Origin of the sequence: Methylobacterium sp. E-025 (assembly GCF_022829705.1) — a bacterium.
In the GTDB taxonomy this organism is placed as follows: domain Bacteria; phylum Pseudomonadota; class Alphaproteobacteria; order Rhizobiales; family Beijerinckiaceae; genus Methylobacterium.
Window position 1 is genome coordinate 1 of record NZ_JAKSYR010000141.1, and the last position, 189,895, is coordinate 189,895.

Consider the following 189,895-nt stretch of genomic DNA (forward strand, 5'->3'; position numbering starts at 1 on the left):
GCTCCACGGCTGCTCGCAGACCGCGCGCGACTTCGCCATCGGAACCCGGATGGACCGGCTGGCCGAGGAGCAGGGCGTCATCGTGGCCTATCCCGATCAGCCCCGGTCGGCCAACATGCTCAAGAGCTGGAACTGGTTCAGGGACAGCGACCAGCACCGCGGGAGGGGCGAGCCGTCTATCCTCGCCGGGCTGACCCAACGGATCATGGAGGATTTCGACGTGGACCCGGCAAGGGTCTACGTCGCGGGCCTGTCCTCGGGCGGGGCAGCGGCCGCGGTGATGGCCAAGGCCTACCCGGACATCTATGCCGCCGTCGGCATCCATTCCGGTCTCGCCAGCGGGGCCGCCGGGTCGATGGCGGCAGCCCTCTCGACGATGCGTCGGGGCGCCGTGCGTCAACCGTTGCGGACAGCGCATCCGGTTCCGACCATCGTGTTCCATGGGGACCGCGACACGACCGTCGCACCGCGTCAGTCATCGCCCTGGTCGAAATCGCTACGGCTTTTCGAATTAAATTATCGAACAATTCGCCTTACATCTGGGCCCAGTGGCGAGAAGCAGCCGCAGTCGCGCCCCCCTGGCTGTGGATAAGTCGTAATAAGTCCCGGAATTTTTTCAGGCCAGCGGCACTCAATTTCATAAGTCACGCTGACCGCGGATCTTGTTCGACTTTTACTCCAGTCCACTTCGAATCCGCGATCATCACGATTCCCCTTCCGGCAAAGACTCCTTCCAGTGCCGACATTGCCAAGCCCTGAAGAGATCGTTCTCCAGCCTCGAATCCTTGGACTGTGCGTAGGCTAACTCCGGATATCTCGGCGAGCTGCTTCTGCGACAACTCCAAAAGGGCGCGAGCGGCTCGACACTGCGCTGGCGTAATCATTTCATCCTCCGATGGGCAGAAAAGCCTTATTGCGTAAAATACGCCAGGTTGCACATTAGACGCCAAGCCCGTGTCGACTGCGAATGTTCGCCGCTCCGGGGCGTGGAGGTCGATTGATGTTGCCGCATTCCGCCAATCGAAACGTCGTAGATCCCCTTATGAAAGCCGCGACCGATGCAGTCGCGGCCGCAGTGAACACCAAGTTTCCGCTCGACGAGGTCCTCGGCGCGGAACTGAGCCGCCTGATCAGCATCTCGTCCTCCGTAGTCAAGCGTCATGGGATCCTTCTCGAGAAGGCTTTCGTCGAGGCTCTGCAAGCGAGTGGTCGGTTCGAGGTCCTTCACAACCCGGTCATTCCGATCACCGCGGCCGCCGACGGGCTTCTGGGTTCGAACACGGCCGAGAGCTTGGCGCGGCTCAACCTCCGCTATGATCAGCCCGCCGTGCGCTCCGTCAATCACGATCTAATCGTGATCGACATCGCCGCCGGCTGGGCCGGCGCTTATTCGGTGAAGCGTGGCGGCGGCGACATGGGTCCGCGCTTGCGCAAACCCCTGGAACGCGATGTCGCCTCGGTGCGCCTGCTGCTGCGTGCCTATCTGCGTGACCAGGGCTACTCGACGATCGACGTGACGACGTCGGCCTGCATCGACTGGTTTGGCGCGGCCGGTCTGCCCCCGCACCTCACGGTGCAAGGTCCGGACGTTGATGCGCATTTCGGCGTGCCGGTGATCCCGACCGTCGAGCGGATGACGCGCCATCTGCGCGAAGAACTGCACCGTGCCATACCCGATCTGCTCCTGCCGCTGATACGGAAGTTCGAAACCTCGCCGCCCGTCCGCACGGTCCCGGCACATGACGCTGCCGACGCTGCGTGCGAGCGACAGGACGAGGCTTCGGTCAAGCGATTGGTCGAGGCGATCTTTCCGATCGGGCCGGACGCGATCCGCCTGTCGGCACGGACGCGCAACACGCGCTGATCGCCGTCCGACGTCATCCGTCTCGGACACGTCGTCCCCCGCCCCGAGCGGGAACGAGGCCGCCTGCCTGAGCCGCCTCAGGATCTCATTGGAGATTGACATGGATACTTTCGAAGCAGAACTCCACGCGATCGCACTTCGGTGCTCACCCGAATTTCGCGTCCTACGCAAACTCGTCCGACGAACCTATTGTGAACGACCGCTCGGTCCCCGCACGAAAATCGGCTTGATCGTCGACGTCGAAACGACAGGCCTCGATACGGGTTCCGACGGCGACGAAATCATCGAACTCGGAATGATCAAGTTCGCCTACACGCCGGGAGGTGTCATCCTCGGTGTGGTGAGCCAGTACGAGGGCTTCCATCAGCCGAACCGTCCGATCCCTGCCCTCGTCAGGCGATTGACTGGGATCACCAACGACATGGTCAGGGGGAAGCGCCTCGACATCGCCGCGATCGCAGCCTTTGTCGAAGACGTGGACATCGTCATCGCCCACAACGCACACTTCGACCGACGCTTCATGGAGCGAGCCTGTCCCGTGTTCGCGACCTTGCCATGGACCTGCTCACAGACTCAGGTGAAATGGTTCGAAGAGGGTCTGGAAGGAACGAAGCTCTTCTACCTCGCCTATCATTTCCGGTTCTACTTCAACGGCCATCGCAGCATCGACGACTGCTACGCACTGCTGGAAATTTTGGAGCAGTCCTTGCCCGAGTCCGGGCAGACCCCTCTGGCGCATCTGTTGGCAGCGGTTCGGCAGCCGAGCTTGAGGGTCTACGCTCTCGGCCTCCCATACGACTTGAAGGATCGCGTCCGTGCCCACGGGTACCGCTGGTCGAACGGGGAGGATGGACGACCGCGGGCGTGGCATCGTGACGTCACCGCCGAAGAGGTCGAGCGCGAGCTCCGGTTTCTCGACGATCTCGATCGGGAAGACGTGTTGGAGCCTCTGGTGATGGAGTTGGATGCCTACGTCCGCTTCTCCGATCGCCAGGCTTGATCGCGATGTCATCGCCGTACGTCGACGATGCCGAGCCAGCGTCAACGTCCAGCCCGACGTTGACGGCATCCGGTTTCACACCCGCTCAAGCCGTCGCCATCGCCGAATTGGTCGGTGAGGAGACCACCGCCGCCGTCGAGGCCCTCAAGCACGAACTCGCGAGATAGCACGTGTACCTCAGCCTCTACATGCTGCCCAGGTCGGCATCGTCCTCATGGCGATCCTTCTCGTCGAAGCCGTCCGTGATCCCCTGCCGCGCAAGAACGCAAACCTGGGGCCCTGCCGTTCCGAAGCCCGCCAACGTGTTTCGACAGCGATTCAAGGTGAACGAACTCTAAACCTGCCTCGATTCGAGGTGCTTCAGAGTGGAACAAGACCAAGCGCCAGAAAAAAATCTGAGGCCTCAGGCCCTGCGAAAGTCCCGCCCGATCCTTCCGCAAGTCTTTGGAATCAGAGCGATTCGCCAACTGTCACCAAAGCATGACCGAGGCGGGCAGAAGCGCTCGAACCGGAGGTGGCCCTAGTGCGGTGCCGCGCGATGCGCTTAAGATTTGTCTATGAACGGCGGCACAGTGCCGACCGACGGCAAAATGAGGTCCGTCAGCCCGAGTTCCTCGGGCCGGGTCACCACGGGGGCGTCCGACTGCAATCGGACACCCCCACTCGGTGACTACCCGAACTACCGACGTCACCAGGCATGGATCGTCGTCGGCAACACCCCGTGAGGATGCTGTACCCACCCGGTGCGAGGAATCGCACCGGAACGGCACGGGCTGGACGGTCGCACGTCGATGACGGCGGCGCAAGAGTCTGGGTCCGGGTCCAGCATTCTCATCATCCTTGACGCCCTTGCCGTCGCATCGATCTGCGTCTCCCCGCAAGTCGTCGACGGATCGCCGGTTCGTCCTGAGCTTCGCCGATAGGCAGGACGCTCATCGAACCAAGATGATGAGGATATTTGTGCAGTGAACCCGATCCGTTCGGGCAAGGCAGAGCCTTGCCTACATTACGGCCCCCTACCGAGCCGCGCTTCGCGCTCCTCCATCCGGCCCTCCAAGGGCGGTACCAGGGTCACGATCGTCGGCGGCGACCCGCCGCGAGAAATCCGGTGCGAGAGTGATCTCGAGGCCAAGGCGACATACGTGTTCCTAGCCGACCGTGACATCGTCGATGTCTCGGAGCAGCCCCCGGCGGTCACCTACCTCGACGGGGACGGCGAGCCCCACAGGCACACCTTCGACTTCCTGCTGACCCGCCGGTCGGGCGAACGGATCCTCGTGGCGATCAAGCCCGAGGCCCGCGCGCAGGCCAAGAACTTCCGGGCCCAGCTGCGCCAGATCGCAGCCTACGTCCCCAAGGCGATTGCCCAGAAGGTCAAGCTCATCACCGATGCCGACCTCGGGCGTGACCGCGTCCATGACGCCAAGCTCATCTGGGCGGCCCGTCGTACCCCGGATCCCGAGGCGGACGCAGCCGTGGCTGTCTGCTACTCCGATCTGACCGGTGCGATCACCGTCGGAGACCTCGTCGCCAGGAGCGACCTGAAGGGACGGGGCTTCATGGCCGTCGTGCGCGCGATCGCGAACGGCGGTCTGACCGCGAATGCGCGGAGGATCGGTTACGAGACCCTCGTTCGGGCAGCGCTGAAGGCACCCCGGACACACGACGTCGAACCGACGCTTCGGTGGGGGACCAGCCGTGAGCGCCGGGCCGGGATCGGGCTTGCCGCCGCTGCTGCGCCATCACATTGACGACCTGCATGTGATCGGCGGGATAGAGTACCGTTGGTACGCGACTACGGACGCGGGCTACATCTTCACGCGCGTCCAAGATCCCGGTATCCGGGAGGCCTTCACCTTCGAAGAGTTCGATCGGATCCGGCGGCGGCGCGACTATCGGTTCGAGCGCGGCTGGTTCGAACAAGGCCGGGTGAAGACCCGCCTTTTCCACGGCGTGGCGTACATCGCCGACTGCAGCTCGTACCTCCAGAGGGTCGTCCTCTATCGCTTTACAGCGTGCTCGTTGTTGCTGCAGCGCGTCGCGGCCGGAACCGCCTCTTTGTCCGACGAGTCGCTGAAGGAAGTCCTTCCCAAAATTGGCGACGAGATCAAAGCGATCGAGAATCCGCTGCGCCGCACCAAAGACGGCAAAATGCGCAAGCGGCGCGGTGGCCCCATCAAAGCCTCGGAAAGGAAGACCGACGCCACTGGCGATTCCAATCCTGGATGCGAGATGGTCGGTCCCAAGGCCTTCCGCAGTTGGATGACGCGTCTGCGCCGCGCCGATTTTGACCCACGAAGCCTGATCCCCCACTACGGCAATTGTGGTCCCCGCGCTCCAGTGGTCTCGCTGGAGGTCCGCGCGCTCGCCGTCAAGTTCGTCGTCGGCTATGCCGCCAATGGCCGCCCGAAGAAGAGCGATCAGTGGAACAAGCTCGATCTTGCGATCAAAGACAAGAACAAAGACCGTCTGATTGCGGGTCTCGAACCCTTGCTCATGCCATCGAACAAGTGGTTCAATAAGCAGGTCGACGAACTCGACGCCTTCGATACTTATGCCGGTCGCTACACGCGTGAAGCGGCGATCGCACGGTTTCGTATCAGCTCGGGGGGGCTTGAGGTCACGCGTCCGCTCGCGCGCGTCGAGATGGACGAATGGGAGGTCTCCCTCTCGATCCTCGCCGTCCAAGCCGGCCTCTGGGATGTCCTGCCCCTCGAACTGCGCGAAACGATCTCCCAGCACAAGTGCTACATCGCTGTCGCAATCGACTGTTATTCTCGTGTCATCCTCGGGATGAACCTCGCTTGGACCGCATCTCCCAACAATGCGCTAGCAGCGCTCAGGATGGCGCTTAGCGACAAGGGCACGTTCGCCGATAGCCTCGGTACGCTGACCCCATGGGACATGTTCGGCCTCATGGAGGAGCTCGCCACGGATGGCGGTCCCTCCTTCTCCAACGGCCGATTTCGCAGGGCTTGCCTTGAGTTGGGGATCAATCCCGTCCTGACGATTGGCGGATTGCCCTGGATGCGCGGGCGCGTCGAGCGCTTCTTCAGTCGCGCTCATACCGAACTTATCGGCCGCTTCAGTGGCCGCACATTCGAGAACGTCGTGCGCCGAGGAGCCTACGAATCGGAAAAGAACGCGAGCCTGACAATCGAAGATGTGCGCTACGTGTTCGTGCGATACATCGTCGACATCTATCACAACCTCCCGCATGAAGGTCTTAGAGGGAAGACCCCAAGAGAAGTTTGGCTGAACGGCATCCAACTCTACCAGGGCTTGCTGCAACCGCCAGACCGCGGCAGGATGCGGGCGGCCTTCGGAATCGAGCGTGAGGCGACGCTCGACCACGAAGGTGTCCGCTTTCTCGCCCTTCACTATCAATCCGCCCCCCTGCAGCAACATCGCCGCAAGGTGGCCGATGAGCGCGGAACGACCCGCGTCCGGATGCGCGTCGATCCGGACGACCTCGGCACGGCCTCCGTTCAGATCGGCTCGGACGGGCCATGGCTTTCCGTCCCGTGCACGACCCTGGGCATGGAGGATGTCACCCTCCAGACCTGGACGCTCAGCCTGGCGGACATGCGCGCACGCTTCGGCCCCGGCCGCATGCGCTCGGACGTCATTCAGGAGACGAACCGCGCCATCGAAAACCTCGCCACGGCCGCGCGGCACCGGGCAGGCATCGCACCGCCCACTTTGACCCAGGAGCAGCTCGACCACGCCGAGGCCCACCTCGCGCTTGGCATGCATGTCACGAGTATCGACCCGACCGAGAGCGATCGAGCGGCGATCAGCGCCACCGACTTCTATCACGATGCCATCAAGACCGGCGCAGCGCTGGGCGAGGCGTCCGTGGACGATAGCGTCACCGAGGGGACCGACCGATCCGACGAGCGGACCGATACGGGCCCGGGTACTGCCGGCGGCCAATCTTCACCCAGCGGCGAGAAGAAATGGAGGATCGACTGATGATGGATGACCGATCGTCGAACGCACTTGATCGACTGAGCCATGCCTTGGGCAAACATAAGCTTGCCCGGGTCGAGATGATGGAACGCATCACCGCGCGTTTCCTCACGACCCAGTGGCACAAAGATCTCGAAAAGACCTTGGACGACACACTTTGCACTTTACTACAGCGGACCGATCCATCGAAACCGCGCGGGGCCGGCAATCGCCGCGAGGGTGCGGTCATCCTCGTACTCGGTGAGACGGGGGCGGGAAAGACACGCGCCGTACGCCGTCTCCTCGGCAAGCATCCGGCCTACACGGGCTTCGATGAGGCTGGAGATGATGACAAGAACCCTTCGGCGATTCACGTGGAGGTCACTGCGCCGGGGAACTTCTTGTCCATCGGCATGCAGATCCTCGAAGCGTCAGGCTATCCCGTCATTCGGGACTTGAAGGGCCGTGAGATCCGAAGCCTTCTGACCGATCGCCTGAAAATGCTTGGCACGACCGTGCTTTACCTCGACGAGATGCATAGCGTCACAGACACGGCGAAGGTCAACGAGATCGAAGATCTGCTTGCGGCCATCAAAGGGTTGGTGGCCAACCCCGTATGGCCCATCATCGTCATCATCTCCGGGCTGCCCCGCCTGACGGATTTCATAGAGAAATCGCGTGAGGTCACACGCCGGACACGCCCTGTCGCGTGCGAAGAACTCTCGCGGGATGATGGCGACGACAGAGAAATGCTCGCGGCCCTCATCTTGGAACTCGCCGACATGGCTCAGCTAAAAATTACCGGGGCTCAGATCACAACACTCATTCCCCGTTTGATCCACGCCGCTTCCAGTCAGCTCGGATACGCGATCACACTCATCCATCGTGCCATCGGATCCGCGCTGGACGCCGAGGTCGGACGGTTATCGATCCAACATTTCGCGGAAGGCTACGCCGACTGCACGAAATGCGGTCCTGGGGCAAACCCCTTCCTCGTGCCGGACTGGTGCGCAGTCAAGCCGCTTCAGTTGCTGCGCAAAGACTCGCTTCCGGCACCTCGGCTGATCCAACCCAAGGCAAAACGCACAAAGGCGAAAGGGGATCGGGGATGACGCGCCTGCGTCCATCCCTGCCAATCAACCACGACGAGACGTTGACCAGCTACGTATCTCGGTTGGCCCAGCTTCATATGAGGCCGAGCGCTCGCAAATTCTGCGGTGAACTCGGCATTGATTTCGGACTGCTGTGTCAGGGCAAAACCGAAACGGTCCAGCGCCTCGCCGAAATCACCGGCCTATCGGGCGACGTCCTGGAACGAGCAGCGCAGGTACATGGGACCGAGGGATGGCTCCTCAGGGGCGAGCGCTTCGAACGGACGGCGCTGCGCCGAACGTCCTTCGCGTTCTGTCCCGCCTGTCTGCGAGACGATGCGGCGAACAGGACGAAGATTGGCACAGCCATATACGAACGACTGCCCTGGACACTGAAAACGGTCCGGACCTGCGCGAGACACGCCATCGCCCTGACGATCGTCTCGCCGGAAGCGGAAATTCACGAGCTCCGGGATTTTGCGCGCCGGGTCGTCCTCTATCGTAAAGAAACCTTACGGGCGTTCGACTCCGGTACAAATCGGCGAGCCACGAGCCTCGAACGGTATATCGAAGACCGGTTTCGCAGCGATCGGACAGACACCACGGCGTTCCGAGCGGTTCCGCTCTATGCGGTGATCCGCGCGAGCGAAGTTTTTGGTATGGCCGATCTCTATGGCACCTCGCGCACTTTTCAAACGCTCAGCCCGGACGAACGAACCGCCGCTGGTGACGCCGGCTTCGCATCGCTCAGCAGTGGACGCGTCGGCATCTGCGATCTGATGGAGCGCGTCCGAAGAAGATGCACAGGTCCCGCCTCAATCTCGGCGAGGCCAAGTGCCGTTTACGGAAACCTACACGCTTGGTTGTATCACGCGAAAGACCCGGCATACGCCTCAATCAAGGATTGCGCTGCGGAATACATCATAGGCCATTCCGCAAGTCATCTCCGCGGGTCACTCTTTGGACGTAAGATCATCGACCGGCCCTGGTACACGATCTGGACGGCCAGCGTGGCTTTCGACATCGACCCCGGTCGACTTCGCAATGTCATGACGGCCGCGGGGCGGATCAGTCCCGAGGAAGCTGCGCTCTCGAACGATCGCATCGTCATTCCCGCAGCCGACCTACAGACACTCCTTCAAGAACTCCGAGGCTGCGTAGGCTGGAGCAGTTTGACTTCCCTCCTCGGCGTCCCCCGCCGAACCGTCGGGGAATTCGTTGGGCCTGGGTTCATCGAACCCATGGTCGAGAAAGCCGATCATCGTTTGAAGAGCGACCTCTTTCGCAAGTCCGACATCTGCGATCTCCTCGATCGCATGCTTCAGAACGCAACGGTCGTGGACACTCCGTCGCCTGAATTATTCGACTTTCTGTCGACGCGACGTCGGTCCCTAACACGAACGAAAGACCTAATAACGATGCTACTCGAACGCCGTCTGACCCGTGTCCAACGATGGAGGGGAGCAAGCGGAGTTCCAAGCATCTATCTCGACCCCGAGGAAGTTCGACGGGTCGCTTTTCCAGAAAAGTTAAACGGCCCGACATTCAAGAAAGCTGCCGCCCTACTTCGGATCCACCCCGCAGCTGTAAATGCGCTTGTCGCGCATGGCTATTTAACAGCCCAAAATCTGAATTCTTCCCGGGAGCGGGATGCAACCAAAATCATACCGTGGAACACCATTGAAAGTTTTCGACAAACATATATCACTCGGTTCGAGTTTGCTCGCTCGCTTGGCGTATCATATTCCGCCCTCGACAAAATTTTGAGCGAACGTAATATATTTACAGTGCAATCCGTCAATGAAATTGGCTTAAATTTATACTTACGAAGCGAAGCTTCGATCATACGAACCTAGCCTCGCAGATAGGAAGCGTATCGATTTGGCGGTCGCTTCGCTGCTGACAACGGTCGGCAGCTACGAGTCGATCTCGTGGCCCGCGTTCCCAATGCGCTTGCAGTCCCCCCCGGCATCAACCAACGTATCAGCAAACCCTAGAAGCCACGAGAAAGGCACGTCCTGCAGTGTGCTGGTTTGCGGGCAAACTATGGTTCCCATTGCGGGCCAACCTGCGTCTAAGGTGCGGCCTCCCCTATAGGATTTGCGGTCGAACATGAGGTCGCGGCACAGTCGCAGCCGGCGACGAGGGTGAAGGCGTCGCCCAGCGCGATGCCGCGCGGCGGCGCCTCCCACAACTCGATCAGGGTGCCGAGATGCGTGCGCACGTCGCCGGACAGGCCGGCATTGGCGCCCGCGGTCCAGCTCAGGCGGCCGCCGCTGAACAGCCCGTCGGCGAAGGTACCCGCGACCGCCGCGGACAAGGTGCCGGGCTCCGGCAGGCCGTCGACCGTGCCGTCGGTGCGGAACCGCGCGACGTCGACGCCGCAGCGGGCGTCGCCGAGGTCGGCGCCGCAGGTGGCGCGGTAGCTGCGGCCGCGCTCGGCGTCGAGCCGGTCGGCCAGGCCCCGCACCTCCGCGACGAAGGCGTCGCCCGCCCGGCGGATCTCGCCGAGCGTGCCGATGTCGAGCAGCAGGCGGGTGTCCGGGTCGGTCCAGTCCACCAACCAGGTCTCGATCCCGGCGCCGTCGTAGAGGCCGCCGGCGATGTCGGCCTCGGTCAGCCCGAGGCTCGCGAGCGCGCCGGAGACGTCGCCGCCGGAGACGGCGAAGCCGAGCTCGGCCGCGGCTTCGGCCGCTTCCAGCCCGGTGCGGGCGGCGTAGGTCAGGCCCGCCACGGCGAGGTCGCGGTCGTGGTCGGTGAAGCCGAGGGCGACGCCGTCGCGGCGGCGCAGGGCCCAGCATCGGCAGAGGGTGGTCACCCCGCCGGCGCGGTGGGCGGCGAAGGCGGGCGGCAGGTCGCGCATGGTTCCGAACTCCCTACGGCACGATCTCGACGAGCGGCACCTTCGGAATCTCGCCCGCGGCGAAGGCTTCGAGGTTGACGACGAGGTCGTCGGTGTCGAACCGGACCGGCACGTCGAAGGCGAAGCCCGCGGTGATCACGGCGCCGGCCGCCGGCACCGAGCCGGCGCCGAACACGACCAGCCCGGTCGCGGGATCGCAGGCGAAGCCCGCGGCCGCCACCTCGATCCCGGCGACCGCCACCCGCACGCTCCCCGCGACCGGCTTGGCGATCGTCCGCCGGTAGGGCGTCGGCCCGGGGCCGTAGGTCTTCGCCAGCGGGAAGGCGGCGGTCGCGCCGTCGCCGATGCCGAGGCGCTGGTCGGTCGGCGCCGGCACCCGGCCCGGCGGCCCGGAGCGGAAATCGGCCCGGTCGCGGTAGCGGAAGCCGTAGAGCCGCCCGCGCCGCTCCTCGAAGAAGCTCAGAACCGCATGGAGCGTGTCGAGCGAGCGGATGCCGAAGCCGGCATCGTAGCGCCGGCGCGAATCGGCCCAGCGGCTGTTGCGGTGCTCGCGCCCCGAGGCCAGCGTGACGATCTCGGTCAGCCGGCTCGGGCCGCCGCTGCCGCGCAGCGCCACGTCGAGGGGAAAGGACACCTCGTGGAAATCGTCCGGCATCGGTCCTCCTCCGATCATAGCGCGCGCTGGCCGCGCGCCACGGCGCGGGCGAGGCTCGCGGTCACCTGCGCCTCGGACTTGCGGAACGAGGTTGCGTCCGGCGTCGCGATGTTGACGGTGACCGCGACGGGCCGGCCGCCCGATCCGGCGCCGACCCCGAGGCGGCCGTCGGGGCCGCGGCGCAGCGGCAGGATCGCCTCGGGGCCGGCCTCCCCCATCAGGCCGGTGCCGCCGCTCATCGGGAAGTAGGTCGGCGCCGCGACGACCCCGCCGCCGGCGAAGGCCCGCACCCGGCCGCCCTGAAGCACGCCGCCGCGGGCGAACGCCGCGTCCGCCCCCACGCTCGAGCCGAGCAGGCCGTCGACCAGGCCGGTGAGGCCGGTACGGACCGGCTTGAGCGCGGCCTGGACCGCCGCCCCGGCGAGCCGCGTGCCCAGCGACCCGAGCACCCCGTCGAGCTGCCGCCCTGAGCTGAGGCTTCGGGTCAGGGCCGTCGACAGGCTCTGCCCGAAGCGCTGGGCGAGCTTGTCCAGGGTGTCGAGCTGCTTGATGCGGGCGGCGTTCGCCCGGTCGAGGTCGGTCTCCGCCATGATGGCCTCCAGCGACGCGGACCGGCGTCAGGTTGCGTCCGGATGATCGGCGATCAGCCGCGCCAGCCCGTCGCGGCCGAGCGCTCCGCCCCCGGTGCGGAGACCGGCGGCGGAGAGCAGCTCGCGCGGCGTGGCGCGCCAGAAATCGCGCGGGCGCCAGCGCAGGCGCCCGAGCCCGAGCGCCAGCGCGTCGTCCCACGGGAAGGCGGGCATCGGGCCCGGCGCGCTTCCGCCCGTGGGGCTCAAGGGTCCGCGGGCGGTTCCCCGAAGGCGGCGACGAGCGCCTCGCCGAGGGCGCCGGTGAGGGGCTCCAGGCCGCCGGCCAGCGGCAGGGCGGCGACCGCCGCGTCGTCGAGAGCGTGGCCGCCGCCCCGGAGCGCCGCGCCCAGCAGCGCGATCAGGTCGCGCGCCGCGAGCCGGCCGGAGGAGAAGCGCTCGGCCAGGCCGACGAGGTCGCCCGCCTGCAGCGCGGCCTCGAGTTCCGCCAGGGCGCCGAGCGTCAGGCAGAGGGTGTAGCGGGTGCCGCCGAGATCGAGCGGCACCTCGCCGCGCCTGCGGTTGACCATGAAGGGGTTCTCCTGGGTGGCCTTCGACCGGAACCGGCCGACGGCGTCCGCCGCACCGGCGGCGGCGCGCGGTCGCGCTCGCCGACCGGCGTCGGGATGCTTGTCTTGGTGGCCTTCGACCGGAACCGGCCGACGGCGTCCGCCGCACCGGCGGCGGCGCGCGGTCGCGCTCTCCGACCGGCGTCGGGATGTCCGTGCCGGCTCAGAGCGCGGTGAAGGCGATGGCGCCGGCCGATTCCAGGCTCATGTCGAAGGTGACCTCGCCGGCGTGATCCCCGCGGTATTCCAGCGCGGTGATCTGGAACGGCCCCTCGAGGGTGCCGAAGGCCGGCACCACCACCTGGAAGGTCTCGATGACCCCATCGAAGAACACCTGCCGCAGGCGCAGGTCGGAGGCCTCGTCGCGGAACACGCCGGAGCCCGAGATCGCGGCCCGGCGCGCGCCGGCACCGGCGAGGAGCTCGCGCCAGCGCCCGGCGGAATCGGCGTTGGTGACGTCGACGGCCTCGGCGTTGAACGCGATCTGGCGGGCGCGCAGGCCCGCCACCGCGACGAAGCCGCCGGCGCCGTTGCCGGCGCGGACCAACAGGTCCTTCCCCTTCTGAGCGGTCATGTCGGGTTCCTTTCGGTGACGGCCTGGAGCGTGAGGACGGCGCGGGCCTCGCCGGTGCGCTCGTCGCGCCGCGCGGCGATGGCCTGGACGCGCAGGGTCACGAGGGCGTGGCCGGTGAGCGCCAGGGCCGGATCGGCGACGAGGAGCGACATCCGCTCGGCGGCGTCGAGCGCGGTGCGGACCGAGCCGGGCCGGGCGAAGACCACGAGCGCGTGGCTGTGCTGGTGGCGGACGGCGCCGTCGACGGAATCGTCGCGGATCTCGGCGTCGCCGAACAGGGCGTAGACCGGCTGCGCGCCGGCCGGCGGCTCGTCGTAGAGCCGGAACGTGCCCCCCATCAGCCGGGCGAGCGCGGCATCGGTGGAGAACCGCGCGATGAGCGCCGCGCGCAGGGCGAGGAGCGGGCTCGGCGCCGGCGGGGCGAGGGCCGTGCCGGGCGATGCGTCGGTCATGGGCTCGCCTCCGACAGGGCCTCGACATGGCAGACGAGGTCGCGGCCGCGCTCGTCCGAATCGACGATCGTCCGGATGGCGAAGCGGCGCGGGCCGGCGGCGAGCCGCATCGCCGGCGTGAGCCCGGTACGCCCCCGCAGGGTGATGCGGTGGGTCGCGACGCTGTCGTCGCGCCCGCCGCGGAGGCGCTCGACGGCGCCGACCGGCTCGATCGCCCCCCACAGCACCGGCCCGGCGACGTAGCGCCGGAGGATGCCGCCGAACCCGTCGGGCTCGTCCACCGGCAGCTCCAGCACGAGCCGGCGCCGGCGCGTGCCGATCGCCCGCGGAACGGTGTCGGGCATGGTGGCCTCCGGGGTACGGGACATCGCGAAGCGGGTTCGGGCGAGCGCGTCCGGCGGCGCGGATCAGAGCCGCAGCCGGCGGAACAGCGCGGTCGCCGACGCGAGGTCGGCCCCGTCCGAGAAGGCGTCGTCGCCGCGGTGCTCGTACCGGGCGGCGGCGCGCCGCAGCACGGCGAGCCTCAGCGGCGGCGGGATCGGAGGCCCGTCGCCGCCGTATCCGGCCACGAGATCGACCAGCACGGCGCGCCCGGCCGCATCGGGGATCGCGGCGAAGAGCAGGCCCGGCGCCTCGATCCGGTCGGCGGCGAGGCTCGCCGAGCCCGCGGCGAATTCGGCGATGCCGCCATCCGCCGCGGAGAACCCGGCGCGCACCAGGGCGACGAGGGGGCTCAGCGGCACCGGCACGCGCCCGTCCGCGGGCAGCCGGTCCAGCACCATCCGCCAGGTGCCGGGCACGAGGATGCGCCGGGTCTCGGCCTCGACCTCGCTGCGGGCGGCCGCGATCAGGCCGGCGAGCAGGTCGTCCTCGGTGGCGTCGTCCGGGTCGAGGCGCAGGTAGCCGCGCAGCTCGGGCACGCTCACCGGCTCGACGACGGCGCCGGCCACGCGTATCGGCATCATCGCGCATCTCCATGAAGCGTGGATCGAGGGGTCTCGATGGTGTTCGGACAGCGCGTTCCCCGCCCGGCCGCGATCGGCCTGGCGTGGCTCGCGACCCTGGCGTGGGCCGGCGGGCCGGCGCATGCCGTGATCGGCGGCGCCGAGGCGACGCCCGAGGGCGCGGTGATGGTGCTGTCGTCGAAGGGCGGGGTCTGCTCCGCCGTGGTGGTGGCGCCGGACACGGTGCTCACCGCCGGCCATTGCGCCGGCGCGGGCCTCGAGCACCGCATCCATTTCCGCGACGCGTCCGGGCAGCCGGTCCTCGTCGAGGTCGCGGCCCGGGCGGTCCATCCGGGCTACGATGCCGGGGCGATCGCCGGCCGGCGGCGCTCGATCGACCTCGCGCTGCTGCGCACGGCGACGCCGCTGCCGCCGCGCTTTTCCCCGGCGACGTTCAGCACTGCGAGCCCGCGGGCCGGCGAGACGCTGACGCTGGCCGGCTACGGCGCCGAGCGGCCCGGCGACCCGCGCTCGACCGGCACCTTCCGCAGCGTCGCCCTGCCGGTGATCGAGCCCTACGGCCCGAGCCGCATCCTGGTCTGGCTCAAGGCGGCGGGCCGCGCCGGCGGCTGCCAGGGCGATTCCGGCGGCCCGGTCTCGGACGCGGCGGGCGTCGTCGCCGTCACCGCCTGGATCGGCGGCGCCTGCGGTGGCCTGACCCAGGCCGTCCGCGTCGCGCCGCAGCGCGACTGGCTCGACCGCACGCTCGCCGGCTGGGACCGGACGGCGCGCTGGCACTGAGCCGGCGGTCCCGCCGGCCCCGAGGAACCGAACCTTGGCCGACGGATTGCTTTACGTTAGGCTTCAGTCCCACCTGCCGAGAGCGCCCTCGGCCCCCGGAGAGAACGATGCTCGCCACTGTGCTCCGCGGCGCCCTGCTCGGCGGCCTGTCCGTCGGCCTCCTCGGCTCGCTGCCGGCACCGGCTTCGGCCGTGATCAACGGCGAGGTGACCCGCGACCCGAACGGCACGCGCAACTTCGTGGTGCGGATCGAGAGCACCCAGGGCGAGATCTGCTCGGGCACGCTGATCGCGCCCGATCTCGTGCTGACCGCAGCCCATTGCGTGATGCAGCCGGCCGGCTACAGCATCGTGGCGGTCGACCGCGGCTTCCGCCAGCGCCGCGTCTCGGTGATCGCCGCCTCGATGCATCCCGAATTCGTCCCCGGCACCACGCCGGAGGACCAGCCGGGCGTCGACCTCGCCCTGCTCAAGCTCGAGCAGCCGCTCGGCACGGACTACGCGCCCCTCGATCCGCGCGGCGCCGGCTCGATCGGCAACGGCGACGCGGTCGACATCGCCGGCTTCGGCGTCGTCGCCGAGAACCGCCGCAACACCGCCCGCACCCTGCGCCAGGCGCACCTCGTCTCGATCGGGTCGCTGCAGGTCGCCAACCGGGTCACCGTCGTCACCGACCGCCGCCGCATGGCCGAGACCGCCGGCGCCGGCGCCTGCCTCGGCGATTCCGGCGGCCCGATCCTGTCGGGCGGCCCCGGCGGCTACCAGATCGTTGGCGTGGTGAGCTGGTCGAGCGGGGCGATGCGCCAGGACGCCCGCCGCCGCACCGCCTGCGGCGGGTTCACGGCGGTGACGCCGGTGGCCGAGCACACCGGGTGGATCGCGGCACGCTCGGCCGAGCTTTCCCGGATCGAGGTCGGCCAGGCGATGCCGGCCGGCCGCGGCAACCGCTCGGATTGGATGGCCCGGCCCGGGCGCAACCGCTGAACCCTGACCCGAACCGGAATTTGCAGAAGGACCAGGTTTCACGTGCGGTCGCGCGATCGTCGCCCGTGCATCTGGTCGATTGCATTTTCAATTCAGTGAATGATACCGCTTGATGCGACGGCGCCGACGCATCCGGCCTCAACCGGAACGCGATGCGGCTTCGCTCCCGGGAGCATCGCTCATGTTCGACGGCTCGACACCCGCCACGCCCTCGCTCGCCTCGGCGCTCATCGCCTTCGGGTTCGTCGGCGCCTGGGAGACGAACGTCGCGGCCGGGCGCTCGGTCCTCGACGAGGGCGCCTGCGACGTGATGGCGGGCGACGCGTCGCTCGCCGGCAAGCCCCTCACGCTCGACGAGTCGCTCGCGCGCATCCACCCGGAGGATCGCGACTGGGTGTTCGACCGGATCAGGCAGGTGCGCGAGACCGGCGGTTCGTTCTCCGCCGACTTCCGGATCGTCACGGAAGGCGGCGACATCCGCTGGATCCGCAACCGCGGCCACGTGACCCGGACGGAGACCGGCATGCACGGCCACGGCGCCTTCTTCGACGTCACCGACACGCGCGCGAAGCTCGACGTCCTGCCCCGGCCGAAGCTCCGCCTGCTGCCCCCGGCCGATCCGCTGGAGCAGGCCGCCGACCAGATCCTGGCCGCCCGCGTGGCGATCGACCGGACCGGGCAGAAGCGCCTGCGCACCCTCGTCGATACGCTGCTGCTGGAGGTGGGCCGCGCCCTGGCACGGCGCCAGGGCGCGTGAGGCCGGCCCGGGGCGGGCCGTCGACGCGGGCGGGGACGCCGCCCGCGGCCCGGATCAGGCGAACTTCAGCAGCTTGATCGCGGCGAAGTCCTGCACGCCGCCGCCGACGCGCTTGGTGGTGTAGAACAGCACGTAGGGCTTGGCGGAATACGGGTCGCGCAGCACCCGCAGGCCGGTGCGGTCGACCACGAGGTAGCCGCGGCGGAAATCGCCGAAGGCGAGCGCGAGGCTGCCGGCGGCGATGTCGGGCATCGCCTCGGCCTCCGTCACCGGGAAGCCGAGCAGGGTCGCGGCCCGGTCCGAGGCGGTCGGCGGCAGCCAGAGATAGTTGCCCTCGTTGTCCTTGAACTTGCGGATCGCGCTCTGCGTGCGCCGGCTCATCACGAAGCCGGCATTCTGGCGGTAGCCGGCCTTGAGGCCGTAGACGAGGTCGAACAGCACGTCGGCCGGGTTCGCCGCCGGGAAGGCGCCGGCCGTGCCGGTGCCGACGATCCCGATCTTGCCCGGCACCCAGGCGTCGTTGCCCACGGTGTCGTAGCTGAGGAAGCCGCGCGGGCGGCTGACGCCGTTGCCGGTGACGAAGGCGACGCTCTCCTGCTCGGAGAACGCGGTCTCGACCTCGTCGGCGAGCCAGGCGTCGATGTCGACCACGGCGTCGTCGAGCAGGGTCTGGGTCGCGGCCGGCATGGCGTAGAGCTCCATCGCCGGGAAGTTCAGCTCCGACAGCACCGGCCCGTCGGTGGCCGGGCGCGGCGCGGTCTCGGCGATCCAGCCGGCGACCGGGGCGCCGGTCGCCACCGCGCGCTTGTACTGGCCGCCCGAGATGGTGCGGACGCTGGCGATGGCACGGATCGGCGACAGGTCGGCGAGGCGCTTGAGCACCTCGCGCTCGATGGTCTGCGGCACGAGGTAGCCGCCGTCCGGCCCGGATCCGGCCGAGAGCGCCTTGGCCTCCAGGCTCTTCAGGCCGCCGCTCTCGCCGGCGCGGACGTAGAGGTCGAACGCCGTCTTGTGCTCGTCGGCGGCCGCATCGCGCGGCTGCTCGGGCCGGCCGAGCGGCGGGCGGGCGCGGTCCAGGGTGATCCGGTCGAGGCGCGTCCGGGCACTGTCCAGCGCCGCGTCGATCCGCGCGAGCTTCTCCTCGGTGAGCACGTCGGGCCCGAGCCGGCCCTCGATCTGGGCAAGCCGGGTGTCGTTGGTCTCCTTGAAGGCCTCGAAGGCCTGGGTCAGCCCGTCGAAGGCGTCCCGCGCGGTGCCCGGCTCGGCGCCGGGCCGCCCGGCCTTGTTCTCCAGCAGCACGCGATCGGACTTGGTCTCGAAGGTCTCGTGACGGGTCATGTGAGCCTCACCGTTGGAATGAAAAGTTACGCGCGGATCCCTCCCCCTCTGCGGGGGAGGGAAGAACGTGGGCGCCCGCCGCCTCTCACCACCCGGCGGGGGTGGCGGAGCGCCCGGCGGCACGCACCGGCGCGAGGCGCCGGGCGAAGGCGCGCAGTTCCGCCGGCAGCGGGGCGTTCGCGACGCGCGCCCCCGGCTGCAGCGGGAAGGTCACCAGGGAGATCTCCCAGAGATCCACCGCGTGCAGCTGGCGGAAGCCGCCGCGCGGGCGCGCCTCCAGGGTGCGGAAGCCGATCGACAGACCGTCGAGGGCGCCGTCCCGCATCAGCGCGTCGATCTCGCGCGCCCGCTGCACCGCAAGGTTGAGGCGACCCTCGACGCGCAGGCCGCGCCCATCCTCGGCGAGCGCCTGCCAGCGCCCGATCGGCTCGGCGGGATCGTGCTGCCACAGCATCCGCACGCCGGCGGCGCCGCGCTGCCGCAGGCTCGCGGCGAAGGCCCCCGCCTGCACGATGTCGCGCCCGAGGTCGGGCACGCCGAACAGGCTGGCATAGCCGGTGAAGTGGCCGTCCATGGCGGTCTCCCGTGGCGGGCAGGGGAAGATCGGGCTGCGCCGGAGCCTCAGGCCCCGGGCTCCGGGGCTTCGGGCGGGTAGCCCACCGCCGCGCGCTTCTCGGCCGGCGTCAGGAAGTCGGCCGCCTGCACCCGGCGCCACAGCGACTCGCGCTCGCTGGCCAGCGCCTCGATCGCGTCGAGATCCGGCTCGAGGCGGACGTCGCCGAAGGCCGGCGCGAGCCAGTGCGCGAGCGCCTCCGCCGTGCGGCGGGCGAGCGGCACCAGGGTCTGGCGGTAGAAGGCGCGGTTGGCCTCGGCGTAGTTGGCGTGGGTGTTGTCGCCCGGAAGCCCGAGGAGCAGCGGCGGCACGCCGAAGGCCAGGGCGATCTCGCGCGCGGCCGCGGCCTTCGCCTCGACGAAGTCCATCTCCTTGGGCGACAGCGCCAGCGGCTTCCAGTCGAGCCCGCCTTCGAGCAGCAGCGGCCGCCCGGCATTGCCGGCGCCCTGGTAGTTCGCCTCCAGCTCGGCCTTCAGCCGCACGAACTGCGCCTCGCTCAAGCTCGCCCCGGCACCGGCGAAGACCAGCGCGCCGGAGGGGCGCGCCGCGTTGTCGAGCAGCGCCTTGTTCCAGGCCCCGGCCGCGTTGTGGATGTCGAGGGAGATCGCGGCCGCCTCCATCGGCGACAGGCCGTAATGGTCGTCGGTGGGGTGGAACAGGGCGAGATGCAGGATCGGCGGCACGGCGCCGGACTCGTCGTAGGCGACGCGGCGGCCGCCGACCTCGTAGACGTAGCCGGCCGGCCAGCCGTCGGGCCCCGGTACCACCCGCATCCGGTCGGGGCGCAGCGCGAACAGGGCGCGCGGGATCCCGTCGAGCGACACCGCCTCGAGATAGGCGTTCCCGGACACCATCAGGTGCCCGTACAGGGTCTCCAGCAGGCGGGTGCCGCCCTCGCGCGGGTTCGGCCGCGCCAGCAGCGCGGCGATCGGGTGGTCGGCCGCCTCCGCGCCGGTGACGACCAGCGGGATCGACGCGGCGCCCTCGGCGACGAGCCGCACGGCGCGGTGGACCACGGCGTTGCGCTGGTAGCCCTCGCGGGCGAGCGCGGTGCCGTCGCGCGCGGTCCAGACGGCGCGGGCGTCCCCGTAGAGGGCGACGCTCGGCCCGGAGAGCGGGGCCGCCTTCACGGCCGGCACGTAGCCGGCGGCCCGCGCCAGCCTCGTCAGCAGGGTCGGCATCGGGCGCCTCCTCGAGATGCGTGTTTTCCGACGCCTCATGGGTCGAAACCCATGAGGCCCGGCGGATGGCCGCCGCCCCGCAGTCGCGCGGGCCGGCATCAGAAGCTGCGGATGCGCGGCTCGGCGCGGGGCGCGAGCAGCAGGTGCGTCACCGCCCAGACCAGGGCGTCGAGGCGGTCGGGCGAGGTGCCGGACGAGAGCCCGTCCGCCCCGAAATCGCACAGCTCGTCCTCGAGCGCCGGCAGCGCCCCGACGTGGCGGACGCGCGCTTGCGCGTAGAGCAGCGAGACCGGCTCGGCCCGCAGGTATTTTCCCCGTGTGGCGCGCACCGGGGTCACCGGCACCGCCGGATCGCACTGGGCGAGCACGGCGGTGGCCATCTCGCCGCCCTGGTTGACCTCGACCACGAGCCCGTCGGCGCCGAGGCGGTGGTAGAGCGCGAGCGCGGCGTTGGCCCAGGCCTGCGGGCTGGCGCGCGCCACCGTCGCGTCGGCGAGCACCTAGGCGGTCTCGCCCAACGCCCCGACCGCGACGATCCCGCAGGCATCGGCCGAGCGGCCCGAGCTCGCCGGCGGGTCGACCGCGACGACGATGCGGGACAGATCGGGTGCCGCGGCGACGCGGGCCGCCTCGATCGTCTCGCGCGTCCACAGGGCGTCGGCCCGGTCGTCGATCAGCTCGCCGTCGAGCTCCTGCCGCCCAAGGCGGGTGCCGGCGTAGCGCCCGACCACCGCCTCCAGGAAGGCGGGGGCGAGGTTTCGGGCGTTGTCGGCGGTGCGGGCCTTCGTGACCACGCAGCGCGGGTCGGCGATCAGCCGGCGGATCAGCGGGATCGGCCGCGGCGTGGTGGTGACGAGGTTGCGCGGGCGGGCGCCCAGCCGCAGCCCGAATTGCAGCATGTCGAAGGCGGCGTCCGGCCGGCGCCACTTGGCGATCTCGTCCGACCACGCCGCGCCGAATTGCGGGCCGCGCAGGGAATCCGGCTCCTCGGCCAAGAACGCCGACGCCACCGCCCCGTTCGCCCACTCGACCCGGCGCCGGCTCGGCGACCAGCGCGGGCGGCCGCCGCGCTCGGGCAGCCCGAGCAGGCCCGACGGGCCCTCGATCATCACGTCGCGCACGTCGGCGAAGGTCTCGCCGACGAGCGCGATCCGGCCGATCGCCCTGTCGGTGAAGGCCGGGTCGCCGCGGGCGAGCGCGTCGACCCACTCCGCCCCCGTCCGCGTCTTGCCGCAGCCGCGGCCGCCGATCACCGCCCAGGTGGTCCACTCGTCCTCCCAGGGCGGCGGAAGCTGGTCGGGCCGCGCCTGATGCAGCCAGTCAAGCGCCAGCGCCCGGAGGAGCGGCGGCGGCAGGCTCGCCAGGAAGGCGGCCATCCGGCCGGTCGCCGCGGCATCCTCCATAGCGGCGCGCGATCTCCGCGCGGAGGCCCGGAAGGTCGAGGGCGGAAGGGGTTCGGCCGTCGCCATCGCCCTCCCCTTCGCTGGCGGGATCGTCGGCGGCGAGGTCGTCGAGCAGGCGCTTGAGGCCCCCGAGATCGCGCAGGGTCCGCGCGGAATCGATCACCGCCGCCCCCTCGCCGCGCAGAGCCGCATCGAACGTCGCGATCTGCCGGCCGATATGCGCACGCAGCCGCCGCCGCAGCACCGGGAGGTCGGCGGGCGCGCGCACCGGATCGCCGCACCGTTCGAGGGCGGCGAGATCGGCCAGGATGTCGTCGGTCCCGCGCGGGCGGACCGGGCGCGTCCGCGCCCATCCACGATCGCGCATCCAGCCCGTCACGGTCGTCTGCGGGAGCCCGGCGGCGGCGGCGATCCGCGCGAGGCTGGCCTCGCCGTGCCGCACCAGCCGTTCCACGGCGGCGACGACCTCCGGCGGGACGGCCCCGGCTGCGCTGCCCATTCGCCGCCTCCCGAGACCGTCTCGTCACACTTCTGGAGCGTGCGGTTCTTATGCCGGAGGAGCGCGCCGATGTCAAGCCCATAATCCTGAGAACGATATTTTTTCCTTTTTTTAGGGGTTTGCTACAGGATCCCGGTTCGTGCGACGAGGCCGGCTTCCCAGGCGGGCCGGAGCGCCGACCGACGATGCAGGACGCGACGCACGACACCCTCGACGCCCTCCGCCGGGGCGACCTTGCCGGGGCGCGCACCTTGCGCCTGCCGGCCGCCGGCCTGACGGTGCTCCCGCCCGAGATCTTCGGGCTGGCCGACACGCTGGAAGTGCTCGACCTCTCGGGCAACGCGCTCACCGCCCTCCCCGGCGATCTCGGCCGCCTGACGCGGCTGCAGGTGCTGTTCTGCTCGGGCAACCCGTTCGCGACGTTGCCGCCGGTCCTGGGGGATTGCAGGGCGCTGAGCCAGGTCGGGTTTCGCGGCTGCGGCCTCGCGGAGGTGCCGGGCGAGGCGCTGCCGCCGCGCCTGCGCTGGCTGACGCTCACCGACAACCGGATCGCGCACCTGCCCGACGCGCTCGGGCACCGGCCGCGGCTGCGGAAGCTGATGCTCTCGGGCAATCGCGTGCGCAGCCTTCCGGACAGCCTGGCGGGCTGCGACGACCTCGAGCTGATCCGTCTCGCAGCCAACCGCCTCGACGCGCTGCCCGCCTGGCTTCCGGCCCTCCCCGCCCTCGCCTGGACCTCCTGGGCCGGCAACGCGTTCGAGGGCGATGCGCCGCGAGCCTCGGCCGCCCTGGTCCCGTTCGCCGACCTCGACACGGGCGCGCTCCTCGGCGAGGGCACGTCGGGCCGGGTCCACCGCGCGCTGTGGCGCCCCGGCGGCACCGCGCCGCCGCGGCCGGTCGCGCTCAAGCTGTTCAAGGGGACGATGACCAGCGACGGCCTGCCCGAGCGGGAGATGGAGGCCTGCCTCGCGGCCGGGGCGCACCCGAACCTCACCGGCGCGCTTGGGCGGATCACCGGCCACCCGGACGGGACCGACGGGCTGCTGATGCCGCTCCTGCCGCCGGACCGGCGCGTGCTCGCCGGGCCGCCGAGCCTCGCGAGCTGCAGCCGCGACGTCTACGACCCGGCCCTGCGCCTCGCCCCGGCGGCGCTGCTGCGCCTCGTCCGCGGCCTCGCAGCGGGCCTCGCCCATCTCCACGCGCGCGGCCTGCTGCACGGCGACGTCTACGGCCACAACATCCTGTGGGACGCCGCCGCCGGCGAGGCGGTGCTCAGCGATTTCGGCGCGGCCTCGGTGCTGCCCGACGGGCCGCCCGGCGCCGCCCTGCAGCGGGTCGAGGTCCGCGCCTTCGGGCTGCTGATCGGCGAGGTGCTGGACCGTGCGCCCGCCGATTTCCCGGAGGCGGCGGCCCTGCGCGATCTCGAGCGCGCCTGCGTGCAGGCCGAGGTCGGCGCGCGCCCGGCGATGGCGGATGTGGTGCGCGCCGTCGGGTGATGACCGTGCGACGCGCGACCGCGCGACCGCGCGATCGGCCACGCCCTCGATTGTGCGGAAGAGCGTCTCAAGAGCGGTCCAGCGCAGGCCATCCCGTTCAGTGAACCGGCTTGCGAAAGCGTGGCAAGGATCCGACGGGGCGCGTCCAGTCATCGCCGGCTTGCGTCAACGGTCCAGCTTGTATCCGGCGCTCGCGCGCGTCGTCATACTCTTGCCGTTTCCGTCGTTCATCTGCGCGTCACCGCACAAGATGTAGAGTCGAGGTTTGATTCCCCGGCACCCCGACGGTCCGTCCGCCGGCCGCTCCCGCTCAACAGCAAGGTCCTGAATGTCGAAGCTCACCCCGATCTCCCTTGTCGGCCTCCTCTCGGGCGCGATCCTCACGCCGGCCGCCGCCGGCGAGCCGGGGGCCTTCAACGGGACCTGGGCCGTCGATCTCGTGACCGAGAGCGGCCTGTGCGACGCGCGCTACAGCACCTCGGTCGCGATCCGCGACGGGCAGGTGCGCGCCGCGTCGGCGGCGACGGCCGCGCGGGTCAGCGGGCAGGTCGGGGCTGACGGGACGGTGGGCCTGAGCGTCTCGAACGGCGCCGCGAGCGGCGCGGCCTCGGGTCGGCTGCAGGCGCAGGGCGGGGCCGGGACCTGGAAGGTCTCGGCTTTGTGCTCCGGCCGCTGGACGGCGCGACGCAACACCACGCGCACCGCCCAGGCCGAGTAGGCGGCAGGCCGCCTCAGGACGGTTTCTCGCCGCTCAGGCGGCGGCGAGCCAGGTGCGGGCCTCGTCGAGGCGGGCGCGCTCGAACACCTTGATCTGGGCCGGCGAGACGAAGCCGAAGGTCTCGGCGACGACCTTGAGCCACTGCGCGTCGGTGACGAGCGCCACGTGGCTGATGCCCTTCATCATCGACAGGCCGAAGCGCGGGTCCTTGAAGAAGGCGGCCGGCTCCATGCCCTCGAAGGCGCGGATGTCCTCCAGCAGCTTGAGCTTGCCGCCCTTGTCGAGGTCGGCCTTCATCGCGGTCATCACCGCGTTCATCTCCTCGTCCGTGATCTTCCCGTCGACCACGATCTCGGCGACGCTGGACTCGGGCTTCTTGGTGTAGCTCAGCACGATGCGCGCTCCTGAAATGGACGCCGCCGGTCGGGACTTCGGCGGCGCCGCACCTTCCTACAAAACGCGATCCCGGTCGCCTACAAAAAGCTCTGCGGGTCGACGTCGATCGCGACGCGCACGTTGCCGCGCACCTTCGGCCCGCGCGCCAGCCAGTCGCGCAGGTAGCTCTGCAGGTCGACGTTGCGCTCGGTCTTGACCAGGAGGCGGAAGCGGTAGCGCCCGCGCACCAGCGCCAGCGGCGCCTCGGCGGGCCCGAGCACCATCACGCCGTCCGGCGGCTCGGCGGCCCGGGCCAGCGCCTGCCCGTGGGCCTCGGCCGCCGCGCGGTCGTTGGCGGAGACGATCAGCGCCGCGAGCCGCCCGAACGGCGGCAGGCCGGCCGCCTCGCGGGCGGCGATCTCCTCCTCGTAGAAGCGCTCCGAATCGCCCGACAGCAGGGCCGCGATCACGGGGTGCTCGGGCTGGTAGGTCTGCACCAGCGCGCGGCCCGGCCGTTCGCCGCGGCCGGCGCGGCCGGTCACCTGCTGCAGCAGCTGGAAGGTGCGTTCGGCCGCCCGCGGATCGCCCGAGGTCAGGCCGATATCGGCGTCGAGCACGCCGACGAGCGTCAGGTGCGGGAAGTTGTGGCCCTTGGCCACGAGCTGGGTGCCGATGACGATGTCGCATTCGCCCGCCGCCACCGCCTCGAGCTCCATCCGAAGCCGCTCGGCGCCGCCGGGAAAGTCGCTCGACAGCACGATGATCCGGCGATCCGGGAAAAGCTCGGCGGCCTCCTCCGCGATGCGCTCGACCCCGGGGCCGCAGGGGGTGAGGTTGTCGAAGGTGCCGCATTCCGTGCAGGCGTCCGGCCGGCGCTCGCTGTAGCCGCACTGGTGGCAGACCAGGGCCTTGCGGAAGCGGTGCTCGACCAGCCAGGTCGAGCAGTTCCGGCACTGGTAGCGGTGGCCGCAGGCGCGGCACAGCGTCAACGGCGCGTAGCCGCGGCGGTTGAGGAACAGCAGCGCCTGCTCGCCGGCGGCGAGGTTGGCCTTCACCGCGTTGATCATCGGCGGCGACAAGAAGCGCCCGCGCTCCGGCTTGTCGAGGCGCATGTCGATCGCCTGGATGTCGGGGAGGCGGCGGCCGCCGAAGCGCTCGGGCAGCCGCACGCGCCGGTAGCGCCCGCGCTCGACGTTGACCCGCGTCTCGATCGAGGGCGTCGCCGAGGCCAGCACCACCGGGCAGCCCTCGAGCTTGGCCCGCACCACGGCCATGTCGCGGGCGTGGTAGTGCACGCCGTCCTCCTGCTTGTAGGCGCTCTCGTGCTCCTCATCGACCACGATCAGGCCGAGCTTCCGGAACGGCAGGAACAGGGCCGAGCGGGCGCCGACCACCACCCGGACCTCGCCGGCCGCGACCCCGGCGCGCAGCCGCTCGCGCCGCCGCCCGCCGATGCCGGAATGCCAGGCCGCCGGACGCACGCCGAAGCGCTGGGCGAAGCGGTCGAGAAACTGCGCCGTCAGCGCGATCTCGGGCATCAGGATCAGCGCCTGCCCGCCTGAGCGGACGCACTCCGCCACCGCCTCGAAGTAGACCTCGGTCTTGCCCGAGCCGGTGACGCCCTCGAGCAGGACGGCGCCGCTCCCGCCCGCCTCCGCGGGGGCGGCGACCAGGTCCGCGACCGCCGCGGCTTGCGCCTCCGACAGCGGCACCCGCGGGAACTCCGGGTCAGGGGGGAGCGCCACCGGCTCGGGCGCGAGCGCCACCGTCTCCAGCGCGCCGTCGTCGATCAGCCCGTCGACCACCGAGAGCGAGACCTCGGCCGTTTTGGCGAGCACGCTCTTGCCCCGGATCTCGCCGTCGGCGGCGACCGCCAGAACCTTGTCCCGGGCCTTGGTCGGGCGGGCCGGGAGCTTGCCAGTGGTGCGGACGCCGACGCGGACCACCTCGGCGGCGGCCGCCTCGTCGGGCAGGCGCAGCACCATGGCGAGGGCCGAGCCCTTCGGGGCCAGGGTGTAGCGCGCGATCCAGTCCACCAGCCTGCGCAGCGGCTCGGAGAGCGGAGCCACGCCGAGATGGCCGGTGACCGGCCGCAGGTTCGAGCCGCCCGCCGTCTCCGCCACGCCCCAGACCACGCCGACCGTCTCGCGCGGCCCGAGCGGCACCTGCACCACGTCGCCCGCCGCCAGCGCCAGGCCCGCGGGCACCGCGTAGCTGTAGGCGGTGTCGATCGCGAGCGGGATCAGGATCTCGGCGACGTGCGGCATGGACCTGGGCGTTGGGTTGCAGGGACCGACGGCATGTTCCGGTTTTGTACCATAAAACGCGCCGTCACGCAGAGGTCGTGCCTTCCGACGGCGGGCGCAAGCGCGGAACGAGCGGCAGTGCGGCGAGGCTCAGCACCGCCATCGCCCAGAAGCCGCGGCCGTGGAAGGCCGAATACAGCGGGCCGGACGCGAGCGTCGCCGCCGCGCCGGCGAGCCCGAGGCCGACGGTGCCGTAGAGCGCCAGCGCCGTGGCGCGGGCGGCCGGCGGCACGGTCCGCTCGATCAGCCCGAGGCAGGCGAGATGCAGGAGCGCGAAGCTCAGGCCGTGCAGGGACTGGATCGCGGCGAGCCAGGGCAGCGCCACCGTCTCGGCCTGCACCGCCCAGCGCAGCGCGCCGGCGCCGGCGGCGACCGCGAGGCCGCCCGGCAACCCGATCCGCGCCAGCAGCGGCGGGCCGGCGATCAGGAACACGAACACCTCCGCCGCCACCGCCTCGGCCCAGAGCAGGCCGGCGGCGCCCGCCCCGATGCCGGCCTCGCGCCACAGGATCATCGCGAAGGCGTCATGCATCGCGTGCGCGCCGATCACCAGGGCCGCGACCAGCACCGTGCCGCGGAAGGCGGGAAGGCGGAGGACGTCGGCGAAGCCGATCCCGGGCGCGGCGACGGGCCCGTCGCGCGCGACGTCGGCGTCCCGCCCGGCGATCGCCGCCGCGCCGGCGGCCGCGAACAGCACCGCTCCGGCGACGAGGCCGGCCGCGAGCCCGAACCCCTGCACCAGCCAGCCGGCGGCACCGACGCCGGCGATGAAGGCGGCCGAGCCGGCGCCCCGCACCCAGCCGTAGGGAAACGCGGCGCCGCCCCGCGCCGCGGCGAGCCCGAGCACGTCGGCGAGCGGGGCCAGCGGGGCGGTCGTCACCGCGTAGGCGAGGCCGACCGCGAGGAACGGCCAGAACCCGCGCGCGGGGAGATGCCCGAGGACCGCGAGCGCGGTGAGGCCGCAGGCGGCGGCGAGGATCGGGCGGGTCGCCGCGTGCCGGTCGGCGGAGCGCCCGGCGAGCGGGCCCGCCACGAGCCGCACCAGGGTCGCGGCGGCGAGCAGGATCGCGATCCGCTCCGGGGGCAGGCCGCCCGCGACGAGCACGTTCGGCAGGATCGGCGAGATGCAGCCGTAGGCGCCGTAGAGCGCGGCGTAGAGCGCGAGGCAGCCGACGAGCCCGTCCCGCTTCATCCCCCGCCTCCGCGCGTGCCCGCCCCGGCGACAGCGTAGCACCGCGTGGCGCCGCGACGTGCGCGCATCTTCACGGGCGCCGCGGAGCGAACGGGCGGCGAAATCCGACCGCGCGGGCGCACGACGGCGCCGGGCCGGGCGAACCGGCATCGCTCTCGCCAGTTGTCGCAGCTTCAGGCCCCCGACGGGACCGCCAACCGGAGCTCGACATGGACATCGCCCCCGATACGGTCACCGAGATCATCCTGCGCCTGCGCGCGGTCGAGGTGAAGGAGGGCGCGACCGATCCGGATTCCGGCTCCAACGCCATCGACGACGGCGCCACCGACGTGCTCACCTCCGGCACCGACGACGCCACCGAATCGGAGCTGCGCGGCATGATCGCCGGCCTCAACGACGACGAGCGCGCCGACCTGCTGGCGCTGCTCTATGTCGGCCGCGGCGACATGGAGCCGGAGGAATGGGCCGACGCGGTCCGCTTCGCCCGCGAGCGCGAAGGCGCCGGCGACGGCGCGGTGAAGACGCTGCTCGGCACGCCGGATGCCGGCGACCTCCTGGAGGAGGGCATGGACGCCCTCGGCATCACGCCGGACCTGCCGCAGGGCTGAGCGAGGCCGGCTCCCCCTCCCCCCCTCTGCGGGGGAGGGAAGAGACGGTTACCTCTGCCAGAAGGCCCACACCGGAGGGGTGCCGGGCCCCCTCATTCCTCGCCGTCGTGAAGGGCGTAGAAGCCCTGGGCCGAGACCGCGCCGGCCGCGTCGCCGCCCGCGTCGAGCAGCATGCGCTCGCGGGCGCGCAGCTTCTCGGTCTCGCTCTTGAGCTGGCCGCAGGCGGCGAGGATGTCGCGGCCGCGCGGGGTCCGCACCGGCGAGGCGTAGCCGGCGTCGAACACGATCTCGGAGAAGCGCTCGATCCGCTCCCAGTCCGAGCATTCGTACCGGCTGCCGGGCCAGGGGTTGAACGGGATCAGGTTGATCTTGGCCGGGATGCCCTTGAGCAGCCGCACCAGCTCGCGCGCGTCGCCGTCGGTGTCGTTGACGCCCTTCAGCATCACGTACTCGAAGGTGATGCGGCGGGCGTTGTTGAGGCCGGGATATTCGCGGCAGGCGCGCATCAGCTCGGCGATCGGGTATTTGCGGTTCAGCGGCACCAGTTCGTCGCGGAGCTCGTCGCGCACGGCGTGGAGCGAGATCGCCAGCATCGCGTGCGCCTCCTCGCCGAGCCGCCGGATCTGCGGCACGACGCCGGAGGTCGACACCGTGATGCGCCGGCGCGACAGCGCGAGCCCCTCCGGGTCCGACATCGTCGCCACCGCGTCGACGACGTTCTCCAGATTGTAGAGCGGCTCGCCCATGCCCATGAACACGATGTTGGTCACGAGCCGCCCGACCTCGCCGCTGCCCGAGGCGTCGCGCGACGGGATCAGGCCGGGCCAGTCGCCGAGCGCGTCGCGGGCGACGACGAGCTGGGCGGTGATCTCGGCCGCCGACAGGTTGCGCACCAGGCGCTGCGTGCCGGTATGGCAGAACGAGCAGGTCAGCGTGCAGCCGACCTGGGACGAGACGCAGAGCGTGCCGCGGTCGGGCCCCGGAATGTAGACGCACTCGATCTCGGCGCCGCGGTTGTGGTCGTGCCGGCCGGTCGGGGCCATGCGCAGCAGCCACTTGCGGGTGCCGTCGCGCGAGACCTGCTGGCTGACCACCTCGGGCCGGTCGAGGGTGTAGGCGGCGGCGAGCTGCGCCCGCAGCGCCTTGCCGACGTTGGTCATCTGGTCGAAGTCCTGCGCGCCGCGGACGTTGAGCCAGTTCCAGAGCTGGCCCGAGCGCATCTTGCTCTCGCGCTCGCCGACGCCGACGGCGAGCAGGCGCTCCTTCAGCGCCGCCCGCGGCAGGCCGACGAGCGAGCTGCGGTGCCCGGGCACCGCCGCGGGTGCCGGCTCGGGCCGGAACTCGGGCGCCTTCTCGATGCCGGAAAAATCGCTGCCCGCGCGCCGGGCGGTGTCGAACGACGCCGTCGCCATGTTCTTGCAAAAGACCTTGGAAATGAGGCGTCGAGCTATACGCGATCCGCGGCGCGAACGCGAATGCGCGCCCGTCATGCCCGCTCCCTGCATGCCCGGATCCTGTGATCCGGGGAGCGAAGGGAAGGCCGCCCGCGACACCATGTGCGCCCGCGCACCCCGGCAGGGTCGCCCATGCGTCCAGTGCCTTGCGGGCGGCATCGTTCCCGCCACCTATGCGTCACACGGGGTGCGGCGTGCCGCCCCCACCGCATCCAAACACGGGAAGCCCATGCCTTCACTGCTCGATCCGATCCGCGTCGGTGCCATCGACGCGAAGAACCGCATCTGGATGGCGCCGCTGACGCGGGGACGCGCCACCCGCGAGCACGTGCCCACCCCCTTGATGATCGAATACTACGCCCAGCGCGCGAGCGCCGGCGTGATCCTCACCGAGGCGACCGGCATCAGCCAGGAGGGGCTCGGCTGGCCCTACGCCCCGGGGATCTGGAACGCGGCGCAGGTCGAGGCCTGGAAGCCGATCGTCAAGGCGGTGCACGACAAGGGCGGCCGCATCGTCTGCCAGATCTGGCACATGGGCCGCCTCGTCCACCCGGACTTCCTCGACGGCGCCGCGCCGATCTCGTCCTCGGCCACGACCGCGCCCGACGACGCGCACACCTACGCCGGCAAGAAGCCCTATGCTGAGGCGCGCGCCCTGCCGGTCGAGGAGATCCCGCGGCTGCTCGAGGATTACCGCAACGCCACCCGCAACGCGCTGGCCGCCGGCTTCGACGGCGTGCAGATCCACGCCGCCAACGGCTACCTGATCGACGAATTCCTGCGCGACGGCACCAACCACCGCACCGACGCCTACGGCGGCTCGATCGAGAACCGCGTGCGCCTGCTGCGCGAGGTGACGCAGGCCGTGGCCGAGGTCGCCGGCAAGGACCGCACCGGCGTGCGCCTGTCGCCCAACGGCGCGATCCAGGGCGCCAACGATTCCGATCCCGAGCCGCTGTTCGTGGCCGCGGCGAAGGCGCTGTCGGAACTCGGCATCGCCTTCCTGGAGATGCGCGAGCCCGGCCCGAACGGCACCTTCGGCAAGGCCGACCATCCGCCGATCGCCCCGGCGATGAAGCGGGTGTTCGACGGCGCGCTGATCCTCAACGCCGACTACGACGGCCGCAGCGGCCAGGCGGCGCTCGATGCCGGCGAGGCCGACGCGATCGCCTACGGCCGGACGTTCATCGCCAACCCGGACCTGCCCGCGCGCATCGCCGCCGACGCCCCGCTCCAGAAGGACGTGGCCGCGACCTGGTACAGCCAGGGCCCGGAGGGCTACGTGGACTACCCGACGCTCGACGCCGCGAAGGCGGCCTGAGGCGACTCCCGCGGCCCGCTCCCGTCCCTCGTCGGGGTGCGGGCCGCGAACGCGCCCACGAACGGGCGCTCGCGGCCCGCTTCGAACGAAACCGGCGCTTCGTCCGTTCCCGAACCTAGGCGCGGCGGCGCAAGCCGCCTATCTCTGGCTCGGGAATTCGGGAGCTGCCGATTACGATCGCGAGCCAGACGCGTGCGACCGAACGAGAGCGCTGGAACGAGGCCGAGCGGCTCGCGGAGCTTCGCGCGCTGCGGATCCTCGATACCGAGCCGGACGCGGCCTATGACGACCTCGCGCGGATCGCCGCCCTGGTCTGCGCCGTTCCGGTCTCGCTGATCGGCTTCGTCGATGCGCATCGGCAGTGGTTCAAGGCGGAGATCGGCTACGGCGAGCGCGAGACCGGCATCGACCGCTCGGTCTGCGTCCACGCCCTCCAGGCCGACGATTCGCACGCCGACGGGCTGTTCGTCATCACCGACCTGACCGTCGATCCCCGCACCCGCGACAACCCGGCGATCCGGGCCGAGAACGGGTTCCGCTTCTACGCCGCGGCGGTGATCCGCAGCCGGATCGGCGCCCCGATCGGCACGATGTGCGTCCTCGACCGCACCGCGCGGCCCGAGGGGCTCACCAGGGCCCAGGGCGACACCCTGGCCGCGCTCGCCCGCCAGATCTCGACCCTGGTCGAGCATCGCCGCACCCTCGCCGACGTCGACGCGCGGGAGCGCGAGCTGGCCGCGAGCGAGCGCCGCTTCCGGGTGATGACCTCGGCGATGCCGCAGATGGTCTGGACCACGCAGCCCGACGGCTTCCACGACTTCTACAACGACCGCTGGTACGAATTCACCGGCGTGCCCCACGGCTCCACCGACGGCGCCGGCTGGACCGACATGTTCCATCCCGACGACCAGGCGGAGGCCTGGAGCCGCTGGCGCCACAGCCTCGCGACCGGTGCGCCCTACGAGGTCGAGTACCGCCTGCGCCACCACAGCGGCGCCTATCGCTGGACCCTCGGGCGCGCGATGCCGATCCGCGGCGCCGACGGGCGGATCGAGCGCTGGTTCGGGACCTGCACCGACATCCACGACCTGAGGCAGGCGGTCGCCGACGCGCGCAAGCTCGCCGCCGTCGTCGAGACCTCGAAGGACTTCATCGGGCTGGCCACCGAGGACGGGCGGATCGCGCACCTGAACGAGGCCGCGCTGGCGCTGGTCGGGCTGCCCGACCTCGACGCCGCGCTGCGGACCACGATCGCCGACTACGTGACCCCCGAGAGCCGCGAAGCCCTCGAGGGCGTGGCGATGCCGGCGCTCGAGCGCGACGGCTGGTGGGAGGGCGAGCTCGCGTTCCGGCACTTCGCCACCGGCGAGGCCATCGCCGTGCTGTTCACGGTGTTCGCCGTGCGGGATGCGGCCGGCCGCCATGCCGGCTACGGCACGGTCACCCGCGACCTGCGCGAGCGCAAGCGCGCCGAGGAGGCGCGCGACCTGCTGATCAAGGAGCTGTCGCACCGGATCAAGAACATCTTCGCCGTGGTCGGCGGCATCGCCGCGCTCAGCGCCCGCAGCGATCCCGGCGCGCGCCCGTTCGCGAAGGCGTTCCGCGAGCGGCTCGGGGCGCTGGCCCAGGCCCACGAATACGTCCGCCCGCATTCCGCCGGCAGCGCGCCGCGGGTCGGCGGCCAGACCGTCCTCGGGCTGATGCGCCTGATCCTGTCGGCCTACGCCGAGGACGGGCGCTGCCGCATCGCCGTCGACGGCGACGATGCGGTCGTCGGCGAGCGCGCGGCGACCGCGCTGGCGCTGATCATGCACGAGCAGGCGACGAACGCGGTGAAGTACGGCGCGCTCTCCAACGAGGCCGGCACCGTCACGCTGACCGGGCGGCGGACCGATTCGCGCTACCGCCTGACCTGGGCCGAGCGCGGCGGGCCGCCCGTTCCCTCGGCCCCCACGCGCAAGGGCTTCGGCACGGAACTCGCCGAGCGCAGCGTCACGGGCCAGCTCGACGGCATCCTGGAGCACGATTGGGCGCCGAGCGGCCTCGTGCTGCGCCTCGACGTCCCGGCGGAGACCCTGCGGTTCTGATCCGTCCCGCCCCGGCTCGCGGATATCGCCTCGTCGTCCTCGATTTCGACGGGACGCTCGCCGACACCTTTCCCTGGTTCTGCGGCGTGCTCGACGCGGTGGCCGACCGCTACCGCTTCCGCCGGGTCGCGGCGCACGAGACCGACGAGCTCCGCAGGCTCTCGGCGCGGGCGATCATGGCGCGCCTCGGCGTGCCGCGCTGGAAGCTGCCGCTGATCGCCCGCCACATGCACGGGCTCGCCGCGCGCGACGCCGCGCTGCTGCATCCGTTTCCCGGAACTTCGGAGATGCTGGCGGGGCTCGGCGAAGCGGGCGTCGCGACGGCCGTGCTCAGCTCGAACACCGAGGCGAACGTCCGGCGCGTGCTCGGGCCGGACGCCGCCCGGATCGGCCGCTACGCCTGCGGCGCGTCGGTGTTCGGCAAGGCACGGCGTCTCGGAAGCCTGCTGCGCCATGCGCGGATCGAGCCGGGTGCGGTGCTCTGCGTCGGCGACGAGCTGCGCGATCTCGACGCGGCGCGCGCGATGGGCTGCGCCTTCGGCGCCGTCGCGTGGGGCTACACCGACGGGGCGACCCTGTCGGCGGCCCGTCCCGACCTGATGTTCGCCGAACCCGCGCAGATCGTGGAGGCCGTCCTGTCGGCACGACGATGAGCCCTCGCGGGGCCGCCTCCCTCCCCCCGCAGAGGGGGGGAAGGACGGTTCGGGGTCGGGCCTTCGCCCGACGCCTCACATGCCGCGCTGGGCGCCCGGGACGACGCTGGCGCCGTTGCCGCTGCCGAAGGGCTCGTACTTGGTCAGGCCCTTGAACAGCTGGCTCAGGAAGGCGCGGTCGGCGCCGCTGGTCGGCGTGGTGCGCTCGATGAAGTCGAACACCTTGCCGTCCTGCAGGCCGTACAGGGCGACGCGCTCAACCTTGAAGGCGGGGGTGAAGTACACCGCCGTGACCTTCTGGTCCTCGACCTGCTCGCCGAGGAACAGGACCGTGCGCGAGGTGTTCTGGGAGATGTAGTACCAGGACTTGTTGCCGACGGTGGAGACCGTGGACGGGGTGCCCAGCGTCTGCAGCACCTGCTCCGGGCTCATGCCGGGCTTGACGGTGGCGAGCGCCGCCTGGTCGATCTGGTAGCCGTGGCGAAGCTCCTCGCCGATGCAGCCCGACAGGCCGAGGCCGAGCAGGCCGACGAGGCCGAGGCGCGCGAGAGACGGAACGAGACGGCGCGACATCGGCCACCCTATGTTGCTGATGGGACGGGACGCCGCTAGGCACGCCGGAGCGCGACACCAGGGGCGGTCTGATGAATGCTTGCACCTTGACCGTGGGTTGCCGTACCGCGGGGTTATGGCTTTGACAAGGCAAGCTCGGCCACAGGCCACAACGCTGCGCGACCGGGCACGGCCGTTCCGCCGGGCGCGGCCCGGGCGCCGGCCTCCGGGCCGAGGGCGAACCCCATGATCACCCGGTTCTTCCGGCGCAACGATGCGCGGCGGCGGTCCATTGAGACCCTGCACATGCGCCTCAACGCGGCCTCGCGGCAGCCGGGCCTCTACACCGCGCTCGGCGTGCCCGACGGCGTGGAGGGCCGCTTCGAATCGCTCATCCTCCACGTCATCCTGGCTTTGCGCCGCCTGAACCGCCTGCCGGCGCCGGCGGCGGACGTGGCGCAGGACCTCGTGAACTCGGTCTTCCTCCAGCTCGACGCGTCCCTGCGCGAGCTCGGCGTCGGCGATTTCGGCGTGCCCAAGCGCATGAAGAAGCTCGGCGCCGCGTTCTACGGCCGCGCCGCCAACTACGACGCGGCGCTCGACGCGGGCGATGCCGCCGCGCTCCGCACCGCGCTCGCCCGCAACGTGCTCGGCAGCGAGGATCTCGAAGCCGCCGCCGGCCTCGCCGACTACGTCCTCGCCGCCGACCGCGCGCTGGCCGAGGCCGACCTCGACGGCCTGCTCGGCGCCGGCCCGTCCTTCCCGCATGCGGGCGATGCCCCGACACTCGACCTGGAAGCCCGATGAGCGTGAGCGAGACCCCCCTGTCCCGATGGGTGAGCGTGGCGCGGCTGCCGCAGGGCCGCGGCGCCGTCACCGTCGAGGCGACGCCGGCCGAGTGCACGGCGCTCGCCGCCGACTTCAAGATTCCGGCGATCCGCGACCTCGCCGGGCAGTTCTCGGTGTCCGGCCCGACGAGCCGCCTCGTCGTTACCGGCACCGTCGAGGGCACCGTGACGCTGGTCTGCACCGTCAGCCTGGAGCCGTTCGAGACCAGGGTCTCCGAGCCGGTGGAGGTGGTCTTCACCGACACCGACCGCCTCGCCGGCACCGACGCGGAGGATGCCGACATCCCCGACCCGATTGTCGGCGGGCGGATCGACTTCGGCCTTCTGACCGCCGAGTTCCTGGCGCTCGGGATCGACCCCTATCCGCGCAAGCCCGGGGTGGTGTTCGAGGCGGTCCAGCTCGGCGAGGACGTGAAACCCTTCGACGTCCTGCGGACGCTCCGCCCCGAGGAGCCGTAGCGGGCTCCCGGGTCCGCGGGCCGCCGAACCCGGCCGCCAAATCGGGCCGCACCCTGCCCCTGCGCGAGAATTCGTTTGCCCGCCGGGGCTGGATCGCTATTTTCCGCCGCGCCGATCCCGGCCGTCGCCCCCGCGACGGCGTTCCGTCAAAGGCCGCGACAACCCCTTCATGTCCCAACGCGTGTGCATCTCGCTCGACGCCATGGGCGGCGACCATGGCCCCTCGACCGTCGTGCCCGGTGCCGCGCTCGCGCGCGAGCGCCATCCCGAGACGACCTTCCTGATCTTCGGCGACGAGGCGGTGGTCGCCCCCCTCGTGGCGGCCGAGCCGCGCCTCAAGGGCGGCGTCGAGATCCGCCACACCACCTACGCCGTCGCCATGGACGACAAGCCGAGCCAGGCGGTGCGCCAGGGCCGCGGCAAGTCGTCGATGTGGAAGGCGATCCAGGCGGTGAAGGACGGCGAGGCCGATGCCGCGGTCTCCGCCGGCAACACCGGCGCGCTGATGGCGATGTCGAAGATCTGCCTGAAGACCATGGCCGGCATCGAGCGCCCGGCCATCGCCTGCCTGTGGCCGACGGTGCGCGGCGAGAGCGTGGTGCTCGACGTCGGAGCCACCATCGGCACCGATGCCGAGCACCTGATCGAGATGGCGGTGATGGGCTCCGCCATGGCCCGCATCGTGTTCGACCTCGAGCGCCCGACGGTGGGGCTGCTCAACGTCGGCACCGAGGAGATGAAGGGCAACGAGGCGGTGAAGGAGGCGGCGCGCCTGCTGCGCGAGATCGATTTGCCGAATTTCGCCTATCACGGCTTCGTCGAGGGCAACGACCTCGGCCGCGGCACCGTCGACGTGGTCGTCACCGAAGGTTTCACGGGAAACATCGCGCTGAAGACCGCGGAAGGCACCGCCAAGCAGATCGGCACGTACCTGCGCTCCGCGATGACGCGGACGCTGTCCGCCAAGATCGGCGCGCTGTTCGCCCGCCAGGCGTTCCGCGCGCTGCGCGAGAAGATGAACCCGAGCCGGGCCAACGGCGGCGTGTTCCTCGGGCTCGAGGGCATCGTCATCAAGAGCCACGGCTCGGAGAACGCGCAAGGCTTCGCGGCCGCCGTCGACCTCGCCCACGACATGGCCCGCCACGACCTGATGCGCACGATCCGCGAGATGCTCGACCAGACGCCGACGCTCGCGCCGGCCTGACTTCGCCCCGGCCCGGATGGGTGCCCGGCCGGACCTTCGCCGGCGCGAGACGCCCGCACCGGCACGAGACGCCTGCGCCGGCCCGGGATCGGGGTCGGTGAACGAATGCGATGGAGATCGGAGCGATGCAGGTCTAACAACCGATGGTTGTTGCGCAGGCGTCGCAACGGGAAGGAATCCGATGACAACCCTGCGTTCCGTCGTCGTCGGCACCGGCTCAGGGCTTCCTGCGCGGGTGGTGACCAACGCCGAGCTCGCCGAGCGGGTCGACACCTCGGACGAATGGATCGTCCAGCGCACCGGCATCCGGCAGCGCTACCTCGCGGACGCCACCGAGACCACGTCGGTGCTCGGCATCCGCGCGGCCCGCGCTGCGCTCGACGATGCCGGCCTCACCGGCGACGACATCGACCTCGTGATCTGCGCCACCTCGACGCCCGACCACACCTTTCCCTCGACCGCGACGCAGATCCAGGCGGCGCTCGGCATCACGGCGGGTGCCGCCTTCGACCTGCAGGCGGTCTGCGCCGGCTTCGTCTTCGCCGTCTCCACCGCCGACAAGTTCCTGTCGACCGGCGCGGCCCGGCGCGCGCTCGTCGTCGGCGCCGAGACCTTCTCGCGCATCGTCGACTGGGAGGACCGCACCACCTGCGTGCTGTTCGGCGACGGGGCCGGCGCGATCGTGCTGGAGGCGCAGGAGGCCGCAGGGGCGAGCGGCGACCGGGGCGTGATCAGCGCGAGCCTGCGCTCGGACGGGCGCCACCGCGAGAAGCTCTACGTCGACGGCGGCCCGGGCTCGACCGGCACCACCGGCCATCTCCGGATGGAGGGGAAGGACGTGTTCCGCTTCGCCGTCGGCTCGGTGATGGACGTGATCGTCGACGCGCTCGAGAAGGGCGGCGCGACGGCGGCCGACCTCGACTGGTTCGTGCCGCACCAGGCCAACCGCCGCATCATCGAGGCGTCCGCCGACAAGCTCGGCATCCCGCGCGACAAGGTGGTGCTGACGGTCGACCGCCACGGCAACACCTCGGCCGCATCGATCCCGCTGGCTCTGGACGTGGCCCGCCGGGACGGCCGCATCCGCCGCGGCGACCTCGTGATGATCGAGGCGATCGGCGGCGGCTTCAGCTGGGGCGCGGCGCTGATCCGCTGGTAGCCGAAAACAATTTCCGGAGCCGCCCCGGTTGACCCGGGCCCGACCGGGGATTAGCGTGGCAGATCATAGGGATACGTCGGAAACGACCGCTCCCGGCAAGAAGAACCGCGAGGGGTCGAGGCATGACAGGCAAGACGGTGACGCGCGCCGATTTGAGCGAGGCCGTCTACCAGCAGGTCGGCCTCTCCCGCACCGAATCCGCCGCCCTCGTCGAGACGGTCCTGTCCGAGATCTGCGCCTGCCTCTCGGAGGGCGAGACCGTGAAGCTGTCCTCGTTCGGCTCCTTCGTCGTGCGGTCGAAGGGCAAGCGCGTCGGCCGCAACCCCAAGACCGGCGTCGAGGTGGCGATCGAGCCGCGCCAGGTGATGGTGTTCAAGCCCTCGAACGTGCTCAAGGCCCGGATCAACGGCCTGAACGGCGCCGCCCACGCCGACGACTGACCGCTCGCCCATCGCCGCCCTCGTAGCCGGATCGATCCATGGCGCTCGCTGCCCTCACCGAGGCGTCCGGACCCGTCGACAAGGATCCGGGCGCGTTCCGCACGATCACCGAGGTGGCCGAAGCCCTCGACGTGCCGCAGCACGTCCTGCGGTTCTGGGAAACCCGGTTCGGCCAGATCCGGCCGGTGAAGCGGGCCGGCGGGCGGCGCTACTACCGTCCCGGCGACGTCGCGCTCGTCGCGGGCATCCGCCACCTGCTCCACGTCCAGCGCTACACGATCGAGGGGGCGCAGCGCGTCCTCAAGGAGAACGGCGTCCGCTTCGTCCAGGCGGTCGGCCGCGGCGAGGCGGTGGCGGCCGCGCCGGTGATGCAGGAGACGAGCGGCCCGGCCACGTCGTCCCCCGACGGCGCCGAGCCCGAGACCCGGGATCGCGAGGGGTCGAATCGCGACACCTCGGATCATGAGGCCCTGGACCGCGAGGCGCTGGCCGGCGCGCTGCAGGACCTCTACGCCTGCCGCGAGGCGCTGGCGGCCTTCCGCGCCCCGCCCGAGGCCTGAGCGGCGCCCAGGCTGCGTCGCGACGACGCCGCGCGATGCGTCACGGCGCGGCGAACTTTGCGAGCCGATCCGCGTTGATCGCCGCATGAGCGCACCCCGCCGTTCGATGACGCCGACGCAGGAACTCATCAGCCGCGTGATGCGGATCGTGCGCGCGTGCCCCGACGCGGCCTCCGAGGTCCTGGAGCTGATGTTCCTCGTCAGCCAGATCGAGGCCGCGACCCACGTCGACCGGGATTATCGCGACGCGCGGCGCGTCGTCAGCCGCCTGCGCAACCCGCTCTGGGAGATGGGGCCGACCGATCGCGGCGCGCTGCTGGCCGCGGCCGAGACGATCCGCCGGGTCTGCGGCCTCGACGAGACCGACATCCCCGTCACCCCGACTTCGGATGCGGGCGAGCGGGCGCGGGTCGAGCGCAGCCTCGCGGCGGCCCTGGAAGGCGAGCTCGACGCCGCGCAGATCGCCCGCGTCACCGGCGTGGTCGCGGCCGCGCTTCAGCAATAATCGCGGTCCCGGCTGCCGGCACGGGCCTGCGGCCTCGACGCGCGTCGTGGGCATCCCCACATCGGCTCGGCCGGCACGTGGCCCCATGGCTCCGGATGCCGCGCCAAGAGATGTTCGGAGACACGCCCGTGAGCGCCACCCTGTCCGCCCTTCGCCCCGTCCGCGCGCTCGCCGCCGGCGCCCTCCTGCTGGCCGCGCCCGCCTTCGCGCAGACGACGATCACCAAGAGCGAGACCGTCGCCTCCGGCAAGACGGTTCGGATCGCCATCGTCCCGAACCTGAAGAAGGATTGCTCGCCCGGCCCGATGCCGGAGTTCAAGGTCTCGGGCGCGCCGAAGAACGGCGCGCTGATCACCAAGGTCGGCAAGCAGAAGACGCCCGCTTCCTATCGCTGCCCGAACAAGGACACCGCGGTCCAGGGTCTCTTCTACCAGCCGAAGGCCGGCTACACCGGCGCCGACGAGGTGACGTTCGAAATCAAGAATGCGGACGGTCAAGTGCAGACGCAGAATATCAAAATCACCGTCGAGGCTGCGTCGGCCAAGAAGGACACCGATGCCAAGAAAGACAGCAGCGATCTCTGATCGGAGGCAACCGAAAGCTCGGAGTGCACGTTTTTTCGGCCGGATCGTTCTTTCGATCCGGCCGGACGACCACGGGTAAGCTTGACGGATGCCGCATTTCAGCCCGACGGGTGTTGCATCCAGCACACGCAGCGTCACCGTGTTCGCCGCACTGCGACAAATGCGGGTCTGTCGGTTGCGTTCGCGGCAGGACAGGATGAAGCTGTTGACGGTCTGAGAGGGTTATCGAATGCCGATGCATGCGACCAACGACCTTTTCCAGAGCTTCGCCCGCGGGTACGAAGCGCGCCGCGACACGGAGATGACGCTCTCCGAATTCCTCGAGGCGTGCCGCGACGAGCCGCTGATGTACGCGAGCGCCGCCGAGCGCATCCTCGACGCGATCGGCAAGCCGGAATTCGTCGACACCTCGAAGGACGCCCGCCTCGGCCGCGTCTTCATGAACCGGACGATCCGGACCTACCCGGCCTTCCACGAGTTCTTCGGCATGGAGGAGACGATCGAGCGGATCGTCTCGTTCTTCCGCCATGCGGCGCAGGGCCTGGAGGAGCGCAAGCAGATCCTCTACCTGCTCGGGCCCGTCGGCGGCGGCAAGTCGTCCCTGGCCGAGCGCCTCAAGGCCCTGATGGAGGTCCATCCGGTCTACGTGCTCAAGGCCGGCAACGAGGTCTCGCCGGTCTTCGAGAGCCCGCTCGGGCTGTTCGACCCCGAGACCATGGGCGCCGAGATCCAGAGCCGCTACGGCATCCCGCGCCGGCGCCTGACCGGCCTGATGAGCCCGTGGGCGCTGAAGCGCCTCGACGAGTTCGAGGGCGACATCTCGCAGTTCAAGGTGATCAAGGTCCGGCCCTCGCGCCTGCGCCAGATCGCCATCGCCAAGACCGAGCCCGGCGACGAGAACAACCAGGACATCTCCTCGCTGGTCGGCAAGGTCGACATCCGCCGGCTGGAGACGCTGTCGCAGGCGGACCCGGACGCGTACTCCTACTCGGGCGGCCTGAACCGCGCCAACCAGGGCGTCCTCGAGTTCGTCGAGATGTTCAAGGCGCCGATCAAGATGCTGCATCCGCTGCTCACGGCGACGCAGGAGGGCAACTACGTCGGCACCGAGAACATCGGCGCGATCCCCTTCACCGGCATCATCCTGGCGCACTCGAACGAGTCTGAGTGGCAGACCTTCAAGACCAACAAGAACAACGAAGCCTTCATCGACCGCATCTACGTGATCAAGGTGCCCTACTGCCTGCGCGTGCAGGAGGAGCAGCACATCTACGAGAAGCTGATCTCGGGCTCCGAGCTCTCGGATGCGGCCTGCGCGCCGGGCACCCTGGAGATGCTGTCGCGGTTCTCGGTGCTGTCGCGCCTGCGCGAGCACGCCAACTCCAACGCGTTCTCGAAGATGCGCGTCTACGACGGCGAGTCCCTGCGCGAGGTCGACCCCCGCGCCCGCTCGATGCAGGAGTACAAGGATTCGGCCGGCGTCGACGAGGGCATGGACGGGATCTCGACCCGCTTCGCCTTCAAGGTGCTGGCCGCGACCTTCAACCACGACACCACCGAGGTCTCGGCCGACCCGGTGCACCTGATGTACGTGCTCGAGCAGTCGCTGCGCCGCGAGCAGCTCCCGCCCGAAACCGAGAAGCGCTACCTCGAGTTCATCAAGGGCGAGCTGGCGCCGCGCTACGCCGAGTTCATCGGGCACGAGATCCAGAAGGCCTACCTCGAATCCTACCACGATTACGGCCAGAACCTGTTCGACCGCTACATCGACTACGCCGACGCCTGGATCGAGGACCAGGACTTCAAGGATTCCGAGACCGGGCAATTGCTCAACCGCGAGCTTCTCAACCAGGAGCTGACGAAGATCGAGAAGCCGGCCGGGATCGCCAACCCGAAGGACTTCCGCAACGAGGTGGTGAAGTTCGCCCTGCGCTCGCGGGCCCAGCACGGCGGCCGCAACCCCTCGTGGACGTCCTACGAGAAGCTGCGCGAGGTCATCGAGCGGCGGATGTTCAGCCAGGTCGAGGAATTGCTGCCGGTGATCTCCTTCGGCTCGAAGAAGGACGGCGAGACCGAGAAGAAGCACGGCGAGTTCGTCGACCGGATGGTCTCGCGCGGCTACACCGAGCGGCAGGTGCGCCGCCTGGTCGAGTGGTACATGCGGGTGAAGCAGGCGGGATGATTCGGTCCCCTCGGGGACCTGATCGAGATCCGCCATGATTTCGGACGACCGGCCGGCGCGTTATCCCGGTCGGATCTTGCGGGCGGGGATTTGATCACCGAATGCACATCGTCGACCGTCGACTGAATCCAGGAGGCAAGAGCCTCGCCAACCGGCAGCGCTTCCTTAGGCGGGTCAAGGACGTGGCCCAGCGGGCCGTGCGCGAGTCGGCCCGCGAGAAGGACATCAAGGACCTCGGCAAGGACGGCCGCGTCACGGTGCCGGCCGACGGGGTGCGCGAGCCGCGCTTCTCCCGCCAGCCGGGCACCGGCCTCCAGGACCACATCCTGCCCGGCAACAAGACCTACGTGGAAGGCGACCGCATCGAGCGGCCGCAGGGCGGCGGGGGCGGCCGCGGCTCCGGCGAGGGCGGGGACGGCGGCGAGAACAACGAGGACGCGTTCCGCTTCGTCCTGACCCGGGAGGAGTTCCTCGAGCTGTTCCTCGAGGACCTGGAGCTGCCCGACCTCGCCAAGCGCCGCCTGGCGGTGGTGGAGACGGAGGGGCTGCGCCGGGCCGGCTACACCGTGACCGGCTCGCCGGCCAACCTCGCCCTCACCCGGACGCTGCGCAACTCGATGTCGCGGCGCATCGCCCTGAAGCGGCCGAAGCCCGAGGAGGTGGCGGCGCTCGAAGCGCGCATCGCCGGCCTGGCCGAGGGCGACCCGGCGCTGCCGGACCTCGCCGAGGCGCTGGCGGGCTTGCGCGAGCGCACGCGGCGCATCCCCTACGTCGACCCGATCGACCTGCGCTACCGCCGCTTCGAGCCGTATCCGCGCCCGATCGCGCAGGCGGTGATGTTCTGCCTGATGGACGTGTCCGGCTCGATGACCGAGCACATGAAGGACCTCGCCAAGCGGTTCTACATCCTGCTGCACATCTTCCTCACGCGCCGCTACCGGCACGTGGAGATCGTGTTCATCCGCCACACCGACCGGGCGACCGAGGTCGACGAGGAGACCTTCTTCGGCTCCCGCGAGACCGGCGGCACGCTGGTCTCCTCGGCGCTGGTGGAGATGAAGCGCATCATCGCCGAGCGCTACGACCCCAACGACTGGAACATCTACGCGGCGCAGGCGTCGGACGGCGACAACGTCTCCTCCGACGGCCCGACCTCGACCGAGCTGCTGCGCGCCCACATCCTGCCGGCCTGCCAGCACTTCGCCTATCTCGAGGTCGGCGACGAGAACGGCCCGCGCGCCGGCTTCGTCGAGCACCGCACCACCCTGTGGCGGACCTACGAGGCCATCGCCAAGGCCGGCGGCCCGATCGCCATGCGCAAGGTCAACCACCGCCGCGAGATCTACGCCGTCTTCCGCGACCTGTTCGGGCGCAAGGACGCGCGGGCGGAGGCGGAGTCTTGAGCTTCGCAGGTCGTCATGTCGGGGCGCGGGTCCTCTCTCCCGGTTGGGAGAGGGACAGAGTGAGGGGGGCGACCTCTCCGGACGGACCTGCCCCCTCACCCCAACCCTCTCCCGCACGGGAGAGGGGGTACGTCGCGCTTCGGCCGGCCGATCGGGAGGCGATATGACTGCTCTCAAGACACGCGCGACGTCCGGCGCCCCAAAACCGCTGTTCACCGGCAACGACTGGGACTTCGACACCATCCGGCGCATCCACGACGCCTGCGAGGTCGAGGCGCGGGCGCTCGGGCTGTCGTGGTATCCGAACCAGATCGAGATCATCACCGCCGAGCAGATGCTCGACGCCTACGCGTCGATCGGCATGCCGCTGTTCTACAAGCACTGGTCGTTCGGCAAGCACTTCGCCCAGCACGAATCCGGCTATCGCCGCGGCATAATGGGGCTCGCCTACGAGATCGTCATCAACTCCGACCCGTGCATCTCCTACATCATGGAGGAGAACACGGCGACGATGCAGACGCTGGTGATCGCCCACGCCGCGTTCGGCCACAACCACTTCTTCAAGAACAACTACCTGTTCCGGCAGTGGACCGACGCCGAGGGCATCCTCAACTATCTCGACTTCGCCAAGACCTACATCTCCCGCTGCGAGGAGCGCTACGGCCATCAGGCCGTCGAGCAGGTGCTCGACGCCGCCCACGCGCTGATGAGCCAGGGCGTGCACCGCTACCCGCGCAAGAAGCGGCCGGACCTCGCCTCCGAGCAGCGGCGCGAGCGCGAGCGGGTCGAGCACGGCGAGCAGATCTACAACGACCTGTGGCGCACCCTGCCGGCGAAGGCGGGGGCGACGCGCGCCGACCAGGCGATCGAGCGGCGCAAGGCGCTGCTCGAGCTGCCGCAGGAGAACATCCTCTACTTCCTGGAGAAGGTCGCCCCGCGCCTGCAGCGCTGGCAGCGCGAGATCCTGCGCATCGTCCGGCTGGTGGCGCAGTACTTCTACCCGCAGCGCCAGACCAAGGTGATGAACGAGGGCTGCGCCACCTACTGCCACTACCGGATCATGAACGCGCTCTCCGAGAAGGGCCTGATCGGCGAGGCGGCCTATCTCGAGTTCCTGCAGTCGCACACCAACGTCATCCGCCAGCCGAACTACGACGACCGCAGCTACAGCGGCCACAACCCCTACGCGATCGGCTTCGCGATGATGCAGGACATCGCCCGCATCGTCGAGCAGCCGACGGCGGAGGACCGGCAGTGGTTCCCCGACATCGCCGGCACCGGCGACGGCATGGCGGTGCTGCGCGATTGCTGGGAGAACTACCGCGACGAGAGCTTCATCGCCCAATTCCTGTCGCCGAAGCTGATGCGCGACATGCGGCTGTTCCACGTCGCCGACGATCCGGAGCAGCCCGAGCTGCACGTCGCCGCGATCCACGACGAGCGCGGCTACCGCAAGATGCGCCGCTCGTTCGGCCGCCAGTACGACGTGGCCTGGCTCGATCCCGACATCGAGGTGGTGGACGTCGACCTCGAAGGCGACCGCCGCCTGATCCTGCACCACAAGGCGTTGAACAAGATCACCCTGCAGAAGGACGACGCCCGGCGCGTGCTGCAGCACCTCGCCGACCTCTGGGGCTACGACGTGGTGCTCAAGGAGATCGAGCCCGCCACCGGCACCGTGCTCGGCGAGCACCACGCGAGCGCGCGGCCGATCTTCTTCTGAGGCGTTTCGCGACGGTGCCGCATCGTGCAGGCCTCCCCGCCCGCGGCGGCGAGGGGGGCCCCGCGGCTCGTCCGAGGCCCGTGCGGAAATGGCCGGCGAAGGCCGCTCGGCCGGGGCTCACGCCGTCGGCGCGGTCCCCGGGCAGGGCATCGGTGCGCAGGACAGGCTCGCGGCCGGCGGCTTGGACGGCGGGGCGCGCAGGACGATGATGGCGCTGCCGAGCACGGCCAGCGCCACGGCGGCGACGAAGGTAAGGAAAAGCCAGCGGGGCATCGCCTCCCCTACCACGGGCGGGCGATGGCCGGTACCGCGGCACGTTCGACGCCCCGGCCGGGTCCCCGTGTCAGGCGGGGTCGATCTCGAACTCCATGCCCCGGCCGGGGCCCTGGTCGGCATAGCCGACGAGGGTGTAGCCGCGCTCGGCGAGGGCGGCGTCGAGGTGGTCGCGATGCTTGCGGTAGAGCTGGCCGATCGCCAGCGGCGTCAGCCGCGGGTTGCCCTGGCGCAGCCGGTCGACGCCGATCTGCAGCGGCGCGCCGTCCCGGTCGGCGATGCGCACGATCGCGGATGCGAGCTCGGCCGCCTTCGTCTCGGAGGCGGATTTCGCCTTGAACGCCATGCCCTCGTCCTCGCCCCGGCTCAGTCCGTCAGCTGGCGCGCCTCTTCCGGCAGCATGATCGGGATGCCGTCGCGGATCGGGTAGGCGAGCTTGGCCGAGCGGCTGATCAGCTCCTGGCGGCCAGCATCGTAATCGAGGGTGCCCTTGGTCAGCGGGCAGACCAGCAGCTCGAGGAGCTTCGGGTCGACGCGGGTCGCCTCGACGGCGGCGCTCTGCGTGGTCATGTCCTGCGTCATGCTCTGGTTCTCCATCGGAAGCCGTGCCGGTTGGTCGCGAAGGCGCGGGCGCTCGTCACCGCCGAGCCGTCCTTCGAGTCGTCACTGCATCGTCGGCTCGGGCCCGGTGCTGCGCACCATCTCCATCTCGGTGACCGCGACCAGGATCTCGGCGCGGGTCTTCAGGTCGGCGGCCTCGAGCATCGCCTGCTTCTCGCGGACGCCGAACGGGCTCATCATGCACAGCGCGTTGACCAGGGCCTCGTTCGGCGCCTCCTCGATCCCGGCCCAGTCGACCTTGAGGTCGTTAGAATCGACGAAGTCGCGCAGCGCCCGCAGCACGCCCTCGCGGTCCACCGCGTCCTCGCCGGCGCGCGCGGTGAAATCGATGGCGAAGTCGTCGTAGCTGACCTGGCAGCGGCGATAGGCGCCGGTGGTGGCCAGCTCGCTCATCACCCGGAAGCGGCCGATGCCGGTCAGCGAGAGCAGGTAGCGCCCGTCGCCGGTCTCGGCGAACTGGGTGATCCGCCCGGCGCAGCCGACGCGGTACAGCTTCGGGTTCAACGGCGAGGCGCCGCCCTCGGCGTCGGGCTGGATCATGCCGATGACCCGGTCGGTCCGCAGGGCGTCGTCCACCATCGCGAGGTAGCGCGGCTCGAAGATGTTGAGCGGCATCTGCCCGCGCGGCAGCAGCAGGGCGCCGGGCAGGGGGAAGACCGGGATGACGGGCGGGCAATCGCCCGGCCCCTTGTAGCCCGCATGCGTGCTCATGATGCCTCCAGCAAGACAGAACCTTCGGCTTCCCTCTGCACCCGCAGATCCGCCCTCACGCGAACAGCAGCGTCGAGAGCTTGCGCCGTCCGCGGATCGCGGCCGGATCCATCGGGCCCCAGGCCTCGAAGAACTGGAGCAGCTGCTTGCGCGCGCCGTCCTCGTTCCAGGTCCGGTCGCGGCGGATGATCTCGATCAGGTGATCGACCGCCTTCTCGCGCTCGTTCCCGGCATTGAGGCCGAGGGCGAGGTCGAACCGGGCCTGGTGCGCGTCCGGGTTCGCGGCGACCTCCGCCTCCAGGCCGGCGAGGTCGCCGAGCGCCGCGGCCTGCTCGGCCAGGACGATCGCGGCGCGGATGCCGGCGAGCCCCGGGTCGGCGGCCTTGGCCTCCGGCACCATCGCCAGCACCTGCTTGGCGTTCTCCAGCTCACCGGCGTCGAGCTGGATCTTGGCGAGGCCGGCCAGGGCCGCGACGTTGTCGGGCTGCTGCCCGAGCACCGCGGCGTAGAGCTCGGAGGCGCCGGCGAGGTCGCCCTCCGCCAGCGCCTGCGCGGCTTCCGCCATCACCTGATCGATCTCGCTGGGGCCGGCGAGACGGTCGAAGAAGGTCTTGATCTGCGCTTCCGGCAGGGCGCCCTCGAACATGTCGACCGGGCGGCCCTGGTCGATGGCGACCACGGCGGGCACGCCCTGCAGGCCGAGCTGCTGGCCGATCTGGCCCCAGACCGCCGGATGCTCGTCGACGTTCATCTTGACCAGCACGACCTTGCCCGCGGCGGCGCGGACGAGCTTCTCCAGCACGGCGAGCAGCGTCTTGCTCGACGGTGCGCGCGGCGACCAGAACGCGACCAGCACGGGACGGTTCGCCGATTCGGCGATGACGTCCTGCCGGAAACCGGCCGTGGTGGTCTCCCGGATCAGGTCGGACGCACCCGGGTGCGCGTCCGTCGCGAGCGTGTCGTTCAGCATGCGGTGTCGGGCCTTGGAACCAAATGTCGCCAGACCGGGTACATGGGACTCGGGCACGCGGCTGACCAGTGCGGTGCGCGCGCTCTCGCGCGGCGGAATCGGGCAAATCCGCAGGTTTCGTCGGGTTTTCGCCGGTCCCCGAGGGCTGTCCCGCGCGCGGTGCCGGGCCGAGACCGGATCGCTGCATCCCAGGCTGGAGCGCGTCGTGCGGTGCGCCCCGACCCTCGAAACGCCGGGCCTACTGCGCGGGGGCGCCGGCGGCGGCCTTGGCCTGCGTCACGAAGGTCCCGGCGAAGGTGCGGCCGTCCGGCGCCGAGGCCTCGCAGGCGATGGTGGTCTTGCCCGGTGCCGGCGTCGAGAAGGTGCAGGCGCCGACCGCCGGGGTCGGGTTGCGCACGATGCCCTTGTCGCTCGACGTGCCGGTGGTGACGAGGTTGATCGGCTGCAGCGGGTCGGTCTCCTCGGTGCGCTCCTGCTGCGCGCCGGTGCCGCTGAAGCTGAGCGTGCGCCCGTCCGTGGTGGTGAAGTCGAAGGTCGTGCGCCGACGCTCGGCGCTGTTCCCGAGGGTCGGCCTGCAGGCCGAGGTGGCGTCCTTCCCTTCGATCGTCAGTTTCTCGCAGGTGCCGTCGAGCTGCACCGCGGCCTGGGACCAGGCGGGCCCCGACAGCGCCAAGGGCGCGGCGAGCAGGGCGAGGGCGAGGCGGCGAGAGGTGTGTGCGAGCGTCATGCCGTCCGATCTAACGCGCCGCGCGCATCCGTCGAGCCCGGCGCGCGTTCGCCTCACCCGCCGAAGCGCAGGGCCCGGTCGTTGGGCGCGGCGAAGTCCAGCGCCGGCCCCACCGGGACGATGCCCGTCGGGTTGATGGTCGGATGGCTCTCGTAATAGTGCCGCTTGATGTGGACGAGGTCCACCGTCCCGGCGACGCCCGGCAGGGCGTAGAGGTCGCGCAGGTAGTTCGACAGGTTCGGGTAGTCGGCGATGCGCTGCCGGTTGCACTTGAAGTGCCCGACATAGACCGCGTCGAACCGCACCAGCGTCGTGAACAGCCGGATGTCGGCCTCGGTGAGCCGTGCGCCGCACAGGTAGCGCGACCGGTCGAGGCGGGCGTCCAGCGCGTCGAGCTCGGCGAACAGCGCGGCGAAGGCCTCCGCGTAGACCGATTGCGCGGTGGCGAAGCCGGCCTTGTAGACGCCGTTGTTGACCCGGTCGTAGACCCGGGCGTTCACCGCATCGATTTCCCCGCGCAGGTCGTCCGGGCAGAGGTCCGGCCCGCCGCCGTGGAAGGCCCCGTCGAGCATGCGGATGATCTCGGCCGATTCGTTCGAGACGATCGTCTTCCGCTCGCGGTCCCACAGCACCGGCACGGTGACGCGGCCGGTATAGCGCGGGTCGGCGGCGCGGTAGACCTCGTAGAGCCGCGTCGCATGGTGGATCGGATCGGGGGTGGCGCCGGGGCTGTCGCCGAACACCCAGCCCTCGGCGCCCATGTGCGGGTCGACGACGGAGACGGAGATCGCGTCCTCGAGGCCCTTCAGCGCCCGCACGATCAGGGTGCGGTGCGCCCACGGGCAGGCGAGCGAGACGTAGAGGTGGTAGCGCCCGGGCTCGGCCTTGAACCCGCCCTCGCCCGAGGGGCCGGGCGACCCGTCGGCGGTGACCCAGCTGCGGAAGGCAGAGGCCTTGCGCTCGAAGCGGCCGCCGGTCGACGCCGTGTCGTACCACTGATCCTGCCAGACGCCGTCGACGAGCAATCCCATGGGTGCGATCCGTTGTTTCGCGCGTCGCGCCGTCCGTCGGGAGGGCGACGCGGCGAGGGGGAAAGGTTGTGGCAGGCTTGGTGCCTCTCACAAAACCCCCGTCGTGGCGTCGCCGGCATAGTGAACGGCCGCGGAGGTCGGGGGTTTTGTGAGGTGCACTTAGCCCGTTTCCTGCTTGGATGTCTTCCTCGGTCGTCGCCCCGCGCAGGCCTCGGCATCTCGCATTCGATGCCGGACCGTGAGACGGGTGGCACGATCCCGCCGAAACGTCCGGAGAGAAGGCCCGATGTCGCTTGCCCTCGCGATCCCCGCTGCCGAGGCGGCCGTGTTCACCGCCGGATGCGCCGCGATCCACGCGCTGCGGCGGCAGGCCGACGGGGTGACGCTGGGCTTGGCCGGCCTCCTCGCGATCGTCGTCCTGCTCCTCGGCATCGCGTGGACGCCGGACCTCTACCTCGCGGCCCAGACCGACGACGTCCTCGTCGAAACCACCCTGAGCCAGCCGATCCCCTGACGCGATCTTGCAACGGGAGAGCATTCCACGTGATCCGGGGATCGCGGAGAATGCTCTAGCCGGCCGCGCCGGCCCGGCGCCCGGCGGCCACGTCGAAGTCGTCGGCGGGCAGGCGGGCGAGGAAGCGCTCGGCCAGCTCGAACAGCAGGATGTCGGGGCGCACCCGCTCGACGTAAGCCCAGTCGAAGCTCGACGACCACACGAAGTGCACCTCGGCGAAGCTCTCGGCCAGCAGCCCGGTGAGCAGCATCGGCGCGAAATGCGCGTAGGAATCGCCGAACAGCACCACGCGCCGCGGGTCGACGGCGGGGTTGGCGTTGCGGTAGACCACGTGCGCGCCGACATGCAGGTCGACCTCGGTTCCCGCTTCCTCGGAGGCCGCGAGCAGCGCCCCGGTCTCGACGCGCACCGCGTCGCGGTGGATCTGCGGGCGCACCAGGCGCTCGGCCGGCCGGCCCGGCAGCTTTGCGCCGAGATCCATCACCCGCTCCGTCACGAGGACGGGCCGGGTGCCGATGTCGGCCGGCGGGACCGCGGCGAGCGCCCGCATCAATTCGCGATAGGCGAGCAGGCATCCCTCGGCCGACCAGTGCGTGTCGGTCTTGAGGTAGAGCGGCACCGGCCCGTCGCGGGCCGCGCGAAACGGGCCGAGCAGGTCGAGATAGGTGGCCTGCCCCGCGAGCTTGCGGGCGAGGCGACGGGTCGAGGCCCGGGCCGGGTCGTAGCGCAGGTCGATGGTCTTGTGATCGTAGACCGAGAGCTTTTCCGGCACGATGAGCTGGACGCAGCGGATGCCGAGCCCGGCCGCGCGGGCGGCGCGCGCCGTGATCAGCCGGGTCCAGCCGCGCAGGGTCCACCACTGCCGCAGGGTCCCGCGGTAGCGCTGCATGACGTCGTTGCTGCCGCCGATGAGGAACAGCCAGCCGTCGCGCCCCTCGTGGACGGTTTCCCGGACGGGGGGGACGGGCGAACGCTTCGGGGCCATGGCCGGTGCTTTAGCCGCAGGCCGCGCCCGGCGGAAGTGAGGAGCCGGCACGGGTGCCGGGGCGTTCGGCCCTCATGGAGCCCGCCCAGACCCTCGCGCCACCGGTGCTTTCGCCGCCCGTCCTTTCGCCGCCGCCCGCGCCGGCCGTCTCGTCGACGGCGCGGCCGGCACGCTTGTGGCGTCCGCGGCGCGTCCTGGCGACGCCGGCCGCCCTGGAGCACGCGCACGGCCGGGCGATGCTCGCCCGCGCGGAAGCGCTCGGGCTCCCGGTCGAGCGCCTGACGGCCAACCGCCTCACCGGCCTGCGCCAGGCCGACCCGCGCCGGGCCTACATCGAGGCGAAGGCGACGCTCGCCCTCGTCGTGGCACCGCCGACCAAGCTCCGGCTCCAGCCGATCCCGCCCTCGGCCGACTGGCGCTTCGACCTCGCCGAGGGCTGCCCGGCCCATTGCCAGTACTGCTACCTCGCCGGCTCCCTGTCGGGGCCGCCGGTGACGCGGGCCTACGCCAACCTCGACGCGATCCTGGCCAATCTCGGCGCCTATCTCGGCCAGGGCGCGGTGACCTCGGCGCAGGCCGAGCGGGCGCAGGAAGGGACCACCTTCGAGGCCTCGTGCTACACCGATCCGCTGGGCATCGAGCACCTCACCGGCTCGCTCTCGGCGGCGATCCGGCATTTCGGTGCCTGGGAGGCGCCGGTGCAGCTGCGCTTCACCACCAAGTTCGCCGCGGTCGAGCCGCTGCTCGACCTGCCGCACAACCGCCGCACCCGCATCCGGTTCTCGGTCAACGCCCGCACCGCGACGCGCTACGAGGGCGGCACCGCGAGCCTCGACGCGCGGCTCCAGGCGATGCGGGCCGTGGCGCTGGCGGGCTATCCCGTCGGGCTCACGATCGCGCCGATCCTGCCGGTGCCGGATTGGGAGGCCGGCTATGCCAGGCTGATCCGCGAGGCCGCCGCGGCGCTCGCCGACGTGCCCGACCTCGACCTCACCGCCGAGCTGATCACCCACCGCTTCACCCCGGGCTCGAAGCAGGTGCTCCAGGGCTGGTACCCGGGCTCCGACCTGCCGCTCGACGAGGCCGAGCGCGCGAAGAAGCTCACCAAGTTCGGCTCGGTGAAGTACGTCTTCCCCAAGGAGCTGATGCGGTCGATGCGCGACACGCTGTTTGCCGCGCTCGCCCGCGACCTGCCCGCGGCGCGGATCCTCTACTGGACCTGATCGCGCGCCGCGCCATCTCCGTCCGGCCGCGACAGGAAGCCCGCATGCCAGAGACGCCGACGCAAGATGCGCTGAAGCAAGAGGAGCCGGGACAGGACGCCCGGCAGGCGCCCCTGATCCTGACGCTCGAGTTCGACGCGGACACGTTCGCGCGGTTCGACGGCCTGCGGCGGCGGCACTTCCCGAAGGCGCTCAACCGCATCCCGGCCCACGCCACGCTGTTCCACAACCTGCCCGGCGCCGCCGAGGCGGGCGTGCGCGAGACGATCGCGATGCTCGCGCGCACCGTGCCGCCGCCCGAGGTTGCGGTGACGGGGCTGCGCTTCACCGGCCGCGGCGTGGCCTACGTCCTCGATTCCGAGCCGCTCTCCGCCTTCCGCGCGCGCCTCGCCAAGACCTTCGACGCCCACCTCACCGCCCAGGACAAGCAGGGCTGGCGCCCGCACGTCACCGTGCAGAACAAGGTCGACCCCGACACCGCCCGCGCGCTCCACGCCGCCCTCGCCGACGACTTCGCGCCGTTCCGCTTCACCGCGCCGGCCACCCGCCTGTGGCGCTACCTCGGCGGTCCCTGGGCCGAGCGGGCCCGCTTCGCCTTCGGCGAGAACGCGTGATGGTCTCGATAAATCCTCCCCACGGCGCCCGCGATCGATCGGGCACGGCGCGATGAGCCCCCCCGCCCCGCTGCGGCGCATCCCGTTCCTGTCCCACGCCACCTCCGTCTGGCTCCGGCTGCGCCTCAACGAGGTCGGGCCGTTGCTGGCGCTGATCTGCGTCAGCGGGCTCGGCTACGCCTTCTTCGCCCTGGCGCACGAGGTCGGCGAGGGCTCGACCGAGGCGCTCGACCGCAAGATCCTGCTCGCCCTGCGCAACCCGGCCGACCTGTCCGATCCGATCGGGCCGCGCTGGCTCGAGGAGACGATGCGCGACATCACCGGGCTCGGCAGCGTCTTCACCATCGTGTTCCTGACGGCGTCGGTCGCGGCCTACCTCGCCCTGTCCGGCAAGCGCCGGGTCGGCCTGTTCGTGATCGGCGCGGTCGGCGGCGGCGAGCTGGTCTCGACGGTGCTGAAGCTGTTCTACCATCGCCCGCGGCCGGACCTGGTGCCGCACGGCATGGACGTGTTCACGGCGAGCTTCCCGAGCGGCCACGCGATGATGTCGGCGATCGCCTACCTGACCCTGGCGACGCTGCTCGCGCGGATCGACCGCTACCGCCGCGTCAAGGCGCTGGTGCTGGCGCTCGGCGTCACCATGACCCTCCTCGTCGGGATCAGCCGGATCTACCTCGGCGTCCACTGGCCGAGCGACGTTCTGGCCGGCTGGTGCATCGGCGCCGCCTGGGCGGCCCTGTGCTGGTTCGTCGCGCTCCAGCTCCAGCGCAGCGGCGGCGTCGAGGCGCCGGACCCGCCGCCGGCGCGGTGACGGCCGCATGCCTGCCCGGCGCCGTTAGGGTTAACCATCACTTATACCTGACGAGACGAAGCTTTTCGTGCTCCCTTGCATTGATGAAATGCCAACAAGAGCCGGGATGACTTTCGTGACCTTGACGACGCCCAAGATCGAGCGCCGCCACAGCGACCGCCGCCGGGCCTGCCTCGGCGGCACCCTGCGCCTCGCGGCGTTCCTGCCGGAGGCTCCGTGCCGCCTGCGGGACCATTCGCTGACCGGCGCCCGCATCGTCGTCGCGGAGGACGTGGTCCTGCCGCGCGTCGTCGACCTCACCGTGACCGGCCGCAACGTGACCGGCCGCAACGAGACCCGCCGCGCCGAGGTCGTCTGGCGCGACGGCACCCAGGCCGGCCTCGCCTTCCTCGATCAACCGGCGCGCGAGGACGGGGCGGCGGCCGAGGCCCGGGCCGCCTGGAATGCGGCCGCCCCGCCCGACCGGCTGCACTGAGCGCGCCGGCGCCCGGCGGAACCCTGCGATCCGGCCCCGGGTTTCCCCGCCTCTCACCGACCGAGACGGGGATGCATGGCAGACGATCACGGGCTCTCGCGACGGACCCTGCTGCGGGCCGGCGGCGTCACCCTCACCGGCGCGGCGCTCGCGGCTGCGGACGCGGCCCGCGCCGCGACGACGCCCGGCCCGACGGTGCCGGCCGACACCGGCGCGGTTCAGGGCGGCCGCGTGCAGTTCCCGAACTGGCGCGGCCAGGGCGACCGGCCTCCGGCGCCGACGCCCGCGCCGCAGCCGCCGGGCCAACGGGTCGGCTACTGCGTCGTCGGCCTCGGGCGTCTCAGCCTCGACGAGATCCTCCCGGCGCTCGGAGAAGCCAAGCGCTCGCGGCTCGTGGCGCTCATGTCGGGCACGCCGGACAAGGCCAAGCTCGTGGCCAAGCAGTACGGCGTCGCCGAGAGCGCGGTCTACGGCTACGGCGACTGGGACAAGCTCAAGGCCAATCCCGAGATCCAGGCGGTCTACATCGTCACCCCGAACGCGGTGCACCGCGACGACGTCGTCGCCGCGGCGGGGGCCGGCAAGCACGTGCTGTGCGAGAAGCCGATGGCGGCCTCCTCCGCGGAAGCCCGCGCGATGATCGCGGCGTGCGAGCAGGCCAAGGTCAAGCTGATGATCGCCTATCGCTGCCAGTACGAGCCCTACAACCGCGAGGTCGTGCGCCTCGTGCGCTCGGGCGAGTTCGGCAAGCCGCGGATGATCCAGGCCTTCAACGGCCAGACCTCGGGCCTGCCGGAGCAGTGGCGCCTGAAGAAGGCGCTGTCCGGCGGCGGGGCGTTGCCGGATATCGGGCTCTACTGCCTCAACGGCGTGCGGGCGCTGCTGGGCGAGGAGCCCGACCTGATCCAGGCGCACACCTATTCGCCGCCCGACGACCCGAAGTTCCGCGAGGTCGAGGAGAGCGTGAGCTTCACCCTGCGCTTCCCCTCCGGCGTGCTGGCGCAGTGCATGACCAGCTACGGCGTCCACGAATCGCGGCGCCTGGCGGTGCATACCGGCGGCGCCGACATCGATCTGCAGAACGCCTTCGCCTATGTCGGCCAACGCCTCGTCATCACCCATCGCGACGGCAAGGCGGTGTCGCAGGACACCAAGGTGCTCGGCGCGAAGAACCAGTTCGCCCTGGAGATGGATCACTTCTCGCGCTGCATCCAGGAGAACCGCCGGCCGCGCACCCCCGGCGAGGAGGGGCTGCAGGACCAGATGCTGATGGAGGCGATCTACGAGGCGGCCCGCACCGGCGCGCCTGTGCCGATCGCGCCGATCCCGGGCGCCGGCCTCGACGCCACCCGCGGCCCCGAGCTGGACGAGGCGGGTTGACGCGGCGACCGCCGGAGCGTCGCGGGCCCTGGATGGGAGGGGCCGCGGCCCTATCGTAGAACACATCATGCTCGACACCGATCCGAGCGGCTTCGTCCGCGACGCGCGCCACCTGCGGCTCGACACGTTCGTGCGCCTGCGCTGGCTCGCGATCACCGGGCAGAGCGCCGCCGTGGTCGGGGCGCAGTTCGGGCTCGGGCTCGGGCTGCCGTTCGGCTGGTGCTTCCTGGCGATCGCCGCCTCGTCGTGGCTCAACCTCGGCCTGCGCATCCGCTTCCCGGCGAGCTACCGGCTGAGCGCCGATTCGGCGGCGCTGCTGCTGGCCTTCGACATCGTGCAACTCGCCGTGCTGCTGTTCCTCACCGGCGGGTTGCAAAACCCGTTCTCGCTGCTGTTCCTCGCCCCGGTGCTGATCTCGGCGACCGCGCTGCCGCCGGAGCGGACGCTGGCGCTCGGCCTGCTGGCGATCGGGCTGGCGACGCTGCTGGCCCTCGTCCACCGCCCGCTGCCGTGGTTCGCCGACGGCCGGATCGAGCTGCCGTTCCTCTACGTCTCCGGGGTGTGGACGGCGATCCTGCTCGGCACGGCCTTCACCGGCGTCTACGCCTGGCGGGTCTCGGAGGAGACGCGACAGCTCGCCCAGGCGCTGGCCGCGACGGAGCTGGTGCTCGCCCGCGAGCAGCACCTGTCGCAGCTCGACGGGCTGGCGGCGGCGGCGGCGCACGAGCTCGGCACGCCGCTCGGCACGATCATGGTCGTCACAAAGGAGCTGGTGCGCCAGCTCGGCCCCGACGCGCCGCCGGCCGTCGCCGAGGACCTGCAATTGCTGCGCGAGCAGGTCGATCGCTGCCGCGGCATCCTCTCGAAGCTCACCTCGCTCGACGGCGACGGGGCCGGCTTCCTCGAGACCTTGAGCTTCAGCCATCTCATCGAGGAGCTGGTGGCGCCGCACCGCGCGATGGGCATCGCCCTCGACATATCGAGCGCGGGCGACGCCCCGGAGCCGGATTGCCGCCGCAACGCCGGCGTGATGTTCGGGCTCGGCAACATCCTCGACAACGCGGTCGACTTCGCCGACGCCCGGGTGGTGATCGAGGGGCGCTGGACCCTGGACCGGGTCACCTTGGAGATCCGCGACGACGGCCCCGGCTTCTCCGCCGAGGTGCTGCTGCGGGCGGGCGAACCCTACGTCACCACCCGCAGCCCGGACCGCACGGCGGGCCAGAACCAGGGCGGCACGGTCGGCGCCGGCCTCGGCCTCGGGCTGTTCATCGCCAAGACGCTGATCGAGCGCTCGGGCGCGCAGATCACCCTGGCCAACGCCTCGAAGCCGGGAACGCACGGGGCGCAGGTCCGGATCTCCTGGGCGCGCCACATCTTCGAGCGGGGTGCGGCGCTCCGTCATGCCCCCGAATTCGGTACCCGGCCACCCCTGCCCGCGGGCGATGTCGCGCCTATATAAACTTTCAACGAATACAACGAAATGTTTGAGGAGCTTCTCATGCTGACGCAATCGAGCTCGTCGGGCGCCCCGGATGCTGTGGCGCTCAACGACGCCGACCCGCTCGCCGCGTTTTCCGACCGCAGCCTTCTGATCGTCGACGACGACAAGCCGTTCTCGACCCGCCTCGCCCGCGCGATGGAAGCGCGCGGCTATCACGTCCAGGTCGCCGAGAGCGTGGCCGAGGGCGTCTCCGTGGTCGAGGCGCGGGCCCCCGCCTTCGCGGTGATCGACATGCGGCTCGGCGACGGCAACGGGCTCGACGTGATCGCCCGCCTGAAGGAGCGCCGGCCCGAGGCCCGCGGCGTGATCCTCACCGGCTACGGCAACATCGCCACCGCCGTCACCGCCGTGAAGCTCGGGGCGTTCGACTACCTCGCCAAGCCGGCCGATGCCGACGAGATCCACGGGACGCTGATGGCGCAGCCCGGCGAGCGGGCCGACCCGCCCGAGAACCCGATGTCGGCCGACCGGGTGCGCTGGGAGCACATCCAGCGGGTCTACGAGCTGTGCGGACGGAACGTCAGCGAGACCGCACGGCGGCTGAACATGCACCGCCGCACCCTCCAGCGCATCCTCGCCAAGCGGGCGCCGCGCTGAGGCGGGGGGCCTCCCGGCCCTCCGCTTATCGGTTGCACAGGATGCGACAATCGGGGTACTGCCGCCTTCGCAAGCGGGACGCACATCCGTGCCGCCGGAGGAAGGGGTCCTCGTGAACACCCGCAACCTGATCACGATCCTCAGCATGATGGTGCTGGTGGGAACGGAAGTCTTCGCTGTGGCGATCGCCGCGGGCTGGGCGATCGCCGGCCTGTTCGAGCTCGGCGATACCGTCGGCCACGTGCTGATGGGGCTGTTCAGCGTGGTCGCGGCTTGGATCATGCTCCAGCTCTGGCAGCGCGCGACCAGCATCGAGCCCCTGCGCACGGCACCTCGGGCCGCGCGCCGGTGATGCCCGGTCTCGGCACGTCCCGTGTCGATCCCCGCGCCCGGCTCGGCCGCCCCGACGTTCGTCACCGCCTTCTTCCGATCCAGACCCTGCTGAGTGGCCCATCATGAAAGCCCGCATCGTCGTCACCCTGAAGACCGGCGTCCTCGATCCGCAGGGCAAGGCGATCGAGGCCGCGCTCAAGTCCTTCGGCATCGCGTCGATCGAGGGCGTGCGCCAGGGCAAGGTGTTCGACATCGAGGTCGCGGCCGCGGACCGGGCCGGCGCCGAGGCGACGCTGAAGACCGCCTGCGAGAAGCTCCTGGCCAACACCGTGGTCGAGAACTACGCGATCGAGATCGCGTGATGCGCGCCGCGATCGTCGTCTTCCCCGGCTCGAACCGCGACGCCGACGTCGCCCGCGCGCTCCGGCTTGCCGGGGCCGAGGTCACGACGATGTGGCACGCCGACACCGCGCTTCCCGCCGGCACCGACCTCGCCGTCCTGCCCGGCGGCTTCTCCTACGGCGACTACCTGCGCTGCGGCGCCATCGCCGGCCGCGCCGCCGCGATGGATGCGGTCCGCGCGCACGCCGCCCGCGGCGGCTTGGTGCTCGGCATCTGCAACGGCTTCCAGATCCTGTGCGAATCCGGCCTGCTGCCGGGCGTGCTGATGCGCAACGTCGACCGCCGCTTCATCTGCCACCGGCAGACGCTGCGCGTCGAGCGCACCGACACGCGCTTCGCCGGCGCCTACGCGAAGGGCGAGGTCATCGACGTCTGCGTCGCGCACGGCGAGGGCAACTACTTCGCCGACCCCGAGACGCTGGCCCGAATCGAGGGCGAGGGCCGGGTCGCGTTCCGGTACTGCGACGCCGACGGGCAGGTGACGATCGCCGCCAACCGCAACGGCTCGCTCAACGCCATCGCCGGGATCTACTCGGAGGGCGGCAACGTCCTCGGGATGATGCCGCACCCGGAGAACTTCGTCGAAGGCCTGGTCGGCGGCACCGACGGGCGTGGTCTCTTCACCAGCCTCGCTGCCTGAGCGGCCACCGATACTGATGTCGGCCCGGTCGAACCGGGCGATGATTTGAGGAACGCCGGACCCTTAACCGTGCGTTAACTTTTTCGATTGAATGTCGGGGCATTCCAGATGTCTGGATGTCGAGTGAGACCTCCGTCCCGCTCTGTTTGATGCCTCCCTGAGACTTCAAAGCCGCCCGTCAGGGGCGGCTTTTTTTGTTCCGCATCGGAACTACGTCCCTCTCCCCTGGAGCGGGGGAGGGAAGAGAGGCATCCCGCTCAGTACAGCCCGCCGGCCTGCACCGCGCGGTCGGCATCCGCCGGGACGGTGGCCGGCGCCGCGGCCTGGCCGGCCGGGGCGACGTAGGAATCCGGCGGCGCGGTGCCGGGCTTGAACGCCTCGAGGATGGTGCCGGCGCCCTCGCCCGATCCGGCGCGCATGCCGGAGCCGAGCGCCACGCGGATCAGCTTGATGCCCGGCGGCACCCGGAACGGGGTCGGCGGCTTGTCCTTGAGGGCGACCTTGAGGAAGTCGAGCGCGATCGGCGCGGCGAGGCCGCCGCCGGTGGCGCGGTCGCCGAGCGAGCGCGGCTTGTCGAAGCCGATGTAGATGCCGACCGCGAGGTCCGGCGAGAAGCCGACGAACCACGCGTCCTTGGCGTCGTTGGTCGTGCCGGTCTTGCCGGCGAGCGGCTTGCCGATCTGCTTGAGGATCGTCGCCGTGCCGCGCTGCACGACGCCCTCCATGATCGAGACCATCTGGTAGGCGGTCAGCGGGTCGAGCACCTGCTCGGAATCGTCGACCAGCTTCGGCTCGTCCTGCCCGGACCACTTCTCGGCATCGCAGCCGACGCACTTGCGGTTGTCGTGCCGGTAGATCGTCTCGCCGATGCGGTCCTGGATCCGGTCGATCAGGGTCGGGCGGATGCGGCGGCCGCCATTGGCCAGCATCGAGTAGGCGGTGACCATCCGCATGACGGTGGTCTCGCCGGCGCCGAGCGACATCGGCAGCACCGGCAGCATGTCGTCGTAGACGCCGAAGCGGCGGGCATACTCGGCGATCAGCGGCATGCCGACGTCCTTGGCGAGCCGAACCGTCATCAGGTTCTTCGAGTGCTCGATGCCGTAGCGCAGGGTGTGCGGCCCGCCGGACTTGCCGTCGTAGTTCGAGGGCGTCCACGCCTCCTGGCCGGGGCCGGCCTCGATGGTGATCGGCGAGTCCTGCACGATCGAGGACGGGGTGTAGCCGTTGTCGAGGGCCGCCGAGTAGACGATCGGCTTGAACGACGAGCCGGGCTGGCGCATCGCCTGGGTCGCGCGGTTGAACTCGGATTCGTCGTAGGAGAAGCCGCCGACCATCGCGTGCACGCGGCCGGTGTTCGGGTCCATCGCGACGATGGCGCCGGACACCTCGGGCTTCTGGCGCAGGCGGTACTGCCCGCGGCCGCCATCCATCGCCTCGACGTAGATCATGTCGCCGGCGGCGAGGTTCGGGCGGCCGGCCCAGCGCATGCCGTCCGGCGGGATCGTGCCGGTGTCGCGGTCCTTGGCGACCTGGCCCGAGGCCTCGCGCTTGGGCTGCAGGCCGATCTGCACGCCGCCGCCGCCTTGCCCGAGCACCACGGCGAGCCGCCACGGCGCGACGTCGCCGAGCGCGTTCACCTCGGCCGCCGCCATGCCCCAGTCGCGCCCGGTCAGGTCGACCTTGGTGACGGGGCCGCGCCAGCCATGGGACTGGTCGTAGCGCACGAGGCCGTCGACCAGCGCCTTGCGCGCGAGGGCCTGCATCTTCGGGTCGAGGGTGGTGCGCACCGACAGGCCGCCCTCGTAGAGCTTCTTCTCGCCGTAGCGCTCAGAGATCTCGCGGCGGACCTCCTCGGTGAAGTAGTTGGCGTTGGCGGCGTTCGGGAAGGCGACGCGCGGGTTGACGCCGAGCGGCATCTTCTTGGCGGCGTCCGCCTCCTCCTTGGTGATGTAGTTGTTCTCCGCCATCAGGCGGATGATCTCGTTGCGGCGGTCGAGCGCCGCCTGGGTCTTGCGGTAGGGGTGGTAGTTGTTCGGCCCCTTCGGCAGCGCGGCGAGGTAGGCCGCCTCGTTGATCGTCAGCTCGTGCACCGACTTGCCGAAATAATCCAGCGCCGCGGCGGCGACGCCGTGCAGGTTGCGGCCCGGCACGATCGTGCCGAGGAAGATCTCGTTGAGGTAGAGCTCGAGGATCTTGTCCTTGGAGTAGGTCGCCTCGATCCGCAGCGCGATCAGCGCTTCCTTGATCTTGCGGTCGAAGGTCTGCTCGTTCGAGAGCAGGAAGTTCTTCGCGACCTGCTGGGTGATGGTCGAGGCGCCCTGCCGCTTGCCGCTCTTGGCGTTGGTCAGCGCCGCGCGCACGATGCCCTCGGGGTCGATGCCGCCGTGCTTGTAGAAGTTCTTGTCCTCGGCCGAGAGGAAGGCGGCGACGATGATCTTCGGCATCGCCTGGATCGGCAGGTAGAGCCGGCGCTCCTTGGCGTACTCGGCCAGCAGCGAGCCGTCGGCGGCGTGGACGCGGGTCATCACCGGCGGCTCGTAGTTGGCGAGCACGGCGTGGTCCGGCAGGTCCTGGCTGTATTTCCAGTAGAAGAACGCGCCGCCCGCGGCTGCGATCACGAACAGCACCGCGAAGGCGCTGAACAGGAAGCCGAAGAAGCGAAGGATGAGGCGCATCCGGTTTCCCGTCCGTCGGTTTCTTCGGCCGCGCGCGGAGCGCATTCGGCTAGGGGGGGCGGGGCTGCCCGCGAGGCGCACGCCGATCCGGCATGCCCGCAGCCTGGAAGATCCCCGCCGACGATGACCGAAGAATGGACGGCGCGACGGGGTCTCGAGTGCCCCGTATCGACACCGGATCTATGGTGAAACTGGGGCGATTGCCGCCGAGCGCCGGTTCGGCACCACCGGGCGGACCAGGCTGGCCCGGTTGCCGAAGAACTGGTCGATCGCCTTGGCCATCGAGCCGGTGACGGAGGCGCGCCACTCGGCCGATTGCAGCAGGTCGAGGTCGCGCTGGCTCGACAGGTAGCCGAGCTCGACCAGCACGCTCGGCACGTCGGGCGAGCGCAGCACCTTGAAGCCGGCCTCGCGGTGCGGCTTCGTGCTCATCTCCATCACCGGCCCGAGCTGGCCCATCAGGGTCTTGGCGAAGCCGGACGAGAAGCCGCGGGTCTCGCGCAGCGTCAGCTCCTGCAGGATGTCGGCGATCTCGGGCGGCCCGTCGCCGGATTCGGCGCCGGCGGCGGCGTCGGCCTTGTTCTCGCGCTCGGCAAGCTTGGCGGATTCGCTGTCGGTCGCCTTCTCCGAGCCGGTGTAGATCGTCGCGCCGCGCACCTGCGGCGCCGACGAGATCGAATCCGCGTGGATCGAGACGAACAGGTCGGCCTTGGCGTCGCGGGCGATGCGCACGCGCTCGGACAGCGGCACGTAGACGTCGCGGTCGCGGGTCATCGCCACCCGGTAGCGGCCGCCGGCCTCGAGCCGGGCGACCAGCGCCTGGGCGAAGCCGAAGACGATGTCCTTCTCGAACACGCCCCCGACCGCGATCGCGCCGGGATCGATGCCGCCGTGGCCGGCATCGACCACGATCAGCGGGCGCCGGTCGGCGGGCTCGGCCGGCGCCACGGCCTTGCCGGCCGCGGGGGCGAGGTCGCCGGCGGTGGCCGCCTTGCGGAAGCTCTCGCGGTCGGCGCGCTGGAACGGCACGGTGAGGATCACGGCGCCGTCGCGCGGGCGCGTCGCGGTCTCGATCCGCCCCACGGTGGCGGGGCCGGCGAGATCGACGACGATGCGCGAGCGCCCCGGCGCGAACAGCCCGTAGCGGAACGACTGCACCAGGCCCTCGCGGCGGCGGCCGGTCTCGGGCGCGAGCTGGAAGTTGACCTCGGCGAGGTCGATCACCGCCCGGTCCGGGCGCTCCATCACGAAGGCGCGGGCATCGACCGGCTTCGACAGGGTGAGGGTGAGCTTGGTGCCCGCGGGCGAGGCGGCGAGGTCGGCCGCGATCGCCACCGCGGGCGGAGCCCGGTCGCCGTTCTGCGCGCAGGCGGGCATCGCGGCGAGCGCGACGGCGGCCGTCAGGATCGCGGAACGGATCAGGCGCGCGGATCGCAGCATCGGTCGGCCTCCCGAGCCTCCGATACGGCATAGGAGCGACATGGTTAACCGGAGGTTTCCGGCCAAGCTCCATTCCGGCAGCGGCTGTGACCGGGAGGCGACAGGGACGTTCCGCCGCCGGCGGTCTCGTGCACGGATGCCGCGCGCCGACCGAACCGGCTCCTTTCCGTCATCCCGGGGCTGCGCAACAGAACCCGGGATCCGGAGCCGACGACGAGACCGATCGGGGCGCGACCGGCGGTCCTGGATCCCGGGCTCGCCTTCGGCGCGACGACGCGGCGGATTTGCCGGGATCCGCGCGTTGGCGAGCGAACGGCGGCGCGGCAGCCTCAGCGGTGGCCGACGATCCGCGTCGCGCGGCGGGCGAGCTCGCTCCAGCAGGTGAGCGAGGCGTCGGCGACGCGCTGCATCTCGTTGACCTGCAGGCGGATCGCGTCGGCCGGCGAGCGCGCGTCCTTCAGCGCGCTGAGATGGGTCAGCACCGCCGAGCTCTCGTCGCGCATGAAGGCGAACAGGGTCTCGCCGAGGCCTTCGAGGTCCTGACGCAGGGCCGGGACGGGTCGGCGCCCGGCGCGCCAGGAGGCCGGCGACGGCAGCGCACCGTCCGACAGCTGCACCGGCGCCTCGCCGGGCTGGGGCGCCGCCCGGGGCTCGGGCGGCCGCGCCGGCGCGGCGGATTTCAGCGGGACCACGTTGGTGTAGGCGGGCGGAGCCTCCGGCTCCGGCGCGGCGGCCGCGACCGGCGCGGGCTCGTCGGCAGGCACGGGCTCATCGACAGGTGCGGGCGCCGTGTCCGCAGCCGGGCCGGCAACTTCCGGTTCGGAGACCGGCGGCGCTTCGGGATTCGGGATCTCGGCGAAGGCGGCTTCGGCCAGGTTGGCGTCGGCGGGGACCGGTATCTCGGCCGGGGGCGCGTCCGGCTCGGGCGCCGACGTCGGGGTGCCGGTCGCGGTGCCGAGGGCCTCGGGCGAGACCGTGTCCATCAGGTGCGCGTGAAGCGGCTCGGGGGGCGCCTCGGAGGGCACCGGCGGGAGCGACTCCTCCGGCGGGTGCAGCGCCGCCTCGAGCGCGGCGGCGCGAGCGCTTTTGGCCTCACCCGCCTTGGCCTCACCCGTCTTGGCCTCACCCGTCTTGCCCTGCAGGGTGCCGGGCGGGATCGAGGAGGAGCGGCGGCCGGTCGATCGTCCCTGCGGCGTCCGTTGCTTGCCCATCGTCGAGATCCCTTGAGGCCGTCCGCGTGTCGTTCCGTTCGAGCCCGAATCGCACGGGCCGAACGTAGTCCAGTTGCCGGCCGGCGCAATGCATCGGGGGTGCGGCGGCGATCGGCGCCCGCGGATCGGCACGCCGACGCGACGGCCGCGAGACCGGACGATCCAGCCGCGGTGCCGACCGGAGGCCGGGGCCGCCGCGCCGGTGCGCGGCGGAAGATCCTCGGCCCCGCACGGGGCCGAGCGGCGGCTCAGCGCGCGGCGTTCTGCGCGAGGGCGCCGAGGTCCTTGGCCTGCGCCTGCATCGCGGCGATCTGGCTGCGGACGAACTCGGACTGCAGCTCGAAGGCCTCGCGCAGGTCCTTGGTGCGCACGAGCTTCTGCGCGAAGTCGAAGGTGGCGTTGGCGTTGGTCTGGGCGTGGTCGAAGCCCTTGGCGACGGCGGCCTGCATCGAGGACTGGAGGTTGAGCCCCGAGCTCTGGACCTGCTCGGCGGCCTTGAGCGCGTTGCCCATCAGGGTGCCGACGGCGGTGCGGGCCTGGTCGACGCTCTTCTCGGCGAAATCGCGCATCTCGGTCGGGATCTCGAAATTCGGGGTCTGCATGAATCGGCTCCTCGGGTGGCGTCGTCACCGGCGGTCTCGAAGCGATCGCCCGTGCGAGGCGGATTTATGTTGCATTGCAATAATAAGTCAAGACGCCGCTTTTCGAGGCGAAAGCCGCGCTTATTAAGCAGAGACTCTTGCCTCGGCATCGATCCGGGACCCCACCAAGCGCCACACCTGACAGATTGCCCCCGATGTTGCTGCAATCATCCGTCGGGCACAGGGTCGCGATGGCGACGACGGCGCGATCGTGACGTCGCGGGGGATCGCGAAACCGCACGGAAACTTGATCTGATCGGCCGATCGCTTCGCATCGTCCTCAGGGCGGGCGCGGGTCGGGCGCCGCGCCGGCCTATGCGTGCTGCATCGCGTCACGCCGCGTGCGCAGCAAGCCGGCATAGAGCGTGGCCGAGGCTTCGGCGTGCCGGGCGATGGTCATCGGCGCGGCCCAGAAGCGGCCGTGGGCGGCCTGGCCCATCGCGGCGACGCGAGCGTCGTCGGCGAGGCGCGCGAAGGCCGCCGACAGGGCGGCGGGCTCGGGCGGCACGACGAAGCCGCTCGTGCCGTCCAGCACCTTCTCGGCGGCGCCGGAGCGGTCGGAGGCGACGACCGGGATGCCGGCGGCGAGCGCCTCGTAGACGGTGAGCGGCCCGGTCTCGAACCAGCGCGACGGCGCGGCGAGCGCACGGGCGCGGCGGCGCAACACCGCCTGCACGGCCTCCGGCGCCTGCCAGCCCAGCATCTCGACGTGGGGCATGGCCCGCAGCTCCGCCTCCAGCGGCCCGGTGCCGACGAGCAACGCCGTCAGGCCGGCCTCGCGGGCGGCCGCCGCGACGAGGTCGGCGCCCTTCTCGCGGGTCAGGCGCCCGACATAGGCGACGGCGTCGCCCCGCTCCGGCGCGGCCGGGGCGCCGGGGGCGACCCGCACCGGGTTGTCGATGCGGTGATGCGTGAGCCCGTAGCCGCCGAGCATCGCGCCCATCCGCGCGCGGCTCGCGTCGCAGACGTGGACGACGTGGAGCCCGCGTCCCGACACCGCCCGCCGCGCCGCCGCGGTGCGGGCGACGCGGACCAGCTTGTGCAGGCGGCTCCTGGCATCGCACGGCGCCAGGATGCAGGCGGCGGACATCGGCGCGAGGGCACAGGGCTCGGCCGTGTCGAAGCGGTAGTAGACCCCGTTCGGGCAGGCCAGGAAGTAGTCGTGCAGCGTCAGCGCCACCGGGGCGCCGGTGGCGAGCAGCACCGGGAAGATCCCGGGCGACAGGCTGCGGCTCCACTGGTGGACGTGGACGACGTCCGGCGCACGCGCCATCCCCCCGATTGCGTCGCTGAGCGCCCGCGCGGCGCGCGCGTGCCAGATGCCGGCGACCGCCGCGGCGACGGGGTTGCGCGCCCACACGTCCGGCAGGTCGAGGCAGATCCGGGTGAGGTTGCGATGGTCGAGCAGCGGGTCGACCGGGCCCGTGATGCCCTGGACGTAGGTGACTCGGAGCCCGGCCTCGGCCAGCCCGCGGGCCGATTCGACGGCGACCTTCTCGGCGCCGCCGCTCGGGCTCGCGAACTCGGCCAGGATCACGACGTGCATGGCGACACCGGCGCAGGAGATCGAGAGATCAGGCGGTCGAGCGGGGACGATCCGAGCGGGAACAACCGCAGATCGGCGGCGTGCCCGAGGTTTACGCGGGATCAACTGCGGTCCGGTAAACGTGGGGACATCCAGGGAGCGGGAGCCGCCTCGTGCACGTCGTCCTCGTCGCCGACCACGCCTACGTCAACGGCGGCCAGGCCAAGGTCGCGCTCGACTCGGCCCTCGGGCTCGCCGCCCGCGGCACCCGCGTGACGCTGTTCGCCGCCTGCGGCCCGGCCGACCCGCGCCTGGCCGCCGCCGGCATCCGCGTGGTCTGCCTGAACCAGGACGACATCTCGACCACGACGAACAAGCTCGCCTTCCTGGCGCAGGCGATCTGGAACCGCGACGCGGCCCGCGCGCTCGCCGCGGAACTGGCGGCGTGCGACCCCGACGACACCGTGGTCCACGTCCACGCCTTCGCCAAGGCGCTGTCGCCGTCGATCGGCGTGGCGTTGCGGCGCGCGCGGCTGCCGCTGCTCTACACCATGCACGAGTTCTTCCTGGTCTGCCCGACCGGGGGGTTCTACGAATATCCGGCCGCCGCGATCTGCCACCGCACGCCGATGTCGGGCGCGTGCCTGACGACGAACTGCGATGCGCAGAGCTTCCCGCGCAAGCTCGCGCGGGTGGTCCGCCACCTCGGCATGACGCAGGTCGCGGAGCTGCCGACGCTCTTCCGCCACGTGATCACGATCAGCGACCTTCAGGAGCGGGTGGTCGGCCCGCTGTTGCCGCGCGGGACCCGCTTCCACCGGGTCGACAACCCGATCGCGGTGGCGCACCGGCCGATGACCGAGCGGGCGCCGGGCGACTTTCTGTTCGTCGGGCGGATCTCGACCGAGAAGGGCGCGCCGATCTTCGCGGAGGCGGCGCGGCGGGCCGGCATCCGCGCGGTCTTCGTCGGCGACGGCGAGCAGCGGGCGGCGCTGGCCGCGCGCTACCCCGAGGCCACGATGCTCGGCTGGCGCGATGCCGCCGGCGTTCAGGCGCTGATGGGCGCCGCCCGCGCGCTGGTCTTTCCCAGCGTCTGGTACGAGGGCCAGCCGCTCACGGTCTACGAGGCGCTGGCGCTGGGCACGCCGGTGGTGGTGAGCGACGCCTGCGCCGGCCGCGAGGCGGTGGTCGACGGCGAGACCGGCTTCCTGTTCCGCTCCGGCGACCCGGACGCGCTCGCCGCCCACCTGCGCCGGCTCGCCGACGACGCGCTCGCCGCCCGGATGGGCCGGGCCGCGCATGCCCGCTACTGGGCCTCGCCGCTCACCCTCGACGCCCATCTCGACCGCCTCGCCGGCGTCTACGAGGCGGTGCTGCGCGAGGCGGCGCCGGGCCGGGCGACCTCGCGCGCCGCCGCCCCCCGGCCGACGCGGCGTGAAACACCCGGGGCCGCCTCGCGTTGATCCGGCACCGGCGCCGCCCTCGGCGCCTCGTGACGGCAGGAGCAGCCCCGATGACCGACGACACCAAGACGCCGCAGGGCGCGGACAAGCCGGGGTTCCAGCAGGGCAGCGCCAAGCCCGGCGACGAGAAGAACCCCGCCAACCAGCAGGACAAGATGGGCGAGCGCCTCGACGACGCCCTCGAGGAGACCTTCCCGTCGAGCGACCCGGTCTCGGTGAAGATCACCAAGTAGCGCGATCCGCAGGCGTTCGGGGCCGGTGCGCGCGAGGCGCGCCGGCCCTTTTCGTTGCGGTGCTTCCGCTGCGGGCGCGGACGACGCAAGCACGCGCGGACGGAGAAGGCACGGGGCGCCGAGCGGTCCCGTGCGAGGCGCCCTCCGCCCTCAGCGGCCGCGCAGGAAGAAGAACCAGATCAGGAGGATGACGGGGATCGGGATCCCGATGAGCCACAGCAGGCCGCCGGTCAGCATGTCTTTCTCCTATGTTGCACGAGAGCAACGGGACCATCCCGGAAACCGTTCCGCCGCGCGGAGGCCCGCGATCCTCGCCGCCAGGCTTCCGCTGGACGCCGGCCGCACGATCCTGTCTCATCGGAACGAAGACGCGTCCGGGAGGCACGCCATGGCCGACGATCCGCAATCGCAGGGGCGCCTGACCCGCGCGTCGAGCTTCGTCTTCCTCCACACCGAGCACGCGATCTACGCGGCCCTGGGCCTGCTGCTGGCCTTCACCGCGCTGATCGCGCTGGTCGACGCCGTCGGGCTCACCTTCGAGGCGCTGCGCTCGCTCGGGGGCGCCGCGCAGACCCTGGAGGTGGTCGACCGGCTGCTGTTCCTGCTGATGCTGGTGGAGATTCTGCACACGGTGCGGGTCTCGATGCGCTCCGGCAAGCTCACCTGCGAGCCGTTCCTGATCGTCGGGCTGATCGCCTCGATCCGGCGGGTGCTGGTGATCACCCTGCAATCCTCCGAGATCATGCACGGCAAGGACTGGTCGCAGGAGAAGGCGGCCCTGTTCCAGGCCTCGATGATCGAGCTCGGCGTGCTCGCCGGCCTGATCCTCACCATGGTGGCCTCGATCTTCCTGCTCCACCGCGCCCGCGACGACGACAAGCCGGCCGGCGAGGAGACCGAGGGGTAAGCCCGGGTAACCGGCGCGGCCGGGCCGCGAAGGGCACGGCATCGCACCCGTCCGGAGACCCGCCATGCGCCGCACGATCCCGCTCGCGCTCCTCGCCGCCCTGCTCGGCGCCCCGTTCTCCCCTTCCGCCGTCTCCCCGGCGGACGCGGCCGGGCGGCCGGTGGTGGTCGAGCTGTTCACCTCGCAGAGCTGCTCGTCCTGCCCGCCGGCCGAGGCGCTGCTCGGGCAGATCGCGCGCGAGGGCGGCGCCGTGCTGCCGCTCGCCTTCCACGTCACCTACTGGGACCACCTCGACTGGCGCGACACCTTCGCCCTGCCGGCGGCGACCCGTCGGCAGGCGGCCTACGCCGAAAGGCTCGGCGGCGGCTCGTACACCCCCGAGGCGGTGATCGACGGGCAGGTCGGGCTCGTCGGCTCCGACGCCGGCGCGGTCCGCGCCGCGATCGCCCGCGCGCAGGCCGCCGCCGCCGCCGAGGCGCCGGTGGCGCTGGCACGGCGCGGCGACGCCCTCGTCGTCACGCTCGGCGCCGGGCGCGGGGCCGGCACCGTGACGCTGGTCGGGTTCGATCCGAGCCACGCCACCCGGGTCGCCCGCGGCGAGAATGCCGGCCGCACCCTCGCCCAGGCCAATATCGTCCGCGCCGTGTCCGAGATCGGCCGCTGGGCCGGGCAGGCGGCGACGCTGGCGGTGCCGCTGCCGGCCGGCGCCGACGCCGCGGTGATCGTGCAGGGCGCCGACGGGCGGATCCTCGGCGCGGCGCGGCTCGGGCCGGCCGCCCGAGCGTAACCGTCGCGCGTTCCTCGGCGAAGACGAGCGCGGGCGATGGGCGCCCGACGTCTCCCGCGAGGCTTGCCGATGTACCTGCCCGCCATCGGCCCGGTTCCACCGCTACCGGCGCGTTCCCCCGGGGGCCGCGTTGCGCTAGGGTCCGGGACACGACGCGGCGACAGGGCGGCGATGGCGCTCGAGGACAGTCTGGCGACGGCGATGGCCGCGGCGCAGGGGGGCGATGCGGCGGCCTATCGCCGGCTGCTCAACGCCTGCCTGCCGGTGATCGCGGGCATCGCCCGCGCGCAAGGGGTGCGCGGCGAGGCGGTCGACGACGTGGTGCAGGACACGCTGCTGACGATCCACAAGGCGCGGGCGAGCTACGACCCGGCGCGGCCCTTCCTGCCGTGGCTGCGCGCCATCACCCAGCGCCGGGCGATCGACCGGCTGCGCCGGGCCGGGCGCCGGCCGCAGGAGGTGCACGATCCCCTCGCCTACGAGGCCCACGCCGATGCCGGCCCCGCCCCGGGCATGCGCATCGAGGCCGACCAGCGCAACGCCGCGCTGGCGCGGGCCGTCGCGGCGCTGCCGGACGGGCAGCGGCAGGCGGTGGAGCAGCTCGCCTATGCCGAGCGCTCGCTCGAGGAGGCGGCGGCGCTCACCGGCCGCAGCAAGGGCGCGCTGAAGGTGAACCTGCACCGCGCCCTGAAGGCGCTGCGCGGGACGCTGGCCCGGGACAAGGAGGGCGGCGATGTCTGAATCCGTGCACGAGTCCCTGGTCGACGACCTCGTCGGCGGCCTCGCGCCGGTGCGCCGGCTCAGCCCACCGGCCTGGCGCGCGGCGGCCTGGCTCGCGGCGGTGCTGGCGCTGGCCGCGATCCTGATGCCGATGGCCGACATGGACGGCCTGCGCATCCGCCTCGCCACGCCGGACCTGCGCGTGGCCGCCCTCGGCGCCGGTCTCACCGCGGTCGCGGCCGCGCTCGCCGCCTTCATGACGAGCGTGCCCGGCCGCTCCCTGCGCTGGGCGCTGCTGCCGCTGGCGCCGGCCGCGTTCTGGATCGGCGCGAGCGGCCTCGGGTGCCTGCGCGGCTGGCTCGCCCCCGGCACCACGCCGGCCGACGGGCACGCGATGGGCGGCTGCTTCGCCTTCCTCGTCGGCGTCTCGCTGCCGCTCTCCGTGCTGCTGGTGGCGATGCTACGCCGCGCCTGCCCGCTGCACCCGAACCTCACCGCAGCGCTCGGCGGCCTCGCGGCGGCGGCGGCCGCGGCGACCCTCCTCGTGCCGTTCCACCCGCACGACGCCACCGCGACCGACCTCCTGATCCACGCGGTCACCGTGCTCGGCGTGATCGGGCTGAACGGGATTTTTGGCGGCCGGCTGCTCGGCGGCGGCCCGGACGCATCCCGGCGCGACCGTGGCGGTTGACCTTGCCACGCCGGCAAGCTCCACGGTGCGGCGCATCCCCGTGAGGAGACCCGACCCCATGCGCAACACCGTCCGGCCCGCCCTGATCGCCGTCGCCGTCCTCCTCGCTGGCAGGGTGCTGGCACAGGGCATGGACCACGCGCATAGGGACCACGCCGGCCGTCATCCCGCGCCGGCCGCGGGCGAGGCGCCCTCCACCCGGGCGTTCCGCGCCGTCGACGCGCGGATGCACGCCGACATGGCGATCCGCTACAGCGGCGACGTCGACGTCGACTTCGTGCACGGCATGATCCCCCACCACGAGGGCGCCGTCGGCATGGCGCGGGTCGCGCTGCAATACTCGAAGGACCCGGAGGTGCGGGCGCTCGCCGAGGAGATCGTCAAGGCGCAGGAGCGCGAGATCGCCCAGATGCGGGCGATCCTGGCGCGGACGGGCGGGAAGTAGGAGCCGCAGCCTCGGATGCCCCCGCGCCCGGCGCTCGAAGCGACGTCCCTCCCTCCGTCATGGCACCCTTGCGCCCGCGATTCGGAGCCATCGCCTTCCGAGCCTCGATCCCGATCGGGGCTGCAGCGGCCTTGACGTCTGCGCATCTTTTTATCTTATAGGCAATCTGCGCACAGGAAGAGCTCCTTGTCGGCCTGCAAGGTTCGGATCGTCGTCGATCATGCCAACAGCGACGACCCGATCTTCACGGTCGAGGTGCGGACCCCCTGGGGTTCGCTCGCTGTGATGGCCGAGGTGACGCTCTCGGGGCGATCCCTCGAGCTGAACGGCATGCACGTCGGCGGCGACCCGATGACGAAGTGGGGCGCGTCCGTGCTCCGCGACATCGCGCAGGGGGTCATGGAGGAATTGGATGTCGACGCGATCCACATTGTTGGCGGCGTTCGGACCACGGGTGCAAATCCGGGACGGGACCCTCGTCCCCGACGGCTCCGTAGAGCGCCTCAGCCTCAAGCGGCTGCCGGACGCGCACCTCGACACGGTGGCGGCGGCCCGCGCCCTGGTCCGTAGGCATCTTCCGGTGAAGGCGGCTCACGCGGTCATGACGGACGTGTTCGACACCGGCGAGGCCTATGTCGAGGTGCCGAAGGTCGAGAGCCTGAGCCGGCTGACGTCGGAACTGACGGCGCTGGGCATCGCCGTCCGCAAGCATGCACCCGACCCGATCTCCGTCCGAAGCGTGCGCGAGGCCCTGCATCTCTCGCAAGCCCAGTTCGCGCTCCGGTTCGGGCTGGAGGAAGCGACCGTCAAGAACTGGGAACAGGGCAAGTCCAGGCCGAACGCCACGGCCATGACGTTGATCTGGACGATCCATCGCCACCCCGAAGCGGTCGTCGATGCCCTCGCCACCTGCGGAGCCGCGACCGAAGCGGATGCGGCGTCCGCCCTTCGCGCCGGGGAAGGCCACGCCCCGGTGGACCCGCTTCGACGCCCTGTCCAGAAGCCCGAATCGTGCTAGGCTCACGCACGATGCGACAGGCCCGGCACCTTCTGCGACGGCTCGCTGCGATCCTTCGGGTCGCGGCGCTTCTCGTCATGGTCCCGGCCTTCGCCCAGGCGCATGCCGGGCACGCCCACCACCCCGGCGCCGGGCATGCGCGCGTCGGGCACGCCTCGAAGGCCGCCCCGGGCGTCGCCGCCGTGATCGCCGCGCCGGAGGCCGCCGCCGACCGGGCGGATTGCCTCGCCTGCCCGGGCTGCTGCTGCGCCCACGTCTTCATCGCGGCCTCGGACGGGGACGGCGTCCGCGCCGACCGCCCGAGCGGCGACCGCGTCGCGATGGGGCCGGATTCCGTGCGCCCGAGCGCCGTATCCGAGGCCCTTCCCGAGCCCCCCAGACCCTTCGCCTGAGGCTGCGCGCGCCGCCCCGGCGCGCGCCACGCGGCTCGTCCCGACGAGTTGCGCCCGTCCCGATGCGAAGGTTGCTCTCCCATGACGATCCGGCTCCCGGCTGCCCTCGCGGCGGCCGCGCTCACCCTCGGCCTGTGGGCCGGCGCGGCGCGCGCCCACGAAGGCCACGACCATTCCGACGGGCCGAAGGCGGCGGCCGCCGTCGAGGCCCCGCGCGGCGCGTCGAGCACCGACGCGCTCGAGCTCGTCGCGGTGGCGCGCGACGGCAGGCTCACGGTGTTCCTCGACCGTGCCGACACCAACGAGCCCGTGGCCGACGCGACGATCGAGGCGGAGACGCCGGCGGGTAAGGCCGCCGCGGTCGCGGGCCCCGACGGGAGCTACCGCCTCGACGCCCCCTGGAGCGCGGTGCCCGGCGACTACGACGTGCTGTTCACGGTGACCGTCGGCGGCAAGACCGACCTGTTCCCGGTCGACCTCGACGTGCCGGTGCCGCCGGCCCCGACGCCCGAGCCCGCGCCGTGGCATGCCGGCCTCGCCGTCGCCCACGATTTCGGCTTGCACCTGCGCAGCGCCGACCCGATGCCGTTCCTCGTCGGCGGCGCCGGCTTCGTGCTCGGCATCCTCGCGACGGTGCTGATGCGCGGGCGCCGGAGCGGCGCGGCACTCGCCCTCGTCGTGCTCGCGGCCGGGCTCGTGCTGGCGCCGGCGGCCTTCGCGCACGGCGACGACGACCACGAGGCCCCGACCCCGATGGCCGCCACCGGCGCCCAGGACCTCGCCCGCCGCCTGCCCGACGGGTCGGTGTTCGTGCCGAAACCCACCCAGCGCGTGCTGACCCTGCGCACCCTCGTCACCGCGTCGGGCGTGCTGGCGCGGACGACCGAGCTGCCCGGCCGGATCATCGCCGACCCGAACGGCAGCGGCGTGGTGCAATCCTCGGTCGGCGGCCGGCTGTCGCCGCCGGAATCCGGCCTGTTCCCGCGCCTCGGCACCCGCGTGCGCAAGGGCGAGGTGCTGGCCTTCGTCACGCCGCCGGTCCAGGCGGTGGACGTGTCGGACATGCGCCAGCGCCAGGGCGAGCTCGACCAGCAGATCGCCATCGTCGCGCGCCGGGTCGAGCGCTACCGCAAGCTGAGCCCCGGCGGCGCGGTCTCGCAGGTGCAGATCGACGACGCGGATGCCGAGCTGAAGGGCCTCGTCGACCGCCGCACGGCGCTCGACGGCGTCCGCTCGCAGCCGGAGGCGCTGGCCGCGCCGGTCTCGGGGGTGATCGCCGAGGCCAACGCGGTCGCCGGCCAGATGGCGAGCCCGGGCGCGATGGTGTTCAAGATCGTCGACCCGTCCCGGCTCTGGGTCGAGGCGCTGAGCTTCGACGCGCTCGCCAGCACCGCCGACGCCACCGCGCGGCTCGCCGACGGCCGACGGCTCGAGCTCGCCTATCGCGGCGCCGGCCTCGCCGACCGGGCCCAGGCGGTGCCGATCCAGTTCGCCGTGCGCGACGCGCCGCCCGAGCTGCGCACCGGCCAGTTCGTGACGGTGCTCGCCGCCACCGACACGCAGCAGACCGGCCTCGCCCTGCCGCGGCTCGGCGTGGTCCGCGGCGGCAACGGCCAGACCCTGGTCTACGAGCACGTCGCCCCCGAGCGCTTCGCGCCGCGCGAGGTCCAGGTCGAGCCCCTCGACGCCGCCCGCGTCCGGGTGGTCTCCGGGCTCGAGCCCGGCCGGCGGATCGTGACGCAGGGCGCCGAGCTCCTCAACCAGATCCGCTGACGGGGAGCCCGCGCATGTTCACGCTCCTCGTCACCCAGGCCCTGCGGAACCGGCTGGCGGTTCTCGCCGTCGCCGCGATCCTCGTCGTCTACGGCGCCTTCACCGTCACGCGGCTGCCCGTCGACGTCTTCCCCGACCTCAACCGGCCCACCGTCACCATCATGTCGGAGGCCGAAGGGCTCGCGCCGCAGGAGGTCGAGCAGCTCGTCACCTTCCCGCTCGAGACGCAGATGAACGGGCTGCCCGGCGTCACCCGGGTGCGCTCCGTCTCCGGCGTCGGGCTGTCGGTGGTCACTGTCGAGTTCGACTGGGGCACCGACATCTACCGCAACCGCCAGCAGGTGGCCGAGCGCCTTGCGATGGCGCGGCCGCAGCTGCCGGCGGAGGTGAGCCCGACGATGGGGCCGATCTCCTCGATCATGGGGCAGATCGTCATGGTCGCGCTCACCGGCGACACGGTCGATCCGATGCGCCTGCGCGAGATCGCCGACTTCACGATCCGGCCGCGCCTGCTCTCGATTCCCGGCGTCGCGCAGGTGATCCCGATGGGCGGCGAGGTCCGCCAGTTCCGCGTCGCGCCGCAGCCCGCCGCGTTGCGGGCGCTCGGCGTCAAGCAGGCCCAGCTCGAGGCGGCGCTGGCGCAGTTCGGCACCAACACCGGCGGCGGCTTCACCGACCAGTACGCCCGCGAATACCTGATCCGGAACCTCGGCCGGACGATGGACCTCGACGACCTGCGCAACATGGTCGTCGCCACGGTCGACGGGCGGCCGGTCTTCCTGCGGCAGGTGGCGGAGGCGTCGTTCTCGGCGCGCGTGAAGCGGGGCGATGCCGGCTACATGGGCGCGCCGGCGGTGGTGATCTCGGTGGAGAAGCAGCCCGGCACCGACACCGTCGCGCTCACCGCGCGGATCGAGGCGGCGCTCGCCGAGATCACCGCCACCCTGCCGAAGGGCGTGCGCGCCGACCGGCTGATCTTCCGGCAGGCGAACTTCATCGAGACCTCGATCGGCAATGTCGAGCACGTGCTGGTGGAAGCGATCGCGGTGGTGGCGGTCGTCCTGTTCGCGTTCCTGCTGAACCTGCGCACCACGGCGATCTCGCTCACCGCGATCCCGGTCTCGATCCTGGCGACGGCCATCGCCTTCCATCTCGCCGGCCTGTCGATCAACACGATGACCCTCGGGGGGCTCGCCATCGCCATCGGCGAGCTGGTCGACGACGCCGTGGTCGACGTCGAGAACATCTTCCGGCGCCTTCGCGAGAACCGCGCGGCGGGCGACCCGCGCTCGACCTTCGACGTGGTGGTCTCCGCCTCGCAGGAGGTGCGCTCGGGCATCGTCTACGCGACGATGGTGATCGTGCTGGTGTTCGTGCCGCTGTTCGCGCTCTCCGGCATCGAGGGCCGGCTGTTCGCGCCGCTGGGGCAGGCCTACATCGTCGCGATCCTGGCGAGCCTCGTGGTCTCGATCACCCTGACGCCGGTGATGGCCTACTACCTCCTGCCCGGCCTCAAGCGCCTCGACCAGCACGAGAGCGGGCTGATCCGCGGGCTCAAGCGCGCGCTCGCCGCGACCCTGCGCGTCGCCCTGCCCCGCGGGCGCCCGATCCTGCTCGCGGCCGGGCTCGCGGTCGCGGCCGCCGCCGTCGCGGCGACGTGGCTGCCGCGCGCCTTCCTGCCGCCGTTCAACGAGGGCTCGTTCACCGTCAACATGGCGTTCAACCCCGGCATCTCGCTGCCCGAGAGCAACCGGATGGGGCTGGTGGCCGAGCGCCTGCTCCTCGAGATCCCGGACGTGCGCTCGGTCGGCCGCCGCACCGGCCGGGCCGAGCTCGACGAGCATGCCGAGGGCGTCCACTCCTCCGACCTCGAGGTCGACCTGAAGCCCGGCGCCCGGCCCAAGGACGCCCTCGTCGCCGACATCCGCGCCCGCCTCGCCCTGCTGCCGGTCTCCGTCAACGTCGGCCAGCCGATCTCGCACCGGCTCGACCATATGCTCTCGGGGGTGCGCGCCGAGATCGCGCTGAAGATCTTCGGCGACGACCTCGATACGTTGCGGCGCCTCGCCGACGACCTGCGCCAGCGCCTGTCCGCGATCCCCGGCATCGCCGACCTGCAGGTCGAGAAGCAGGTGCTGATCCCGCAGCTCGAGGTCCGCGTCGACTACGCGCGGGCCGCCCTGTACGGGGTGCAGCCGGCGGCGCTCGTGGACCAGCTGAGCCGGCTCTCGAACGGCCAGGTGGTCTCGCGCGTGGTCGACGGCATCCGCCGCTTCGACGTGGTGATGCGGCTCTCCGACACCCAGCGCACCACCCAGGCGCTCGGCGACCTCCTGGTCGAGACGCCCTCCGGCTGGGTGCCGGCCCGCCAGATCGCCGACATCCGCGAGACCGACGGCCCGAACCAGATCCTTCGCGAGAACGCGCGCCGGCGCATCGTCGTCCAGGCCAACACCGCGCCCGGCGCCGACATGGGCCGGGTCGTCGCCGCCATCCGCCAGCAGGTGGATGCGACCCGGTGGCCGGCCGGGTACGCGACCAGCCTCGAAGGCGCGTTCCAGGCGCAGGGCGAGGCGGCGCGCACCATCGGCCTGCTCTCGCTCGTGTCGCTGGCGCTGGTCTTCACCCTGCTCTACGGCCGCTACCGCTCGGCCGTGCTGACGCTGATCATCCTCGGCAGCATCCCGCTGGCGCTGATCGGCTCGGTGGTCGCCCTGTGGCTCGCTGGGCAGCCGCTCTCGGTCGCCTCGATGATCGGCTTCATCACCCTGACCGGCATCGCAACGCGCAACGGCATCCTCAAGATCAGCCATTGGCTGAACCTCGCGATCCACGAGGACCTGCCGTTCGGGCCGGACCTCGTGATTCGCGGCAGCCTGGAGCGGCTGACGCCGGTGCTGATGACCGCGCTCGCCGCCGGCATCGCGCTGGCGCCGCTGCTCGTCGGCGCCGACGCGCCCGGCAAGGAGATCCTGCACCCGGTCGCCGTGACGATCTTCGGCGGCCTGATCGGCGCGACGCTGCTCGACACGGTGCTGACGCCGATCCTGTTCCTCGGCTTCGGCCGCCGGCCGGTGGAGCGCCTGCGCGCCGCCGCCCGGGCGGAGGCGCCGACCGGGGTTGCGACGGCCGATGCGTTTTGACGGTGCGTCACTTCCCTCCCCCGCAAAGGGGGGGAGGGAAGACGCACCTAGTCCTGCTGAACCAATGTCGCCACCCCGTAAAACCCAGGAGCCGTCCATGCGCCCCGTCCTCGCCATCGCCCTCCTCCTCGCCCTCGCCGCCCCGGCCCGCGCCGCCGGCCCGAACGGCGGCGTCGTGGTGGTGGCGGACGGGCATCCGATCGAGCTCGTCGCGTCGGAGACCGCGCTGACGTTCTTCGTCACCGACGACGACGGCGGCCCGGCCGCGACCGCGGGGCTGACGGGCAAGGCCTTCGTCCAGACCGGGGCCGGGACCGAGACGGTGCCGCTCGCCGGCGCCGCGCCGAACCGCATGGTCGGCGCGCTCAAGGGGCCGCTGCCCGCCGGCGCCAAGGTGGTGTTCTCGGCGCGGATGCACGGGCACAGCCTGCAGGCCCGCTTCGCGCGATAGCCCGGCGCCCTTCCGGTCGCGGGCCCGATGCCGTAAGGCCCGCGGGACCATCCCGAGGGTCCCTGACCGCATGATACGCCTCGAAAAGATCGGCAAGCAGAACGGCCGGCAGATCGTCTTCATCGAGGCGTCCGCCGCCCTGCAGAAGGGCGAGAAGATCGGCCTCGTCGGCCCCAACGGCGCCGGCAAGACCACCCTGTTCCGAATGATCACCGGCGAGGAGGAGCCCGACGAGGGCCAGGTCGCCACCGATCGCGGCGTCACCATCGGCTACTTCAGCCAGGACGTCGGCGAGATGTCGGGCTGCAGCGTCGTCTCGGCGGTGATGGACGGCGCCGGCCCGGTCAGCGCCGTCGGCCTGGAGATGAAGGCGCTGGAGGCGGCGTTCTCCGATCCTGACCGGGCCGACGAGATGGACGCGCTGATCGCCCGCTACGGCGAGGTCCAGGCGCGCTTCGAGGAGCTCGACGGCTACGCGCTCGAAGGCCGGGCCTACGAGGTGCTGGCCGGCCTGAGCTTCTCCCAGGAGATGATGGACGGGGACGTCGGCAAGCTGTCCGGCGGCTGGAAGATGCGCGTGGCGCTTGCCCGCATCCTGCTGATGAACCCGGACGTGATGCTCCTCGACGAGCCCTCCAACCACCTCGACATCGAGAGCCTGATCTGGCTCGAATCCTTCCTCAAGGGGTTCGAGGGCGCGCTGCTGATGACCTCGCACGACCGCGAGTTCATGAACCGCATCGTCGGCAAGGTGATCGAGATCGACGGCGGCACGCTGACCACCTTCTCGGGCGACTACGCCTTCTACGAGCAGCAGCGTGCGCTCAACGAGAGCCAGCAGCAGGCGCAGTTCGAGCGCCAGCAGGCGATGCTCGCCAAGGAGATCAAGTTCATCGAGCGCTTCAAGGCGCGGGCGAGCCACGCCGCCCAGGTGCAGAGCCGGGTGAAGAAGCTCGACAAGATCGAGCGCGTCGAGCCGCCGAAGCGGCGCCAATCGGTGGCGTTCGAGTTCCAGCCGGCGCCGCGCTCGGGCGACGACGTCGTGATGCTGAAGGGCGTGCACAAGCGCTACGGCAGCCGCACGATCTACCAAAACCTCGATTTCGGCATCCGCCGGCGCGAGCGCTGGTGCGTGATGGGGGTCAACGGCGCCGGCAAGTCGACGCTGCTGAAGCTCGTGACGGGCTCGGCCCAGCCGGACGACGGCACGGTGGCGGTCGGCGGCAGCGTCAAGCTCGGCTACTTCGCCCAGCACGCCATGGACCTGCTCGACGGCGACCTCACCGTGTTCCAGGACCTGGAGAGCACCTTTCCGCAGGCCGGCCAAGGCTCCCTGCGCGCGCTCGCCGGCTGCTTCGGGTTCTCGGGCGACGACGTCGAGAAGCGCTGCCGGGTGCTCTCGGGCGGCGAGAAGGCGCGGCTGGTGATGGCCAAGATGCTGTTCGACCCGCCGAACTTCCTGGTGCTCGACGAGCCGACCAACCACCTCGACATCGGCACGAAGGCGATGCTGATCGACGCGCTCTCCGCTTACGAGGGCACGATGCTGTTCGTGAGCCACGACCGCCACTTCCTGGCCGCGCTCTCGAACCGGGTGCTCGAGCTCACGCCCGACGGCATCCACCAGTACGGCGGCGGCTACACCGAGTACGTCGCCCGCACGGGCCAGGAGGCGCCCGGCCTGCGCAGCTGAGCACGGGACCGGAGCGCGGCACGAGCTGCGGCGCCTCGACCGCATCCGCGACGTCCCGCGCCGCCCTGGCGACGGCTGCGGGGTGGCGGCCATCGCCCCCGATCGCCGCATGCGCGAGTGCCGAACCGCGCCCCCGCCGGCCGGCCGATCCGGCACAATTCCCGAGCCGGATCGCGCCGCCGCGGCGCGCGAGGCCTTCGTGCGCGGCCGGGTCGGCGAGCGGGACGGGCGCCCCCCCGTGGCTGTGGCGCCGGTGCCACCGTCCCCCGAACCAACGCGACGACCGGCCATCACGCTTTGACGCGCGGCCGGGATCGGTTTACAGCGTTTCACTAGGGCTTAAGCAAGAACCGTGCCTATAGCGTAATAACGCGGGGCGCGGCCTGTTCACCGAAGAGGACCGAGGCCACGCGATGAGTTTGCTGCAACGGCTGGAAATGCGCCAGGGCCAGTCCCTGGTGATGACACCGCAGCTTCTGCAAGCGATCAAGCTTCTCCAACTCTCCCAGCTCGATCTCGCGGCCTACGTCGACGCCGAGCTGGAGCGCAACCCGCTCCTGGAGCGCGCCGAGGCCGAGCCGTCCGAGGGGCCGGCCGAGGGCGCGGAACCCGCCGCCGAGACCTTCGAGGGCGCCGCCGAGTGGACCGCCGCCGAGGTCGACCCGGGCCGCGGCGAGATCGACGGCGATTTCGACGCCCGCCTCGACAACGTCTACCCCGACGACGCGCCGAGCCCGATCCGCGAGGCGGCCACCGGCGACATGCTCTCGCTGACGCCCGCGCCCTACGGCAGCACCGGCGGCAGCTTCGATTCGGAGGCGCCGGACTTCGAGGCGACGCTCACCGTCGAGACCTCCCTGCGCGAGCATCTCGGCCGCCAGCTCGACCTCGCCACCCGCGACGCCACCGACCGGCTGATCGGCGGCTTCCTGATCGATGCGGTGGACGAGGCCGGATACCTGCGCGAATCGATCGACGCGGTGGCCGAGCGCCTCGGCGCCTCCCTCGACCGGGTGGCGGGCGTGCTCAAGCTCGTCCAGAGCTTCGATCCGGCCGGAATCGCCGCGCGCGACCTCGCCGAGTGCCTCGCGATCCAGCTGCGCGAGCAGAACCGGTTCGACCCGGCGATGCAGGCGCTGGTCTCCCGCCTCGACCTCGTGGCCAAGCGCGATTTCTCGGCGCTGCGGCGCCTGTGCGGTGTCGACGACGAGGACCTCGTCGAGATGCTGGCCGAGATCCGCCGGCTCGACCCCAAGCCCGGGCGGGCTTTCGGCTCCAGCGGCGTCGAGGTGCTGATCCCCGACGTGTTCGTGCGCGCGGCCCCCGACGGCTCCTGGCTGGTGGAGCTGAACGGCGAGGCGCTGCCGCGGGTGCTGGTCAACCAGAGCTACTACGCCCGCGTGGTCCGGGGTGCGAAGGCCGAGGGGGACAAGGCCTTCCTCTCCGAGGCCCTGCAGACCGCGAACTGGCTCACCCGGAGCCTGGAGCAGCGCGCGCGCACGATCCTCAAGGTCGCCACCGAGATCGTGCGCCAGCAGGACGGGTTCTTCGTCCACGGCGTCGCGCACCTGCGGCCGCTGAACCTGAAGACGGTCGCCGAGGCGATCGGGATGCACGAATCCACCGTTTCGCGCGTCACCTCCAACAAGGCGATCGGCACCAGCCGCGGCACCCTGGAGATGAAGTACTTCTTCACCGCCGCGATCCCGGGCGCGGCGGGCACCGCGGCGCATTCCTCGGAAGCCGTGCGCCACCGCATCAAGCAGCTCGTCGACGGCGAGACCTCGGACGATGTGCTCTCCGACGACGCCCTGGTGCAGAAGCTGCGCGGCGAGGGCGTCGACATCGCCCGCCGCACGGTGGCGAAGTATCGGGAATCGCTGCGGATCCCGTCCTCGATCGAGCGCCGGCGCGAGCGCTATGCGCAGGGCGGGATGCAGCCCGGGGCGATGATGGCGCGCTGAGAGCCCGCGAACCGGTCGCGTGCGCCGTCCGCGGCGGCCTATAGCCTGGACCCGAGGCTCGAACCGGGAACGGATCCGGACATGATTGGTTGTGCGCAAGCAAGTTCAGGAGACGTTGCATGCTCGCGAGCCCGGTTCACTACAATCCTGACGTCGAGACCGTGACCGTCGAGGAAGGGCGGACGATCGACAAGCTCAACGAGACCTTCGACACCATCCTTAAGACGGTGGCCGAGGATTCCGGGCACGCGGTGCGCTCCGTCCACGCCAAGGCGCACGGCATCCTCGAGGGCGTGCTCAGGATCGACGCGGACCTGCCGCCCGAGCTGGCGCAGGGCCTGTTCGCCACGCCCGGCGAGCACAAGGTCTACCTGCGGCTCTCGACGAACGCGGGCGACATCCTGCCCGACGCCGTCTCGCTGCCGCGCGGCCTCGCCCTGAAGGTGCTCGACGTCGCGGGCGAGCGGCTGCCCGACGCCGAGGGCACCACGCAGAACTTCATCTTCGTCAACGGCAAGGTGTTCCAGGCGCCGAACGCCGACAAGTTCCTGGGCAGCCTGAAGCTGCTCGCCGGCACCACCGACCGGGCCGAGGGCCTGAAGGTCGCCGCCTCCACCGTGCTGCGCGGGGTCAACAAGGCGCTGCACGCGGTCGGCATCGACAGCCCGACCATCGGCGCGCTCGGCGGCGCACCGAACGTCGATCCGCTCGGCGAGACCTACTACAGCGTCACCCCGTTCCGGTACGGCGACCACATCGCGAAGTTCTCGGTCGCCCCCGTCGCCCCGGCGCTGACCGCGCTCACCGGCACCGAGATCGACGCCTCGGGGCGACCGAACGCGATCCGCGAGACGGTCCAGTCCGAGATGCGGGGCATCGAGGGCGTGTGGGAGTTCCGGGTCCAGCTCTGCCGCGACCTCGAACGCCAGCCGGTGGAGGATCCGACGGTGGAGTGGGACGAGGCGGAGGCGCCGTTCCAGCGGGTCGGCCTGATCACCGTCCGGCCGCAGGACAGCTGGGAGCCGGGCCGGGTGCAGGCGGTCGACGAGGGCATGCGCTTCAGCGTCTGGACCGGGCTCGCCGCGCACCGGCCGCTCGGCAACATCAACCGGGCGCGCAACGCGCCCTACAAGCACTCGGCCGCGTTCCGCGAGCGCTTCAACGGCTGCCCGATCCACGAGCCGGCCGGCGGCGACCGAGCGGGCGGGTGACGCGCCGGCGGTCGAGGCCGGTGCGCGCTCGGGCGCCGCGGCTTCGGGTTCGCCCCGGCGTCGCGGCCGTCGCCGGAGGGGCCGGTCCTCTCCGTTGACTTCCCCTGCGCCGGCTCCTTAACTCCGTCCCCCGCCGCGACGGCGGGTCGGCGTTCCGCCGAAGCCCGCGGGCCTCGATCCGCGGGCAAGAGACCAGGGTCAACCAAACCGGAGGATACATGGGGTCATTGCGCGTCACGGGCCACGGCCTGGACCTCGGCGAAGCCCTCAGGGGCCGGGTCGACGAGCGGATGGCGGCGACCCTGTCCAAGTATCTCGACGGGCACATGAACGACTCGAGCACCGGCCACGTCACGCTCCGGCGCGACGGCACCGCCTACCGCACCGACTGCGTGCTGCACCTCGTCTCCGGGCTCACCATCGAGGCGTCGTCCACCGCGCACGACGCCCGCGCCAGCTTCGAGCAGACCGCCGACCGGCTGGAGAAGCGCCTGCGCCGCTACAAGCACCGGCTCAAGGAGCACGCCCAAGGGCCGAACGGGGGCCCGAACGGCGCCGCGGTCGAGGCGGCCTATGCGGTCTTCGCCGCGCCGGAGGAGGACGAGGACGAGCCCGACGACGGCTCGAACCATCCGCCGATCGTGGCCGAGAGCACCAAGACCCTCAAGCGCCACTCGGTGAGCGAGGCGGTCACCGCGCTGGACCTCACCGGCGCCCCGGTGATCGTCTTCGTCCATGCTGGCACCGGCCGCATCAACGTCGTATACCGGCGCAGCGACGGCGCGATCGGCTGGGTCGACCCGCCGAGCGCCGCGGCCTGAGCCGAGGGAGCCGGAACCGGCCCGTCGGCGCGGGGATTGATGTTTTCGGGGCTGGGCCGCGCGGACAACGCGGCGCGCCCCCTCTTCATGGGGGCGGGGCCCCCATGGCTTTCGATCGGACGGGCGGTCCTTCAATGCCGATGCTGGAATTCCTCGATCCGGATTCCGTGGTGCCCTCGCTCCGCGCCCGGGCCAAGAAGCAGGTGCTGCAGGACCTCGCCGCCCAGGCCGTCCGCCGCCTGCCGGCGCTCGACGCCCGCGACGTCTACGAGACCCTGCTCCAGCGCGAGCGCCTCGGCTCCACCGGCATCGGCGACGGCGTCGCGATCCCGCACGGCAAGCTGCCGGGGCTCGACCGGCTGTTCGGGCTCGTCGCCCGCCTCGACCGCCCGGTCGACTTCGAGTCCCTTGACGGCCGCCCGGTCGACTTCGCCTTCCTGCTGCTCGCCCCCGAGGGCGCGGGCGCCGACCACCTGAAGGCGCTCGCCCAGGTCGCGCGCATCCTGCGCGAGCCGGGAATCCTCGACCGGATCCGCGCGGCCCGCGACGGGCACGCCCTCTACGCGCTGCTCACCCACACCTCGGCCTCGCAGGCCGCATGAGCGGGCCTCGCATCCTGCGCCGGGCCGCGCTCGCGGCGTTCCTCGCCATGCCCGCGGCGGCCGCGGCGCAGCAGGGCGCGGCCGACGGCACCTGCGCCCGCGACGTGCTCGTCGCCCAATCGATGCAGCGGCAGGCGCTCGACCAGCTCGAGCAGGCCGACGGCGACGACGCCAAGGCCTGCCGGATCTGGCGCCGCCACGTGGACACCATGCGCCGCGTCGCCGGCGTCTACGGCCGCTGCCTCTCGGGCTCCGAGCGCGGCGCCCGGCTGACCCAGGTCCAGGACTCCGAGAAGGAATTCTCCGCCGCGATCAAGGCCCGCTGCCGCGGGTGATCGTGAAGGGGGGTGGAGGCCGGTTCCTGTCGGCCCGGCGCCCCGTGCCGTCGTTTCGCTCCCGGCTCTCATCCCTGCAACCGAAGTCGCGACGCCTCTTCCCTCCCCCGTCCCCAAGTCGGGCCTGCCCGACTTGGGCACACAGGGTGCGGATCTCGGGCAAGCCCGAGATCCGTCGGGGGGAGGGAAGAGCGTGGCGTTTCGCGCGCGTCCTGGTCATCGCGCACGCTGCGGCAACCGCTGCGAAATATTTCCCAAGCAAGCCGTGCGTGATCGCAAAGCTCGTCGCCGTCGTTAGCCGCCGACACGATGTTCTCGCAAAATATAAAGTGGAACGCTTCGCGCCACAAAGGAATTGAAGGGGACCAACAGTAGAGGAAACCGCCTTGCAACGCTATCTGACCGCCATCGCGCTCGTCACCCTTCTCGGTACGGGCACCGTGTCCGCACAGACCACGACGACGGGCAACCCTGCTCCGGACGCCAAGTCCAGCGAGAAGTCCGGTGGCCAGGAAGCCGTCACGCGTCCGAACACCGACCGGCCCGACGCCGGCAAGCCCGCCACCGCCAACGCGGCCGCGCATGCCAAGCTGGAGGAAGGCGCCAACAGCTTCACGGAAGCCCAGACGCACAAGCGCCTCGAGGATGCCGGCTACAAGGACGTTCGCGGCCTGATGAAGGACGACAAGGGCATCTGGCGCGGCGACGCGATGCTGAACGGCAAGCCGGTCAAGGTCGGCGTCGACTTCAAGGGCAACGTCGCCGCGCAGTGATCGTCGTCCCCGGACGGCTGAGGCGCAGGCACGCAATTCCCACGACATCCAGGATTTGACCATGGCTCAGCAAACCATCACGGCGCTCTACGACGATTACGACGCGGCCAGCACCGCGGTGTCCCGCCTCGAGGCGGCCGGCGTCTCGCACGGCGACATCAGCGTCGTCAGCAACAACGAGGGCGACCGGCATGCCGGCCGGCTCGGCACGGGCGACCATGCCGAGACCGCCCATAAGGCCGAGACGGGAGCCGGGACCGGCGCCTCGCTCGGCACGGTGGTCGGCGGCGCGACCGGCCTCCTCACCGGCCTCGGCCTGCTCGCCATCCCCGGCGTCGGGCCGGTCGTGGCGGCCGGCTGGCTGGTCGCGACCCTGACGGGCGCCGGCATCGGCGCGGCCGCGGGCGGCCTCGTCGGCGCGCTCACCGGCGCCGGGATCAGCGAGAACGACGCCCACACCTACAACGAGGGCATCCGCCGCGGCGGCACCCTGGTGACGGTGCGCACGGACGACGCCCACGCCACGACGGCGATGGACATCCTCGAGCAGCACGGCTCGGTCAACGTCGACGAGCGGTCGCAGAGCTGGCGGTCCGAGGGCTGGAGCGGCCCGGCGCTGACCGCGACCGACCCGTCCGGCGCGACGGCGAGCCAGGGCGTTCCTTCGGGCGCGGCCGCCCGCCCCGGCGTGCGCACCTACCCCGCCAAGCCGCTCTGAGCGACGCTCAGCCTTCGATCGGCCCGTCGCCTCGGCGACGGTGCCCCCGATCAGCCCTGCGATGCCCCGGCACGCAGGGCTTTTTCGTGAGGTGGGGCCGGCGAGCGGCGCGGGCGGCCTACTGCAGATCGCGCAGCAGCGGCTCGGCGACCATCCGCACCGGCGCCTTCACCGGCTTGCCGCGGCCGATCAGGATCGCGACGCGCGAGCTTTCCGGGTCGGTCTCGAAGCGGGTGCGGACCCAGGCGACCAGGAACTTCAGGTATTCGGACGCCAGCAGCTTGGTCGCCGAGGGGCTGTGCCACCAATCGGCGGCGTCGAAGCCTTCGGCGATCACCGGATGGGGCACGATCCGGTCGGCGCCCTGGAGCGCGTGATCGAGCTCGATCAGGGTCCGCGGCATGTGGTAGTTCGAGGTCACCACCGCGACGGTGCTGAAGCGGTTGTGGCGCATCCAGCGCCGGGTCTCGATGGCGTTGCCGATGGTGTTGCGCGCGCGGTAGTCGAGGTCGACGCAGCAATCGATCCAGTGGCGCTGCGTCGGGTTGAGCCGGGCGATCTCGTCGCGGCTGGTGCGTTCGTTGACGCCGGTGATCAGCAGGCGCCGGCCGTAGCCGCCGGCCAGCAGGTCGATCGCGTCGCCGATGCGCTGGGCGCCGCCGGTCAGCGCGACGATCCCGTCGGCACGGCCCTGCGGCACCCGCTCGCTGCGGTCGAGCGCGGCGACGAAGGCGAGGAAGCCGGAGAGCAGCGCGACCGCGCCGAGGCCGGCGAGGCCGAGGATCGTCAGCGCCACCGGGCCGACGGGCCGCGCGGCGGGCGCGGCCGCCGGCATCGCCCTCGGGCGGGCGTCCCAGGCCCAGCCCGTGAGCTCGGCGCCGGGGCCGGCCTGTCTCGGATCGAAGGCGCGCGCCATACGCGTGGTCATGCTCCGGGAGAATAGCGCCGATTGCGGCGGGGCGGAGGCGGCATTTGCGGACGCAAAGCCTTTCCGGAGGGTTAACGCACGGCCAAGCACTTCCGATCACGGGGATTTTCGGAACCGTTCGTCTCCGATGCCCGGCGGGGCGCGGTGCCGGACCGGCCGGACGCGCGACTCAGGCCAGGAACCGCCGCACGGTCAGCCGGGAGATCACGGCGGTGACGAGCGAGGCGATGACGCCGATCGCCATCACGCTTGCATAGCCGCGCCAGCCGATGTGGAAGGCGCCGAACAAAGCCTCGACCTCGTCGCCCGCCGGCCCCGAGCGCCAGGTGCGGGCGAGCAGCCCGGCCAGCGCGAAGGCGGCGAGCGCCGCGGCCGAGCCGATGATCCCGCCGCGCAGCCCCAGCCCGAAGAAGCGGCGCTGGAAGGCGCGGGCGATGAAGTCGTCGTCGGCGCCGACGAAGTGGAGCACCTCCACCACTTCGCGGTTTCCGGCCATGGCGCCGCGGGTGGCGAACGCCACCGCGAGGCCGGTGGCGACCAGCACCAGCGCGACGATGCCGACGCCGATGCCGACGAAGGTGTTGGCCGCGGTCGAGAGCCGCTGCAGCCAGAGCGCATGGTCGTCGAGGCTGGCGACCCCCGGCATCGCCTCGGCGAGGCCGGCGCGCAGGTGCTTGAGGTCGGGGGACTGGTCGCCGAGCTTGAGGGTGATCAGGCGCGGCACCGGCAGGTCGGAGAGGTCGAGGCCGCTGCCGAGCCAGGGCTCGAGCAGGCGCTCGGCCTCCGCCTTGGAGAACACCCGCGTCGCGGCGATGCCGGGCTCGGCCTTGGCGATGGCGTCGGCCCGGGCGATGTCGGCGTCGAGGTCGCGGCCGGGGGCCGGACGTACCTGGATCGTCACCTCCTGCGCCACGGTGCCCTGCCACTGGCCGGCGCTCGACGCGACGATCTCGGCCGCGCCCGCGCACAGGCCCGCGAGGAAGGTGAGGATGGCGATGACGGCGGCGAGCGAGCGGCTCGCGGCCGAATCGGTCGGGACCAGGGGCGCGTTGCGCCGCAGGGTCGGGGGCAGCGCCGGATCGACCGCGCCCCTGTCCGGGGCCGTCCTGGCGGCCTGGCTGCGTTCGCGGGTCGTGTCCATCAGCCTTCGATCCGCAGGCGGCCGTCGCCGATCACCATCCGGCGGGCATCGACCGAGTCCATGATCCCGAAATCGTGGGTGGCGATGATCACCGAGGTGCCGAGCTTGTTCAGCTCGAGGAAGAGCCGCAGCAGGCGGCGCCCGAGGCTCGGGTCGACGTTGCCGGTCGGCTCGTCGGCGAGCAGCAGGTCGGGCCGGGCGATGAGCGCCCGGGCGATGGCCGCGCGCTGCTTCTCGCCGCCCGAGAGCAGCGGCGGCAGCACGTGCATGCGCTCGCCGAGGCCGACCCAGCGCAGCAGCTCGACGACCTCGGCCCGGTAGCTGGTCTCTGCCCGGCCCTGGACGCGCAGCGGCAGCGCCACGTTCTCGTAGGTCGTGAGGTGGTCGAGCAGGCGGAAATCCTGGAACACCACGCCCATGCGGCGGCGCAGGCCGGTGAGCGACGCGCTGGAGATGCCGCTGACCTCGTTGCCGAACACCGAGACCAGCCCGCGGGTCGGGCGCACCGAGAGCAGGATCAGCCGCAGCAGCGTCGTCTTGCCGGCCCCCGACGGCCCGGTGAGGAACTGGAACGAGTGCGGCTGGATGCGGAAGCTCACGTCGGACAGCACCTCCGGCCCGAGGCCGTAGCGCATGCCGACGTTCTCGAACTGGACCACAGGCCCTTCCGCCCCGGAGAGCAGGCTTTTCGTCGTCGCCGTTTCGCGCAAGGGCCCGTTCGCTCCCGTTCCGTCCCGGTCCATGCCGTCCGCACCGGGATGACCGCCGCGCATGGCCATTTCAAGCCGGCTCCCGGCGGTTTCACCGGAGCTTAACCCTAACCGAAGACGATCGCCCAAGGGTTTTCGCCGCAGGTCCCGCCCGGCTGCCCCCGCCAACGAGCGTGCCGCGTATGCTGATCGTCTGCCCGACCTGCGCCAGCGAATATCGCATCGAGACCGCCCGCGTCGGCACCGAGGGGCGTTCGGTGCGCTGCGCCGCCTGCCGCGAGACCTGGTTCGTGTCGCCGGCCGAGGTGATCGCCGCCCACGAGGCCGAGCTGCAGGCCGCAAGCCCCGGCGCCGACGAGACGGTCTCCGAGGATGCCTGGGCCGAGGCCTCCGCCGCGGTGCGCAGCGCCGCGACGGCCGACACCATCGACAACGTTCCCGCACCGCCGCGCGGCACGCGGGCGAAGAAGGCCAAGCTCGGCTACAAGCCGCTCGGCCGGAACCAGGGCAAGGGCGGGATCGCCGGGCTGTCGCCGGCCCTGGCCGCCTGCCTGGTGGTTTTGGCCGCGATCCCGCTCGCCTGCCTCGCCCGCGTGCCGGTGGTGCAGGCGCTGCCGCAGGCGGCCGGGCTGTTCGCCCGCATCGGCCTGCCGGTGAACCTGCGCGGCCTCGAGATCCGGGACGTCGCCGCCGTCCGCACCCCGGCCGACGGCGAGAAGCCGGCCGAGCTCGCGGTCGAGGGCGACCTCGTCGGCATCGCCCGCGGCGGCGTGCCGGTGCCGCCGATCAGCGTCGTGATGCGCGACGCCGCCGCAGGCGTCGTGAGGACCTACACCATCGCCCCGCCGCGCAGCCGGCTGGCGCAGGGCGAGACCGCGCGATTCGCCGGCCGGTTTTCCGATCCGCCCGAGCAGGGCCGCGGCATCGAGGTCCGGTTCTCGGATGCGGGCAAGCCGGAGTCGGGCAGGCCGGAGACGGCCAGACCCGAGACGGCGAAAGCGGAGTAGGTCGCGGGCAACCGCGCCGCCGTCGATTTTCCGCCGGCGGCCCGTGGCCGGACGGCGCCGGAATAGGGTATGGAGGCGCATGACCACGCCCTCCCGACGCGTCCGCGTCCTCTTCGACGAAGCCACCATCGCCACGCGCAACGAGGCGTTGGCCCGCGAGATCAAGGCGGCCGCCCCGCAGAACCTGCTCGTGGTGGCGGTGCTGAAGGGCAGCTTCATGTTCGCCGCCGACCTGCTGCGGGCCCTGCACCGGGTCGGGCTGTCGCCGCAGGTCGAGTTCGTGCACCTGTCGAGCTACCGCACCGGCACGATCTCCTCCGGCCAGGTCGAGATCCTGCGCGACGTCCAGAGCGAGGTGCGCGGCCGCGACGTGCTGCTCGTCGACGACATCCTCGAATCCGGCCGCACGGTGGTCTTCGCCAAGGACCTGCTGATGGCCCGCGGCGCCTCGCGCGTCCTCACCGCGGTGCTGCTCGAGAAGCCGGGCAAGCGCGCGGTGCAGATCGACGCCGACTTCGTCGGCTTCACCTGCCCCGACGCCTTCGTCGTCGGCTACGGCATGGATGCGGCCCACGCCTTCCGCCAGCTCCCCTTCGTCGGCGTCGTCGACTACGACAGCCAAGATCCGGACCTGTTCGGCGGGGCCTGAACCGCGTTTCGGGACGCGGCATTTTCGCAACCCTCCGGCACTTCCAGGCTTTTCGTCCTCAAATGTCTTGACAGGACGGCCGATGTTTAGACGATCTCTAGACGTGTCCGGGCCGGCCGGCCTTCCCTCGGTGGATCGAATACAGGCGACATGGCGCGCATCCTTCTGGTGGATGACGAAGAGACGGTCCGCGGCTTCCTCAAGCGAGGCCTCGAGATCGACGGCCATGCCGTGGTCACGGCGATCGACGGCAGCGACGGCCTCGACCGGCTGAACGAATCCGACGGCGCCTTCGACCTGATGCTCACCGACATCCGCATGCCGCTGATGGACGGCATCGCGTTGGCGCTCGCGGCCAAGCGCGACTTCCCCGACCTGACCATCCTGCTGATGACCGGCTTCGCCGACCAGCGCGAGCGCGCGCGCGGCCTCGACGCCATCGTCACCGACGTGCTGACGAAGCCGTTCTCGCTGGCGGACCTGCGCGCCACGGTGAGCCGGGCGCTCGCGGCCTGAGGGGCAGCCGGCGAGGCCTTGCGTCGATCCCTCCCCGTCATTCCGGGGCTCCGAAGCAGAGCCCGGAATCCAGAACCGCTGATCGTGCCTCGATCACCCATCCCGGCGGCTCTGGATTCCGGGCTCGCCTGCGGCGCCCCGGAATGACGGAGCGCGTTGAGGGGCCGACGGTGGGATCCCTCACACCACCAGGTTCACAATCCGCCCGGGCACGACGATGACCTTGCGGGGCGTCCGACCTTCGAGGGCGCGCCGCACCGCCTCGTCGGCGAGCACCAGGGCCTCGACAGCCGCCGCGTCGGCGTCGCGCGGGACGGTGACGTCGGCGCGCTTCTTGCCGTTGACCTGCACCGGGAGAGCGACCGTATCCTCGACCAGCAAAGCGGGGTCGAAGCCGGGCCACGGCGCCTGCGCGACCAGCCCGTCGCGGCCGAGCACCGCCCAGCAGCTCTCGGCCAGGTGCGGCATCATCGGCGCGATCAGCTGGACCAGGATGCCGGCGGCCTCCCGGCCGGCCGCCGCCGAGGCGCCGCCGCGGAACGCGTCCTCGAGGGCGTTGGCGAGGGTGTAGACGTGGGCGACGCAGCGGTTGAAGCGCAGGCGCTCCACGTCCTCGCCGAAGGCGGCGAGCGCCTTGTGCGCGGCCTTGCGCAAGGCCGCGTCGCCGCCGCCCGATCCGGTGGCCGAGACGGCGGCGTTCACCAGCCGCCACACCCGCTGCACGAAGCGGGCGGCGCCCTGCACGCCCTCCTCCGTCCAGATCACGTCGCGCTCCGGCGGCGAATCCGAGAGCATGAACCAGCGCGCGGTGTCGGCGCCGAAGGAGGCGATGATGTCGTCGGGGTCGACGACGTTCTTCTTCGACTTCGACATCTTCTCGATCGGGCCGATCGCGATCGGCGCCGAGGTTTTCACGTGGAACCCGCGGCGCTCGCCGTCTTCGGTCGAGAACCGCACCTCCGTCGGCGGCACCCAGGCGCCGGCCGCGTCCTTGTAGGTCTCGTGGACGACCATGCCCTGGGTGAACAGGCCGGCGAACGGCTCCGAGACGCCGGACCAGCCGGTCGCCTGCATCGCCCGCATGAAGAAGCGCGCGTAGAGCAGGTGCAGGATCGCGTGCTCGATGCCGCCGATATACTGGTCGACGGCGAGCCAGCGATTCACCGCCGCCGGGTCGGTCGGCCGGTCGGCGAGCCACGGCGCGGTGAACCGGGCGTAGTACCAGGACGAGTCGACGAAGGTGTCCATCGTGTCGGTCTCGCGCCGCGCCGCCGCGCCGCAGGACGGGCACGGCACGGTGCGCCAGGCGTGGTCGCGCTCCAGCGGGTTGCCGGGCTGGTCGAACGAGACCTCCTCGGGCAGCCTCACCGGCAGGTCGGCGACCGGCACCGGCACGGGGCCGCAGGCCTCGCAGTGGATGATCGGGATCGGGCAGCCCCAGTAGCGCTGGCGCGACACGCCCCAGTCGCGCAGGCGGAACTGCACCTTGCGGGCCGCGACCGGCCGGCCGGAGAGGACCTCCGCCTCCAGGCGGTTCGCCACCGCCTCGAAGGCCTCGCCCGTCGTCATGCCGTCGAGGTAGCGCGAGTTGATCATCCGCCCGTCGCCGTCGAAGGCGGTGTCGGTGATGACGAAGCTGTCCTGATCCTGGTCCTCGGGGCAGACCACGGGGGTGTTGCCGAGGCCGTACTTGTTGGCGAAGTCGAGATCGCGCTGGTCGTGCGCCGGGCAGCCGAAGACGGCGCCAGTGCCGTACTCCATCAGCACGAAGTTCGCGACGTAGACCGGCAGCGTCCAGGACGGGTCGAGCGGATGGCGCACGGTGAGCCCGGTGTCGAAGCCGAGCTTCTCCGCCGTGTCGATCGCCGCCTGCGCCGTGCCCATGCGCCGGCATTCGTCGACGAAGGCCTGCAGCGCCGGGTTCGCGCCGGACAGGGCCGCCGCCACGGGATGGTCGGCGGCGATCGCCAGGAAGCGCGCGCCGAACAGGGTGTCGGGCCGGGTGGTGTAGACCTCGATCGCCTCGCCGACCCCCTCGACCGCCGTCGCGAGGGCGAACCGGACCTGCAGCCCTTGCGAGCGCCCGATCCAGTTCCGCTGCATCAGCCGGACCTTCTCCGGCCAGCGCTCGAGACCGTCGAGCGCGTCGTAGAGATCCTGCGCGAAGTCGGTGATCTTGAAGAACCACTGCGTCAGCTCGCGCTGCTCGACCGGCGCGCCCGAGCGCCAGCCGCGCCCGTCGATCACCTGCTCGTTGGCGAGCACGGTGTGGTCGACCGGGTCCCAGTTCACCTTGGCGGTGCGGCGCGTGACCAGCCCCTTGCCGAGGAAGTCGAGGAACATGCGCTGCTGGTGCTTGTAGTAGTCCGGATTGCAGGTCGCGATCTCGCGGCTCCAATCGAGCGACAGGCCCATGGATTGCAGCTGCCCGCGCATCGTCGCGATGTTGGCGTAGGTCCAGTCCCGCGGGTTGGTCTTCCGCTCGATCGCGGCGTTCTCGGCCGGCAGCCCGAAGGCGTCCCAGCCCATCGGGTGCAGCACCGCGAACCCCTTGGCCCGCTTGTAGCGCGCCACCACGTCGCCCATCGCGTAGTTGCGCACGTGGCCCATGTGGATGCGCCCCGACGGATAGGGGAACATCTCCAGCACGTAGTATTTCGGGCGGGCGTCGGCGTTGTCGGTCTCGAACAGCCGCGCCTGCGCCCAGGCCTCCTGCCAGCGCGGCTCGGAATCCTTGGCGTTGTAGCGCTCGAGGGTCTGGTGGCTGGGAGGATGGGTCATGGCGTCGTCGAAAACCGGGATCGGGCGGGGCGGACCGGGGAAGCGGCGGCGTTAGCACATTCGCGGCGGGCTCGGCCAACGGATCTGCCGGCGTGGCAATCGAGGCCGATCCATCGGCGCGTGATCCCTGTGGCGGATGCAAGCACAGATGGCTTTGCGCCGGGCGCGCGATCCCGGCATTGAGGTGCAGAATCGCCCTCACCCGCGCGGCGGCGTTGGACAGCGCCGCGGGCCCGCCCACCTTTCCCCGGCGATGGCCGGACGACCCGCCCAAAGGACTTCAATGACCGACACGCCGATCGATACGCCCCCGACCTCGGAGCCGCCGATCTCCGGCAAGCCGCCCGTCGGCGAGGCCGACGTCGCCGCGGGCCTCGCGGAGGTGCTGGCCGGGATCGCCCGGGCGAGCGAGGATTGCGCGCGGGATCCCGCCGGCATCCGCCTCATCGCCATCTCGAAGACCGTGCCGGCCGAGGGCATCCTGCCGGCCCTCGAGGCCGGCCAGCGCCTGTTCGGCGAGAACTACGTGCAGGAATCGCGCACCAAGTGGCCCGCGCTCAAGGACCGCTACCCGGACGTGGAGCTCCACCTCGTCGGGCCGCTGCAATCGAACAAGGCGCGCGAGGCGGTCGAGCTGTTCGACGTGATCCATTCGCTGGACCGGCTGTCCCTGGCCGCGGCGCTGGCCAAGGAGATCGCCCGCACGGGGCGCACGCCGAAGTTGCTGATCCAGGTCAACACCGGGGACGAGCCGCAGAAGGGCGGCGTCTCGCCCGACGCCCTCGACGTGCTGCTCGCCGAATGCGTCGGCACCCACGGGCTGGCGATCCAGGGGCTGATGTGCGTGCCGCCGGTGGAGGACCCGCCCTCGGCCCACTTCGCCCTGCTCGCCGCGCTCGCCCGGCGGCACAACCTGCCGATCCTCTCGATGGGCATGAGCGCCGATTACCCGGCCGCGATCCAGATGGGCGCGACCCATGTCCGGGTCGGCACGTCGATCTTCGGGGCGCGGACGCGGAAGGCCTGATCCGCGCCGGGCCGTCGCCGGCAACGACGACGGAAGGTTGCCTTGGGCGAGCTGGCGGACCCTGCGGTCGCAGGGCGAAATCCGCCGCCGTCACGGACCGCCCGGAGGCTCGCCCGGCGCGGCAAGGCCCGTGCGAAGCAGGACGATGCCGGTGATGATCGCAAGGAAGGACGTGGTGGGGGAAGTAGGACTCGAACCTACGAAGCTTACGCAGCGGATTTACAGTCCGCCCCCTTTGCCGCTCGGGACATTCCCCCAAAGGACAGCCCATCGGGCCGCGCGGGGCCCTTATGGTGAGGGGGGGGCGGCGTGTCAACCGTGCCGCGCGGCCGACGGCTCAGTGCCCGGCGGTGCTCGAGAAGCCGTTGATCACCACCACGCCGGCGACGATCAGGCCGAGGCCGATCAGGGCCGGGGCGTCGAGGCCCTGGCGGAACACCAGCCAGCCGACGAGCGAGATCAGGACGATGCCGACGCCCGACCAGACCGCGTAGGCGACCCCCATCGGGATCGTCCGCAGGGTGAGCGCGAGGAAGAAGAACGCGACGCCGTAGCCCGCGACCGTGATCAGCAGCGGCACCGGCCGCGAGAACCCGGCGGAGGCCTTCAGCGCGCTGGTGCCGATCACCTCGGCGACGATCGCGATCGCCAGATAGATCCAGTTCACGGCCGCTGCACTCCCGGTTCGTCGGATCGGCGGCCCATTCAGGCGTCGTCGGCCCCGAGGACGAGGCGGAGCGACCGGGCGAGCTCGTCGCGGCGATAGGGCTTGTTGAGCACCGGCAGCTCGCCGCGGCCGATGACCTGGCCCTCGTCGAGGTCGGCGACGTAGCCCGAGGTGAGCAGGACCTTGAGGCCGGGCCGCAGGCGCTGCGCCTCGGCGGCGAGCTGCGAGCCGTTCATGCCGCCGGGCATCATCACGTCCGAGAACAGGATGTCGATGCGCTGGACGTCCTTGAGATGGGCCAGCGCCTCGGCCGCGTTGCGCGCGACGACGACCTTGTAGCGCAGCTCCTCCAGGCTCTCGACGGCCATGGTGAGGACCTGCTCGTCGTCCTCGACGAGCAGCACGGTCTCGCCCTCGCCGGCGCGGCGCAGCGGCAGCACGCCGCGCTCGCCCATGCCCGTCTCCTCGCCGGCGGGGTCGGCCGAGCGCGGGAAGCGCAGGCGGAAGGTGGTGCCGCGCCCGACCTCGGACTCGATCGCGACGAAGCCCTTGGCGCTGCGGGTGAAGCCGTAGACCTGGCTCAGGCCGAGGCCGGTGCCCTTGCCGACCTCCTTGGTGGTGAAGAACGGCTCGAACACCCGCGCCATCAGGTCCGGCGCGATGCCGCTGCCGGTGTCGGACACCGCGATCTCGACATAGGCGCCCGGCGGCACCCCCTTGTCGGCGACGGCCGCGGTGTCGAGCCGGACGTTGCGGCTGCGGACCTCGATCCGGGCGCTGCCGGTTCCCGCCTCCATCGCGTCGCGGGCGTTGACGACGAGGTTGAGGATCGCCGCCTCGAACTGGGCGGGGTCGACGCGGATCGGGTCGAGGGCGGGGTCGAGGTCGAAGGCGAGCTCGATCGCGGCGCCGGCGGCGCGCTCGGCCAGCGGCCGGAAGTCGATGAGCAGGCGGTTCGGGTTCAGCGTCTGCGGCCGCAGCATCTGCCGGCGCGAGAAGGCGAGGAGCTGCTGCGTCAGCTGCTCGCCGCGCCGGGCCGCCGTCATCGCGGCGTCGGCGAGGCGCTTGACCCGCTCGACGTTGTCGGGCTTGCGCAGGACCATGTCGAGGCCGCCGACGATGACCGTCAAGAGGTTGTTGAAGTCGTGCGCGACGCCGCCGGTGAGCTGGCCGATCGCCTCCATCTTCTGCGCCTGGCGCAGCGCCTCCTCGGTGTTGCGCTGGTCGGAGCGGTCGAGGACGATGCCGGCCATGCGGACCGGCGTGCCGTCGGCGCGGTATTCCGCCCGGCCCTTGGCCGCGATCCAGCGCACGGCCCCGTCGGGGCGCACGATCCGGTATTCGATGTCGAGCGTCCCCGCCCGCGCCGCCTGCGCGAAGGCCGCCGTCACCGCCTCCCGATCCTCCGGGTGGACGTGGGCGAGGAAGGTCTGCCGGCCCCAATGCGGGAGCGGCGCGTCGTAGCCGAAGATCGCGTCGTGGCGGGCCGACCGGCGGGCGGTGTCGGTGAGGAGGTCGAGGTCCCAGGTTCCCATGCCGGCGGAATCGAGGGCGAAGGCCAGGGTCTCGCGGGCGGCCTCGACCTCGCGGGTGCGCTCGGCGACCCGCCGCTCCAGGGTCTCGTTGGCGACGCGCAGGCGCTCCTGGTCCTGTTCGCGCTCGCGGATGTGCCCGCGCGCCTGGTACTGGCGCCGCCGCACCCGCAGCGCCGAGGCGACGGCGCTGATCAGGGTCTCGGCGTTGATCGGGCGCTCCAGCAGCACGACGTTGCCGAGGCGCTCCACCATGGCCGCGCCCCGCGCCGGGCGGCGCCCCGCCTGGCGCGTCGCCAGCATGATAAACGGGAAGTCCGACCAGGGCGGCTGGCGCTCGATCCAGGCCGCGAGGGCGTCCGGGTCGACCTCGGCCAGCGCCTCCTCGGTGACGATCGCCGAGCCGGCCGAGGCCTCGAGGCCGGCGAGCCACGCGGCCCCGTCGGCGCAGACCGTGGCGGCGGTGCCGGACTTGGCCAGCAGCTGCTCCATCACCACCGCGTCGCGTCCGCGCGGCGCCAGGATGAGGACGCGGGTCTCGTCGGGGCCGGGCCGGCTCATTCCGCCGTGTCGCTGCGCAGCATCGCGACCTTGCCGCCGTAGGCGGGCAGGCCCGAGAGCACGCCCTCGAAGTCGGTCAGCGTCTCCCCGACCTGGATCCCGTTGCGGGAGAGCCTCAGCTCGCGGATCGTGCGCTCGTGCGCGTTGACCCGGCTCTTGACCGCCGAGAGCGCAGTGCGGACCTCGCCCTTGGCCTCGAAGTAGCGGAACAGGAGGATGCCGTCGCTGAGATAGCTCAGGTCGATGTCGGAGCGGACCTCGCCGATGACGCCGTGCTGCCCGAGCACCAGCAGAGTCGTGACGCCCTTCTGGTTCAGGTAGGTCAGCAGCTCGTGCATCTGCAGGATCAGGAACTGCTCGCCCGGCATCGCGTGGATGTAGGCGTTGAGGCTGTCGACGACGACGCAGGACGCGCCGTCCCGCTCCACCGCCTCGCGGACGCGGCAGGCGAACTCGCCCGGCGCCAGTTCGGCCGGATCGATCTGCGCGATGCTGAGGTCGCCGTCGGCGATGTGCGGCTGCAGGTCCATCCCGAGGATGGCCGCGCGCGCCAGCAGGGTCGCCCGGCCCTCGTCGAACAGGAAGTAGGTGGCCTTCTCGCCCCGCTCCAGGGCCGCCAGCATGCAGCGCACCGCGGTCGTGGTCTTGCCGGCCCCGGACGGCCCGAGCAGCAGCGTGTTGGTGCCGCGCACCAGCCCGCCGCCGAGCAGGAGGTCGAGGCCCGGCGCGCCGGTCGTGACGGTCACCGGCGCGAAGTCGGCGTGGTGCTCGGCGGCGATCAGGCTCGGGAACACCTCGATCCCGCCGGTCTCGAGGACGAAGTCGTGGTACCCGCCCCGCGCCTTCACGCCGCGCATCTTCAGGACGCGGAGGCGGCGCCGTCCCGCGCCGAACTCGCGCGGGGTGTGCTCCAGGAGCAGGACGCCGTGCGCGATGCTGTGGAGCTGCACGTCGGTGGTGCCGTCGTCGAGCAGGAACACCGTGCAGCCCCGCGCCGCGAAGAGCTGCTTCAGCGCCAGGATCTGGCGGCGGTAGCGCAGCGGGTTCTGGGCGAGCAGCCGCAATTCGGACAGGCTGTCGAACACCACGCGGTTCGGCTGCAGCGCGTCCACCCGCTCGATGACCTCGCGGACGGTCTCGCCGAGCTCCACCTCGGAGGGGTGCAGGATCGACTGCTCGCTCTCGGGGTCGAGGCCGAGCTCGTTGACGAGCTCGTAGAGCTCGACGCCGTCGAGCGACCAGCCATGCGACGCCGCCGAGGCCCGCAGCTCCTCCGCGCTCTCCGACAAGGTGACGTAGAGGCTCTTCTCGCCGTGCGCGACGCCGTCGAGCAGGAACTGCAGGGCGAGCGTGGTCTTGCCGGCGCCGGGCGTGCCCTCGAGCAGGTAGAGCCGCCCCTTGGTCAGGCCGCCGGACAGGACGTCGTCGAGCCCGGCGATCCCGGTCGACAGGGTGTCCCGGACGTAGGGTGCGACGCGCGGTGTCTGATCAGTCGTCATCGTCATCACGCAGGGTGGATCGGGCGCTCGGCCGGCGGCCCCTGAGGGAGTGCTTTGCCTCAGGAACGGCCCTGCCTCAACGCGGCAGCCGTCGATAGGTCCCGAGACCCTCGGATGGCGGGCACCGCGGCGATCGTCCGGACCGGCGCCGGATCACGCCGGGCGTCGCGGCTGCACCTATGCCGCAGTACCATCGGGCGGCGCCGGACGTTGCCCGTGACCGGATTCCGACGATCTCCCGCAAGGCCCCCATGCTTCGACTGCTCATCGCGGACGGCAACACGCGCGACGACCGCGCCCAGCACGTCGCGGTCACCGGCCGCACCTCGGCCGAATCCTACGCCGACGTCGTCCACGCCTATCGCCCGGAGGCGCAATGCCGGCTGCTCAGCCCGGCCGACGCCGACGCCGCCCTGCCCGACGGCGCGGCGCTTACCGCCTACGACGGCGTGATCTTCACCGGCTCGCCCCTGAAGGTCGGCGAGCGCAGCCCGGCGGTGACGCGCCAGTGCGACCTGATGCGCGCGGCTCTGGAGGCCGGGCTGCCGGTGTTCGGCTCGTGCTGGGGGACGCAACTGGCCGCGGTCGTCGCTGGCGGCGACGTCGGCCCCAATCCGCGCGGGCCGGAATACGGCTTCGCCCGCCGCATCACGGCGACGGCGGAAGGCCGCGGCCACCCGCTGCTGTCGGGCCGGGGCGCGGCCTGGGACGCGCCGGCGATCCATTCGGACGCGGTGATCGCGCCGCCGCCGGGCGCGCGAGTGCTGGCCGGGAACGCGCTGCTCGAGGTGCAGGCGATCGAGATCCCGCACGGCGGCGGCCTGTTCTGGGGCACGCAGTACCACCCCGAGCTCGACTTCGACGAGCTCGCGGCGATGCTGCGGGTCAGCGCCGCGGACGTGGTCGAGGCCGGCCTCGCGCCCGATGCCGCCGCGGTCTCGGCCTATGCCGCGGAGATCGCCGCGCTCCACGCGGGCGGCGCGGCGGCCGGCCCGCTCGCCTGGCGGCACGGGCTCGGCGCCGACGTCCTGGAGCCGGACCAGAGACGCCGCGAGATCGGCAATTTCCTCGACCGGCTGGTCGAGACGGGTGCCGGCGCGCCTTAGGCCGCCTCGGCCATGGCGCCCGCGTACGGCGACACCTCGTCGGTGTGCACGTCGAACTGCATCAGGTAGGCGGTGCCGAAGCTGGTGGTGAGCGCGCAATCCGTCGCGTCGCGCCCGCGCGCCATGACGATGCGGGCGATGCGCGGCGTGTTGTGGCGGGCGTCGAACGTGTACCAGCGATCGCCGAGATAGACCTCGAACCAGGCCGAGAAATCCATCGGCGCCGGGTCCTTCGGCACGCCGATGTCGCCGAGATAGCCGGTGGCGTAGCGGGCCGGGATGTTCATGCAGCGGCACAGCGCGATCGCCAGGTGGGCGAAGTCGCGGCAGACGCCGACGCGCTGGACGTAGCCGTCATGGGCGGTGCGGGTGTTGTCGGCCAGCTGGTAGTCGAACCGCAGGTGGTTGTGGACGAAGTCGACGATCGCCTGCACGCGGGCCCAGCCCTCCGGCGTCGCGCCGAACAGCGACCAAGCGGTGGCCGAGAGCTTGTCGGTGTCGCAGTAGCGCGAGCCGAGGAGGAACGGCAGCACGTCGTCGGGCAGGTCCTGCACCGGGTGCTGGCGGGCCTGCGGCGCAAACGCGTCGGGCTCGTCGGAATCGCCGATGGTGAAGTCGGCCGACATGGTGATCCGGCCGCCCGGCGCGACGATGCGGGTGCAGACGTTGCCGAAGGCGTCGACGTGCTGCGTCGCCGGCACCGGCGGATCGAAGGCGATGACCTCGGGCGTGACGAGGTCGGCCCGACGCTCCGGCCGCACGTTCAGCAGCAGGTTCATCGGGGTCGGGCCGAAGGTGTTGAAGGCGATGGTGAAACCGGTCTGGACGAGCATCGTAGATCCGTGGAAGCCGCGCGTGGTGTCGCAGGTAGGGTCGCAGGTAGCCGTTGAACACCGAGCCGATACGCAAGGTTCCGCAGATCAGGCGTGCTTCCTGCGCAGGTTCTGCCCAGATTAAAGGCAGTCTTCATCGCTCGAGCCGCCGACGTTGCTGCCGGTCGACAGACCTCGTCATCCGCAGACGAAGGTGTCGGCCCGGGCTCGAGCCTCGGCACGGGTCCGATCCGGCCGGCCCGCGCGCCGAAGCTCCGGTCGCCCGGGACGCGCGGTCGGCCCGATTTCCGTGCCGGCCCGCCGACTGGCTCTGATGATGCATCCGGGGCGGGGCATCGACCCATCGGCCCCTCGGGATGTCATGACCGTTCCTCCGCATTCCCCCAGGCCCGTCGGGGCGATCCTTCGCGGCGCCGGGGCCGACGCCCGCCCCGCGCCGGGCCGCGGGTCCCGCGCATGAGCGAGGCGATCGCCTGGGCGGAGCGCCGCCGCATCGCCGAGCAGGCGCGCGGCGAGCGGGCGTGGTCGCTGTGGGGGCCGTATCTCAGCGAGCGGCAATGGGGCACCGTGCGCGAGGATTACAGCCGCGACGGCAACGCGTGGCGCTCGCTCACCCACGAGGAGGCCCGCTCGCGCGCCTACCGCTGGGGCGAGGACGGGCTCGCGGGGATCTGCGACGAGCGCGGGCAGCTCTGCCTCGGGCTCGCCCTGTGGAACGGGCGCGACCGCATCCTGAAGGAACGCCTGTTCGGCCTCACCAATGAGGAGGGCAACCACGGCGAGGACGTCAAGGAGATCTACCACTACCTCGACGCGGTCCCGAGCCACGCCTACCTGAAGTTCCTCTACCGCTATCCGCAGGGGGCCTACCCCTACGAGGACCTCGTGCGCGAGGGGCTGCAGCGCAGCCGCGAGGTGCCGGAATACGAGATCGAGGAGACCGGCCTGTTCGAGGGGTCGCGCTTCTTCGACGTGACGGTGGAATACGCCAAGTCGGACGTCGACGACGTCCACGCCACGATCACCGCGACGAACCGCGGCGCGGACGCCGCCGACCTCCACCTCGTGCCGCAGCTCTGGTTCCGCAACACCTGGTCGTGGCGGAACGACGGCGCGCTGCCGCGGCCCCGGATCGCGCGCCATCCGGAGGGCGGCATCGCCTGCGAGCACCCGCGGCTCGGGCGCTACCAGCTGGCCTTCGAGGGCGAGCCCGAGGTGCTGTTCTGCGAGAACGACACCAACTTACGCCGGCACGCCGGCCAGCCGGAGGCCGAGGGCCCGTTCAAGGACGGGCTCCACGCCGCGATCGTCGAGGGCGACGCCGCGGCGGTCCGCCGCGACGCCGGGACCAAGCTCGGCCTGCACTACGCGCTTCGCCTCGCGCCCGGCGAGACCCGGCGGGTGCGCCTGCGGCTCTCCGCCGGGACGCGGACGCGCCCGATCGACGCCGACGACGCCGTGCGCGACCGCCGCATCGCCGAGGCGGACGCGTTCTACGACGACCTGCAGGACGGGATCGCGGATGCGGACGCGCGCGCGATCTTCCGGCAGGCCTCCGCCGGCTTGATCTGGTCGAAGCAGCTCTACGCCTACGACGTGCGGCGCTGGCTGCAGGGCGACCCGCTCCAGCCGGTGCCGCCGCGGGAGCGCGACGGCGGCCGCAACACGCAGTGGCGCCACTTCGCCGCCTCCGACGTGCTCTCGATGCCCGACAAGTGGGAATATCCGTGGTTCGCCGCCTGGGACCTCGCCTTCCACTGCCTGCCGCTGGCGCTGCTCGACCCGGACTTCGCCAAGAAGCAGCTCCTGCTGCTGACCCGCGAATGGTACATGCACCCCAACGGCCAGCTCCCGGCCTACGAGTGGGAGTTCTCCGACACCAACCCGCCGGTCCACGCCTGGGCGACCTACCGGGTGTTCGAGATCGACCGCGACCGGCGCGGCGGCCGCGGCGACCTCGCCTTCCTCGAAGGCGTCTTCCACAAGCTGCTGATCAACTTCACCTGGTGGGTGAACCGCAAGGATGCCGGCGGCCGCAACGTGTTCCAGGGCGGCTTCCTCGGGCTCGACAACGTCGGCGTGTTCGACCGCTCGCGCCCGCCGCCGGGCTTCGGCATGGTGCACCAGGCCGACGGCACCGCCTGGATGGCGATGTACGCGCTCAACATGATGCACATCGCCCTCGAGCTCGCGCTCCACAACGACGTCTACGAGAGCACCGCCTCGAAGTTCTTCGAGCACTTCCTCCTCATCGCCGAGGCGATGACCGACATGGGCGGCGAGGGCTTCGGCCTCTGGGACGAGGAGGACGCGTTCTACTACGACGAGGTCGACATGCCCGGCGGTGGGATGCTGCCGCTGCGCGTGCGCTCGATGGTCGGGCTCGTGCCGCTGTTCGCGGTGGAGGTGATCGAGCCCTTCGTGCTCCAGCGCCTGCCGGACTTCGCCCGGCGCCTCAACTGGCTCCTGGAGAACCGCCCGCACCTCGCCTGCCTGGTCTCGCGCTGGGACGAGGGCGGCGTCGGCGACCGAAAGCTGCTGTCGCTGCTGCGCGGCCACCGGATGAAGGCGCTGCTGCGGCGCATGCTCGACGAGGCCGAGTTCCTCTCGCCCTTCGGCGTGCGCTCCCTCTCCAAGGCGCACCGCGACCAGCCCTACGTGCTCAACGAGTTCGGCGCCTCCTTCACGGTGCGCTACGACCCGGCCGATTCGACCTCGAACATGTTCGGCGGCAACTCGAACTGGCGCGGGCCGGTGTGGATGCCGACGAACTACCTGATCATCGAGGCGCTGCGCCGCTTCCACTCCTATTACGGCACCGACTTCCTGGTGGAGTTCCCGACCGGCTCGGGCGCGATGTGCACGCTGGCCGCCATCGCCGACGCCCTGCAGGAGCGCCTGATCGGCCTGTTCGCCAAGGACGCGGAGGGCCGCCGCCCGGTCCACGGCGCGCGCGCGCCGATCCCGTCGGCCGAGGGCGCCGAGGAGGCGCTGCTGTTTCACGAGTTCTTCGACGGCGACACCGGCCGCGGGCTCGGCGCCTCGCACCAGACCGGCTGGACCGCGCTGATCGTCAACCTGCTGCACCACCGGGCGCAGCGCGGGGGTGCCTAGGGCATCGTCCAGCGGGGCGGGTCCCGGCGGGGCTTTCGCACGATGCGCTCCGCCCGGGATCCCTGCGTGGACGCCCGCGATTGGCGGACGCGGCCGCGGGATGTCATCATGGGCGACGCGATCGGGACAGGTTCGCAGGCACGGGCTTCACGTTGACGGGATGACGGGTCAGGCTTCGAACCACCGCGCCGCGTGGCTTCCGCAGAACGGATTCGCCGCCCGCATCGCTTCCGCGCGCCAGCTTCAGAGCTTCAACGACCTGAGCAGCTTCGCGATCAACTTCGACGTGCTCCGCTCGGTCAAGCCCGACATCCAGATGATCGGCAGCAAGGGCAGCACCCTGTGCTTGTGGGAAACCCGTTCGTCCAGCGGCTTCATCAGCAAGCCCAGGGTCGATTCCGACATGATGACGGTCCGGTTCATCGCGAACGGGCACATCACCTACCGCAATCATGCGGGCAGGACGCGCGGCACGCCGAAACATGCGACCCTCGTCGGCTTCGAGGAGGTCGGCGAGATCCAGGCCTCGCAGGCCTTCAACGCGATCAACGGCACGATCACGTTCGAAGCGCTCGCGGCCGCCAACGCCGCGCTGACGGGCGGACAGCACGGCGTGCCGTCCTTCGAGCCGATCGCCGATGTCTCGACGCCGGGCATGATCGCCCTGTTCCACATGATGCGGCAGGTGCAGCGCCGCGGGCAGGCGTCGGATCGCTGCGGCGACATCGCGTTTCCGCTGATCCAGGAGATCCTCAGCTATCAGCTGCTGTCCGTCTGGCCGAAGCGCGCGCGCGTGGCACCGGCCCCGGCGACGGACGCCTCCGCGTCACGCTTCGGCATCGCTCTCGAGTTCATCGAGGCGAACCTCTCGCGGCCCATGACCCTGTCGCTCATCGCGACGGCGGCCGGGCTCAGCGTCCGCTCCCTCCAGAGCCAGTTCCGTCAACGGATGGGGCAGACGGCGATCGCGTTCATCACCGAGCGGCGGCTCGCGCGCACCCACGAGGACCTGACCTCCGCCTTCGATCCCGAGATCACGATCGCGGAGATCGCCCGGCGGTGGGGCTTCGTGCACATGAGCGACTTCGGGCAACGCTACAGGCGTGCCTATGGGCGCACGCCCTCCGAGGCACGGCGCGATGCCGGCCCGCGGGGCTGACCCCGCGCCCGCCTCAGGGCGCCCACTGCCAGAACACCGAGCTTTTGAACGAGAACACCGTCTCGCCGCGCTGGTTGACGCCGACGTTGTCGGCGAAGGCGAGGCCCCAGCCGGGGCGGGAGGCGGAGGCGCGCTTGTCGGTGAGCGTCGTGGCGTAGCGCACGGTGTCGCCGGCATAGACGGGCTTCAGCCAGCGCATGTCGCGAAAACCCGGCGACGGGCCGGTGGTCGGCGCCTGCCCGCGGGCGGCGGTGTGGGCGTGGTCGCGGGCGCGGGTCGCGAGCAGCCGCTTCATGTAGGCCGCGGCCGTGTGCCAGCCCGAGGCGCACAGCCCGCCGAAATGCGTCGCCTTGGCGGCCTCGGGATCGGTGTGGAACACCTGCGGGTCGTAGGCGCGGCCGAAGGCCAGGATCGCCTCGGCCGGGAAGGCGTAGGCGCCGAGATCGCGGGTCGCGCCGATCGCCGCGTCCTTCAGGAACGGCAGGATCTCGGCGTCGTCCGGCTCGACCACCGCGGGCGGGACGCCGGTCTCGACGATCCGCGGCGGCGCCGGCTCGGCCCCGCGCCGGGCGAGCATCACGGTGAAGGCCTGGGTCATCACCGCCTCGCCGCGGCCGTTCTCCAGGGTGAGCAGGCAGGCGGCGAAGCCCCGGTCGGGCTTCGAGGCCGAGGCGCGGGTCTCGTCGACGCGCAGGGTGGCGGAGAGCGTATCGCCCGGCAGCACCGGCTTCAGCCAGCGCAGCTCGGCGATGCCGGGCGATCCGAGCGAGGAGTGCCCGCCCATCGGCCCGGCCTGCAGCAGCCGCATGCCGAGGGAGGCCGTGTGCCAGCCCGACGCGATCAGCCGCCCGGCGAAGGTCGTCTCCGCGAGCCGCTCGTCGAGATGGAACGGCTGCGCGTCGAACGCGCGGGCGAAGGCGACGATGTCGTCGCGGCTCACCGTCAGCGGCACGCCGGTGCGGACCTGGCCGGCGGCGAAATCCTCGAAGTGGAGGCCGGACGTGTCGGGGCCGGGCATGGGCGACCGCCTCAGTTGGCGAAGCGGAAATGCAGCACGTCGCCGTCCTGCACGAGGTACTCCTTGCCCTCGAGGCGGAGCTTGCCGGCGTCCCGCGCGCCGGACTCGCCCTTCAGCGCGGTGTAGTCGGAGAACGCGATGGTCTCGGCGCGGATGAAGCCCTTCTCGAAGTCGGTGTGGATCACGCCGGCCGCCGCGGGCGCGCGGGTGCCCTTGGTGATCGTCCAGGCGCGGGCCTCCTTCGGGCCGACGGTGAAGTAGGTGATCAGCCCGAGCAGGTCGTAGCCGGCGCGGATCACCCGGTTCAGGCCGGGCTCGGCCAGCCCCACCGCCTCGAGATAGTCGCCCTGGTCGGCGGCCGGCATCACCGCGATCTCGCTTTCGATCTTGGCCGAGACCACCACCGCCTGGGCGCCCTCCGCCGCCGCGCGCTCCTGCACCGCCTTTGAGTAGGCGTTGCCCTTGTCGGCGTCGCCCTCGTCGACGTTGCAGACGTAGAGCACGGGCTTGGCCGTCATCAGGCCGAGCTGCTGGAACAGGCGCTCCTCCTCGGGCTTGCGCGCGACCATGCGGGCGGGCTTGCCCTCGCGCAGGTACGGCAGGGCGCGGTTGACGAGGTCCAGGAATTCCTTGGCCTCCTTGTCGGCGCCGCGGGCCCGCTTCTCCAGGGCGAAGACGCGCTTCTCCAGGCTGTCGAGGTCGGCCAGCATCAGCTCGGTCTCGATCGTCTCGATGTCGGCGCCCGGGTCGACCTTGCCCTCGACATGGGTGACGTCGCCGTCGTCGAAGCAGCGCACCACGTGGGCGATCGCGTCGCATTCGCGGATGTTGGCGAGGAACTGGTTGCCGAGCCCTTCGCCCTTCGAGGCGCCGCGCACGAGGCCGGCGATGTCGACGAAGGTCAGCCGCGTCGGGATGATCTCCTTCGAGGCGGCGATCTTCGCCAGGTCGTCGAGCCGCGGGTCGGGCACCGCCACGTCGCCGACGTTGGGCTCGATGGTGCAGAACGGATAGTTGGCGGCCTGCGCCGCCGCCGTCTGCGTCAGCGCGTTGAAGAGGGTCGACTTGCCGACGTTCGGCAGGCCGACGATGCCGCATTTGAAGCCCATGATATTCCTCAAGAGTCCATCAGGATCGTCTCGGGTGAAACCCGGAACGGATTGATGATCGTCGTTCCCTCGACCTCGCGGCCGTGTTGATAATCCTCGGAGAGCAGGAACCGGCAACCCGATCGGATCGCCGCCCCGAGGATCACGCAGTCCCACCATTGAAAACCGGTCCGCTCGCGCAACGACCATGCATCGGCGATCAGATCGAGATCCGTCGCACCGGAGGACCAGCCTTCCAGCGCGAGCGTCGTACGGCGCGCCTCCTCCGGCGCGATTCGAAGCTTTCCCCGCAGGAGGACGGCGTGAATCTCACCGAGAACCTGCGGACCGACGACGATCGAACCTCGTTTCGCCAACGCCGCGAGCCAGCGCAAGGCTTCGGCCTGCTTCTCCGGAAATCGGTCGTCCCGGGCATACAGGAACACGTTCGTGTCGACGAACACGCGCGGGTCGACGATCGCGGATCCGGCAGCGAAGGCCGGATCACTCGTCACGATAGCGCTCGTTCCTCGGCGGCGCCTTCCCGTTCTCGTCCAGAACGTGGAGCGGCGGCCCGGCGAGGAACCGCTCCAAAGCCTCCGTCTGGGTCGTCGGATGCCCGATCCGACGTTCGACGGTCTCGCTGATGAACTTCGACAGGCTCTTGCCCTCCGTCGCGGCGGCGATTCGCGCGCGACGGAGCACCGCCTCGTCCATCGTCACGGTCACGTTCTTCATCGGACGGCCTCCAACGGCCTTCGATATCGTGTCCTCGTGTTTTCGTGTCAATTCTTGGCGGCCTTCTCGCCCGGCCGCTTCACGTCGGCCCAGCCGCGACCGACCATGGCGAGGTGGACCTTGTTCTGGAAGCTCTCGTTCTCGTTGGCCGCCAGCAGGGCCACCTCGTCGGCGATCGCCCGGCACAGGTCCTCGACCCACGGCTCCTCGGACTTCGCGAAGTCGTTGAGCACGTAGGCGTGCACCAGGGCCTTGTCGCCGGGATGGCCGATGCCGAGGCGCACCCGGCGATAGTCGTTGCCGCACTGGGCGGTGATCGAGCGCAGGCCGTTGTGCCCGGCATTCCCGCCGCCGAGCTTCACCCGGATCTTGGCCGCGGCGAGATCGAGCTCGTCGTGCAGGACGATCACGTCCGACAGCGCGATCTTGTAGAAGCGCTGCGCCTCCGAGACCGAGCGGCCGGACTCGTTCATGAAGGTCTGCGGCTTCAGCAGGATCGCGCGCTCGGCCCCGAACGACACCTCGGCCGCCTCCCCCTGGAAGCGGCGCCGGAACGGGCTCGCCCGGTGGACCCGGGCGATCTCGTCCACCGCGAGGAACCCGATGTTGTGACGGTTGCGGGCGTAGGCTTTGCCCGGATTGCCCAGGCCCACGATGAGCCGCATGACGACTGTCTCCGACCTTCCCGAAACGACGATGCCCCGGCCTCGCGGCCGGGGCATCGTCTCGAAGCCGCGCCGCCGCGGGGCGGCGGCGCGGGAGGATCGCGCCCGCGAAGGGCTCAGTCCTCCTTCTTCTCCTCGGTGGCCTCGGCCTCTTCGGCCTCGGCTTCGACCTTCTCGGCCTCGGCTTCCGCCGACTGCGCCTCGGCGATCGCGGCCTCCTCGGCCTCGACCTCGGCGCCGAGCACGGTCGGCGGCACGACGTTGGCGATCGGGTCGGCGGCCTCGCCGGTGTAGGTGACGCCGGCCGGCAGGGTGACGTCGGAGACGTGGATCACGTCGCCGATCTGGCGGCCGGTGAGGTCGATCTCGATCCCATCGGGGATCTGGTCGGGGGCGACCTCGACGGCCAGGGTGTGCAGCGAGATGTTGAGCGTGCCGCCCTGCTGCTTGATGCCGGGGGCCGCGTCCTCGTTGTGGAAGTGTACCGGCACCTCGACGGTGACGGTCTGGCCGGCGACGACGCGCAGGAAGTCGACGTGCATCGGCACGCCGCTGACCGGGTCGAGCTGGAAGTCGCGCGGGATCGCGCGGGTCTTCTTGCCGCCGGCGTTGATCTCGAACAGCGTGGTCTTGAAGCCGCCGGCGTAGATCAGGGTGCGGGTGCGGATGAGGTCGATGGCGATCGACTGCGGCGGCTGGCCGCCACCGTACACGACGGCGGGAACCTGGCCCTGGCGACGAACGGCCCGGGCGGCCCCCTTGCCGACCCGGTCGCGTGCCACGGCCTCAAGCGTCTTGACTGCGCTCATGGCGTGATCCTTCGATTGATGAATGGTCGGGGAAACGACGAAGGCCGCCCGAGACGGACGGCCGAACCGAAACCCCACGCGCCCGTGCCTCCAAGGGTGTCTGGCGGGCGTGGAGCGCCTATAGCGGGGTTGGGCCCCGATGGCAACGCGGAGGGCGGATCGTCCGGCGGCTCACGGCCCGATCCGGAGCCCGGACAGCACCCGCGCCCGCACGCCGTCCGGATCGGCGAAGGCCAGGCGCACCGGCAGCACCCGCACCCGCGCGGCGAAGGCTTCGGGCAGGCGGACGTGGTCCTTCTCGGTGGTAGCCAATTCCGCGCCGAGACGGTCGGCCTCCGCTGCGAGCCGCGCGAGGTCGGCGTCGCGGTAGGGATGGTGGTCGGGGAAGCTGCGGGTCGCGGCGATCTCGGCGCCGGCCTCGCGCAGCGACGCGAAGACCTTCTCAGGACGGCCGATGCCGGCGAAGGCCAGCACGCGGCGGCCGGCGACCGCGGCGCCCTCGGGGACCAGCCGGGCGCGAAGAACCGGCAGGCCGCGCGCCAGGGCCTGCGCCGCCACCGCCTCGCCGGCCGCGCTTTCGCCCGCCCTGCCCTCGCCGATCAGCACGAGGCCGCCGACATGCGGCCATTGCCGCGCCAGCGGCGCGCGCAGCGGCCCGGCGGGGAAGGCCAGCCCGTTGCCGGTGCCGACGCCGGCATCGACGACGGCGAGCGCGAGGTCCTTCGCCAGGGTCGGGTTCTGCAGGCCATCGTCCATGACGACGACGTCGGCGCCCGCCGCCACGCAGAGGCGCGCGCCGGCGACGCGGTCGCGGGCGACGACGACCGGCGCGTGGCGGGCGAGCAGCAGCGGCTCGTCGCCGACGTCGCGCCAGCCGCGGCGGGCGGGATCGACGAGGACCGGCCCGGGCAGGCGCCCGCCGTAGCCGCGGCTGAGGAAGGCGGGCGTCCGTCCGAGGTCGCGCAGCAGCGCGGCCAGGGCGATCGCGCTCGGGGTCTTGCCGGCGCCGCCGAGGGTGAAGTTGCCGAGGCACAGGACCGGGCACTCCGCCCGCGCGCCGGGCCGGTCCATGCGGGCGGCGGTGTGGCGGCCGTAGGCGCGCCCGAGCGGCGCCAGCAGACGTGCGGCCGGATGGTCCGGGCCGTCCTGCCAGAAGCGCGGCGGGCGCATCAGCCGTGGTGGAAGGCGGCGAGCTTCATCTGGGCGATGAAGGGGTCGAGCACCGCCAGCGTCCGCTCCACCGCGCCCTCGAACGGCACCAGGGCGCGCTGCCCGGCCCGGGTCATCGCGTCGATGCGGTCGGGGGCGGCCATCAGGTCGGCCAGCGTCGCGGCGAGCTCGGCGGCGTCGGCGACCGCGGCGGCGCCCCCTCCGGCATCGAGGGCGCGGTAGACCTCGGTGAAGTTCTCCGTGTGCGGCCCGTGCAGCACGGCGCTGCTCAGGCGCACCGGCTCGATCGGGTTCTGGCCGCCATGCGGCACCAGCGAGCCGCCGAGGAACACCAGCGGGCTCAGGCGGTAGAACAGCCCGAGCTCGCCGATCGTGTCGGCGACGTAGAGGTCGATCGACGGGTGCGGGCGCCCGCCCGCCGAGCGGCGCGCGCTGCGCAGGCCCTGCGCCGTGGCGCAGGCCGCCACCTCGCCGCCGCGATGGGGGTGGCGCGGGGCGACGATGGTCAGGAGCCGCGGGAACCGGCCCTTGAGCGCGGCATGGGCCTCGGCCGCCGCCGCGTCCTCGCCCGGATGGGTGCTCGCCGCGACCCAGACCGGGCGGTCGCCGATCATGTCGCCGAGATAGGCCACCTGCTGCGGATCGGCCGGCTGAACGGCGGCGTCGTACTTGAGGTTCCCTGCCACGCTCACCCGCGGCGCGCCGAGGCGCACGAAGCGCTCGGCGTCGTCCCGCGTCTGCGTCAGGCAGATCGCGATCCGCGCGAGCAGCGCCCGCGCCGTGCGCGGCGCGCGCGCCCAGCCCGCGTACGAGCGTTCCGACATCCGCCCGTTGACGAGCAGCAGCGGGATGGCGCGGACATGCAGCGCCACCACCGTGTTCGGCCAGATCTCGGATTCGGCCACCAGGGCGAGGTCGGGCTGCCAATGGTCGAGGAAGCGCTCGACCCAGCGCGGCGCGTCGAGCGGCATGTACTGGTGCACGGCGCCGGCCGGCAGGCGCGCGCCGATCAGCTCGGCGGCGCTGCGGGTGCCGGTGGTGACCAGCACCGAGAAGCCGCGGGCGATCATGCCCTCGACCAGGCCGACCAGCGAGAGCGATTCGCCGACCGAGGCCCCGTGCATCCAGACCAGCGACCCGACCGGCCGCGCCCGCCCGGGCAGGCCGCGGCGCTCGGGCAGCCGCGTCGGGTCCTCCTTGCCCTGCCGCGCCCGCCACGCCAGCAGGCCGGCGACCGCCGGCTCGCCGAGCCACAGGCCGCCGCGATAGGCCTTGAGGGCCAAGGTGAGGGGCGGCGCCCTCATGCCCGGATCCTCATGCCGGGCTCCTCATGCCGCCTCGGCGCGCGGCGCGGCGGCCCCGAGCCAGTTGTCCCCGACCCGGTCGAGGCGGCCGACGAGGGTGTAGGCGCGGTCGTGGACCCGGTTCATCTCGGCCTCGAGGCGGGCGCGCAGGGCCTCGAACGTCTCCGGGTCGGGATCGCGCGGCACGAAGACCGCCTCGCCGAACACCACCGCGCCGCGGCCGAACGGGAGCCCGAGGCAGGCGCGGTCCCAGCTGCCGAAGCGGATGTGGCGGCTCGTCACCACCGCCACCGGCACGATCGGCCGGCCGGAGAAGCGCGCCAGGGTGAGGATGCCGGCATCGGCCCGGCGCGAGACCTTCGGAACGTCGGCCGAGAAGGCGACGATCTCGCCGTTCTTCAGGGCCCGGATCATCGCGCGCAGGCCCTCGGCGCCGCCCTTGGCCTTGGCGTCCTTGACCACGCGGCCGCGGGCGCCGGAGGCGCGGATCACCCGCACGCCCATCCGCTCCAGGGCGATGGTGTTGATGTTGCCGTCGGGATTCTTCGAGATGATCGTCGCGACCCGGTCCACCGGCCGCCCGGCGAACGACACCATGATGTGCTGGCCGTGCCACATCCCGGCGATGAACGGCGACATCCCGTCGAGCCAGGGATCGGCGCCGGCGGGCTCGACGGTGAAGCGGTTGGTCCGGCGCACGAGCGTGAGGTAGCCGGCCGCGAGCCGTCCCAGGGCGCCCTGCACGGCCGGATGGCGGATGACGCGCTTGCCCAGGCTCATCGTGCCGAAGCCCGGCGCACCCGGCCCCGTGCGGACGGGCCGCGATCGCCGGGCGAGGCCGCGCAATGCTGCGGCACGCGAACGGCGGGAACGGTCGGCGTGGGATTCATGTCTCGCTTTCCGAGGCTCGGCCGGGCTTGCGCGGGGGCGCGACGGCCGGAGGGCGGCAAGGCGCCGACCGCGCCTGGCGACGGGTCGGGCAGTTCGGACGCGACAGCGGGACGGCACCGTCCTGCGCCGCCCGGTGGCTGTCTAGACCCGTGGCCTCGGCCCGCGCAACCGAGACCAGGCGTCCCGGGGCGGCCGATCGCTGCGCGGCGTGCCCGAAAACACCTCGAAACCGCGCGAAACGGGTTGTTTGGATCAATTCCAATGTGTAGCTTGGAATCGATCTAAATAGGATATCGATCATGGACGCGACCCTCGTCGTCGACCCCCATACCCCGCAACCCCACGACGACGCCCACCGCGCCTTCGTGCTCGCCTACGTCCAGCCGGGGCTCGCCGGGCTGATCGACGGATCGGTCTCGACGCTGGCCCCGATCTTCGCCGCCGCCTTCGCCACGCACAGCAACGGCGCGACCTTCCTCGTCGGGCTCGCGGCCTCGCTCGGGGCCGGGATCAGCATGGGCTTCACCGAGGCGCTCTCGGACGACGGCCGCGTCACCGGGCGCGGGAGCCCGTGGATGCGCGGCCTGGTCTGCGGCGCGATGACGGCGCTCGGCGGGCTCGGCCACACCCTGCCCTACGCGATCCCGAGCCACTGGCCGAACGCCTTCGCGCTCGCGACCGGCCTCGCGGTGCTGGTGGTGGCGATCGAACTGCTCGCCATCGCCGCGATCCGCACCCGCTACATGGCGACCCCGTTCGGCCGCGCGGTGCTGCAGATCGTGCTCGGCGGCGCGCTGGTGCTGGCGGTGGGGGTGCTGATCGGCAGCGCCTGAGCGCGTCGCCCGATCCGACGGGGCGCCGGCCGCCACCATTTCGTCGCAGGCGATCCGAATCGGGAAACTGGGCGGTTCGGCCGCGCGATACCGGGTCATGTGGTATCTCTACGGACTGACCGTCCTCGCCGGCCTCGCGAACGCGATCCAGCCCGGGCAGAACGCGACCCTCTCGAAGAGCTTCGGCCTGCCGGTCACGGCGGCCGTGGTGATCCTCTTCGTCAGCACGGCCTTCACGCTGCTGGGCGGCCTGGCATTCGGCAAGCTCGCCGTGCCGAGCTGGGAGCAGGTCGCCGCGGTGCCCTGGTGGGGCTGGCTCGGCGGCTGCCTCAGCGTCCTGCTGATCCTGGCCCAGCTCTACGCCGCGCCCGCGATCGGCGCCGCGTCGTTCCTCGGCCTCATCGTGACGGTCGGCGTCGTCGCCTCGATCGTGCTCGACAACTACGGCTGGGTCGGGTTCGAGGTCCATCCGGCCAGCCTGTGGCGCGTGCTCGGGGCAGCCCTGATGATCGTCGGCGTTGGGATGGTCGCCTTCACATGAACCCTGATCGTCGCGCGGCATGAACCTCGATCGTCGCGCGGCGTGAGGCTCGGCCGGCGTGCGGCACGCGCCGGCTCGCTTGACGCGGCCGGCCTCAACCGCGATGCGGTCCCCCGTGTCCTTCCGCCTCGCCCACCTCACCGACCCGCATGTCGGCCCCCTGCCGCGGCCGCGCCTGCGCCAGCTCTTCGGCAAGCGCGCGACGGGCTACGCCAACTGGCGCCGCGGGCGCTCGCGCAGCCACGACATGGAGGTGCTCGGCGCGCTCGTCGCCGATCTGAGGCTGCAGGCGCCCGACCACGTCGCCTGCACCGGCGACCTGTGCAACATCGGCCTGCCGAGCGAGTGGGACACCGCGCGCATCTTCCTGGAGGCGCTCGGCACGCCCGAGGCGGTCAGCTTCGTGCCGGGAAACCACGACGCCTACGTGCGCGGCTCCCTCGAGGGCCTGCTCGCGGCCTGCGGTGCCTGGACCGCCGACGACGCCGGCGGCAGCGGCACGTTTCCCTATCTGCGCCGGCGCGGGCCGCTGGCTCTGGTCGGCCTGTCGAGCGCGATCCCGACGGTGCCGTTCGTCGCCACCGGCCGGCTCGGGCCGCGCCAGATCGCGGCGGCCGAATCGCTCCTGCGCACGCTGGCGACCGACCCGTCGCGGCCGGCGCGCGTCGTGATGATCCACCACCCGCCCCATCCCGGCGGCGCGAGCCCGGGCCGCGACCTGCGCGATGCCGCGGCCTTCAGCGCGATGCTCGGCCGCGTCGGCGCCGACCTCGTCCTGCACGGGCACAACCACGTGGCGAGCGTCGCCCACGTGGCGGGGCCGGGCGGGCGGGCGATCCCGGTGGTCGGCGGCGCATCCGCCTCGGCGCGGCCCGGCGCGCAGGCCGGCGGGCACGGGTCGGAGGCCGCCCGGCGGGCAGCCTACATCCTGTACGCGTTCTCGGAGAGCGGGGGGCGCCACGTCGTCTCGGCGGCGCAGCGCGGGATCGGAGCGGGCGGAACCGTGATGGATCTCGGCCCGCTCGCACTGGGCTGACGTTCGGCTCAGGCGGTGGCGGCGAGAAGCCCGGAACGCCGGCGGTCGCCGATGCTGGCCTCGTAGCGTTCGGCCTGGAGCCGCGTGAGGCCGGAGATCAAGGCGGTGGACCCACGATAGACCGTATAGGTGCCGTCCTGGGTAGGCTTGACGCGAATCGTCTCGGACATGGGGACCATCCTGTGCTGCGTTGACCGAATCGTTAGCCGTCGCTCTTCTTCCGCGGTGATTCTCCGATCCTGTAATGATGCCCGACGTTACCGCTTCGGCTTCCGCGCGCAAGGGCGGCGCGGCGCGGATACGTAAGTAATTTTGCATTCGATCGACATGGAGCACGGGACGACGCGCGGGCGGCGCGCTTCGCACCGTGGCGGCACGCGGGAGGCACGAACGAAAAGCCCGCCGGCTTTCGCCGACGGGCCGGTGGCAGGGGCCACGTTCCCGGGTTCGAGGGTGCTGTCCGGCGTGCGTCCCGCGGCGCTCGGGGCCGCGGGGTCGGGCGCCTAAAACCCTCCCGAAAACCTCTATCCCTGTCGATGGGCGCTCGGCGGATCGTCCTGGTCACCGGCACCGGTGTCGGCGGAATGGACGTGGGTGGGGCTTGCATGCATGGCAGACCTCCTCTTCGTCTCGCTCCGGCGACGGAGCCTCGCATCGGGGAGCCGCGTCGCCATGAGGAGAGGCTAGACCCGCCCGGCCCACGCTGGCAAGGGGCGTTTTCGAGGATTCGCCAGCCGGCTCGCCGGGCCCGGCTCAGGCCCGGGCGGGGCTCCGCGCGGACGGGAGCCCGAGGATCGCGGCGCCGACCAGGCCGGAGAGCAGGGAGCCGGCGAGCACCCCGAGCTTCACCTCCGTCTCGTGGGCGGCATCGGAGAAGGCGAGCGCGCCGATGAACAGGCTCATGGTGAAGCCGATGCCGCACAGCACGGCGACGCCGTAGACCTGGACCCAGCTCGCCCCGCCGGGCCGGCGCGCGAGGCCGAGCGCCACCGCGAGGCGCAGGGCGGCGAACACGCCGGCCTGCTTGCCGAGGAACAGCCCGAACGCGACGCCCAGCGTCACCGGGTCGAGGAAGGCGGTGGGCGACAGGCCGCGCAGCGGCACCCCGGCATTGGCGAAGCCGAACAGCGGCACGATCCCGAAGGCGACGAAAGGCGTGATCGCGTGCTCCAGCCGGTGCAGCGGCGAGGTCGCGTCCTCCGGCCGGCCCGGGCTCACGCGGATCGGGATGGTCAGCGCCAGCAGCACGCCCGCCACCGTGGCGTGGACGCCCGAGCGCAGCACCAGCACCCAGAGCACGAGGCCGAGCAGCAGGTAGGGCGCGAGCGCGACGACGCCGAAGCGGTTCAGGCCGACGAGGAGCGCCAGCACCACGGCCGCCAGCCCGAGCATCGTCGGATCGAGGCTGCCGGTATAGGCCAGCGCGATGATCAGCACGGCGCCGAGGTCGTCGACGATCGCCACCGCGCCGAGCAGGATCTTGAGCGAGACCGGCGCCCGCCGGCCGAGCAGCGCCAGCACGCCGAGCGCGAAGGCGATGTCGGTCGCCGCCGGGATCGCCCAGCCCCGCGCGGTCCCGGCGCCGGCATTGAAGGCGAGGTAGACCAGGGCCGGCACCACCATCCCGCCGAGCGCCGCGATGCCGGGCAGCGCCCGATCGGGCCAGGTCCGCAACGCGCCGTCCAGCGCCTCGCGCTTGATCTCGAGGCCGACGAGCAGGAAGAACACCGCCATCAGGCCGTCGTTGATCCAGTGCTGGATGCTCAACGGGCCGAGCGGCGCGTGCAGCGCCTGGGCGTAGGTCCCGGCGAGCCCGGTATTGGCGACGACGAGGGCGCAGGCGGCGGCCGCCATCAGCACGAGGCCGCCGGCCGCCTCGCTCGCGAGCGCGGTGCGGATCGCGGAACGGGGGCGCGGCTTCGTCATGGCGCCGGGGGTGCCCGGGTTTGCGCCCACGGGCAAGCCCTGCCGGTGGCGGTCCGGGCTCGGGACGTCTATGCGGGCACCGATGACGCAAGGACGCGCGATGACCGCCACGACGACACCGGACCACCCGGCCCTGAACCGCAAGGCTGTCGGCGCCGTGGTCCTCGGCAACGCGCTCGAGTTCTACGACTTCACGCTCTACGCCTTCTTCGCCGTGCCGATCGGCGCGGCGTTCTTCCCGTCCGACAACGCCACCGACAGCCTGCTCGCCTCGCTCGCCCTGTTCGGCATCGGCTACGTGATGCGGCCGATCGGCGGCATCGTGATCGGCGCCTTCGCCGACCGGGCCGGGCGCAAGCCCGCCATGCTGATCACCATCGCGCTGATGGCGGTCGGCATGCTGATGCTGGCGCTGGCGCCGTCCTACGCGACGCTCGGCGGCTGGGCGCAGGTGATCGTCATCGTCGGGCGGCTGATCCAGGGGCTGGCGCTCGGCGGCGAGGTCGGCCCCTCCACCGCCTACCTGCTGGAGGCGGCGCCCCCGAGGCACCGCGGCTTTGTGGCGAGCTGGCAGATCGCGAGCCAGGGCTGCGCCGCCCTGTTCGCCGGCATCGTCGCGACGGGGCTCACCATCGTCCTCGGCGAGGCGGCGATGGCGGATTGGGGCTGGCGCGTCATGTTCCTGCTCGGCATCGGCGTCGTGCCGGTCGGCCTCGTGATCCGCAGCCACCTGCCCGAGACCGCGGGCGAGGGCGAGGATCCGGCGGCGGCGGCCTCCACCGGCGCGGTGGTGGTGCGGCTGCTGCGCGAGCACGGGCGCCTGCTGCTCCTGACCTTCGTCGTCATCGCCGCCTCGACCGTCTCGAACGCCATCGGCACCAACATGCCGGTCTACGCGCACGCCACCCTCGGGCTCACCGAGACGGTGTCGACGGCGGTGCCGATCGCCCTCGGCCTCGCCTCGGTGGTGTTCCCGCTGCTGGGCGGCTGGCTCGCCGACCGGTTCGGGCGGCGCCCGGTGCTGGTGTGGCCGCGGGCCGCGATCGTGGTGCTGGCGGTGCCGGCCTTCTGGTGGCTGGCGCAGGCGCCGACCGCGGCCTCGGTCTACGCGGTGACGTTCCTGATGTCGGCGCTGTCCTCGATCAACGCGGCGGCGATCATCGTCGCGATCCCCGAATCGCTGCCGCGGGCGGTGCGCAGCGCCGGGCTCTCGATCGTCTACGCCTTCTCGGTCTCGATCTTCGGCGGCAGCACGAACTACGTCGTCAACAAGCTGATCGCGATCACCGGCGACCGGCTGGCGCCGGCCTACTACCTCGTCGCGTTCAGCGTGCTCGGCACGATCGCCGCCTGGATGATGCACGAGACCCGCGGGCGCGACCTCGACGCCGACACCGAGGCGTGAGGCGCGCCGAACCGACGCCGCGCCGTCAGGGCCTGTCGTGAGATGGCATCGTCCACACGCGAGCCGGAATCCACCGCGCGCGACGAGGCTCTAATGCAGGTTCGAGCCGTCCTGCGCGGTGGCGGAGGCCCGGACGAGCTCGCGGCCGACCTCGTGCAGGGCGACCTCGACCGCGGCCAGCGCGCAGGTGCCGCCGCCCTGCATGATCAGCGCATGCGCGGTGATCAGGTGGTCGGCGACCAGCTCCAAGACCGAGCGCGGCTCGGAATCCGCCACCGGCGACGGCAGGGTGAAGCGGCCGAGCGACCCGGTCGCCGTGCTCTTGGGCGGCGGCGACGCGAGCCGGCTGATGGAGCCGAAGAAGCCGAGGAAGGTCCGCTCGGGCGGCCCGAAGGACGGCACCGCGCCGGCCACGACCCAGGTCGCCCGCCCGTCCGGCGACAGCAGGCGATAGCGCACCGTGAACTCGCTGCGGGCGACGCTCGCCTCGGCGACCACGGTCCGCACGACGGCGAGGTCGTCCGGATGGATGACCTTGCTCCATCCCTGTTGCGATACGTCTTCGATCTGCTGACCGGTCAGAACAGTCCATTCATCACTGAGATAGACCACCTTTCCGGCTGCATCCGTTACGAAGATCATGGCCCAACCTCGGCTATAGCCGAGCTATGGCGCAGGGTCCGGCCTCAGGCAATCGGGCATCGCGGCAAATCATCCGTCGGCCCCCGGCTTCGCGCCTTGCCTTAAAGTCCAATGGACAGCGCGCCCGCGCTCCGAAGCGGGCTCAGGACGTGCGCCCGAGGGCCGCCCGGATCAGGGCGAGCCCGTCCGGGCTCGACCATTCGGCCGGCCCCTTCATCACGCCGATGGTGCAGCCGGCGGGGTCGACCAGCAGGGTCGTCGGCAGGCCGGGCGAGCCGGTGTCGCGCTGCACCGCCGGCAGCACGCGCCCGCCGGGATCGGCGTAGTAGGCCAGCCGCGCGATGCCGTTGTCCCGCATCCAGACCGGCGGCCTGTCGAGGTTGCGCGTGTCGAGGTTGATCGCGACCACCGCGAAATCCTTGCCGCCGAGCACGGCCTCGAGCCGGTCGAGGGCCGGCATCTCGGCCTTGCACGGCGCGCACCACGTCGCCCACAGGTTCAGGAGGACGAGGCGGCCGCGGAAATCCGAGAGCCGCAGGTCGGCCTCCCCTCCCCCGTCCTTCCCTCCGTTGCCCGGCCCCTTGAACGCGATGTCGGGTGCCGGCCGGGCCTTCTCGGGCGCCTGCATCGCCACGACGTCGCCGCGGGCGGCGGCGTCGACCCGGGCCACCGCGGCGGCCGAGCCGGCACAGGGCGCGGGGGCGTTGCCGGGCCCCGCACCGGTCCCGTATAGGGCGAGGCCGGCGGCCAAGGCGGTGACGAGGCCGGCGCCGATCGCGGCGCCCATCAATCGTCCAGGCATCATCGTTGCGTACCCCAGAGCATTTTCGAGCGCGGCGGATGCCGGCGCGCGTGAAGAGAATGCGACCACACGAGAGGCGGGCGCATTCCCCGTGATCGCGGGATCACGGGGAATGCTCGAGCGCGAGCGGAAGGATCGGGAAGACCATGAGCAACCGGATGTGGGGCGGACGCTTCGCGAGCGGCCCCGCCGAGATCATGGAGGAGATCAACGCCTCCATCGGATTCGACAAGCGCCTCGCCCCCCAGGACATCCGCGGCTCGCTGGCGCATGTCGCGATGCTGGGCGCCCAGGGCATCCTGCCGGCCGACGATGTGGCAGCCATCGAGGGCGGCCTCAAGGCCGTGCAGGCGGAGATCGAGTCCGGCGGCTTCGTGTTCAAGCGCGAGCTCGAGGACATCCACATGTCGGTCGAGAGCCGGCTGACCGAGATCGTCGGCCCGGCCGCCGGGCGCCTGCACACCGCGCGCTCGCGCAACGACCAGGTCGCCACCGACATGAAGCTGTGGGTGCGCGACACCCTCGACAACCTCGACGCGCAGGCCGCCGGGCTGCAGCGGGCGCTGGCGGAGAAGGCGCTGGCCCATGCCGGCACGGTGATGCCGGGCTTCACCCACCTGCAATCGGCCCAGCCGGTCACCTTCGGGCACCATTGCCTCGCCTATGTCGAGATGCTGGCGCGCGACCGCGGCCGTTTTCGCGATGCGCGCGCCCGGCTCAACGAGTGCCCGCTGGGCGCGGCCGCGCTCGCCGGCACCTCGTTCCCGATCGACCGGCACGCCACGGCCGCGGCGCTGGGCTTCGACCGCCCGACGGCGAACTCGCTCGACTCCGTCGCCGACCGCGACTTCGCCCTCGAATCGCTCTCGGCCGCCTCGATCTGCGCGATCCACCTCTCGCGCTTCGCCGAGGAGCTGGTGGTGTGGACCTCGGCGCAGTTCGACTTCGTCAAGCTGTCGGACGGGTACACCACCGGCTCGTCGATCATGCCGCAGAAGCGCAACCCCGACGCGGCGGAGCTGGTGCGGGCCAAGAGCGGGCGCATCGTCGGCGCGCTGATGGGCCTGCTCACGGTGATGAAGGGCCTGCCGCTGGCCTATTCGAAGGACATGCAGGAGGACAAGGAGGGCACCTTCGACGCGCTGCAGGCGCTGTCGCTGTGCCTGGCCGCGATGACCGGCATGGTCCGCGACCTCGAGCCGAACGCGGAGGTCCTCGCGCGGGCCGCGGGCTCCGGCTACAGCACCGCGACCGACCTCGCCGACTGGCTGGTGCGCGAGCTCGGGCTGCCGTTCCGCCAGGCGCACCACGTCACCGGCCGCCTCGTCGGCATGGCCTCGGCCAAGGGCGTCGGGCTGGAGGCGCTGTCGCTGCCCGAGATGCAGGAGGCGGAGCCGCAGATCACGCAGGCGGTCTACGCGGTGCTGGGCGTCGCGAACTCGGTGGCGAGCCGGGTCAGCTTCGGCGGCACCGCCCCGGCCAACGTCCGCGCGCAGGCCGAGGGCTGGCTCGCGCGGCTCGCGGAGCCGGCTGCCTGAAAATGGTGCACAGCAACCGAAAGCCGCCTGGCGCGTTCACGGTCTAGCTAGGTAAGCCCTGCTACAGCGGCGCAAGCGCATCGGAGACCGCGAGCATGCCCGTCGAGAGTTGGACGAAGCCGGAGGAGACCCCGGCACTCGCCGCCACCGCCACCGCGATGATCGACGCGGCCCTCGTCGGCTCCGGCCTCGCGCGCGACGCCTACTGGGCCGCCGTGCGCAAGGGCTACAACACGCCCTACAACGATCCCCAGCCCAAGCCGGCCCCCGCGCCGACCCCCCCGGTGCGGATCGACCTCGGCGAGGCGCCGGCTCTGCCGGTCGCGGCGATGGCGGCCCAGAACGCCGCCGCCGAGATCCACGCCGGCTGACGGCGCCGGGCGGCGCCGATCCGGGCGGCCCGAGCCCCCATCTTGCCGAAGCGGCGCGCAGGCTTCATGACTCCCGCGTCCGGTGCCGGTGTCGCGCCGACCGAGCCCTCGGCGCGCCCGGCGCGCCGGCCAGCCGACCGGGAAGTGACGATGCGTTCAGCCCTCTGCCTGCTCCCGCTCGGCGCGCTCGCGCTGACGTGCCTGCTGCCCGCCGGCAGCGCACCGACGGTTGCGCGGCTGCTCGGGATCTCGGCGGCCTCGGCGCAGGACGCGGAGGCGCCGGCCGCCGCCTCCCACCGCCGCCGCCGGGGCGGCCGCGAGCGGACGCAAAAGGAAGCGCCGACGCCGCCCGGCATGCAGCAGGCGACGCCGGTGGCGATCTTCGGCGACTGGAACGTGTTCGCCAGCGGCCAGGGCAAGACCCGCCTGTGCTACGCCATCGCCCAGCCGCAGACCCGCTCTCCGGCGACGCTCAAGCGCGACACCGCCTACCTGTTCGTCACCGTGCGCAAGGGCGAGAACGTCCAGAACGAGATCGCGGTGATGCTCGGCTTCCCGTCCAAGCCCGCGGCCGCCCAGGCCAGGCCCGGTGCCGCCGCCGCCCCGAGCGACCCGGCGATCACCCTGGGCAGCGCCCGCTACGGCCTCGTGGTGAAGGACGGCAACGCCTGGCTCCAGAACCCCTCGGAGGAGGCCCGCGTCGTCTCCGAGATGAGCGGCCGGGTGCCCAAGCTCCTGGTCAAGACCATCTCGATGCGCGGCCGGCCGACCAGCGACGAGTACGCGCTGGCCGGCTTCGGCGAGGCCATGAAGCGCACCCGCGAGGAGTGCAAGTAAGGGGGGATCCTCCCTCCCCCCCCCCTGAAGCGGGGAGGGAGAGAAGGGTAGCCCCCCTCAGACCGCGGCCGGCCTGCCCCCGCCCGGTCGGGCGCCCGACACCCGGGTGCGGGCCCGGAACCGCTCGCGGGCGGCGCGGGCGGCCTGCTCGGTGCTGCGGAACACCGTGCCGTCGAGCTCGTCGAAGGCACGAGCCGAGGAGAAGAAGCGCACCCCGCCTGGCTCGGGCACGGCGATGCCGGCGGCGATCTCGCCCACCTCGATGATCCGGGTCGGCGGCGGCTCCGCGTGCAGGCGGTTGCGGGCGCGCTGGGTCAGGTGGTCGGCGAACAGGTCGTGCGTCGGGGCGGCCTGCGCGGCCGGATGAAGCTGTGGCATGACGGATGTCTCCCGGGGCCGGTCGCGATGCCGGCGGTGCTGGGCGGTCGGATCGTCTGTCGGCGCGCGAACGTCAGCCGCGACAGCGACCACGAGGCCGGCGCATACGCGCGCCGTGCACGGGGAGAGCGGGGGTCGAGGGGTATCGGATCACGGTAGGAGTCCTCCTGACGTTGAAGGACCGCAGGACGGCGTCGTCCGGCAGTGCTTTAGCGTTTGATGACGCGGCGCAAGCGATGCTCCTCAAATCACCGCGGTCGGCGATGCTTGACATCGCCGACCTCGCTAAGATGGAGATCTGCCGGCGCGGCGTCAAAGGAAGCCGTTTCCGTTTTTTTGCAGTTTTCGGGCACAAACCCGCGCCGACGTCCCGGGCGGCAGCCCGATCCTGCCTCAGCCCTGCGCGCCGATCGCCGCCAGGCTCGCGGCGAGGTCGCGGTGGTCGCGATAGACCCGCGCGGCCCCGGCCGCGAGCAGGTCGGCCCCGTCGCGGTCGTGGCCCCAATGGCCGCCGCCGGTGAAGCCGAGCACCCGCATCCCGGCCGCCCGCGCGGCGGTGACGCCGGGCACGCTGTCCTCGATCACCAGGCAGGCGTCGGGCGAGGCCCCCATCCGGGCGGCGGCGTGCAGGAACAGGTCGGGAAACGGCTTGCCGCGGGCGACCTCGACCGCCGAGTAGATCCGCCCGTCGAACAGCGGCAGCAGGCCGGTGAGGCCGAGCGAGTGGCGCAGCCGCACGGGATCGCTGCTCGAGGCGACGCAGGTCGGCAGCGAGAGGGCGGCCACCGCCTCGGCGATCCCGGCCATGGCGCGCAGCTCCGCGTCGAAGATCGCCAGGGTCTCGGCCTTCACCGCCGCGACGAACCCCTCGGGCGCCGTGACGCCGTAGTCGCGCGCGACGTGGCCCATGATCGAGGCCATGGAGGTGCCGGCGAAGCGTGCCCGCACGGTCTCGACGTCGATCGCGACGCCGATGCGGTTGAGCCCGGCGGTGAGGCAGGCGAGGCTCAGGGGCTCGCTGTCCACCAGAACGCCGTCGCAATCGAAGATGACGAGGGCCGGCGGCACCGGGGCCTGTACGCGGATGGTCACGGGTGGTCGGTTCCTGTCGCCGGGGCCGCCCCTGTGGCACGGCGGGCGCGGGCGCGGCAACCGCTTGCGCGGCGGGGGCGGGGCTCGTACGCCCTCCGGACCGGCCGACGCGCGTGCTCCCGAGACCCGACGATGTTCCGTTTCCTCCTGCGCCTCCTCGGCTTCGTGCTGCTGGCCGGCGGCTTCGTGGCCCTGGTCTACGACGGCGCCCGCTCGGTCGCCAACAACGGCCTGCGGATCACGCCGCTGAGCGAATTGCTGTTCACGCTGTTCAAGGACAAGGCGAGCGCGCTCCAGGCCACGGTCGAGGGCGTGGCGCCGTGGCTGTGGAACCTCGCGGTGCTGCCGCTCACCCTGGCGCCGGCCTCGCTGCTCGGCCTCGGCCTCGGCGCGGTGCTGCTCTGGCTCGGGCAGCCGGCGCGCGAGCCGATCGGGTTCCTCACGCGCTCCTGAGGCGACCGGCCGCTTCATCAACCGGGCGGGCGACCCCATATACGGGTTTGACGCGAACCCGCCGCCCGAAGGATGCCCGATGCTGCAGATGTTCCGCAAGAAGGCCGAGATGCCGAGCCCGGCCGACGCGCTGCCCGGCCGCCCCGATCCGCTGCCGACCGCCGAGACCCACTTCGTCAACGGCAACCCGCTCAAGGGCCCGTACCCGCCGGGCACCGAGACGATCGGCCTCGGCTTCGGCTGCTTCTGGGGCGCGGAGCGCAAGTTCTGGCAGCTGCCCGCGGGCGTGTTCGTCACGGCGGTGGGCTACCAGGGCGGGTACACCCCGAACCCGACCTACGAGGAGGTCTGCTCCGGCCGCACCGGGCACAACGAGGTCGTGCTGGTCGCCTTCGATCCGGCGGTGCTGCCGCTCGAATCCGTGCTCAAGACCTTCTTCGAGAGCCACGACCCGACGCAAGGGTACCGCCAGGGCAACGACGTCGGCACGCAGTACCGGTCCGGCATCTACCTCACCGATCCCGCGCAGGAGGCGACGGCCAAGGCCGTGCGCTCGGCCTACGCCGCCGCGCTGAAGGCCCGCGGCTTCCCGGACGTCACCACCGAGATCGTCTCCGGCCAGATCTTCTACTTCGCCGAGGCCTACCACCAGCAGTACCTGGCCAAGAACCCGGCCGGCTATTGCGGCCTCGGCGGCACGGGCGTCGCCTGCCCGATCGGGACCGGCGTGGCGGCCTAGCCTCCCGCAAACGCTAGCGGCCGAACGCGGACCGCGCATCGCGTTCGGCTCCGGTCGCCGCCGACCCCGCCTCGCAGGGCCGCGGCCGCGAGGCGGGCGCTCCGCCAAGCCGGCGTCCTCGGGCGACGAAGCCTTGCGCTGACGATGCCGCGCGGACCTTCGCCCGACGGCCGGGCTCCCCGATCGAGGACGACCGCTCCGGCGTTCGATCGGACCTATCGGGCTCGATGTGCGTCTCTGGTCGGATCCGGTTCGCCTTCCTGCCTGCCTCGACGATCCCGCCTCAGGTGTCTTGCGCCGAGCCACGGCGGATCCTGCCGATCGTCGAGCCTCCGCGGGGCACCCGTCGCGTCGCCGGCCGGCCTTTAACCAAGCCCTTCGAAGCGGCTTGTCGAGACTCGGACCGCCTGCAATCGTCGCCGCGCCCTGCATCCGAGGGCGAACGCGATCGATGCCGTCATGCGCCGCCTCCACTGCATCGATTCGATCCGCGGCTTAGCCGCCTTGGCGGTGATCTACGCCCATACCGTCGAATTCGGTCTCAGGGCTCAGCTCGGGCCGTCTCCGCTGGAGCGAAACCTGCTCGGGCACCTGACCGCGTATCTCGACGTCGGCAAGATCGCGGTCACGCTGTTCTTCGCCGTCTCCGGCTTCGTCGTCCCGTTCTCGCTCTTCAAGCCGAGCCGCCGACCGGTCCTGGCCTTCGCCGTCTCGCGGTTCTTACGCCTCTATCCCGCCTACTGGCTCTCGATCCCGTGCGGCCTGCTCGTCCTGTTCGTGTGGGCCGGCCGCGACGTGCCGAACCTGCTCGTGCCGGCCAACATGACCATGCTGCAGCAGTTCCTCGGCGTGGAGAACATCATCGGCCTGTATTGGACGCTCCAGATCGAGCTGATCTTCTACGCCATCTGCGTGGGGCTGTTCGTCATCGGTCGCCTCGACGACCGCACGGGTGCCGTGGTCTGCGCGCTCTCGCTCATCGCGGCCGCCGTCGTCCTGGCCGGCCTGCGCTTCCATCTGGAACGCAAGTTCCCCGTGGCGGTGCCGCTCTCGCTCGCCGTGATGTTCTGGGGCCTGTGCCTGCGCTACCATGTCTTCGAGCAGCGGGCGGGCTGGGGCTCCGCATCGGCCCTGGTGACGGCGGCGCTGATCCTCGCCGTGCCACTGGTGTCCGTGCTCGCCTACAATCGCGACATGGGTTTTCACGAGAGCTGGGTGAAGTACGTCATCACCTACTGGCTGGCGATGGCGCTCTTCGCGCTCCTCGCCGTGAAGGTCAGGATCGAAGGACGGGTCTTCGTCGGCCTCGGTGCGATCAGCTATTCGATCTACCTGTTCGGGCCCGTGGTCCAGGTCGTGCTCGAGCACGCGCTGGCGGGATACGAGCCGGTCGTCCCGGTCCACGTCTTCGCCGCGGCGACCGCGCTCGTGACCGTCGGCGTCGCGACGCTGATGTATCGATGGATCGAGAGGCCGGCGATCGCGCTGGGCCGCCACGTCGTGCACCGGTTCGGCGACCGACCCCGCCTCGGGGAATCGGCGGTCGCCGTTGCGGCCGCCCCGAACCGTCGGCTTGCCGGCTAGCACCCTTTTTGCGATCCTCGTATCACGAAACGAGCACCGGCTCATGGCGTGGTCGCATTGTCGTCACGCGAGGCGGTATCCGCCACGCTCGACCCTGCTTCAGGACGTCCGCTCCACCGCGATCGCCGTCGCCTCGCCGCCGCCGATGCAGAGCGCGGCGATGCCGCGGCGGCCTCCGGTGCGGGCGAGCGCGGCCAGCAGCGTCACCACGATGCGGGCGCCCGAGGCGCCGATCGGGTGGCCGAGGGCGCAGGCGCCGCCGTGGACGTTGACGCGGTCGGGCTGCAGGTCGAGGTCGCGCATCGCGGCCATGGCCACCACCGCGAAGGCCTCGTTGATCTCGTAGAGGTCGACGTCGCCGGCCCGCCAGCCGACCTTGTCGAGCAGCTTGCCGATCGCGCCGATCGGCGCGGTCGAGAACCAGGCCGGCGCCGCGGCGTGGCTCGCGTGCCCGCGGACGATGCCCAGCGGCGCGACGCCGCCGCGCTCGGCTTGCGACCGGCGCATCAGCACCAGGGCCGCCGCCCCGTCCGAGATCGACGAGGCGTTGGCCGCCGTCACCGTGCCGTCGGGCCGGAAGGCGGGCTTGAGGGTCGGGATCTTCTCGGGCCGGGCCCGGCGTGGGCCCTCGTCGGTCGCGGCCCCGCCGACGGGGACGATCTCGTCGGCGAAGGCGCCCTCCGCCGTCGCGCGGGTGGCGCGGGCCAGCGATTCGAGGGCGTAGGCGTCCTGCGCCTCCCGCGTGAACTGGTAGGCTTGCGCGGTGTCCTCGGCGAAGGTGCCCATCAGGCGGCCGCGATCGTAGGCGTCCTCCAGCCCGTCCAGGAACATGTGGTCGAGCATGCGCCCGTGGCCGAGGCGCTGGCCGCCCCACGCCTTGTCGAGGAGGTAGGGCGCGTTCGACATCGATTCCATGCCGCCCGCCACCACGGTCCCGGCCGAGCCCGCCGCGATCATGTCGTGGCCGAGCATCAGCGCCTTCATGCCCGAGCCGCAGACCTTGTTCAGGGTCGCGCACGGGGTCGCCTCGGACAGGCCGGCCCCGAGCGCCGCCTGGCGCGCCGGCGCCTGACCGAGGCCCGCCGGCAGGACGCAGCCCATCACCACCTCGGACACGCCGTCGGCGGCAAGCCCGGCCCGCGCCACCGCCGCGCGGATCGCCGCGGCGCCGAGCTCCGGGGCCGCCACCCGCGCCAGCTCCCCCTGGAACGCGCCCATCGGCGTGCGCGCCGCCCCCGCGATCACGATCGGATCGGACATCGTCGCCTCCCGTGCCGGCCTTCGCCTGATGCGGCCATTCCAGTCCGGCGGCGGTGGGATGTCCAGCCTGGGTGGTGCGGCGGGCTTGCGCTGCCCACCGCGCCGGCCGTCATGCGTCCGCGTCGCTGCCGGAAACAACGCAGGCCCCCTCTCCCGTGCGGGAGAGGGGGCGGGTCGGCGCCTCGAACGATCTGTCCGGGTCGCCGCAGCGAAGGACGGGAAACCGAAAAGGCCGGCTCCCTTCCGGGAACCGGCCTCGCGATCCACGACGGGCGGAGCGATTCAGCGGGCGGGGCCGCCCGAGGTGGCGCCGGCGTTGGGGGCCATCTTGTTGGTCTGGTCGGCGTTGCCGCCCTTGGCGGAGTCGACGGCACCGGCGCCGGGGGTCGCGCCCATCTCGCCGGCCGGGCGGATGGCGGTGCTGCCGGTGGTCATCGCGCCGCCGGCGCCGGGTGCCGTGTCGCGCGGGCCGCCGGTGGTCTGGCCGGCCTGGGGCACGGCGCGCGAGGGCTGGCCGACGTTGCCGGCATCCTGGGCGAGGGCGGGGCCGGAGATCAGGGCGCCGACGAGGGCGAGGGATGCGAGGCGCATGGAGATCCGTTTCGATGGCGTGCGATGGGACCGAGCAACGGGCGGCGGGCGCTTCCGTTCCGGTTCCACCGGCCGACGCCCCGCATCGCATCCGGATCATCCCCGCGGGATCCTGGATTCGGGCCCGGCTCGAGCCCCGCGCGGGCCTGCCGAAGACCGGTTTCGCGCCGATCCGCCGCGACGAGATCAGGCGTCGAGGCCGCCCCCCTCCAGGAAATGCTCAAGCCAGTGGATGTCGTAGGCGCCGTTCTGGACGTCGGGGTTGCGCACCAGGGTGCGGAACAGCGGCAGCGTGGTGTCGACGCCGTCGATGACGAACTCGTCGAGCGCCCGGCGCAGGCGCATCAGGCACTCGTTGCGGGTGCGGCCGTGGACGATGAGCTTGCCGATCAGCGAATCGTAGTGCGGCGGCACGCGGTAGCCCTGGAAGGCGGCCGAGTCGACGCGCACGCCGAGGCCGCCGGGCGGGTGGTAGTAGGTGATGAGGCCGGGCGAGGGCCGGAAAGTCGCCGGGTGCTCGGCGTTGATGCGGCACTCGATGGCGTGCCCCTCGACCTTGATGTCGCCCTGCGCCACCGACAGGGCGCCGCCGGCCGCGACCCGGATCTGCTCGATCACGAGGTCGATGCCGGTGATCATCTCGGTGACGGGATGCTCCACCTGGATCCGCGTGTTCATCTCGATGAAGTAGAACCGCCCGTCCTCGTACAGGAACTCGACGGTGCCGGCGCCCAGATAGCCGAGCTTGCGCATCGCGTCGGCGCAGATCTCGCCGATCTCGGCCCGCATCGCCTCGTTGAGCGCGGGCGAGCCGCCCTCCTCCCAGACCTTCTGGTGCCGGCGCTGGAGCGAGCAGTCGCGCTCGGCCAGGTGCACCGCGCCGCCGCGGCCGTCGCCCAGCACCTGCACCTCGATGTGGCGCGGGTTGGTGAGGTACTTCTCCAGGTAGACCGCGTCGTCGCCGAACGCCGCCTTGGCCTCGGAGCGGGCCATGCCGAGCGCTTGGCTCAGCTCGGCTTCCGAGCGCGCCACCTTCATGCCGCGCCCGCCGCCGCCGGCCGCCGCCTTGACCAGCACCGGGTAGCCGATCTCAGCGGCGACGCGCTTGGCCTCCTCCGGGTCCTCGATGCCGCCGTCGGAGCCGGGCACGCACGGGATGCCGAGCTTGAGCGCGGTGCGCTTGGCCTCGATCTTGTCGCCCATGATCCGGATGTGCTCGGCCTTGGGGCCGATGAAGCCGATCTCGTGGTGGGCCAGCACCTCGGCGAAGCGCGCGTTCTCCGAGAGGAAGCCGTAGCCGGGATGGACCGCGTCGGCGCCGGTGATCTCGCAGGCCGCGATGATCGAGGGGATGTTGAGGTAGCTGTCGCGGGCGGCCGGCGGGCCGATGCAGACGCTCTCGTCGGCGAGCCGCACGTGCATCGCGTCGGCGTCGGCCGTCGAGTGCACCGCCACGGTCTTGATGCCGAGCTCCTTCGACGCCCGGAGGATGCGAAGCGCGATCTCGCCGCGGTTGGCGATCAGGATCTTGTCGAACATGGCAGGGGCGCTTTCGAGCGGAGGGTGCGCGGTTCGGGTGGGGACAGGCGCGCCCGACTACTCGATGACGATCAGGGCTTCGCCGTACTCGACCGGCTGCCCGTCCTCGACGAAGATCGCGGCCACCGTGCCGGCGCGGGGCGCGACGATCTCGTTGAAGGTCTTCATCGCCTCGATCAGCAGCAGCTTGTCGCCGACCTCGACCCGGGAGCCGACCTCGACGAAGGCCTTCGCCTCGGGCGAGGGGCGCAGGTAGGCGGTGCCGACCATCGGCGACGGCACGGCGCCGGGATGGGTCTTGCCGCGCTCGGGGGCGGCGCCGGGGCCGGGGCTCGGCACGGGCGCGAGCGCCGCCGGGGCCGCCATCGCGGCGGGCGCGGCCACCTGGACGCTCACGGGCTCGATCCGGCGGACGACGCGGATGCGCAGATCCCCCTTCTCGACCTCGATCTCGGACAGGCCGGTCTCGGTGACGAGGTTGGCGAGCTCGCGCACGAGATCGGCATCGATGGGGTCGTGCTTGGACATCGGGCCTGTCTTCTGGGGGCTTGACCTGGGATTGGGGTGACCGCCGCGGCGGCGCCGATCCGCCGGCGCGGCCGCGCGACCGGGGCCCGGATCCCGCGAAGGCGCCGGTCTTAGACGACCGGGCGCGTTCGCGACACCCTTTCTCGCCTCAGCAGGAGGCGTGGCCGCACTGGCGGACGTCGGCGATGGTCTTGCGGATCGGGTCGACGCCGACGGCGCCGGGGATGATCTCGTCGCCGATGATGAAGGCGGGCGTGCCGGACAGGCCGAGCTTGTCGCCGAGGCCGCGGTTCTCGGTGAGCGCCGCCTTCACCTCGGGGCCCTGGGCGTCCTTCTGCAGCCGGGCCACGTCGAGCCCCATCGCCTTGGCGACGTCGAGGGCCTTGGCGCCGTTCGCCCGGCCCTTGGATTCGAGCAGCTTCTGGTGGAACTCGAACAGCTTGTCGCCCTTGATCTGCTGCTTGGCGGCGAGCGCGATCTGGCTGGCCTCGAGCGATTCCGGGCCAAGCACCGGGAAATCCTTGATCACCACGCGCAGCTTCGGATCGGCCTTGATCAGCGCCTGCACGTCGCCGAGCGCCTTGCGGCAATAGCCGCAATTGTAGTCGAAGAACTCGATCATCGTGACGTCGCCCGCCGGGTTGCCGGCGACGACGTCGTGCGGGCTGTCGAGCAACGCCTTCTGCGATTCCTTGAGCGCGGCGGCCTGGGCCAGGCGCTGGGTCTCGGCCTGGCGCTTCTCGCCCTCGGCGATCGCCTCCTGCAGCACGTCGGGGTTCTTGATCAGGTAGTCCTTGACGATCGCCTCGATCCCGGCGCGCTGCGCATCGGTGAAGGGCGCGGCCGGCGCGGTCTGCGCCCGGGCCGGGAGGCCGAGGGGCATGGCCAAGGGAACGGCCAAGGGGACGGCGAGCAGCAGCGCGCGGCGGGAGGCCGAGAGGAAACGGGAGAGAGGCATACGTCCTCGCTGGGCGGGCGCGGCGGGCGGGCCGGACCGGGGTCTGGCCGGTCCGCTATCGGCCGGGTTAGGCGTTTTCACGGCGGCGGGTCAAATCCCGTCGTGCCCGATCGAAGTTTCTCCCGCGAGGCGTCACGCCGATGATCAATCCCATCCGGGCCTTCCGGCTCCGCCCGCGCCTGCTCGCGGCGTTCGGCATCATGGCCGCGGGCGCGCTGCTGATGCCGGGCGCCGACCTCGTCACCCGCCTGCTCGCCGGCTGGTGCGCCGGAATCGTGGCCTACGCGGTGCTGATCGTCCACCAATCCACCGGGCAGTCGCGCGACGCCCTGCGCCTGCAGGCGTCGCGCCTCGACGACAGCGCGGCCCTGGTGACGGTGTTCACCCTGCTCGCGGCCGCGGCGAGCTTCGCCGCCGTCGGCGTGCTGGTGCTCGGCGGCAAGGCGAGCGGCGCCGGCAAGGTCTTCGACCTGACGCTCGCCGGGGCGACCGTGCTGTGCACCTGGGCCTTCGTGCAGCTCGTCTTCACGATCCACTACGCCCACGTCTACTACGGCGACGACGCACCCGGCGAGAGCCGCGGCGGCCTCGACTTCCACGGCGACGACGCCCCCGACTTCTGGGACTTCCTGTACTTCACCGTCACCATCGGCGCGGCGGCGGCCACCTCGGACACCAACATCACCAGCAAGCGCATGCGCCGGATCGCCACCGTGCAGACGGTCTACGCCTACCTGTTCAACACCGGCGTGCTGGCGCTCGCCGTCAACATGGCGGCGGGGTTCGTCGGGCATTGAGGGGGGTTGCGCAGCATCGCCGACCCGTCCGAGGGCTGACCCGCGGCCGCCGCCCGGGTACAAGCATCCGATGATCCCCATCTCCCGCCGTGCCGCCGCCGTCGCGCCCTTCCTCGCCATGGACGTGATGGCCGCCGCCGCCGGGAAGGCGCGCGCCGGCGAGGACGTGGTGCGGATGGAGGTCGGGCAGCCCTCGGCGCCGGCGCCGCGGGCGGTGATCGCCGCCGCGCAGCGCGCGCTCGAGGGCGGCCGCGTGCCCTACACCGAGGCCCTGGGGATGCCGGAGCTGCGCGCGCGCATCGCGCGGGACTACCGCGAGCGTTACGGCGTCGCGGTGGCGCCGGAGCGGGTCGTGGTCACCACCGGCTCGTCGGCCGGCTTCATCCTGGCGTTCCTGAGCCTGTTCGACGCCGGCGCCCGTGTCGGCGTGCCCCAGCCGGGCTACCCGGCCTATCACAACATCCTCGCGGCCCTCGACCTGGTGCCGGTGCCGATGCGGCTCCGCGCGGCCGACCGCTACGCCCCCACCGCCGCGCTGCTGCGGGAGACCCATGCCGCGCACGCCCTCTCGGGCGTTCTGGTGATGAGCCCGGCCAACCCCTCGGGCACGGTGATCGGCGAGGCGGCGCTGGCGGAGCTGTGCGCGGCGGCGCGGGCGCTCGGCCTGCCCTTCGTTTCCGACGAGATCTACCACGGGCTCGGCTACGGCGTGCCGACGACGACCGCCCTGCGGTCCGACCCGAACGCGATCGTGATTAACTCGTTCTCGAAGTACCACTGCATGACCGGCTGGCGCGTCGGCTGGATGGTGGTGCCCGACGCCCTCGTGCGCCCGATCGAGCGGCTGGCGCAGCACCTCTACATCTCGGCGCCCACCCTCTCGCAGGTCGGCGCGCTCGCCGCCTTCGACGCCACCGAGGAACTCGACGCGGTGCGCGACGGCTACGCCCGCAACCGCGCGATCCTGCTCGACGCGTTCCCGGGCCTCGGCCTCGGGCGGACGCATCCGGTCGACGGCGCGTTCTACCTCTACGCGGACGTGGCCCGCCTCACCAACGACGCCTCCGCCTTCTGCCGGCGGATGCTCGACGAGGCCGGCGTGGCGGCCACCCCCGGCCTCGACTTCGACCGGGAGGCCGGCCACCACCACGTCCGGTTCTCCTTCGCCGGCTCGGAGGCCGAGTGCCGGGAAGCGGTGCGGCGCCTGCGAATCTGGCTGGCGTGAGCGCGGCGCGGACGCCCCGGTCAGGCCGCCAGGACGGCGGCGTCCGCGACCGAGGCGGCGGCCAGCGCCGTCGCGGTCGCCGCCTCGAAGGCCTGGAAGGCGGCGGTCGCAGCGGTCCAGTCCTGCGCCTTCACCCCGGCGCAGAGGGCAGCCGCGCGGGCGGCGGCATCGGCGACGCCGGCGCGGACGCCGGCGGGCAGGATCGGATCGACGGTGATCGTCATCATGCCGGTATGCGGCACCGCGCCGATCAGCACCGAGGCGAGGCGGCGCTTCCAGGCGGCGCAGTCGGCCGGCAGGCGGGCGAGGGCGAGGGTGAGCGGGTCGCCGTCCATGCGGTCGAGCAGGGTGCGGCTCAACGCTTCGAGCGCCTCCAGCTGGCCGATCGCGTCCTGGATCTCGCCGCGGGACTTCTCGGTGCCGGCGGCGATCCGGCCGACATTGGTCGCGATCTCGCCGGTGGCGAGGATCTGCTGCTCCATCACCTCGGCCATCGCCCGCATCTCCGAGGCGGCCTCGGCGACCGCCGCGCTCTCCGCCTCGACGCGGGCGTTGGCGCGGTCCATCACCTCGGAGCCCGCCGCGACCGCGGCGCGGCTGTGGCCGACCGCGGCGTGCATCGCCGACAGCTCCGTCTGGAGCGCGGAGAGCCGCGCGCGGATCTCGTCGGTGGCGCGGGCGGTCTGGCCCGACAGCGCCTTCACCTCGCCGGCGACGACGGCGAAGCCCCGCCCCGCCTCGCCGGCGCGCGCCGCCTCGATGGTTGCGTTGAGCGCCGACAGGTTGGTCTGGGCCGAGATCGAGGCGATCGCGGTCGCCATCTCCTCGATCCGCCGCGCGGCCGCCGCGAAGCCTTCGAGGCGCCCGCCGATCTCGGACGTGCCGACCTGGATCTCCTGCATCCGCTCGCCGGCCTGGCGCATGTCGGCCGCGCAGACCACGATGCCCTCGCGCGCACGCTCGGCCGTCTCGGCCGAGGTCTGCGAGCGGGCGGCGATCTCGCTGGTCGAGGCGGCGAGTTCCTCGCTCGCCGCCGCGATCAGCCGGGCCTGGTCGGCGACCTGGGCGGAATCGTGGGTGAGCCAGCCGATCGAGGTCCCGGCCGAGGAGGCCGCGGCCGACAGGCGCCCGGGCAGCCGCAACGTCTCGGGGTCGGCCGGCGGCGCGACCGGCGCGGGAGCCTCGTCGGCGACGCGGTCGAGGACGGCGGGGGCAACGCTGGCGGGAGCGACTACCGAAAGGGCCGGCCTTTCAGTCCTGGCTTTGCGGAAGTAGCTCAACATCGATTGTGTCCCCTGCCGTAAAGCTTCAACCTAAGATGGAATAGGTCAATAAGGGGTTTAGACCGGGCGCGTTTGCTCGAAGAGCGGCCGACATTCGGCTGTTCCCGGGACCTCGACCCGTTGCCGTGGGCCGCGGGGACCGCCCGGCGCGACCGGCGGCGGCGGACGCAGGAACGGCGCTCCACCCGGCCGCCCGCGGCCGATTGGTGTCCATTCCAAAAAATTCGGCTCACGACACGGGGTGTCGTGAGCCGGATCCGGTTCAGCCCGTCTCGCGCAGGCTCATTCGCCGGTGAGCGCCGCCTTGGTGCGCGACCACCAGCCGGCCCGCTTCGGCCGGTCGGGATCGGACGGCTCGCTGAGCACCACCGCCACCGGCTCCGGAGCCCGTGCGGGGGCTGCGGGCGCGGGCTCCTCGGCGGCGGCCGGCTCGGCGGAAGGCTGCGCCGGGGCTTCGGCGGGCGGCGCCTCCACCGGGCTCGAGACCGGCAGCTCGACCGCGGTCTCGACGGGCGGCACGGCCGCGGCGATCGCCTCGGCGACGGCCTCGGCGCTCACCGGCTGCTCCGGCTGCAGCTCGGCGATCGGATCGCCGGCCTCGTCGGGCAACGCGTCGGCTTCGAACGCGGCGCCTTCGGACAGGGGGGACTCGGACAGCGTGGCCTCGCCGCCGTCCCGGCCGCGGCCCTCGGCGCGGCCGCGGCCGCCCCGACGTCCCCGGCGCCGGCGGCGGCCACCGGCATCCTCCTCGCCGTCGGCCGGCGCCGCGGACTCGCGGGCCTGCGCCTCGGCGGGCTCGGCGTCGCCGCCCTCCGTGGCCTCGCCTTCGTTGATATCGCCCGGGATGGCGTCGCCCTCGGCGTCCTCGTCGCCCGCCTCGGCGCCGGCCTGCGCGCCGCGCTCGGCCTCGCCGCCCTCGGGCCGGCCGCCGCGCTTGCGCCGGCGACGCCGGCGGCGGCGCTGGCCGTCGCCCTCGTCCGACTTCTCCGAGCGCTCGGCACCGGCCTCGCGCGCATCCTCGGCCTCGTCGTCCGCATCGGCCTCGCCGAGGGCGTCCTGCGCGAGCGCCTCCTCGGCGGTCTCGTCCTCGGCCTCCTCGAAGCCGTCGTCCTCCTCGATCTCGGAGATCGGCGAGATCGCCACGGCGCGGATCCCGGTGACCGGGCCCTCGGCGCGCTGGGCCGGCTCGCCGCGATCGAGCTGGTAGGCCGTGGTGGCGCCGAGCCGCTCGTCGGCGGCGATCGTCACGCTGACGCCGAAGCGCATCTCGAGCTCGTGCAGGTGCCCGCGCTTCTGGTTGAGGATGTAGAGCGCCACCTCGGTGCGGGTGCGCAGGATCAGGTTGTGGCTCGACGCCTTGAGCAGCGCCTCCTCGATCGCCCGCAGGATGTGCAGCGCGACCGACGCGGTGGCGCGCACGAAGCCCGATCCGCCGCAATGCACGCACGGGATCGACGAGGATTCGAGCACGCCGGTGCGGATGCGCTGGCGGCTCATCTCCATCAGGCCGAAGGGCGAGATCCGCCCGACCTGGATGCGGGCGCGGTCGTTCTTCAGGCAATCGTTGAGCTTCTTCTCGACCGCGCGGTTGTTGCGCTTCTCCTCCATGTCGATGAAGTCGATCACCACCAGGCCGGCGAGGTCGCGCAGGCGCAGCTGGCGGGCGACCTCCTCGGCCGCCTCCATGTTGGTGCGCAGCGCGGTGTCCTCGATGTCGTGCTCGCGGGTCGAGCGCCCGGAATTCACGTCGATCGAGACCAGGGCCTCGGTCGGGTTGATCACGAGGTAGCCGCCGGACTTCAGCGTCACGTGGGTCGAGAACATCGCGTCGAGCTGCTGCTCGACGCCATGCTTGGCGAAGATCGGCGTCGGGTCGCGATAGGGCTTCACCACTTTCGCCTGCTGCGGCATCAGCATCCGCATGAAGTCGCGCGCTTCCGCGTAGGCCGCCTCGCCCGAGACCAGGACCTCGTCGAGGTCCTTGTTGTAGAGGTCGCGGATCGCCCGCTTGATCAGCGAGCCCTCCTCGTAGACCAGCGCCGGCGCGGTCGAGGACAGGGTCAGCTCGCGCACGCTCTCCCACAGGCGCATCAGGTATTCGAAGTCGCGCTTGATCTCCGGCATGGTGCGCGAGGCGCCCGCCGTGCGCAGGATCACGCCCATGCCGTCCGGCACCTCCAGCGCCTGGGCGGTCTCCTTGAGGCGCTTGCGGTCGGCGGCCGAGGTGATCTTGCGGGAGATCCCGCCGCCGCGGCCGGTGTTCGGCATCAGCACCGAGTAGCGGCCGGCGAGCGACAGGTAGGTGGTGAGCGCCGCGCCCTTGGTGCCGCGCTCTTCCTTGACGACCTGCACCAAGATGATCTGGCGGCGCTTGATCACCTCCTGGATCTTGTAGTGGCGGCGGTGGCTGCGCGGGCGCTCGGGCAGCTCGCCGAGCGCATCGCCGTTGCCGCCGACCTGCGAGATCTTCGGCTCGGCGTCGGGATCCTCGTCGCCCTCGTCCTCGTCGGACTCCTCGTCGTCGCCGTCCTCGTCCTCGTCGTCCGAGTCGTCGTCCTCGTCCTCGTCGTCGGACTCGTCCTCGTCGGACTCATCCTCGGACGCCGCCGGCGCCTCGGCGACGGTGAGGCTCTCGGCCACGGCGACGATCGCCTCGGGGCGCGGCGCCGCGTCGGCGGCCTCGGGAGCGGCCGCATCGCGGGGCGCGTCGGCCTCGGGCGCGTGGGCCTCCGCCGTGTCCTGCGTCTCCGCGGCGGGCTCGCCGATCGCCGTCTCGGGCAGGCTGGCGGATGCGTCGCTACCCGGCGCGATCGCACCCTCGGCCGGCGCCTCGCCCGACGGCGTCCCGCCGGCGTGATCCGCGCCGGACCCGGTCTCGTGCGCCGGCGCCTCGTGCACGTGCGTCTCGTGCGCCTGCGTCTCGTGCCCTTGGGCCTCGTCGTGACGGGGCTCGCCGGCCTGGGCGCCGTGCTCGTCCGCGTGCGAAGCCTCGTGCGACGTCTCGGTCGCGTGCGCGACGTCCTCGGTGCTCACGGTCTCGTCGAGCTTGGCCGCGGCGGCCTCGGCCCGGCGCCCGCGGACGCGGCGGCCGTTGTTGCGCGGCGACTTGCGGCGGCGCTCCTCGCGCTCGCGGTGCTCCTCGGCGTCGCGGGCCTCGTCCTCGAGCAGCGCCTGCCGATCGGCGAGCGGGATCTGGTAGTAGTCGGGGTGGATCTCCGAGAAGGCGAGGAAGCCGTGGCGGTTGCCGCCGTACTCGACGAAGGCGGCCTGGAGCGAGGGCTCCACGCGCGTCACCTTGGCAAGGTAGATGTTGCCGCGAAGCTGGCGCCGGTTGGCCGCCTCGAAGTCGAATTCCTCGACCCTAGAACCGTGAACCGTGACGACCCGGGTCTCTTCCGGATGCATCGCGTCGATGAGCATCTTGTTGTTGGCCATGACGAACTTTCGACATGGCGGCGGACGTCGCTCTCCTGGGCCCGTGTCCCGGTGGAGCCTCGCCCGGCCTGAAGGCCGTCAGGGAGAGGGCTCGCGCCGGCCTCGAAACCGAGGCCGCGGGGGCTGAACTGAAGGGATTGCCGTCAACCGCCGCTCGGCGCGCGCTTCCGCTGCGCCTGGGGTTGAACCTGATCGGGGGAACGGACGGATCGGCGCGACGCGCATCGCGCACGCTGACGGCACGGGCAACGGCAATCGATGCTGTGCCTCCGTCCATCTGTATTCCCGACCTCGCGAAAACCATCTCGACCGTCCCGTCATGCCGAGGCGGCCGCGAATTCCATGAAACTCATGCGCCGGGACGAGGCCCGTCGCGTGTGCAGATCCCCGGCCGTCCAGGGCCGCAGCGGCGGAGAAGCGTCGCCGCCGAGGGCGCGCCGTCGCCCGTTCGCGGGCGTCGGCGCACAAACGATCCCGTGAGGACCGGACAGGGCCTGCCATCATTACAGATCGTCGCAGGGCTTTGGCAAGGCCGAGCCGAAACGCCGCCGGAGCGGGCCCGGCGTGGCGTGGGTTTCAAAGCGGGCGGCGTGTTCGCGGCGGGCCCGGCGGCCCGCTCCGCCGGCCGCATGGTTCCGGGATCGAGCCCCTTAATCTCGCCGGCTTTGGAGCGCGTCCTGACGGCGTGGCCCCAGCGGCACCGCGGATGCGGCGCCCGGCCGGGGCCGCCGCGATGACGATTCTGCCGGACGACCCCCTCGGATGGAGCGCGCGAGCCCTTGTTGAAAACCATTGCCCTGGTCGCCTCGGTCGCCGCCTTCCTCGCGGTCCGGGCCCTCGTGAAGTTCCTGCTGCTGCCGTTCCGCGCGCTTCGGCACCTGCGCAAGGACAGCCCGGTCTCGACCTGAGCCCCGGCTCTGGCGGCGCGCATGCGCGTGCCGCGGGCAGGGCGACGGCATCGCTGAAATCAGCCGTTGCAAGGCTCGGCTGCAAGGCTCGGCTGCGAGGCCGCCGGCTGTCGCAACCGTGAACGGCAGGGTGCCGATCGCGCCTTCCCGCCGGCACCGGAATCATGACAGATCGCCGCGGGGGCCTTGAGAGCCCGGCCGTGGGAACACCGAATCGATGGCCATCCGAGAGCCGGTGCTGGCGCCCGTCCCGATCGCGGATCTGCGCCCGACGCAGATGACCGTGGGCTACCGGGAGGTTGCCGAGAAGCGCCGGCGCTGGCGCGACTACGACGAGGACAAGCGCGCCGCCTTCCTCGGGGCGCACATGGTGCCGACCCTGCTCGGGCCGAAGAAGCACCACTACGTCATCGACCACCACCACCTCTCCCGCGCCCTCATGGAGGAGGGCGTCGCGAGCGTTCTGGTCACCGTGGTCGCCGACCTGCACCACCTCGAGAAGGATGCGTTCTGGACGGTGTGCGACCACAAATCGTGGGTCCACCCCTACGATGCGGACGGCGTCCGCGTCGGGTTCAAGGAGATCCCGAAGACGATGGGGGATCTCGCCGACGACCCCTTCCGCAGCCTCGCCGGCGAGCTGCGCCGGGCCGGCGGCTTCGCCAAGGACACCACGCCGTTCAGCGAGTTCCTCTGGGCCGACTATCTCCGCCGCCACATCAAGCCCAAGCGGGTCGAGAACGACTTCTCGGCCGCGCTCGAGGAGGCGATGGCCTTGGCCAAGGCGCCCGAGACCAACTACCTGCCGGGCTGGTGCGGGCCGACGACGTAGCCGGGCCGCGCCCGCGTCACAGGCCCCAGTACGGCGCCGCGTTGTAGTAGCGGTGGACCCGTTCCTCCCAGGCGCGGTCCTCGGCCGGATCGGTGCCCTCGGGCGAGCGCGGCGGCGCGTCGCGCAGCTGCGCCTCGGTGATGTCGACGACGTAGGCGTCGTGCTCGGGCGAGAAGCGCAGCACGCCCCAGGGCAGGGTGTGGAACCCCTCGCCGAGACCGAGGAACCCGCCGAAGCTCATCACCGCGTAGGCGACCTGGCCCGAGCGCTTGTCCAGCATCAAGCGCTCGATCCGCCCGACCTTGGTGCCGTCGGGGCGGCGCACGTCGGTGCCGACGACGCGGTCGTGGGCGATCAGGCTGCGGGGCTGCTCGTCGGGGTTCGCGGCCGGGATCTCGGGTGCGGGCGTCATGCGGCGGCCTCGGGCTCGGTGGGTGCGCCCGCGCTCGGCGGGCGCGGCACGGGTCTGCCCGAAAAACGCCCCGGCGGCGGGCGACGTTCCGATCCTCGACGCGCGACCGCCGGACCGGATACACAGACCCGCATGCACAAGCGCCGCCTCGCCCTCCCCGCCGCCCTCGCGCTCGCCTCGGCGCTCGCGGCCTCCGCCGCCCACGCCCAGGACAAGGGCAGCCTCAACCCCAAACCCCTGCCGCCGCTGGAGAATCCCGACGCGCCCTCGACCCCGGCCAAGGCGCTGTTCGGCCGGGTCACCGGCCCGACCTCCGGCCCGACCCACGCCTACGGCTCCTATGCCAAGGGCTGCTTCTCGGGCGGCGCCGCGCTGCCGATCGACGGGGCGACGTGGCAGGTGATGCGCCTGTCGCGCAACCGGAACTGGGGCACGCCCTACCTCGTCGACTTCCTGGAGCGGCTGGCCGGCAAGGCGCCGCGGGTCGGCTGGCCGGGCTTGCTCGTCGGCGACATGTCCCAGCCCCGCGGCGGCCCGATGCTCACCGGCCACGCCTCGCACCAGCTCGGGCTCGACGCCGACGTGTGGCTCACCCCGATGCCGGACCGGCGCATGACGCGGGCGGAACGCGAGGAGACCTCGGCCACCGACATGGTGCGGCCGGACCGCCTCGACATCGACCCCGACACCTGGACGCCGGAGCGGCTGAGCCTGATCCGCCTCACCGCCGAGCAGCCGGAGGTGGCGCGCATCTTCGTCAACCCGGCGATCAAGAAGGCCCTGTGCCGCGAGGCGGACGGCAACCGCGGCTGGCTGCGCAAGGTGCGCCCGATGTACGGGCACAACTACCACTACCATATCCGCCTCGCCTGCCCGGACGGCCAGGATTCCTGCGGCGACCAGGCCGCCCCGCCCCCGGGCGACGGCTGCGGCGAGGAGCTCGCCTACTGGTTCAGCGACGCGATCCTCCACCCGAAGCCGGCGAAGACCAAGCCGAAGCCGCGGCCGCCGATGACCATGGCGGCCCTGCCGGCCGAGTGCCGGATGGTGCTGAAGGCGCGCTGAGGCCCGGTCTTCCGAGCTTGTCCGCCGGCGCGTCGGATCAGGCCAGCTCCTCGCCGGGCGTCGGCTCGGCCGCGGCGGCGCCCGGCTCCGGCGCGGGGGCCGGCGGGGCGGCGGGCGGCTGGTCGACCAGCGTGCCGATCAGGTCGAGCAGGGCCCGGTGCTCCGGCCCGCCCGCGCCGGCGCGCAGGAAGGCGCCGATCGCGGTCTCGGAGGTGCGGCCGCCGGACGACGCGTTCGGCTCGTGCAGGATCACGGCCTCGGCGCCGTCGGCGCGGCGGAGCCACCAGCGGTCGCCGTTCTCGCTCGCGTAGATCAGGCGTCGGTCGGTCTTCATGGCGTCGCTGTCCTGGTTGGCCCGCACGGGAAAGTCGGCGGGCGCGGTTTCGCTCCCGCGCCTCAGGCCCCCGCCTGCCGCCGGTCGAGGCTCTGGGTGAGCTGGTCGGCGAACTTCGCCGCGGCGACGGACAGCAGGCGCCCGCGCAGCTGCCCGAGGATCATCACCATTGGGTCGAGGTCGCGCCCGTCGATCGGGCGGCTGACGAGGCGGGGATCGTCGGGGATGCCGCTCGGCACCTGCAGGCTGACCGCCTCCTCGCGCAGCACGAGGTTGCGCAGGAACTCGAGCGAGCTCGATTCGACCACCGGCCCGAGCGGCACCCCCCGCCGCGCCAGGGCCTGCTCGAGGTGCAGGCGGATCGCCAGCGACCGGTCGGGCAGCGCCATCGCGTGGGCGAGGCAGTCGCGCAGGCGCACCGGCCCGGTCTCGCGGGCGAGGGGATGGCCGGCCCGCATCAGCGCGCAGAGCGGCTGGCGGCAGGAATATAAAACGTGCAGGTCGGCCGAGGGCGGCGGCTGCAGCACCAGGGCGAGGTCGGCCTCGAACGCGGTCAGCGCCGCCACCGCCTGGACGTGGTCGCGGACCTGCACCGTGAACCCGACCAGCGGAAACCGCGCGCGATAGGCCTGGACCTCCTCCGGCACCACCTGCGTGACGAAGGCCTGGCTGCAGGCGAGCGCCACGTGCCCGCGCCGGACCCCGGAGAGGTCGGCGATCTGCGAGCGCACCCGCTCGAGGTCGGCGAGCTGGTCGCGCGCGTGCCGGACCAGCAGCTCGCCGGCCGCGTTGAGCCGCATCCCCTGCGCCAGCCGCTCGAAGATCGGCGTGCCGAGCTCGTACTCGATGTCCTGGACCTGACGGGTCAGCGCCGAGGGCGCGATGTTCAGGCGCTCGGCCGCCCGGCGGATCGAGCCGCTCCGGGCGATCTCGGCGATGCAGGCCAGCGTCCGGGTGTGCTTCATCGCCAAGACCCGCTTCGGGCACGGGTCCTGCAACCCGCTCCGGCAAGCCTAGGCCACCCGTTGCCCGCACCGCAACGGCACGATCCCGAACGAGCACTCGTTTGCAACGGTCGGCGCAACTAGGCTCCAAATCGTCGCCGACCCCGGAGTGAAGCCATGATCGACCGCCGCACCCTCCTCGCCGGCCTCGGGGCCGGGCTGGTCTCGGCCCCGTTCGTCGCCCGGGCGGCGGAGCCGGTGACGATCCGCATGGGCTCGCTCAAGCTGATCCACTCGATCGCGCCGTACTTCTACGAGCGCTTCACGCCGGCGGGCACCCGGGTCGAGGTGATCCCGTTCGAGAGCCCGACCGAGTGCAAGAACGCGGTGGTCACCAAGTCGGTGGATTTCGGCACCTTCGGCATCGCCTCTGCGACGCTGGGCGCGGCCGCCGGCGAGCCGCTGACGGTGATCGCCTCGACCTGCAACGGCGGCATGGCGATCATCTCCAGGAAGGATTCCGACATCCGCGCGATCAAGGACCTCAAGGGCAAGCGCGTCGCCCTGTGGCCCGGCTCGACGCAGGAGGTGTTCGCCCTCGAGCGCATGCGGATGGAGGGGCTGTCGATCCGGGACATCGTGCCGGTGCGGATCTCGTTCTCGGAGATGCATATCGCCCTGGCGCGGGGCGACATCGACGCCTATGTCGGCGCCGAGCCCGCCCCCGGCGTCAGCCTGTCGAGCGGAGTCGGCCAGCTCGTCGAGTACCCCTACGGCACCGCGATGGGCTCGCTCAACATGGTGTTCGGCACCCACCGCGACACGATCGCGAGCAAGCCGGACCTCGTGCGCACCATGCTGGAGATCCACCGCAAGGGCACCGAGTTCGCGGCCAAGAACCGCGACGCGATGATCGACATGGCGGTGGCCAAGCTCGGCCAGAAGCGCGAGGCGCTGGCGATCTCGGCCCCCAACGTCGACCTGACGTGGCAGCTCGGCCCGGACGAGGTCAAGAAGGCCGAGGCCTACGCCCAGCACATGCTCGCCCTCAAGCAGATCAAGCGCCTGCCCGAGCCCGGCTTCATCGACACCACCTTCGTCGACGCGATGCGGGACGCGTGACATGAGCGCGATGGCAGCGACGGAGGCCGGATCGGCCGCCGCCGGCGACGCGGCGCTCCCCCTCTCCCGTTCGGGAGAGGGTTGGGGTGAGGGGTCCGGTCTGTCCGGAGAGGTCATGCCCCTCGCCCTGTCCCCCTCCCGAACGGGAGAGGGGACCCGCGCTCCACGCCATCGCGACCGGGCCTCGTTCGCCGTGAGCATCCTCCGGCGCCTGACGGCGCCCGCCCTCGCGCTCGCCCTCCCCGTCGCGCTCGCGCTGGTCTGGCACCTCGCCACCGTCGGGAGACCCTACAGCCTGATCCCGCCGCCGGCCGAGGTCTGGACCGAGATGCGGGATCTGGCCGTCGGCGGGATCAACGACGACGCCTTCAGCGGCACGCTGTGGACGCATCTCGCCGCCTCGCTCGCCCGCGTCTTCGGCGGGTTCGCGCTGGCCGCGGCCGCCGCCCTGCCGCTCGGGCTGCTGATCGGACGCGTGCCGCTGATGCGGGCGCTGCTCGACCCGACCTTCCAGATCCTGCGGCCGGTGCCCGTCACCGCATGGCTGCCGCTGGCGATGATCCTGTTCGGACTCGGGCCGCGCTCGGCCTACTTCCTGGTCTTCCTCGGGGCGTTCTACCCGATCCTCGTCAACACGATCTTCGGCGTGCGCTCGGTCGAGCCGCGATTGTTCGAGGCCGCGGCCATGCTCGGATGCACGGGGACGGCGCAGTTCGCCCGCGTCGTGCTGCCGGCCGCCCTGCCCTCGATCTTCACCGGCCTGCGCCTCGGCCTCGGCTTCGCCTGGGTCGTCATCGTGGTGGGCGAGATGACCGGGGTGCAGACGGGTCTCGGCGCGATCATCATGGAGGCGCGCCAGCTCTCCCGCACCGAGATCGTCATCTGCGGCATGGTGGTGATCGGCGTCGCCGGGTTCGTCTCCGACCGGATCGTCATGGAGATCGGGCGCCGCCTGCTCGCGTGGAGCCCCGCGCATGGTTGAGAACCGGAGATCCTCGGATGGCTGACCCGACCCTGCCGATCGTCGAGGTGCGCGACGTCTCCAAGACCTACCGCTCGCAGGGGCGCAGCACCGAGGCCCTGCGCGGCGCCAACCTCACCGTGCGCCGCGGCGAGTTCGTCTGCCTGCTCGGGGCCTCGGGCTGCGGCAAGTCCACCCTGCTGCGGATCGTGGCCGGCTTCGAGGCGGCCACCGGCGGCGAGGCCCTGATGTGGGGCAAGCCGATCCCCGGCCCGGGCCCGAGCCGCGGGATGGTGTTCCAGGATTACGGCCTGTTCCCCTGGCTCAGCGTGCGCGACAACATCGGCTTCGGCCCGAAGGCGCGGGGCCGCCCGGCCGCGGAGGTGCGCGACACCGCCGCCCGCTACATCGACCTCGTCGGCCTCGCGGCCTTCGCCGACGCCTACCCGCACCAGCTCTCGGGGGGCATGAAGCAGCGCGTCGCCATCGCCCGCGTGCTCGCCAACGAGGCCGAGGTGGTGCTGATGGACGAGCCGTTCGGGGCGCTCGACGCGATGACCCGCGAGCGGCTGCAGGACGAGCTGCTCGACCTGTGGAGCCGCACCGGCCTCACCGTGCTGTTCGTGACGCACGCGATCGAGGAGGCGATCTTCCTCGCCGACCGCATCGTGATGATGTCGCCCGGCCCCGGCCGGATCGAGGCGGTGCACGCGATCGACCTCCCCCGCCGCCGCGACGTGTCGAGCCCCGCCTTCAACGACGTGCGCCGCATGCTCTCGGCCCAGCTCCACAGCCACCATGCGCCGAAGGCGGCCTGAGGTGGCTGCGGCAGCGAGGATCGTATCCGTCTCGGAGCCGCGACGCGGCCCCCTCTCCCAGGGAGAGAGGGTGGGGGTGAGGGGCGTGACCTCTCCGGACGGTTCTCATCCCTCACCCCAGCCCTCTCCCGCCCGGGAGAGGGGGCCCGCGCCTGCTTCGGAGGGCCTGGCGCCCGATCGAACGGCTGCGGCCTGAGCACGATCGCAAACCAGAGGCCGGCGACCATGCCCGAGACGACCGATTGGCAAGACCTCGACCGCGCGGCGCTGAGCCGGGCCTACGACAATTCCGGTGCGGTGGCCGACAGCGCCGCCATCGTCGCCGGCTGGCGCGCGCGCAGCGCCGCGTTCCGCGAGCGCCATGCCGAGGCGCTGGACCTCGCCTACGGGCCGGGCGAGCGCCAGCGCATCGACGTGTTCCGCTGCGGGCAGCCGAGCGCGCCGATGCTGGCCTTCCTCCATGGCGGCTACTGGCAGCGCAACGACCGGCGCGGGTTCTCCTGCATGGCCGAGGGGCCGCTGGCGCTCGGGCTCGACGTGGCGCTGGTCGGCTACACCCTGGCGCCGGAGGCGAGCCTGACCGCGATCGTCGCCGAGGCCCGCGCCGCCCTGGCGCTGCTGCGCGCCGATGGCGGCGGGCGCAGGCTCGTGGTCTCCGGCTGGTCGGCCGGCGGGCACCTCGCCGCGCAGGTCGCCGACGGGGCCGATGCCGGGCTCGCGATCAGCGGCCTCTTCGACCTCGCGCCGATCGCCGGCACGAATCTCAACGACGCCTTGAGCCTGAGCGCGGAAGAGATCGCGGCGCTCTCGCCGATCCGCCACCTGAGCCCGGGCGCGCCGCCCGTCGCGGTGCTGTACGGCGCCGACGAGCTGCCCGAGCTCCGGCGCCAGTCGGACGCCTACCACGCCGCCCGCCACGCCCTGGGGCTGGACGGGCCGCTGATCCCAGTGACGGGCGCGAACCACTTCACCGTGCTCGACGCGCTGATCGACCCCGAGGGCGCGATCGCCCGGACGGCGGCGCGGCTGGCCGGATTGTAGCGCCGACGCTCCCACCCCCCTCGTCCTGAGGTGCCGCAGCCGAGCGGAGGCCTCGAAGGAGGCCGCCTTCGAGACCCGCCGGGGCGGGCGCCTCGGGACGCGGGGCGGGATGGGATCGCTTTCGAGAAGCAACACCGCGAGACGCCATGCCCCCGTTCCCGACGATTCCCGCCCTGCACGCGGCCTACGCCGCCGGCGACGACCCGCGCGCGATCCTGGCGGAAGTCTACCGCCGCATCGCGGCCGCCGACGATCCCGGCATCTTCCTGAGCCTGGTGCCGGAGGCGGAGGCCGCGGCGACGCTCGCCGCGCTCGGCCCGTTCGACCCGGTGGGCAGGCCGCTCTGGGGCATCCCGTTCGCGGTGAAGGACAACGTCGACGTCGCCGGGATGGCGACGACGGCGGCGTGCCCGGGCTTCGCCTACACCGCGACCGAGACCGCCCACGCGGTCGAAAAGCTCCTGGCGGCGGGCGCGATCCTCGTCGGCAAGACCAATCTCGACCAGTTCGCCACCGGGCTGGTCGGCGTGCGCACGCCCTACCCGGTGCCGCGCAACGCCCTCGACCCGGCCTACGTGCCGGGCGGCTCCAGCAGCGGCTCGGCGGTGGCGGTCGCCCGCGGCCTCGTCGCCTTCGCGCTCGGCACCGACACGGCGGGCTCGGGCCGCGTGCCGGCCGGGCTGAACAACGTCGTCGGCCTGAAGCCCTCGCTCGGCAGCGTCTCGGCCCGCGGCATGGTCCCGGCCTGCCGGACGCTCGACACGCTCTCGGTCTTCGCCGGCACCGTGGCCGACGCCGACGCCGCCTTCCGCGCCATGGCCGGCTACGATCCCGCCGACGCGTTCTCGCGGAGCCTGCCCGTGCCCGCCGCGTCCGCGGTCCCGCCCGGCCTGCGCCTCGGCGTGCCGGATGCGCAGGGGCTGGACTTCGCCGGCGACGCCCTGTCCGAGGCGGCCTTCGCCGCGAGCCTTGCCGACCTCGAAGCCCTCGTCGGCGCCGGCCGCCCGGTCGACTTCGCGCCGATGTTCGCGACCGCGCGCCTGCTCTACACCGGCCCGTGGGTGGCCGAGCGCTACCAGGCGATCCGCGCCGTGATCGAGACGCGGCCCGAGATCCTGCATCCGACGACGCGGGCCGTGATCGAGAACGCCAAGTACTTCTCGGCGGCCGACGCCTTCGGCGGGCTCTATCGCCTCGCCGAGCTGCGGCGGGCGGCCGACGCGGTCTGGGACGCGGTCGACGTGCTCGCGGTGCCGACCTATCCGCGGCCGCGCACGGTGGCGGACCTCGCCGCCGACCCGATCGGGCCGAACAGCGAGCTCGGCACCTACACCAACTTCGTCAACCTGCTCGACTGGTGCGCGCTTGCCGTGCCCGGGCGCTTCCGGGCCGACACGTTCCCCGCGGGGGTGACGCTGCTGGCCCCCCGCGGCTGCGACGGGCTGCTCGCGGCGCTCGGCGCCCGGCTGCACGCGGCGTCCGGCGTGCCGATCGGGGCGAGCGCCGTGCCGGTGCCGGCGGCGACCGAGCCGGCGGGGCGGGCGGCGGGCGAGGCGATCGAGCTGGCGGTGGTCGGCGCGCACCTCTCCGGCCTCGCCCTCAACGGCGAGCTCACGCGCCTCGGCGCCCGCTTCCTGCGCGCGGTCGCGACGGCGCCGGACTACCGCTTCTACGCGCTGCCCGGCGGGCCGCCGCACCGGCCGGGCCTGCTGCGGGTGGCGGCGGGCACCGGCGTCGCGATCGAGACCGAGGTCTGGGAACTGTCGCCGGACGCCTTCGGCCGCTTCGTGTCCGCCATCCCGGAGCCCCTCGGCATCGGCACCCTGCACCTGTCCGACGGCACCCGGCCGAAGGGGTTCCTGGTCGAGGCCGAGGGCGTCGTCGGCGCCGAGGAGATCGGCCGCTACGGCGGCTGGCGCGGGTACTTGGCCCGCGCCCAGCGCTGAAGCCGGCCTGCGCGGGAGAGGGCTACTTGATGCCGGCGATCGCCGCGGCGAGGCCGTCGAGGGAGGTCGCGATGGCGACGGGGGCGGCGCTCTCGCTCCTGCGATAGCGGACGCGGACGGCGGCGCGCCCGGCGATCGCCCGCCGCAGGGCCTCGTCGACGGGCAGGAAGCCGAGGCACAGGCTGGCGTTGCAGCTTTCCAGGCGGATCACGGTCTCCTCGGCGGTGCCGAACGCCAACCCGACGGTGTGGGCCGACCACGCCCCGACCGGCGCGCGCACCACAAAGACCGGCGCGCCGGCGCTGGTGGCGGCGAGCGACCAGCTGAAGGCGAAGACCCCGTCGCCGTCGACGATCGATTGCGACGCGTTGCAGACCCGGCGGCGCCGGCGCAGGTTCTCGTCGCAGATCAGGGTCCAGCCGCCGAAGGCCTGGATCATCCGGCGGGTGTCGCCCGGCGCCTCGCCCGGCGGCGGCGCCCCCTCCGGCGGGTGGACGCGGTAGGCCGGCGCCGCGAACTGGGCGCGCGGCGGGTCGTCGGTGGAGACGGTGCCGCGCATCGCGATCGACCCGAGGGGGCCGTCTCCGCCCGACGGCCCGTGCCCCTGGCCGCACGCGGGCGCGGCGAGCAGCAGGGCCGCGAGGGCCGCCGCCGCGGTGGCGTGCGCGCGCATCGCCGGCCTCAGTTGAGGGTGAAGCTGGCGCCGGCGCCGATCCCGAAGTCGCGGCCGGCGGCGACGCCGGTGGCGTTGACCCGCGCGGACCCGTCGGGGAGCGTGTAGCCGATGCCCATCGAGGCCGCGCCCTCGCCGCGCCACACGCCGCCGCCGGCGGCCATGCTCAGCTTGCCCGGGCGGTCGTCGAAGCGGAGCGAGGCGGCGGCCAGGCCGATCGCCGCGCCGCGGCGCGCCTCCTGGCGGACCTGCCCGACCTCGTTCTGCAGGCCGGCGAGCTGGCTGCCGAAGGCGGTCATCTGCTTCTCCAGCGGCGCGACGCGGGCGTCGGTGTAAGCCGTGCTCGCGGCGTAGCTCGCCTGCACCCGCTGGTCGGTATAGGCGAAGCTCTGCGCCTTCGCGGTCGCGACCTGCCCCGTGACCTGGCCGAGATTGGCGGCGTCGGTCGGCAGCACGCCGGCGGCGACGTTGCGGATCAGCACCGGCTGGTTCGGGTCGCTGCCGGCCAGCGTCAGCGACTGCCCGCGCCCGCCGGTCGCCGGGTCGACGTCGTACTTGACGGCGAAGGTGTCGACCGCCGCGAGCGCGTCGCCGACGCCGGAATACGCCTTGCCGCCGATGGCATAGGTCGGCCCGGTGAAGCTGCCGTCGGCGGCAAAGCCCGCGCCGCCGCCCAGCGCGCCGGCGAGGTTGCCGCCGACCGCGCGGAGCTGGCGCAGGTTGACCGCATCCGTGTCCTGCGTGCCGCCGGCGACGTTGACGATCTGCCGCTCCGCGCCCTCGGCCCCGACCGAGACGGCGCCCGCGGTCGAGGCGACGGCGGCCCCCGAGAACGCCTCGGCGGCCCCCGAGAGCCCGGCGCGGCGGGCGACCGCGTTGGCGCCGAGCGCGACGCCGCCGGCCGCGCTCGCCACCGAGGCCGGGCCGATGGCGACGCTGTCGGCGCCGGTGGCCTGGGCCGCGGCACCGGTGCTGCGCACCGCCACGTAGCGGCTGCCGACGGTGTTGAGGTTGGTCACCGCGGCGTCGAGGCTGCCGAGCGCCGAGCCGACGTCGCCGAAGCGCGAGCCCTGGATCGCGTAGCTCGGTGCGGTCACCGACCCGTCGGCGGCCACGCCCGCGCCGCCGCCGAGGCTCTTGGCCAGCGAGGCGGAGAGCCCGTAGACCTGCCCGCCGTCGACCGCCTCGGTCGAGCCCGCGGCGATCCGGCCGCCGGCGATTCCGGTGAGCGTGCGCGCCGTGCCGTTGCGGTCGGCGAAGCTCACCGTGGTGCCGTCGGTATTGGCGCCGACGGTCAGCCCGCGCGTCGCCTGGTCCTGCTGGACCAGGCCGACGGTGCCGTTGGCGACCCCCGCCGACAGGCCCGCGACCGCCTGGTTCGTCGCGTAGAGCTGGCTGCCGTTGACCGCCTCGTTGGAGGCCGCCGACAGCGTCCCCGCCGCGACGCCGGCGACGGTGCGGCCGGTGCCGCCGGCATTGGCGAGGTTCAGCACCGTGCCGTCGGTCGCGGCGCCGATGCTCAGCTCGCGGCTGGCCTGGTCCTGCCGCAGCAGGCCGATCGTGCCCTGCACGATGCCGCTCTGGAGGCTCGCGAGGTTGCCGTTCGTGGCGGCGAGCCCGCTGGCATTCGCCGCCACCGCCTGGTTGGTGTCGTAGAGCTGCCCCCCGGTCACCGCATCGGCCGAGCCGGCGGCGATGGTGCCGTCGCTGAGGCCGGTGAGCAGGCGGGTGCCGCCCGAGGCGTTGCGCAGGGTCAGGCGGGTGCCGTCCGTACCCGCGCCGACGGCGATGTCGCGGGTGGTCGGGTCCTGCTGCACCAGGCCGATCGTGCCGGCTCCGATCGCCGATTGCAGGGTGCTGGTCTGGGCGCCGTTGGCCGCCACCGCCTGGTTGGTGTCGTAGAGCTGGCTGCCGTTGACCGCCTCGTCCGAGCCGGCGGCGACCGCGCCGGCGGAGACGCCGCGCAGGACGCGGCCGTTGCCGGCGCTGTTGCGGAAGTCGACGAGCGCCCCGTCCGTCGCCGCGGCGACCAGGATCGCGCGGCTCGTCGGGTCCTGCTGCACCAGGCCGATCGTGCCGTCGGTGATGCCCTGGCGCAGGGTGCCGATCGCGCCCGCGTTGGTAGCGATGTCGCTGGTGTTGGTCGCGACCCGGAGGTTCGTCGCGTAGAGCTGGTCACCGTTGACCGCATCGGTCGAGCCCGCGGCGAGGCGGCCGGCCGAGACGCCGCGCAGCGCGACCGCGTTGCCGCCGTTGCCCCGGGCGAGGTCGACCACGCCCGTCGGGTTGTTCGCGCCGTCCGGCACGTACTGCACCGCGAGGCGGTTGGTCGCCGCGAGCGCCGAGCCGACGTCGCCGTAGGTCTGGCCGCCGACGGCGTAGGCCGGGGCGGTGAACGCGCCGGTCACCGGGTTGAACGCGGCGCCCGCCCCGAAGATCTGCATCACGGCGTTGCCGCCGAGGCGAAGCTGGCCGACCGTCGCCGCGTCGCCGTCGGCGCTGCCGGCGGCGAGCCCGGTCAGGCGGCGCGCGCCCGCGGTGCCGGTGAAGTCGACCACGCTGCCGTCGGTGGCCGAGCCGACCGTGATGGTGCGGCTCGCGGCATCCTGCTGGACGAGGCCGATCGTGCCGGCGTCGAGGCCGCTGCGCAGCGCGGTGAGGTTGCCGGCGTTCGTCGCCACGGCCTGGTTCGTCGTGAACAGCTGGCCGCCGTTGACCGCGTCGGTCGAGCCCGAGGCGAGGTTTCCCGGGGCGACGTTGTGCAGGGCGACCGGAGCGCCGCCGTTGGCGCCGACCAGCGTCGCGTCGTTCGAGGGCGTGGCCGGGTTCGCGGTCGTCGGGTCCGCCGACGTGGAATATCGCAGCGGCATCTGCGACAGCGCCACGGCGCCGCTGTCGGTCGTCGCCGGCGCGAGCCCGGTGATGCCGACCGCCGAGCCGACGCTGCCGCCGCGGGTCAGGTCGATGCTGGCGAGCCGGTTGCCCGAACCGTCGGTGTCGTAGCGCAGGCCGAGCTGGTCGATGGCGCCGACGACGCCGGGCACGGTGGCGTAGGGCTTTCCGTTGTAGCTGTAGCTCGGCGCCGTGTAGGTGCCGTCGCTGCCGAAGCTGCCCCCGAGCGCGGTCGCGTTCCCGGCGACGCCGTTCCCGACCGAGCGGAGCTGGCGCAGGTTGACCGCGTCGGTGTCCTGCTGGCCGCCGGCGACGTTGGTGATCTGCCGCTCCGCGCCCGCCGCGCCGACCGAGAGCTCGGTGTTGGCCGAGGAGAGGGTGGTCGTGGTGTAGGCCTCGGTGCCGCTCAAGGTGCCGCGCAGCGCCATCGAGCCGGCGCCGAGCGCCACCGAGCGCGCCTTGGTCGCCGAGGCGCCGCTGCCGAGCGCCAGCGCCGAGCCGCCGACGGCGTTGGAATTGTCGCCGATCGCGATGTTGCTGGCGGTCGGGTTGCCGCCGGTCTCGCCGGCGACGGAGAGCCGGCCGAGCGCCAGCGCATCCTGCCCGTAGGCGCTGGCGATGAAGCCCTGGGCGAACGAGAAGTCGCCGACCGCGTAGGATTGCCGTCCCAGGGCGATGGCGACGTCGCCGAGCGCCTGGTTGTTGGTGCCGAGCGACAGGGTCGAGCGGCCGGTGGCGATGTTGGCGTAGCCGATCGCGACGCCGTAGGAGCCGGACGCGGCGTTGTTGGCGCCGATCGCGGTCGAGTTGAAGGTCCCGGTGCCGGCCGCGTTGTTGTAGCCGACGGCGACGCCGCCGGCGGCGCCGACGGTGGACTTCTTGCCGATCGCGGTGCCCGACGGCTGCGCGCCGGCATTGACCTCACCGGGACCCGGCGGCGTGGTGCTGCCGTTCGCGCCGTTCCGGATGTCGCCCCCGGTCCCGGCCGTCGGGTTGCCGACGCCGTTGGCGTCCCGGTAGTTGATGATGCCCTGGTTGGTCGTCGCCGATTGCGCGGCGGCGCCCGAGCCGATCGCCACGGATCCGGCACCGGACGAGCTCGCGTTGTAGCCGCCGGCGAAGGACTCGTCGCCGCCGGCCGCCGCGTTCGGGCCGACCGCGGTCGAATTCGCTCCGGCCGAGGTGGCGCCGGTGCCGGCATTGTAGGCCTGTGCCGAGGCCGAGCCCGTCGCGGCGAGGCCGAGCGCCAGGGCCAAGGCGGTCGTGGTCAGGAGGTCGCGGTGCAGGCGCGCAGCGGGGCGGTCGCAGGGTCGATGGCTGGGCATGACGGCCGGTATGTCCTCAAGGAACGCAACGCAGAGATCTGGACAGGCAAGGCGATGCCGCCGGCACGTGTGCGCAGGGCGCGCATGCCCGGGGTGGATTTCGATTGTTGGTCAAATCCTGCCGTGATCGTCGGATGACGCCCGACGTTTCAGGCAAGTGTGCTGGTGTCTTTGCTCGACGCGACTTCCCGATCTTGACGCTTGATTATTTTCTTATTTCCAGACCCGTTCGGCGCTATTTGCGTCGCTCGGGTCTCTATTTCAGCCTACCTTGCTGCTCGGTACGCGCTGTTCATGACTGGTTATCATTAAAACGATGCTACGCGCGGAGATGATAGCGCTGCCTCTCAAAGGGACAGGGCGGCGGCGCCCGCCCGGTCGTCTCGGCGGGCGGGCTCGGGCGCGGCCCGCCGCCTCTTCGATCTCACGGCGACGTGAACGCGCCCGAGCGATACGCCGCTGCGGGGGAGGCCCGCCGATCGCTAGCCGGCATGGTCGGCGCGTTCCGCGACCGCGTCGGGACGGCGCCGGGAGAGAGGATTATCGTCTCCCCCTGGCGCCCTCGGGCCGACGTGGCACGCTTTCGCCCCATTGATCGGCGACACGAAGCGTCTTTTGCGGCAGGGCGCCGCGGACGAGCGCCGCGTCGCCCACGCCCCTTCCCGCCCCACCCTGCCCCACCGCCGAGCACCCAAGGAATTCGATGAGCCGTCGCCCGTCCGCGCGCAGCCGAACCGCCCGCGAAACGCGCCTGCGCAGCCCGATCCGTCCGGTGATCGTCGCCTGGCTGGCGGCGCTGCTGCTCGCGCCCAGCCTCGTGCAGGCGCAGGCGCCCGCCGCGCAGCCGACGGCCCCCGCCAAGGCCGAGAAGGCGCCCGACGGCAAACCAGCCGAGGCCAAGTCCTCGGATGGCAAGCCGGTCGAGGCGAAACCGGCGGACGCCAAGCCGGCCCCTCCGAAACCCGAGATGTCCGAGGCGCTCAAGGCGGTCCGGGCCAGGCTCGACGCGGCCAAGAACGACCTCGCCGCGCGCGAGAAGGAGCTGGCCCGCACCGATCTCGGCACGCCGGAGCTCTCCGCCATCCGCGACGGCGTCGGCCCGGTCACCGACGAGATCCGCACGATCATCGGCCGTCTCGACGCGCCGCTGGAATCGGCGCGCGAGCGCCTGACCCAGCTCGGGCCGAAGCCGAAGGACGTCGAGGAGAGCCCGGAGGTGGCCCAGGAGCGGGTCGAGCGCGACGCGGCGGTCTCGCGCATCGACGAGACCCAGCGGCTGGCGCGCTCGCTCCTCGTCCAGGGCGACCAGATCATCGACCGGGTCTCGAACCGGCGCCGGGAATCCTTCACCAAGGGGCTGTTCGAGCGCAGCCAGGCGCTGGTCAGCCCGCAGCTCTGGAGCCGGGTCGCGGCCGACGTCCCCCGCGACATCCGCTCGCTCCAGAGCGCGCTGTCCGACATCCTGCTGCTGTTCTCGCGCAACGGAACGCTCGGCAACCTGCTGATGCTCGGCCTCGCCTTCGGCGTGTCCGTGGCGCTGTATTTCGGCCGGCGCAACATCGCCCCGCGGCTCGGCCGGCGCGACGCGGCGATGACCGACCCGAGCCGGCGCCAGACCCTGCTCGGCGCGTGGCGGGTGCTGCTGCTCGGCACCGTGCCGGCGGTGATCGGATCCTACACGGTGTACTACGCCCTCGACGCCACCGACCTGCTGCCCTCCCGGCTGCTTCCGGTGGCCGGCGCGATCCTGGCCGGCCTCGCCTTCATCGCCTTCGTCGAGGCCCTGTGCGACGGCCTGCTCTCGCCGGACAAGCCGCAGTGGCGGCCGGCGCCGGTGAGCGACGCGGCGGCGATCCGGGTGACGCGGCTCGCGGTCGGCATCGCCACGGTGATCACCGTGGTGAAGTCGATCGAGGCGCTGAACTCGGGCATCTCGGCGGCGCTGCCGATCTCGATCGCCACCCGCGGCATCGGCGCGGTCGCCACCGCGCTGATCCTCGCCATCGGCCTGCACCGCTTCGCCGACAAGGAGGAGGAAGAGGAGGCCTGCTTCGGCCCCTACGTGCCGACGAAGACCACCACCGGCATCGGCGGCCCGGCCCGGCTCGTCGGCTGGGCGGCGGTGGCCGTCATCGGCGTCGCCGCCCTCGTCGGCTACGTCGCCTTCGCGGCGTTCGTGATCGACCAGCTGGTCTGGACCGCGAGCCTGCTGGTGCTGCTCTACCTGCTGGTGCAGAGCGCCGACACCTTCGTCGGAGGCTCGCTCTCGGACGACACCCGGCTCGCCACCGCGCTCCAGGCCAATACCGGCCTACGCAAGCGTTCGCTCAACCAGATCGCGGTGCTCTCCACCGGTGCCGCGCGGGTGCTGCTGTTCCTGATCGTGGCGCTCCTGGTGCTCGCGCCCTGGGGCCTCGATTCGACCGACATCGTCTCCTCGATCCGGCAGGCCTTCTTCGGCTTCAAGGTCGGCGACGTCACGATCTCGCTCTCGACGATCGCGCTCGGCCTCGGGATCCTGGTCCTCGGCATCGCCATCACCCGCGCGGTCCAACGCTGGCTCGACCAGGTCTACCTGCCCGCCACCGACCTCGACGCGGGCCTGCGCAACTCGATCTCGACGGTGTCGGGCTATTGCGGCTTCCTGCTCGCCCTGGCGCTGGCCTTCTCCTATCTCGGCCTCAGCCTCGAGAAGCTGACGATCGTGGCCGGCGCGCTCTCGGTCGGCATCGGTTTCGGCCTGCAATCGATCGTCAACAACTTCGTCTCGGGCCTGCTCCTGCTCTGGGAGCGGCCGATCCGCGTCGGCGACCAGGTGGTGATCGGCGACTCGGAGGGCATCGTGAAGCGCATCTCGGTGCGCTCCACCGAGATCCAGACCTTCGACCGCTCGGCGGTGATCGTCCCGAACTCGAACCTGATCTCCGGCATCGTCAAGAACCGCGTCCGCGGCGACCGGACGGGCCGGGTCTCGCTGGTGGTCAACGTGCTGCGCAACCAGGACCCGGCGCGCGCCGCCGAGATGCTGCTCGCCTGCGCCGCCCAGCACGCCGACGTGCTGAAGGAGCCGGCGCCGCGCGTGGTGTTCCGCAAGATCGGCGACCCGTTCCTCGAGTTCGAGCTCGTGGTGATGATCGTCGACGTCAGCCTCGGCCAGAAGGTGCAGAACGACCTGAACTTCTCGGTGTTCAGGACCCTGTCCGAGGCGGGCTTCATCCCGCCGCTCGGGCCGGGCTCCAGCATCGTCACGGTGCAGGGCCTCGACGGGATGCAGGACGCGTTCTCGGAGATCGCCGGCCGGTTCCGCCCGCCGGCCGCCGAGGAGGGCCGCGACGGACGGCGCGACCTGAGCGCGATCGGCGCGCGGTAGCGCGCCGGCGGCACCGAAAGCACGCCTCGGTAGCTATCTCGCGCGATCATACTCGCTTGGGTTGCAGGGACGGGCGTCCTTGGCCAAACCTTCCGCATCGTTCGCGAGAGGGCGGGATGATTCGCGCAGGCGGCGGACGCGCGACGCCGCGGGCGACGCGACGGCCGCCGGGGGCGCGGACCCGCACGCCGCCCGCGGATCGGCCACGGATGTCGGGCCGTTCACGCGTTGAAGGCCCGGGTGCCGGCGGATATGCAGTCGCGGATCGCGGCGGCCTCTCGCTCATCGACCGACGGAATGTCACGTTCAGAGGGAGAGGCTTCGCAGATGAGCACCAAGACGGCACTGATCACCGGCATCACCGGGCAGGACGGGGCGTATCTCGCGCAGCTGCTGCTGTCGAAGGGCTACGCGGTGCACGGGGTGGTGCGGCGCTCGAGCCATGCCGGGGTGTTCGACCACCGGCTGAAGTGGCTCGGGATCGAGAACGACGTGGAGCTCCACGACGGCAACCTGCTCGACCTGTCGAGCCTGGCCCGCATCGTTCAAGCCGTGCAGCCGGACGAGGTCTACAATCTGGCCGCGCAGTCGTTCGTCACCGCCTCGTGGCAGCAGCCGCTGCTGACCGGGCAGATCACGGGCTTGGGCGCGGTCAACCTGCTCGAATGCGTGCGCACCCTCAAGCCCGACGCGCGCTACTACCAGGCCTCGTCGTCGGAGATGTTCGGCCTGATCCAGGAGCAGGTGCAGAGCGAGGCGACGCCGTTCTACCCGCGCTCGCCCTACGGCGTGGCCAAGCTCTACGCGCACTGGATGACGATCAACTACCGCGAGAGCTTCGGCCTGCACGCCTCGAACGGGATCCTGTTCAACCACGAGAGCCCGCTGCGCGGGGTCGAGTTCGTCACCCGCAAGGTCACCGATGGGGTCGCGCGGATCAAGCTCGGGTTGGCGAAGGAGCTGCGGCTGGGCAACATCGACGCCAAGCGCGACTGGGGCCACGCCAAGGACTACACCCGGGCGATGTGGATGATGCTGCAGCAGGACAAGCCCGACGACTTCGTGATCGCCACCGGCCGCACCACCACGGTGCGCGACATGTGCGCGCTCGCCTTCGCGCATGTGAATCTCGCCATCGACGACCACCTCGTCATCGACGAGAAGCTGTACCGGCCGGCCGAGGTCGAGGTGCTGCTGGGCAACCCGGCCAAGGCCGAGGCCGCCTTCGGCTGGAAGGCCGAGATCTCGCTCGAGGCGATGATCCAGGAGATGGTCGAGGCCGACCTGAAGCGCCTGGGCGGGCGCACGTGACCGGCCTGCGCCGCAGCGCGACGGCCCCGGCCCGCGTGCGGAGCCGCGTGCGCCCGTGAAGCGCATCCTGGTCACGGGGGCGGCCGGCTTCGTCGGGCGGCACGCGCTGGCGGCGCTGTCGGCCGGCACCGGGGCCGCGGACCGGATCCTCGGCATCGGCCGCGGCCGCCCGGCCGTCCTGCCGGAGCGGGTCGCCTACGAGACGGTCGACCTGCTGGACGAGGCGGCGCTGCACGCCAGCGTCGCCGCGTTCCGCCCGACCGACGTGCTGCACCTGGCCGCGATGGCCTCGGTGCAGCAATCGGCGGATGCGCCGGGGGAGACCTGGCGGGTCAACCTCGTCGGGCTGCTGAACCTCGCCGAGGCGGTGGCGGGATCCGCCCCCGGCGCGGGCTTCCTGTTCGTCAGCTCGGGCGAGGTCTACGGCCGGGCGTTCCTGGCCGGCCGGCCGCTGACCGAGGCGGCGGTGCCCGATCCGCAGGGGCCGTATGCCCGCTCGAAGTGGTTCGGCGAGACGATCCTGCGCGACCTGCTGGCCAAGGCGGAGGTGCGGCTGGTGATCCTGCGGCCGTTCAACCAGATCGGGGCCGGCCAGGACGAGCGCTTCGTGGTGCCGTCCTTCGCCGGCCAGATCGCGCGGATCGAGGCCGGGCTTGTGGCGCCGGTGCTGGCGGTGGGCAACCTCGCGGCCGAGCGCGACTTCCTGCCGGTCGGCGACGTGGTGCGGGCCTATGTCGATCTGATCGGGCGCGGCCTGGACATCGCGGACGGGTCGGTGTTCAACGTCGCCTCGGGGCGGCCGCGCAGCATCGCCAGCGTGGTGGACGACCTGCGCCGGCACGCGCGGGTGCCGTTCGAGGTCCGGGTCGCACCGGACCGGATGCGCCCGTCGGAGATCCCGGTGGCGGCCGGCGATGCGACGCGCCTGACGGAGGCCACCGGCTGGACGCCCAAGGCCGACTGGGACGCCGCGCTCGCCGACGTGCTCGAACATGCCAGGGCGACGCTGGGCCGATCCGTGCCGTAGGGGAATTTCGTCGACGATCGGTAAGAGGCGTGGAGAGGCCGTCGTGAGCAGCCTGAAGTTCGGGACGAGCGGCCTGCGCGGCCTGGTGACGGACCTCGTCGGGTGGCCGAGCTACGCCTATGCCGGGGCGTTCTTCCGCTCCGTCGGCGCGGCGTGCTGCCCGGGCCGCACCGTGGTGATCGGGCGCGACCTGCGCGACAGCAGCGCCGGCATCGCCGCCACCGTCGCCACCGCAGCCGCCGCGGCGGGCTTCGCGGCGATCGATTGCGGCGCGCTTCCGACGCCGGCGCTGGCGCTCGAGGCGATGCGGCGCGGAGCCTGCGCCGTGATGGTCACCGGCAGCCACATTCCGCAGGACCGCAACGGCCTGAAGTTCTACCGGCCCGACGGCGAGATCACCAAGGCCGACGAGGTCGCGATCCTCGCCGCCCTCGGCGACGTCGCCGCGGCCGGGACCATGGCGGCCCCCGTCGCCGCGACGCCGGACCCGGACGTGATCGACCGCTACCGGCGCCGCTACGGCGACGTCTTCCCGCCCGACACCCTGAGCGGGATCCGCGTCGCCGCCTACCAGCAGAGCTCGGTCGCCCGCGACCTGCTCGCCGACCTGCTGGCGGCGTTCGGCGCCGAGGTCACGCCGATCGGCCGCTCGGAGACCTTCGTCCCGATCGACACCGAGGCCCACCGCCCGGAGGACGTCGCCTTCATCGCCGAGGTCATGGCCTCGGGCGACTTCGACGCCCTGGTCACCACCGACGGCGACGCCGACCGGCCGCTGGTCGCGGACGCCGCCGGCGGGATCGTGCGCGGCGACGTGCTCGGCCTGATCACCGCGCGCCATCTCGGCGTCGACGCGGTGGTGGTGCCCGTCACCGCCGGCTCGGCGATCGAGCAGGCCGGCGGGTTCGGGCAGGTGCTGCGCACCCGCGTCGGCTCGCCCTTCGTCATCGCCGGCATGGAGCAGGCGCGGCGGGCGGGGGCGAAGGCGGTCGCCGGCTTCGAGGCGAACGGCGGCTTCCTGCTCGGCTCCGACGTCGCGGTCGGCGACAAGGTCCTGCCCGCCCTGCCGACGCGCGACGCGATGCTGCCCATCCTGGCGACGCTGGCCGCATCCCGGCAGGCGGGGCTGGCGCTGGCCGACCTCGTGGCCTCGCTGAACGTCGGCGAGATGGCGAGCGACCGGCTGCCCGACACGCCGGCCGAGCGCAGCGGCGCCCTCCTGCAAAGCCTCGGCGACGCGTCGTTCCGCCGGACCTTCCTGCAGCCGGTCGGCACCCCGGAGGCGGTCGACGCGCAGGACGGGATCCGGATCGCGCTCGACGGCGGCCGCACGATCCACTTCCGCGCCTCGGGCAACGCCCCCGAGCTGCGGTGCTACACCGAGGCGCCGACCGCCGCGGAAGCCAAGGACCTCCTCGCCTGGGGGCTCGACGCGGCGGCGGCGGCGATGGCGGCGGGAGCCGGACGCGCGTAGCCGTCGCCCCCGGGGCTCGACGGCGCGATGCCGGCCGGTCAGGCGAAGCGGATCGATGCGCCGTGCGTGCGGAGGGTGTTCCGCCCGGCGCGCTTGGCGGCGTAGAGCGCCGCGTCGGCGCGGGCGAAGGCATCCGCCGGCCCGCCGCCCGCGACGGCGGCGATGCCGACCGAGGCGCCGACCCGGATCGTGACGCCGCCGACCTGCATCGGGCGGCCCATCGCATGGACGATCCGACCCGCCAGGGCTTCGGCGCCGCGCGCGCTGCCATGGCCGCCGAGCAGGATGGCGAATTCGTCGCCGCCGATCCGCGCCACGAGGTCGGCCCGGCGGCAGAGCCCGGCGATGCGGTCGGCCGCCTCCCGGAGGCAGGCATCGCCCGCCGCATGCCCGAAGCCGTCGTTGACCGCCTTGAAGCCGTCGAGGTCGACGAGAACGAGCAGGCCCGCGCCTTGCCGGCACAGGAACGCGAGCCGGTCTTCGAAGCACATCCGGTTGGCGAGGCCCGTCATCCCGTCGAGATCGGCCCGTCGGCGCGCCGCCTCGGCGGCCAGCCTCTCGTCGGTGATGTCCTGCTTGATCCCGAACAGCCGCACCGCGACGCCCGCGCGCGCCTCCACCGTGGCGGTCAGGCGGATCCAGCGGAGTTGCCCGGCGGCGGTGCGGATCTCGGTGTCGAGGCGGAAGCCGGTCCGCTCGGCGATCGCTCGCGAGCGGGCCGCCTCGAGGGCGCGGCGCGAGGCCTCCGGGTAGTGCTCGAGGGCGCGCCCGCGCGACAGGGCCGTCCCGCGCGGGATGCCGAACAAGTCGTAGACGCCGGAGGACCAGTCGATCGCCTCGTCGCGCAGGCGGCATTCCCACACCCCGATCCCAGCCGCGGCCGCGGCCCGGTCGAAGGTGCGCTGGCGCTCGGCCAGCCGCTCGGCGTCCCGGCGGATCAGGCGCAATTGCGCCTCGGCCGAGCGGATCGTCGCCGACGCCGCGGCGACGTCGGGGTGGATGGGCGGTCCGGTCATGCGGCGGGCGACGTCGCACCGACGAAGCCGCCCCGCAGGTTCGCCTCGATGATTCCCACGCGATTCCCGACCCGGACCGGAGCGCGCCGGGACGGCCCGGCATCGACGGCTCCATTCGGTACAGCTTAAGCGCGAGCCGGTGAAGGGTTCGTCAATCCTGATGCACGGCGCCCCCGGGCACCCTATATGTCGCGGCGGTGGCCCGATCGACGCGGGCCGATGGCGAGCGGCGGATCGGACACGTGGGCAGCATCGGACGATACGGCGCGGGCGCCCTGCTGCTCGCCGGCGCGGCGCTGCTGGCCGGGTGCGCCACCGACACGCAGACCACCGCGGCGCTGCCGAGCCTCTACCTGCCCCTGTCGAACAACGCGGCCCACGTCGACACCGAAGCCGCGCGCGACATGATCTCGGCCTATCGCCGCGGCCGCGGCGAGGCGGCGCTCGCCCTCGACCCCGAGCTCCAGAAGCTCGCCGAGGCCGAGGCGGCGTCGATGGCGCTCGCCGACCGGCCGAGCAAGGCGCAGACCGTGAAGGGCGCCGTCGAGCGGCTCGGCTTCGCGTCGGCCAACGCCAACCTGTCGGCTGGCTACCACACCCTCGCCGAGGCCTTCTCCGGCTGGCGCGACAGCCCGCCCCACAACGCCGTGATGCTCGATCCGAAGGCCGCCCGCATGGGCATCGCCACCGCCTACGCGCCCGGATCGAAGTACAAGGTCTACTGGGCGCTGCTGACCGCGAAATGACGGCCGAGCGACGGCCCCGGCGCGGAGGCGGACACGTGCGATGCGGGTGAAGCCTGTTCTGGTCGCTCTCTGCCTGATGCTCGCCTCGTCCGCGCGGGCCGAGCCGCTTCGCCTCGTCCTCGGCACCGCCACCCCGGGCGGCGGCTTTCCGGCCTACGGCGCGGCGCTGGCGGCCTCAGTCCGCGCGGTCGACCCCGACCTGACCCTGGAGACCCGCGCCACCGGCGGCTCGGCCGAGAACGTCCGGCTGCTGCGCGAGGGCGCCCTCGACCTCGCGCTGGTGCAGGGCGAGTTCGCCTACGACGCGCTGGCGGCGGGTGACGGCCCGCGGCTCACCGCGGTCGCGCCGATGTACGCCACGCCCGGCCTGCTCGTGGTCGCGGCGGCGAGCCCGGTCCGTACCCTCGCCGACCTCGCCGGCAAGCCCGTCGCGCTCGGCACCCGGAATTCCGGGCTGACGGTGATGGGCCGCGCGGTGCTCGCCGCCTCCGGCCTCGACCCGGAGCGCGACATCGTCCCGATCCTCCTGGAGCATGCCGGCGACGGCCCGGCCATGGTCGCCGACGGGCGCGCGGCCGCGCTCTGGGGCGGCGGCATCGGCTGGCCGGGTTTCGCAGCGGTCGCGGCGATGCCCGGCGGCGCCCGCTTCGTCGGCCCGTCGCCGCAGGCGATCGACCGGGCGCTCGCCGCGCGGCCCTCGCTGCGCCGCATGACCGTGCCGGCCGGCAGCTTCCGCGGGCAGGATGCGGCGATCGAGACCGTGGGCTCGTGGAGCCTCGTGCTCGCCCGGCCGGGCCTCGACCCCGAGGCGGCCCACCGCCTGGTCGCGGCGATCGGACGGGCCGGCGCTGGGCTGGCCGGGCGCCTGCCGCAGGGACGCGACAGCGATCCCGCGAACCTCGCCGCCACGGTGCCGGCGGGGAGCCTCAACCCCGGGACGGCGCGGTACCTGCGCGAGATCGGCGCGGCGCGCTGAGCCGCCGGCCCGGGGCAGGTCCCCGTCGGCGCATCCTCGATCGGGCTCGAACCCCGTGATCCGCGATGCGGTCGGGCATCCGGCGCAGCGTCGGCGCGCGAGGTTCCGGCCGGCGCCGCCGGCGCCCGATCATGTGACCCGGGGGCCTGTGGCGCGGCCGGCCCGAACGTCGCGGTCGCGAGATCCCCGTGCACGACGCGCGATGCGAGAAATTCGCGCGCCTGCGCGCATCGCGCGCTTGTGGAGCCCTCGGGGACGAGGTTAGGAAATCTTGCTGAACGAACCGTAAAGGCCTCCCCGCAGCGGGGCGGATCCGTCAGGCGCCGTTCAGCCAGCCCCTGGCATAAGTCCCGTCGCGCCAAGCGTTTGGGAGCCCGGAGCTCGGGACTCCCGAATTCACCGTTCCGGCGATCGGACGGAGCGCGACGGAAGAAGGAAGACCCGGACCGCAGCCGCGGACCGGGTTCGAGGGGGAAGAGCGCGCTGGGCCCGGGCAACACGGGGCGCGCCTGAGGTCGGTGTTCGGAGCTGACATGTCGCTGTTTCGTCTGTACGCGCGCGTTCTGAGCCTTCTGGGCAACGACAAGCGGCTCGCCATCGGCCTCGGGTTCGCCAACGTCGCGCTGGCGGTGGCGGCCTTCGCCGAACCCCTGATCATGGGCCGCATCATCGACGGGCTGACCCACCTCAAGCGCGGCGGCAACGGCCTGCAGACCATGCTGCCGCTGATCGCGGCCTGGGTCGCATTCGGCTTCTTCACCATTGCGGCGGGCGTCGCCATCGCGCTCCACGCCGACCGGCTGGCCCACCGCAACCGCCTTTCCACCATGGCGAACTACTTCGAGCACGTCCTCGACCTGCCGCTCGCCTTCCACTCGGCGAACCATTCCGGCCGCGTGCTGAAGGCGATGCTGGAGGGCACCAACGGCATGTCGGCCCTGTGGCTCGGCTTCTTCCGCGACCACTTCGCGGCCCTGGTCTCGCTCGGCGTGCTGCTGCCGATGACGCTGTTCGTGAACTGGCAGCTCGGCTCGATCCTGCTCGTGCTGGTGCTGGTCTTCACCGCGCTGACCACCTTCGTCATGCGCCGCACCGAGACGCTGCAGGGCGAGGTCGAGTTCTACAATTCGGGCCTGGCCGCGCACGCCTCCGACGCGCTCGGCAACGTCGCCGTGATCCAGTCCTTCACCCGCGCCAAGGCCGAGAAGGACGCGATGCGCGACATCATCGGCAACCTGCTCGCCGCGCAGATCCCGGTGCTGTCGTGGTGGGCGCTGGCCAACGTCGCGACCCGCGCGTCGGCCACCATCACCATGACCGCGGTGTTCGTCACCGGCATCATGCTCTACCAGGCCGGCCAGACCTCGGTCGGCGAGGTCGTCGCCTTCATGAGCCTCGCCACCGCCCTGGTGACGCGCCTCGACCACGTGGTCGGCTTCGTCAACGGCCTGTTCCAGCAGGCGCCGAAGATCGCCGAGTTCTTCACGATCTTCGACACGGTGCCGGCCGTCCGCGACCGCTCGCACGCCGTCCAGGTCGCCCGCTTCGCCGGCGAGGTCGAGTTCGAGGGCGTCGGCTTCTCCTACGACGGCCGCCGCAAGGCGCTCGACGGGGTGTCGTTCGCGGCCCGCGCCGGCGAGACCATCGCGCTCGTCGGCACCACCGGCTCGGGCAAGTCGACGACGCTGGGCCTGCTGCACCGCAGCTTCGACCCGGGCGCCGGCGCGATCCGCATCGACGGGATGGACATCCGCGACGTCGCCGTGTCGTCGCTGCGCCACAACATCGGCGTGGTGTTCCAGGAGCCGATGCTGTTCGCCCGCTCGATCCGCGAGAACCTCCAGGTCGGCCGCCCGGACGCCACCGATGCCGAGATGCTCGACGCCCTGGAGCGCGCCCAGGCCTCCGCCTTCATGGCGCGCCAGCCCGACGGCCTCGACACGGTGATCGGCGAGCGCGGCCGCTCGCTCTCGGGCGGCGAGCGCCAGCGCCTCTCGATCGCCCGGGCGATCCTGAAGAACCCGCCGATCCTGATCCTCGACGAGGCGACGAGCGCGCTCGACGCCGCCACCGAGCGCCGCCTGCAGGGCGCGCTGGAAGCCGTGATGGAAGGCCGCACCACCTTCGTCATCGCCCACCGCCTCGCGACGATCCGCAACGCCGACCGCATCCTGGTCTTCCACGAGGGCCGCATCGTCGAGAGCGGCACCTTCGACGGCCTGGTCGCGCAGAACGGCCGCTTCGCCGAGCTCGCCCGGGCGCAGTTCATGGCCGCCGAGGCGGACGAGGGCGAAGCGGTGCTGGCTCTGGCGGCCTGAGGTCGTCCTGTTCACCGAAGACGGCGAGATCGTCGCGATCATCAAGGTGGCGCCCCGGGCAAGCGCCCACGATTGAGCGGCCGATCCCGACGATGCCCGCGCCATCACGCCCGACCGAGAAGGACGTTGTCATGAACGCGCATCGCTTCACGACACCGGCCGGCGAGCGACTCGTGATCCTGAGCGAGGCCGACTACACCGCGCTGACCCAGGCCGCGGAGGACGTGGCCGACCAAGCCGCCGTCGCGCAGTTCCGCCTGAAGCTTGCGACCGGCGAGGAGGAGCTGATCCCCGCCGAGGTCGTGGACCGGCTGCTCGGCGGCGACAACCGCATCCGGGTCTGGCGCGAGCATCGCGGGCTCACGATGGCGGCGCTCGCGGCGCAGGCCGGCATCGCCCAACCGTTCCTCTCGCAGATCGAGACCGGCAAGCGCGACGGCACCGTAGAGACCCTTCGGAGGATCGCGGACGCCCTCGCGGTCACGCTCGACGACCTCGTCGGCTGACGCCGGCGCGAGCGGCCAAAAGAAAACGGCCCGCCTCCCGTTTCGGGGAAGCTGGCCGGATGAGGTTTCGGATCACATGGAGTCCTGGGGCCAACAGCCCGAGGCGGACTCGGTTCCCGGCAAAGCGTCTCGTCCTAGGCAACCGGCGGACGCGCCTGGCGCGCGTGCATCCGCGCCCGCAGCCGGCTGCGCTTGGCCGCGATCACGGTGCCGTTGATCTCGCCGCCGAACAGGAACATCGCCGCGAGCCAGTACAGGAACACCAGGAACACCATCGCGGTGGCGAGGCCGCCGTAGGTCGAGGCGTAGGCGTTCGAGAAGCGGTCGAGGTAGAACCCGAAGCCGAGGCCGGCGAAGAACCACAGCAGCAGCGTCACGCCGATGCCCGGCAGCACCGCCAGGAACGAGCGCCGGCCGGCGGCGACGAACTTGTGGGCGATGATCAGCACCGCGGCGAGCAGCAGCGCGGTGATGCCGATCCGCGCGATCGCGACGGTGAGGCCCAGGGGCTCGAGCCCCGGCGCGACGAGAACGACGTTGCGCCAGATCAGCGGGCCGAGCACCACCAGCAGCGCGAAGGCCAGCATCGCGCAGGCGCCGCAGACGACGTAGCCGATCGATTCGAGCCGGGTCAGCCACCACGGCCGCATCTCGCGCAGGCCGTAGGCGCGGTTCAGGCCCACCCGCAGGCTCTCGACGCCGGAGGACGAGAAGTACAGCGCCAGCAGCGCGCCGACCGTCAGCACCCCGCCGCGCTGCTCGGTGAGCACCCGGTGGACCTCGCCGACGATCGGCTTGGCGACCTCCCGCGGCCACGCGTCGAAGATTAGCAGGCCGGCCTCGTCGGCCAGGGACTTGGTGCCGAGCAGCCCCGCGAGCGCCGCGAGCAGGATCAGGAACGGGAACAGCGAGGTCAGGATCGACAGCGCGATGTGGCTCGCGATCGCCCAGCCGTCATGGGAGACGAAGCGCTGCGCGGCGATGCCCGCGACCTCGAGGGCGGTGCGGAGGGGTTTCATGCCGCCCTCCCCGCTCCCCGCACGCGGGGAGGGGGCTTTGCCGACCACGTCGTCGGCAAAGCGCGGCGGCAGCCGATGGTGAGGGGGCGTCGACGGAGGAGGCTCTTTCGGGGCCGCCCCCTCACCGCCGCTCCGGCTTCGCCTGCGCTTCCCGCACGGACGACGAGGTCCGTGCGGGCCTCTCCCCGCGTGCGGGGCGAGGGGATGCGCGGTGATCGCCGAGATCCTTCCGTCAAAGCGTTTGTCACGTGCGGCGATGCTACCCGATGGAGGATGCGTTTTTTGGGATACGTGATCGCGTTCCCGTCCCCGTCAACGCGTCGAGGGCCGGGGGGCGGCGTTCGGTGCCGGGGTGAAGCCTTCGGGCAACGGCGGGGCGCCCCCTGTCCCGGGGCGGGGGCGCCCCGGCTTTTTCGGTTGTCAGCGCGGACGGCGCGTGCTGCCTGCGCGGCACCATGCCCGCCCTCCTCGCAAACGTCCTGATCCCGAGCCTGTTCGTCCTGATCTGGGCGACCGGCTTCATCGCGGCCCGGTTCGTGGCCCCCCATGCCCAGCCGCTGCCCTTCGTGGCGTTGCGGGTGATCGGCGTGGCCCTGGTGCTCGGCGCGATCGCCCTCGCGCTTCGCGCCCGCTGGCCGTGGACCCGCGCGGGATGGCGCGACGCGATGGTCGCGGGCGTGCTGATGCAGGGCTGCTACATCGTCGGCGTGTTCTGGGCGATCCATCGCGGCCTGCCCGCGGGGATCGCGGCCCTCGTCGGCAGCCTGCAGCCGCTGGCGACGGCGATGCTGGCCGGGCCGGTGCTCGGCGAGGCGGTGAGCCTGCGCCGCTGGTGCGGAATCGGGCTCGGCTTCCTCGGGGCCGGGCTCGTGCTCGCCCCGAAGATCGGCGCCGCCGACCCGGCCGGCATCCCGCCGGTCGCGCTCGCCGCCTGCGCCGGCGCGGTCGCCGCGATCACGCTCGGCACGCTCTGGCAGAAGCGCACCGGCGCCGACGCCGACCTGCTGGCCACCGCGACCCTGCAGTTCGTCGGCGCCTGCGGCGTCGCGGTGCCGCTGGCGCTGCTGTCGGGCGACGGCCTCGCCGTGCCGCCGCTGCTGCCGGTCTGGCTCGGGATGGCGTGGTCGGTGCTGGTCAGCTCCGTCGCCGGGATCCTGCTGCTGCTCGTGCTGATCCGGCGCGGCGCGGTGGCCGGCGTCTCGGCGCTGCTGTTCCTGGTGCCGCCGGTCTCGGCGACCATGGCCTACCTCATGTTCGGCGAGGCGCTGACCGGGCTCCAGGTCGCCGGCATGGCGGTGGCCGCGATCGGCGTCGCAGTGGCGAACCGGGGCTAGGCGAGAGGGCGCGGCGACGGCACCCGCCACAGCGCACCGGTTTCGCCAACCGGTTGCGGCGTTGAGGAAAATTGCACGCGACTGGATAGAAAATTCAAGACGAATTGCGGCTCCGAGCCTTAAGAATTTGCTACGTCCCGGTGGATCGGGCCTATATTGCTCGCAACCGGAAACGTTCAGACGAAAGTGCCAGCCATGTCCGCTTCGCCCGCCTTCCAGCCCGAGCCGCAGGATCTCGTCGCCCTCACGCAGGCCGCCGGCGAATCCGCGAAACGTCTCGTCGCCGAGGCGACCCGCCGGGTCCGCACCCGCGTGCTGGGCACGGACGGCAAGGTCGACGCCGCCAAGCTGGAGGCCGAGCAGCACGCCGCCCACGGCCTCGCCTGGATCGCCACCTACGGCGAGGCGGTGCGCGAGCTCGGCACCTACGCCGCCAACCTGCGCGCGGCCGGCCGCTTCGGCGAGACCGAGACGCTGCTCGTGAAGATCGGCGCGGGCGAGTACCTCGAGCAGATGGTCTCGGGCATCCCGATGAGCCAGGGCGAGATGGTGCGCCCGGTCGGCTCGCTCGGGCTCACCGCCCGCGAGGTGCAGCAGTTCCGCACCGACGCGGTCGAGGCGCTGATCGCCGACGGCAACACCCCGGAGAACCGCGCCGCCCTGGTCCAGAAGATCCGCGACGGCGTGGCGTCGGCCACCGTCGGCGATTCCGGCCTCGACGAGGACATGGAGGCGATCCGCTCCGAGATGCGCCGTTTCGGCAAGGCCGAGGTGGTGTCCCAGGCGCACGAGTGGCACCTCAAGAACGACTACATCCCGATGGAGATCGTCACCAAGATGGCCGAGCTCGGCGTCTTCGGCCTGACGATCCCGGAGGAATACGGCGGCATGGGCCTGCCGAAGATCTCGATGTGCGTCGTCTCCGAGGAGCTGTCGCGCGCCTATATCGGCGTCGGCTCCCTCGGCACCCGCTCGGAGATCGCCGCCGAGCTGATCCTGTGCGGCGGCACCGAGGAGCAGAAGCAGCGCTTCCTGCCCAAGATCGCCTCGGGCGACATCCTGCCGACGGCCGTGTTCACCGAGCCGAACACCGGCTCGGACCTCGCCTCGCTGCGCACCAAGGCGGTGAAGGACGGCGAGACCTGGAAGATCTCCGGCAACAAGACCTGGATCACCCATCCCGTCCGCGCCGACATCATGACGGTGCTGGTCCGCACCAAGCCCGAGGAGAAGGGCCACCGCGGCCTCTCGATGCTGATCGCCGAGAAGCCCCGCGGCACCGACGCGGAGCCGTTCCCGGTCGAGGGCCTCACCGGCGGCGAGATCCACGTGCTCGGCTACCGCGGCATGAAGGAGTACGAGCTCGCCTTCGAGAACTTCGAGGTGCCGGGCAACAACCTCCTCGGCGAGGTCGAGGGCAAGGGCTTCGCCCAGCTGATGCAGACCTTCGAGTCGGCCCGCATCCAGACCGCGGCCCGCGCCATCGGCGTCGCCCAGTCGGCCCTCGACCTCGGCCTGCGCTACGCCGAGGAGCGGATGCAGTTCGGAAAAGCCCTGATCAGCTTCCCGCGGGTCGCCGACAAGCTCGCGATGATGGCGGTGGAGATCAACATCGCCCGCCAGCTCACCTACTTCTCGGCCCGCGAGAAGGACGAGGGCAAGCGCTGCGACCTCGAGGCCGGCATGGCGAAGCTCCTCGGCGCTCGCGTCGCCTGGGCGGCGGCCGACAACGCCCTGCAGATCCACGGCGGCAACGGCTTCGCGCTCGAGTACGCCGTCAGCCGCGTGCTCTGCGACGCCCGCATCCTCTCGATCTTCGAGGGCGCGGCCGAGATCCAGGCCCAGGTCATCGCCCGCCGCCTGCTCGAGGCGGCGTGAGACGACGCCCGGGCCGGGAGACGGCCCGGGCACCGCTCGGATCTTCCCGCCCCCCCAAAATCGGGCCCGCCCGAACCGGGGGCACGCGGAATCGGGCACGCGAGACATGCGGATTCCGGGTAAGCCCATGATCCGTCGAGGGGAGGGACGCGTGGACGCATCCGCTCCGAAACGGCCCCGGCCGAGCAGCGTTCAGCGACGCCCCTGATCCGGATCAGGGGTGCAGCCTCGGCTTACCGCGGCGCCGGCTCCGGCGGGCGCCGCGCATCCTCACCGGTGCCGGGGGCGGCCACGGCCCTCGTCTTCCGGTCCCCGCGGTTTCGCGGCGGACGGAACCGGTCGGCGCCCGGCGACGGACGGCGCGCGAGGCTCACGGCGCGGCGATCGCGGCGACCTGCGGCGCCTCCGTCAGGAGCAGCCCCCGCACCTCGGCGGCCGCCTCGCGGGCCGGGCGGTCCAGCGCCTGCCGCAGCGCCGCGATCCGGGTTGCGCAGCGCGCCGGCGGGCGCCGGGCGTGCCGGCGCGGGCGGGCGTCGTCGCCCGCGGCGGCTCCCTCGGTCGGCGCCGCATTCTGCCGTCGCGCCTGCACGATCAGCGCCGGCAGGCTCGGCACCGGGTGCGCGGCGTGCCGCAGGGCCTCGTCGATCGCGACCACGTCGCCGCCGGCGATGGCTTCGCACGCATCACCGTCGCCCGCCCCCACCGCCCGCGACGCCGCGAGCGCCGCATGCCCGAGCGCCCGGATGGTCGCGTCGTCGGCCCGGCGGAACAGGACCCTGAGGTGATCGTTCGCCCGGGCGCGCAACCCGTCGAAGGCGTCCGCTTCCGAGCGCCCGTTCCGGTAGCCGTCGCGGTACCAGGCGGCGATGCGGTCGAGGGCGGCGGGGTCGGCCTGCGCGAGGATCGGCAGGTTGCGCAGCACCTGCGCGCGGGCCGCCTCCGGGCCGTCGTCGTCGTCGAGGGTCGAGTCGGGGAAGCGGTCGGGCTCCACCACCTCGGTGACGGCGCCGGCTCGGATCAGGCGCTCGGCATCCGGCATCCAGATGTCGTCGGAGGCGACCGCCAGCGCCTCCGCCGTGAAGTCCGCGGCGAGGCCGGCGTCGCGGTAGGCCGCCCGCTCGGGGCTGGCGTCGACCGCGAAGGTCTGCCCGAACAGGCCGGCCTCGTAGGGGGCGTGGAAGCCGAGCCGCCCGGCCGTGCCGAGGTAGCGCGCGCGGCCGCGGACGAAGGCCAGGGTGCAGGCCGAGGCGCATTCGTCGGGGACGTAGGTGTCGAGCCCGTGCTCGGCGATCAGCGCCCCCAGCGCCAGGCCCTCCTCGACCAGGCCGCCGCCGCTGGTGAGGTGGATGCGGCGGGCCTGCGGGTTCGCCGCCAGAAGGGCCTCGACCCGCAGGGCGACGCCGTCCATCAGGTCGCCGGCCACCCGCACGTCCGCCCCGCCCGGCCCGAGGGCGACCCGCGCCGCCGCGTCCGCCGGGGCGAAACGCTGCGCCAGATCGGTCGAGGCGCCGACGAAGGCCATCCGCAGGGAGGTCCGCGTGTCGGCCGAGCCCGCGCCGACAACGCAGGCGAGGCCGAGGGCGGAGGCGGCGCAGGCGATCGCGAACCGGGATGGGATGCGGCGACGGGTGTGGATCGGCATGCCGAAACCTCTCGCCTGCGGCGTCGCGCAGGTCGTCCGATGGCTGGACTTCGGGGTGGGACTGGACTTCGGGGTGGGATCAGGGTCGGGCCGACCGCGTCGGCCGGGTCGCCCGCGAGGGCGCTTCGCCGCTCAGGGCGTCTCGCTCGCGAGGTAGGCGACCATCATCTCGGCCACGGCGCGGCCGGCATAGGCCGGCGGGCTCTCGCCCCGGCGCACCGGGAAGGCGTCGACGATCCTGCGGCCGGCCAGGATGCCGCGCACCTCGTCGGGCATCAGGCCGTCGTCGATGGCGGTGGCGAAGGCGGCCCGGCCGTAATGCCGGCGGTGCGCCCGCGCGGCCAGGGCGAAGGCGCGGGATCCGAATGTCCGTCCCGCGCCGGACGCGTCAAATGCCGTGTCGTGATGGCCCATCGCCGTCGTCCTTCCGTGCCGTGTTGCGATCCTTCCCCGTGCCGTCGGTGCGACGACACGACGGGATCGGACGGGCCTCGGGTCGGGACTTGCGCATGGCGACGATCATGCCGGCCTCCGGGCGGCGTGCTGCCGCCTCTTGGGTTCGATGCTGATGATCCTAGCCAATGCGGCCGGGGATGTGCTTCCAAAGATCGCCGCCCCTGCAGGTCGGTCCTGATGCGGACGGATCGAACCGCAGAAGGATCGCGATCGCCGGCCGGTCGGGCCCGCGGCGTCGGCGCCGTGGATTTGCGCGGCCGCCCCACTGGCGTTCCGGACGCGCGCACGCCAGAATCGCCGCCATGCACGACGGCACCCGCGTGGAGATCACGCCCGAGATCCTTCTCAAGGCCTACGCCGCCGGCATCTTCCCGATGGCCGAGGACGCCGACGACCCGACGCTGTACTGGGTCGAGCCCCGCGCCCGCGGGGTGCTGCCGCTCGACGGGTTCCGCGTGTCGAAGCGGCTCGCGCGCACGGTGCGCTCGGACGTGTTCGAGGTCCGCAGCGACACCGACTTCGACGGCGTGATCGGCGGCTGCGCCGCCCCGCGCCGCGAGAGCGAGCGCACCTGGATCAACGGCCGCATCCGCGAGCTCTACGGCGCGCTGTTCGACCGCGGCCACGCCCACACGATCGAGGTCTACGCCGGCGAGCCGCGCCGGCTCGTCGGCGGCCTCTACGGGGTCTCGATGGGGGCGGCCTTCTTCGGCGAGAGCATGTTCCACGAGGTGCGCGACGCCTCGAAGGTCGCCCTCGTCCACCTGATGGGGCGGCTCCGCGCCGGCGGATACCGCCTCGCCGACACCCAGTTCGTCACCGAGCACCTCGCCCAGTTCGGCGCCGAGGAGCTGCCGCGCCACGTCTACAAGCGCCGGCTCGCCGAGGCGCTGGGCCACGCCGCCGACTGGAACGCCTGGCCGACGGACGGCAGCGTCCCAGGGGCGCAGGCCCTGGCCGCCCTCGGGCCGGGCTCCGCGGAGGCGTGAGGCTCCCCTTCCCTCCCCCGCTTCAGGGGGGAGGGAAAGGGGGATGCGGTCAGCGGAAGATCGCGTCGAAGATCGATTGCGGCTGCGGGGGCTGCGGCGGGGCCGGGGCCGGGCCCTCGTTCGACGGGAAGAACTTGCGCGAGGGCTTCTGGCGCGGCTGGACCGGGACGCCGCGCGGCGCCTCGACGTCGACCTGGCCGGCGGAGTTGACCTGCTGCACGGTCTTGGCGGCGTCCTTCGTGCCGCGCTTGCGCTCGGGCTTGGCGGCCATCGCCGGCACGTCCTCCTGCTCGCGCGCCTCGGCGATGATGTCGCTGCCGCCCTTACAATCCACGAGCCACACGTCGTAGATCGGGTGCTCGATCGCGTGCAGGCCGGGGCTCGAGGCGAACATCCAGCCGGTGAAGATCCGGCGGTACTTGTTCTCCAGCGTCACCTCGTCGACCTCGAGGAAGGCCGTGGTCTTGGCGCTCTCGGTCGGCGGCCGGGTGTAGCAGACCCGCGGGGTGAGCTGCAGCGCGCCGAACTGCACGGTCTCGTCCACCGCCACCTCGAACGAGACGATGCGGCCGGTGATCTTGTCGAGGCCGGAGAACACCGCGGTCGGGTTCTTGATCTTGTCGGCGGAGGCCGGGCCTGCGCAGAGCGCGAGGGCGGCGAGGCCGAACGCGGCCCGTGCGGTGATGCGGCTCAAGGCACGCCCCTCTCGGCAAGTGAACGACGCGGCGCGCGGCCGGCGGATCGACGCGTTCAATACGGAAACGGTGGTGGAAAAAGGGCGCGGCCTCCGCGGGCGCGACGCGGGCGGATAGGGCCTGCAGATCTCGTTTCCGGCCCCTCCCCGTCATCCCGGGGCGCCGGAGGCGAGCCCGGGATCCAGCGCCGCGGGTCTCGCTCCAGTCTGCGCCTCGCGGCGGCCCTGGATTCCGGGCTCTGCTGCGCAGCCCCGGAATGACGGAGACCGGGTCGTCAAAGCGGAGCCGGCCTCGGAGGCCCATCCAACCGGAGGGGAGACGTGCCGGCCGGACTGGTGGGGGGCTATTCGCCCGGCGTCCACGGCACGTAGTCGCCGGTGGCGGCGGGGCGGGCGCCCCAGGAGAGCTGCGAGCCCTTCGGGCGGTAGGCGTCGGCCGTGCCGGTCATGTTCTCGACGTGGGGCTTCTGCCACTCGCGCGGGGTGTAGGCCTCCTCGCTCGGCGGCAGCTCGACGTTGTGGCAGAGCCAGCCGCGCCAGCCGGGCGGGACCTTCGAGGCATCGGCGTAGCCGTTGTAGACCACCCAGCGCCGCTCCGAGCCGACCGAGCGGTCGATCAGCGCCCCTTGCGCGCGGTAGTACTTGTTGCCGTGGTCGTCGCTGCCGACGAAGTTGCCGCTGCGCGCGGTGTAGAGCGCGAGCGACATCGTCTGCCCGTTCCACCACGTGAAGATGCGCAGAAGCGTGTCCTTGAGCGCCATCGCCGTCTCCGAAGCCTGCTCGCACGCGCGGCCGGGGATCGCGATCCGGGCTGCGCATGCAGAGCGCGGTTATGAGCAGCGGGTGCCCGCAAGTCCAGAACCAAGTCCGAAACCCGAGTCCGGGCGCCGGTGACGCCGCCGGGCGGGCGTCGCCGCGGACCGGCCCCGTCGCCCGGCGGCCATGCCGGCGCGGCGGCGCGGCGCGGGCGTTTTCGGGCGGCCCGACGACGCTGTGGACGCAAAAATTTTCCGCGCGAAATCCAGGAGGCGGAAACAGCACTTACGGCCGGCGCCGACTTATCCACAATTTTACCGCCAAGACCACAACATCTAGCGTGGAACCGGGAGGCCGAACACCACTTGTTGACGTGAAGGCCGGCCCGGCGTTAATGTCCGGGTCATGGTTCGGGAGCGCCGATCCGTTCGATCCGTGCGCGTCCAGCCACCTTCTTACCAACGTCGGCCGATCCGGGCAGCGTCGCTTCAGGCGCCCGGATTCGGCTCTTCGGATCTCCGGATTCAACCCCGGGGCGCCTCTGCGCCTCGTCGGGAGAGGTGCGTCTCATGCGGTTCGAGCGTCGTTACACCACGTCCGGTTCCTCGCCTTATGCGGCGATCCCGTTCCGCAAGGCACTGTCCGAGATCCGCAACCCGGACGGCTCGACCGTCTTCCGCCTCGACGGGATCTCGGTGCCCGAGAGCTGGAGCCAGGTCGCGAGCGACGTGCTGGCGCAGAAGTACTTCCGCAAGGCCGGCGTGCCGGCGCGCCTGAAAAGGGTCGAGGAGAACGACGTCCCGTCCTTCCTGTGGCGCTCGGTGCCGGACGAGGCGGCGCTCGGCGAGCTGCCCGAGGCCGAGCGCACCGGCTCCGAGACGTCGGCGACGCAGGTGTTCGACCGCCTGGCCGGCTGCTGGACCTACTGGGGCTGGAAGGGCGGCTACTTCACCTCCGAGGAGGACGCCTCCGCGTTCCTCGACGAGCTGCGCTTCATGCTCGCCAAGCAGATGGTCGCGCCGAACTCGCCGCAATGGTTCAACACCGGCCTGCATTGGGCCTACGGCATCGACGGCCCGGCCCAGGGCCATTACTACGTCGACTATCGCAGCGGCGAGCTGACCAAGTCCGCCTCGTCCTACGAGCACCCGCAGCCGCATGCCTGCTTCATCCAGGGCGTGCAGGACGACCTCGTCAACGAGGGCGGCATCATGGACCTGTGGGTCCGCGAGGCGCGCCTGTTCAAGTACGGCTCCGGCACCGGCTCGAATTTTTCGATGCTTCGTGGAGAAAACGAAAAACTCGGCGGCGGCGGCAAGTCGTCGGGCCTGATGTCCTTCCTCAAGATCGGCGACCGGGCGGCCGGCGCGATCAAGTCCGGCGGCACCACCCGGCGCGCGGCCAAGATGGTCATCGTCGACATCGACCACCCGGACATCGAGCAGTACATCGACTGGAAGGTGAAGGAGGAGCAGAAGGTCGCCGCGCTGGTGACCGGCTCCAAGATCGTCTCCAAGCACCTCGCCGCGGTGATGAAGGCCTGCACCCAGTGCGAGGCGGAAGGCGACGCCTGCTTCGACCCCGAGCGCAACCCGGCCCTGAAGAAGGCTGTGAAGGCCGCCCGCAAGGACGCCGTGCCGGATTCCTACACCAAGCGGGTGATCCAGTTCGCCCGCCAAGGCTTCACCAAGATCGACTTCCCGGTCTACGACACCGACTGGGACTCGGAGGCTTACCTCACGGTGGCCGGCCAGAACTCCAACAACTCGGTCTCGCTGACCGACGACTTCCTGCGCGCGGTCGAGACCGACGCGTCCTGGGAGCTGAAGGCCCGCACCACCGGCAAGACGACCAAGACCCTGCCGGCGCGCGAGCTGTGGGAGAAGATCGGCGAGGCGGCCTGGGCCTCGGCCGATCCGGGCCTGCACTTCAACACCACGATGAACGACTGGCACACCTGCCCGACCGGCGGGCGGATCCGGGCCTCGAACCCGTGCTCCGAGTACATGTTCCTCGACGACACCGCCTGCAACCTGGCCTCGGCCAACCTGCTGACGATGTACGACCGCCAGACCAAGCAGTTCGACGTCGAGGCGTTCGAGCACCTCAACCGCCTCTGGACGGTGGTGCTCGAGATCTCGGTGACGATGGCGCAGTTCCCGTCGAAGGAGATCGCCGAGCTCTCCTACAGGTACCGCACGCTCGGCCTCGGCTACGCCAACATCGGCGGCCTGCTGATGACGATGGGCCTGCCCTACGACTCGGATAAGGGCCGGGCGCTGGCCGGCGCGCTGACCGCGATCATGACCGGCGTATCCTACGCCACCTCGGCCGAGATGGCCGCGGAGCTCGGGGCCTTCCCGGCCTACGAGGACAACGCGGACGCCATGCTCAAGGTGATCCGCAACCACCGCCGCGCGGCGCACGGCGAGGCGGAGGGCTACGAGTTCCTCTCGATCGCCCCGGTGCCGCTCGACCACGCCAACATCCCGCAGGGCAATCTCGGCGACCACGCCCGCGCCGCCTGGGACAGGGCGCTGCGGCTCGGCGAGGAGCACGGCTATCGCAACGCGCAGGCGACGGTGCTGGCGCCGACCGGCACGATCGGCCTCGTCATGGATTGCGACACCACCGGCATCGAGCCCGACTTCGCCCTGGTGAAGTTCAAGAAGCTCGCCGGCGGCGGCTACTTCAAGATCATCAACCAGGCCGCGCCGGATGCGCTGCGCGCGCTCGGCTACCGCGAATCCGAGATCGCCGAGATCGAGGCCTACGCGGTCGGCCACGGCTCGATGGGCCAGGCGCCGGCGATCAACCCGGGCTCCCTGCGGGCCAAGGGCTTCACCGACGACAAGATCGCCGCGATCGAGGCGGGCCTGAAGTCGGCCTTCGACATCAAGTTCGTGTTCAACCGCTGGACGTTGGGCGACGCCTTCCTCACCGACACCCTGAAGGTGCCGGCGGACAGGCTCTCCGACCCGACCTTCGAGCTGCTGCCGTTCCTCGGCTTCTCGCGGAAGGACGTCGAGGCCGCCAACACCCACATCTGCGGGGCGATGACGCTCGAGGGCGCGCCGGGGCTGAAGCAGGAGCACTACGCGGTGTTCGACTGCGCCAACCCGTGCGGGCGGATCGGCAAGCGCTACCTCTCGGTCGACAGCCACATCCGCATGATGGCGGCGGCGCAGCCCTTCATCTCGGGGGCGATCTCCAAGACCATCAACATGCCCAACGACGCCACGGTCGAGGATTGCAAGGCGGCCTACACCCTGTCCTGGCGCCTGGCGCTCAAGGCCAACGCGCTCTACCGCGACGGCTCCAAGCTGTCGCAGCCGCTGAACTCGGCCCTGATCCAGGACGAGGACGACGAGGAGGACATGGTCGAGGCGCTGGTGCAGGCGCCGGCCGCCGCCAAGGCGACGCAGCTCGCCGAACGAATCGTCGAGCGGGTGATCGAGCGGGTCGAGCGCATCCGCTCGCGCGAGAAGCTGCCGCACCGGCGCAAGGGCTACACCCAGAAGGCCGTCGTCGGCGGCCACAAGGTCTACCTGCGCACCGGCGAGTACGACGACGGCCGCATCGGCGAGATCTTCATCGACATGCACAAGGAGGGCGCCGCCTTCCGAAGCCTGATGAACAACTTCGCCATCGCGATCTCGCTCGGGCTCCAGTACGGCGTGCCGCTCGAGGAATACGTCGAGGCCTTCACCTTCACCCGCTTCGAGCCGGCGGGCTTCGTGCAGGGCAACGACGCGATCAAGAACGCGACCTCGATCCTCGACTACGTCTTCCGCGAGCTGGCGATCTCGTACCTCGCCCGCATGGACCTCGCCCATGTCGACCCGTCCGAGATCGGCTCGACCGTGCTCGGCGGCGGCGAGGGCGACACCACCCGCGAGGCGGGCAAGCCGCAGCAGACGGCCGCCAGCGTCGTCTCCCGCGGTCTGCTGCGCGGCTCGGCCGACCGGCTGACCCTGATCCAGGGCGGCCCGTCCGGCGCGACCGTCGGCGTCGGCGCCGGCAACGCGGGCCAGTCGGCCCCGGCCGGCGGCGTGGTCCACGCCATGCGCGGCGCCACCGCGCTGAAGGCGGAGCCGGACTTCGCCGGCCACGCGGAGACGTCGATCGAGGCCCTGCCCTTCGCCAAGCCGGAGCGCAGCGTCGCCGACCGGCGCGCCGAGGCCAAGATGAAGGGCTACGTCGGCGAGGCCTGCCCGGAATGCGCGAACTTCACGCTGGTCCGCAACGGAACCTGCCTGAAGTGCGACACTTGCGGCAGCACGACCGGCTGCTCGTAGGCGCGGCGGTCGGCGCATGTAACGGAGAGGGGAGTTTGGGCCCAAAGAGAGGGAGGATTGGACCCTCGCCACAGGCAAGTTTGGACCCAGCCCCCTCCAAGGCCGAATTCGAGGGAACGACACAAAGTCGAAAGGCCACTTTAAGCCTTACGGTGAAGACACCTCGGTTCGACGAAAGCTGTTCCTAATTATTCCGCAGATACGCCCCTCCGGCAGCCGGTCGGCGCATCACCTCAATTGTGCATCGGCCGGCAACGCGATGTTCCGGAGATCTGAACCAGCAGTAATGGCGGCCCATGAAGGACCGCCAATCTCCTTGGCCGAACAAAACGTGAATACGGCCAAGCTTACTAGGTGGATGCCCGCCTCCCTCGACCGGCCCTCTGTCGGTCTTCGTGCAGCGACGTCAGCCGAAGCGTCGTTCGGTTCAGGCTGTGAAACGGATTCGAAGCATGACCCCGGCAAAAACTTTGCTAACGCACTCTCTGATCTGCGAAAATCGAGATCGGAGTGGGGTCACGATCGCCGCCGATCGTGACCCCACTCCGAAGCAAAATTTAGCTTTTAATTCAACGTATTGAGCCCAGTCCTGGGAGGGGTGAACCTCCGACGCCTTTTCATACAGATCCCCCCTTTTGGCGGCTCCCGCCGCCTTTTGGTGCGCCCGCACGCTCGTGCCGTCGAGGAACACCATGCCGAGTTGAACGCCGCGTTCCTGAACGAGGAGAAGAAGCCGCTCCCAGACGCCGGCACGCGACCAGCGGATGAGAATCTGGGCGCCCCGCCACCAGGGTCCCAATTCCTCGGGAATGGCCCGCCATTTGGCCCCGTTCTGATGCCGCCAGAGAATGGCCGAGAGCGTGCGCTGCAGATCCTGCGGAGGCGTTTTGGCCTTGGGACGGCAGGCTTTAACCAGAGGCTCCAGGTCAGCCCATTGTGCGTCGCTCAGCATCGTCCCTCCTCCATCAGATAGACGAAAACGCAAGCCCAGCCAATCTGTTCAGGCGACGACAGGCCCTAGACGTAGTGCTACGCCCGCTCGATAGAAGTACCTTTCTACTTGGGGATCTGAGAACTTATGGCTTCGTTCATCTTAAGTTCCGGCAAAGCTTTCTGCAGGATCAACGCGATTTTCACGATGTGCTCCTGCGGTACCGATACTTCGTCTTCACCATCGAGAAAACGGCGGGCGATGTGCTCTCCCAGCGCACGGTAGGACTCGAACTGTTCTTCGCTGAATAGTTGATCCATCGTAGTCTCGTGAGGAAAGCTCGACTGCTTCGCCTTGTAGGCCAGCACGTAGTTGGCCTCGTCTCCGGTGATCGAAGCTTTGATGTAGACGAGCACACCACGCTCGCGCGCCCCGCCCTTGGGCGCGGCTGGATAGTCGATCAGCCCGAGTGCGACATGAGGTCCGGCAGACGGCTCAATTGCCCGGGCGAGTACGCCTTCCGACGTCGATCGCGTCTTCTGGCCGATAGGACGCGGTTCCATCGCGATCCGCGTCCCGAGGTCGATGCGCGCGAAACGCTCGATCTGGTTGAGAGAGCCACCATCCAAATTCGGATCCGCTTCGCCGTCGACGGCGATGATCACCCGGCAGCGCCGCTTCAGAAGCTCGTAGATGCCGAGGTTTTCGATGTGGCCTCCATCGGTGAGGAAGACGAACCCTGCCTCGGACTTGCCGTGGTGCGCGGGATCGCGTGGGATGTCCGTGCCTGACTTGAAGAAAGCCTCGCGCAGGAGGCGCCAGGGACCGGGTCCGCGCCACCACCACCTCCCGATTCGGTATCCAAGCGGAAAGGCAACTTCACGTGTCGCGGCAGGTTCGGGATCCTTCGCGGCCACCTTCGCAGCCTCTTGAGCAGCTGCCTTCAAGGCGATGTCGATGGGATGACGAAGCCAGCGTCCCAGCCGGATGTTGAGCAGGGCGATAGTCGGTGAAAGCGGCTGCATCGACGCCATGCCCATGTTTGGCGCTGCAGCCGCCCCCGAGATCGCCATCGCGGTACCTAAGTTGAACCGGTCCAGCGTCGATTGGGCGTCCTCGGTCCGCGCGTAACGTGTCGCCTCGCTGCCGAGGAAGCGGCGACTGAAAATGAAAAACTCCGCATTGCGGCCACGACCGTTTGCCCAGGCCGAGCCCGGCACGTTCAGCGCCGCGTTGATGAGGTGGTAAGGCGTATGCTCGGGTTTGATGTCCGAGAAGCAGAAATCGTCTTTCAACTCGACTCCGGAGCCCTTTCGGCTGGTCAGGAAAGCCTTTCCTAGACGGTCGCGGTAAAGTTGATGCAGGGAGTTCGCGTTCACGTCGAGAAACGGCCAAAAGGCAGCCAAGCCCAACGCTGCAACGAGGTAGGTTCCGGCTCCCGCGAGGGGTGAGCGGCCGGTTTCGGCGATGCCGTCGAAGAGATTACGCAGCGTCGGCGGAGCATGAGACCAGCCGTACGCGATCACGTCGATACAATCATCGAAGGGGGCGACATGGTCACCGCAGGCCGCGACGGCCGTCCCCCAGAAGGCGAGTTGCATCGTGAAGAGCCACAGCAGGGCTGGGAGGAAGGCGGCGACGAGGATGAGCGCCGCCCGACTGGCGAGGGTCTTGGCGAAGGCACCGAACCCCTTCGACCCGTCGCTGACGGCCTGGGAAGCGATGCGACGGAGGAATGGCAGAAGCACCGCCACGACGGGCGCCAGAGCCGCGACCAGCTTCGTGGACGACGCGAATGCCTCGACGAAGACCTGCGCAATGGATCGCCCGGACGCCGTAGAGTGTGAGGGCGTCGCGTAGATGCTGCCGCCCACTCGCTCGAAGAAGAATTTCAGCGCGAGAATGTGGAATTCCGCGGCGGCAAGTAGCACGAGAATACAGAGCACGAAGCCGGCCAGAGCCGCCACCGCGTAGCGGACACGGCGCCCGAGCAATCCGCTAATCGACACGCCGACCGCGTAGAGGGCGAGTAGCGTCGTGGCGAGCGCCGCCGCCGTGATCGCGAGGGGGAAGCGGATCGCTCCTTCGAGCCCATGCACGGAGCCGACACTCCAGGAAGCTCGCCCCAGTTCCGCGGTACTTGGGTTGAGGGCTACGAGGCACGCGGCGGCGAGAAGGAGGAATGGCAGAATGATGATCGCGTTCGTCACGAGGCCACGAAGGTACACGGCGATTCCGGCGGCTGTGCCGAGGAAGCCGCCCTGCAAGAGGTAGCGTGAGTTGTCGCGAAGGTGACGCGTCTCGGGGGTTTCGCCCGCGTCGTCGCCGCTTTTCTCGAACGGGAACTGCCCGTCGTGAAGCGACATGCCGATGGTCGTAGCGGTACCGATGTAACCGCCACCGGACACGGTCGAAAGGTAGTCGATGCGCCGGATGATACCCTTTCGGTTGAGCCCTTGCATGACGCCGAGAGAGAACGATGCCGAGCGGATTCCTCCACCCGAGAGCGCGAGCCCGTTCAACTCATTCTTCACCGTCGGCGTCGACGTGAAATCGGGGGGACGCAGCCGGCTCTTGCGCTGAGCGAGATCTTCGCATTCTGCAGCGAAGACCTCGGTAAACTCTGCAACGCCCCCGGGACGAGAGACCCGATCTGCCTGGTCTGCCATTCTCGATCCCCTTGTTGTCCCGCGCCGACAAACGATCGACGACGAAACCACCGAATTGGGCTTCGTCACGAGGGCTTGAAGACCGGTAGTGGCACCACTACCAAATTTGCTGTATCGCCGAGAAGATTCCGGACGTCGAACCGATTAAAAACGGAACGTAGCAAGGACTCCGCGTCCGCGACAAGACCGGACAGTTTGTCGTGCGCTGGGATCAGCTCAACAGTCGTAGGGTAGCGAGACCCTGATAGGGACTGATTCGAAGAATCGCATTCGCCGCTCCAACGGCACGAGAGTTCAGGAACCGTAGCCCGGTTTCCTCGCGTCGCGAGGGTGTCGCAATTCGGCGATCTGAGCGTGAATACGCGAGACGATCATCAAGTCTCCGTCCGGCATCGACATGTGCAAACTCGATTGTGGGAGGACCGATCGAGCGAAAACCTTGGGATCTGGTTGCCGATGCGCTGAGATGGCGTCGGGACGAAGTGGGCGACCCTCGTTTCTCGGTGGAACGACGTCCCATTTTTTTGCCCGACCTGTACATGCCCCGCCGTCCAACGAGGAGAGGATCGCGACGGCGTCGGACCATTCCCTGCTTGGTCACTTTCGACGGGTGACGGCCGGCTTACGGATCTTCGATGTGGGCCACGTGGCCGACCACCTTGCCAAGCGGCCCACAAGCCTGGGCAGCGCCGATCCGAGCCGCGGTTCCGCCGCTCGCTGGTCGAGCCTCCCCGGACGTAGGCGCTCACGCTACTTGGTGGCGGCCACCGTCACGTTTACCGTGCTGCCGTTGGTGGCGGACTTTTGAGAGGGGGCGGCCGAGGGTCCAGGCTTCAGAAGCCGGCCCGATAGGATGCTCCCCATCAGTTTCTTGCAGACCACCTCCGACAGAAGCGGGTTCGTGCGGGCCGCGCCGCGTCGAGTCGGGTCGTGTTCGCTGATGCAACTGACGAGGAGCGCCGACAGCGCAGTTTCCTGAGCTGAGAACCTCGGCGCCGCGGAGCCCGCGGTGCCCGTTCCAGCCAGCGCGACAAGTAGGTTGCCGTATTGGCTCAGGATCAGTGCGTAGGCATCCTGACCGATCACGCCGTTCGCGTACGCTCGGCAAGCCTCCGACAGACCGTCGCGCAGGGCGAGCACACCCGCGGTTCGACCCTCCAGCCCCGTCGCCGTCTCGGCCGAAGTCGACGTGAACCCCCCTGCGCCCGTGTTTCCTGAGATGCCGACGCTCGCATTGGCCGCTAGCGCACGCCCGAAGGCGATCGCCACGTCCGGGCTCGGCTCACTACACACGGTCGGCAGAACGAGAAACTCGCCGGTTTGGCCATCGAAGATCTGGCGATCCCTCTCGGAGATCGTGCGGAGATTTGGACCGAGGACCGCGGCCGAACGAACCGACCCCAGTTCGAAGCCGACAGGCGCGATATTTGGGTCGGCACAGGATGCCAAAACGAGACTCGATGCGACGAGTACGGCAAAGCGCATGGAAGGCATGTCGAGGCATCCAGTGGAATATTGGGAAGAGTCGATACGTCGGGGCGATTCACGCGTCTTTCCTCAATGCAATCCTTTCGCGCGCTCTATCGCTTGCCTCCTCGGAACTCACAACCTGTTTGAATTCGGATCGTCAATCCCGAGTGTATCTAGATACATATTGTTACTGCAAAAAATATCAACTTCCGATGCAATATTGTCCACAGACCGGCATTCCGTGTCCTATGGTCGACCCCACCGCCTTTTTCCCCAACCCCCACACCCTTGATCTGGTTACGGTCGCACGACAAGCGGGAGCGATCGGTCCTACGGCGATGGTTCCTACGTCAAGGTCGAGTCGGCATTGACAGGCTGAAGGCCGACGCGGTGGTTCTATAGCGGCGTATGCCAACCGCTTTTCGAAGGCTGGCGTTCTGGACGGCCCAGGGACGTCGTCTCGATTCACTACTGCGATCGGGAATATGTAGCCGCCGCCGACCGCGGCTTGACAATAGCCGATGACGGAATCGACCCGTTTTGTCAGGGTTTTGCCGGCTGGAGCCAGGTCTTCGGGTGGATAAAGCGGTGGTGAGCACTGCTCTTCCCTTAAATGCGCCGTCTCACACGGCCTCGTCGAGTTGCGAAATCGCGCCGACATCCCGCTCACGCCCCGACTGACGGAACAAGCTCCCGGTATCAGTCCGGAAATTCAAACTAAATTCAATTTGCTTATTATTTGATGCCGTCGCTTGATTTCTGCCCTGAAAAAAGCTTCTATCGCGATCAATTCAATCCCACTTAAGATTGAGATTTGGGTAATGAGAAGACCTAGGACAAAATCTAACAGACGCCTGGTTCTATCTATCGATGGAGGTGGAGTTCGCGGCCTTATTCCCGCTATAATACTTCGGGATTTTGAGTAAAAATTGATCAGCCGCAATAAAAAACTGCCGCTGGCATCGTATTTCGATCTGATAGCTGGGACGTCCACCGGTGGAATTATCGCTATCGGCCTGTGTGCTTCCGATCCGAGAAACGCTATGGTACCAGCTTGCGACGCGTCAAAGTTGGTGGAACTGTACAAATATAAATCGTCAGAAATCTTCGGAACGATCAAAGATGCGAACATGTTTGCAAACTTGATTTTTCCAACGAAAAAATATTCCAGCGACCCTCTCGAAAAAATCCTTCTAGATATGCTTGGTGACAGCAAAAGCCAGGATGCGCTCTCCAACTTCCTCGTCACGGCGTACGAAATCGAACAACGTACGCCTAAAGTATTTACAAACATAAGGAGCGATAAACTCGAGAAAAACTACTTTATGAGAGATCTCGCGCGGGCAACTTCCGCCGCGCCGACGTTTTTCGATCCCGCAAGGATCGATAAGTTGCATAAGAGGGGAGAAATCCAGAGCCTCATGGATGGTGGCATATTCGCATCCAACCCATCTATGGTCGCCCTAATGCATACCATGAGATTGGGCTGGGATCAGGAAACAGTACATATCTTATCTTTGGGTACGGGGAATGAGGCGCGACCTTATTTTTATCATGAAGTGACGCAATGGAATAGCTTCAATTGGGTCTCACCAAGCCGAGGCGTTCCCATAGTTTCAATGCTAATGCAAAGTCAGTCGAAAGTTGCAGATGAATATTTAAATCTCGTAATGAATAAGGAATTGACCGACATATCTAAGAAGAGATACTTAAGAATAGACGGACACCTTTTGCGAGGTTTAGGCAGCGATGCGTTGGACGATACATCACCAGCGAATCTAAAAGAGTTGGAAAGCTTCGCCGGGCTTCTCCTCAGTGACGCCAACAATCAAGCCGTTCTTAACAAATTCGCAGATATGGCTTGAGCTTACAATTAAGAGCTTTGTTGGGAAAACTCTCTGCGGGATAAAGATCGTCGCTGAGAGGAACAGGCAAATCGGCGCCGAATTCGAGGCCATCAAGTCGCCGAGGTTGAAGCGCCGGCCTATCGGAGGAGAGGATCGAGTACCATTGGCACTAGTGCAGTGACGCGGACGGAGGATTCACGCACACGGTGAGGCATGCGAGTCTGGGCAATGGCTCAGACGGTCTGTGTGCTTCTCGATCCGAGCGACGCGGCCCGGCTGGCTACGATTGTCGGTGACCGCTCCCGTCCGCTCAAGCACATCCAGCGCGCCCGCATGGTCCTGCTCTCGGCCGAGCGCTTGAGCGTCCAGGACGTTGCTCGGCGGGCAGGCCTCAGCCGCCCGGCGGTGTGGCGCTGGCAACGGCGTTACGCCGAGGCGGGCGTCGAAGGTCTGCTGCGCGACAAGACGCGTCCGCCTGGCACCCCGCCCGATTCGACCGAAACGGTGGCCGAGGTGCTGGCGCCGACCTGCTCGGAACCGCCGGGCGAGGTCACGCACTGGACCGGCCGTGCCGTGGCCCGCGCCGTTGGGATCTCGTTGCGCGCCGTGCAGCGGATCTGGGATGCTCACCGCCTCCACCCGCATCGGCTACGCACATTCAAACGGTCGCGCGATCCCGCCTTCGCCGCCAAGGTCGAGGATGTCGTTGGCCTTTACATGGACCCGCCCGCCCACGCGGTGGTGCTGTCCATCGACGAGAAGAGCCAGATCCAGGCGCTGGAGCGCACCCGCCCCGACCATCCGCTCGCCCCCGGCCATCCCGCCGCCCAGACCCACGACTATACCCGTCACGGCACCACGACGCTGTTTGCAGCCCTCGACGTCCTAGCGGGCACCGTGCTCGGCCGCTGCATGCAGCGCCACCGTAACGGTGAGTTCATCCGGTTCCTCAACGCCGTCGAGGCCGCCGTCCCGCCCGGCAAGGCGATCCACGCAATCCTCAACAACGTCGCCACCCACAAGCATCCGAAGGTGCGCGCCTGGCTCGCCCGCCACCCGCGCTGGACCTTCCACTTCACCCCGACCTCGGCCTCGTGGCTCAACGCCGTCGCGGGCTTCTTCTCGGCGCTGACCCGTCGTCGGTTGCGACGCGGCTCCTGCACCAGAGTCGTCGATCTGCAGGCCGCCATCAAACGCTACATCGCCGAGCACGACCAGCAAGCCAGACCTTTCGTCTGGACCAAACCCGCCACCGACATCCTCGCCGCCGTCAGCCGAGCCCCCTGAACCATCCGTCTGAGTCAGTGCGCTAGCCCAACGGCTCCTAGCTGAAGCCGATCCGCGCGGCGTCGTTGCCCTGACCCATCAGAAGCTGGCTAACGACGTCGGCAGCGTGCGCGAGGTGGTGAGCCGCATCCTGGGACAATGGGCCGAGACAGGCCTGATCGAACTCCGTTGCGGCGCGGTCGAGATTGTGGAATGAACAAGCTTGGCGGCCGCCGCCCGGCGGTGATGATGGGCGCGCGCACCGTCCGATTCCGGGCGAAGTCGAAGGTCTAACCGCCACCTCAAGCCGAATTTGCCGGGGGGCCGACGAATGCCGGCTCCCATGAAGCACCAACGGCTGTCTGGGTGGCCGCGTTGGTGCGGCAGAGCGGCGGTGAGGAGCGGCGCGCGCAGAGTCCGATGCCGGGCGAAGAGTAGGGTCTGATCGCCACCTGTAGCCGAAGTTGCCGGGGGGCTGACGAAC

Annotated in this window: 173 protein-coding genes, 1 tRNA gene and 4 pseudogenes; 100 read left to right on the plus strand and 78 right to left on the minus strand. The window is 71.4% G+C overall.

Going from position 1 to position 189,895, the window contains the following annotated elements; all coding sequences use genetic code 11:
- Nucleotides 1-592 (plus strand): alpha/beta hydrolase family esterase (locus MKK64_RS20730; protein ID WP_243936848.1); only part of this gene is annotated, 592 nt, incomplete at its 5' end.
- Nucleotides 593-644: 52 nt separating this feature from the next.
- On the opposite strand, the gene MKK64_RS20735 is transcribed toward MKK64_RS20730, so the two are convergent.
- Nucleotides 645-884: a helix-turn-helix domain-containing protein gene (locus tag MKK64_RS20735; RefSeq protein ID WP_243936850.1), complete on the minus strand. Its 240-nt coding sequence runs from the start codon at nucleotides 882-884 to the stop codon at nucleotides 645-647.
- Nucleotides 885-1,000: 116 nt separating this feature from the next.
- On the opposite strand from MKK64_RS20735, the gene MKK64_RS20740 reads away from it, so the two are divergent.
- From MKK64_RS20740 to MKK64_RS20765, 6 genes are all read left to right on the plus strand, one after another.
- Entirely contained in the window at nucleotides 1,001-1,864 is an 864-nt protein-coding gene (locus MKK64_RS20740; protein ID WP_243936852.1) for a hypothetical protein, read from the plus strand.
- Between the two features lie 100 nt (nucleotides 1,865-1,964).
- Nucleotides 1,965-2,864 carry a 3'-5' exonuclease gene (locus MKK64_RS20745; protein ID WP_243936854.1) on the plus strand — a complete coding sequence of 300 codons (900 nt, stop codon included), beginning with the start codon at nucleotides 1,965-1,967 and terminating at the stop codon, nucleotides 2,862-2,864.
- 965 nt (nucleotides 2,865-3,829) lie between these two features.
- Entirely contained in the window at nucleotides 3,830-4,615 is a 786-nt protein-coding gene (locus tag MKK64_RS20750) for a Tn7 transposase TnsA N-terminal domain-containing protein (protein WP_243936856.1), read from the plus strand.
- Nucleotides 4,587-6,839 (plus strand): Mu transposase C-terminal domain-containing protein, encoded by a 2,253-nt coding sequence (locus MKK64_RS20755; RefSeq protein ID WP_243936858.1) that lies wholly within the window; start codon nucleotides 4,587-4,589, stop codon nucleotides 6,837-6,839. The genes MKK64_RS20750 and MKK64_RS20755 overlap by 29 nt, the downstream gene beginning before the upstream one ends.
- Complete coding sequence (locus MKK64_RS20760; protein ID WP_243936860.1) at nucleotides 6,839-7,927, plus strand: ATP-binding protein; 1,089 nt, start codon at nucleotides 6,839-6,841, stop codon at nucleotides 7,925-7,927. Before MKK64_RS20755 ends, MKK64_RS20760 begins: the two co-directional genes overlap by 1 nt.
- Nucleotides 7,924-9,762, plus strand: a complete 1,839-nt coding sequence (locus MKK64_RS20765; RefSeq protein ID WP_243936862.1) for a TniQ family protein — start codon at nucleotides 7,924-7,926, stop codon at nucleotides 9,760-9,762. The genes MKK64_RS20760 and MKK64_RS20765 overlap by 4 nt, the downstream gene beginning before the upstream one ends.
- Nucleotides 9,763-9,980: 218 nt before the next feature.
- Here MKK64_RS20765 and MKK64_RS20770 read toward each other — a convergent pair whose 3' ends face one another.
- The 9 genes from MKK64_RS20770 to MKK64_RS20810 form a co-directional block, all read right to left on the minus strand.
- Entirely contained in the window at nucleotides 9,981-10,769 is a 789-nt protein-coding gene (locus tag MKK64_RS20770) for a DUF2163 domain-containing protein (protein WP_243936864.1), read from the minus strand.
- Between the two features lie 13 nt (nucleotides 10,770-10,782).
- Nucleotides 10,783-11,424, minus strand: a complete 642-nt coding sequence (locus MKK64_RS20775) for a DUF2460 domain-containing protein (RefSeq protein WP_243936874.1) — start codon at nucleotides 11,422-11,424, stop codon at nucleotides 10,783-10,785.
- A gap of 14 nt (nucleotides 11,425-11,438) precedes the next feature.
- Nucleotides 11,439-12,014 (minus strand): phage tail tape measure protein, encoded by a 576-nt coding sequence (locus tag MKK64_RS20780; protein WP_147858895.1) that lies wholly within the window; start codon nucleotides 12,012-12,014, stop codon nucleotides 11,439-11,441.
- Nucleotides 12,015-12,041: 27 nt separating this feature from the next.
- Complete coding sequence (locus tag MKK64_RS20785) at nucleotides 12,042-12,227, minus strand: phage tail assembly chaperone (protein WP_147844810.1); 186 nt, start codon at nucleotides 12,225-12,227, stop codon at nucleotides 12,042-12,044.
- A gap of 29 nt (nucleotides 12,228-12,256) precedes the next feature.
- A complete protein-coding gene (locus MKK64_RS20790; RefSeq protein ID WP_243936876.1) occupies nucleotides 12,257-12,580 on the minus strand; it encodes a gene transfer agent family protein in 324 nt (107 codons plus the stop codon).
- 202 nt (nucleotides 12,581-12,782) lie between these two features.
- Entirely contained in the window at nucleotides 12,783-13,193 is a 411-nt protein-coding gene (locus MKK64_RS20795; protein WP_147844728.1) for a phage major tail protein, TP901-1 family, read from the minus strand.
- On the minus strand, nucleotides 13,190-13,645 hold the full coding sequence (locus MKK64_RS20800) for a DUF3168 domain-containing protein (protein ID WP_147844727.1): 456 nt from the start codon (nucleotides 13,643-13,645) through the stop codon (nucleotides 13,190-13,192). Before MKK64_RS20800 ends, MKK64_RS20795 begins: the two co-directional genes overlap by 4 nt.
- Nucleotides 13,642-13,989, minus strand: coding sequence for a head-tail adaptor protein (locus MKK64_RS20805; RefSeq protein ID WP_243936884.1), 348 nt, complete (start codon nucleotides 13,987-13,989; stop codon nucleotides 13,642-13,644). Before MKK64_RS20805 ends, MKK64_RS20800 begins: the two co-directional genes overlap by 4 nt.
- Nucleotides 13,990-14,052: 63 nt before the next feature.
- Nucleotides 14,053-14,610, minus strand: coding sequence for a hypothetical protein (locus MKK64_RS20810; protein WP_243936885.1), 558 nt, complete (start codon nucleotides 14,608-14,610; stop codon nucleotides 14,053-14,055).
- Between the two features lie 36 nt (nucleotides 14,611-14,646).
- On the opposite strand from MKK64_RS20810, the gene MKK64_RS20815 reads away from it, so the two are divergent.
- From MKK64_RS20815 to MKK64_RS20825, 3 genes are all read left to right on the plus strand, one after another.
- A complete protein-coding gene (locus MKK64_RS20815; protein WP_243936887.1) occupies nucleotides 14,647-15,390 on the plus strand; it encodes a S1 family peptidase in 744 nt (247 codons plus the stop codon).
- Nucleotides 15,391-15,497: 107 nt separating this feature from the next.
- Nucleotides 15,498-16,373, plus strand: coding sequence for a S1 family peptidase (locus MKK64_RS20820; RefSeq protein WP_147843740.1), 876 nt, complete (start codon nucleotides 15,498-15,500; stop codon nucleotides 16,371-16,373).
- A 181-nt stretch (nucleotides 16,374-16,554) separates the two neighbouring features.
- Nucleotides 16,555-17,130 carry a PAS domain-containing protein gene (locus tag MKK64_RS20825; RefSeq protein ID WP_147843741.1) on the plus strand — a complete coding sequence of 192 codons (576 nt, stop codon included), beginning with the start codon at nucleotides 16,555-16,557 and terminating at the stop codon, nucleotides 17,128-17,130.
- A 54-nt stretch (nucleotides 17,131-17,184) separates the two neighbouring features.
- Here MKK64_RS20825 and MKK64_RS20830 read toward each other — a convergent pair whose 3' ends face one another.
- The 5 genes and pseudogenes from MKK64_RS20830 to MKK64_RS20850 form a co-directional block, all read right to left on the minus strand.
- The gene (locus tag MKK64_RS20830; RefSeq protein WP_243936895.1) at nucleotides 17,185-18,468 is read right to left on the minus strand and encodes a phage major capsid protein; all 1,284 of its coding nucleotides are present in this window, start codon (nucleotides 18,466-18,468) and stop codon (nucleotides 17,185-17,187) included.
- A gap of 85 nt (nucleotides 18,469-18,553) precedes the next feature.
- Nucleotides 18,554-19,042: an HK97 family phage prohead protease gene (locus MKK64_RS20835; RefSeq protein ID WP_147858885.1), complete on the minus strand. Its 489-nt coding sequence runs from the start codon at nucleotides 19,040-19,042 to the stop codon at nucleotides 18,554-18,556.
- Nucleotides 19,043-19,089: 47 nt separating this feature from the next.
- On the minus strand, nucleotides 19,090-20,262 hold the full coding sequence (locus MKK64_RS20840) for a phage portal protein (protein ID WP_243936897.1): 1,173 nt from the start codon (nucleotides 20,260-20,262) through the stop codon (nucleotides 19,090-19,092).
- A gap of 98 nt (nucleotides 20,263-20,360) precedes the next feature.
- Nucleotides 20,361-21,638: pseudogene (locus MKK64_RS20845) on the minus strand (DNA-packaging protein).
- A complete protein-coding gene (locus tag MKK64_RS20850; RefSeq protein WP_243936899.1) occupies nucleotides 21,583-22,164 on the minus strand; it encodes a hypothetical protein in 582 nt (193 codons plus the stop codon). Before MKK64_RS20850 ends, MKK64_RS20845 begins: the two are co-directional and overlap by 56 nt.
- Nucleotides 22,165-22,349: 185 nt before the next feature.
- Between MKK64_RS20850 and MKK64_RS20855 the strand changes: the two genes are divergently transcribed.
- Together MKK64_RS20855 and MKK64_RS20860 are read left to right on the plus strand one after the other, a co-directional pair.
- On the plus strand, nucleotides 22,350-23,660 hold the full coding sequence (locus tag MKK64_RS20855; protein WP_243936901.1) for a leucine-rich repeat-containing protein kinase family protein: 1,311 nt from the start codon (nucleotides 22,350-22,352) through the stop codon (nucleotides 23,658-23,660).
- A 328-nt stretch (nucleotides 23,661-23,988) separates the two neighbouring features.
- On the plus strand, nucleotides 23,989-24,378 hold the full coding sequence (locus tag MKK64_RS20860; protein WP_243936903.1) for a hypothetical protein: 390 nt from the start codon (nucleotides 23,989-23,991) through the stop codon (nucleotides 24,376-24,378).
- 33 nt (nucleotides 24,379-24,411) lie between these two features.
- On the opposite strand, the gene MKK64_RS20865 is transcribed toward MKK64_RS20860, so the two are convergent.
- The 3 genes from MKK64_RS20865 to MKK64_RS20875 all read right to left on the minus strand — a co-directional run bounded on the left by MKK64_RS20865 (nucleotide 24,412) and on the right by MKK64_RS20875 (nucleotide 28,251).
- Entirely contained in the window at nucleotides 24,412-24,771 is a 360-nt protein-coding gene (locus tag MKK64_RS20865) for an STAS/SEC14 domain-containing protein (protein ID WP_147729390.1), read from the minus strand.
- 80 nt (nucleotides 24,772-24,851) lie between these two features.
- A complete protein-coding gene (locus MKK64_RS20870) occupies nucleotides 24,852-27,020 on the minus strand; it encodes a primosomal protein N' (RefSeq protein WP_243936905.1) in 2,169 nt (722 codons plus the stop codon).
- Nucleotides 27,021-27,084: 64 nt separating this feature from the next.
- The gene (locus MKK64_RS20875) at nucleotides 27,085-28,251 is read right to left on the minus strand and encodes an MFS transporter (RefSeq protein ID WP_243936907.1); all 1,167 of its coding nucleotides are present in this window, start codon (nucleotides 28,249-28,251) and stop codon (nucleotides 27,085-27,087) included.
- A 209-nt stretch (nucleotides 28,252-28,460) separates the two neighbouring features.
- On the opposite strand from MKK64_RS20875, the gene MKK64_RS20880 reads away from it, so the two are divergent.
- On the plus strand, nucleotides 28,461-28,859 hold the full coding sequence (locus MKK64_RS20880; RefSeq protein ID WP_147725621.1) for a DUF3775 domain-containing protein: 399 nt from the start codon (nucleotides 28,461-28,463) through the stop codon (nucleotides 28,857-28,859).
- A 92-nt stretch (nucleotides 28,860-28,951) separates the two neighbouring features.
- Here the strand turns inward: MKK64_RS20880 and rlmN are convergent, their stop codons facing one another.
- Complete coding sequence (rlmN, locus tag MKK64_RS20885; protein ID WP_243936909.1) at nucleotides 28,952-30,271, minus strand: 23S rRNA (adenine(2503)-C(2))-methyltransferase RlmN; 1,320 nt, start codon at nucleotides 30,269-30,271, stop codon at nucleotides 28,952-28,954.
- Nucleotides 30,272-30,542: 271 nt separating this feature from the next.
- On the opposite strand from rlmN, the gene MKK64_RS20890 reads away from it, so the two are divergent.
- From MKK64_RS20890 to MKK64_RS20905, 3 genes are all read left to right on the plus strand, one after another.
- A complete protein-coding gene (locus MKK64_RS20890; RefSeq protein ID WP_147725623.1) occupies nucleotides 30,543-31,634 on the plus strand; it encodes an alkene reductase in 1,092 nt (363 codons plus the stop codon).
- A 164-nt stretch (nucleotides 31,635-31,798) separates the two neighbouring features.
- Nucleotides 31,799-33,721, plus strand: a complete 1,923-nt coding sequence (locus tag MKK64_RS20900) for a PAS domain S-box protein (protein ID WP_409567991.1) — start codon at nucleotides 31,799-31,801, stop codon at nucleotides 33,719-33,721.
- Nucleotides 33,661-34,374, plus strand: coding sequence for an HAD hydrolase-like protein (locus tag MKK64_RS20905; RefSeq protein ID WP_409567990.1), 714 nt, complete (start codon nucleotides 33,661-33,663; stop codon nucleotides 34,372-34,374). Before MKK64_RS20900 ends, MKK64_RS20905 begins: the two co-directional genes overlap by 61 nt.
- 75 nt (nucleotides 34,375-34,449) lie before the next feature.
- Here MKK64_RS20905 and MKK64_RS20910 read toward each other — a convergent pair whose 3' ends face one another.
- Nucleotides 34,450-34,947: an outer membrane protein assembly factor BamE gene (locus MKK64_RS20910; RefSeq protein WP_147842188.1), complete on the minus strand. Its 498-nt coding sequence runs from the start codon at nucleotides 34,945-34,947 to the stop codon at nucleotides 34,450-34,452.
- A 225-nt stretch (nucleotides 34,948-35,172) separates the two neighbouring features.
- Between MKK64_RS20910 and MKK64_RS20915 the strand changes: the two genes are divergently transcribed.
- The 11 genes from MKK64_RS20915 (at nucleotide 35,173) to MKK64_RS20965 (ending at nucleotide 45,993) form a co-directional block, all read left to right on the plus strand.
- Nucleotides 35,173-35,733, plus strand: coding sequence for a ubiquinol-cytochrome C chaperone family protein (locus tag MKK64_RS20915; protein ID WP_243936921.1), 561 nt, complete (start codon nucleotides 35,173-35,175; stop codon nucleotides 35,731-35,733).
- Complete coding sequence (locus MKK64_RS20920; RefSeq protein ID WP_243936923.1) at nucleotides 35,730-36,233, plus strand: YceD family protein; 504 nt, start codon at nucleotides 35,730-35,732, stop codon at nucleotides 36,231-36,233. Before MKK64_RS20915 ends, MKK64_RS20920 begins: the two co-directional genes overlap by 4 nt.
- A gap of 169 nt (nucleotides 36,234-36,402) precedes the next feature.
- A complete protein-coding gene (gene plsX, locus MKK64_RS20925) occupies nucleotides 36,403-37,437 on the plus strand; it encodes a phosphate acyltransferase PlsX (RefSeq protein WP_147725628.1) in 1,035 nt (344 codons plus the stop codon).
- A gap of 181 nt (nucleotides 37,438-37,618) precedes the next feature.
- The gene (locus MKK64_RS20930; protein WP_147725629.1) at nucleotides 37,619-38,596 is read left to right on the plus strand and encodes a beta-ketoacyl-ACP synthase III; all 978 of its coding nucleotides are present in this window, start codon (nucleotides 37,619-37,621) and stop codon (nucleotides 38,594-38,596) included.
- Between the two features lie 122 nt (nucleotides 38,597-38,718).
- The gene (locus MKK64_RS20935) at nucleotides 38,719-39,036 is read left to right on the plus strand and encodes an integration host factor subunit alpha (RefSeq protein ID WP_147725630.1); all 318 of its coding nucleotides are present in this window, start codon (nucleotides 38,719-38,721) and stop codon (nucleotides 39,034-39,036) included.
- A gap of 38 nt (nucleotides 39,037-39,074) precedes the next feature.
- Nucleotides 39,075-39,596, plus strand: coding sequence for a MerR family transcriptional regulator (locus MKK64_RS20940; protein WP_243936925.1), 522 nt, complete (start codon nucleotides 39,075-39,077; stop codon nucleotides 39,594-39,596).
- 85 nt (nucleotides 39,597-39,681) lie between these two features.
- Nucleotides 39,682-40,101, plus strand: a complete 420-nt coding sequence (locus MKK64_RS20945; protein ID WP_187274748.1) for a hypothetical protein — start codon at nucleotides 39,682-39,684, stop codon at nucleotides 40,099-40,101.
- Nucleotides 40,102-40,229: 128 nt separating this feature from the next.
- Nucleotides 40,230-40,685 carry an Ig-like domain-containing protein gene (locus MKK64_RS20950; protein WP_409567408.1) on the plus strand — a complete coding sequence of 152 codons (456 nt, stop codon included), beginning with the start codon at nucleotides 40,230-40,232 and terminating at the stop codon, nucleotides 40,683-40,685.
- Nucleotides 40,686-40,914: 229 nt separating this feature from the next.
- Nucleotides 40,915-42,867, plus strand: a complete 1,953-nt coding sequence (locus MKK64_RS20955) for a PrkA family serine protein kinase (RefSeq protein ID WP_147842192.1) — start codon at nucleotides 40,915-40,917, stop codon at nucleotides 42,865-42,867.
- Nucleotides 42,868-42,968: 101 nt separating this feature from the next.
- The gene (locus MKK64_RS20960) at nucleotides 42,969-44,270 is read left to right on the plus strand and encodes a YeaH/YhbH family protein (protein WP_243936927.1); all 1,302 of its coding nucleotides are present in this window, start codon (nucleotides 42,969-42,971) and stop codon (nucleotides 44,268-44,270) included.
- A 163-nt stretch (nucleotides 44,271-44,433) separates the two neighbouring features.
- The gene (locus MKK64_RS20965) at nucleotides 44,434-45,993 is read left to right on the plus strand and encodes a SpoVR family protein (protein ID WP_243936929.1); all 1,560 of its coding nucleotides are present in this window, start codon (nucleotides 44,434-44,436) and stop codon (nucleotides 45,991-45,993) included.
- Between the two features lie 117 nt (nucleotides 45,994-46,110).
- On the opposite strand, the gene MKK64_RS20970 is transcribed toward MKK64_RS20965, so the two are convergent.
- The 7 genes from MKK64_RS20970 to MKK64_RS21000 all read right to left on the minus strand — a co-directional run bounded on the left by MKK64_RS20970 (nucleotide 46,111) and on the right by MKK64_RS21000 (nucleotide 50,326).
- Nucleotides 46,111-46,266 (minus strand): hypothetical protein, encoded by a 156-nt coding sequence (locus tag MKK64_RS20970; RefSeq protein ID WP_187274747.1) that lies wholly within the window; start codon nucleotides 46,264-46,266, stop codon nucleotides 46,111-46,113.
- A 70-nt stretch (nucleotides 46,267-46,336) separates the two neighbouring features.
- A complete protein-coding gene (locus MKK64_RS20975) occupies nucleotides 46,337-46,612 on the minus strand; it encodes an adenylosuccinate synthase (RefSeq protein WP_147725635.1) in 276 nt (91 codons plus the stop codon).
- A 20-nt stretch (nucleotides 46,613-46,632) separates the two neighbouring features.
- Nucleotides 46,633-46,836, minus strand: coding sequence for a Trm112 family protein (locus MKK64_RS20980; RefSeq protein ID WP_147842199.1), 204 nt, complete (start codon nucleotides 46,834-46,836; stop codon nucleotides 46,633-46,635).
- A 93-nt stretch (nucleotides 46,837-46,929) separates the two neighbouring features.
- Nucleotides 46,930-47,598, minus strand: a complete 669-nt coding sequence (locus tag MKK64_RS20985; RefSeq protein WP_147725636.1) for an LON peptidase substrate-binding domain-containing protein — start codon at nucleotides 47,596-47,598, stop codon at nucleotides 46,930-46,932.
- A 55-nt stretch (nucleotides 47,599-47,653) separates the two neighbouring features.
- Nucleotides 47,654-48,568: a thioredoxin family protein gene (locus MKK64_RS20990; RefSeq protein WP_243936937.1), complete on the minus strand. Its 915-nt coding sequence runs from the start codon at nucleotides 48,566-48,568 to the stop codon at nucleotides 47,654-47,656.
- A 238-nt stretch (nucleotides 48,569-48,806) separates the two neighbouring features.
- The gene (locus MKK64_RS20995; RefSeq protein WP_147858877.1) at nucleotides 48,807-49,295 is read right to left on the minus strand and encodes a hypothetical protein; all 489 of its coding nucleotides are present in this window, start codon (nucleotides 49,293-49,295) and stop codon (nucleotides 48,807-48,809) included.
- A 53-nt stretch (nucleotides 49,296-49,348) separates the two neighbouring features.
- Nucleotides 49,349-50,326 carry a glutathione S-transferase family protein gene (locus MKK64_RS21000; protein ID WP_147842196.1) on the minus strand — a complete coding sequence of 326 codons (978 nt, stop codon included), beginning with the start codon at nucleotides 50,324-50,326 and terminating at the stop codon, nucleotides 49,349-49,351.
- Nucleotides 50,327-50,612: 286 nt separating this feature from the next.
- Between MKK64_RS21000 and MKK64_RS21005 the strand changes: the two genes are divergently transcribed.
- Entirely contained in the window at nucleotides 50,613-50,840 is a 228-nt protein-coding gene (locus MKK64_RS21005) for a hypothetical protein (RefSeq protein ID WP_243936939.1), read from the plus strand.
- A 55-nt stretch (nucleotides 50,841-50,895) separates the two neighbouring features.
- Here MKK64_RS21005 and MKK64_RS21010 read toward each other — a convergent pair whose 3' ends face one another.
- Nucleotides 50,896-51,825, minus strand: a complete 930-nt coding sequence (locus MKK64_RS21010; RefSeq protein WP_243936941.1) for an alginate O-acetyltransferase AlgX-related protein — start codon at nucleotides 51,823-51,825, stop codon at nucleotides 50,896-50,898.
- Between the two features lie 74 nt (nucleotides 51,826-51,899).
- Between MKK64_RS21010 and MKK64_RS21015 the strand changes: the two genes are divergently transcribed.
- The 10 genes from MKK64_RS21015 (at nucleotide 51,900) to purQ (ending at nucleotide 59,804) form a co-directional block, all read left to right on the plus strand.
- Nucleotides 51,900-53,048, plus strand: a complete 1,149-nt coding sequence (locus tag MKK64_RS21015; protein ID WP_409567992.1) for a radical SAM protein — start codon at nucleotides 51,900-51,902, stop codon at nucleotides 53,046-53,048.
- Nucleotides 53,049-53,092: 44 nt separating this feature from the next.
- Nucleotides 53,093-53,662: a 2'-5' RNA ligase family protein gene (locus tag MKK64_RS21020; RefSeq protein ID WP_243936946.1), complete on the plus strand. Its 570-nt coding sequence runs from the start codon at nucleotides 53,093-53,095 to the stop codon at nucleotides 53,660-53,662.
- A 52-nt stretch (nucleotides 53,663-53,714) separates the two neighbouring features.
- The gene (locus MKK64_RS21025; protein ID WP_147858874.1) at nucleotides 53,715-54,473 is read left to right on the plus strand and encodes a phosphatase PAP2 family protein; all 759 of its coding nucleotides are present in this window, start codon (nucleotides 53,715-53,717) and stop codon (nucleotides 54,471-54,473) included.
- Between the two features lie 115 nt (nucleotides 54,474-54,588).
- Nucleotides 54,589-54,948: a PilZ domain-containing protein gene (locus MKK64_RS21030; RefSeq protein WP_243936948.1), complete on the plus strand. Its 360-nt coding sequence runs from the start codon at nucleotides 54,589-54,591 to the stop codon at nucleotides 54,946-54,948.
- A 75-nt stretch (nucleotides 54,949-55,023) separates the two neighbouring features.
- Entirely contained in the window at nucleotides 55,024-56,328 is a 1,305-nt protein-coding gene (locus tag MKK64_RS21035) for a Gfo/Idh/MocA family protein (protein WP_243936950.1), read from the plus strand.
- A gap of 67 nt (nucleotides 56,329-56,395) precedes the next feature.
- Entirely contained in the window at nucleotides 56,396-57,790 is a 1,395-nt protein-coding gene (locus tag MKK64_RS21040) for an ActS/PrrB/RegB family redox-sensitive histidine kinase (protein ID WP_147728651.1), read from the plus strand.
- A gap of 39 nt (nucleotides 57,791-57,829) precedes the next feature.
- Complete coding sequence (locus MKK64_RS21045) at nucleotides 57,830-58,429, plus strand: ActR/PrrA/RegA family redox response regulator transcription factor (RefSeq protein ID WP_147728650.1); 600 nt, start codon at nucleotides 57,830-57,832, stop codon at nucleotides 58,427-58,429.
- A 112-nt stretch (nucleotides 58,430-58,541) separates the two neighbouring features.
- The gene (locus tag MKK64_RS21050) at nucleotides 58,542-58,781 is read left to right on the plus strand and encodes a hypothetical protein (RefSeq protein ID WP_147843713.1); all 240 of its coding nucleotides are present in this window, start codon (nucleotides 58,542-58,544) and stop codon (nucleotides 58,779-58,781) included.
- A 103-nt stretch (nucleotides 58,782-58,884) separates the two neighbouring features.
- Nucleotides 58,885-59,124 carry a phosphoribosylformylglycinamidine synthase subunit PurS gene (gene purS, locus MKK64_RS21055; protein WP_147728648.1) on the plus strand — a complete coding sequence of 80 codons (240 nt, stop codon included), beginning with the start codon at nucleotides 58,885-58,887 and terminating at the stop codon, nucleotides 59,122-59,124.
- On the plus strand, nucleotides 59,124-59,804 hold the full coding sequence (gene purQ, locus MKK64_RS21060; RefSeq protein ID WP_147843714.1) for a phosphoribosylformylglycinamidine synthase subunit PurQ: 681 nt from the start codon (nucleotides 59,124-59,126) through the stop codon (nucleotides 59,802-59,804). The genes purS and purQ overlap by 1 nt, the downstream gene beginning before the upstream one ends.
- A 257-nt stretch (nucleotides 59,805-60,061) precedes the next feature.
- On the opposite strand, the gene MKK64_RS21065 is transcribed toward purQ, so the two are convergent.
- The 5 genes from MKK64_RS21065 to MKK64_RS21085 form a co-directional block, all read right to left on the minus strand.
- Nucleotides 60,062-62,482, minus strand: a complete 2,421-nt coding sequence (locus MKK64_RS21065; protein ID WP_147843715.1) for a penicillin-binding protein 1A — start codon at nucleotides 62,480-62,482, stop codon at nucleotides 60,062-60,064.
- A 180-nt stretch (nucleotides 62,483-62,662) separates the two neighbouring features.
- Complete coding sequence (locus MKK64_RS21070; protein WP_147728853.1) at nucleotides 62,663-63,922, minus strand: N-acetylmuramoyl-L-alanine amidase; 1,260 nt, start codon at nucleotides 63,920-63,922, stop codon at nucleotides 62,663-62,665.
- 329 nt (nucleotides 63,923-64,251) lie between these two features.
- Nucleotides 64,252-65,133: a hypothetical protein gene (locus MKK64_RS21075; RefSeq protein WP_243936958.1), complete on the minus strand. Its 882-nt coding sequence runs from the start codon at nucleotides 65,131-65,133 to the stop codon at nucleotides 64,252-64,254.
- 248 nt (nucleotides 65,134-65,381) lie between these two features.
- Entirely contained in the window at nucleotides 65,382-65,735 is a 354-nt protein-coding gene (locus MKK64_RS21080) for a phasin (protein ID WP_147729981.1), read from the minus strand.
- 352 nt (nucleotides 65,736-66,087) lie between these two features.
- On the minus strand, nucleotides 66,088-67,320 hold the full coding sequence (locus MKK64_RS21085; RefSeq protein ID WP_243936965.1) for a glycosyltransferase: 1,233 nt from the start codon (nucleotides 67,318-67,320) through the stop codon (nucleotides 66,088-66,090).
- 152 nt (nucleotides 67,321-67,472) lie between these two features.
- Here MKK64_RS21085 and MKK64_RS21090 point away from each other — a divergent pair, with 152 nt between their 5' ends.
- The 20 genes from MKK64_RS21090 to MKK64_RS21185 all read left to right on the plus strand — a co-directional run bounded on the left by MKK64_RS21090 (nucleotide 67,473) and on the right by MKK64_RS21185 (nucleotide 87,439).
- A complete protein-coding gene (locus MKK64_RS21090) occupies nucleotides 67,473-68,762 on the plus strand; it encodes a glycosyltransferase family 4 protein (protein WP_243936967.1) in 1,290 nt (429 codons plus the stop codon).
- Nucleotides 68,763-68,812: 50 nt separating this feature from the next.
- Complete coding sequence (locus MKK64_RS21095; RefSeq protein WP_147844753.1) at nucleotides 68,813-68,995, plus strand: hypothetical protein; 183 nt, start codon at nucleotides 68,813-68,815, stop codon at nucleotides 68,993-68,995.
- Between the two features lie 388 nt (nucleotides 68,996-69,383).
- Nucleotides 69,384-69,902 (plus strand): phosphate-starvation-inducible PsiE family protein, encoded by a 519-nt coding sequence (locus MKK64_RS21100; RefSeq protein ID WP_147729856.1) that lies wholly within the window; start codon nucleotides 69,384-69,386, stop codon nucleotides 69,900-69,902.
- Nucleotides 69,903-69,966: 64 nt separating this feature from the next.
- Nucleotides 69,967-70,689 carry a DUF1223 domain-containing protein gene (locus MKK64_RS21105; RefSeq protein ID WP_243936969.1) on the plus strand — a complete coding sequence of 241 codons (723 nt, stop codon included), beginning with the start codon at nucleotides 69,967-69,969 and terminating at the stop codon, nucleotides 70,687-70,689.
- A gap of 171 nt (nucleotides 70,690-70,860) precedes the next feature.
- Nucleotides 70,861-71,430 carry an RNA polymerase sigma factor gene (locus MKK64_RS21110; protein WP_147844732.1) on the plus strand — a complete coding sequence of 190 codons (570 nt, stop codon included), beginning with the start codon at nucleotides 70,861-70,863 and terminating at the stop codon, nucleotides 71,428-71,430.
- Nucleotides 71,423-72,100 carry an NrsF family protein gene (locus MKK64_RS21115; protein WP_147859993.1) on the plus strand — a complete coding sequence of 226 codons (678 nt, stop codon included), beginning with the start codon at nucleotides 71,423-71,425 and terminating at the stop codon, nucleotides 72,098-72,100. The genes MKK64_RS21110 and MKK64_RS21115 overlap by 8 nt, the downstream gene beginning before the upstream one ends.
- Before the next feature lie 58 nt (nucleotides 72,101-72,158).
- Complete coding sequence (locus MKK64_RS21120) at nucleotides 72,159-72,545, plus strand: DUF305 domain-containing protein (RefSeq protein WP_243936971.1); 387 nt, start codon at nucleotides 72,159-72,161, stop codon at nucleotides 72,543-72,545.
- Nucleotides 72,546-72,999: 454 nt separating this feature from the next.
- Entirely contained in the window at nucleotides 73,000-73,563 is a 564-nt protein-coding gene (locus MKK64_RS21125) for a helix-turn-helix domain-containing protein (protein ID WP_187274912.1), read from the plus strand.
- An 11-nt stretch (nucleotides 73,564-73,574) separates the two neighbouring features.
- Nucleotides 73,575-73,955 (plus strand): hypothetical protein, encoded by a 381-nt coding sequence (locus MKK64_RS21130; RefSeq protein WP_243936973.1) that lies wholly within the window; start codon nucleotides 73,575-73,577, stop codon nucleotides 73,953-73,955.
- Nucleotides 73,956-74,036: 81 nt separating this feature from the next.
- Complete coding sequence (locus MKK64_RS21135) at nucleotides 74,037-75,728, plus strand: efflux RND transporter periplasmic adaptor subunit (protein WP_243936975.1); 1,692 nt, start codon at nucleotides 74,037-74,039, stop codon at nucleotides 75,726-75,728.
- Between the two features lie 14 nt (nucleotides 75,729-75,742).
- A complete protein-coding gene (locus tag MKK64_RS21140) occupies nucleotides 75,743-78,871 on the plus strand; it encodes an efflux RND transporter permease subunit (protein WP_243936977.1) in 3,129 nt (1,042 codons plus the stop codon).
- 97 nt (nucleotides 78,872-78,968) lie between these two features.
- Nucleotides 78,969-79,322 (plus strand): hypothetical protein, encoded by a 354-nt coding sequence (locus MKK64_RS21145; protein WP_187274913.1) that lies wholly within the window; start codon nucleotides 78,969-78,971, stop codon nucleotides 79,320-79,322.
- A gap of 70 nt (nucleotides 79,323-79,392) precedes the next feature.
- The gene (locus MKK64_RS21150; RefSeq protein WP_147843958.1) at nucleotides 79,393-81,015 is read left to right on the plus strand and encodes an ABC-F family ATP-binding cassette domain-containing protein; all 1,623 of its coding nucleotides are present in this window, start codon (nucleotides 79,393-79,395) and stop codon (nucleotides 81,013-81,015) included.
- 413 nt (nucleotides 81,016-81,428) lie between these two features.
- Nucleotides 81,429-82,979: an RNA polymerase factor sigma-54 gene (gene rpoN / locus MKK64_RS21155; RefSeq protein ID WP_147859997.1), complete on the plus strand. Its 1,551-nt coding sequence runs from the start codon at nucleotides 81,429-81,431 to the stop codon at nucleotides 82,977-82,979.
- 119 nt (nucleotides 82,980-83,098) lie between these two features.
- Nucleotides 83,099-84,190, plus strand: a complete 1,092-nt coding sequence (locus tag MKK64_RS21160) for a catalase family protein (RefSeq protein WP_147843960.1) — start codon at nucleotides 83,099-83,101, stop codon at nucleotides 84,188-84,190.
- Nucleotides 84,191-84,408: 218 nt separating this feature from the next.
- Nucleotides 84,409-85,011 (plus strand): ribosome hibernation-promoting factor, HPF/YfiA family, encoded by a 603-nt coding sequence (gene hpf, locus MKK64_RS21165; protein ID WP_147729861.1) that lies wholly within the window; start codon nucleotides 84,409-84,411, stop codon nucleotides 85,009-85,011.
- Nucleotides 85,012-85,145: 134 nt separating this feature from the next.
- Nucleotides 85,146-85,613 (plus strand): PTS sugar transporter subunit IIA, encoded by a 468-nt coding sequence (locus MKK64_RS21170; RefSeq protein ID WP_147729862.1) that lies wholly within the window; start codon nucleotides 85,146-85,148, stop codon nucleotides 85,611-85,613.
- Nucleotides 85,610-85,948 (plus strand): hypothetical protein, encoded by a 339-nt coding sequence (locus MKK64_RS21175; RefSeq protein WP_409567207.1) that lies wholly within the window; start codon nucleotides 85,610-85,612, stop codon nucleotides 85,946-85,948. The genes MKK64_RS21170 and MKK64_RS21175 overlap by 4 nt, the downstream gene beginning before the upstream one ends.
- A 386-nt stretch (nucleotides 85,949-86,334) precedes the next feature.
- On the plus strand, nucleotides 86,335-86,721 hold the full coding sequence (locus tag MKK64_RS21180; protein ID WP_147729483.1) for a hypothetical protein: 387 nt from the start codon (nucleotides 86,335-86,337) through the stop codon (nucleotides 86,719-86,721).
- 61 nt (nucleotides 86,722-86,782) lie between these two features.
- Nucleotides 86,783-87,439 carry a hypothetical protein gene (locus MKK64_RS21185; RefSeq protein ID WP_243936979.1) on the plus strand — a complete coding sequence of 219 codons (657 nt, stop codon included), beginning with the start codon at nucleotides 86,783-86,785 and terminating at the stop codon, nucleotides 87,437-87,439.
- Between the two features lie 118 nt (nucleotides 87,440-87,557).
- Here the strand turns inward: MKK64_RS21185 and MKK64_RS21190 are convergent, their stop codons facing one another.
- The 3 genes from MKK64_RS21190 to ftsE all read right to left on the minus strand — a co-directional run bounded on the left by MKK64_RS21190 (nucleotide 87,558) and on the right by ftsE (nucleotide 90,251).
- Nucleotides 87,558-88,355, minus strand: coding sequence for a YdcF family protein (locus MKK64_RS21190; RefSeq protein ID WP_147842706.1), 798 nt, complete (start codon nucleotides 88,353-88,355; stop codon nucleotides 87,558-87,560).
- 181 nt (nucleotides 88,356-88,536) lie between these two features.
- Nucleotides 88,537-89,508: a cell division protein FtsX gene (locus MKK64_RS21195; protein WP_243936981.1), complete on the minus strand. Its 972-nt coding sequence runs from the start codon at nucleotides 89,506-89,508 to the stop codon at nucleotides 88,537-88,539.
- The gene (gene ftsE / locus MKK64_RS21200) at nucleotides 89,508-90,251 is read right to left on the minus strand and encodes a cell division ATP-binding protein FtsE (protein ID WP_147729645.1); all 744 of its coding nucleotides are present in this window, start codon (nucleotides 90,249-90,251) and stop codon (nucleotides 89,508-89,510) included. Before ftsE ends, MKK64_RS21195 begins: the two co-directional genes overlap by 1 nt.
- Before the next feature lie 149 nt (nucleotides 90,252-90,400).
- Between ftsE and MKK64_RS21205 the strand changes: the two genes are divergently transcribed.
- The 3 genes from MKK64_RS21205 (at nucleotide 90,401) to MKK64_RS21215 (ending at nucleotide 92,390) form a co-directional block, all read left to right on the plus strand.
- The gene (locus MKK64_RS21205; protein WP_243936983.1) at nucleotides 90,401-91,225 is read left to right on the plus strand and encodes a zinc-ribbon domain-containing protein; all 825 of its coding nucleotides are present in this window, start codon (nucleotides 90,401-90,403) and stop codon (nucleotides 91,223-91,225) included.
- A gap of 79 nt (nucleotides 91,226-91,304) precedes the next feature.
- Complete coding sequence (hpt, locus tag MKK64_RS21210; protein ID WP_147727220.1) at nucleotides 91,305-91,874, plus strand: hypoxanthine phosphoribosyltransferase; 570 nt, start codon at nucleotides 91,305-91,307, stop codon at nucleotides 91,872-91,874.
- Between the two features lie 150 nt (nucleotides 91,875-92,024).
- Nucleotides 92,025-92,390, plus strand: a complete 366-nt coding sequence (locus tag MKK64_RS21215; RefSeq protein ID WP_147727221.1) for a response regulator — start codon at nucleotides 92,025-92,027, stop codon at nucleotides 92,388-92,390.
- A gap of 180 nt (nucleotides 92,391-92,570) precedes the next feature.
- Here MKK64_RS21215 and leuS read toward each other — a convergent pair whose 3' ends face one another.
- Nucleotides 92,571-95,171 carry a leucine--tRNA ligase gene (gene leuS, locus MKK64_RS21220; RefSeq protein ID WP_243936986.1) on the minus strand — a complete coding sequence of 867 codons (2,601 nt, stop codon included), beginning with the start codon at nucleotides 95,169-95,171 and terminating at the stop codon, nucleotides 92,571-92,573.
- A gap of 283 nt (nucleotides 95,172-95,454) precedes the next feature.
- Between leuS and MKK64_RS21225 the strand changes: the two genes are divergently transcribed.
- Nucleotides 95,455-96,198 (plus strand): YggS family pyridoxal phosphate-dependent enzyme, encoded by a 744-nt coding sequence (locus tag MKK64_RS21225; RefSeq protein WP_243936999.1) that lies wholly within the window; start codon nucleotides 95,455-95,457, stop codon nucleotides 96,196-96,198.
- A gap of 173 nt (nucleotides 96,199-96,371) precedes the next feature.
- On the opposite strand, the gene MKK64_RS21230 is transcribed toward MKK64_RS21225, so the two are convergent.
- From MKK64_RS21230 to MKK64_RS21245, 4 genes are all read right to left on the minus strand, one after another.
- Nucleotides 96,372-96,455: transfer RNA gene (locus tag MKK64_RS21230), tRNA-Tyr, on the minus strand.
- A gap of 80 nt (nucleotides 96,456-96,535) precedes the next feature.
- Nucleotides 96,536-96,865 (minus strand): DMT family transporter, encoded by a 330-nt coding sequence (locus tag MKK64_RS21235; RefSeq protein ID WP_147842700.1) that lies wholly within the window; start codon nucleotides 96,863-96,865, stop codon nucleotides 96,536-96,538.
- A gap of 38 nt (nucleotides 96,866-96,903) precedes the next feature.
- The gene (locus tag MKK64_RS21240; protein ID WP_243937001.1) at nucleotides 96,904-98,958 is read right to left on the minus strand and encodes an ATP-binding protein; all 2,055 of its coding nucleotides are present in this window, start codon (nucleotides 98,956-98,958) and stop codon (nucleotides 96,904-96,906) included.
- The gene (locus MKK64_RS21245; RefSeq protein ID WP_147727226.1) at nucleotides 98,955-100,457 is read right to left on the minus strand and encodes an ATPase domain-containing protein; all 1,503 of its coding nucleotides are present in this window, start codon (nucleotides 100,455-100,457) and stop codon (nucleotides 98,955-98,957) included. Before MKK64_RS21245 ends, MKK64_RS21240 begins: the two co-directional genes overlap by 4 nt.
- Nucleotides 100,458-100,708: 251 nt before the next feature.
- On the opposite strand from MKK64_RS21245, the gene MKK64_RS21250 reads away from it, so the two are divergent.
- Complete coding sequence (locus MKK64_RS21250) at nucleotides 100,709-101,563, plus strand: type 1 glutamine amidotransferase (protein ID WP_147859817.1); 855 nt, start codon at nucleotides 100,709-100,711, stop codon at nucleotides 101,561-101,563.
- Here the strand turns inward: MKK64_RS21250 and MKK64_RS21255 are convergent.
- Nucleotides 101,560-102,396: a transglutaminase-like domain-containing protein gene (locus MKK64_RS21255; protein ID WP_243937003.1), complete on the minus strand. Its 837-nt coding sequence runs from the start codon at nucleotides 102,394-102,396 to the stop codon at nucleotides 101,560-101,562. The genes MKK64_RS21250 and MKK64_RS21255 overlap by 4 nt on opposite strands.
- A gap of 456 nt (nucleotides 102,397-102,852) precedes the next feature.
- On the opposite strand from MKK64_RS21255, the gene MKK64_RS21260 reads away from it, so the two are divergent.
- Together MKK64_RS21260 and MKK64_RS21265 are read left to right on the plus strand one after the other, a co-directional pair.
- Nucleotides 102,853-105,510: an MGH1-like glycoside hydrolase domain-containing protein gene (locus tag MKK64_RS21260; protein WP_243937004.1), complete on the plus strand. Its 2,658-nt coding sequence runs from the start codon at nucleotides 102,853-102,855 to the stop codon at nucleotides 105,508-105,510.
- 160 nt (nucleotides 105,511-105,670) lie between these two features.
- On the plus strand, nucleotides 105,671-106,669 hold the full coding sequence (locus MKK64_RS21265; protein ID WP_243937013.1) for an AraC family transcriptional regulator: 999 nt from the start codon (nucleotides 105,671-105,673) through the stop codon (nucleotides 106,667-106,669).
- 13 nt (nucleotides 106,670-106,682) lie between these two features.
- Here MKK64_RS21265 and MKK64_RS21270 read toward each other — a convergent pair whose 3' ends face one another.
- The 9 genes from MKK64_RS21270 to MKK64_RS21310 form a co-directional block, all read right to left on the minus strand.
- Nucleotides 106,683-107,687 (minus strand): MaoC family dehydratase, encoded by a 1,005-nt coding sequence (locus tag MKK64_RS21270; protein WP_243937015.1) that lies wholly within the window; start codon nucleotides 107,685-107,687, stop codon nucleotides 106,683-106,685.
- Between the two features lie 11 nt (nucleotides 107,688-107,698).
- Nucleotides 107,699-108,796 carry a redox-regulated ATPase YchF gene (gene ychF / locus MKK64_RS21275; RefSeq protein ID WP_147727243.1) on the minus strand — a complete coding sequence of 366 codons (1,098 nt, stop codon included), beginning with the start codon at nucleotides 108,794-108,796 and terminating at the stop codon, nucleotides 107,699-107,701.
- A gap of 8 nt (nucleotides 108,797-108,804) precedes the next feature.
- Complete coding sequence (locus tag MKK64_RS21280; protein ID WP_187275545.1) at nucleotides 108,805-109,290, minus strand: PIN domain-containing protein; 486 nt, start codon at nucleotides 109,288-109,290, stop codon at nucleotides 108,805-108,807.
- Nucleotides 109,280-109,513, minus strand: a complete 234-nt coding sequence (locus tag MKK64_RS21285) for a hypothetical protein (RefSeq protein WP_147727245.1) — start codon at nucleotides 109,511-109,513, stop codon at nucleotides 109,280-109,282. Before MKK64_RS21285 ends, MKK64_RS21280 begins: the two co-directional genes overlap by 11 nt.
- A gap of 47 nt (nucleotides 109,514-109,560) precedes the next feature.
- Nucleotides 109,561-110,178, minus strand: a complete 618-nt coding sequence (gene pth / locus MKK64_RS21290) for an aminoacyl-tRNA hydrolase (protein ID WP_147843436.1) — start codon at nucleotides 110,176-110,178, stop codon at nucleotides 109,561-109,563.
- Between the two features lie 116 nt (nucleotides 110,179-110,294).
- Nucleotides 110,295-110,987 carry a 50S ribosomal protein L25/general stress protein Ctc gene (locus MKK64_RS21295; RefSeq protein WP_147727247.1) on the minus strand — a complete coding sequence of 231 codons (693 nt, stop codon included), beginning with the start codon at nucleotides 110,985-110,987 and terminating at the stop codon, nucleotides 110,295-110,297.
- A gap of 171 nt (nucleotides 110,988-111,158) precedes the next feature.
- Complete coding sequence (lpxK, locus tag MKK64_RS21300; RefSeq protein WP_243937017.1) at nucleotides 111,159-112,157, minus strand: tetraacyldisaccharide 4'-kinase; 999 nt, start codon at nucleotides 112,155-112,157, stop codon at nucleotides 111,159-111,161.
- Nucleotides 112,157-113,461, minus strand: coding sequence for a 3-deoxy-D-manno-octulosonic acid transferase (locus MKK64_RS21305; protein WP_243937019.1), 1,305 nt, complete (start codon nucleotides 113,459-113,461; stop codon nucleotides 112,157-112,159). The genes lpxK and MKK64_RS21305 overlap by 1 nt, the downstream gene beginning before the upstream one ends.
- Before the next feature lie 24 nt (nucleotides 113,462-113,485).
- Nucleotides 113,486-114,241 (minus strand): lysophospholipid acyltransferase family protein, encoded by a 756-nt coding sequence (locus tag MKK64_RS21310; protein ID WP_147844497.1) that lies wholly within the window; start codon nucleotides 114,239-114,241, stop codon nucleotides 113,486-113,488.
- A gap of 464 nt (nucleotides 114,242-114,705) precedes the next feature.
- Here MKK64_RS21310 and MKK64_RS21315 point away from each other — a divergent pair.
- The 3 genes and pseudogenes from MKK64_RS21315 to MKK64_RS21325 form a co-directional block, all read left to right on the plus strand.
- A pseudogene (locus tag MKK64_RS21315) lies at nucleotides 114,706-115,185 on the plus strand (VIT family protein); the annotation flags it as partial.
- A 97-nt stretch (nucleotides 115,186-115,282) separates the two neighbouring features.
- Nucleotides 115,283-115,726: a DMT family transporter gene (locus tag MKK64_RS21320; protein WP_243937021.1), complete on the plus strand. Its 444-nt coding sequence runs from the start codon at nucleotides 115,283-115,285 to the stop codon at nucleotides 115,724-115,726.
- Between the two features lie 103 nt (nucleotides 115,727-115,829).
- Nucleotides 115,830-116,762 (plus strand): metallophosphoesterase family protein, encoded by a 933-nt coding sequence (locus tag MKK64_RS21325; protein WP_243938337.1) that lies wholly within the window; start codon nucleotides 115,830-115,832, stop codon nucleotides 116,760-116,762.
- Nucleotides 116,763-116,770: 8 nt separating this feature from the next.
- Here MKK64_RS21325 and MKK64_RS21330 read toward each other — a convergent pair whose 3' ends face one another.
- Both MKK64_RS21330 and nhaA read right to left on the minus strand, forming a co-directional pair.
- Nucleotides 116,771-116,932, minus strand: coding sequence for a hypothetical protein (locus MKK64_RS21330; RefSeq protein ID WP_187274899.1), 162 nt, complete (start codon nucleotides 116,930-116,932; stop codon nucleotides 116,771-116,773).
- Nucleotides 116,933-117,515: 583 nt separating this feature from the next.
- Nucleotides 117,516-118,688, minus strand: coding sequence for a Na+/H+ antiporter NhaA (nhaA, locus tag MKK64_RS21335; protein WP_243937025.1), 1,173 nt, complete (start codon nucleotides 118,686-118,688; stop codon nucleotides 117,516-117,518).
- A 100-nt stretch (nucleotides 118,689-118,788) separates the two neighbouring features.
- Between nhaA and MKK64_RS21340 the strand changes: the two genes are divergently transcribed.
- Nucleotides 118,789-120,093: an MFS transporter gene (locus MKK64_RS21340; RefSeq protein ID WP_147728681.1), complete on the plus strand. Its 1,305-nt coding sequence runs from the start codon at nucleotides 118,789-118,791 to the stop codon at nucleotides 120,091-120,093.
- A 90-nt stretch (nucleotides 120,094-120,183) separates the two neighbouring features.
- Here MKK64_RS21340 and MKK64_RS21345 read toward each other — a convergent pair whose 3' ends face one another.
- Together MKK64_RS21345 and MKK64_RS21350 are read right to left on the minus strand one after the other, a co-directional pair.
- The gene (locus MKK64_RS21345; RefSeq protein WP_147844284.1) at nucleotides 120,184-120,735 is read right to left on the minus strand and encodes a PAS domain-containing protein; all 552 of its coding nucleotides are present in this window, start codon (nucleotides 120,733-120,735) and stop codon (nucleotides 120,184-120,186) included.
- 142 nt (nucleotides 120,736-120,877) lie between these two features.
- The gene (locus MKK64_RS21350) at nucleotides 120,878-121,537 is read right to left on the minus strand and encodes a TlpA disulfide reductase family protein (RefSeq protein WP_243937177.1); all 660 of its coding nucleotides are present in this window, start codon (nucleotides 121,535-121,537) and stop codon (nucleotides 120,878-120,880) included.
- A 146-nt stretch (nucleotides 121,538-121,683) separates the two neighbouring features.
- Between MKK64_RS21350 and argH the strand changes: the two genes are divergently transcribed.
- The 3 genes from argH to MKK64_RS21365 all read left to right on the plus strand — a co-directional run bounded on the left by argH (nucleotide 121,684) and on the right by MKK64_RS21365 (nucleotide 124,283).
- Nucleotides 121,684-123,075, plus strand: a complete 1,392-nt coding sequence (gene argH, locus MKK64_RS21355) for an argininosuccinate lyase (protein ID WP_243937027.1) — start codon at nucleotides 121,684-121,686, stop codon at nucleotides 123,073-123,075.
- Between the two features lie 95 nt (nucleotides 123,076-123,170).
- Complete coding sequence (locus MKK64_RS21360; RefSeq protein ID WP_243937034.1) at nucleotides 123,171-123,446, plus strand: hypothetical protein; 276 nt, start codon at nucleotides 123,171-123,173, stop codon at nucleotides 123,444-123,446.
- A gap of 150 nt (nucleotides 123,447-123,596) precedes the next feature.
- Nucleotides 123,597-124,283 (plus strand): invasion associated locus b family protein, encoded by a 687-nt coding sequence (locus tag MKK64_RS21365; RefSeq protein WP_243937042.1) that lies wholly within the window; start codon nucleotides 123,597-123,599, stop codon nucleotides 124,281-124,283.
- Between the two features lie 57 nt (nucleotides 124,284-124,340).
- On the opposite strand, the gene MKK64_RS21370 is transcribed toward MKK64_RS21365, so the two are convergent.
- Nucleotides 124,341-124,661: a hypothetical protein gene (locus MKK64_RS21370; RefSeq protein ID WP_243937044.1), complete on the minus strand. Its 321-nt coding sequence runs from the start codon at nucleotides 124,659-124,661 to the stop codon at nucleotides 124,341-124,343.
- A gap of 393 nt (nucleotides 124,662-125,054) precedes the next feature.
- Nucleotides 125,055-125,753: an HAD family hydrolase gene (locus tag MKK64_RS21375; protein WP_147728516.1), complete on the minus strand. Its 699-nt coding sequence runs from the start codon at nucleotides 125,751-125,753 to the stop codon at nucleotides 125,055-125,057.
- Between the two features lie 132 nt (nucleotides 125,754-125,885).
- On the opposite strand from MKK64_RS21375, the gene MKK64_RS21380 reads away from it, so the two are divergent.
- The 3 genes from MKK64_RS21380 (at nucleotide 125,886) to MKK64_RS21390 (ending at nucleotide 128,529) form a co-directional block, all read left to right on the plus strand.
- Nucleotides 125,886-126,206, plus strand: coding sequence for a PetM family of cytochrome b6f complex subunit 7 (locus MKK64_RS21380; protein ID WP_147728517.1), 321 nt, complete (start codon nucleotides 125,886-125,888; stop codon nucleotides 126,204-126,206).
- 82 nt (nucleotides 126,207-126,288) lie between these two features.
- Entirely contained in the window at nucleotides 126,289-126,945 is a 657-nt protein-coding gene (gene msrA / locus MKK64_RS21385; RefSeq protein WP_147844091.1) for a peptide-methionine (S)-S-oxide reductase MsrA, read from the plus strand.
- A gap of 459 nt (nucleotides 126,946-127,404) precedes the next feature.
- The gene (locus MKK64_RS21390) at nucleotides 127,405-128,529 is read left to right on the plus strand and encodes an acyltransferase family protein (protein WP_243937046.1); all 1,125 of its coding nucleotides are present in this window, start codon (nucleotides 127,405-127,407) and stop codon (nucleotides 128,527-128,529) included.
- Between the two features lie 99 nt (nucleotides 128,530-128,628).
- On the opposite strand, the gene MKK64_RS21395 is transcribed toward MKK64_RS21390, so the two are convergent.
- From MKK64_RS21395 to MKK64_RS21415, 5 genes are all read right to left on the minus strand, one after another.
- Nucleotides 128,629-129,789 (minus strand): acetyl-CoA C-acyltransferase, encoded by a 1,161-nt coding sequence (locus MKK64_RS21395; RefSeq protein WP_243937048.1) that lies wholly within the window; start codon nucleotides 129,787-129,789, stop codon nucleotides 128,629-128,631.
- 282 nt (nucleotides 129,790-130,071) lie between these two features.
- Nucleotides 130,072-130,380 (minus strand): hypothetical protein, encoded by a 309-nt coding sequence (locus tag MKK64_RS21400; protein WP_147844574.1) that lies wholly within the window; start codon nucleotides 130,378-130,380, stop codon nucleotides 130,072-130,074.
- A 186-nt stretch (nucleotides 130,381-130,566) separates the two neighbouring features.
- On the minus strand, nucleotides 130,567-131,919 hold the full coding sequence (gene accC / locus MKK64_RS21405) for an acetyl-CoA carboxylase biotin carboxylase subunit (protein WP_147729490.1): 1,353 nt from the start codon (nucleotides 131,917-131,919) through the stop codon (nucleotides 130,567-130,569).
- Between the two features lie 57 nt (nucleotides 131,920-131,976).
- Nucleotides 131,977-132,447, minus strand: a complete 471-nt coding sequence (accB, locus tag MKK64_RS21410; RefSeq protein ID WP_243937055.1) for an acetyl-CoA carboxylase biotin carboxyl carrier protein — start codon at nucleotides 132,445-132,447, stop codon at nucleotides 131,977-131,979.
- A 148-nt stretch (nucleotides 132,448-132,595) separates the two neighbouring features.
- Nucleotides 132,596-133,330, minus strand: coding sequence for a DsbA family protein (locus tag MKK64_RS21415; protein WP_243937178.1), 735 nt, complete (start codon nucleotides 133,328-133,330; stop codon nucleotides 132,596-132,598).
- Nucleotides 133,331-133,545: 215 nt separating this feature from the next.
- On the opposite strand from MKK64_RS21415, the gene MKK64_RS21420 reads away from it, so the two are divergent.
- Entirely contained in the window at nucleotides 133,546-134,202 is a 657-nt protein-coding gene (locus tag MKK64_RS21420) for a DUF1345 domain-containing protein (protein WP_243937057.1), read from the plus strand.
- Between the two features lie 70 nt (nucleotides 134,203-134,272).
- A complete protein-coding gene (locus tag MKK64_RS21425) occupies nucleotides 134,273-135,427 on the plus strand; it encodes a pyridoxal phosphate-dependent aminotransferase (protein WP_243937066.1) in 1,155 nt (384 codons plus the stop codon).
- A gap of 20 nt (nucleotides 135,428-135,447) precedes the next feature.
- Here MKK64_RS21425 and MKK64_RS21430 read toward each other — a convergent pair whose 3' ends face one another.
- Entirely contained in the window at nucleotides 135,448-136,710 is a 1,263-nt protein-coding gene (locus MKK64_RS21430) for a methyl-accepting chemotaxis protein (RefSeq protein WP_243937074.1), read from the minus strand.
- A gap of 282 nt (nucleotides 136,711-136,992) precedes the next feature.
- A complete protein-coding gene (locus MKK64_RS21435; protein WP_243937076.1) occupies nucleotides 136,993-140,145 on the minus strand; it encodes a ribonuclease E/G in 3,153 nt (1,050 codons plus the stop codon).
- A gap of 782 nt (nucleotides 140,146-140,927) precedes the next feature.
- On the opposite strand from MKK64_RS21435, the gene MKK64_RS28140 reads away from it, so the two are divergent.
- Nucleotides 140,928-141,053, plus strand: coding sequence for a hypothetical protein (locus MKK64_RS28140; RefSeq protein ID WP_279593292.1), 126 nt, complete (start codon nucleotides 140,928-140,930; stop codon nucleotides 141,051-141,053).
- A 217-nt stretch (nucleotides 141,054-141,270) separates the two neighbouring features.
- Nucleotides 141,271-141,885 carry a ParB-like protein gene (locus tag MKK64_RS21440; RefSeq protein WP_243937078.1) on the plus strand — a complete coding sequence of 205 codons (615 nt, stop codon included), beginning with the start codon at nucleotides 141,271-141,273 and terminating at the stop codon, nucleotides 141,883-141,885.
- 16 nt (nucleotides 141,886-141,901) lie between these two features.
- Here MKK64_RS21440 and MKK64_RS21445 read toward each other — a convergent pair whose 3' ends face one another.
- Nucleotides 141,902-142,297 carry a PRC-barrel domain-containing protein gene (locus MKK64_RS21445; RefSeq protein ID WP_147729430.1) on the minus strand — a complete coding sequence of 132 codons (396 nt, stop codon included), beginning with the start codon at nucleotides 142,295-142,297 and terminating at the stop codon, nucleotides 141,902-141,904.
- A gap of 132 nt (nucleotides 142,298-142,429) precedes the next feature.
- On the opposite strand from MKK64_RS21445, the gene mepA reads away from it, so the two are divergent.
- On the plus strand, nucleotides 142,430-143,362 hold the full coding sequence (mepA, locus tag MKK64_RS21450) for a penicillin-insensitive murein endopeptidase (protein ID WP_147860117.1): 933 nt from the start codon (nucleotides 142,430-142,432) through the stop codon (nucleotides 143,360-143,362).
- Nucleotides 143,363-143,399: 37 nt separating this feature from the next.
- Here mepA and MKK64_RS21455 read toward each other — a convergent pair whose 3' ends face one another.
- Both MKK64_RS21455 and MKK64_RS21460 read right to left on the minus strand, forming a co-directional pair.
- The gene (locus tag MKK64_RS21455) at nucleotides 143,400-143,696 is read right to left on the minus strand and encodes a hypothetical protein (protein WP_187274936.1); all 297 of its coding nucleotides are present in this window, start codon (nucleotides 143,694-143,696) and stop codon (nucleotides 143,400-143,402) included.
- A gap of 62 nt (nucleotides 143,697-143,758) precedes the next feature.
- Nucleotides 143,759-144,661, minus strand: a complete 903-nt coding sequence (locus tag MKK64_RS21460) for a LysR family transcriptional regulator (RefSeq protein WP_243937080.1) — start codon at nucleotides 144,659-144,661, stop codon at nucleotides 143,759-143,761.
- A gap of 156 nt (nucleotides 144,662-144,817) precedes the next feature.
- Here MKK64_RS21460 and MKK64_RS21465 point away from each other — a divergent pair, with 156 nt between their 5' ends.
- The 5 genes from MKK64_RS21465 to atzF all read left to right on the plus strand — a co-directional run bounded on the left by MKK64_RS21465 (nucleotide 144,818) and on the right by atzF (nucleotide 150,528).
- Nucleotides 144,818-145,762, plus strand: coding sequence for an ABC transporter substrate-binding protein (locus MKK64_RS21465; protein ID WP_147728326.1), 945 nt, complete (start codon nucleotides 144,818-144,820; stop codon nucleotides 145,760-145,762).
- Nucleotides 145,763-145,877: 115 nt separating this feature from the next.
- Nucleotides 145,878-146,744 (plus strand): ABC transporter permease, encoded by an 867-nt coding sequence (locus MKK64_RS21470; protein ID WP_147844334.1) that lies wholly within the window; start codon nucleotides 145,878-145,880, stop codon nucleotides 146,742-146,744.
- Nucleotides 146,745-146,761: 17 nt separating this feature from the next.
- Nucleotides 146,762-147,541: an ABC transporter ATP-binding protein gene (locus MKK64_RS21475; protein ID WP_147728329.1), complete on the plus strand. Its 780-nt coding sequence runs from the start codon at nucleotides 146,762-146,764 to the stop codon at nucleotides 147,539-147,541.
- Nucleotides 147,542-147,766: 225 nt separating this feature from the next.
- Complete coding sequence (locus MKK64_RS21480) at nucleotides 147,767-148,582, plus strand: alpha/beta hydrolase (RefSeq protein WP_243937090.1); 816 nt, start codon at nucleotides 147,767-147,769, stop codon at nucleotides 148,580-148,582.
- A 146-nt stretch (nucleotides 148,583-148,728) separates the two neighbouring features.
- The gene (gene atzF, locus MKK64_RS21485; protein WP_243937098.1) at nucleotides 148,729-150,528 is read left to right on the plus strand and encodes an allophanate hydrolase; all 1,800 of its coding nucleotides are present in this window, start codon (nucleotides 148,729-148,731) and stop codon (nucleotides 150,526-150,528) included.
- 22 nt (nucleotides 150,529-150,550) lie between these two features.
- On the opposite strand, the gene MKK64_RS21490 is transcribed toward atzF, so the two are convergent.
- Both MKK64_RS21490 and MKK64_RS21495 read right to left on the minus strand, forming a co-directional pair.
- On the minus strand, nucleotides 150,551-151,201 hold the full coding sequence (locus MKK64_RS21490) for an invasion associated locus B family protein (protein ID WP_147860114.1): 651 nt from the start codon (nucleotides 151,199-151,201) through the stop codon (nucleotides 150,551-150,553).
- An 8-nt stretch (nucleotides 151,202-151,209) separates the two neighbouring features.
- Nucleotides 151,210-155,418 (minus strand): YadA-like family protein, encoded by a 4,209-nt coding sequence (locus MKK64_RS21495; protein WP_243937106.1) that lies wholly within the window; start codon nucleotides 155,416-155,418, stop codon nucleotides 151,210-151,212.
- A gap of 703 nt (nucleotides 155,419-156,121) precedes the next feature.
- On the opposite strand from MKK64_RS21495, the gene MKK64_RS21500 reads away from it, so the two are divergent.
- From MKK64_RS21500 to MKK64_RS21515, 4 genes are all read left to right on the plus strand, one after another.
- Nucleotides 156,122-158,788, plus strand: coding sequence for a DUF3772 domain-containing protein (locus tag MKK64_RS21500; RefSeq protein WP_243937108.1), 2,667 nt, complete (start codon nucleotides 156,122-156,124; stop codon nucleotides 158,786-158,788).
- Between the two features lie 327 nt (nucleotides 158,789-159,115).
- Nucleotides 159,116-160,099 carry a GDP-mannose 4,6-dehydratase gene (gmd, locus tag MKK64_RS21505; protein WP_243937110.1) on the plus strand — a complete coding sequence of 328 codons (984 nt, stop codon included), beginning with the start codon at nucleotides 159,116-159,118 and terminating at the stop codon, nucleotides 160,097-160,099.
- A gap of 55 nt (nucleotides 160,100-160,154) precedes the next feature.
- Nucleotides 160,155-161,126, plus strand: a complete 972-nt coding sequence (locus MKK64_RS21510; protein ID WP_243937112.1) for a GDP-mannose 4,6-dehydratase — start codon at nucleotides 160,155-160,157, stop codon at nucleotides 161,124-161,126.
- A 43-nt stretch (nucleotides 161,127-161,169) separates the two neighbouring features.
- Nucleotides 161,170-162,600: a phosphomannomutase gene (locus MKK64_RS21515; protein ID WP_243937120.1), complete on the plus strand. Its 1,431-nt coding sequence runs from the start codon at nucleotides 161,170-161,172 to the stop codon at nucleotides 162,598-162,600.
- A 38-nt stretch (nucleotides 162,601-162,638) separates the two neighbouring features.
- Here the strand turns inward: MKK64_RS21515 and MKK64_RS21520 are convergent, their stop codons facing one another.
- A complete protein-coding gene (locus MKK64_RS21520) occupies nucleotides 162,639-163,616 on the minus strand; it encodes a sensor domain-containing diguanylate cyclase (protein ID WP_243937128.1) in 978 nt (325 codons plus the stop codon).
- Nucleotides 163,617-163,858: 242 nt separating this feature from the next.
- On the opposite strand from MKK64_RS21520, the gene MKK64_RS21525 reads away from it, so the two are divergent.
- The 4 genes from MKK64_RS21525 (at nucleotide 163,859) to MKK64_RS21540 (ending at nucleotide 168,162) form a co-directional block, all read left to right on the plus strand.
- A complete protein-coding gene (locus MKK64_RS21525) occupies nucleotides 163,859-164,362 on the plus strand; it encodes a CAP domain-containing protein (RefSeq protein ID WP_147729617.1) in 504 nt (167 codons plus the stop codon).
- Between the two features lie 40 nt (nucleotides 164,363-164,402).
- Nucleotides 164,403-165,338: a TAXI family TRAP transporter solute-binding subunit gene (locus MKK64_RS21530; RefSeq protein WP_243937130.1), complete on the plus strand. Its 936-nt coding sequence runs from the start codon at nucleotides 164,403-164,405 to the stop codon at nucleotides 165,336-165,338.
- A gap of 533 nt (nucleotides 165,339-165,871) precedes the next feature.
- The gene (locus tag MKK64_RS21535; protein WP_147728370.1) at nucleotides 165,872-167,656 is read left to right on the plus strand and encodes a glucan ABC transporter ATP-binding protein/ permease; all 1,785 of its coding nucleotides are present in this window, start codon (nucleotides 165,872-165,874) and stop codon (nucleotides 167,654-167,656) included.
- A gap of 131 nt (nucleotides 167,657-167,787) precedes the next feature.
- Complete coding sequence (locus MKK64_RS21540; protein ID WP_243937133.1) at nucleotides 167,788-168,162, plus strand: helix-turn-helix domain-containing protein; 375 nt, start codon at nucleotides 167,788-167,790, stop codon at nucleotides 168,160-168,162.
- A gap of 134 nt (nucleotides 168,163-168,296) precedes the next feature.
- On the opposite strand, the gene MKK64_RS21545 is transcribed toward MKK64_RS21540, so the two are convergent.
- Nucleotides 168,297-169,181 carry a YihY/virulence factor BrkB family protein gene (locus MKK64_RS21545; RefSeq protein WP_147844290.1) on the minus strand — a complete coding sequence of 295 codons (885 nt, stop codon included), beginning with the start codon at nucleotides 169,179-169,181 and terminating at the stop codon, nucleotides 168,297-168,299.
- 455 nt (nucleotides 169,182-169,636) lie between these two features.
- On the opposite strand from MKK64_RS21545, the gene MKK64_RS21550 reads away from it, so the two are divergent.
- Both MKK64_RS21550 and MKK64_RS21555 read left to right on the plus strand, forming a co-directional pair.
- Nucleotides 169,637-170,515: a DMT family transporter gene (locus tag MKK64_RS21550; RefSeq protein WP_243937135.1), complete on the plus strand. Its 879-nt coding sequence runs from the start codon at nucleotides 169,637-169,639 to the stop codon at nucleotides 170,513-170,515.
- A gap of 195 nt (nucleotides 170,516-170,710) precedes the next feature.
- Complete coding sequence (locus MKK64_RS21555) at nucleotides 170,711-172,393, plus strand: acyl-CoA dehydrogenase family protein (RefSeq protein ID WP_243937137.1); 1,683 nt, start codon at nucleotides 170,711-170,713, stop codon at nucleotides 172,391-172,393.
- A gap of 370 nt (nucleotides 172,394-172,763) precedes the next feature.
- On the opposite strand, the gene MKK64_RS21560 is transcribed toward MKK64_RS21555, so the two are convergent.
- Nucleotides 172,764-174,035, minus strand: coding sequence for a hypothetical protein (locus tag MKK64_RS21560; protein ID WP_243937139.1), 1,272 nt, complete (start codon nucleotides 174,033-174,035; stop codon nucleotides 172,764-172,766).
- 132 nt (nucleotides 174,036-174,167) lie between these two features.
- The gene (locus MKK64_RS21565; protein ID WP_243937141.1) at nucleotides 174,168-174,449 is read right to left on the minus strand and encodes a hypothetical protein; all 282 of its coding nucleotides are present in this window, start codon (nucleotides 174,447-174,449) and stop codon (nucleotides 174,168-174,170) included.
- A gap of 344 nt (nucleotides 174,450-174,793) precedes the next feature.
- Here MKK64_RS21565 and aat point away from each other — a divergent pair, with 344 nt between their 5' ends.
- A complete protein-coding gene (gene aat, locus MKK64_RS21570; RefSeq protein WP_243937154.1) occupies nucleotides 174,794-175,480 on the plus strand; it encodes a leucyl/phenylalanyl-tRNA--protein transferase in 687 nt (228 codons plus the stop codon).
- A gap of 49 nt (nucleotides 175,481-175,529) precedes the next feature.
- On the opposite strand, the gene MKK64_RS21575 is transcribed toward aat, so the two are convergent.
- Nucleotides 175,530-176,174, minus strand: a complete 645-nt coding sequence (locus MKK64_RS21575; protein WP_147729817.1) for a DUF2155 domain-containing protein — start codon at nucleotides 176,172-176,174, stop codon at nucleotides 175,530-175,532.
- 344 nt (nucleotides 176,175-176,518) lie between these two features.
- Nucleotides 176,519-176,935, minus strand: a complete 417-nt coding sequence (locus MKK64_RS21580; protein ID WP_147844523.1) for an NADH:ubiquinone oxidoreductase subunit NDUFA12 — start codon at nucleotides 176,933-176,935, stop codon at nucleotides 176,519-176,521.
- 564 nt (nucleotides 176,936-177,499) lie between these two features.
- Between MKK64_RS21580 and MKK64_RS21585 the strand changes: the two genes are divergently transcribed.
- Entirely contained in the window at nucleotides 177,500-181,228 is a 3,729-nt protein-coding gene (locus tag MKK64_RS21585) for a vitamin B12-dependent ribonucleotide reductase (protein WP_243937156.1), read from the plus strand.
- A gap of 628 nt (nucleotides 181,229-181,856) precedes the next feature.
- Here the strand turns inward: MKK64_RS21585 and MKK64_RS21590 are convergent.
- The 3 genes and pseudogenes from MKK64_RS21590 to MKK64_RS21600 all read right to left on the minus strand — a co-directional run.
- A pseudogene (locus MKK64_RS21590) lies at nucleotides 181,857-182,180 on the minus strand (transposase); the annotation flags it as partial.
- Nucleotides 182,181-182,284: 104 nt separating this feature from the next.
- Entirely contained in the window at nucleotides 182,285-184,828 is a 2,544-nt protein-coding gene (locus MKK64_RS21595) for a patatin-like phospholipase family protein (protein ID WP_243937164.1), read from the minus strand.
- A 750-nt stretch (nucleotides 184,829-185,578) separates the two neighbouring features.
- Entirely contained in the window at nucleotides 185,579-186,322 is a 744-nt protein-coding gene (locus MKK64_RS21600) for a hypothetical protein (RefSeq protein ID WP_243937165.1), read from the minus strand.
- Nucleotides 186,323-187,227: 905 nt separating this feature from the next.
- On the opposite strand from MKK64_RS21600, the gene MKK64_RS21605 reads away from it, so the two are divergent.
- The 3 genes and pseudogenes from MKK64_RS21605 to MKK64_RS21615 all read left to right on the plus strand — a co-directional run.
- Entirely contained in the window at nucleotides 187,228-188,163 is a 936-nt protein-coding gene (locus MKK64_RS21605) for a patatin-like phospholipase family protein (RefSeq protein WP_243937169.1), read from the plus strand.
- A gap of 210 nt (nucleotides 188,164-188,373) precedes the next feature.
- Nucleotides 188,374-189,432 (plus strand): IS630 family transposase, encoded by a 1,059-nt coding sequence (locus MKK64_RS21610; protein ID WP_243937171.1) that lies wholly within the window; start codon nucleotides 188,374-188,376, stop codon nucleotides 189,430-189,432.
- Between the two features lie 34 nt (nucleotides 189,433-189,466).
- Nucleotides 189,467-189,628, plus strand: a pseudogene (locus MKK64_RS21615) (helix-turn-helix domain-containing protein); the annotation flags it as partial.
- Nucleotides 189,629-189,895: the final 267 nt, after the last annotated feature.

Coding starts and splice junctions, on each gene's coding strand:
- MKK64_RS20735 (WP_243936850.1), bottom strand. CDS start 884: ATGATTACGCCAGCGCAGTGTCGAGCCGCTCGCGCCCTTTTGGAGTTG.
- MKK64_RS20740 (WP_243936852.1), top strand. CDS start 1,001: ATGTTGCCGCATTCCGCCAATCGAAACGTCGTAGATCCCCTTATGAAA.
- MKK64_RS20745 (WP_243936854.1), top strand. CDS start 1,965: ATGGATACTTTCGAAGCAGAACTCCACGCGATCGCACTTCGGTGCTCA.
- MKK64_RS20760 (WP_243936860.1), top strand. CDS start 6,839: ATGATGGATGACCGATCGTCGAACGCACTTGATCGACTGAGCCATGCC.
- MKK64_RS20765 (WP_243936862.1), top strand. CDS start 7,924: ATGACGCGCCTGCGTCCATCCCTGCCAATCAACCACGACGAGACGTTG.
- MKK64_RS20770 (WP_243936864.1), bottom strand. CDS start 10,769: ATGCGCGACCTGCCGCCCGCCTTCGCCGCCCACCGCGCCGGCGGGGTG.
- MKK64_RS20775 (WP_243936874.1), bottom strand. CDS start 11,424: ATGCCGGACGATTTCCACGAGGTGTCCTTTCCCCTCGACGTGGCGCTG.
- MKK64_RS20780 (WP_147858895.1), bottom strand. CDS start 12,014: ATGGCGGAGACCGACCTCGACCGGGCGAACGCCGCCCGCATCAAGCAG.
- MKK64_RS20785 (WP_147844810.1), bottom strand. CDS start 12,227: ATGCCCGCCTTCCCGTGGGACGACGCGCTGGCGCTCGGGCTCGGGCGC.
- MKK64_RS20790 (WP_243936876.1), bottom strand. CDS start 12,580: ATGGTCAACCGCAGGCGCGGCGAGGTGCCGCTCGATCTCGGCGGCACC.
- MKK64_RS20795 (WP_147844728.1), bottom strand. CDS start 13,193: ATGACCGCTCAGAAGGGGAAGGACCTGTTGGTCCGCGCCGGCAACGGC.
- MKK64_RS20800 (WP_147844727.1), bottom strand. CDS start 13,645: ATGACCGACGCATCGCCCGGCACGGCCCTCGCCCCGCCGGCGCCGAGC.
- MKK64_RS20805 (WP_243936884.1), bottom strand. CDS start 13,989: ATGCCCGACACCGTTCCGCGGGCGATCGGCACGCGCCGGCGCCGGCTC.
- MKK64_RS20810 (WP_243936885.1), bottom strand. CDS start 14,610: ATGATGCCGATACGCGTGGCCGGCGCCGTCGTCGAGCCGGTGAGCGTG.
- MKK64_RS20815 (WP_243936887.1), top strand. CDS start 14,647: ATGGTGTTCGGACAGCGCGTTCCCCGCCCGGCCGCGATCGGCCTGGCG.
- MKK64_RS20820 (WP_147843740.1), top strand. CDS start 15,498: ATGCTCGCCACTGTGCTCCGCGGCGCCCTGCTCGGCGGCCTGTCCGTC.
- MKK64_RS20825 (WP_147843741.1), top strand. CDS start 16,555: ATGTTCGACGGCTCGACACCCGCCACGCCCTCGCTCGCCTCGGCGCTC.
- MKK64_RS20830 (WP_243936895.1), bottom strand. CDS start 18,468: ATGACCCGTCACGAGACCTTCGAGACCAAGTCCGATCGCGTGCTGCTG.
- MKK64_RS20835 (WP_147858885.1), bottom strand. CDS start 19,042: ATGGACGGCCACTTCACCGGCTATGCCAGCCTGTTCGGCGTGCCCGAC.
- MKK64_RS20840 (WP_243936897.1), bottom strand. CDS start 20,262: ATGCCGACCCTGCTGACGAGGCTGGCGCGGGCCGCCGGCTACGTGCCG.
- MKK64_RS20850 (WP_243936899.1), bottom strand. CDS start 22,164: ATGGGCAGCGCAGCCGGGGCCGTCCCGCCGGAGGTCGTCGCCGCCGTG.
- MKK64_RS20855 (WP_243936901.1), top strand. CDS start 22,350: ATGCAGGACGCGACGCACGACACCCTCGACGCCCTCCGCCGGGGCGAC.
- MKK64_RS20860 (WP_243936903.1), top strand. CDS start 23,989: ATGTCGAAGCTCACCCCGATCTCCCTTGTCGGCCTCCTCTCGGGCGCG.
- MKK64_RS20870 (WP_243936905.1), bottom strand. CDS start 27,020: ATGCCGCACGTCGCCGAGATCCTGATCCCGCTCGCGATCGACACCGCC.
- MKK64_RS20875 (WP_243936907.1), bottom strand. CDS start 28,251: ATGAAGCGGGACGGGCTCGTCGGCTGCCTCGCGCTCTACGCCGCGCTC.
- MKK64_RS20880 (WP_147725621.1), top strand. CDS start 28,461: ATGGACATCGCCCCCGATACGGTCACCGAGATCATCCTGCGCCTGCGC.
- rlmN (WP_243936909.1), bottom strand. CDS start 30,271: ATGGCGACGGCGTCGTTCGACACCGCCCGGCGCGCGGGCAGCGATTTT.
- MKK64_RS20890 (WP_147725623.1), top strand. CDS start 30,543: ATGCCTTCACTGCTCGATCCGATCCGCGTCGGTGCCATCGACGCGAAG.
- MKK64_RS20910 (WP_147842188.1), bottom strand. CDS start 34,947: ATGTCGCGCCGTCTCGTTCCGTCTCTCGCGCGCCTCGGCCTCGTCGGC.
- MKK64_RS20915 (WP_243936921.1), top strand. CDS start 35,173: ATGATCACCCGGTTCTTCCGGCGCAACGATGCGCGGCGGCGGTCCATT.
- MKK64_RS20920 (WP_243936923.1), top strand. CDS start 35,730: ATGAGCGTGAGCGAGACCCCCCTGTCCCGATGGGTGAGCGTGGCGCGG.
- plsX (WP_147725628.1), top strand. CDS start 36,403: ATGTCCCAACGCGTGTGCATCTCGCTCGACGCCATGGGCGGCGACCAT.
- MKK64_RS20930 (WP_147725629.1), top strand. CDS start 37,619: ATGACAACCCTGCGTTCCGTCGTCGTCGGCACCGGCTCAGGGCTTCCT.
- MKK64_RS20935 (WP_147725630.1), top strand. CDS start 38,719: ATGACAGGCAAGACGGTGACGCGCGCCGATTTGAGCGAGGCCGTCTAC.
- MKK64_RS20940 (WP_243936925.1), top strand. CDS start 39,075: ATGGCGCTCGCTGCCCTCACCGAGGCGTCCGGACCCGTCGACAAGGAT.
- MKK64_RS20945 (WP_187274748.1), top strand. CDS start 39,682: ATGAGCGCACCCCGCCGTTCGATGACGCCGACGCAGGAACTCATCAGC.
- MKK64_RS20955 (WP_147842192.1), top strand. CDS start 40,915: ATGCCGATGCATGCGACCAACGACCTTTTCCAGAGCTTCGCCCGCGGG.
- MKK64_RS20960 (WP_243936927.1), top strand. CDS start 42,969: ATGCACATCGTCGACCGTCGACTGAATCCAGGAGGCAAGAGCCTCGCC.
- MKK64_RS20965 (WP_243936929.1), top strand. CDS start 44,434: ATGACTGCTCTCAAGACACGCGCGACGTCCGGCGCCCCAAAACCGCTG.
- MKK64_RS20970 (WP_187274747.1), bottom strand. CDS start 46,266: ATGCCCCGCTGGCTTTTCCTTACCTTCGTCGCCGCCGTGGCGCTGGCC.
- MKK64_RS20975 (WP_147725635.1), bottom strand. CDS start 46,612: ATGGCGTTCAAGGCGAAATCCGCCTCCGAGACGAAGGCGGCCGAGCTC.
- MKK64_RS20980 (WP_147842199.1), bottom strand. CDS start 46,836: ATGACCACGCAGAGCGCCGCCGTCGAGGCGACCCGCGTCGACCCGAAG.
- MKK64_RS20985 (WP_147725636.1), bottom strand. CDS start 47,598: ATGAGCACGCATGCGGGCTACAAGGGGCCGGGCGATTGCCCGCCCGTC.
- MKK64_RS20990 (WP_243936937.1), bottom strand. CDS start 48,568: ATGCTGAACGACACGCTCGCGACGGACGCGCACCCGGGTGCGTCCGAC.
- MKK64_RS20995 (WP_147858877.1), bottom strand. CDS start 49,295: ATGACGCTCGCACACACCTCTCGCCGCCTCGCCCTCGCCCTGCTCGCC.
- MKK64_RS21000 (WP_147842196.1), bottom strand. CDS start 50,326: ATGGGATTGCTCGTCGACGGCGTCTGGCAGGATCAGTGGTACGACACG.
- MKK64_RS21005 (WP_243936939.1), top strand. CDS start 50,613: ATGTCGCTTGCCCTCGCGATCCCCGCTGCCGAGGCGGCCGTGTTCACC.
- MKK64_RS21010 (WP_243936941.1), bottom strand. CDS start 51,825: ATGGCCCCGAAGCGTTCGCCCGTCCCCCCCGTCCGGGAAACCGTCCAC.
- MKK64_RS21015 (WP_409567992.1), top strand. CDS start 51,900: ATGGAGCCCGCCCAGACCCTCGCGCCACCGGTGCTTTCGCCGCCCGTC.
- MKK64_RS21020 (WP_243936946.1), top strand. CDS start 53,093: ATGCCAGAGACGCCGACGCAAGATGCGCTGAAGCAAGAGGAGCCGGGA.
- MKK64_RS21025 (WP_147858874.1), top strand. CDS start 53,715: ATGAGCCCCCCCGCCCCGCTGCGGCGCATCCCGTTCCTGTCCCACGCC.
- MKK64_RS21035 (WP_243936950.1), top strand. CDS start 55,024: ATGGCAGACGATCACGGGCTCTCGCGACGGACCCTGCTGCGGGCCGGC.
- MKK64_RS21040 (WP_147728651.1), top strand. CDS start 56,396: ATGCTCGACACCGATCCGAGCGGCTTCGTCCGCGACGCGCGCCACCTG.
- MKK64_RS21045 (WP_147728650.1), top strand. CDS start 57,830: ATGCTGACGCAATCGAGCTCGTCGGGCGCCCCGGATGCTGTGGCGCTC.
- purS (WP_147728648.1), top strand. CDS start 58,885: ATGAAAGCCCGCATCGTCGTCACCCTGAAGACCGGCGTCCTCGATCCG.
- purQ (WP_147843714.1), top strand. CDS start 59,124: ATGCGCGCCGCGATCGTCGTCTTCCCCGGCTCGAACCGCGACGCCGAC.
- MKK64_RS21065 (WP_147843715.1), bottom strand. CDS start 62,482: ATGCGCCTCATCCTTCGCTTCTTCGGCTTCCTGTTCAGCGCCTTCGCG.
- MKK64_RS21070 (WP_147728853.1), bottom strand. CDS start 63,922: ATGCTGCGATCCGCGCGCCTGATCCGTTCCGCGATCCTGACGGCCGCC.
- MKK64_RS21075 (WP_243936958.1), bottom strand. CDS start 65,133: ATGGGCAAGCAACGGACGCCGCAGGGACGATCGACCGGCCGCCGCTCC.
- MKK64_RS21080 (WP_147729981.1), bottom strand. CDS start 65,735: ATGCAGACCCCGAATTTCGAGATCCCGACCGAGATGCGCGATTTCGCC.
- MKK64_RS21085 (WP_243936965.1), bottom strand. CDS start 67,320: ATGCACGTCGTGATCCTGGCCGAGTTCGCGAGCCCGAGCGGCGGCGCC.
- MKK64_RS21095 (WP_147844753.1), top strand. CDS start 68,813: ATGACCGACGACACCAAGACGCCGCAGGGCGCGGACAAGCCGGGGTTC.
- MKK64_RS21100 (WP_147729856.1), top strand. CDS start 69,384: ATGGCCGACGATCCGCAATCGCAGGGGCGCCTGACCCGCGCGTCGAGC.
- MKK64_RS21105 (WP_243936969.1), top strand. CDS start 69,967: ATGCGCCGCACGATCCCGCTCGCGCTCCTCGCCGCCCTGCTCGGCGCC.
- MKK64_RS21110 (WP_147844732.1), top strand. CDS start 70,861: ATGGCGCTCGAGGACAGTCTGGCGACGGCGATGGCCGCGGCGCAGGGG.
- MKK64_RS21115 (WP_147859993.1), top strand. CDS start 71,423: ATGTCTGAATCCGTGCACGAGTCCCTGGTCGACGACCTCGTCGGCGGC.
- MKK64_RS21120 (WP_243936971.1), top strand. CDS start 72,159: ATGCGCAACACCGTCCGGCCCGCCCTGATCGCCGTCGCCGTCCTCCTC.
- MKK64_RS21130 (WP_243936973.1), top strand. CDS start 73,575: ATGCGACAGGCCCGGCACCTTCTGCGACGGCTCGCTGCGATCCTTCGG.
- MKK64_RS21135 (WP_243936975.1), top strand. CDS start 74,037: ATGACGATCCGGCTCCCGGCTGCCCTCGCGGCGGCCGCGCTCACCCTC.
- MKK64_RS21140 (WP_243936977.1), top strand. CDS start 75,743: ATGTTCACGCTCCTCGTCACCCAGGCCCTGCGGAACCGGCTGGCGGTT.
- MKK64_RS21145 (WP_187274913.1), top strand. CDS start 78,969: ATGCGCCCCGTCCTCGCCATCGCCCTCCTCCTCGCCCTCGCCGCCCCG.
- MKK64_RS21150 (WP_147843958.1), top strand. CDS start 79,393: ATGATACGCCTCGAAAAGATCGGCAAGCAGAACGGCCGGCAGATCGTC.
- rpoN (WP_147859997.1), top strand. CDS start 81,429: ATGAGTTTGCTGCAACGGCTGGAAATGCGCCAGGGCCAGTCCCTGGTG.
- MKK64_RS21160 (WP_147843960.1), top strand. CDS start 83,099: ATGCTCGCGAGCCCGGTTCACTACAATCCTGACGTCGAGACCGTGACC.
- hpf (WP_147729861.1), top strand. CDS start 84,409: ATGGGGTCATTGCGCGTCACGGGCCACGGCCTGGACCTCGGCGAAGCC.
- MKK64_RS21170 (WP_147729862.1), top strand. CDS start 85,146: ATGCCGATGCTGGAATTCCTCGATCCGGATTCCGTGGTGCCCTCGCTC.
- MKK64_RS21175 (WP_409567207.1), top strand. CDS start 85,610: ATGAGCGGGCCTCGCATCCTGCGCCGGGCCGCGCTCGCGGCGTTCCTC.
- MKK64_RS21185 (WP_243936979.1), top strand. CDS start 86,783: ATGGCTCAGCAAACCATCACGGCGCTCTACGACGATTACGACGCGGCC.
- MKK64_RS21190 (WP_147842706.1), bottom strand. CDS start 88,355: ATGGCGCGCGCCTTCGATCCGAGACAGGCCGGCCCCGGCGCCGAGCTC.
- MKK64_RS21195 (WP_243936981.1), bottom strand. CDS start 89,508: ATGGACACGACCCGCGAACGCAGCCAGGCCGCCAGGACGGCCCCGGAC.
- ftsE (WP_147729645.1), bottom strand. CDS start 90,251: ATGGACCGGGACGGAACGGGAGCGAACGGGCCCTTGCGCGAAACGGCG.
- MKK64_RS21205 (WP_243936983.1), top strand. CDS start 90,401: ATGCTGATCGTCTGCCCGACCTGCGCCAGCGAATATCGCATCGAGACC.
- hpt (WP_147727220.1), top strand. CDS start 91,305: ATGACCACGCCCTCCCGACGCGTCCGCGTCCTCTTCGACGAAGCCACC.
- MKK64_RS21215 (WP_147727221.1), top strand. CDS start 92,025: ATGGCGCGCATCCTTCTGGTGGATGACGAAGAGACGGTCCGCGGCTTC.
- leuS (WP_243936986.1), bottom strand. CDS start 95,171: ATGACCCATCCTCCCAGCCACCAGACCCTCGAGCGCTACAACGCCAAG.
- MKK64_RS21225 (WP_243936999.1), top strand. CDS start 95,455: ATGACCGACACGCCGATCGATACGCCCCCGACCTCGGAGCCGCCGATC.
- MKK64_RS21240 (WP_243937001.1), bottom strand. CDS start 98,958: ATGAGCCGGCCCGGCCCCGACGAGACCCGCGTCCTCATCCTGGCGCCG.
- MKK64_RS21245 (WP_147727226.1), bottom strand. CDS start 100,457: ATGACGACTGATCAGACACCGCGCGTCGCACCCTACGTCCGGGACACC.
- MKK64_RS21250 (WP_147859817.1), top strand. CDS start 100,709: ATGCTTCGACTGCTCATCGCGGACGGCAACACGCGCGACGACCGCGCC.
- MKK64_RS21255 (WP_243937003.1), bottom strand. CDS start 102,396: ATGCTCGTCCAGACCGGTTTCACCATCGCCTTCAACACCTTCGGCCCG.
- MKK64_RS21260 (WP_243937004.1), top strand. CDS start 102,853: ATGAGCGAGGCGATCGCCTGGGCGGAGCGCCGCCGCATCGCCGAGCAG.
- MKK64_RS21265 (WP_243937013.1), top strand. CDS start 105,671: ATGACGGGTCAGGCTTCGAACCACCGCGCCGCGTGGCTTCCGCAGAAC.
- MKK64_RS21270 (WP_243937015.1), bottom strand. CDS start 107,687: ATGCCCGGCCCCGACACGTCCGGCCTCCACTTCGAGGATTTCGCCGCC.
- ychF (WP_147727243.1), bottom strand. CDS start 108,796: ATGGGCTTCAAATGCGGCATCGTCGGCCTGCCGAACGTCGGCAAGTCG.
- MKK64_RS21285 (WP_147727245.1), bottom strand. CDS start 109,513: ATGAAGAACGTGACCGTGACGATGGACGAGGCGGTGCTCCGTCGCGCG.
- pth (WP_147843436.1), bottom strand. CDS start 110,178: ATGCGGCTCATCGTGGGCCTGGGCAATCCGGGCAAAGCCTACGCCCGC.
- MKK64_RS21295 (WP_147727247.1), bottom strand. CDS start 110,987: ATGAGCGCAGTCAAGACGCTTGAGGCCGTGGCACGCGACCGGGTCGGC.
- lpxK (WP_243937017.1), bottom strand. CDS start 112,157: ATGCGCCCGCCGCGCTTCTGGCAGGACGGCCCGGACCATCCGGCCGCA.
- MKK64_RS21305 (WP_243937019.1), bottom strand. CDS start 113,461: ATGAGGGCGCCGCCCCTCACCTTGGCCCTCAAGGCCTATCGCGGCGGC.
- MKK64_RS21310 (WP_147844497.1), bottom strand. CDS start 114,241: ATGAGCCTGGGCAAGCGCGTCATCCGCCATCCGGCCGTGCAGGGCGCC.
- MKK64_RS21320 (WP_243937021.1), top strand. CDS start 115,283: ATGTGGTATCTCTACGGACTGACCGTCCTCGCCGGCCTCGCGAACGCG.
- MKK64_RS21325 (WP_243938337.1), top strand. CDS start 115,830: ATGCGGTCCCCCGTGTCCTTCCGCCTCGCCCACCTCACCGACCCGCAT.
- MKK64_RS21330 (WP_187274899.1), bottom strand. CDS start 116,932: ATGTCCGAGACGATTCGCGTCAAGCCTACCCAGGACGGCACCTATACG.
- nhaA (WP_243937025.1), bottom strand. CDS start 118,688: ATGACGAAGCCGCGCCCCCGTTCCGCGATCCGCACCGCGCTCGCGAGC.
- MKK64_RS21340 (WP_147728681.1), top strand. CDS start 118,789: ATGACCGCCACGACGACACCGGACCACCCGGCCCTGAACCGCAAGGCT.
- MKK64_RS21345 (WP_147844284.1), bottom strand. CDS start 120,735: ATGATCTTCGTAACGGATGCAGCCGGAAAGGTGGTCTATCTCAGTGAT.
- MKK64_RS21350 (WP_243937177.1), bottom strand. CDS start 121,537: ATGCCTGGACGATTGATGGGCGCCGCGATCGGCGCCGGCCTCGTCACC.
- argH (WP_243937027.1), top strand. CDS start 121,684: ATGAGCAACCGGATGTGGGGCGGACGCTTCGCGAGCGGCCCCGCCGAG.
- MKK64_RS21360 (WP_243937034.1), top strand. CDS start 123,171: ATGCCCGTCGAGAGTTGGACGAAGCCGGAGGAGACCCCGGCACTCGCC.
- MKK64_RS21365 (WP_243937042.1), top strand. CDS start 123,597: ATGCGTTCAGCCCTCTGCCTGCTCCCGCTCGGCGCGCTCGCGCTGACG.
- MKK64_RS21370 (WP_243937044.1), bottom strand. CDS start 124,661: ATGCCACAGCTTCATCCGGCCGCGCAGGCCGCCCCGACGCACGACCTG.
- MKK64_RS21380 (WP_147728517.1), top strand. CDS start 125,886: ATGTTCCGTTTCCTCCTGCGCCTCCTCGGCTTCGTGCTGCTGGCCGGC.
- MKK64_RS21390 (WP_243937046.1), top strand. CDS start 127,405: ATGCGCCGCCTCCACTGCATCGATTCGATCCGCGGCTTAGCCGCCTTG.
- MKK64_RS21395 (WP_243937048.1), bottom strand. CDS start 129,789: ATGTCCGATCCGATCGTGATCGCGGGGGCGGCGCGCACGCCGATGGGC.
- MKK64_RS21400 (WP_147844574.1), bottom strand. CDS start 130,380: ATGCGCCTCGCATCCCTCGCCCTCGTCGGCGCCCTGATCTCCGGCCCC.
- accC (WP_147729490.1), bottom strand. CDS start 131,919: ATGTTCGACAAGATCCTGATCGCCAACCGCGGCGAGATCGCGCTTCGC.
- accB (WP_243937055.1), bottom strand. CDS start 132,447: ATGTCCAAGCACGACCCCATCGATGCCGATCTCGTGCGCGAGCTCGCC.
- MKK64_RS21415 (WP_243937178.1), bottom strand. CDS start 133,330: ATGCCCCTCGGCCTCCCGGCCCGGGCGCAGACCGCGCCGGCCGCGCCC.
- MKK64_RS21420 (WP_243937057.1), top strand. CDS start 133,546: ATGATCAATCCCATCCGGGCCTTCCGGCTCCGCCCGCGCCTGCTCGCG.
- MKK64_RS21425 (WP_243937066.1), top strand. CDS start 134,273: ATGATCCCCATCTCCCGCCGTGCCGCCGCCGTCGCGCCCTTCCTCGCC.
- MKK64_RS21430 (WP_243937074.1), bottom strand. CDS start 136,710: ATGTTGAGCTACTTCCGCAAAGCCAGGACTGAAAGGCCGGCCCTTTCG.
- MKK64_RS21435 (WP_243937076.1), bottom strand. CDS start 140,145: ATGGCCAACAACAAGATGCTCATCGACGCGATGCATCCGGAAGAGACC.
- MKK64_RS21440 (WP_243937078.1), top strand. CDS start 141,271: ATGGCCATCCGAGAGCCGGTGCTGGCGCCCGTCCCGATCGCGGATCTG.
- MKK64_RS21445 (WP_147729430.1), bottom strand. CDS start 142,297: ATGACGCCCGCACCCGAGATCCCGGCCGCGAACCCCGACGAGCAGCCC.
- mepA (WP_147860117.1), top strand. CDS start 142,430: ATGCACAAGCGCCGCCTCGCCCTCCCCGCCGCCCTCGCGCTCGCCTCG.
- MKK64_RS21455 (WP_187274936.1), bottom strand. CDS start 143,696: ATGAAGACCGACCGACGCCTGATCTACGCGAGCGAGAACGGCGACCGC.
- MKK64_RS21460 (WP_243937080.1), bottom strand. CDS start 144,661: ATGAAGCACACCCGGACGCTGGCCTGCATCGCCGAGATCGCCCGGAGC.
- MKK64_RS21465 (WP_147728326.1), top strand. CDS start 144,818: ATGATCGACCGCCGCACCCTCCTCGCCGGCCTCGGGGCCGGGCTGGTC.
- MKK64_RS21470 (WP_147844334.1), top strand. CDS start 145,878: ATGCCCCTCGCCCTGTCCCCCTCCCGAACGGGAGAGGGGACCCGCGCT.
- MKK64_RS21475 (WP_147728329.1), top strand. CDS start 146,762: ATGGCTGACCCGACCCTGCCGATCGTCGAGGTGCGCGACGTCTCCAAG.
- MKK64_RS21480 (WP_243937090.1), top strand. CDS start 147,767: ATGCCCGAGACGACCGATTGGCAAGACCTCGACCGCGCGGCGCTGAGC.
- atzF (WP_243937098.1), top strand. CDS start 148,729: ATGCCCCCGTTCCCGACGATTCCCGCCCTGCACGCGGCCTACGCCGCC.
- MKK64_RS21490 (WP_147860114.1), bottom strand. CDS start 151,201: ATGCGCGCGCACGCCACCGCGGCGGCGGCCCTCGCGGCCCTGCTGCTC.
- MKK64_RS21495 (WP_243937106.1), bottom strand. CDS start 155,418: ATGCCCAGCCATCGACCCTGCGACCGCCCCGCTGCGCGCCTGCACCGC.
- MKK64_RS21500 (WP_243937108.1), top strand. CDS start 156,122: ATGAGCCGTCGCCCGTCCGCGCGCAGCCGAACCGCCCGCGAAACGCGC.
- gmd (WP_243937110.1), top strand. CDS start 159,116: ATGAGCACCAAGACGGCACTGATCACCGGCATCACCGGGCAGGACGGG.
- MKK64_RS21520 (WP_243937128.1), bottom strand. CDS start 163,616: ATGACCGGACCGCCCATCCACCCCGACGTCGCCGCGGCGTCGGCGACG.
- MKK64_RS21530 (WP_243937130.1), top strand. CDS start 164,403: ATGCGGGTGAAGCCTGTTCTGGTCGCTCTCTGCCTGATGCTCGCCTCG.
- MKK64_RS21535 (WP_147728370.1), top strand. CDS start 165,872: ATGTCGCTGTTTCGTCTGTACGCGCGCGTTCTGAGCCTTCTGGGCAAC.
- MKK64_RS21540 (WP_243937133.1), top strand. CDS start 167,788: ATGAACGCGCATCGCTTCACGACACCGGCCGGCGAGCGACTCGTGATC.
- MKK64_RS21545 (WP_147844290.1), bottom strand. CDS start 169,181: ATGAAACCCCTCCGCACCGCCCTCGAGGTCGCGGGCATCGCCGCGCAG.
- MKK64_RS21550 (WP_243937135.1), top strand. CDS start 169,637: ATGCCCGCCCTCCTCGCAAACGTCCTGATCCCGAGCCTGTTCGTCCTG.
- MKK64_RS21555 (WP_243937137.1), top strand. CDS start 170,711: ATGTCCGCTTCGCCCGCCTTCCAGCCCGAGCCGCAGGATCTCGTCGCC.
- MKK64_RS21560 (WP_243937139.1), bottom strand. CDS start 174,035: ATGCCGATCCACACCCGTCGCCGCATCCCATCCCGGTTCGCGATCGCC.
- MKK64_RS21565 (WP_243937141.1), bottom strand. CDS start 174,449: ATGGGCCATCACGACACGGCATTTGACGCGTCCGGCGCGGGACGGACA.
- aat (WP_243937154.1), top strand. CDS start 174,794: ATGCACGACGGCACCCGCGTGGAGATCACGCCCGAGATCCTTCTCAAG.
- MKK64_RS21580 (WP_147844523.1), bottom strand. CDS start 176,935: ATGGCGCTCAAGGACACGCTTCTGCGCATCTTCACGTGGTGGAACGGG.
- MKK64_RS21585 (WP_243937156.1), top strand. CDS start 177,500: ATGCGGTTCGAGCGTCGTTACACCACGTCCGGTTCCTCGCCTTATGCG.
- MKK64_RS21595 (WP_243937164.1), bottom strand. CDS start 184,828: ATGGCAGACCAGGCAGATCGGGTCTCTCGTCCCGGGGGCGTTGCAGAG.
- MKK64_RS21600 (WP_243937165.1), bottom strand. CDS start 186,322: ATGCCTTCCATGCGCTTTGCCGTACTCGTCGCATCGAGTCTCGTTTTG.
- MKK64_RS21610 (WP_243937171.1), top strand. CDS start 188,374: ATGGCTCAGACGGTCTGTGTGCTTCTCGATCCGAGCGACGCGGCCCGG.